At 70.2% G+C, this 225350-nt stretch carries 208 protein-coding genes and 11 pseudogenes (1 of these 219 running past the window's edge); 101 read left to right on the top strand and 118 right to left on the bottom strand.

Features of this window, described 5'->3' with window-relative positions; all coding sequences use genetic code 11:
- The 3 genes from ACFY1E_RS36235 to ACFY1E_RS36225 all read left to right on the top strand — a co-directional run.
- Window positions 1-26: the 3' portion of a DUF1028 domain-containing protein gene (locus ACFY1E_RS36235; protein WP_389083828.1), read on the top strand. Its footprint begins 649 nt before the window's first position; 26 of the gene's 675 nt are visible here — the last part of the coding sequence; its start codon lies beyond the left edge, outside the window; its stop codon occupies window positions 24-26.
- Window positions 26-1165, top strand: coding sequence for a M20 family metallopeptidase (locus ACFY1E_RS36230; protein ID WP_389083826.1), 1140 nt, complete (start codon window positions 26-28; stop codon window positions 1163-1165). The genes ACFY1E_RS36235 and ACFY1E_RS36230 overlap by 1 nt, the downstream gene beginning before the upstream one ends.
- A 630-nt stretch (window positions 1166-1795) precedes the next feature.
- Complete coding sequence (locus tag ACFY1E_RS36225; protein ID WP_389083824.1) at window positions 1796-1948, top strand: hypothetical protein; 153 nt, start codon at window positions 1796-1798, stop codon at window positions 1946-1948.
- A gap of 294 nt (window positions 1949-2242) precedes the next feature.
- On the opposite strand, the gene ACFY1E_RS36220 is transcribed toward ACFY1E_RS36225, so the two are convergent.
- Window positions 2243-3100, bottom strand: coding sequence for a LysR family transcriptional regulator (locus tag ACFY1E_RS36220; protein ID WP_389083822.1), 858 nt, complete (start codon window positions 3098-3100; stop codon window positions 2243-2245).
- Window positions 3101-3170: 70 nt separating this feature from the next.
- Between ACFY1E_RS36220 and ACFY1E_RS36215 the strand changes: the two genes are divergently transcribed.
- Complete coding sequence (locus ACFY1E_RS36215; protein ID WP_389083820.1) at window positions 3171-3902, top strand: SDR family oxidoreductase; 732 nt, start codon at window positions 3171-3173, stop codon at window positions 3900-3902.
- 601 nt (window positions 3903-4503) lie between these two features.
- Here the strand turns inward: ACFY1E_RS36215 and ACFY1E_RS36210 are convergent.
- From ACFY1E_RS36210 to ACFY1E_RS36200, 3 genes are all read right to left on the bottom strand, one after another.
- Window positions 4504-4926, bottom strand: coding sequence for an Hsp20/alpha crystallin family protein (locus ACFY1E_RS36210; protein ID WP_389083817.1), 423 nt, complete (start codon window positions 4924-4926; stop codon window positions 4504-4506).
- A 78-nt stretch (window positions 4927-5004) separates the two neighbouring features.
- Window positions 5005-5391 carry a hypothetical protein gene (locus ACFY1E_RS36205; protein ID WP_389083887.1) on the bottom strand — a complete coding sequence of 129 codons (387 nt, stop codon included), beginning with the start codon at window positions 5389-5391 and terminating at the stop codon, window positions 5005-5007.
- Window positions 5392-5486: 95 nt separating this feature from the next.
- Complete coding sequence (locus tag ACFY1E_RS36200; RefSeq protein WP_389083815.1) at window positions 5487-6074, bottom strand: HdeD family acid-resistance protein; 588 nt, start codon at window positions 6072-6074, stop codon at window positions 5487-5489.
- 234 nt (window positions 6075-6308) lie between these two features.
- Between ACFY1E_RS36200 and ACFY1E_RS36195 the strand changes: the two genes are divergently transcribed.
- Together ACFY1E_RS36195 and ACFY1E_RS36190 are read left to right on the top strand one after the other, a co-directional pair.
- Window positions 6309-6731, top strand: coding sequence for an Hsp20/alpha crystallin family protein (locus ACFY1E_RS36195; RefSeq protein ID WP_389083812.1), 423 nt, complete (start codon window positions 6309-6311; stop codon window positions 6729-6731).
- 46 nt (window positions 6732-6777) lie between these two features.
- Window positions 6778-6957 carry a hypothetical protein gene (locus ACFY1E_RS36190; protein ID WP_389083810.1) on the top strand — a complete coding sequence of 60 codons (180 nt, stop codon included), beginning with the start codon at window positions 6778-6780 and terminating at the stop codon, window positions 6955-6957.
- Window positions 6958-7346: 389 nt separating this feature from the next.
- Here ACFY1E_RS36190 and ACFY1E_RS36185 read toward each other — a convergent pair whose 3' ends face one another.
- Both ACFY1E_RS36185 and ACFY1E_RS36180 read right to left on the bottom strand, forming a co-directional pair.
- Window positions 7347-7724 (bottom strand): toxin Doc, encoded by a 378-nt coding sequence (locus tag ACFY1E_RS36185; RefSeq protein ID WP_389083885.1) that lies wholly within the window; start codon window positions 7722-7724, stop codon window positions 7347-7349.
- Window positions 7721-7972 (bottom strand): YlcI/YnfO family protein, encoded by a 252-nt coding sequence (locus ACFY1E_RS36180; protein ID WP_389083808.1) that lies wholly within the window; start codon window positions 7970-7972, stop codon window positions 7721-7723. The genes ACFY1E_RS36185 and ACFY1E_RS36180 overlap by 4 nt, the downstream gene beginning before the upstream one ends.
- Window positions 7973-8006: 34 nt before the next feature.
- Here ACFY1E_RS36180 and ACFY1E_RS36175 point away from each other — a divergent pair, with 34 nt between their 5' ends.
- The 6 genes from ACFY1E_RS36175 to ccrA all read left to right on the top strand — a co-directional run bounded on the left by ACFY1E_RS36175 (window position 8007) and on the right by ccrA (window position 14386).
- Window positions 8007-8309 carry a hypothetical protein gene (locus ACFY1E_RS36175; protein ID WP_389083805.1) on the top strand — a complete coding sequence of 101 codons (303 nt, stop codon included), beginning with the start codon at window positions 8007-8009 and terminating at the stop codon, window positions 8307-8309.
- A 40-nt stretch (window positions 8310-8349) separates the two neighbouring features.
- Entirely contained in the window at window positions 8350-9723 is a 1374-nt protein-coding gene (locus tag ACFY1E_RS36170; RefSeq protein ID WP_389083803.1) for an aspartate aminotransferase family protein, read from the top strand.
- Between the two features lie 120 nt (window positions 9724-9843).
- Window positions 9844-10929: a CoA-binding protein gene (locus ACFY1E_RS36165; protein ID WP_389083801.1), complete on the top strand. Its 1086-nt coding sequence runs from the start codon at window positions 9844-9846 to the stop codon at window positions 10927-10929.
- Window positions 10877-11677, top strand: a complete 801-nt coding sequence (locus ACFY1E_RS36160; protein WP_389083799.1) for an acetate--CoA ligase family protein — start codon at window positions 10877-10879, stop codon at window positions 11675-11677. Before ACFY1E_RS36165 ends, ACFY1E_RS36160 begins: the two co-directional genes overlap by 53 nt.
- 5 nt (window positions 11678-11682) lie before the next feature.
- Window positions 11683-13071: an aldehyde dehydrogenase family protein gene (locus tag ACFY1E_RS36155; protein WP_389083882.1), complete on the top strand. Its 1389-nt coding sequence runs from the start codon at window positions 11683-11685 to the stop codon at window positions 13069-13071.
- Between the two features lie 34 nt (window positions 13072-13105).
- A complete protein-coding gene (gene ccrA / locus ACFY1E_RS36150; protein ID WP_389083797.1) occupies window positions 13106-14386 on the top strand; it encodes a crotonyl-CoA carboxylase/reductase in 1281 nt (426 codons plus the stop codon).
- Between the two features lie 25 nt (window positions 14387-14411).
- Here ccrA and ACFY1E_RS36145 read toward each other — a convergent pair whose 3' ends face one another.
- From ACFY1E_RS36145 to ACFY1E_RS36135, 3 genes are all read right to left on the bottom strand, one after another.
- Complete coding sequence (locus tag ACFY1E_RS36145; protein ID WP_389083794.1) at window positions 14412-15041, bottom strand: TetR/AcrR family transcriptional regulator; 630 nt, start codon at window positions 15039-15041, stop codon at window positions 14412-14414.
- A gap of 124 nt (window positions 15042-15165) precedes the next feature.
- Complete coding sequence (locus ACFY1E_RS36140) at window positions 15166-16797, bottom strand: amidohydrolase (RefSeq protein WP_389083792.1); 1632 nt, start codon at window positions 16795-16797, stop codon at window positions 15166-15168.
- Between the two features lie 47 nt (window positions 16798-16844).
- The gene (locus tag ACFY1E_RS36135) at window positions 16845-18371 is read right to left on the bottom strand and encodes an APC family permease (RefSeq protein ID WP_389083789.1); all 1527 of its coding nucleotides are present in this window, start codon (window positions 18369-18371) and stop codon (window positions 16845-16847) included.
- A gap of 132 nt (window positions 18372-18503) precedes the next feature.
- Between ACFY1E_RS36135 and ACFY1E_RS36130 the strand changes: the two genes are divergently transcribed.
- Complete coding sequence (locus ACFY1E_RS36130) at window positions 18504-19229, top strand: TetR/AcrR family transcriptional regulator (RefSeq protein ID WP_389083787.1); 726 nt, start codon at window positions 18504-18506, stop codon at window positions 19227-19229.
- 920 nt (window positions 19230-20149) lie between these two features.
- Window positions 20150-21283: an ABC transporter substrate-binding protein gene (locus tag ACFY1E_RS36125; protein ID WP_389083784.1), complete on the top strand. Its 1134-nt coding sequence runs from the start codon at window positions 20150-20152 to the stop codon at window positions 21281-21283.
- 152 nt (window positions 21284-21435) lie between these two features.
- Here ACFY1E_RS36125 and ACFY1E_RS36120 read toward each other — a convergent pair.
- Window positions 21436-21656: pseudogene (locus ACFY1E_RS36120) on the bottom strand (ISKra4 family transposase); the annotation flags it as partial.
- 85 nt (window positions 21657-21741) lie between these two features.
- Between ACFY1E_RS36120 and ACFY1E_RS36115 the strand changes: the two are divergent.
- Window positions 21742-22290 (top strand): GNAT family N-acetyltransferase, encoded by a 549-nt coding sequence (locus tag ACFY1E_RS36115; RefSeq protein ID WP_389083782.1) that lies wholly within the window; start codon window positions 21742-21744, stop codon window positions 22288-22290.
- Between the two features lie 110 nt (window positions 22291-22400).
- Here ACFY1E_RS36115 and ACFY1E_RS36110 read toward each other — a convergent pair whose 3' ends face one another.
- Window positions 22401-23018 carry a TetR/AcrR family transcriptional regulator gene (locus ACFY1E_RS36110; protein ID WP_389083779.1) on the bottom strand — a complete coding sequence of 206 codons (618 nt, stop codon included), beginning with the start codon at window positions 23016-23018 and terminating at the stop codon, window positions 22401-22403.
- A 118-nt stretch (window positions 23019-23136) separates the two neighbouring features.
- On the opposite strand from ACFY1E_RS36110, the gene ACFY1E_RS36105 reads away from it, so the two are divergent.
- From ACFY1E_RS36105 to ACFY1E_RS36095, 3 genes are read left to right on the top strand one after another with little or no spacing between them, the layout of a single operon-like run.
- Window positions 23137-24258, top strand: coding sequence for an aminomethyltransferase family protein (locus ACFY1E_RS36105; RefSeq protein WP_389083776.1), 1122 nt, complete (start codon window positions 23137-23139; stop codon window positions 24256-24258).
- Between the two features lie 19 nt (window positions 24259-24277).
- Window positions 24278-25123: a formyltetrahydrofolate deformylase gene (gene purU, locus ACFY1E_RS36100; protein ID WP_389083774.1), complete on the top strand. Its 846-nt coding sequence runs from the start codon at window positions 24278-24280 to the stop codon at window positions 25121-25123.
- Between the two features lie 20 nt (window positions 25124-25143).
- A complete protein-coding gene (locus tag ACFY1E_RS36095; protein ID WP_389083771.1) occupies window positions 25144-25998 on the top strand; it encodes a bifunctional methylenetetrahydrofolate dehydrogenase/methenyltetrahydrofolate cyclohydrolase in 855 nt (284 codons plus the stop codon).
- A gap of 154 nt (window positions 25999-26152) precedes the next feature.
- On the opposite strand, the gene ACFY1E_RS36090 is transcribed toward ACFY1E_RS36095, so the two are convergent.
- From ACFY1E_RS36090 to ACFY1E_RS36045, 10 genes and pseudogenes are all read right to left on the bottom strand, one after another.
- Window positions 26153-26398, bottom strand: coding sequence for a hypothetical protein (locus tag ACFY1E_RS36090; protein ID WP_389083769.1), 246 nt, complete (start codon window positions 26396-26398; stop codon window positions 26153-26155).
- Window positions 26399-26529: 131 nt separating this feature from the next.
- Window positions 26530-27165, bottom strand: a complete 636-nt coding sequence (locus ACFY1E_RS36085; RefSeq protein ID WP_389083880.1) for a CoA transferase subunit B — start codon at window positions 27163-27165, stop codon at window positions 26530-26532.
- A 20-nt stretch (window positions 27166-27185) separates the two neighbouring features.
- Complete coding sequence (locus ACFY1E_RS36080) at window positions 27186-27968, bottom strand: CoA transferase subunit A (RefSeq protein ID WP_389083767.1); 783 nt, start codon at window positions 27966-27968, stop codon at window positions 27186-27188.
- A 46-nt stretch (window positions 27969-28014) separates the two neighbouring features.
- Complete coding sequence (locus ACFY1E_RS36075; protein WP_389083764.1) at window positions 28015-28764, bottom strand: SDR family NAD(P)-dependent oxidoreductase; 750 nt, start codon at window positions 28762-28764, stop codon at window positions 28015-28017.
- A complete protein-coding gene (locus ACFY1E_RS36070) occupies window positions 28761-29732 on the bottom strand; it encodes a fumarylacetoacetate hydrolase family protein (RefSeq protein WP_389083762.1) in 972 nt (323 codons plus the stop codon). Before ACFY1E_RS36070 ends, ACFY1E_RS36075 begins: the two co-directional genes overlap by 4 nt.
- Window positions 29733-29847: 115 nt before the next feature.
- Window positions 29848-30786 carry a VOC family protein gene (locus ACFY1E_RS36065; RefSeq protein ID WP_389083760.1) on the bottom strand — a complete coding sequence of 313 codons (939 nt, stop codon included), beginning with the start codon at window positions 30784-30786 and terminating at the stop codon, window positions 29848-29850.
- A gap of 13 nt (window positions 30787-30799) precedes the next feature.
- Window positions 30800-31810 carry an amidohydrolase family protein gene (locus ACFY1E_RS36060; protein WP_389083757.1) on the bottom strand — a complete coding sequence of 337 codons (1011 nt, stop codon included), beginning with the start codon at window positions 31808-31810 and terminating at the stop codon, window positions 30800-30802.
- Complete coding sequence (locus ACFY1E_RS36055; RefSeq protein WP_389083755.1) at window positions 31807-32982, bottom strand: FAD-dependent oxidoreductase; 1176 nt, start codon at window positions 32980-32982, stop codon at window positions 31807-31809. Before ACFY1E_RS36055 ends, ACFY1E_RS36060 begins: the two co-directional genes overlap by 4 nt.
- A 153-nt stretch (window positions 32983-33135) precedes the next feature.
- Complete coding sequence (locus tag ACFY1E_RS36050; RefSeq protein ID WP_389083753.1) at window positions 33136-34134, bottom strand: cyclase family protein; 999 nt, start codon at window positions 34132-34134, stop codon at window positions 33136-33138.
- Window positions 34131-35113 (bottom strand): annotated as a pseudogene (locus tag ACFY1E_RS36045) (fumarylacetoacetate hydrolase family protein). The gene ACFY1E_RS36050 and the pseudogene ACFY1E_RS36045 overlap by 4 nt, the downstream one beginning before the upstream one ends.
- Before the next feature lie 119 nt (window positions 35114-35232).
- On the opposite strand from ACFY1E_RS36045, the gene ACFY1E_RS36040 reads away from it, so the two are divergent.
- Window positions 35233-36216 carry a LysR family transcriptional regulator gene (locus tag ACFY1E_RS36040; RefSeq protein ID WP_389083750.1) on the top strand — a complete coding sequence of 328 codons (984 nt, stop codon included), beginning with the start codon at window positions 35233-35235 and terminating at the stop codon, window positions 36214-36216.
- A gap of 56 nt (window positions 36217-36272) precedes the next feature.
- Here ACFY1E_RS36040 and ACFY1E_RS36035 read toward each other — a convergent pair whose 3' ends face one another.
- Together ACFY1E_RS36035 and ACFY1E_RS36030 are read right to left on the bottom strand one after the other, a co-directional pair.
- Window positions 36273-37541, bottom strand: a complete 1269-nt coding sequence (locus ACFY1E_RS36035; protein ID WP_389083748.1) for an MFS transporter — start codon at window positions 37539-37541, stop codon at window positions 36273-36275.
- Window positions 37542-37832: 291 nt separating this feature from the next.
- A complete protein-coding gene (locus ACFY1E_RS36030; RefSeq protein ID WP_389083746.1) occupies window positions 37833-38282 on the bottom strand; it encodes a DUF6069 family protein in 450 nt (149 codons plus the stop codon).
- 130 nt (window positions 38283-38412) lie between these two features.
- Here ACFY1E_RS36030 and ACFY1E_RS36025 point away from each other — a divergent pair, with 130 nt between their 5' ends.
- A complete protein-coding gene (locus ACFY1E_RS36025; protein WP_389083744.1) occupies window positions 38413-38916 on the top strand; it encodes a MarR family winged helix-turn-helix transcriptional regulator in 504 nt (167 codons plus the stop codon).
- Between the two features lie 22 nt (window positions 38917-38938).
- Window positions 38939-39043 (top strand): annotated as a pseudogene (locus ACFY1E_RS36020) (transposase family protein); the annotation flags it as partial.
- A 445-nt stretch (window positions 39044-39488) separates the two neighbouring features.
- Here the strand turns inward: ACFY1E_RS36020 and ACFY1E_RS36015 are convergent.
- The 12 genes from ACFY1E_RS36015 to ACFY1E_RS35960 all read right to left on the bottom strand — a co-directional run bounded on the left by ACFY1E_RS36015 (window position 39489) and on the right by ACFY1E_RS35960 (window position 51370).
- A complete protein-coding gene (locus tag ACFY1E_RS36015; protein WP_389083742.1) occupies window positions 39489-40190 on the bottom strand; it encodes a gamma-glutamyl-gamma-aminobutyrate hydrolase family protein in 702 nt (233 codons plus the stop codon).
- Window positions 40187-41677 carry an aldehyde dehydrogenase gene (locus ACFY1E_RS36010; RefSeq protein ID WP_389083739.1) on the bottom strand — a complete coding sequence of 497 codons (1491 nt, stop codon included), beginning with the start codon at window positions 41675-41677 and terminating at the stop codon, window positions 40187-40189. Before ACFY1E_RS36010 ends, ACFY1E_RS36015 begins: the two co-directional genes overlap by 4 nt.
- 194 nt (window positions 41678-41871) lie before the next feature.
- Window positions 41872-43329 (bottom strand): APC family permease, encoded by a 1458-nt coding sequence (locus tag ACFY1E_RS36005; protein WP_389083737.1) that lies wholly within the window; start codon window positions 43327-43329, stop codon window positions 41872-41874.
- 148 nt (window positions 43330-43477) lie between these two features.
- Window positions 43478-43690, bottom strand: coding sequence for a ferredoxin (locus ACFY1E_RS36000; protein WP_389083734.1), 213 nt, complete (start codon window positions 43688-43690; stop codon window positions 43478-43480).
- Window positions 43691-43748: 58 nt separating this feature from the next.
- Window positions 43749-44930, bottom strand: coding sequence for a cytochrome P450 (locus tag ACFY1E_RS35995; RefSeq protein WP_389083732.1), 1182 nt, complete (start codon window positions 44928-44930; stop codon window positions 43749-43751).
- A 206-nt stretch (window positions 44931-45136) separates the two neighbouring features.
- Window positions 45137-45772: a TetR/AcrR family transcriptional regulator gene (locus ACFY1E_RS35990; RefSeq protein ID WP_389083730.1), complete on the bottom strand. Its 636-nt coding sequence runs from the start codon at window positions 45770-45772 to the stop codon at window positions 45137-45139.
- An 81-nt stretch (window positions 45773-45853) separates the two neighbouring features.
- Entirely contained in the window at window positions 45854-46699 is an 846-nt protein-coding gene (locus ACFY1E_RS35985; protein WP_389083726.1) for a fumarylacetoacetate hydrolase family protein, read from the bottom strand.
- An 11-nt stretch (window positions 46700-46710) separates the two neighbouring features.
- Window positions 46711-47637, bottom strand: coding sequence for a 3,4-dihydroxyphenylacetate 2,3-dioxygenase (locus tag ACFY1E_RS35980; protein WP_389083724.1), 927 nt, complete (start codon window positions 47635-47637; stop codon window positions 46711-46713).
- Entirely contained in the window at window positions 47630-49093 is a 1464-nt protein-coding gene (locus ACFY1E_RS35975; protein WP_389083721.1) for an aldehyde dehydrogenase, read from the bottom strand. The genes ACFY1E_RS35980 and ACFY1E_RS35975 overlap by 8 nt, the downstream gene beginning before the upstream one ends.
- 34 nt (window positions 49094-49127) lie before the next feature.
- Window positions 49128-49934, bottom strand: a complete 807-nt coding sequence (locus tag ACFY1E_RS35970) for an acetoacetate decarboxylase family protein (protein WP_389083719.1) — start codon at window positions 49932-49934, stop codon at window positions 49128-49130.
- A 21-nt stretch (window positions 49935-49955) separates the two neighbouring features.
- Window positions 49956-51176: an NAD(P)/FAD-dependent oxidoreductase gene (locus ACFY1E_RS35965; protein WP_389083716.1), complete on the bottom strand. Its 1221-nt coding sequence runs from the start codon at window positions 51174-51176 to the stop codon at window positions 49956-49958.
- 5 nt (window positions 51177-51181) lie between these two features.
- Entirely contained in the window at window positions 51182-51370 is a 189-nt protein-coding gene (locus ACFY1E_RS35960) for a ferredoxin (protein WP_067252810.1), read from the bottom strand.
- A 353-nt stretch (window positions 51371-51723) separates the two neighbouring features.
- On the opposite strand from ACFY1E_RS35960, the gene ACFY1E_RS35955 reads away from it, so the two are divergent.
- The 3 genes from ACFY1E_RS35955 to ACFY1E_RS35945 all read left to right on the top strand — a co-directional run bounded on the left by ACFY1E_RS35955 (window position 51724) and on the right by ACFY1E_RS35945 (window position 55468).
- Entirely contained in the window at window positions 51724-53079 is a 1356-nt protein-coding gene (locus tag ACFY1E_RS35955; RefSeq protein WP_389083713.1) for a glutamine synthetase family protein, read from the top strand.
- 53 nt (window positions 53080-53132) lie between these two features.
- Window positions 53133-54449: a cytochrome P450 gene (locus tag ACFY1E_RS35950; RefSeq protein WP_389083710.1), complete on the top strand. Its 1317-nt coding sequence runs from the start codon at window positions 53133-53135 to the stop codon at window positions 54447-54449.
- An 80-nt stretch (window positions 54450-54529) separates the two neighbouring features.
- Window positions 54530-55468: a TIGR03619 family F420-dependent LLM class oxidoreductase gene (locus tag ACFY1E_RS35945; protein WP_389083708.1), complete on the top strand. Its 939-nt coding sequence runs from the start codon at window positions 54530-54532 to the stop codon at window positions 55466-55468.
- A gap of 88 nt (window positions 55469-55556) precedes the next feature.
- Here ACFY1E_RS35945 and ACFY1E_RS35940 read toward each other — a convergent pair whose 3' ends face one another.
- Genes ACFY1E_RS35940 through ACFY1E_RS35925 form a run of 4 tightly spaced genes read right to left on the bottom strand, consistent with a single transcriptional unit; the run spans window position 55557 to window position 58543 of the window.
- A complete protein-coding gene (locus ACFY1E_RS35940; RefSeq protein ID WP_389083705.1) occupies window positions 55557-55883 on the bottom strand; it encodes an LLM class flavin-dependent oxidoreductase in 327 nt (108 codons plus the stop codon).
- A complete protein-coding gene (locus tag ACFY1E_RS35935) occupies window positions 55880-56401 on the bottom strand; it encodes a hypothetical protein (RefSeq protein WP_389083703.1) in 522 nt (173 codons plus the stop codon). Before ACFY1E_RS35935 ends, ACFY1E_RS35940 begins: the two co-directional genes overlap by 4 nt.
- Window positions 56398-57294, bottom strand: a complete 897-nt coding sequence (locus tag ACFY1E_RS35930) for an alpha/beta hydrolase (protein ID WP_389083700.1) — start codon at window positions 57292-57294, stop codon at window positions 56398-56400. The genes ACFY1E_RS35935 and ACFY1E_RS35930 overlap by 4 nt, the downstream gene beginning before the upstream one ends.
- Window positions 57284-58543, bottom strand: a complete 1260-nt coding sequence (locus ACFY1E_RS35925; protein ID WP_389083698.1) for an MFS transporter — start codon at window positions 58541-58543, stop codon at window positions 57284-57286. The genes ACFY1E_RS35930 and ACFY1E_RS35925 overlap by 11 nt, the downstream gene beginning before the upstream one ends.
- 84 nt (window positions 58544-58627) lie before the next feature.
- Here ACFY1E_RS35925 and ACFY1E_RS35920 point away from each other — a divergent pair, with 84 nt between their 5' ends.
- Window positions 58628-59509 (top strand): helix-turn-helix transcriptional regulator, encoded by an 882-nt coding sequence (locus ACFY1E_RS35920; RefSeq protein WP_389083696.1) that lies wholly within the window; start codon window positions 58628-58630, stop codon window positions 59507-59509.
- Window positions 59510-59997: 488 nt separating this feature from the next.
- Here ACFY1E_RS35920 and ACFY1E_RS35915 read toward each other — a convergent pair whose 3' ends face one another.
- Entirely contained in the window at window positions 59998-60300 is a 303-nt protein-coding gene (locus tag ACFY1E_RS35915) for a hypothetical protein (protein ID WP_389083693.1), read from the bottom strand.
- An 81-nt stretch (window positions 60301-60381) separates the two neighbouring features.
- Entirely contained in the window at window positions 60382-60762 is a 381-nt protein-coding gene (locus ACFY1E_RS35910; RefSeq protein WP_389083691.1) for a hypothetical protein, read from the bottom strand.
- A 415-nt stretch (window positions 60763-61177) separates the two neighbouring features.
- On the opposite strand from ACFY1E_RS35910, the gene ACFY1E_RS35905 reads away from it, so the two are divergent.
- The 3 genes from ACFY1E_RS35905 (at window position 61178) to ACFY1E_RS35895 (ending at window position 66948) form a co-directional block, all read left to right on the top strand.
- The gene (locus ACFY1E_RS35905) at window positions 61178-61906 is read left to right on the top strand and encodes a hypothetical protein (protein ID WP_389083689.1); all 729 of its coding nucleotides are present in this window, start codon (window positions 61178-61180) and stop codon (window positions 61904-61906) included.
- Window positions 61907-62206: 300 nt separating this feature from the next.
- Window positions 62207-62845 (top strand): hypothetical protein, encoded by a 639-nt coding sequence (locus ACFY1E_RS35900; RefSeq protein ID WP_389083686.1) that lies wholly within the window; start codon window positions 62207-62209, stop codon window positions 62843-62845.
- Window positions 62842-66948 carry a hypothetical protein gene (locus tag ACFY1E_RS35895; protein WP_389083684.1) on the top strand — a complete coding sequence of 1369 codons (4107 nt, stop codon included), beginning with the start codon at window positions 62842-62844 and terminating at the stop codon, window positions 66946-66948. Before ACFY1E_RS35900 ends, ACFY1E_RS35895 begins: the two co-directional genes overlap by 4 nt.
- A 14-nt stretch (window positions 66949-66962) precedes the next feature.
- On the opposite strand, the gene ACFY1E_RS35890 is transcribed toward ACFY1E_RS35895, so the two are convergent.
- Both ACFY1E_RS35890 and ACFY1E_RS35885 read right to left on the bottom strand, forming a co-directional pair.
- Window positions 66963-67157, bottom strand: a complete 195-nt coding sequence (locus tag ACFY1E_RS35890; protein ID WP_389083681.1) for a hypothetical protein — start codon at window positions 67155-67157, stop codon at window positions 66963-66965.
- Between the two features lie 607 nt (window positions 67158-67764).
- Window positions 67765-70569, bottom strand: a complete 2805-nt coding sequence (locus ACFY1E_RS35885) for a DNRLRE domain-containing protein (RefSeq protein ID WP_389083679.1) — start codon at window positions 70567-70569, stop codon at window positions 67765-67767.
- A 348-nt stretch (window positions 70570-70917) separates the two neighbouring features.
- Between ACFY1E_RS35885 and ACFY1E_RS35880 the strand changes: the two genes are divergently transcribed.
- From ACFY1E_RS35880 to ACFY1E_RS35850, 7 genes are all read left to right on the top strand, one after another.
- The gene (locus ACFY1E_RS35880; RefSeq protein WP_389083878.1) at window positions 70918-71910 is read left to right on the top strand and encodes a LacI family DNA-binding transcriptional regulator; all 993 of its coding nucleotides are present in this window, start codon (window positions 70918-70920) and stop codon (window positions 71908-71910) included.
- 111 nt (window positions 71911-72021) lie between these two features.
- Window positions 72022-74988, top strand: a complete 2967-nt coding sequence (locus ACFY1E_RS35875) for a glycoside hydrolase family 2 TIM barrel-domain containing protein (protein ID WP_389083676.1) — start codon at window positions 72022-72024, stop codon at window positions 74986-74988.
- A gap of 67 nt (window positions 74989-75055) precedes the next feature.
- On the top strand, window positions 75056-76363 hold the full coding sequence (locus ACFY1E_RS35870) for an ABC transporter substrate-binding protein (protein ID WP_389083674.1): 1308 nt from the start codon (window positions 75056-75058) through the stop codon (window positions 76361-76363).
- A gap of 101 nt (window positions 76364-76464) precedes the next feature.
- A complete protein-coding gene (locus ACFY1E_RS35865; protein WP_389083672.1) occupies window positions 76465-77445 on the top strand; it encodes a carbohydrate ABC transporter permease in 981 nt (326 codons plus the stop codon).
- Window positions 77442-78320 carry a carbohydrate ABC transporter permease gene (locus tag ACFY1E_RS35860; RefSeq protein ID WP_389083669.1) on the top strand — a complete coding sequence of 293 codons (879 nt, stop codon included), beginning with the start codon at window positions 77442-77444 and terminating at the stop codon, window positions 78318-78320. Before ACFY1E_RS35865 ends, ACFY1E_RS35860 begins: the two co-directional genes overlap by 4 nt.
- A 47-nt stretch (window positions 78321-78367) precedes the next feature.
- Window positions 78368-79867 carry an alpha-N-arabinofuranosidase gene (locus ACFY1E_RS35855; RefSeq protein ID WP_389083666.1) on the top strand — a complete coding sequence of 500 codons (1500 nt, stop codon included), beginning with the start codon at window positions 78368-78370 and terminating at the stop codon, window positions 79865-79867.
- A gap of 555 nt (window positions 79868-80422) precedes the next feature.
- Window positions 80423-81409: an aldo/keto reductase gene (locus ACFY1E_RS35850; RefSeq protein ID WP_389083664.1), complete on the top strand. Its 987-nt coding sequence runs from the start codon at window positions 80423-80425 to the stop codon at window positions 81407-81409.
- A gap of 304 nt (window positions 81410-81713) precedes the next feature.
- Here ACFY1E_RS35850 and ACFY1E_RS35845 read toward each other — a convergent pair whose 3' ends face one another.
- The 3 genes and pseudogenes from ACFY1E_RS35845 to ACFY1E_RS35835 form a co-directional block, all read right to left on the bottom strand.
- Window positions 81714-83246 carry a hypothetical protein gene (locus tag ACFY1E_RS35845; RefSeq protein ID WP_389083661.1) on the bottom strand — a complete coding sequence of 511 codons (1533 nt, stop codon included), beginning with the start codon at window positions 83244-83246 and terminating at the stop codon, window positions 81714-81716.
- A gap of 109 nt (window positions 83247-83355) precedes the next feature.
- A pseudogene (locus ACFY1E_RS35840) lies at window positions 83356-83641 on the bottom strand (transcriptional regulator); the annotation flags it as partial.
- 293 nt (window positions 83642-83934) lie between these two features.
- Window positions 83935-84774 carry a LysR family transcriptional regulator gene (locus ACFY1E_RS35835; protein ID WP_389083659.1) on the bottom strand — a complete coding sequence of 280 codons (840 nt, stop codon included), beginning with the start codon at window positions 84772-84774 and terminating at the stop codon, window positions 83935-83937.
- Window positions 84775-84868: 94 nt separating this feature from the next.
- Between ACFY1E_RS35835 and ACFY1E_RS35830 the strand changes: the two genes are divergently transcribed.
- Complete coding sequence (locus ACFY1E_RS35830) at window positions 84869-85606, top strand: SDR family oxidoreductase (protein ID WP_389083657.1); 738 nt, start codon at window positions 84869-84871, stop codon at window positions 85604-85606.
- Window positions 85607-85944: 338 nt separating this feature from the next.
- Here ACFY1E_RS35830 and ACFY1E_RS35825 read toward each other — a convergent pair whose 3' ends face one another.
- On the bottom strand, window positions 85945-86079 hold the full coding sequence (locus ACFY1E_RS35825) for a hypothetical protein (RefSeq protein ID WP_389083655.1): 135 nt from the start codon (window positions 86077-86079) through the stop codon (window positions 85945-85947).
- A gap of 823 nt (window positions 86080-86902) precedes the next feature.
- Between ACFY1E_RS35825 and ACFY1E_RS35820 the strand changes: the two genes are divergently transcribed.
- On the top strand, window positions 86903-87808 hold the full coding sequence (locus ACFY1E_RS35820) for a hypothetical protein (protein WP_389083653.1): 906 nt from the start codon (window positions 86903-86905) through the stop codon (window positions 87806-87808).
- A gap of 86 nt (window positions 87809-87894) precedes the next feature.
- Here ACFY1E_RS35820 and ACFY1E_RS35815 read toward each other — a convergent pair whose 3' ends face one another.
- The 3 genes from ACFY1E_RS35815 to ACFY1E_RS35805 all read right to left on the bottom strand — a co-directional run bounded on the left by ACFY1E_RS35815 (window position 87895) and on the right by ACFY1E_RS35805 (window position 90761).
- Window positions 87895-88779 carry a hypothetical protein gene (locus ACFY1E_RS35815; RefSeq protein ID WP_389083651.1) on the bottom strand — a complete coding sequence of 295 codons (885 nt, stop codon included), beginning with the start codon at window positions 88777-88779 and terminating at the stop codon, window positions 87895-87897.
- Window positions 88776-89312 carry a SigE family RNA polymerase sigma factor gene (locus tag ACFY1E_RS35810; protein WP_389083649.1) on the bottom strand — a complete coding sequence of 179 codons (537 nt, stop codon included), beginning with the start codon at window positions 89310-89312 and terminating at the stop codon, window positions 88776-88778. Before ACFY1E_RS35810 ends, ACFY1E_RS35815 begins: the two co-directional genes overlap by 4 nt.
- A gap of 360 nt (window positions 89313-89672) precedes the next feature.
- The gene (locus ACFY1E_RS35805) at window positions 89673-90761 is read right to left on the bottom strand and encodes an alcohol dehydrogenase catalytic domain-containing protein (RefSeq protein WP_389083646.1); all 1089 of its coding nucleotides are present in this window, start codon (window positions 90759-90761) and stop codon (window positions 89673-89675) included.
- Between the two features lie 103 nt (window positions 90762-90864).
- Here ACFY1E_RS35805 and ACFY1E_RS35800 point away from each other — a divergent pair, with 103 nt between their 5' ends.
- Window positions 90865-91758: a LysR family transcriptional regulator gene (locus tag ACFY1E_RS35800; RefSeq protein ID WP_389083644.1), complete on the top strand. Its 894-nt coding sequence runs from the start codon at window positions 90865-90867 to the stop codon at window positions 91756-91758.
- A gap of 150 nt (window positions 91759-91908) precedes the next feature.
- Here the strand turns inward: ACFY1E_RS35800 and ACFY1E_RS35795 are convergent, their stop codons facing one another.
- On the bottom strand, window positions 91909-92781 hold the full coding sequence (locus tag ACFY1E_RS35795) for an aldo/keto reductase family oxidoreductase (protein ID WP_389083641.1): 873 nt from the start codon (window positions 92779-92781) through the stop codon (window positions 91909-91911).
- 44 nt (window positions 92782-92825) lie between these two features.
- On the opposite strand from ACFY1E_RS35795, the pseudogene ACFY1E_RS35790 reads away from it, so the two are divergent.
- Window positions 92826-93071 (top strand): annotated as a pseudogene (locus ACFY1E_RS35790) (winged helix-turn-helix transcriptional regulator); the annotation flags it as partial.
- Window positions 93072-93247: 176 nt separating this feature from the next.
- Here ACFY1E_RS35790 and ACFY1E_RS35785 read toward each other — a convergent pair.
- Entirely contained in the window at window positions 93248-93811 is a 564-nt protein-coding gene (locus tag ACFY1E_RS35785; protein WP_389083639.1) for a TetR/AcrR family transcriptional regulator, read from the bottom strand.
- Window positions 93812-93848: 37 nt separating this feature from the next.
- On the opposite strand from ACFY1E_RS35785, the gene ACFY1E_RS35780 reads away from it, so the two are divergent.
- Together ACFY1E_RS35780 and ACFY1E_RS35775 are read left to right on the top strand one after the other, a co-directional pair.
- Window positions 93849-94889, top strand: a complete 1041-nt coding sequence (locus ACFY1E_RS35780) for an epoxide hydrolase family protein (RefSeq protein ID WP_389083637.1) — start codon at window positions 93849-93851, stop codon at window positions 94887-94889.
- 668 nt (window positions 94890-95557) lie between these two features.
- A complete protein-coding gene (locus ACFY1E_RS35775) occupies window positions 95558-95794 on the top strand; it encodes a hypothetical protein (RefSeq protein ID WP_389083635.1) in 237 nt (78 codons plus the stop codon).
- A gap of 745 nt (window positions 95795-96539) precedes the next feature.
- Here ACFY1E_RS35775 and ACFY1E_RS35770 read toward each other — a convergent pair.
- Window positions 96540-96989, bottom strand: a complete 450-nt coding sequence (locus ACFY1E_RS35770) for a MarR family winged helix-turn-helix transcriptional regulator (protein ID WP_389083633.1) — start codon at window positions 96987-96989, stop codon at window positions 96540-96542.
- A gap of 109 nt (window positions 96990-97098) precedes the next feature.
- Between ACFY1E_RS35770 and ACFY1E_RS35765 the strand changes: the two genes are divergently transcribed.
- The gene (locus ACFY1E_RS35765) at window positions 97099-98031 is read left to right on the top strand and encodes an LLM class flavin-dependent oxidoreductase (protein ID WP_389083630.1); all 933 of its coding nucleotides are present in this window, start codon (window positions 97099-97101) and stop codon (window positions 98029-98031) included.
- Window positions 98032-99825: 1794 nt separating this feature from the next.
- Here ACFY1E_RS35765 and ACFY1E_RS35760 read toward each other — a convergent pair.
- From ACFY1E_RS35760 to ACFY1E_RS35745, 4 genes and pseudogenes are all read right to left on the bottom strand, one after another.
- Window positions 99826-100152, bottom strand: a complete 327-nt coding sequence (locus tag ACFY1E_RS35760) for a hypothetical protein (RefSeq protein WP_389083628.1) — start codon at window positions 100150-100152, stop codon at window positions 99826-99828.
- A 105-nt stretch (window positions 100153-100257) separates the two neighbouring features.
- A complete protein-coding gene (locus ACFY1E_RS35755) occupies window positions 100258-100647 on the bottom strand; it encodes a hypothetical protein (RefSeq protein WP_389083625.1) in 390 nt (129 codons plus the stop codon).
- A gap of 177 nt (window positions 100648-100824) precedes the next feature.
- Complete coding sequence (locus tag ACFY1E_RS35750; RefSeq protein ID WP_389083623.1) at window positions 100825-101487, bottom strand: class I SAM-dependent methyltransferase; 663 nt, start codon at window positions 101485-101487, stop codon at window positions 100825-100827.
- Window positions 101488-101615: 128 nt separating this feature from the next.
- Window positions 101616-101758 (bottom strand): annotated as a pseudogene (locus ACFY1E_RS35745) (undecaprenyl-diphosphatase); the annotation flags it as partial.
- A gap of 325 nt (window positions 101759-102083) precedes the next feature.
- Between ACFY1E_RS35745 and ACFY1E_RS35740 the strand changes: the two are divergent.
- Window positions 102084-102317: pseudogene (locus ACFY1E_RS35740) on the top strand (transposase); the annotation flags it as partial.
- Between the two features lie 30 nt (window positions 102318-102347).
- On the opposite strand, the gene ACFY1E_RS35735 reads toward ACFY1E_RS35740, so the two are convergent.
- Window positions 102348-102935: an Imm21 family immunity protein gene (locus tag ACFY1E_RS35735; RefSeq protein ID WP_389083620.1), complete on the bottom strand. Its 588-nt coding sequence runs from the start codon at window positions 102933-102935 to the stop codon at window positions 102348-102350.
- A gap of 284 nt (window positions 102936-103219) precedes the next feature.
- Entirely contained in the window at window positions 103220-103546 is a 327-nt protein-coding gene (locus ACFY1E_RS35730; RefSeq protein ID WP_389083617.1) for a hypothetical protein, read from the bottom strand.
- Between the two features lie 9 nt (window positions 103547-103555).
- Here ACFY1E_RS35730 and ACFY1E_RS35725 point away from each other — a divergent pair, with 9 nt between their 5' ends.
- The 3 genes and pseudogenes from ACFY1E_RS35725 to ACFY1E_RS35715 form a co-directional block, all read left to right on the top strand.
- Entirely contained in the window at window positions 103556-103792 is a 237-nt protein-coding gene (locus ACFY1E_RS35725) for a hypothetical protein (protein WP_389083615.1), read from the top strand.
- Between the two features lie 571 nt (window positions 103793-104363).
- Window positions 104364-105128 (top strand): MBL fold metallo-hydrolase, encoded by a 765-nt coding sequence (locus ACFY1E_RS35720; protein WP_389083612.1) that lies wholly within the window; start codon window positions 104364-104366, stop codon window positions 105126-105128.
- 287 nt (window positions 105129-105415) lie between these two features.
- Window positions 105416-105551, top strand: a pseudogene (locus ACFY1E_RS35715) (IS5/IS1182 family transposase); the annotation flags it as partial.
- Window positions 105552-105605: 54 nt separating this feature from the next.
- Here the strand turns inward: ACFY1E_RS35715 and ACFY1E_RS35710 are convergent.
- The 3 genes and pseudogenes from ACFY1E_RS35710 to ACFY1E_RS35700 form a co-directional block, all read right to left on the bottom strand.
- A pseudogene (locus ACFY1E_RS35710) lies at window positions 105606-105656 on the bottom strand (hypothetical protein); the annotation flags it as partial.
- Window positions 105657-105756: 100 nt separating this feature from the next.
- Window positions 105757-106173, bottom strand: a complete 417-nt coding sequence (locus tag ACFY1E_RS35705) for a nuclear transport factor 2 family protein (RefSeq protein ID WP_389083875.1) — start codon at window positions 106171-106173, stop codon at window positions 105757-105759.
- A 185-nt stretch (window positions 106174-106358) separates the two neighbouring features.
- Window positions 106359-106736: a VOC family protein gene (locus ACFY1E_RS35700; RefSeq protein WP_389083610.1), complete on the bottom strand. Its 378-nt coding sequence runs from the start codon at window positions 106734-106736 to the stop codon at window positions 106359-106361.
- 223 nt (window positions 106737-106959) lie between these two features.
- Here ACFY1E_RS35700 and ACFY1E_RS35695 point away from each other — a divergent pair, with 223 nt between their 5' ends.
- The 4 genes from ACFY1E_RS35695 to ACFY1E_RS35680 all read left to right on the top strand — a co-directional run bounded on the left by ACFY1E_RS35695 (window position 106960) and on the right by ACFY1E_RS35680 (window position 109579).
- Complete coding sequence (locus ACFY1E_RS35695) at window positions 106960-107262, top strand: transposase (RefSeq protein ID WP_389083608.1); 303 nt, start codon at window positions 106960-106962, stop codon at window positions 107260-107262.
- A gap of 79 nt (window positions 107263-107341) precedes the next feature.
- Window positions 107342-107941, top strand: a complete 600-nt coding sequence (locus ACFY1E_RS35690) for a hypothetical protein (protein ID WP_389083605.1) — start codon at window positions 107342-107344, stop codon at window positions 107939-107941.
- A gap of 236 nt (window positions 107942-108177) precedes the next feature.
- Window positions 108178-109026: a hypothetical protein gene (locus ACFY1E_RS35685; RefSeq protein WP_389083603.1), complete on the top strand. Its 849-nt coding sequence runs from the start codon at window positions 108178-108180 to the stop codon at window positions 109024-109026.
- A 115-nt stretch (window positions 109027-109141) separates the two neighbouring features.
- Window positions 109142-109579, top strand: coding sequence for a hypothetical protein (locus ACFY1E_RS35680; protein ID WP_389083601.1), 438 nt, complete (start codon window positions 109142-109144; stop codon window positions 109577-109579).
- On the opposite strand, the pseudogene ACFY1E_RS35675 reads toward ACFY1E_RS35680, so the two are convergent.
- The 5 genes and pseudogenes from ACFY1E_RS35675 to ACFY1E_RS35655 all read right to left on the bottom strand — a co-directional run.
- Window positions 109558-109710: pseudogene (locus ACFY1E_RS35675) on the bottom strand (ATP-binding protein); the annotation flags it as partial. The gene ACFY1E_RS35680 and the pseudogene ACFY1E_RS35675 overlap by 22 nt on opposite strands.
- Window positions 109711-109884: 174 nt before the next feature.
- Complete coding sequence (locus ACFY1E_RS35670) at window positions 109885-110307, bottom strand: GNAT family N-acetyltransferase (protein WP_389083598.1); 423 nt, start codon at window positions 110305-110307, stop codon at window positions 109885-109887.
- Window positions 110246-111118, bottom strand: coding sequence for a hypothetical protein (locus tag ACFY1E_RS35665; protein WP_389083593.1), 873 nt, complete (start codon window positions 111116-111118; stop codon window positions 110246-110248). The genes ACFY1E_RS35670 and ACFY1E_RS35665 overlap by 62 nt, the downstream gene beginning before the upstream one ends.
- 286 nt (window positions 111119-111404) lie before the next feature.
- Window positions 111405-112238, bottom strand: a complete 834-nt coding sequence (locus ACFY1E_RS35660) for a PIG-L family deacetylase (protein WP_389083591.1) — start codon at window positions 112236-112238, stop codon at window positions 111405-111407.
- Window positions 112239-112754: 516 nt separating this feature from the next.
- Window positions 112755-113600, bottom strand: coding sequence for an SDR family oxidoreductase (locus tag ACFY1E_RS35655; RefSeq protein WP_389083588.1), 846 nt, complete (start codon window positions 113598-113600; stop codon window positions 112755-112757).
- A gap of 131 nt (window positions 113601-113731) precedes the next feature.
- Between ACFY1E_RS35655 and ACFY1E_RS35650 the strand changes: the two genes are divergently transcribed.
- From ACFY1E_RS35650 to ACFY1E_RS35640, 3 genes are all read left to right on the top strand, one after another.
- On the top strand, window positions 113732-114322 hold the full coding sequence (locus tag ACFY1E_RS35650) for a TetR/AcrR family transcriptional regulator (protein WP_389083586.1): 591 nt from the start codon (window positions 113732-113734) through the stop codon (window positions 114320-114322).
- A 220-nt stretch (window positions 114323-114542) separates the two neighbouring features.
- Entirely contained in the window at window positions 114543-115280 is a 738-nt protein-coding gene (locus ACFY1E_RS35645; RefSeq protein WP_389083584.1) for an alpha/beta hydrolase, read from the top strand.
- 619 nt (window positions 115281-115899) lie between these two features.
- On the top strand, window positions 115900-116550 hold the full coding sequence (locus tag ACFY1E_RS35640) for a hypothetical protein (protein WP_389083582.1): 651 nt from the start codon (window positions 115900-115902) through the stop codon (window positions 116548-116550).
- Between the two features lie 65 nt (window positions 116551-116615).
- Here the strand turns inward: ACFY1E_RS35640 and ACFY1E_RS35635 are convergent, their stop codons facing one another.
- Complete coding sequence (locus ACFY1E_RS35635) at window positions 116616-117284, bottom strand: hypothetical protein (protein ID WP_389083579.1); 669 nt, start codon at window positions 117282-117284, stop codon at window positions 116616-116618.
- Between the two features lie 160 nt (window positions 117285-117444).
- On the opposite strand from ACFY1E_RS35635, the gene ACFY1E_RS35630 reads away from it, so the two are divergent.
- From ACFY1E_RS35630 to ACFY1E_RS35610, 5 genes are all read left to right on the top strand, one after another.
- Window positions 117445-117954, top strand: a complete 510-nt coding sequence (locus tag ACFY1E_RS35630) for a hypothetical protein (protein WP_389083577.1) — start codon at window positions 117445-117447, stop codon at window positions 117952-117954.
- A 170-nt stretch (window positions 117955-118124) separates the two neighbouring features.
- Complete coding sequence (locus ACFY1E_RS35625) at window positions 118125-118568, top strand: helix-turn-helix domain-containing protein (protein ID WP_389083573.1); 444 nt, start codon at window positions 118125-118127, stop codon at window positions 118566-118568.
- 33 nt (window positions 118569-118601) lie between these two features.
- Entirely contained in the window at window positions 118602-119039 is a 438-nt protein-coding gene (locus tag ACFY1E_RS35620) for a VOC family protein (RefSeq protein ID WP_389083570.1), read from the top strand.
- A 68-nt stretch (window positions 119040-119107) separates the two neighbouring features.
- The gene (locus ACFY1E_RS35615) at window positions 119108-119464 is read left to right on the top strand and encodes a PRC-barrel domain-containing protein (RefSeq protein WP_389083872.1); all 357 of its coding nucleotides are present in this window, start codon (window positions 119108-119110) and stop codon (window positions 119462-119464) included.
- Between the two features lie 38 nt (window positions 119465-119502).
- Window positions 119503-119676, top strand: a complete 174-nt coding sequence (locus ACFY1E_RS35610; protein WP_181922664.1) for a hypothetical protein — start codon at window positions 119503-119505, stop codon at window positions 119674-119676.
- A gap of 27 nt (window positions 119677-119703) precedes the next feature.
- On the opposite strand, the gene ACFY1E_RS35605 is transcribed toward ACFY1E_RS35610, so the two are convergent.
- From ACFY1E_RS35605 to ACFY1E_RS35590, 4 genes are all read right to left on the bottom strand, one after another.
- Window positions 119704-120771, bottom strand: coding sequence for a YihY/virulence factor BrkB family protein (locus ACFY1E_RS35605; protein ID WP_389083566.1), 1068 nt, complete (start codon window positions 120769-120771; stop codon window positions 119704-119706).
- 90 nt (window positions 120772-120861) lie between these two features.
- A complete protein-coding gene (locus ACFY1E_RS35600; RefSeq protein WP_389083564.1) occupies window positions 120862-121518 on the bottom strand; it encodes a hypothetical protein in 657 nt (218 codons plus the stop codon).
- Window positions 121519-121682: 164 nt separating this feature from the next.
- The gene (locus ACFY1E_RS35595; RefSeq protein WP_389083562.1) at window positions 121683-122906 is read right to left on the bottom strand and encodes an MFS transporter; all 1224 of its coding nucleotides are present in this window, start codon (window positions 122904-122906) and stop codon (window positions 121683-121685) included.
- A gap of 260 nt (window positions 122907-123166) precedes the next feature.
- Entirely contained in the window at window positions 123167-124732 is a 1566-nt protein-coding gene (locus ACFY1E_RS35590) for a cellulose binding domain-containing protein (RefSeq protein WP_389083559.1), read from the bottom strand.
- 181 nt (window positions 124733-124913) lie between these two features.
- Here ACFY1E_RS35590 and ACFY1E_RS35585 point away from each other — a divergent pair, with 181 nt between their 5' ends.
- The 3 genes from ACFY1E_RS35585 to ACFY1E_RS35575 all read left to right on the top strand — a co-directional run bounded on the left by ACFY1E_RS35585 (window position 124914) and on the right by ACFY1E_RS35575 (window position 127589).
- Window positions 124914-125573 (top strand): ArsR/SmtB family transcription factor, encoded by a 660-nt coding sequence (locus ACFY1E_RS35585; protein WP_389083556.1) that lies wholly within the window; start codon window positions 124914-124916, stop codon window positions 125571-125573.
- The gene (locus ACFY1E_RS35580) at window positions 125570-126907 is read left to right on the top strand and encodes an MFS transporter (RefSeq protein WP_389083553.1); all 1338 of its coding nucleotides are present in this window, start codon (window positions 125570-125572) and stop codon (window positions 126905-126907) included. The genes ACFY1E_RS35585 and ACFY1E_RS35580 overlap by 4 nt, the downstream gene beginning before the upstream one ends.
- 172 nt (window positions 126908-127079) lie before the next feature.
- Window positions 127080-127589, top strand: coding sequence for a hypothetical protein (locus ACFY1E_RS35575; protein WP_389083550.1), 510 nt, complete (start codon window positions 127080-127082; stop codon window positions 127587-127589).
- Window positions 127590-127627: 38 nt separating this feature from the next.
- Here the strand turns inward: ACFY1E_RS35575 and ACFY1E_RS35570 are convergent, their stop codons facing one another.
- Both ACFY1E_RS35570 and ACFY1E_RS35565 read right to left on the bottom strand, forming a co-directional pair.
- Window positions 127628-129775, bottom strand: coding sequence for an MMPL family transporter (locus ACFY1E_RS35570; protein ID WP_389083547.1), 2148 nt, complete (start codon window positions 129773-129775; stop codon window positions 127628-127630).
- Window positions 129776-129902: 127 nt separating this feature from the next.
- Window positions 129903-130646 carry a GNAT family N-acetyltransferase gene (locus ACFY1E_RS35565; protein WP_389083545.1) on the bottom strand — a complete coding sequence of 248 codons (744 nt, stop codon included), beginning with the start codon at window positions 130644-130646 and terminating at the stop codon, window positions 129903-129905.
- A 279-nt stretch (window positions 130647-130925) separates the two neighbouring features.
- Here ACFY1E_RS35565 and ACFY1E_RS35560 point away from each other — a divergent pair, with 279 nt between their 5' ends.
- Entirely contained in the window at window positions 130926-131141 is a 216-nt protein-coding gene (locus tag ACFY1E_RS35560) for a DUF4177 domain-containing protein (protein ID WP_389083542.1), read from the top strand.
- Between the two features lie 59 nt (window positions 131142-131200).
- On the opposite strand, the gene ACFY1E_RS35555 is transcribed toward ACFY1E_RS35560, so the two are convergent.
- Window positions 131201-132127, bottom strand: coding sequence for a LysR family transcriptional regulator (locus tag ACFY1E_RS35555; RefSeq protein ID WP_389083540.1), 927 nt, complete (start codon window positions 132125-132127; stop codon window positions 131201-131203).
- Between the two features lie 71 nt (window positions 132128-132198).
- Between ACFY1E_RS35555 and ACFY1E_RS35550 the strand changes: the two genes are divergently transcribed.
- Window positions 132199-133086 (top strand): SDR family NAD(P)-dependent oxidoreductase, encoded by an 888-nt coding sequence (locus ACFY1E_RS35550; protein WP_389083537.1) that lies wholly within the window; start codon window positions 132199-132201, stop codon window positions 133084-133086.
- A 229-nt stretch (window positions 133087-133315) separates the two neighbouring features.
- On the opposite strand, the gene ACFY1E_RS35545 is transcribed toward ACFY1E_RS35550, so the two are convergent.
- Window positions 133316-134515, bottom strand: a complete 1200-nt coding sequence (locus ACFY1E_RS35545) for an amidohydrolase (protein ID WP_389083535.1) — start codon at window positions 134513-134515, stop codon at window positions 133316-133318.
- A 153-nt stretch (window positions 134516-134668) separates the two neighbouring features.
- On the opposite strand from ACFY1E_RS35545, the gene ACFY1E_RS35540 reads away from it, so the two are divergent.
- Window positions 134669-135232: a hemerythrin domain-containing protein gene (locus tag ACFY1E_RS35540; RefSeq protein ID WP_389083532.1), complete on the top strand. Its 564-nt coding sequence runs from the start codon at window positions 134669-134671 to the stop codon at window positions 135230-135232.
- 31 nt (window positions 135233-135263) lie between these two features.
- On the opposite strand, the gene ACFY1E_RS35535 is transcribed toward ACFY1E_RS35540, so the two are convergent.
- The gene (locus ACFY1E_RS35535) at window positions 135264-135785 is read right to left on the bottom strand and encodes a hypothetical protein (RefSeq protein ID WP_389083530.1); all 522 of its coding nucleotides are present in this window, start codon (window positions 135783-135785) and stop codon (window positions 135264-135266) included.
- Window positions 135786-135952: 167 nt separating this feature from the next.
- On the opposite strand from ACFY1E_RS35535, the gene ACFY1E_RS35530 reads away from it, so the two are divergent.
- Entirely contained in the window at window positions 135953-136486 is a 534-nt protein-coding gene (locus ACFY1E_RS35530) for a DoxX family protein (RefSeq protein ID WP_389083527.1), read from the top strand.
- Window positions 136487-136491: 5 nt separating this feature from the next.
- Here ACFY1E_RS35530 and ACFY1E_RS35525 read toward each other — a convergent pair whose 3' ends face one another.
- The 11 genes from ACFY1E_RS35525 to ACFY1E_RS35475 form a co-directional block, all read right to left on the bottom strand.
- Entirely contained in the window at window positions 136492-137268 is a 777-nt protein-coding gene (locus tag ACFY1E_RS35525) for an alpha/beta fold hydrolase (protein WP_389083525.1), read from the bottom strand.
- Between the two features lie 61 nt (window positions 137269-137329).
- Window positions 137330-138469, bottom strand: a complete 1140-nt coding sequence (locus ACFY1E_RS35520) for an alpha/beta hydrolase (protein ID WP_389083523.1) — start codon at window positions 138467-138469, stop codon at window positions 137330-137332.
- The gene (locus tag ACFY1E_RS35515) at window positions 138466-140844 is read right to left on the bottom strand and encodes a thioester reductase domain-containing protein (protein WP_389083520.1); all 2379 of its coding nucleotides are present in this window, start codon (window positions 140842-140844) and stop codon (window positions 138466-138468) included. The genes ACFY1E_RS35520 and ACFY1E_RS35515 overlap by 4 nt, the downstream gene beginning before the upstream one ends.
- Before the next feature lie 67 nt (window positions 140845-140911).
- Window positions 140912-155080: an SDR family NAD(P)-dependent oxidoreductase gene (locus ACFY1E_RS35510; RefSeq protein ID WP_389083518.1), complete on the bottom strand. Its 14169-nt coding sequence runs from the start codon at window positions 155078-155080 to the stop codon at window positions 140912-140914.
- Between the two features lie 148 nt (window positions 155081-155228).
- On the bottom strand, window positions 155229-156959 hold the full coding sequence (locus ACFY1E_RS35505; protein WP_389083516.1) for a fatty acyl-AMP ligase: 1731 nt from the start codon (window positions 156957-156959) through the stop codon (window positions 155229-155231).
- A gap of 315 nt (window positions 156960-157274) precedes the next feature.
- On the bottom strand, window positions 157275-157511 hold the full coding sequence (locus tag ACFY1E_RS35500; RefSeq protein WP_099926203.1) for a hypothetical protein: 237 nt from the start codon (window positions 157509-157511) through the stop codon (window positions 157275-157277).
- Window positions 157512-157573: 62 nt separating this feature from the next.
- Window positions 157574-158014 (bottom strand): Lrp/AsnC family transcriptional regulator, encoded by a 441-nt coding sequence (locus ACFY1E_RS35495; protein ID WP_389083512.1) that lies wholly within the window; start codon window positions 158012-158014, stop codon window positions 157574-157576.
- Window positions 158015-158065: 51 nt separating this feature from the next.
- Window positions 158066-159415 (bottom strand): transaminase, encoded by a 1350-nt coding sequence (locus ACFY1E_RS35490; RefSeq protein ID WP_389083508.1) that lies wholly within the window; start codon window positions 159413-159415, stop codon window positions 158066-158068.
- A gap of 362 nt (window positions 159416-159777) precedes the next feature.
- A complete protein-coding gene (locus ACFY1E_RS35485; protein WP_389083870.1) occupies window positions 159778-161313 on the bottom strand; it encodes a helix-turn-helix domain-containing protein in 1536 nt (511 codons plus the stop codon).
- 111 nt (window positions 161314-161424) lie between these two features.
- Complete coding sequence (locus ACFY1E_RS35480; RefSeq protein WP_389083506.1) at window positions 161425-162609, bottom strand: GDSL-type esterase/lipase family protein; 1185 nt, start codon at window positions 162607-162609, stop codon at window positions 161425-161427.
- A gap of 16 nt (window positions 162610-162625) precedes the next feature.
- Entirely contained in the window at window positions 162626-163204 is a 579-nt protein-coding gene (locus ACFY1E_RS35475) for a WHG domain-containing protein (RefSeq protein WP_344399849.1), read from the bottom strand.
- A gap of 99 nt (window positions 163205-163303) precedes the next feature.
- Here ACFY1E_RS35475 and ACFY1E_RS35470 point away from each other — a divergent pair, with 99 nt between their 5' ends.
- The 4 genes and pseudogenes from ACFY1E_RS35470 (at window position 163304) to ACFY1E_RS35455 (ending at window position 166703) form a co-directional block, all read left to right on the top strand.
- Window positions 163304-163801: an FBP domain-containing protein gene (locus tag ACFY1E_RS35470; protein ID WP_389083504.1), complete on the top strand. Its 498-nt coding sequence runs from the start codon at window positions 163304-163306 to the stop codon at window positions 163799-163801.
- A gap of 9 nt (window positions 163802-163810) precedes the next feature.
- Entirely contained in the window at window positions 163811-164431 is a 621-nt protein-coding gene (locus ACFY1E_RS35465; protein ID WP_389083501.1) for an L-threonylcarbamoyladenylate synthase, read from the top strand.
- A gap of 126 nt (window positions 164432-164557) precedes the next feature.
- Window positions 164558-165314, top strand: a pseudogene (locus ACFY1E_RS35460) (dienelactone hydrolase family protein).
- Window positions 165315-165503: 189 nt separating this feature from the next.
- Window positions 165504-166703 carry a glycoside hydrolase family 64 protein gene (locus tag ACFY1E_RS35455; RefSeq protein ID WP_389083499.1) on the top strand — a complete coding sequence of 400 codons (1200 nt, stop codon included), beginning with the start codon at window positions 165504-165506 and terminating at the stop codon, window positions 166701-166703.
- A gap of 55 nt (window positions 166704-166758) precedes the next feature.
- Here ACFY1E_RS35455 and ACFY1E_RS35450 read toward each other — a convergent pair whose 3' ends face one another.
- Window positions 166759-169152, bottom strand: coding sequence for a M4 family metallopeptidase (locus tag ACFY1E_RS35450; RefSeq protein WP_389083497.1), 2394 nt, complete (start codon window positions 169150-169152; stop codon window positions 166759-166761).
- A 294-nt stretch (window positions 169153-169446) separates the two neighbouring features.
- Complete coding sequence (locus tag ACFY1E_RS35445; protein WP_389083495.1) at window positions 169447-169971, bottom strand: hypothetical protein; 525 nt, start codon at window positions 169969-169971, stop codon at window positions 169447-169449.
- Window positions 169972-170284: 313 nt separating this feature from the next.
- On the opposite strand from ACFY1E_RS35445, the gene ACFY1E_RS35440 reads away from it, so the two are divergent.
- The 4 genes from ACFY1E_RS35440 (at window position 170285) to ACFY1E_RS35425 (ending at window position 174967) form a co-directional block, all read left to right on the top strand.
- Window positions 170285-170656: a YrhB domain-containing protein gene (locus tag ACFY1E_RS35440; protein ID WP_389083493.1), complete on the top strand. Its 372-nt coding sequence runs from the start codon at window positions 170285-170287 to the stop codon at window positions 170654-170656.
- Between the two features lie 453 nt (window positions 170657-171109).
- On the top strand, window positions 171110-172033 hold the full coding sequence (locus tag ACFY1E_RS35435; RefSeq protein WP_389083490.1) for an MHYT domain-containing protein: 924 nt from the start codon (window positions 171110-171112) through the stop codon (window positions 172031-172033).
- 294 nt (window positions 172034-172327) lie between these two features.
- Window positions 172328-173833: a metallophosphoesterase family protein gene (locus ACFY1E_RS35430; protein WP_389083487.1), complete on the top strand. Its 1506-nt coding sequence runs from the start codon at window positions 172328-172330 to the stop codon at window positions 173831-173833.
- A gap of 99 nt (window positions 173834-173932) precedes the next feature.
- The gene (locus ACFY1E_RS35425; protein WP_389083867.1) at window positions 173933-174967 is read left to right on the top strand and encodes an LLM class flavin-dependent oxidoreductase; all 1035 of its coding nucleotides are present in this window, start codon (window positions 173933-173935) and stop codon (window positions 174965-174967) included.
- A gap of 9 nt (window positions 174968-174976) precedes the next feature.
- Here ACFY1E_RS35425 and ACFY1E_RS35420 read toward each other — a convergent pair whose 3' ends face one another.
- Window positions 174977-175951 (bottom strand): TauD/TfdA dioxygenase family protein, encoded by a 975-nt coding sequence (locus ACFY1E_RS35420; protein ID WP_389083485.1) that lies wholly within the window; start codon window positions 175949-175951, stop codon window positions 174977-174979.
- A gap of 306 nt (window positions 175952-176257) precedes the next feature.
- On the bottom strand, window positions 176258-177805 hold the full coding sequence (locus ACFY1E_RS35415) for a glycoside hydrolase family 32 protein (protein WP_389083482.1): 1548 nt from the start codon (window positions 177803-177805) through the stop codon (window positions 176258-176260).
- A 169-nt stretch (window positions 177806-177974) separates the two neighbouring features.
- On the opposite strand from ACFY1E_RS35415, the gene ACFY1E_RS35410 reads away from it, so the two are divergent.
- From ACFY1E_RS35410 to ACFY1E_RS35395, 4 genes are read left to right on the top strand one after another with little or no spacing between them, the layout of a single operon-like run.
- Complete coding sequence (locus ACFY1E_RS35410) at window positions 177975-179384, top strand: extracellular solute-binding protein (RefSeq protein WP_389083480.1); 1410 nt, start codon at window positions 177975-177977, stop codon at window positions 179382-179384.
- The gene (locus ACFY1E_RS35405; RefSeq protein WP_389083477.1) at window positions 179381-180334 is read left to right on the top strand and encodes a carbohydrate ABC transporter permease; all 954 of its coding nucleotides are present in this window, start codon (window positions 179381-179383) and stop codon (window positions 180332-180334) included. Before ACFY1E_RS35410 ends, ACFY1E_RS35405 begins: the two co-directional genes overlap by 4 nt.
- Before the next feature lie 14 nt (window positions 180335-180348).
- The gene (locus ACFY1E_RS35400) at window positions 180349-181203 is read left to right on the top strand and encodes a carbohydrate ABC transporter permease (protein WP_389083475.1); all 855 of its coding nucleotides are present in this window, start codon (window positions 180349-180351) and stop codon (window positions 181201-181203) included.
- Window positions 181200-182576 (top strand): glycoside hydrolase family 32 protein, encoded by a 1377-nt coding sequence (locus ACFY1E_RS35395; RefSeq protein ID WP_389083472.1) that lies wholly within the window; start codon window positions 181200-181202, stop codon window positions 182574-182576. Before ACFY1E_RS35400 ends, ACFY1E_RS35395 begins: the two co-directional genes overlap by 4 nt.
- A gap of 435 nt (window positions 182577-183011) precedes the next feature.
- On the opposite strand, the gene ACFY1E_RS35390 is transcribed toward ACFY1E_RS35395, so the two are convergent.
- Entirely contained in the window at window positions 183012-184076 is a 1065-nt protein-coding gene (locus tag ACFY1E_RS35390) for a LacI family DNA-binding transcriptional regulator (protein ID WP_389083469.1), read from the bottom strand.
- A gap of 96 nt (window positions 184077-184172) precedes the next feature.
- Between ACFY1E_RS35390 and ACFY1E_RS35385 the strand changes: the two genes are divergently transcribed.
- From ACFY1E_RS35385 to ACFY1E_RS35370, 4 genes are all read left to right on the top strand, one after another.
- Window positions 184173-185003 (top strand): aldo/keto reductase, encoded by an 831-nt coding sequence (locus tag ACFY1E_RS35385; protein WP_389083467.1) that lies wholly within the window; start codon window positions 184173-184175, stop codon window positions 185001-185003.
- Window positions 185004-185058: 55 nt separating this feature from the next.
- The gene (locus ACFY1E_RS35380; RefSeq protein ID WP_389083465.1) at window positions 185059-185670 is read left to right on the top strand and encodes a DNA polymerase ligase N-terminal domain-containing protein; all 612 of its coding nucleotides are present in this window, start codon (window positions 185059-185061) and stop codon (window positions 185668-185670) included.
- A gap of 6 nt (window positions 185671-185676) precedes the next feature.
- Window positions 185677-186687 (top strand): non-homologous end-joining DNA ligase, encoded by a 1011-nt coding sequence (gene ligD / locus ACFY1E_RS35375; protein ID WP_389083463.1) that lies wholly within the window; start codon window positions 185677-185679, stop codon window positions 186685-186687.
- Window positions 186688-186781: 94 nt separating this feature from the next.
- Window positions 186782-187216: a cupin domain-containing protein gene (locus ACFY1E_RS35370; protein WP_389083461.1), complete on the top strand. Its 435-nt coding sequence runs from the start codon at window positions 186782-186784 to the stop codon at window positions 187214-187216.
- On the opposite strand, the gene ACFY1E_RS35365 is transcribed toward ACFY1E_RS35370, so the two are convergent.
- The 4 genes from ACFY1E_RS35365 to ACFY1E_RS35350 form a co-directional block, all read right to left on the bottom strand.
- Window positions 187217-189556, bottom strand: a complete 2340-nt coding sequence (locus tag ACFY1E_RS35365) for a SpoIIE family protein phosphatase (protein WP_389083459.1) — start codon at window positions 189554-189556, stop codon at window positions 187217-187219.
- A gap of 76 nt (window positions 189557-189632) precedes the next feature.
- Window positions 189633-190100: a peroxiredoxin gene (locus ACFY1E_RS35360; RefSeq protein ID WP_389083457.1), complete on the bottom strand. Its 468-nt coding sequence runs from the start codon at window positions 190098-190100 to the stop codon at window positions 189633-189635.
- Window positions 190101-190478: a DoxX family protein gene (locus ACFY1E_RS35355; protein WP_389083454.1), complete on the bottom strand. Its 378-nt coding sequence runs from the start codon at window positions 190476-190478 to the stop codon at window positions 190101-190103.
- 31 nt (window positions 190479-190509) lie between these two features.
- The gene (locus ACFY1E_RS35350) at window positions 190510-191313 is read right to left on the bottom strand and encodes an AraC family transcriptional regulator (RefSeq protein ID WP_389083451.1); all 804 of its coding nucleotides are present in this window, start codon (window positions 191311-191313) and stop codon (window positions 190510-190512) included.
- Window positions 191314-191373: 60 nt separating this feature from the next.
- On the opposite strand from ACFY1E_RS35350, the gene ACFY1E_RS35345 reads away from it, so the two are divergent.
- Window positions 191374-192555: an MFS transporter gene (locus ACFY1E_RS35345; protein WP_389083865.1), complete on the top strand. Its 1182-nt coding sequence runs from the start codon at window positions 191374-191376 to the stop codon at window positions 192553-192555.
- Window positions 192556-192568: 13 nt separating this feature from the next.
- Here the strand turns inward: ACFY1E_RS35345 and ACFY1E_RS35340 are convergent, their stop codons facing one another.
- The 4 genes from ACFY1E_RS35340 to ACFY1E_RS35325 form a co-directional block, all read right to left on the bottom strand.
- Window positions 192569-193099, bottom strand: coding sequence for a MarR family winged helix-turn-helix transcriptional regulator (locus ACFY1E_RS35340; protein ID WP_389083449.1), 531 nt, complete (start codon window positions 193097-193099; stop codon window positions 192569-192571).
- A gap of 85 nt (window positions 193100-193184) precedes the next feature.
- Window positions 193185-193736 (bottom strand): GerMN domain-containing protein, encoded by a 552-nt coding sequence (locus ACFY1E_RS35335; protein ID WP_389083446.1) that lies wholly within the window; start codon window positions 193734-193736, stop codon window positions 193185-193187.
- Window positions 193733-195223: an ATP-binding protein gene (locus ACFY1E_RS35330; protein ID WP_389083444.1), complete on the bottom strand. Its 1491-nt coding sequence runs from the start codon at window positions 195221-195223 to the stop codon at window positions 193733-193735. Before ACFY1E_RS35330 ends, ACFY1E_RS35335 begins: the two co-directional genes overlap by 4 nt.
- Before the next feature lie 44 nt (window positions 195224-195267).
- Window positions 195268-195948, bottom strand: a complete 681-nt coding sequence (locus ACFY1E_RS35325) for a response regulator transcription factor (RefSeq protein ID WP_389083441.1) — start codon at window positions 195946-195948, stop codon at window positions 195268-195270.
- A gap of 140 nt (window positions 195949-196088) precedes the next feature.
- On the opposite strand from ACFY1E_RS35325, the gene ACFY1E_RS35320 reads away from it, so the two are divergent.
- Entirely contained in the window at window positions 196089-196946 is an 858-nt protein-coding gene (locus ACFY1E_RS35320; RefSeq protein WP_389083439.1) for a DUF3152 domain-containing protein, read from the top strand.
- 3 nt (window positions 196947-196949) lie between these two features.
- On the opposite strand, the gene ACFY1E_RS35315 is transcribed toward ACFY1E_RS35320, so the two are convergent.
- Window positions 196950-197258, bottom strand: coding sequence for an oxidoreductase C-terminal domain-containing protein (locus ACFY1E_RS35315; protein WP_389083436.1), 309 nt, complete (start codon window positions 197256-197258; stop codon window positions 196950-196952).
- A gap of 388 nt (window positions 197259-197646) precedes the next feature.
- Here ACFY1E_RS35315 and ACFY1E_RS35310 point away from each other — a divergent pair, with 388 nt between their 5' ends.
- Both ACFY1E_RS35310 and ACFY1E_RS35305 read left to right on the top strand, forming a co-directional pair.
- A complete protein-coding gene (locus ACFY1E_RS35310; protein ID WP_389083434.1) occupies window positions 197647-197925 on the top strand; it encodes a hypothetical protein in 279 nt (92 codons plus the stop codon).
- Window positions 197926-197981: 56 nt separating this feature from the next.
- A complete protein-coding gene (locus ACFY1E_RS35305; RefSeq protein WP_389083431.1) occupies window positions 197982-198665 on the top strand; it encodes a response regulator in 684 nt (227 codons plus the stop codon).
- 18 nt (window positions 198666-198683) lie between these two features.
- Here ACFY1E_RS35305 and ACFY1E_RS35300 read toward each other — a convergent pair whose 3' ends face one another.
- Entirely contained in the window at window positions 198684-199376 is a 693-nt protein-coding gene (locus tag ACFY1E_RS35300; RefSeq protein WP_389083428.1) for a TetR/AcrR family transcriptional regulator, read from the bottom strand.
- Window positions 199377-199492: 116 nt separating this feature from the next.
- On the opposite strand from ACFY1E_RS35300, the gene ACFY1E_RS35295 reads away from it, so the two are divergent.
- The 3 genes from ACFY1E_RS35295 (at window position 199493) to ligD (ACFY1E_RS35285) (ending at window position 202278) form a co-directional block, all read left to right on the top strand.
- A complete protein-coding gene (locus tag ACFY1E_RS35295; RefSeq protein WP_389083426.1) occupies window positions 199493-200242 on the top strand; it encodes an SDR family oxidoreductase in 750 nt (249 codons plus the stop codon).
- A 55-nt stretch (window positions 200243-200297) separates the two neighbouring features.
- On the top strand, window positions 200298-201200 hold the full coding sequence (locus ACFY1E_RS35290) for an SDR family NAD(P)-dependent oxidoreductase (RefSeq protein ID WP_389083424.1): 903 nt from the start codon (window positions 200298-200300) through the stop codon (window positions 201198-201200).
- Between the two features lie 97 nt (window positions 201201-201297).
- Window positions 201298-202278, top strand: coding sequence for a non-homologous end-joining DNA ligase (gene ligD, locus ACFY1E_RS35285; RefSeq protein WP_389083422.1), 981 nt, complete (start codon window positions 201298-201300; stop codon window positions 202276-202278).
- 54 nt (window positions 202279-202332) lie between these two features.
- Here the strand turns inward: ligD (ACFY1E_RS35285) and ACFY1E_RS35280 are convergent, their stop codons facing one another.
- Together ACFY1E_RS35280 and ACFY1E_RS35275 are read right to left on the bottom strand one after the other, a co-directional pair.
- The gene (locus ACFY1E_RS35280; protein ID WP_389083420.1) at window positions 202333-202812 is read right to left on the bottom strand and encodes a flavin reductase family protein; all 480 of its coding nucleotides are present in this window, start codon (window positions 202810-202812) and stop codon (window positions 202333-202335) included.
- Between the two features lie 63 nt (window positions 202813-202875).
- Window positions 202876-203352 (bottom strand): SRPBCC family protein, encoded by a 477-nt coding sequence (locus ACFY1E_RS35275; RefSeq protein WP_389083417.1) that lies wholly within the window; start codon window positions 203350-203352, stop codon window positions 202876-202878.
- A 120-nt stretch (window positions 203353-203472) separates the two neighbouring features.
- Here ACFY1E_RS35275 and ACFY1E_RS35270 point away from each other — a divergent pair, with 120 nt between their 5' ends.
- Window positions 203473-203793 (top strand): DUF3040 domain-containing protein, encoded by a 321-nt coding sequence (locus ACFY1E_RS35270; RefSeq protein WP_389083415.1) that lies wholly within the window; start codon window positions 203473-203475, stop codon window positions 203791-203793.
- Window positions 203794-203886: 93 nt separating this feature from the next.
- A complete protein-coding gene (locus ACFY1E_RS35265) occupies window positions 203887-205413 on the top strand; it encodes an FAD-dependent oxidoreductase (RefSeq protein WP_389083412.1) in 1527 nt (508 codons plus the stop codon).
- A 28-nt stretch (window positions 205414-205441) separates the two neighbouring features.
- On the opposite strand, the gene ACFY1E_RS35260 is transcribed toward ACFY1E_RS35265, so the two are convergent.
- The 4 genes from ACFY1E_RS35260 to ACFY1E_RS35245 all read right to left on the bottom strand — a co-directional run bounded on the left by ACFY1E_RS35260 (window position 205442) and on the right by ACFY1E_RS35245 (window position 209448).
- Window positions 205442-206197, bottom strand: a complete 756-nt coding sequence (locus ACFY1E_RS35260) for a metallophosphoesterase (protein ID WP_389083410.1) — start codon at window positions 206195-206197, stop codon at window positions 205442-205444.
- Window positions 206194-206475 carry a hypothetical protein gene (locus tag ACFY1E_RS35255; protein ID WP_389083408.1) on the bottom strand — a complete coding sequence of 94 codons (282 nt, stop codon included), beginning with the start codon at window positions 206473-206475 and terminating at the stop codon, window positions 206194-206196. Before ACFY1E_RS35255 ends, ACFY1E_RS35260 begins: the two co-directional genes overlap by 4 nt.
- Complete coding sequence (locus ACFY1E_RS35250; RefSeq protein ID WP_389083406.1) at window positions 206472-207173, bottom strand: nucleotidyltransferase family protein; 702 nt, start codon at window positions 207171-207173, stop codon at window positions 206472-206474. The genes ACFY1E_RS35255 and ACFY1E_RS35250 overlap by 4 nt, the downstream gene beginning before the upstream one ends.
- Before the next feature lie 103 nt (window positions 207174-207276).
- Window positions 207277-209448 (bottom strand): SpoIIE family protein phosphatase, encoded by a 2172-nt coding sequence (locus tag ACFY1E_RS35245; protein WP_389083403.1) that lies wholly within the window; start codon window positions 209446-209448, stop codon window positions 207277-207279.
- A 141-nt stretch (window positions 209449-209589) separates the two neighbouring features.
- Between ACFY1E_RS35245 and ACFY1E_RS35240 the strand changes: the two genes are divergently transcribed.
- From ACFY1E_RS35240 to ACFY1E_RS35225, 4 genes are all read left to right on the top strand, one after another.
- Window positions 209590-209823 carry a DUF6480 family protein gene (locus ACFY1E_RS35240; RefSeq protein ID WP_389083401.1) on the top strand — a complete coding sequence of 78 codons (234 nt, stop codon included), beginning with the start codon at window positions 209590-209592 and terminating at the stop codon, window positions 209821-209823.
- 11 nt (window positions 209824-209834) lie between these two features.
- Window positions 209835-210974, top strand: coding sequence for an aromatic acid exporter family protein (locus ACFY1E_RS35235; RefSeq protein WP_389083399.1), 1140 nt, complete (start codon window positions 209835-209837; stop codon window positions 210972-210974).
- Between the two features lie 151 nt (window positions 210975-211125).
- Window positions 211126-211959: a GAF and ANTAR domain-containing protein gene (locus ACFY1E_RS35230; RefSeq protein ID WP_389083397.1), complete on the top strand. Its 834-nt coding sequence runs from the start codon at window positions 211126-211128 to the stop codon at window positions 211957-211959.
- Complete coding sequence (locus ACFY1E_RS35225) at window positions 211959-212690, top strand: GAF domain-containing protein (RefSeq protein WP_389083394.1); 732 nt, start codon at window positions 211959-211961, stop codon at window positions 212688-212690. Before ACFY1E_RS35230 ends, ACFY1E_RS35225 begins: the two co-directional genes overlap by 1 nt.
- A 9-nt stretch (window positions 212691-212699) precedes the next feature.
- On the opposite strand, the gene ACFY1E_RS35220 is transcribed toward ACFY1E_RS35225, so the two are convergent.
- Both ACFY1E_RS35220 and ACFY1E_RS35215 read right to left on the bottom strand, forming a co-directional pair.
- Window positions 212700-212876 carry a hypothetical protein gene (locus ACFY1E_RS35220; RefSeq protein WP_389083392.1) on the bottom strand — a complete coding sequence of 59 codons (177 nt, stop codon included), beginning with the start codon at window positions 212874-212876 and terminating at the stop codon, window positions 212700-212702.
- Between the two features lie 76 nt (window positions 212877-212952).
- Window positions 212953-213843, bottom strand: a complete 891-nt coding sequence (locus tag ACFY1E_RS35215; protein WP_389083390.1) for an SDR family oxidoreductase — start codon at window positions 213841-213843, stop codon at window positions 212953-212955.
- Between ACFY1E_RS35215 and ACFY1E_RS35210 the strand changes: the two genes are divergently transcribed.
- The 3 genes from ACFY1E_RS35210 (at window position 213724) to hemC (ending at window position 215951) form a co-directional block, all read left to right on the top strand.
- Window positions 213724-214488: an MFS transporter gene (locus ACFY1E_RS35210; RefSeq protein WP_389083387.1), complete on the top strand. Its 765-nt coding sequence runs from the start codon at window positions 213724-213726 to the stop codon at window positions 214486-214488. The two genes, ACFY1E_RS35215 and ACFY1E_RS35210, sit on opposite strands and share 120 nt — an antisense overlap.
- Window positions 214489-214500: 12 nt before the next feature.
- Complete coding sequence (locus tag ACFY1E_RS35205) at window positions 214501-214953, top strand: MFS transporter (protein WP_389083862.1); 453 nt, start codon at window positions 214501-214503, stop codon at window positions 214951-214953.
- A gap of 62 nt (window positions 214954-215015) precedes the next feature.
- Window positions 215016-215951: a hydroxymethylbilane synthase gene (gene hemC, locus ACFY1E_RS35200; RefSeq protein WP_389083385.1), complete on the top strand. Its 936-nt coding sequence runs from the start codon at window positions 215016-215018 to the stop codon at window positions 215949-215951.
- Window positions 215952-215975: 24 nt separating this feature from the next.
- On the opposite strand, the gene ACFY1E_RS35195 is transcribed toward hemC, so the two are convergent.
- From ACFY1E_RS35195 to ACFY1E_RS35180, 4 genes are all read right to left on the bottom strand, one after another.
- Entirely contained in the window at window positions 215976-216500 is a 525-nt protein-coding gene (locus ACFY1E_RS35195; protein ID WP_389083860.1) for a hypothetical protein, read from the bottom strand.
- Between the two features lie 193 nt (window positions 216501-216693).
- A complete protein-coding gene (locus tag ACFY1E_RS35190; RefSeq protein WP_389083383.1) occupies window positions 216694-217554 on the bottom strand; it encodes an ABC transporter permease in 861 nt (286 codons plus the stop codon).
- The gene (locus ACFY1E_RS35185) at window positions 217514-218374 is read right to left on the bottom strand and encodes an ABC transporter ATP-binding protein (protein ID WP_389083380.1); all 861 of its coding nucleotides are present in this window, start codon (window positions 218372-218374) and stop codon (window positions 217514-217516) included. Before ACFY1E_RS35185 ends, ACFY1E_RS35190 begins: the two co-directional genes overlap by 41 nt.
- On the bottom strand, window positions 218371-218823 hold the full coding sequence (locus ACFY1E_RS35180) for a MarR family winged helix-turn-helix transcriptional regulator (protein ID WP_389083377.1): 453 nt from the start codon (window positions 218821-218823) through the stop codon (window positions 218371-218373). The genes ACFY1E_RS35185 and ACFY1E_RS35180 overlap by 4 nt, the downstream gene beginning before the upstream one ends.
- 247 nt (window positions 218824-219070) lie before the next feature.
- Here ACFY1E_RS35180 and ACFY1E_RS35175 point away from each other — a divergent pair, with 247 nt between their 5' ends.
- Window positions 219071-219865, top strand: a complete 795-nt coding sequence (locus tag ACFY1E_RS35175) for a SigB/SigF/SigG family RNA polymerase sigma factor (protein ID WP_389083375.1) — start codon at window positions 219071-219073, stop codon at window positions 219863-219865.
- Window positions 219866-219901: 36 nt separating this feature from the next.
- On the opposite strand, the gene ACFY1E_RS35170 is transcribed toward ACFY1E_RS35175, so the two are convergent.
- Window positions 219902-220237, bottom strand: a complete 336-nt coding sequence (locus ACFY1E_RS35170; protein WP_389083372.1) for an ANTAR domain-containing protein — start codon at window positions 220235-220237, stop codon at window positions 219902-219904.
- Between the two features lie 167 nt (window positions 220238-220404).
- Between ACFY1E_RS35170 and ACFY1E_RS35165 the strand changes: the two genes are divergently transcribed.
- Window positions 220405-221208, top strand: a complete 804-nt coding sequence (locus ACFY1E_RS35165; RefSeq protein WP_389083370.1) for a VOC family protein — start codon at window positions 220405-220407, stop codon at window positions 221206-221208.
- Window positions 221209-221275: 67 nt separating this feature from the next.
- Here ACFY1E_RS35165 and glgX read toward each other — a convergent pair whose 3' ends face one another.
- Both glgX and ACFY1E_RS35155 read right to left on the bottom strand, forming a co-directional pair.
- Complete coding sequence (gene glgX, locus ACFY1E_RS35160) at window positions 221276-223480, bottom strand: glycogen debranching protein GlgX (protein ID WP_389083368.1); 2205 nt, start codon at window positions 223478-223480, stop codon at window positions 221276-221278.
- Window positions 223477-223989, bottom strand: a complete 513-nt coding sequence (locus ACFY1E_RS35155) for a pep a2 (RefSeq protein WP_389083366.1) — start codon at window positions 223987-223989, stop codon at window positions 223477-223479. The genes glgX and ACFY1E_RS35155 overlap by 4 nt, the downstream gene beginning before the upstream one ends.
- A 317-nt stretch (window positions 223990-224306) precedes the next feature.
- Between ACFY1E_RS35155 and ACFY1E_RS35150 the strand changes: the two genes are divergently transcribed.
- Together ACFY1E_RS35150 and ACFY1E_RS35145 are read left to right on the top strand one after the other, a co-directional pair.
- On the top strand, window positions 224307-224606 hold the full coding sequence (locus ACFY1E_RS35150; protein ID WP_389083363.1) for a DUF5133 domain-containing protein: 300 nt from the start codon (window positions 224307-224309) through the stop codon (window positions 224604-224606).
- Window positions 224607-224695: 89 nt separating this feature from the next.
- Window positions 224696-225350, top strand: a 655-nt coding sequence (locus ACFY1E_RS35145; RefSeq protein ID WP_389083361.1) for a maltotransferase domain-containing protein, incomplete at its 3' end; no start/stop codon positions are given.

Here is a 225350-nt window from a genome sequence, read left to right as displayed (position 1 = left end):
CGTACGGCGTCCCGGGAGACCTGTGATGAGCGCGGTGAAAGAGGCCGCCCGCAAGACGGTCGACCGTCATGCCGAGGAACTGATCGGGCTCTCCGAGCGGCTGCACGCCGACCCGGAGACCGCCTGGGAGGAGCACCGGGCTGCCGCCGCCGTACCGGAGTTGCTGGACCGCGCCGGATTCGACGTCATCTCGTCCTACCTGGGCCTGGACACGGCCTTCCTCGCCCGGTTCGGCAGCGGGCCCTTCCGGATCGCGTTGTGCGCCGAGTACGACGCGCTGCCCGGCCTCGGTCACGCGTGCGGGCACAACCTCATCGCGGCGAGCTCCGTCGGCGCCGCGCTGGGTCTGGCCGCCGTCGCCGACGACGCCGGCCTCACTGTGGAGGTCTACGGCACCCCGGCCGAGGAGGGCGGCGGCGGCAAGATCGAGATGCTGGACCGAGGTGCCTTCACTGGGGTCGACCTCGCGATGATGGTGCACCCGGCGCCGGTCGACGTCGCCGAAGCCCGCCCGTTCGCGGTCAGCCACTCGAGGATCTCCTACACCGGGAAGTCCGCGCACGCGGCCGCCTATCCGGAGACAGGGATCAACGCGGCCGACGCCTTCACCGTGGCCCAGGTCGCCATCGGACTGCTGCGGCAGCACTTGCCCGCCTCGGCGCGCGTGCACGGCGTGGTGACGCACGCCGGTGACGCCCCGAACGCCATCCCGGAACGGTCGACCGGACGCTGGTACGTCAGGGCCGAGACGCTCGCCGAACTGGCCGAGCTGGAGCCGCGCGTCATGCGGGCTTTCGAGGCGGGGGCCCTCGCCACCGGCTGCGACCTGGAGATCGAGCCGGAGAGCAAGCCGTACGCGGAGTTCCGCACGGACGAGACCGCCCTCGGCCACTACCGTCTCAACGCCCTCGCGCTGGGGCGGGAGTTCGCACCACCCGGCCAGGCCGCACGGATGAACCGTGCCTCCACCGACATGGGCAACGTCTCGCAGATGGTGCCCGCCATCCACCCCTACATCGGCATCGGCTCCCTGCCCGCCACCAACCACCAGCACGAGTTCGCCGCACACTGCGTGGGCGGGACGGCACAGCGGGCCGTGCTCGACGGAGCGCTCGCACTGGCCTGGACCGGCGTGGACCGCAGCGCTCCGGCCCTCCCGCGATGACGGCCGGCGCCCTCGATCGGACGTGAAGGCAGACGAGTCCGCGTTCGCCGCAACCGATGGTCGCCTCCCTGTCCAGTGAGGAGACCACCGGTTGCGCGCTGCCGCGCCCCGAAGACGTACCTCTCGCGGGTACTGCACACCTTCCACCCCTGCATCAGGATCTGTTCGCTGCAGGCCGTCAACTACCTGCATGGGTTCGCGGAGCACTGCGTGGGCGGCGAGGCCGACAGCTCGGTGCCGGCCGGGCTGGTGCTGACCGCCGCTTCTCCGGTCGCCGGCCCCTGTGCGCGGGAACCGTTCACAGACCGAGGCAACCGGTAAGCGTCCGGGCGAGGTCGGCCATCGCGTTGCGGGCCGTGTCGCGGTCCACGGCCGGGTTACGGCTGACGATGTGCAGGCCCTAGCCGTCCTCCAGCATCACCAGGTCGCGGGCGGACAGTGCGCACCTGCCCAGTGACGGCCGGCGCGCACTGTTGTTGGCAGGGACCGTCGTACGCCGATCCCCTGGGCCCTGGGGCGGCCCCGAAGGGCGGCACGATCGGCGCTCACCTGTGAGCTGCGGCATTGCCGGTCCACCCGCTCGGCCTCCACGATGACCGGAACAGACGAGGTCAAGGAGGGCGGCTCCTCATGGGACATCATGTGCACGTGCGGCTCAGCCAGGGGCTGAGCGTGTCGGCCGACGGGGAACTGATCGAGCACTCCCGCTGCCGGTGCGGGGCCACCTTCACCAAGGTGTTCGACGTGGACGGCGGGAATCCGGAGGGCCCGGCCCCCTCCTGATGCGCTCCCAGCGCCGCACGCGAGGAACCAGCAAGGGCTCCCCCGGCCTGAGCCTTCGCGACTTACCGGGGTGATCCGACACCGAAACGCCGTACAGCGCCACGAGGATGGCCGCCGTTGAGTTGCCGCTAGTGGCTTGACTCGGATTGTCGACCGCGTATTCGGGTCGCCCTCCGGGTGCCCGTCATTGTGCCTCCAGGTGTGATCGCGACGGTGGCCGTGAGAGCGTCCTGGAGTGTTCGCACGCCTGCGAGCATGGGCGAGGGCGCCTCCCACCCCGCGTGTCTCTCCGCTCTACCCGCCGTGGACCGTCGCCCTGCCCGCCACTGCGGCGGCCGTGCGGACGAAGGCGGCCAGGGCTGGGGAGGTGGCGTGCTCGGGCCAGGCGAGGACGAGCGTGGTGGGCTCGGCATCATCGACTGGGACAGCGACCAGGTCGTCGCGGAGCTGGTCGCGGATGGAGGAGGGGAGGACGGCGACCATGCGGCGCAAGGCGATGAGGTGGAGAAGCTGCCCAAGGTCGTGGACCTCGGGTCCGTGTGAGCCACCCTCGGATGCGCCCGGCCAGCGCGGCAGGGGCTCCCCGGCGAGGTCGTTCAGGCAGACCCGGGTACGGCCCGCGAGGCGATGCGACCTCGGTATCACGAGAAGTTGAGTCTCGGTCAGGAGGTCCTGGGTGTCCAGGCCGGTGAGGTCGTGGTGGGGGCGGTGAAGCAGGGCGGCGTCGGCACGCCCCTCCCGCAGGAGGATCTCACGCTCGCCGAAGCTGCACTCCAGCTCGACCGGCAGCGCATCCGGCTCAGTCTGATAGGCGTCGAGGATCGCGGGCAGCAGGCCGCCGTCGCCGCCCGGCTTGATGACCAGGACCAGACGCGGGTCGGCGCGGCCGGCCCGCCGGGTGCGGCGCGCCGCGGCCGACGCGGCGTCGAGCACCGTACGGCTCTCGCGGAGCAGGACGGCCCCCGCCTCGGTCAGTGCGATCCGGCGACTGCCACGTTCCAACAGGGCTACGCCCAGCCGTCGTTCGAGCTGCTGAATGGCTCGGGAGAGCGGCGGTTGGGTCATCCCCAGCCGGGCGGCCGCCCGACCGAAGTGCAGTTCTTCGGCGACAGCGGTGAAGTAGACGAGCTCGCGGACCTCCAGTCTTTCCATACCCGCACGGTATCGCTGCGTACCTGATCGGTGTTGGAACTCCCGGCCGCCCCCGTGGTGGGCTGAACGCATGACAGAAACCACGACTGCCCTGGTCACCGGTGCCAACAAGGGCATCGGGCGCGAGGTCGCAGCCCGGCTCGCGCCGCTCGGCATGAACGTCCTGCTGGCCTCGCGCGACCCGCACCGCGGTGCGGCAGCCGCAGCCGACCTGGGCCCGCGGGTGTACCCGGTCACCCTGGACGTCACCGACCGCGCCAGCGTCCTGTCCGCTGCCCGCTGGATCGAGGAGCGCTTTGGCCGGCTGGACATCCTGGTCAACAACGCCGGCATCTCTGGCGACCTCGCCGCCCAGAGCCCTGGCAGTGTCGAACTGTCCACTGTACGCGAGGTGTTCGAGACCAACGTGTTCGGCGTGATCAGCGTGACCACCACGATGCTGCCGCTGCTCGCCCGCTCCCCTGCCGCCCGGATCGTCAATGTCAGCAGTGGACTGGGCTCCATCGCCCGGATGACCGATCCCGAGGACTACTTCACAACCCGGCCCCCTTTGGCCGCATACGTCCCGTCCAAGACCGCACTCAACTCGCTGACCGTGCAGTACGCCAAGGAACTGCGCAGCCACAACATCCTGGTCAACGCCGCCGATCCGGGGCCGTGTGCTACCGACCTCACCACCGCGTTCCCCGGCCTCACCCGCACCGCGGCCGACGGCGCGGCCGTGGTCGTCCGGCTCGCCACGCTGCCCGATGACGGGCCCACCGGCGGCTTCTTCGACGAGCACGGCCCGGTTCCCTGGTGAGCTGCCTGTCAGGGAACCGAGGGACGGGGTGGTGGGGGTCAGCCCGGACGGGATGGGCGAGCCGGAGACCGCGCCGGCGCCCGACGGGCCGCAGCGCCCGGGTTACCCGCCGGACCGCCCCGGCAACAGCCGACGGAAGGGTAGCGGACTGTCAGGCAGCCTTGGCCGGGTACTCGGTCCAGGTGCGGACCGGTGAGTCGGGGGTGAAGCTGGTCTTCGGTTCGGCGCGGGCATTTCGCCGGCGCACGTAGGCGCCGATGGCGGCGTTCTGTTCGCCATGGCTGCGGTAATGCAGAGGCGGAAGAAGCAGTGGCGGGCGTCGTCGCCCGGAAGCGAGTGCTGTCCGCGTCACCCGGTCGAGGACCCGGGCTTGGGCTGCCGACCGCCGGCGTGGTGCACGTGGTCCCGCATCACGCGTACTGCCCCGGCGCCGTCGTGTCGGTGGGGCAGACCGCTCGGGTGCCCCCGATGGCGACGCCCGCCAGGTTCCCACGGAGCACCTGGCGACGCCCCGCGGCCGCGGATGCGCGAAGGAGCGAGAGACGGCGTCAGGGCCCCGGGCTGGTGCCCGAGGCCCTTGAAGAGAGGAGTTGTTGTGGCGTCAGCTGTGCAGTTCCTTGCGGTCGCTGCCGCCGCTGATGGCGATCTTGCGGGGCTTGGCCTGCTCGGCGACCGGGATCCGCAGGCTCAGCACACCGGCCTCGTAGGTGGCTTCGATCTTGTCGGTGTCGAGGGTCTCGCCGAGGAACAGCTGCCGGCTGAACGTCCCTGCGGGCCGCTCGGTGACCACCGTATCGGTGTTCTCGCCGTACGCCGGCTTGCGTTCGGCCTTCACCGTCAGGACGTTGCGCTCGACATCGAGATCGATCGACTCCGCGTCCACGCCCGGCAGGTCCAGCTCCACGACGAACGTGTCACCCTCACGCCAGGCGTCCAGCGGCATGCCCGCCGGGTGCGCGGCCGTGCCCCAGACCCGCTCGACGAGCCGGTCAAGCTCGCGGAAGGGATCCGTACGCATCAGCATCTGTCATCCCTCCTTCACGTCGTTCCTGCGTCCAATCCGCTCTACTTCTGATATAGCACCACGCCGGAAAGTTGACAACTATCCGCTCAACTTTTCTCGGCTGTACTGGGCGGCGACCTGCCGCAGCCAGTCCGCGTCACCCTCCGGGTCGGCGGTGGACACGGCGAGGCGGGTACACGGGGCGTCGCGGGCGGAGGTCGTCACCACGAGCACCGGGCCCCGGGCATAAAGGGCGGCGAAGTCCCGGCCCCGGGGGTGCTCCAGTTCGCCCACGCACCAGCGCCCGGGGCGGCAGCGGTAGCGCGGCCCGGGATGCGGGCGCACCGCGCGCCACCAGTGCGGCTCCACGCGGACCTCGTCCACGAACCCGAGTCGCAGGCGCACGCTGCGGCGCCGCGCCGCCAGCGCCCACCGCCACGGCAGACGCACCACCAGGTCGCCGCCGTCGATGCGCAGCCGCGTCATGATGCTCACCTGCCTTTGGGTTTCCAGGGCGCACGGCAGGCGTGCGGCGCCCCGCGGGCCTGCCGTGCGCCGCGCCTGAGCTATTCGGGTGCAGGTCAGTGGGCAACGCGGACACCGGAGGCCGGCTCGGCCCAGGACCGCGCATCGCGCCCGGGACGGGTGCGGTACTCGCCCCAGGCGGCAGCCAGCCACAGGCCGCCCGCGATCAGTGCGTAGATGCCCAGCACCAGCGCGATGGCCACCGCGCCGGCCTCCGGCCGCAGCCACAGCAGCGCACCCGCCGCGACCGACGCGGCGGCCGAGGCCCGCCACCACCACGCATGCCGCAGTTCGTGCCGCATCCGCGTGGCGACCCACAGCTCCAGGCAGCCCGTCACGATGGCCCAGGCGCCCGCCACGACCAACAGCGCCAGGGCCGTCAGCCCCGGCCATACGGCCGTGATCAGTCCGGCCGCCACTCCCAGGGTGCCGGCCGCCGCACAAGTCGCGGCAGACCGGCGCTCATGCCGGTGCCGCCACGCCGTGCCCAGCAGCATCACACCGTCCACCAGGGCGTACGCACCGAACACCCAGGCCAGAGCCAGCACCGTCAGCTGCGGCCAGAGCAGCGTCAGCACGCCGAAAACCACTGCTGCCGCGCCGCGGGCGGCCAGCAGCCAGACCGTCTTCATCCTTTCCGTCACCAGCGACCTCCCTTGCGGCCATCTGTGCGCCGACAGCCGGACCACTCCGGCGGCGGCCGACAACATCGACGCAACCGAACACGTTGGCACATATATGAGATTGAGTCGCTTGGTGTCAACTTCATACAGTGGGAGCTTGTCAGATAATCTCCTGCCGGGTTATACGAATAGGCGGGTACTCGATCGTCAGGCCGCGGTCCCTGCGGCCCGCCTTCACAAAAAGAGAGGTTGGACATGCTTGCGCGTACGGGTGTTCTGGGCGATCTCGACCGGCTCACGCAGCAGCTCGCGAACGGATCTGCCTCGGCCGGCACCGTCATTGCGGCGGACGCCTGGAGCGACGACGAAGCGCTCTATCTGCAGTTCGATCTGCCCGGCATGGACCGCTCCACCATCGAGCTGACCACAGAGCATCAGACGCTGACCCTGACCGCCGAGCGGCCCTCCCCGATCCCGGCCGAGGCCCGTCCCGTGCTCACCGAACGGCCCGCCGGCCGCTTCACCCGCCGCCTGACCCTGTCCGACGCCCTGGACACCGCAGCCGCCGAGGCCGCCTACGACAACGGGGTCCTCACCCTGCGCATCCCGCTGGCCGCCCACGCCAAGCCCCGCAAGATCGCCATCTCCGGCGGCGCGCCCAAGCAGCTGAGCGCCTGAGCTCCACCAGCCCTTCCGTCCCCATGCATCGAAGGAGGTTCACACCATGGGCGCCCTGCTGTGGCTGCTCATCCCGCTCTTGGCCGGTCTCGCCGCCAGCGTCTGGGCCTGGGGCACCGGACACCGCAACCCCAGCCTCACCGACCACGACACCTGGGAAGACCTCGACCGCTACCAGCGACTGCGGAGCGTCCTGAGCACCGACGAACACGCCACCACGGCGTGAGTTGAGCGAGCACGCAGCCGCGAGACACATCCTTCAGCGCGGGCGAGGTTGCCGGGGGTCCCTTCACCCATCTCTGAGTTCCGCGTTCGTGGCGTCCGCGGGTGCCACGCAGGGTGCTGGGCGCGCACCCAGGAGCTGACCGCCGCCCGCGGTGCCGCGAAGGTCGCCCACCACGCTTTCGTCGGCACCGCCGCCGGCCACCTCGCCCGGACCGCCTGACCCCACCACCCGTGTGCCGCCGGAGCGCCACCTCGGAGTGTCAACGCTCTCCGGCGTCCCGAGCACACCCAGACACAACCGAGCAGCAGCACGCAACGCCCCCTGTTTGCAACCGGCGCAAGCAGCAGCGCCCCGGACAACGGACGTCCGGGGCGCTGCATAAGGCAAGTTCAGATGCGCCAGGAACGGATGCGGTCCGCGGTGTCGTACCCGTCGACGCGGCCGGCGTCGATGTCGCGGGCGAGGTCGATCAGCGCGCCGTACGGCGGGTCGACAGCCTCGCCCGCTGCGTTCATGTATGCCGTGACGATCGCCGCGCCGTACAGAGCATTGCGGGCTGGGAGGGGGCGCAGCCGGATGATGGCGTGCATCAGGGCCGCCGCACGCCAGGCGTTGTCGACCGTGACGCCGACCTGCGGGGTGTTGACGCGGTGACGGGCGACGGCCGCCACGAGGTTGGAGAAGTCGTGAACCGAGGGCTGCTTGGGCAGTACCTCCGACTGGCGCTCCAGCAACCAGCGGATGTCGATGTGGAGCTCCATGCTCAGGCAGCAGCCCGACCGGAGGAGTCCCGCCGTGCGGGAGCATCGTCAGGGAACGCCTCGTCGAACGCGGCCGCGTTGTCGGCGACGAACGTTCGGAAGATCTCTGCGGCGCTGTCCAGGCGGGGGTCGCGGACCGCGTTGCGCGCGGCCTCGGTGATGAGCGCGGTCACCGTGGTGCCCTCGGTCTCGGCACGTTCCTGCAGCTGGGCGTGAAGTTCTTCGGGAACCCGGATCGTCACTGACTTCGACATGTTTCGACCGTACAGCAGGGCGTACAGCGCGGGGATGGATACGACGGAGCCGGTCTCGGACGACCGCCGGCCGCCGCGCGGTTCCGGGCGTGCTCGCGAGGCGCTGCAGGTAGCGGCAGGGGCCGTCGCCATCGACGACGCGGACGTGTTCGCGGGCCCGGGCGTCCACCCGGCCGGGCAGGTGCTCGGCGAGCACGGAGGCGAGGAGTACCGCAGGCAGCACGATGTCGACGGGGATGCCGTGTCGGGCGGCGACCAGCCCGGTGAGCAGGCTGATGGGGGGGTGCCGGTCCGTAGAGCCCTTGACATGCGCATCCACTCACTTCCACACTTTTAAATGAACGTTTATTAGATGCACAGGAAGGTCGGGTTCACCCATGTCCCAAGCCCAGGACTCACCCTGCGTCGACACCGTCGACGAGGTGATCGCCGAGCAGCAGGAAATCTTTCTGAAGCGCCAGCCGCGCAGCGCGGAGTTGGTCGAGGAAGCGAGCCGCTACCTCGCCGGAGGCGCGACGTCGAGCTGGCAGATCGCCAAGCCGCAGGCGGTCTGGATGAGCCACGGCGCCGGGTCGAAGGTGTACGACGTGGACGGCAACGAGTACGTGGACATGCACGGCGGCTACGGCGCGTCGATCGCCGGCCACGCGCATCCGGCCATCGTCGCGGCGGTCTCCGACAGGGTCCGACGAGGCACGCACTTCGCCCAGCCGACCGAGGACGCCATCTGGGTGGGCCGGGAACTGTCGCGCCGCTTCGGCCTCCCGCTGTGGCGCTTCGGCAACTCCGGCACCGAGTCCACCATGGACGCGATCCATCTGATGCGCGCCGTGACCGGCCGGGACATGTACCTGAAGCTCGAGGGCGGCTACCACGGCCACCACGACTCGGTGCAGGTCTCGGTGATGCCCGCCGCTGAAGAGATCGGCAGCCGTGAGCACCCGAACCGCGTGACCGCCAACGGCGGCATCCCGCGGGCGATCACCGATCTGGCCGTGATCGTCCCCTTCAACGACCTGTCCGCGGTCGAGCGGGCACTCGTCGAGCACCGCGGCCGGATCGCCGGCATGATCCTCGAGCCGGTCATGATGAACGCGGGCATCATCCCTCCCGACCCCGGCTACCTGGACGGCCTGCGCACCCTGCTCCACCGGCACGGCGCACTGCTGACCTTCGACGAGGTCAAGACCGGATTCACCACCGGACCCGGTGGCGCGACGGCCCGCTACGGCGTCGTACCCGACATCGTGTGCCTGGCCAAGGCGCTGGGCGGCGGCATCTCGGTCGCCGCGATCGGCGGTACCGCCGAGGTCATGGGCGCGATCGTCGACGGCCGGTACGAGCAGGTCGGCACCTTCAACGGCAACCCCCTGGCCATGGCCGCCGCCCGCGCCACCCTCGCCGAGGTGCTGACCGACGAGACGTACGGCCGCCTCGACCGTCTCGCCTCCTCTCTGCAACAGCAGATGGAGCAGACCGTCGCGGACGCGGGCGTGCGGTGGAACGTCGTCAGTGTCGGCGCGAAGGGGTGCGTCACCTTCAAGCCGGAGCGGGTCCGCGACTTCCGCGACTTCCTCGGCGTCGACGACCGCTACAGCCACGCGCACTGGCTCGTGCAGCACAACGGAGGAGCGTTCCTACCGCCGTGGGGCAAGGTCGAGCAGTGGCTGCTGTCGGCGCAGCACGACCAGGCAGACATCGATCTGTTCGCGCAGAACTTCCGCACCTTCGTGGCGGCGGTCTCGCGCTGAGCGCTCCGCTGCGCGATTCGGTGCGCCCCTTTCAGGGCGCTGTCGCATCCCAGCCGATCCCGCCCGACCCGCTGACTCCTTCGGTCACCCACTTCCCGACGAGGAACGGACGGGAGAACAATGAGCAGTGCGCAGTCCGCCGCCCGACCCGCCACGCCGCCCGGCCCCCAGCCACCGACCGACGCCCCACTCGACGCGCTGCGTACCACCGGCCTGCGCGCCATCCTCCGGCCGCGGTCGGTCGCGCTGGTCGGCGCGTCACGGCGCAACCTCCAACTTGTCGCCAACGTCCAACGGGGCGCGGCCGAGGCCGTAGGGATCCATCCGAGCAACTCCGAAGTGGCCGGACTGCCGTGTGTCCCATCGCTGTCCGCGTTGCCGGCACCACCCGAACTCGCGGTGCTCGCCGTGGGCCCGGCGACCATCGCGGCGAGCATGCGGGACGCTCTCACGCTCGGCGTGCGGTCGTTCGTGGTCCCCGGCCTCGGTGTCGAATCCGGAGCCGAGGGCCCGGCCGCCGTAAGGGAGTTGCACCGGATCGCCGAGGACCACGGAGCCGCGGTCCTCGGCCCCAACTGCATGGGCTCCGCCAGCCCGGATTCGCCCTCGGCCTGGCTCGGGACCATCCCCGCGTCCTTCCTGCCGGGCCCGGTCGCGATCGTGAGCCAGTCGGGCTCCATAGCCGACGCGTTCCTCGCGCTCGGCCCGCGCTACGGCTTCAGCGGCGTCGTCTCCTGCGGCGGCGAACTCAACCGTGACGCCGCGGACTGGGTCGCCCACTTCGCGGCCGATCCGGAGACCAGGGTGATCGGGCTGTTCCTGGAGACGGTGCGGCGGCCCCACGCCTTCCGCCAAGCGCTGCGCGTCGCGGCCGAGGCGTGCAAGCCCGTGGTGTGCCTGAAGATCGGGCGCAGCGAACAGGCTCGTCGCGCCGCCCTCGCGCACACCGGGGCGATCGTCGGGTCGCACGCGGCGTTCTCGGCCGTGCTGCGCTCCCACGGTGTCCTCCAGGTGGACGACCTTCCGGAGATGATCGAACTCCTCGGCGTGTTCTCGACCGCACGCCGGCCCACCGGAAGCAGGATCGGCGCGGTCACCGAGTCCGGAGCCGAAGCGGCCCTGCTGGGTGACCACGCCGAGCACAACGGGCTGAGTGCATCACACCGACCCTCCCGAAGCCCTCGCCCGCTATGCCGCCGAGCATGATGTCTGCCTGCTCAAGGGCATCGGATCAGGCCTGACGGCCGTCGCCCGAGCCGCCACCTGGTCCGCGGAAGCGGGCCTGCCGAAGGCCGCGGTGCCACCTCCGCGCACGGCCGACATCGCCGGCGGACTGGACGGGCTGCCCGCGGGTCCGCTCTCCGAGTTCGACTCCTCGGCGCTGCTGGAACGGACCGGCGTCGCCTTCGCCCGGCGCCTCCTCGCCGAGTCGCCCGACGACGCCGTCGAGGCGGCGAGGACGCTCGGGTTCCCGGTGGTCGTCAAGACGGACGGCCCGGCCCACAAGGCACGCACCGGTGGCGTCATGCTCAACCTGACCGGCCCCGAAGCGGTAGTCGACGCCGCGACGCGACTGGCCGGCCGCGTGCTCGTGGCCGAACAGGTGGGCCCAGGCCTCGAGGTGTTCTGCGGCATGGTCCGCGATCCGGTCTGGGGACCGGTCTACGCCCTGGGCCGCGGCGGCACCCACGTCGAGAGCACCACACCGGTCACCTTCGTCGGCCCTCTCACCCCCGAGCTGGTGCGGCTCATGATCAGCCGGGCCGGGCTCGAGACGTGGCAGTCACCGTTGGCCGTAGCGCTGCTGGCCATGGACGCCCTGGCGCGCGGCGCGCCACGCATCGGCGAGATCGACATCAACCCCATCATCTGCGCTCCGGACGGCGCGGCCCGAGCGGTCGACGCACTGATCGTGCTCACGGCCGACACTTCCCCCGACGAGGACTCACCTTGACCGACATCAAGTGCCACTACATCAACGGCCGTTGGTGCCCGCCGACGACCGCGGACCGGATACCCGTCATCGACCCGGCCAGCCACCTCGTCGTGGGATCGGCGCCCGCCGGCGGCGCCGCCGATGTCGACGCGGCCGTCGCCGCCGCCCGTTCGGCCTTCCCCGGCTGGGCGGCCACACCACGGGCCGAACGGGCCCGGCTGCTCGGCGCGCTGGGCCGGCTCCTCCGCTCGCATGCCGAGGAGCTGGCCTGGCTCATCGAGACGGAGATGGGCGCACCCGAAGCGTTCGCGCTGAGCGCGCATGTCGGCACACCCATCGCCATCATCGACGACTACGTGGCCTTGCTCGCCCACGAACCCGACGAGGAGCACATCGGGAACTCGCTCGTCACCCGGGAGCCGATCGGCGTGATCGCCGCGATCCTGCCCTGGAACTACCCGCTCTACCAGCTCGTCGCCAAGATCGTCCCGGCCCTGGCCGCAGGATGCACGGTCGTGGCCAAGCCGTCCGAGCTGACGCCCCTGGCGACCTGCCGGTTCACCGAACTCCTCGACGAAGTGGGCTTTCCCGCGGGCGCGTTCAACCTGGTCTTCGGCACCGGCCCCGTCGTGGGGGACGCGATGAGCCGTCATCCCGACGTGGACATGGTCTCCTTCACCGGATCGACCCGTGCGGGCGCCCTGGTCGGCCAGGCCGCCGCCGCGACCGTCAAACGGGTCGCGCTCGAACTCGGAGGCAAGTCGGCCAGCCTGGTCACGCCCGACGCGGACCTGGAGCAGGCGGTCACCGCGACCGTGCGCTCCTGCATGACCAACTCCGGGCAGTGCTGCAACGCCTGGACCCGCTTCATCGTCCCGCGGTCCGCGAGGGACGCCGTCGCCCGGATCGCCGCCCGCGTCGCCGCCGAGATCCAGCCCGAGCTGGGCCCGCTGGTCTCCCGCGACCAGTACGACCGTGTGCAGTCCCACATCGCGGCCGGGCTCGACGCCGGAGCGACACTGATCACCGGTGGACTCGGACATCCGGACGACCGGCCCGACGGCAACTACGCGAAGGTGACCGTCTTCGGCGACGTGACCCCGGACATGACCATCGCCCAGGAAGAGATCTTCGGTCCGGTGCTGGTGATCCTCTCCTACGACACCCTCGACGAGGCGATCGCGCTCGCCAACGACAGCCGCTACGGGCTGCACGGCGGCGTCTGGGCCGCGACCGCGGAAAGCGGCCTGGCGATCGCCCGGCGACTTCGCACCGGACAAGTGGACGTCAACGGCGCCGAGTTCAACATCGCGGCGCCCTTCGGTGGCTACAAGCAGTCCGGGAACGGCCGTGAACTCGGTCGCTACGGCCTTGAGGAGTTCCTGGAGACCAAGGCCATCCAACTCGCCTGAAACCGCCCCGGCATTTCCCTCGGAGAGGCAGCACATGAGCACCACAGACGCCGACCGGCGTTGCGTATCCACTCCCACCCTGTCGTCCGTCGACATCGGCAGCCTTCCCCCCTTGGGCCAGGTGCCCATGCACATGCACGCGCAGGTCGTACGACCCGACCGCTACGGCGACCCGGCCCAGGCGTTCCGGCCCGAACTCGTGCCCACCCCGGCCATCGGACCGGACGAGGTCCTCGTCGCCGTCATGGCCGCCGGCGTCAACTACAACAACGTCTGGGCTGCCCGCGGTTACCCCGTCGACCAGATCGCCATCCGCCAAAAGCGCGGCGAGAGGGAGGACTTCCACGTCGGAGGTTCCGACGCCTCCGGCATCGTCTACGCCGTGGGCGACCATGTCAGCGGCATCACCGTCGGCGACCACGTGGTCATCCATCCGGGATGGTGGGACGCGGACGACCCCTGGATCATCGAGGGCCGCGACCAGATGATCGCGCCCAGTGCCCGGATCTGGGGCTACGACACGAACTACGGGTCGTTCGGTCAGTTCGCCCGCGTCCAGGCCCACCAGGTGCTCCCGAAGGCCGACCATCTGACCTGGGAACAGGCCGCCGCACCCACGCTCGTCGGCACCACCGCCTACCGCATGCTGCACGGCTGGGCCGGCAACACCGTCCAGGAGGGCGACGTCGTCCTCGTCTGGGGCGGCTCGGGCGGACTGGGAACCCAGGCATCGCAGCTTGCCCGGCTCGCCGGAGCCACGCCGGTGGCCGTCGTCTCGGACGGGGAACGCGGCAAGTACAGCGAACGCCACGGCGCCGTCGGCTGGATCGACCGCACCGAATTCACCCACTGGGGCATCCCGCCCCTCGTCGACGACTCGGCCGGTCAGAAGCAGTGGACCGCCGAGGCACGACGTTTCGGCAAACGGCTGTGGGACATCGTCGGTGAGCGCAAGGATCCCGCGATCGTCTTCGAACACCCGGGCGCGGCCACCATCCCCACCAGCGTCCTCGTCTGCCGGCCGGGCGGCATGGTCGTCATCTGCGCGGGAACCACCGGATACGACGCCGTCGTCGACCTGCGCTACCAGTGGACGAGGCAGAAGCGTCTGCAGGGCTCACACGGCACCAACGACGCCCAGGCCGTCGCCTACAACGACCTCGTCCGCGACGGGAAGATCGATCCCTGCCTCGGACGTACCATCGCCTTCACCGAACTCCCTGCGGCGCATGCGGCGATGGGGCGTGGGGAGGACGTCTTCGGCAACGTCGTCGCCCTCATCGGTGCCCCCGGGCCCGGTACGGGCGCGTCCTGACGGGAGCGGGAGCACCGCACGTGACTCACCGTCCGAGTGCGGCCTTCGCATAGGACAGGGCCAGCTCGCACGCGAAGGCGGGTGTCATGCTCGGGTCCTCGAGGGCGACTTGGATGGTGAGCCCGTCGATGAAGGCGCCGAACCCCACAGAGAAGCGCTCGACCTCTACCGGTTCGAGCGGAAGTTCACGGACGATGTCGGCGATCATGGCCCGCCACCGTTCGTCCTGTGCCACACGGGTTGCCGCGACCTCTTCATGGCGCGTCGCCTGCGACCAGGTGTCGAGCCACAGAGCCCAGAGCCGGCGGTTGTCGTGCTCCGCGGAGAAGACCCACTCGACCAGGCGCCGCAGGCGTTCCTCGGGGGTGGCACCGTCGGCGACAACCTGCTCGGCGGAGGCGTAGAACTGTTCCTCCGCGTGCTTGAGAGCCTCCACCAGCAGGCGGTCGAGCGTGCGGAAGTGGTAGATGATGGTGGCACCGCTGACACCGGCCCGGTCGGCGATCTGCGCGATGCGGGTGTCGGCGAAGCCCCGTTCGCAGATGACGTCGGCGGCGGCGCGCAGGATCTGGTCCCGTCGGTCCTCGGTTTTGGACGCGGCACGCCTGACACGTCTGCCGTCGGCCTCTTGCGCCGCGAATCTGCCTCGTGGCACTCTCGCCCTCCCGCTGGACGGGCCCGTCGGACCCCCTCACCTGCCAGCCTACCGTCCCCAAAGATTCGTATGAACGTTTATTAGGGTTCGCAGGAGGGCAGATTCTGTGCCCCCACCTCGGACGTCAGGGTGCCATGTAGACCGCCGAGCCCTCCACGTACGTGGCGGTGACCCTCGTCGAGGCGATCTCCTCAGGGGGCCCGGCGCAGGGGTCGCGGTCCAGGACGACCAGGTCGGCGAGGTTTCCGACGACGATGGAACCGGTCTCGTCGAGGTGGTTCACCCAGGCGGATCCCGCCGTGTAGGCGGCCAGGGCGGTGTCGAGGGCGATCCGCTGTTCCGGCAGGAACGGCTCGGCCGTCGAGTGGGGCAGGATCCGGTTGACCGCCACATGGATGCCGCTGATCGGATCGGGGCTGGTCACCGGCCAGTCGCTGCCGGCGGCCAGCCTCGCGCCCGCCTCGCGGAGCGCGGCGAAGGGATACTGCCGGCGGGCACGCTCGGGGCCGATGACCGGAATGGTGAACTCGTCCATCTGGGGTTCGTGCGCGGCCCACAGGGGCTGGATGTTCGCGACGGCGTCCAGCGCGCTGAACCGTGGAATGTCGTCGGGGTGGACGATCTGCAGATGGGCCAGGTGGTGCCGGTTGCCGGAAGGGCCGTTGGCGGCCCGCGCGGCCTCGACGGCGTCCAGCGCCTCGCGTACGGCGCGGTCGCCCAGCGCGTGGAAGTGCACCTGGAAGCCGAGCCGGTCCAGGGCGGTGACATGGGAGCGCAGGGCGACGGGGTCGACGAAGCTCAGTCCGGCCGTCTCTTCCCCGCACTGGTGCGCGTAGGGGGCAAGGAGTCCGGCTGTCCGGTTCTCCACGACCCCGTCCTGCATGATCTTGACGGTGCCCGCCGTGAAACGGCCCGCGCTGCCGTGCTCACGGCGAGCGACCAACTCGTCGATCTGCTCGGCACCACGGCCGCGGTCCCACCACAGCGCACCCCGCACCCGTGCGGTGAGCGCGCCGGCCGCCCCGGCCTCGCGGTAGGTGCCGAGGACGTCGAAGCCGCCGAGGCCGGAGCCGACCAGAGCGTCCTGCCACGCCGTGATCCCCATGGAATGCAGCATGCGCTGCGAGCGAAGGAGGGCGTCGACGAGTTCGCCGTCGGTGGGCGGCGGCACCAGCCGGCCGACGAGGTCGGCGGCGCCCTCCTGGAGCATCCCGGTCGGTGAGCCGTCTGCCGCGCGCTCGATCCGCCCGTCGTGCGGGTCGGGGGTGGCCGCGGTGATCCCGGCCAGGGCCAGTGCGCGGGAGTTGACCCAGGCGCCGTGGTGGTCCCGGTTGGGGAGGAAGACCGGCCGATCGGGCACGACCTTGTCCAGCAGCGCCGCAGTGGGCAGCCCGCCGGGGAACGCCTCAAGGGACCAGCCGCCGCCGGTGATCCACTCCGCGGAGGGGTGTGCCTCGGCGTAGGCACCGATGCGCCGCAGATACTCCGCCACGTCGGTCGACCCGGTCAGGTCGCACTTGGCCAGTTCGAGACCACCGTGCACTGCGTGGATGTGGGCGTCCTGGAACCCCGGGATCAGGGTGCCGCCGTTCAGGTCGACCATCTCGGTGCGGGCCCCTGTGAGTTCGTCGGTTTCGGCGTGCCCGAGGCCGACGATCCGGCCGTGGCGTACGGCGACCGTGTCCGTGCAAGGCAGGGTCGGGTCCATGGTGCGGACGGTCCCGTTGACGAAGACGAGGTCGGCGGAAATGGTCATCGTGCTCCTGACGTGGAGGGGGTACGGGTGCGGGTGCGGAGGGGGGATCAGCCGGCCTGGGCCGGCGCGGGCGCCGGCCCCTCGGCCGGGTCGAGGCCGGCAGGGGTTTCGCCGATGGCACCACGGAAGAAGGCGGCGCGGCGGCCCCATTTCGCCCAAGCCGAGAAGCACAGGCCCGCCACGAGGATCGCGACCGGCACCGAGGCCAGGAACCGGCCGTTGGTGGCGTCGAGGGCGAACGATGGGCTGGTGGTCCAGTTGTGGTAGGTCAGGTAGCCGCCGAGGGTGAGCAGTACGACTGCGGACAGCGCCGGGATCACGACGTCCCGGAGTGCCGGGAGCACCCCCGCCCGCAGCCGGTCGGCGAAGCGGACCGCGCAGGCGAGCCCGCACAGGGCGTAGTAGAGCGAGACCAGGGTGCCGATCGAGGTGGCCGCGGCGGCCACCACCTGGTTCAGGGTGCCGATGCCGATGGCCAGGCTCGCAAGGGTGGCCGCGATGCCGGTCACCAGGAGTGTGCCGATGGCCGGAGTGGCGTACCTCGGGTGCAGCCGCGTCCAGATCCGGCCCAGCGTCTGGTCACGGCCCATGGCGAGGGTGTTGCGGGCGACCGGCAGGACGCCCGCCTGGAGTGAGGCCACCGACGAGCACAGCAGCGCGAGCAGCGGCAGCGCGGCCAGCGGTTCGGAGGCGAGCCGCTGGCCGAGGTACGGCAGCAGTTGCGGGGCGTGTGCGGCCATCTCCGGAACGCTGAACATCCGTCCGAAGCTGACCGCGGCGAGCAGGAACATGCCGAGCATCAGGAACAGCGAGGAGTATCCGGCCCGCGCGGCGTCCCGCGGGTCGCGGGTCTCCTCCGTGACCGCGAACACGCTGTCCCAGCCCCAGAAGATGTAGACCGACACGACCAGGCCGGCGGCGAGCACACTCACCGAGTCGAACCCGAAGGGGTTGAACCAGCCGAGGCTGAAGGCGTGGTGACCGGCGAACAGGGCGTAGCCGCAGAAGCCGAGCAGCACGGCGTACTCGAAGACGATCAGGTAGGTCTGGAACCTCGCGGCGACGTCCGCGCCCCGGATCGCCGCGTAACTGACCAGGAGCAGGACGAGTACGCCGAGCACGGTCGACAGCGAGATGGACAGCGGGTCGAGGGCCAGCCCGAACACCGAGCGCAGATGGGCCTCGTTAGCGAACCGCAACAGCATCGATCCGCACACCTGGCTGCCGTACGCCAAGTACAGGGTGGAGCCGACGATCTGGATCCAGCCGACCTGGAAACCGAGGAAGGGGCTCAGCGCCCGGCCCACCCACACATACCCGTTGCCGAGATTGCGCTCGACCCGGTTGAGGCGGGCGTAGGCGGAGGCGATTCCCAGGATCGGAAGGAAGGCCAGCAGGACGATCGCCGGCGTACGGCCGTCGACGATGCCTGCGATGACGCCCATGCCGATGCCGATGCTCATGGTGGGGGCGGTGTTGGACATGGCGATGACCGCCCCGTCCACCGGGCCGAGAACCTGTGGGAGTTTCGTGGTGGAGGCCGACGGCGCTGCGTCGGCGGACATCTCTGGCATGGATGCCTCCAGCTGTGATCCGCGGAGAGAGCCGCCAAGGCGGCGAGGGTGCCCTCATGAAAGCCCCGCCGGATTATTGCGTCAACACCGTTGACGCAACATTCTTGTGAACCGGCGTGATGGAATGGCCCGATGGCGAGCGAAAAGGCGGCAACATCTCCGGACCGGATCATCGGACGGCGAAAGCGCAGCACCACGACCCGTGCCGGCGTCGCGCTCTCCGCGGACGTGATCGTCGACGCCGCGCTGCACCTCATCGACGCCCGGGGGCCGCAAGCGCTGAGCGTGCGCAACCTCGGAGCCGAACTGAAGGCCGACCCCACGGCGATCTACCGGTACTTCCGCAACGTCGACGACCTGCTCCTCGCCGTCGCCGAGCGACTTATCGGCGACGCCCTCACCGAGATCGACCCGGCCGCGGACTGGCTGACCACACTCCGCGACCTGGCGATCCGCGGCCACCGCGCCTATCTCGCCCATCCCAAGGTCGCCCTGCTCGTGGCCACCCGCACCACCGGCCGCGCCCGCGAGCTGAAGGTGGTCGACACGATCCTGGCCGCGCTGGAGTCGGCCGGGTTCTCCGTCGCCGACGCCGTTCGCCACTACCGGGTCTACGCCGACTTCGTGCTCGCCTTCTCCGCGTTCGACGCGGCGTCGGCGGCCCTGAGCCCGCAGACGCAGGAGCTCGACCGGTCGGCGTGGGCGAAGACGTACGCCCGGGTCGACGCCGGCGACTATCCCGCCATCGCCAAGGCCGGTCCCGACCTGGTGGCCCAGGCCGACCTGAACACCTTCGAAAGCGCGCTCGACCTACTGCTCTCCTCGATCGCCGCGCAGGCGCCGTCCGCGAGGGACTGACCGAGGCGGCGGGTTCGCAAGCACCCTCCCGCGGTCGACGGTTCGCCTGCCCAACGGCACATCTCAGAAGGAAGATCCTCGTCGATGAAGCGCGCGGCCGGCTTCCCGACGACCTCGTCCGGCGGATGGCCCGGCAACTGGCGGGCACCCTCGCCCCACCCCGTCACGACGCCCTGCTGAACGCCGACGGTCCAGGCCGCCGACATCGACCCCGCACCCGACAGGACTGCCACGACCTGGTCTGCACTCCCTGGCCGAGGCACTCCTGGCCTGCGACTTCAACGAGACCGTCACCCTGGCAGGCCGAAGCCAGTACATCCTCACGGTCATCGAGCATGCCACCCGCCGCATCCGGATCCTCGGCCGACTTCATGTTCAACCCCGGGGCCGGGTCGGACTCTTGGACCGCGGTCAAGGCTGCCTCCCGCACCCTCACGCACACCCTCGGCAGCTCCAAACGGCTTGCGCATCTCCCTGACCGTGCTGCCGGACCAGGCCCACTGAGCCAGTCCGCCCACGCGCGGATTCCCCTCTCCTCTCCACTCTCCACGCCAGAGCGAGCCCGGGCCACGAGTGCACCCAGCTCGGACCAGGTGTGCTCGCTCGGCACCCTCGACCATCCTGCTCACGAGATCGGCACCACGACTGGAGGCGACGGTGCGGCGCCGGGCGACAAGGTCGGCATCATGCTGGGCAACCAGCTCGAGTTCTCCCTCAGTCGGCTTGGCGTCCGATGAGTGGAGAAGTCGACGTAGGCGAGCCAGGCGCGCTACTCCTCGTGTTCAGCCGGCGTGGCGTAGTGGGCATGGTCACACGCTATCGTTGTTGTTTGAACTTTCAATCTAATCCGCGTAGCGTGCTCCGCATCGAAACGTTTGAAGACTCAAACGGTTTCTTGCTCAGGAAGGCACAACAACGCCATGCAGCACAAGAACAAGCTGATCGGCGCGGCCATCGCCACCACCCTGGCCTTCACCGCCGTCACCACGACCGCCATGGCCGACACCACCACGCACCGGTACTCCACCGTGAGCGAGCAGAACCAGCTCCAGGCCCTCCACAAGGCGGCCGTGGCCGAGGGGGGCAAGGTCACCCTCTACATGGGCGGCGACGCCCCCGGCCAGTGGGACAACCTGGCCGCCGCGTTCCACCAGCAGTTCCCGGACGTCCAACTGCACCTGGTCACCGACCTGAGCAAGTACCACGACGCCCGCATCGACAACCAGCTCGCCACCGGCCGGCTCGTCGCCGACGCCGCGATCCTCCAGACCACCCAGGACTTCGACCGCTGGAAGAAGCAGGGGGATCTGCTCAAGTACAAGCCGGTCGGCTGGGACAAGGTCTTCGCCAACGCCAAGGACAAGGACGGCTACTACACCGGCGTCTTCTACGGCGCCTTCTCCTACATCGTCAACGCCAAGCAACTCCCCGCGAAGGCCGCTGACTTCAAGGCCACGGACCTGCTCAAGCCCGCCTTCCAGAACAAGTTGATCCTGACCTATCCCAACGACGACGACGCCGTGCTCTTCGGCTACCGGCAGATCGTCGACAAGTACGGGTGGAACTACCTGGCTCAACTGATCAAGCAGCACCCCAAGTTGATCCGTGGCGTCCCGGGCTCGGCCGCCGGGGTGGGGAGCGGCGACTACCTCGCCACCATCGCCGTCGGCGGCGACGCCCGGCCCAATGGCACCCAGGTCTTCTCGAACTCCGAGCACTTCAACTCATGGGCCCAGCGCGGCGCCATCTTCAAGCACGCACCGCACAAGGCCGGCGCCAAGCTCTTCCTGAGCTGGCTCGACTCCCAGGCGGTGCAGAAGAACGCCATCGCCACCTGGACCTGGTCCGTCCGCAAGGACGTCGCCCCGCCGACGGGCCTCAAGGCCCTCGCCTCGTACAAGAACACCAACCCCGACGCCTTCGCGAAGTTCATGAGCGACCGCTCCGCCGTCGAGCGCTTCCGCTCCCAGGTCGAGCTCTACTTCGGCCAGGTCAAGGGCGCCGACCCCGGCGACCCCGACGGAACCCTCGGCCGTACACCCGGAGCGTTCTGACCTCTGCTCACGCCTCGCCCGGAGCGGTTCCACGACGGCCACGACGGTAGAACCGCTCTTCAGGGGTCCCGGCCGGCGCCAGCACCTGGCCGAACCCTGAGCCGTCGAAGTAGTCACCAGGTGATGGTGGCGGCCGTTTCACGTTGTGCTGTCCAGTCCCGCAGATGCTGCGGGTCACGGGCCTCGGCCTGCTCGAAGACGTCGGAGACGACGCCTTCTGGGGGGACGGGTCACCGAGACGGTGCACCGTTCGCGCTCCGCTTTCGGGCCGGCCTCGGCGTCCGGCTCTCGCTGCGGCCGCCGGGCGGATGCACGATGTCGTGCGGCCGGCGCGGGGCCGGGCGGCGTCGAAGACGCAGGCCACCGTAGCCATGTCTGCGGTTGTGCCCACGCGCCGCCCATCCTCAGGGCTGCAAAACCGTGTGCGAGCGCGTGGGACTGGTCCTTACCCTCCGGTCATGGATCTTCGCGAAGAACTTCCGAGCGACAGAGAGTCTGTGCGGGACATCCACCTGCGGGCGTTCGGCGACCACGGCCTTGTCGTGGCCGACCTGGTCGATACCCTGCGGGGCACGATCACGCCCGGGGACGGTCTCTCACTGGTCGTTGAGCTCGACGGGCAGATCGTCGGGCACGTCATGTTCACCCGCAGTCTGCTCGATGCTCCTCGGCGACTGGTTGAGGTGCATGTGCTCAGCCCGTTGGCCGTCATGCCCGAGCATCACAAGCGCGGTCTCGGCTCGGCCCTGGTCCGACACGGCCTCAAGACCCTCGCCGAGCGGGCCGTCCCTCTGGTCTTCCTGGAGGGCGATCCGGGGTACTACTCGCGTTTCGGCTTCGAGCCCGGTGACGACCAAGGCTTCCGAAAGCCATCTCTGCGCATTCCGGATGGCGCCTTCCAGGCCCTCAGGCTCCCGGAGTACGAACCATGGATGACAGGGACGCTGGTCTACGCAGAGCCGTTCTGGCGGCACGATGCAGTCGGCCTCCGCGACCCCGGCGCATAGTGCCGCCAGAACCTCACCCCCTGTCGTGACGTGGCGCGCCGCGCGGATGCCGGTCCGGACATCGCGATGTCGCCAGGCTGCCGCGCTGATCCGCGAGAGCTTCGGCTCATTCAATGCACGCCGGGCGCCCTCGGTAACGCCTGCGCGCGATGGGCCGCGAGGAGCCGGCGCAAGGCCTCGACACTTTCCTCGGTGCGCTCCGGTGCGCCGGAGGTGACCTGGTGGAAGACGAGGCCGTCCAGGGCCGCGAAGACGATCTCCGTCATCTCCTGCGACACGCCGAAGCAGGCCAGTGCCTCGCGGACGGCATCGCGGTAGGCGTCGTAGAGCAGGTCGACGTGGTGGCGCAGCTCCGGCCGCCGCCTGGATTCGAGCTTCAGCTCGTACTGGAACGCCTGCAGATCCGGATCGGCGGCGATGAACGCGGCCAGCGTCGCGGCGAAGTCCTCCAGGCGGCCGCTGGTGGGCACCAGCGACGACGTCTCGATACTGCGCCGCACCGCCCAGCCCAAGGCCTCTTCGAGCAGCGTGTCACGTGATCCGAAGTGGTGGACCACGAGGCCGTGGGTCACACCGGCCTCGGCGGCCACGGACCGGTACGTCAGCTTCCGCAGGCCCCCTCGCGCGACGACCTTGACAGCCGCCGCCATCAGAGCTTCTCGTCCCTGACCGTATCCCGGCCGATTGTCCTGGCCGCCGGTCCCCTCATCGACCACCGTCTCGGTCATGCACCCCCCTTTCCTCTCCCCCCGCGCACCCTGACAAGCAAAACTATCCTATTGACAAGTTATCCGAATGGATAGATTCTCGGCGGTGCGTCACTTCCTCCGCCTCACTGGAGTTCCTATGGCCCTGCCCGAAGAACTGCGCAGCACCCCGTTCTCTCCGCGGTACGACGACCGCGTCGAGGAGTGGATGGACGTCTACGGCCATGCCGTGCCCCTGTTCATCACGGACCCGGCCGAGGAGTACGAGGCACTCCGCACCGCCGCCGGTGCGCTGGACTACTCGATGCTCTACAAGTGGCACGTCGAGGGCGAGGACGCGCTCGCCACCGTCGACGCCGTCTTCTCACGGAGCGTCCGCGGGCTCGCCGAGGGCCGCATCGCCTACGGCGTGGTCGTCGACGCGGACGGCTTCATGATCGACGACGTGACCGTGGCCGTCCTCGCGCCCGGCCACGTGGTCGTCACCGGCGGCAACCCCGCCACCCAACAGTCGCTGACCGCGCACGCCCCCGACGGCACCACAGTCACCGAGCGGCGCGACGAATTCGCCGTACTGACCCTGCAGGGACCGCGCAGCCGCGAGGTTCTCCAGCGGCTCACGCACGTCGACGTCTCCAACACCGCCTTCCCCTATTACACCTTCCTCCGGGACGTCCTGGTCACCGGCATCAGTGCGCAGGTCAGCCGGATCGGGTTCACCGCCGAACTCGGCTACGAGATCCAGGTGCCGCACGAACGTGCGCTGGACCTGTGGGACGCGGTCCTCGACGCGGGGGCCGGCCTCGGGGTGAAGGCCGTCGGCGCGCTCGCCCTCCTGACCTGCCGCACCGAGGCCGGGATGATCATGGGTGAGCTGGAGTACGACCACACCGTCACCCCGTTCGAATGCCGGATGGGCTGGGCGATCGACTTCGACAAGGGCCCCTTCCAGGGCCGCGAAGCGCTGCTCGCCAAGAAGGGCACCGCGCAGGGGCGTGTGGTCAGCGTCGTCGTGGACGCCTCGCCCGAGGCGGCTGAGGGCGCGCGGCTGGAGCTGGACGGACGCGCCGTTGGCTACGTGACGATGGCCGTGCCTTCGCCCGTGCTCGACGGCGCCACCCTGGGGCTCGCCCGCGTGCACCGCGACGCGGTGAAGCCGGGGACCGCGCTGACCGCGGTCGCCGCCGACGGTTCCAAGGCCGACGCCACGGTGAAGCCCACCCCCGTGTACGACCCCGAGCGCACCCGCGTACGGGCCTGAGCCGGAAGGCACCGCAGCCATGCAGCGCTACATCCTGACCGTCAGCTGCCCCGACCAGCCGGGCATCGTGCACGCCCTGTCCGGTGGCATCACCGAGGCCAAGGGCAACATTCTCGAGAGCGCCCAGTTCTCCGATCCCGGCACCGGCACGTTCACCATCCGGGTGCTCCTGGAGACCCCGCAGGCCGACGTCGAGAGCCTGCGTGACGAGCTCTCCCTGCGCCTGGCGCGCTTCGACCCCGTGCTGTCCCTGCGGCCGGAGCAGCAGCGGCGCCGGGTCCTGCTGATGGTGTCGAAGTTCGACCACTGTCTGGTCGACCTCCTCTACCGCTGGCACCTGGGCGAACTGCCCGTCGACATCCCGCTCATCGTTTCCAACCACCCTGACCTGGCGCCCGTCGCGCAGCGCTACGGCATCCCGTTCGTCCACCTCCCCGTCACCCGCGACACCAAGCCGGAGGCGGAGGCCGAGCTGGTGCGGCTGGTCACCGGGCACCAGGTCGACTTCGTGGTCCTCGCCCGCTATATGCAGGTCCTCTCCGACGACCTGTGCCGCAAGCTGTCGGGACGGGTCATCAACATCCACCACTCGTTCCTGCCGGGCTTCAAGGGCGCCAAGCCGTACCACCAGGCCCACGACCGGGGCGTCAAACTCATCGGCGCCACAGCCCACTTCGTCACCGCCGACCTGGACGAGGGCCCGATCATCGAGCAGGACGTCGTGCGCGTCGGACACCGGCACACCGCGCCGGAGCTGGTCGCCATCGGCCGGGACGTCGAACGGGTCGTCCTGGCGCGGGCGGTACGCCTGCACGCCGAGGACCGGGTCGTGCTGACCGGCTCCCGCACCGTCGTGTTCTCCTGACCCGAGAGGCTCTTGCGACCATGACCACCGCGACGCTGCTCGACGGCAAGGCCGCGGCAGCCGAGATCAAGGCCGAACTCGCCGTCCGGGTCCAGGCGTTGAAGGCAGGGGGCGTCACCCCGGGCCTGGGGACCATCCTGGTCGGCGACGACCCGGCCAGCCACTCCTACGTCGGTGGCAAGCACCGCGACTGCGCCCAGGTCGGTATCGCGTCGATCCGGGTGGAGCTGCCCGCCACCGCCTCCCAGGCCGACGTCGAGGCCGCCGTGCTCCGGCTCAACGCGGACCCGGCCTGCACCGGCTTCATCGTCCAACTGCCGCTGCCGGCCCACATCGACACCCACGCCGTACTGGAGCTCGTCGATCCGACCAAGGACGCCGACGGGCTGCACCCGACGAACCTCGGGCGCCTCGTGCTCGGCATTCCCGGGCCGCTGCCCTGCACGCCCCGCGGCATCATCGACCTGCTCCGCCGCAACCAGGTGGCCATCACCGGCAGACAGTTCTGCGTGATCGGCTGCGGCATCACGGTGGGCCGTCCGCTGGGCCTGATGCTGACCCGAAGCACCGAACACGCCACGATCACCCTGCGCCACGAGGCCACCCAGGACACCGCGGCCCACGCCCGGGTCGCCGACGTTGTCGTGGCCGCGGCAGGCGTGGCCCACCTCGTCGGGCCCGACTGGATCAAGCCGGGCGCCACGGTCCTGTCCGTGGGCATCACCAGGACCGTGGAGGGCATCCTCGGGGACGTCCACCCGGACGTCGACCAGGTCGCCGGCTCCCTGGCCCCGCCGGTGGGCGGGGTGGGGCCGATGACCCGGGCCATGCTGCTGACCAACATCGTCGAAGCCGCGGAGCTCGGCCGGCCCTGACGGGAAGACTGCGGGGCCGAGCCTGTCCGGGGTGCCCCCACAGCCGCGTGCATGCTGGCGGCGAAGGCACCGGCGGCGCCGGGGCGGGCAGGCAGTACACGCGCGTGCTCGCCGTCTGCCCCAGCTCACAGGGCCCGGCGAGCCGCACGCCCGATCACAGGCGGACGGCGTGGAAGGTTATCGGGCAGGCGGGCCGGTTTTCCCGGCCACCGCCTTCGATTGTCTGCTGCTCCCCGCCCCCGTCGTCGGGGTGCCGCCATGCCCGCCAGGCCGCCTTCATGCCGAGCGCGAGGGGCAGCAGGCCCAGGTACGGGATGGCCGCCTCGGGCGGGAACGTCACCCCGAACGCCGCGGTTACCGCGACGGCGAGGATGGCGGCGAACCGAGGTACTTGACCCACCACGATCCGGCGGGCAGTGCCCTGGTGGCCCGTGCCCTGAGCGAAGAACAGCGACCGGGGTGGTGAGAACAGGACGCAGAACGTCGGGCGGGCAGTAATCGTGGCCCCTGCCCTCCCGACGCGTGCATGGTTCACGGCTTCCGGATCAGAGGTGCATCGGTGCGGGCGGCGATGTCCTCGGCGGTGATATTCGGTGCGCATTCCACGAGTGCGAGGCCCTCGGGTGTGACGTCGAGGACGCCGAGGTCGGTGATGACGCGGTGGACGCACTGTTCGCCGGTGAGCGGCAGGGTGCATTCGGTGAGGATCTTCGGGCTGCCGTCCTTGGCGGTGTGTTCCATCAGGACGATGACGCGGCGGGCGCCGTGGACGAGGTCCATCGCGCCGCCCATGCCCTTGACCATCTTGCCCGGGATCATCCAGTTGGCCAGGTCGCCTGCGGCGGAGACCTGCATCGCGCCGAGCACGGCAGTGTCGATGTGGCCGCCCCGGATCATGCCGAAGGACAGGGCCGAGTCGAAGAAGGAGGCCCCGGGCAGCACCGTGACGGTCTCCTTGCCCGCGTTGATCAGGTCTGGGTCGACCTCGGCCTCGGTCGGGTACGGGCCTGTGCCCAGGATGCCGTTCTCGGAGTGCAGGACCACATGGACGTCCGGGGGCAGGTGGCCGGGAATGAGAGTGGGCAGGCCGATGCCGAGGTTGACGTAGGAGCCGTCGGTGAGTTCGGCGGCGGCGCGGGCGGCCATCTGGTCCCGTGTCCAGCCCAGCCGCGTTCCGAGCGTGGTGCTCATGCGCGTACGGCTCCTCGTGTCGAAGACGCGGAAAGGGAAAGGCGCTCGATCTGCTTGTCGGCGGCCTCGGTCGGCGTGAGGACCACGATCCGCTGGACGAAGATGCCCGGCAGGTGGATTTCGTCCGGGCTCAGCGCGCCCGGCTCGACGAGTTCCTCCACCTCGGCGACGGTGATGCTGCCCGCCATCGCGGCCAGCGGGTTGAAGTTGGCGGCGGACTTACGGAAGACCAGGTTCCCGTGGCGGTCGCCGCGCCAGGCCCGTACGAGGGCGAAGTCGGTGGTGATGCCGTGCTCCAGGACGTAGGTACGGTCGTTGAAGTCGCGGGTCTCCTTGGGCGGGGAGGCCACCGCGACCGTGCCGTCGGGCCGGTAACGCCAGGGCAGCCCTCCCCTGGCCACCTGGGTGCCCACCCCTGCCGGGGTGTAGAAGGCGGGGATGCCCGCTCCCCCGGCGCGCAACCGTTCGGCCAGCGTGCCCTGCGGCACCAGCTCCACCTCCAGCTCGCCCGACAGGTACTGACGGGCGAACTCCTTGTTCTCGCCCACGTAACTGCCCGTGACACGGGCGATCCGGCCGTCGGCCAGCAGGACGCCCAGTCCGCGCCCGTCCACACCGCAGTTGTTCGACACGACCTCCAGGCCGGTGGTGCCCTGGGCGTGGAGTGCCTGGATGAGCACGGCGGGGATGCCGCTGAGGCCGAAGCCGCCGACGGCCAGCGACGCGCCGTCGGGGATGTCGGCGACCGCCTCGGCGGCGCTCGCGCGGACCTTGTCCATGAGAGAGAGGGCCTTTCTGTCGTGGCTGTCCCGCGTGGTCGCCGGTTCAGGCGTCCGCGCGCAGGGCGTCGGAGATCGACTTGGCGCCGCCGTGCGCGGTGAGTCCGCCGTCGACCGGTATCTCGGCCCCCGTGATGAAGGACGCCTCGTCGGAGAGAAGGAAGACGACGAGCGGGGTGATCTCGTCGACGGTTCCGGTGCGGCCGAGCGGTGTCTCGCGGACGTTCGCCTCTCGGAAGCCGGGCGCCGCGGAGGCGGTCATGTCCGTTTCGATGAAGCCGGGGTGGACGACGTTCACGCGGATACCGACGGGCCCCAGTTCCATGGCGGCGGTCCGCGACAGGCCGCGCACCGCCCACTTACTGGCCGTGTAGGCGACCGGGTAGTGGCCGGTGAGCGCCGCGGACGAGCCGACGTTCACGATCGAGGAGCCGGGTGGCATCAGCGGGGCAAGGTGCTGGATGCCCAGCAGCGGGCCGGTGACGTTGACCGCGTGGACCCGGGCCATGTCCTCGGGGCGTACGTCGTCGATCCGGGCCCGCCAGGTGACGCCCGCGTTGTTGACCAGGCCGTGCACCTGCCCGTACGCCTCACGCAGGTCGGCGGCGAGTTCCGCCCAGTCCTTCTCGTTCGTGACGTCGAGACGGCGGCAGCCGGGTGACTCCGAGACGTCGGTGGCGATCACCCGAGCGCCCTCGCGGGTCAGCGCCTCGGCCTCCGCGGCGCCCTGGCCACCGGCCGCGCCCGTGACCACGACGACCCTGCCGAGGAGCCTCTTGGGGTGCAGGTCGGTCACGGCCGCTCCCGGGGGCTGCGCCGGGCGACCGGAACCGGTATGGGATCAGGGCCGGCCACCACGGTGTTGGAGACGGAGCCGATGCCCTCGACGGTGAGGGTGACCGTGTCGCCGGGCTTCAGGGGAGGCGGGGACTGCTCACCCCGTACACCCCACAACTCGGCGAGGCAGCCGCCGTTTCCGCAGGTCCCGGAACCGAGGACGTCACCGGGGCGGACGACCGTGCCGCGTGAGGCGTAGGCGACCATCTCCTCGAAGGTCCAGCTCATGTTGGACAGCAGATCCTTGCCCACGACCACGCCGTTGATCTCGGCGGTGAGCGCCAGGCGCAGGAAGCCGTCCGCGTCGCGGTACTTCCCCAGCTCGTCGGCGGTGACCAGGTAAGGACCCAGCGTGGTGGCGGTGTCCTTGCCCTTGCAGGGGCCGAGGCCCACCTTCATCTCGGCGGCCTGCAGGTCCCGTGCCGACCAGTCGTTGAAGACGGTGTAGCCGACGATGTGGTCGCGGGCCTTCTCGGGCGTGAGGTCGCGGCCCTCTTTTCCGATCACGGCGGCGACCTCCAGCTCGAAGTCGAGCACGCTCGACCCCGGCGGCATGGGGATGTCGTCGTGCGGCCCGTACATCGCGTAGGGGTTGCCGAAGTAGAACGTCGGGGCCGCGTACCACCGCTCCGGTACCCCGGCAGCCCCGTCCACGGACCGCCGTACGCCCTCGACGTGTTCCTCGAAGGTGACGAAGTCCCGCACGGTGGGCGGCTGGAGCGGCGCCAGCAGTCGTACGTCGGAGATGTGGGGGCCGGCCGGGACGTCGAGGGTCGCGGAGCCCGCGTCGAGCAGTTCGGGCAGGCCGCCACCCTCGGCGAGCAGGCCGGTCAGTGAGCTGACGCCGGGCAGGGGGTGGAGCCTGCCGTCCTCTGAGACGACGGCCACGTGGCGTCGGTTGCGGTACTCGTACGCGGCGAAACGCATGGCGGGTTCCTGTCGGCTGTCGGCGTGAGGGGTGGCACGAAGGCCGGGGGTGCGGCATGGGAGTCAGGGCAGTTGACAGGGCAACCGCACCCCCGGGGACTTAAGGCTCCGCCGATCAGACCGGCGGGGCGACGAAGACGCCGCGGTCGACGTCGTTGAAGGACTCCTTGGTGACCAGTTCGTTCATGGGGTTGGCGGTGCCCCACTGGTCGGTGACCTCGGGCTGGGAGAAGTCGTAGACGTGCGGGTGCCAGGTGTCCTCGTCCAGCAGCTCCAACTCCGTCGTGTACTCGACAGTGTTGCCGTGCGGGTCGAGGAAGTAGGTGAACGTGTTGTCGCCCGCCATGTGCCGGCCAGGCCCCCAGATCTTCCGGAAGCCGGCGCGCATCACACGGCCGGAGCCGCGCATGTACTCGTCGATTCCGCGCATCTCGAAGGAGACGTGGTGCAGGGAGGTGTGCGGGCCCTTGGCGATGGCCATGGAGTGGTGCTGGTTGCTGATGCGCATGAAGTGCATGACGTCGCCGATGTGCGGATGGCCGAGCGTGTCGGACAGCCGGAAGCCGAGGTGCTCCTCGTACCAGGCCTTGGTCTTGTCCAGGTCCGGCGAGTTGAGGACGACGTGCGACAGCTTGACCGGGATCGACTCCTTCTCCTCGATCTTGCGGTGCTGCCGTACCTCGACGGCGGCGGAGACCTCGATGGTGCGGCCGTCGACGTCGAAGAAGCGGAAGCCGTAACCGCCGCCGGGGGTGTCCACCTTGCCCGGCTGTGAGATCAACTGCACGCCGCCCGCGAGGAGTTGCTCGGCGAGGGTGTCCACGTCGGCCGTGCTTGCGGCACCGTAGGACACCAGGTCGAGGCGCTTCTCATCGGCCTTGCGCAGCCGGATCACGTACTGCTCAGGACTGCCCTCGGCGGCCAGGAAGGAGATGCCGGAGTCCTCGGCGACCTTGGTCAGACCCCAGACGCCGGAGTAGAAGTCGAGCTGCTTGTCATAGTCCGGCACGGCCAGGTCGACATGCCGCAGGTGGGTGAGCAAGCGGTTGCTCATGGGGGGTTCCTCCTCAGTCGAGGTCGAGCAGGGCGGCGGCGTTGCCGCCCCGCACCGCGTGGAAGTCGTGGTCGGGCAGGTCCGCGGCGCGCAGCGCGCGCAGCGGGTCGTCGGTGCCCATGTCGAAGGGGAAGTCGGAGCCGAGCAGGACCCGTTCCGGGCCGACCGCTCGCAGCAACTCCCGCAGCACCTGGGGGTCGTGGACGAGGGAGTCGAAGTACAGCTGCCGCAGATAGCTGCTCGGCTCCCGCTCACAGCCCCGGGCGTCGGGACGGGCCCGCCAGGCGTGGTCGGAGCGGCCGATGTGGGTGGGCAGGTACCCGCCGCCGTGTGCCGCGATCAGCTTCAGGCCCGGATGGCGGTCCAGGACGCCGGAGAAGATCAGGTGGGAGAGAGCGACCGCGTTCTCGGTGGGCTGGCCGACGGTGTTCGACAGGTACCACTGGTCCAGGCGCTCGTCGAACGTGCAGCCGAACGGGTGCAGGAAGACCAGCGCACCTGTCTCCTCCGCACGGGACCAGAAGGCTTCGTACGCCGGGTCCGACAACTCGCGGCCGGGCGCGTGCGAGGAGATCTCCACCCCGCTCAGCCCCTGGTCCAGGGCGTGGTCGAGCAGGCCGACCGCGAGGCTGGGATGCTGGAGCGGGACCAGGCCCAGGCCGTGCAGGCGGTCGGGAGCCTTCGCACAGTGTGCGGCGGTGCCCTCGTTGGCCAACCGGCAGACCTTCTCGGCCAGTCGGGGCTCGGCCCAGTAGTGGTAGTGGGACGGCGAGGGGCTGACCAGCTGGATGTCCACGCCCTGCGCGTCCATGGCCGCCAGGCGCACCGCGGCGTCCGTCAGCTTCGGCACGCGCGCCCCGACCATCGGACCGTTCACGGCCAGGGCCGCCGGGCCGTTGCGGCGCGCGTCGAGGGCGCGGGCCTCGGCGAGCCCGGGGTGTCCGGCGACGGCCTCCTCGACCTCCGGGAGCAGGAGGTGGGCGTGGACGTCGATCGTCGGCGCGGAGGATGCGGTGGTGGTCACGGGCGCTCCTTGAGGAGGTTCATGGTGCGGCCGACCAGCCCGGCCATGTCGGCGTCGCGCACACCGTCCAGCTGCCACTGGCCGATCTGCATGGACGCCTCGACGACGGTGCGCACCCGGGAAATGCGGCGGTCGTGGTACGCCTGGAGCAGCTCGTCGTCCCAGTCCCGGCCGTCGGCCACGGCCCCGCTGAGCAGTTCGGCGAGGACGAGGGCGTCCTCCAGGGACATGGCCGCGCCCTGGGCCAGGGTGGGCGGACAGCAGTGGGCGGCGTCGCCGATGAGCACGACCCGGCCGCGGTGCCAGGAGTCCTCCACCAGCAGGCGGTCGAACCAGGTGTAGTTGACCTTCTTCGGGTCGGTGATGTGCTTGGTGATCTCCGGCCAGACCCCGCCGTAGCTCTGCGCCAGGCGGCGCATCTCGTCGGCGTAGCCGGCCGGGTCGATGGAGGCGCGGTCGCGGCATGCTTCGACGACGTACGCGTAGATGGTGTTCTCGCTGGTGGGGCAGTAGCCGGCGATATAGGCGGGGCCACCGTAGGCGAGGTCGGTGCGCGTCACGCTCTCGGGACGCGGGGCGGCGATGCGCCAGATGGCCATGCCGGTCGGCTCGGGTTTGTCGATGATGCCGATCGCGGCGCGGGTGGCGGAGTTGAGGCCGTCGGCGCCGATCACCAGGTCGTAGCGGCCCTCGCTGCCGTCGCTGAAGCGCACCGCCACACCGTCGGCGTCCTGCTCCAGCGCTTCGGCGGTGATGCCAAGGCGAACGTCGGCGCCGGAGGCGCGGACCGTGTCGATGAGGATCTGCTGCAGTTGGGGGCGCTGCATACCGAGGGTGGCGGGCAGATCCTCCCCGCCGGTCTGGATGTCCTCGGCGACGAACAGGACGGTGCCGTCGGGCGCGGTCACGCCCAGCGAGCCGAAGGCGTATCCGGAGGCTTTCACCTGTTCCCACACGCCCAGTTCGCGCAGGACCCGCAGGGCGTTGCCCTGGAGGGTGATGCCGGAGCCGGTGGTGGCGTTCCAGTCCGGTTTGGCCTCGATCAGGTCGACGGCGATGCCGGCGCGGCGCAGCAGGATGGTGACGGCGTTGCCTGAGGCGCCCCCACCGATGACCAGGACGGTGCGTGTGCCCCCGGCCGGAGGCTGGGGAAGAGTGCGGCTGTCAGCCATGTCGGGGATTCCTCCCGGAGTTGGGCCGCGCGACTTCGGGCGGCGGGGGCTGCGGCTCGCCCGCTGCGAGTGCGGGCCAGAGATGGGGACGGGGGTGCGGGGCCGGATGCGCCGCTGCTGTCCGGGGAGCGGCGCATCCGGCAGTTGTGCGGGTTACTTGACGGCGATCGGGTTGACCGGGGAGCCCACGGCGCCGGTGATGGGGAGGGGAGCGGCGGTGAGCCAGAACTCGTACACGCCGTCGTCGGCGCAGTCGGCGGCGAGTGCGTCGAGGTCCCACATCTCGCCGATCAGCAGGCCCATGTTGGGGATGACGACCTGGTGCAGCGGCTGGAAGGCGTTGTCGAACTCGTTGGGGCGGACCTCGAAGCCCCAGGTGTCGGTGGCGATGGCGGCGATCTCGCTGCCGTGCAGCCAGCCGGCGGTGGTGAACGACAGGCCGGGCGCGGGGCCGCCCGCGTAGTCGCCCCAGCCGTCGCGCCTTGCGCGGGCGAGGTGTCCGGTGCGGACGAGCACGATGTCGCCGCGGCCGACGGTCACCCCGTGGGCCTCGGCGGCCCGGGTGAGGTGCTCCTCGGTGATGGCGAACCCGTCGGGCAGCTCTCCCCCACTCTCGGCTCCGCTCGAGCGGGAGGTGCCCCCACCCGTGCCGACGATCTGGCCGACGTCGAGGAGCACGCCACGTCCGGCGACGTGCGGCGCCATGTGCTCGATGCCGGTGACGAGGTCGCCTTCGGAGGTGACCACCTTGTTGGCGCGCCGCCCGTTCCAGGCGAATCCGTGGTCGAAGATGTGGCCGAGTCCGTCCCACTGGGTGGAGCACTGCAGCGGCATCGCGATCACGTCGTCGGCGCCGCCGATGCCGTGCGGGAAACCCTGGTTGCCCAGGACGGCGTCGGTTCCGGTGTCGAGCATGGTGTGCACCGGGTTGGTGCGCCGGCGCCAGCCCTTCTGCGGGCCGTTCATGTCGAACCGCTGCGACAACGAGAAGCTGACGCCGCGGCGCACGAGCGCAGCGCCCTCGCGCCGCTTGGCCTCGTCGAGGAAGTTCAGCGTGCCGAGCACGTCGTCCTCACCCCAACGCCCCCAGTTGGAGTACGCCTTGGCGGCCTCAGCTATCGCGCCCTCCGGGTCGCGGCGGTCCAGGCTCATGCCGTTCCCTCCGCGACGCAGCGGGTGCGCTGCGCGCCCAGACCGGTGATGGAACCCTCCATGACGTCGCCGTCGCGCAGCAGGCGTCCCCAGTGGATGCCGTTGCCGGCCGGGCTGCCGGTCAACACCAGGTCACCGGGGAGGAGTTGAGCCGTCTGCGAGGCGTACGACACCAACCGGGCGACTCCGAAGAGCATGTCCTTGGTGGACTCGTCCTGCATGGTCTCGCCGTTCAGCTTGAGCGTGACCCGCAGGTCACCGGTGTCCGCGATCGACTCCGCAGGTACGAGCCACGGGCCGAGCGGCGTGAAACCGGGAGGTTCTTGCAGCGCAGCCAGTCGGTGCCGATGGCCTTCATGTCCCGGCGGAACACGGTGGCGCGGTCGGTGAGGTCGTTGGCGATGGTGTACCCGGCGACGTACTCCAGGGCCTCCTCGACCGTCACCCGATAGGCGGGCTTGGCCACGACGGCCGCCAACTCCAGCTCCCAGTCTGGCTTTTCGGCCCAGGCGGGCAGGACCACGTCGTCGTAGGGGCCCGTGATCGCGCTGGGCAGGCCGATGAACACGTAGGGCAGGTCCTCGGCGGCCCGGCGGTCCATGACCGCGGCGATCTCCGCTCGTGCCTCCTCGACGGTGCGGGGGTCGTCGGGGGAACGGTGGGCGACCTCCAGATCGATCACGTGCTGCCGGTAGTTGGCGCCGGACTGGAAGATCTGCCGCGGCTCGATGGGGGCGTGCACGCGCAGGCCCTCCAGTGGCAGCCGGCCGAGGGAGTCGTCGTCCGCCAGGGTGCGCAGGACAGGGAGGGTCTCCTCCCAGCGCTCCAGGACTGCGCGCAGATCCGACGGCGCCCAGTCCAGGGCGCTGCGCAGATCGAGTACCCGATCGTGGGCCAGGAGGCCGGGAAACGGCTCCCCGTCCTGAGCGGAGAACGTGCCGAGTGCGAACGGGCCGGCTGGTTGCGCGAGCATTGCCATCAGATTTCCTCCTGCGGGGTTGGGGTCTACTGTGACCCTGATCAGCCGATCACGGAAATTAATCCTGTGGATGTGTCGAATCCACGCCATGGATGACTCTCGTTGCTAGGTGGTTGCCGGTGAACCTGTCCCGACTCGACCTCAATCTGGTCCTCGCCCTGCGCGCGCTGCTGGAGGAGCGCAATGTCACCCGGGCCGGCGAGCGCATCGGCCTCAGCCAGCCGGCCATGAGCGCCGCGCTGTCCCGGCTGCGCCGCCATTTCGACGACGAATTGCTCGCCCGCACCGGCAACACCTACGAACTGACTCCGCTCGGCGCCGCCCTGCGCGACCGCAGCGCCACCGCGTGCGACCTGCTGGAGCGGGTCTTCTCCAGCCAGGCCGACTTCGACCCGGCGGCGGAGTCACGTGAGTTCACGCTGCTCGCCTCCGACTACGGGGCGGCCGTGTTCGGTGCCGCACTCGCCCGCAGCCTGCACGAGGAGGCGCCCGGCATCCGGCTCACCTTCCAGCACCCGGCACCGTCCGTCGTGGAGAACACCGCCGCGGTGCTGAGCACCGTCGACGGACTGCTGATGCCGCACGGCGTCATCGACGGCCTGCCCGCGGTCGAGCTCTTCAGCGACCGCTGGCTGTTCCTGGTCGCCGACGATCACCCCGAGGTCGGTGACGAACTCTCCCTGGACCAGCTGGGGCGTCTGCCCTGGGCCGTCTACCAGCGTCCCTACGACGCCCCGGCCGCCCGCCAGCTCAGCATGATCGGCATCAGCCCCAGGGTGGAGGTCTCGGTGCAAACCTTCCAGTTGCTGCCCCACATGGTCGAGGGCACCCGCCGGATCGCGATGATCCAGGAACGCCTGGCGCGCAAGGCGGTCCGATCGGCCGCGGTGCGCGTCCTGCCCTGCCCCTTCGAGGCGGTACCGGTGCGGGAGGCGATGTGGTGGCACCCGGTGCACGCTCAGGACGCGGGCCACATCTGGCTGCGGCAGAAGGCCGCGGAAGTGGGCGCGACGCTGACGGGCAACGGTTATGGCTATGACAAGGGGCCGGGGAAGGCCGTGCCCGTCGACCAGAGCGCGGGGTTGCCGCCGGGCCGGCTCTGACCGGGCCCGGCGGCAGTCCGTGAGCGGCGCGCTCTCGGTGGTGTTCCCGCACACCCTCAGGCCAACTGCTCCGGCAACGGCCGGGGATCGACGGCGCCCACCCGGCGGCGGGCCGCCCACAGCCCCGCCGCGACGAGGGCGGCGGCCAGCCCCAGCACGCCCACCGCACCGGCGAGACTGCCGACCGCGGACTCCCCGGCGAGCAGCACCAGCGGGCAGATGAACTCACCGCCGAAGAAGGCCGTCATCCACAACCCCGTCCCACGGCCGCGGTCCTCGAACGCCAGGCGGGACATGGCACTGGTGAGAAGGGCGGGCAGCAGCATGCCGGTGCCCACACAGTTGACGACCGCCCCGATGACCAGCAGCGGGGCATTGCCCGCGAGGTACATCACCCCGAAGCCGACCGCGCAGACCGCGAAGACGGCGGGCAGCATCGGGTCGGGAGAACGCTTGAGCCGGGCGAAGGTGACCGCTCCGCCCACGGTCGCGGCACTGGCGATCGCGGTGGCCAGCCCGATCACGCCGGTGTTCTCCACCCCGAGGTCGTCGAGCAGGTACGACATCTCCACCGGGACGGTGTAGAAGACCATCGCCCCGAAGAAGGTGAGGGCACAGATGCCGCCCAACTGGCGCCAGGGGAACGAGCGGCGGGCCTCCGTCTCGGCAGGAGTCTCCTCGCCGTCCGCACGGGCCGCCGGGTTGGGCAGGGCGGTTGCCATCAGCGGGGCGAGCGCCAGGCTCACGGCGTAGACCCAGAAGGGCACGCGCCAGCCCGCCGATCCGGCGGCGCCGCCGAGCACGAAGAAGACGGTGGCCGACGCGGAGGCGCACATGGTCTGCAGCGCGAGGTACTTCACCCGCCGGTGACCGCTGTAGTAGTCGCCGATCAGAGTCGTGCAGCAGGTCATGATCGCGGCCTCGGCGACTCCGACCAGGGCACGGCTGGCGATGATGCCGCCCAGCGAGTCCAGCCACAGCGGCGCCGTGCCGAACAGCGCGTACAGGACGGTCGCCACGATCAGCAGACGCTTGCGGCCCAGCCGGTCCACGATCACCCCGGCGAACGGGGCCAGCAGCGCCAGCGCCAGCGCCGGGACGGTCAGCGCGAGGGGCACCAGCGCCTTGGCCCCCGGGACCGACGCGAAGTGGTCCTGCATCTTCGGCAGTACCGGGGCGATCAGCACCGCCCCCAGGATCGGCAGACAGCTGCCCGCCATCAGAAGGGTCACCCGCAGCAGATGGGCCGGGCCCGAGACGGCGACGGCTGACGGAGTGGTCGCATCGACCGTCGCGTGAGGCGGCGGGGGCACGGAACCGGGCATGGCGACTCCAGAGGGCGGTGTAAGGGAGGGGGCATGCCTCACGGGCGCCGACGGCGCACGGCATGCTGGGGAAGCTCGCACGCCGACGGCGTCCGGACAGCGGTGTGCGGTAGCGACGACTATGGGGGCGCCGAAGCGCCGGTGCCATCCCCTGCGCGATCCGAATCCCGTATCCGGGTTATCCACGCTGTGGATGGGATGGGCAACCGTCACGCAGACGGAAGACGTGCACAGTGTCGGCTGCCAGCAGCTAGTAGCCGGCAGCCGGCACTTCGCGCACGCCGGGCAGCGTCAGCGGACAGGCAGCGGCAGGACGCGCCGATAGGCGGCGACGGCGACGACCGCGACCACCACATGCATCACCATCAGCGCGATGACGGCCAGCGGCCCACTGCCGGGCGTACCGCCACCGAGCAGGGACAGATCGGGCCCGAACGACACGACCACGAGCACGGGCACCAGCCACCGCAGCAGCCCCGCCGGATTCTTGGCGACACGACGGACGACCGCCCAGCCCATGGCGCCGAGGACGACGCCGAACACCGTCAGCGGCCCGTACGCGGAGGGGTGCAGCGGAGCGAAATCGCCCGACGCCCCCGCCGCGTGGGCGAGCAACGCGACCACCACGTTTCCGAGGACGGCCACGACAGCCGCCGCGAGAAGCCCCACGACCACGGTCAGGCCGCGGGAGCGCGGCGCGGGCGGGGCGGACGATACGGCTTCGGGGACGGAACCGGGCATGGGGACCTCCTGCGGAGAACTCAAGAACGACGGGTGCAGCGATGGAAAGGCCGACGTTTGATTCCTCAAACATCTGGGACGCTACCCCGAAGTGTTTGATCAGGCAAACATCTCGATTAGAGTGGCCACCATGACGTCCCCCCGGTGGCTCGCTCCCGAAGAGCTACGAGCTTGGATCAACTACCTCGACTGCTCCACGCTGCTGAACGACTACCTCGATCAGCAGCTGCGGCACGACGCGGCCATGACGCACGCGGACTACAGCCTCCTGGCCCGCCTGTCCGTGGCACCCGACCGCGCCCTGGGGATGTCCCTGCTCGCCGAGCAGTTGAAGTTCACCCGAAGCCGCCTCACGCGCGCGGTGATCCGCCTGGAGGAGTCGGGCTACGTGCGGCGCCGGGAGGACCCGGCCGACGGACGCGGGCAGCTGGCCGAACTCACCGACGCCGGCATGGAGTTGATGACCAAGGCCGCCCCCGGCCATGTTGCTGCCGTACGCCGCGTGGTGTTCGACGCCCTCAGCCCCGAACAGGTGGAGCAACTCGCCACCATCACCGCCACCGTGGTCGCCTCCCTCAAGCAGGTCGGCGAGGAGGACGCCTACCCGGCGGCCCTGCCGTGGCATCGCCGCTGACTCCGAGAACCTGCCCCGGCCGCTCGAGGGCCGCGTGCTGCTGGTCGCCGCGTACTGGCGGACTGACCTGACCCGGCGCCGGCCGGCGCTGCAGTTCGGGGTGTCCAAGTCCGCAGCCGACCGCATATCTTCTCCCAGGCCGGTGCGAGCTCGGCACGGGGCCGCCCCAGCGGCCGCCGTGCGGCCGGCGCGCCCACCCGGGGCGTCGGATCGCCGGATGCACCTCGGCGGCGAGGAAGCAGAGCGCCAGGGCACCGCAGAGATCCGTGGCCCGTTCGGCCCGCTCGGCGAGAACCAGCACCGAAGGGGGGTCGCGCGGCCGACGCTTGTGCCACCCACGGGCCGGCGCGGGAGCAGCCTGCGCGAGCACGGAGATCCGGTGGCAGCCGCGGTCCCGGTCGGGCCCGCTGCGCCTCAGGAGTTGCTCGATCCGGTCGATGGCGAGGCCCTGTGGGCCCGGGTCCCGCAAAGAGGCGATACCTCTGGGCACCCGGCCAAGGGCGGCATCGTCGAGTTCCGGGCCCGCCGGGGCTTCGGCCGCCTGGTGCTGCCGAAGCATGTCATCTGCGGTGTCAGCGTCTGTCGTGGGCCGCTCGGACCAGGGCGTCGAACAGTCCCTGCTGGGTGGGATCCTCGTGGGCGGTGTCCTCCGGGTGCCACTGGACGGCGGTGAACCATCCGTGGACACCGGGGAGTTCGAGCCCCTCCACGGTGCCGTCGGCCGCGCGCGCGGAGACCGCGAGTCCCACGCCGGCACGGTGGACGCGCTGGTGGTGGTAGCAGGACGCCTCGACCTTCTGCGCGCCGGTGGCCTGCTCCAGCAAGGTGCCGCGCTGGATCGCCACGGGGTGGACGACATGCCGGTGCTCGCGTTCCGGGCCCCCCATGTCCTGCTCCAGGGTGCCGCCGAGGGCGACGTTGACGACCTGGAGTCCTCGGCAGACCGCCAGCAGCGGCAGGCCCGAGTCGATGGCCTGGCGGGCGACCTCGATGTCGAAGTCGTCCTGGAGGTCGTCGACGTCGTAGACGCTCTCGTGCGTGTCTGCTGCGCCGTAGCGGTGCGGGGCGAGGTCTCCGCCGCCGGGGAGCAGGACGCCGTCGAAGCGGGCGAGACGCTCGGCCACGTCTTCGGAGGCGGGGTGGATGCTCGCCGGTTCGCCGCCCGCCCGCCACACCGCCTCGATCAGCGCGCGGGCGTTGACCTCGGCGGCGTAGCGCAGCGCGGAGGTCGTCGCGGCGAAGCGGGCGGGGATCGCGATCAGGGGCCGGGTCACAGCTGGATCCAGGTGGTCTTCAGTTCGGTGTACTTCTCAAGGGCGTGGGCGGACTTGTCGCGGCCGTTGCCGGACAGCTTCATGCCGCCGAAGGGGACGGTCAGGTCGCCCTCCTCGTAGCAGTTGACCCAGACGGTGCCGGCCCTGAGCGCGCGGGAGACCTGGTGGGCGGTGGACAGGTCGGCGGTCCACAGGCCTGCGGCGAGGCCGTACTCGGTGTCGTTGGCGAGTTGAACAGCCTCGTCGAGGTCGTCGAAGGTGAGGACGGACAGGACGGGGCCGAAGATCTCCTGGCGGGCCAGCCGCATGCCGGGGCGCACGTGGTCGAAGACGGTGGGGCGCAGGAAACTCCCGCCGGTCTCGGCCAGGGTGCGGCCGCCGCCGACGCGCAGACGGGCGCCTTCCTCGAGGCCGGTCTCGATGTGGCCGACGACCCGTTCGAGGTGGCTCTCACCGGCCATTGCACCCATCTCGGTCGCCGGGTCGAGCGGGTCCCCGACGACCAGTTCCCGGGCCCGCGCCACGATCGCGTCGGTGACCTGTCCGGCGATGGAGGAGTGCACCAGCAGCCGGGAGGGGGCGGTGCACATCTCGCCCTGGTTGAAGAAGATGCCCCAGGCGGCGGTGGCGGCGGCCTTCTCCAGGTCGGGCGCATCCGGGAAGATGATGTTGGGCGACTTGCCGCCGAGTTCGAGCCAGACCCGCTTGAGGTTGGAGTCCGCCGCGTAGTGCAGGAAGTGACGGCCCACGGCGGTCGAGCCGGTGAAGGCCAGGACGTCGACGTCGGGGTGGAGACCGAGGGCTCGCCCGGCGACGGGGCCCTTGCCGCCCACCACGTTGAGCACACCCGGCGGCAGGCCGGCCTCGGTGGCGAGGCCGCCGAGCAGCAGGGCGGAGAGCGGGGAGTTCTCCGACGGCTTCAGTACGACGGTGCAGCCCGCCGCGAGTGCCGGAGCCACCTTCCAACCTGCCAGCGTCAGGGGGAAGTTCCACGGCACCACCGCGCCCACGACACCGGCCGGTTCCCGGGTGACCAGCGCCAGGGCATCGGGGGCGGTGTGGGGCGACTCGTCGGTGAGTTTGTCGGCCAGCTGCCCGTACCAGCGGAACGTGTTGATGACGGCGCGCAGCTCGATCCCGTACGCGTCCGTGATGGGCTTGCCCATCTCCAGGCTGACGGTCAACGCCAGTTCCTCGCGGTGCTCTTCGAGCAGGTCGGCGATGCGCAGCAGGATCCGGCCGCGGTCCGCCGGTGCGAGGCGGGGCCAGGGGCCGCAGTCGAAGGCCCGGCGGGCTGCGGCCACGGCCGCGTCCACCTCTTTGGTGCCCCCGTCGGCGACCTGGGTCAGCACCTGGCCGTCGCGGGGGGAGACGGCGGCGAAGGTCGCCCCTCCCCCGCCCTCGTCGACACCGTCGATGTGATGCGCGCCGGCCAGGTCCAGTGCCTTGGCCCGGCGCAGCCATTCCTCGTGGGTGATGTCCAGCATGCAGAACCTCCGGATACCTTATTTGATCTCAAACGACATGGGGAGGGCTCGGCCGTCACAAGGGTTCACGGATCGATCCCACGATCCGTGAACACACGGAACAAACCCTCCGTGGGCGGGTGGGGGTCTGACTTGGCCGGACCGGTCCCGGGAGAGCGGGAACCGGACCGGTCACACCGCGGGAAGCAGCCTCCTCAGACCTGGTCCGTCGCCCGGTCACGTGTCACGCGGGCGGTGACGACGCCGAGGACCAGCACCGCCGGGACGGCGAGTTCGAGCCAGGTCGCCGTGGTCGGGTCGCCGCCGATGAGGGTCGTGAAGTTGGCCAGGATCAGCCAGATCGCACCGGCGATGCCGAGCGCGCCGAGGATGGGGGCGATCAGAGTGTGCCAGGTGCGGGTGTCCAGCCGCTCGCGCCGGAAGAACACCACCACCGACACGGAGGTCAGCAAGTACAGGAGCATGATCCCCAGTACGGCCACCCCGCTGAACCAGGAGAAGAGGGTCAGCACCGGGTCCTTGCCCAGCAGCGCGAAGGGCATGACGAGCAGCAGGGAGAGCACGGTCTGCACGCTGCCCGCCACCCACGGGGAGTGACGCCGGTTGATCGCGGTCAGCCCGTGGGGCAGCAGGCCGTCGCGGCCAAGGGAGAAGAGGTAGCGATTGGCGGAGTTGTGGAAAGCCAGGATGCCGGCGAAGAGAGAGGTCGCCAGGAGGATCGGCAGCACGTCGCCCACCCATGCACCGAACTGCGCGGTGATCGGTGCGAAGACCCATGCCGTGGCGTCACCGTTCGCCAGCGCCTTGCCGGCCTCAGCGGTGGCGCGGGAGGCGCCGTGGGCGGAGACCAGCATCCACGAGGTGAAGGCGAAGAACCCGGTGATCACGGCGACGGAGAGGTACGTGGCCCGGGGCACCGTCCTGCGAGGCTCGCGCGCCTCCTCGCCGTAGATGGCAGTGGCCTCGAAGCCGAACATCGACGCGACGGCGAACATCAGGGCCACGCCGGGAGCACCCTGGAGCGCGGCGTGCGGCGAGAAGCTGTCGGCGAAACCCAGCCCCTCAGGGCCGCCGCCCTTGAAAAGGGTGACCAGGGCGAAGACGAGCAGGATGCTGAACTCGGCCAGGACGAACACGGCCAGCACCTTGGCCCCCATCTCGATGCCGGCCGCGCCCAGGACCTGGACGATCGCCATGGTGACCAGGGTCCAGACCCACCACGGGGCGTTCAGACCGGTGTACTGCTCCACCAGGGCGCTGACGATCGATCCGTACAGCCCGTACATGGCCGCCTGGACCGCGCAGTAGGCGAAGAGCGCGACACCGGCGCTGCCGGAGCCGGTCGGACGGCCGAGCCCCTTGCCGATGTACGTGTAGAAGGCGCCGGCGTCCACGACATGGCGTCCCATGGCGACGAAGCCCACGGAGAACAGCAGGATGACGATGCCGGCCCCGGCGTAGGCGGCGGGCGTACCCGCGCCGTTGCCGATGGCGACGGCGATGGGAACGGCCCCGGCGATGCCGGTCAGGGGGGCCTGTGCGGAGAGGACGAAGAAGAGGATGCCGAGGACACCGAGGGAGTTGGGCTTGAGTCGGCCAGCGGTGGGTTCGTCCTGCACGGTCTGGTTTCTCTGGACCGTTTGACTGTCCACGGGGATCACCTGCCAGGGAGCGGAGCGGAGGAGGTTTACTTTGGAGCCAAACGAGTTGCCTCATAGTGGAGGTCGAACTATCCACATGACAAGGGGTTGAGCGATGATTTTCCGCCACCGCCCCGCTTCTTACACAGCCGTAACCGGCTCACTCGTGGACCGTGATGGCCTGCAGCGGGCAGACGTCCGCGGCTTCCTGCACCTCGTCGACGTTCGCCGCGTCCAGCTCAGCCGTGTACAGCTCGGTGGCCTCGTTCCGCAGGGACAGGCGTCCCCGCTCGTCCAGGGCGAAGAGTTCGGGGGCGGCGTAGACGCACTGGCCGTGGTCCTGGCACTTCTTGAGGTCGACTTCGACACGCATGATGACTCCTGGGTGTGGTGCTGCGCTGTGTGCTGAAGGGGGAACGGCCGGCGCCCGGTCAGCGCAGCCGGATCGGCAGGTGGGCAATGCTGCGCAGGAACTCGGTATGGGTGAAGGTGGGCTCACCGGCGAGTTCGATCGCGCTGAAGCGGTTGACCAGCGTGGTGAAGACGACGTCGGCCTGTGCGCGGGCGAGCACCTGTCCCGCGCAGCCGTGCTGGCCGGAGCCGAAGGCCAGGTGCTGGCTCGCGGCGGCCGGACGGTTGTGGTCGAAGCGGTCCGGGTCGGCGAAGGCTTCCGGGTCGCGGTTGGCGGAGCCGATGAGCAGGACGAGGACCTCACCGGCGGGCACGGTCGTGTCGCCGATGACCGTCTCCTGGGTGGTGAGGCGGGAGACCATCTGCTCGGGGGTCTCGATGCGCAGCACCTCGTTGATGAAGCCGGGCCGGATGTCCGGCTGATCCCGGTAGATCCCGATGCACTCGGGGTGTTCGGCCAGGTGCCGGATGCCCTGCACGATGAGGTGCTTGATGTCCAGGTGACCGACCGCGAAGAAGAGCAGGATCGAGAAGACGACCTCGTTCTCGGTCATGTTCCCCGCGTCCTGCTCGGCGAGGAAGTGGTCGATCAGTCCGCTGCCGGGCTGGGCGCGCTTGTGGGCGATGAGGGCGCGGATGTGCTGCTCGTACCACTCGAAGGCTTCGCCGGTGACCCGCCAGTCGTCCTCGTCGGCCCCGGGCCCGAGGCTGACGCCGATGTCGTAGGTGGCCTTCTGGATCTCCAGCATCTTCGTGGGCTCGACACCGAAGATGTGACAGATGGTCTCGAAGGTGGAGCGCAGGGCGAGGTCGTCCACCGCGTCGAGCGTGCCGCCCGCCTCGACCGCCTTGTCGAGCACGGCGTCCACGGACGCCTGCATCACCTTGGACCACACCTCGACCGCCTTGGGCGTGAACCAGCGGTTGGTGATGCGGCGCAGCCGGGTGTGGTCGGGGGCGTCCTGGCCGAGCACCGTGTCGTGCAGCGGATCGGCCACGCCGAAATCGAGCTTGCGGACACTGAGGGTGGGGTTGCGGATCAGCTTCGCGACGTCCTCGTAGCGGGACACCACGTACACGCCGATCGGATGCCGGTAGACGGGCGCCTCCGCACGGAGCCGGGCGTAGTACGGAGCGGGGTTCGCCCGGTAGCCGGGGTCGCGGAACGGAAGCAGCTCGGCTGCGGGAGCCTCGATGGTCATGGGGATCTCCTAGGGATGCATGGCGGCCGCGGACGGTCCCTGCCATGCAGGCGAGAATTATCCATCTGGAAAGCTGCGTCAACGGTTCCGGCGGCCGTAACGAACTCTTTACTCGTACGGAATCAAACGAGATCAGGGCGCCGAACAGCGAAAGGCTCCGGACACGGAACGTCCGGAGCCTTGGAACAAGCGGGTCAGAAAGGTTGTCAGCCGTCCTCGGCGGTACGGTCGCCGGCACCGTCACCGTTGGCGTCGAGGAGCCGCAGCAAGGAGCGCAGTTCTTCCAGTGCGGCATCCGTGACCTCGGGCTCACCGAGGACGAGCTGGTGCAGTACGAGGCCGTCGAGCGCGGCGAAGACCAGCCGGGTCAGTGCCTTGTCCGCGCCGGCGGGCAGCATGCGGGTCAGTTCGCGCTGGGTGGCGTCGAAGTACTCGTCGTACAGTGCGCGGATCTGGGGCAGCAGCTCCGGGCGGCGGCGCGATTCCAGCAGCAGCTCGTACTGGAACGCCTGGATGTCCGGATCCGCCGTGACCATCTCCGACAGCCCCGCCGAGAAGTCCGCGACCTTGCCGGTGCCCGGTTCGAGCGCACTGGTGCTCAGCGAGGTGCGGATGGTGTGGGCGAGGGTCTCCTCGATCAGGGCATCGCGCGAACCGAAGTGGTGCACCACGAGGCCGTGCGTGACCCCGGCCTCCTCCGCGACGGCCCGGTAGGTGAGCCTGCGCAGGCCGCCCCGCGCCACCACACGGACGGCGGCCTTCAGCAGGGCTTCCCGGCCCTCGCCGTAGTGCAGGCGCTTGCGTGAGGGCCGGCTCTTGGGGGCGTCGGTGGACTCGGTCATGGAGGCGACCCTACCTGGGCGGGCGGCCGCACCGGGCGCCTCGGTCGGCAGGCCCGGTGCGGCGCCGTTCACGGGCGTTTGTCAGCGCCTGGGCGGGCGGATCCCCCGGAACTCCCAGTCGCCGCCGAGCGCCGTGGACAGGACCTCCTCGGACTCGGTGGGCTGGGCGCCCACGTCGGTACGGATGGGGGTCGGGCCGGTCACGATGCGGTTCGCCAGCCGGCCGAGCCCCTCCACCTCCACCTCGACCACATCCCCCGGCTGGACGGGCCGGGAGTTGGCGGGGGTGCCGGAGAGCAGCACGTCACCCGGGTAGAGGGTGATGGTGCGGGCGATGTCGGCGACGAGGTAGTGCATGTCCCACTTCATCTCGTCGGTCGAACCGTCCTGCACCACCTCGCCGTTGACGTAGGTGCGCAGGCTCTTGCCGTGGAAGTCCCAGTCGGTGACGAGACCGGGGCCGAGCGGGCAGAGGGTGTCGGAGCCCTTCACGCGGAGCATGGACCCGGCGTCGGTGTCGCGGAAGTCGTGCAGGCCGTAGTCGTTGGCGACGGTGTAGCCGGCGATGTACTCCCCCGCCTCGGCAGGGGAGATGTTCCGGGCGGTCTTCCCGATGACGATGGCGACCTCGCCCTCGTAGTTGAGCCACTTGCAGCCCTCGGGGCGGACGATGGCGCCCTGGTGGGAGTTGAGGGAGGAGGTCGGCTTGTGGAAGTAGGTGGGGGTGTCAGGGAGGTCGATCTGGAACTCGTCGACGCGGCTGCGGTGGTTGAGGTGGACGGCGATCACTTTGGACGGCACGACCGGCGGCAGGTGCTGCGCGTCCTCGGTCTTGACGTGGCGGCCGTCCCCGGCGACGAGTTCGTCGCCTTCGACGGTGACCTGGACGGCGGCGCCGTCGAGGAGGATGCGGCGGTATTCGGGCATGGCGGGCCTTTCTAGATACGGCTGTGAGGGTTGTGCGGGGTGGGCAGGCCGGCGCCGGTCCAGCCGTCGGCCGGGCGGTCGAACCAGAGGTGGACCTGACCGGTGCCGATGGAGTTCTCGTACTCGCCGTACTGGCGGGCCTTGGCGACGCACGCCTGCTCGCCGAGGGCGCCGGCCATCATCAGGTAGTGGAAGAACTTCGCCTCCGGCTTGAACTTCCAGAAGGCGTCCATGGTGTCGAGGACCTTGTCGTGGCGGCCCTCCTTGAACCAGGCGATGCGCTCGTAGTCGGCCTCCCGTGCTTCCGGCGTGAAGATGTGCACGGGGTCGCTCGACTCGTGGTCGCGCAGTTCGCGCAGCGACCAGAAGGTGTGTGACAGCGCACCGGAGGCGATGAGCAGGACCCGGCGGCCCGGGGTGGCGGCGATGCCGTCGGCCAGGGCGCGGCCGAGGCGCAGGTGGTCCTCCATGTCGCCGGTCTGGCAGACCCCGATGGTCACCCAGCGCTTGTCGGGCAGACCCTCGCCGAGGAACTTCCAGAGGTTGATGGTGGCGTAGTAGATCGGCAGGTAGTCGTCCTCGATCGCGGTGATCCAGGTGCCGTGCTTGTCGGCGAACTTCTCGATGTTGCAGGCGAGTTCGGGGTCGCCCGGGAAGTCGTACGGCATCCGGCACATGCCGCGCGGCAGCTCCTCGGAGGTGAAGAGGCCGGCCCTGCGCGCTTGCGCGGTGACGACGAACTCGACCGTCGTGGCCCAGTGGGAGTCCAGGACGACGACGGTGTCGTAGTCGTCGCGCTCGAAGACGTCCTTGCGGAGCTGGTGCAGGCCGGTGACGAGGGTGATCTCCTTGCCCTCGTTGAGCTCCAGCCGGGTCTCCTGCGGAAGCACGATGGTGGGGACGTGGGCGAGCAGGCCCGCCCCGACGATCTCACCCATGGTTCCTCCAACCGTTCGGCGCGGTCACGGTGTTCTTCACGTCGCAGTAGAAGTCGAAGCTCCAGGTGCCGCCCTCGCGGCCGACGCCGGAGTGGCGGGAGCCGCCGAAGGGCGCCTGGAGGTCGCGGACGAAGAAGCAGTTGGTCCAGACCGTGCCTGCGACCAGCTGTGCGGTGACGCGTTCGGCGCGCTCCGGGTCGCCGGTGGCGAGCGTGGCGGCCAGACCGAAGCGGGTGTCGTTGGCGAGGCGGACGGCCTCGTCCTCGTCTGTGAAGGTCTGCAGGGTCAGGACCGGTCCGAAGACCTCCTCCTGCACGATCTCCGAGTCCTGGGCGACGTCGGTGAGGAGGGTCGGCGCGTAGTAATGAGCGTCCTTGCGGTGGCCGCCGATGACCGCGCGGGCCCCGGCCGCGATCGCCCGCTGCACGAACCCGTCGATCTTCTCCAGCTGGCGCGGGTGGATGTTCGGGCCGATGTCGGTGGCCTCGTCACGCGGGTCGCCCTGGGTGAGCTGTCCGGCCTTCTCGACGAAGCGGCGGGTGAACTCCTCTGCGACCGACTCCTCGACCAGGAAGCGCGTCGCGGCCAGGCACACCTGCCCGGCATTGTCGTACTGCTCCACCGCCAGGTCGACCGCGAGGTCCAGGTCGGCGTCGGCGAACACCAACAGGGGTGACTTCCCGCCGAGTTCGAGGCTGAGCGGGGTCAGGTTCGCGGCAGCCGAGGCCGCGATCCGCTTCGCCGTCGGCACGGAGCCGGTGAAGCTGATCCGCCGCACGTCAGGGTGCGAGGTCAGGGCGTCACCGATCTCCGAGCCGTAGCCCTGCACGATGTTCAGCACCCCGGCCGGCAGCCCGGCCTCGGCGGCGATGTCGGCCAGCAGGGAGGCGGTCAGCGGGGTCCACTCGGCGGGCTTGAGGATGACCGTGTTGCCCGCCGCGAGAGCCGGGGCGATCTTCCACGTGGCCAGCATCAGAGGGGCGTTCCACGGGGTGATCAACACGGAGGGGCCCGCCGGGTCCCAGCTGACGTGGTTGGTGTGCCCGCGCGTCTCGAAGTCCTCGTGCTCCAGCTTCAGCAGCCAGTCCGCGAAGAAGCGGAAGTTGTGGGCGACGCGGGGCATGACGCCCCGGCGGTGGGAACGGAGCAGGGCGCCGTTGTCGTGGGTCTCCACGATGGCGAGCTCTTCCAGCCGCTTCTCGACGCCGTCGGCGACGGCGTGCAGGATGCGGGCGCGTTCCGCGCGGGGGGTGGCGGCCCAGGCGGGGAAGGCGGCCTTCGCCGCGGCCACCGCGGCCGCGGCCTCCATGGCGGTGCCCCGGGAGATCTTCCCCAGAACGCTGCCGTCGATCGGCGAGACATCGGTGAACGTTTCGGTGGAGGCGACGCGCTCGCCGCCGATCCAGTGCCGGGTGTCGACGGCGACCCCGGCCACCGTGAGGGTGTGCTCGATCATGTCCGGTCTCCAAGTCCTGTGGTCTGTAAGGGGGTTACTCGGCGCCGGACGTGCCGGACTCCAGAAGTCGGCCGCCATCCCAGACGACGCCGACCTGCCGGTAGTAGGCGGCGATCGGCTCGCGGATCTCCAGGCGTGCCAGTTCCTCGGTGGGCGCCTCGAACAGCTCCAGCTCGGCGTCGCCGCGCCACGGCTGCCCGCCCTCGAAGGAGGCGGCGCCGGACTCGATCAGCTCGTCGAGCGCCAGGCCCTTGCCCTTCTCGATGGAGGGCAGCCAGCGGTGGTGGGCCATGGGGTGGGCGTTGACGAAGCCGTTGGTCTCGGACGGCTCGCGCAGGGTGACCACGGCCTGGGCCAGGCGCCGGTCGGCGGCGGCGAGGGTGGCGCCGAAGCGGGCGCCGGCCTCGATGCGCGGGGCGGGCCCGTAGGGGTGCGGGCGGGTCTGGTGGATGGAGCCAAGCTTTTTCGGGTATCCCTGGTGCAGTCCGCGGGCGATGGCGAAGTCCTTGTCGACCCAGATGTAGACGCAGCGGGTGTAGGTCTGCCCCCGGTACTGGCAGCGCACGACCGCGAACGCCTCCTTGTACTGGGCCAGCACCGGATCCAGCAGCTCCCGGCCCGACTCCGAGCAGGACTGCCAGTCGGCCCAGATCAGCGCCACGGCGCCCGGGTCCTCGTCCGCCAACTCCAGTGGTTCGGGCAGCAGTTCACGCACCCGGGAGGGGTCGGTGCGGTACTCGACGGTCAGCAGGTCGCCGGAGTAGCGCCACGGCGGGGACGGGATCAGGGAGGAGGCACCGCTCGCCGTCTTGGGATGGAAGTAACCACGGACAGGGGACATGACAGGGGTTCCTAACGCTCGTTACGCGGTGAGGGCGGGCTGCTTGAGCAACTGGGTGCGATAGCGGGCGGCGCCCATCGCGGCGGCCTGGCCGCCGAGCGCGACGACGCCGACGAGCCGGCCACCGGTGTGGTATCCGACCAGGACGTCACCGTCGGGGTCGCCGTCCAGGATCCGTACGTCGTCCTTGCCCAGGACGGGCGCGCCGAAGGACTGCAGCCGGAAGTCGTGCTGGTCGCTCCAGAACGTCGGGAGCGGGGCGAAGGGCGCCAACTCGGCGACCGTACCGGTGAGATGGGCGACAAGGGCCTTCGCGGCGTGCTTGGCCGTGTCGGTGGGGATCGACCAGTGCTCGACACGCCGGGGTACGCCGTCGTAGCGGGCGTTGGGGAATCGCGCGACGTCACCGACCGCGACGACCTCCGGCCGTCCCCCGACCCGCAGCTGCTCGCAGGTGAGGACGCCGTCACTGAGGTCGAGGCCGTTGCCTTCCAGCCACTCGGTGTTGGCCACGGAGCCGACCGACTCCACGACCACATCGGCAGGCAGCACAGTGCCGTCGCTCAGCACGACCCCGGTGACCCGGTCCTCGCCTTCGAAACCGGACACTCCGGTGCCGAGCGCGAAGCGCACCCCACGTTCCTCGTGCCGCTTCAGCAGCGCGCGCCCCAGCAGTACGCCGAGCGGGCCGACCATGGGCAGGGGGAACGGATCGACGACGGTCACCTCGCGGACGCCGAGGCCCACGGCAGTGGCGGCGACCTCGCAGCCGATGAACCCGGCGCCGACCACGACCACGCGCATACCGGGGCGGGTCAGCTCGTCGCGCAGGCCCTGGGCGTCGGCCAGGGTGCGAACGGTGTGGCGGCCGGTGAGCGGGCCGGGGCAGCGCAGGCGCCGGGGCCGCATGCCGGTGGCGACGACCAGTCCGTCGTACGAGATCGCCGAGTCGTCGTCGAGTTCGACGACGCGCCGGTCGAGGTCGGCCGCGACGACCCTCGTGCCCAGCCGCCACTCCACGTCGGCGGCGGCTGCCTTCGGCGTGAAGGCGAGCGACTCGAAGGGGGCCTTGCCGGCCAGCACCTCCTTGGACAGCGGGGGCCGGTTGTAGGGCATGTGAGGCTCGTCGCCGATGACGGTGATCGTCCCGGTCCAGCCCGCGGCGCGCAGTTGTTCGGCGGCGCGCAGGCCGCCCATGGAGCCGCCGGCGACGACGACGCGTCCGCTCGTGGGTGCGGTCATGGCGGTCATCCCTCGATCCGGATGGCCTGCAGCGGACACACGTCGGCGGCCTCTTCGACCTCGTCGCGCAGCGCGTCGTCGGGGTCGGACACGTACACCAGGTGTCCGTCGTCGTCCATCGAGAAGACGTCGGGGGCGGCGAAGACGCACTGGCCGTGGTCCTGGCACTTGTTCATGTCGACGACGACCTTCATGGCGGTCCTCCTGAGGGGTGAGGCGTCCGAGCAAGGAAGAGGGGGAAAAGACGGGCCCGGCCCGGGTTGAGCCGGGCCCGTCGGCCAAAGGGGGCGAAATCCAGCGGATGCCGCACCCCTTACTCGTTTGGCTTCAAACAAGATAGGAAGCCGCCCGACTCTGGTCAATACCTGTCCAGATGGATAACTTTTTTGTACCAGCCCCTTGCGGGGTGGCAACCCCCTCCATATCGTTCGGGATCAAATGATTAGTCCAGGGCGTGCTTCTGCGTCGCCCCGGCTTCCCTCCTCCGCACCCCCTCCCCCAGTGCCCCCGGCACCGGGAGTCCCGTCCTTCCGCCAAGGAGACACTGGTGAGCGCATCCGACACCTCAGACATCCGCCGGCACATGGAGCGGCTCGCCGCCGCGGGCGTCGACGTGGTCCGCGTGGTCTACCCCGACCTGATGGGCACCGACCGCGCCCGCGAGGTGCTGCTGGACCATCTGCCGTCGGCCTGCGAGCACGGCCTCGCCTTCTGTCGCGCCGTCTACCACACCACCCCGCAGGGCGACGTGGTCCCGGTCGCGGGCGGTCTGGACGCCGGTCTGCCGGACGTGACCGTACGCCCCGACCTGTCCACCCTGGCCGTCCTGCCCTGGGAGCCGGGCGTCGCCGCCTGTCTCGGCGAGGTCACCGACCCGGCGACCAGTGCCCCGGCGCCCGAGTCCTCCCGCGACCTGCTGCGCACCGTCCTGGCCCGCTGCGCCGAGCAGGGCCTGCGCCCCGTCGTCGGCCCCGAGCTGGAGTACTTCCTGCTGGAGGCCGCCCCCGGCACCCCAACCGGCTGGCGGCGCTCACCGGAGACCACCGGCGCCGTCTACACCGCGGGCCTGCGCGCCGACCCCGACAACCACCTGCTGCGCACTCTGCGCGCGCTGCGCGACCTGGGTCTCGGTGTCGTCACCGGCAACCACGAGTTCGACGGCGGCCAGTACGAGATCAACCTCACCCACTCCGCCGCCCTCGACGCCGCCGACCGCGCCTTCCGCTTCAAGGCCGCCGTCAAGGAACTGGCCCGCAAGGAGGGCAACCTCGCCACCTTCATGGCCAAGCCCTTCGGCGACGCGGGCGGCTCCGGCTTCCACCTCCACCTGTCCTGCAACGACGCCGACGGCCACAACGCCTTCGACGACCCGGCAGGCTCCTACGGCCTGTCCGCCACGGCCCGGCACGCCATCGCGGGCATTCTCGCCCACGCACCCGCGCTCGCGGCCCTGGCCAACCCGACCGTGAACTCCTACAAGCGCTTCGGCCCGGACACCCTCGCCCCCTGGCTGATCGACTGGGGGCTCGACAACCGCAGCGCCATGGTCCGCATCCCGCCGGAGCGCGGCTCCGGGGCCCGGTTGGAGCTGCGCCTCGGCGACGCAAGCGCCAACCCGTACCTGCTGATCGCCGGCACGATCGCCGCCGCGCTGCTCGGCGTCCAGGCCGGCGAGGAACCGCCCGCCCCGCTGGAGGGCTACGGCTACGACACCTCCCGTGCCGCCCTGCTGCCCCAGAGCCTGTCGGGCGCGCTCGACGCGCTGGAGGCGGACACCGCCCTGACCGACCTGCTCGGCAAGGACTTCACCACGTCCTTCCTCACCTACAAGCGGGACGAGCTCGAACGCTTCGGGCGGCACGTCACCGACTGGGAGTTCACCGAGTACGCCTACCACCTGTAAGCCCGCCCCACCTGTAAGGCCGCCCTGAAACCCTCGCCCGAAGGAACCGCCCCATGACCAGCCCCACCGTTCCCGCCGTCCCCACCACCCGGGCCGAGCTGCGCGCAGCCCTCGACGAGCCCCTGCCTCTCGACCGGGTGGACCTCGCCGACCTCGACAACTTCGCCGACGGCATCACCCCGTGGCGCATGTTCCACACCCTGCGCCACCAGGACCCGGTCCACTGGCAGCCCGAAGAGGCCCCCAACTCCGGCTTCTGGTCGGTGACCCGCCACGCCGACATCGCCACCGTCGACCGCGACCCGGAGACCTTCACCTCCACGCGCTTCGTCAACCTCGAAGAACTCGACGACGACCAGATCAAGAAGCGCGCCTCCATCCTGGAGATGGACGGCGTCCGCCACCGCGCCCTGCGCAGCGTCATCCAGCGGCAGTTCGGCGCGAGCGTCATCAACAGCTACAGCGACTTCCTGCGCGGCCTGACCGCCAAGACGCTGGACGCGGCCCTCGCCAAGGGCACCTTCGACTTCGTCGCCGACGTCTCCGCCGACTTCCCCATCAACGTCCTGGCCCGGCTCCTCGACGTCCCGCCGGAGGACAACCAGCAGCTCATCGACTGGGGCAACCGCATCATCGGCAACACCGACCCCGACTACGCGGACGTCCTGCTGCACAGCGCGGAGAGCGAGAAGTACCGCGACCTGCCGTTCCGCTCCCCCGCGTCGATCGAAGTCTTCGAGTACGGCAGGGAGCTGGCGCGACAGCGGCGCGGCGGCGACGGTACGGACCTGGTCTCGAAGCTGGTCAACACCACGCCGCGCGACGGCATCCCGCTCTCGGCCCAGGACTTCGACAACTACTTCCTGCTCCTGGTGGTGGCGGGCAACGAGACCACCCGCCACACGATCTCCCACTCCATGCTGGCCCTCCTCCAGCACCCCGAGCAGCTGGCGAAGCTGAAGGACGACCCGTCGCTGGTCCCCACCGCGGTCGAGGAGTTCCTGCGCTGGGCCTCCCCCGTCTACCACTTCCGCCGCACCGCCACCCGCGACGTCGAACTGGGCGGCAAGCACATCAAGGAAGGCGACAAGGTCGTCATGTGGTACGCCTCCGGCAACCGCGACGAGCAGGTCTTCGGCAACCCCTACGACTTCGACGTCACCCGGCAGAACAACGACCACGTCACCTTCGGCAAGGGCAGCCCCCACCTGTGCCTGGGCAATCTGCTCGCCCGCACCGAGATCCGCATCATGTTCGAGGAGCTCATCCCGCGCATCGCCGACATCAAGCTCGCAGGCGACGTCCCCCGCGTCCGCTCCAACTTCGTCAACGGCATCAAGAAGCTGCCGGTCGAGGTCACCCTCGCCTGACCGCCGGCCGCAGCCGTCCGGACGACTGCGGCCGCCCCTCACATCTGCCCTCGAACACGCCCGCCTTGAGGATCGCCACGATGACCACTCCCCGCATGCAGCTCGTCCTGAGCGAGAACTGGACCATGACCGCAGGCCGCGCGGACCTGCCGACCGTGATCCGCTGGGCCCGCGAGGCCGAGGACGCCGGATTCGACTCCGTCATGATCAGCGAACACATCGTGCTAGGCCCGGATGCCGGCGCGGGCGGCGTGATGGGCAACCCCCGCGACTACGCCCTGCCGGGCAATCAGGACCCCCACACCCCATGGCCCAACTCCCTCATGCTGCTCAGCGCGATCGCCGCCGTCACCGAGCGCCTGCGCCTCGCCGCCTCGGCTGTCATCGCTCCCCTGCGGCACCCCCTGCTCCTGGCCCGTGAGCTCGGCACCCTCGATCTTCTCTCCGAGGGCCGTCTGATGGTGCTCCCCAACGTCAGCTGGAGCCGGGACGAGTATGCGGCACTCGGTGTTCCGTTCTCCCGGCGTGGCAGGCTCCTCGACGAGCACCTGGAGATCTGGGCGAAGCTGTGGGGCCCCTCCCCCGTGTCCCACGAGAGCGAGTACTACTCCTTCCAGGACGTCTACTTCGAGCCCAAGGCCTACCGCCCGGACGGCCCACGACTGTGCTTCGGCGGCGCGGGCATGCACGACGCGATGGTCCGCCGGATCGTCCGGTACGGCCATGCCTTCAACCCGCTGGGAAAGGTGACGCCCGAGCAGATGCAGACGCTGAAGGCCGCGATGGCCGCGGCGGGCCGCGACATCGCTGACCTGGAGATGATCGGCGGCACCCGCGCCGTGTTCCCCGACGACTATTCCTGCGCCGACCTGGCACAGGCTCTCGAGCCCATCCCCGAGCAGATGGCCCAGGGATTCACCACCTTCTGCATCAAGCCCTCGCAGTTCACCGACGACCCGAACGCAGTGGGCGCCTTCTGCCGCGAGGTGATGCGCCGCGTTCAGTCCCTGACCGCCTGACGGCGCCGGCCGATGTCCCGCATCGCGGCCCCAGCAGCCCACTGACGACGAACGGCACCGGGCCGCGGAAGAACCAAGACGGCGCCCGCTACCTCGAGATCTCCTCCATCACCCACACGCCGTACAACCCATGGGGCGAACCCGCCAAGCCTCCAGACTGGTTGGCGGATTTCAAGGGGCACGCAAACGGCCTCGGACCAGGAAGGGGGATGGCGGCGAGGATCTCCGGGGCGCAGCCCGCGAACCCCGGGGAGCCGTGGTGTTCGGCGGTCCAGTAGCGGACGTATCCCAACTCCTCGGCAGCCTGCGCCAGTTCGACCGACTCTCGCAGCGAGTTGGCTGGTGGGAAGCCCGCGCCGACGGGCGACTGGTCCAGCACCGAAAGACGCGGGGCGGGCGCCGCCGTCCCGCTCATCGCGTGCCTCGCGTGATCGCGGGCACGATCCTGTAGTCCCGCTGGAAAACCAGGTTGTGCAGATCACCGGTGGCAATAGCGCGCAGCGTGGGCACCTCGGCCGCCGCCTGCTCGGGCGAAAACACGTTCAGCGGCCAGTCGTGCACGGTCGCGCCCCGCAGATGCGGGTGGTGGAAGCCGCCGCCGTAGTACGCGAGCAGGGTGATCGGTGCGATCCCGGACTCCCGCTGCTCTGGCCACGACAGCGTCCAGCTCGCCCCGAGCCCCCTGTCCTGAGTGCGCCGGGTCCCGCTCGCCGCCACCTCGCCGGTACCGAGAAGCAGAGCGGTGTCGAACTCCTCCAGCACCTGGACGGCGTACGGGTGGAGCAGTTCGACTGCCCGTTCGAAATGCCGTTCCTTGCCCTGGCGCGACACTGTGTCGCCGCCCTCGCCGTGAGTGCCGTCGCGCAGGTCCCCGAAGTGGCGCAGCAGGGCCGCGATGTGCGGCAGCACCGTATCGGGCCGTGTGGTGGTCATGGTGTCTCCTTCCGTCGTTGCAGTTGCTCGCGCAGCGCCGTGCCGAGCCAGCGCCGCAGCCCCGGGTTCCCCGCACCGGGACCGTCGGCGGTGAGGAAGGCCGCGTGCGGGATGCCGGGGAAGGTCTTCAGCCGTACGGCGTTGCCCGCCTCGCGCAGCAGCCGGGCGTACGCCGTGTCGTCATCGCGGACGGGGTCGAGCTCGCCGACCGCGATGACGGCCGAAGCCAGCCCGCCCAGCCGCTGTGCCGCCAGGGGGGTGCTGTACAGCGGGACCCCGCCGCGTACGGCGGTTTCCACCCCGCCGCGGTACGTCTCCCAGGCCAGCCGGAGATCCTCCGCCATGGGGAAGGCGCCCCGCTCGCTGGTGTAGGAGGCGGCGGCGCAGTCGGGGTCCAGTGGTGGGTAGGCCAGCACCTGGGCGGCGAGCGGCTGGTCGCGGTCGCGGCGGGCGAGGGCCGCGCAGGCGGCGATGGTGCCGCCTGCGCTGTCGCCTCCGACCGCCAGCGGCTCGCCGTCCACCGTCTGTTCCCCGGCCCAAGAGAGCGTGGTCAGCACGTCCTCCAGCTGGGCGGGGTGCCGATAGCCGGGGGCCAGCCGGTAGCCGGTGCTGACCACCGTGCACCCCGAGGTCCTCGCGAGGTCCATGACGGGTGCGTGCCAGTGCTCGACCGACCCGGCCTGCCAGCTGCCGCCGTGCGCCCAGACCAGCCAGCCGTACGACCGCAGTCCGGGCCGGTAGATCCGTACCGGTATGCGATGGGTCCCCGCGTTCAGCCAGGCGGGCCGCCACTGCACCTCACCGGACCGCCGGCCGTCCGGACGTACGCCCCTGTCCTCGTCCGGAGCGGCCAGGTCGGCGCGGGGTTCGTACCGTCGTGAGTTACTGCGCACTCGACCGGGCACCACGCAGGAACGCGGCGCTGGTGAGAGCGCCGAGGACAACGAGGGCGGCGTTGACCGCGATGGCCGACCTCAGTCCGCCGAGGATGGCCGAGGCTCCCGGGCCGGTCATCGCGGCGGTGGCGATGGCGCTCATGATCGGCGTGCCCATGGTGATGCCGATCTGCTGGGTCATGGTCGCGAGCCCGGTGGCCAGTCCCTGCTCGTGGTCGGCGAGACCGGAGGTAGCGGTGACCATGAAGCCGACGATGACGAGCATGTTGCCCACCCCGCCGGCGAAGGTGGCGACGAGCAGCAGCCACAGCGAGGAGTGAGTGGTGCCCAGGCCGAGCAGGGCGGCCGTGAACACGGTCTGCAGGATGCCGCCGGTGATCAGCGTCTGCTTGCTGCCGATCTTCCCGATGACCTTCGGGGCTACCGAGCCGCCGATGACCGTTCCGATGCCCAGCACACCGAAGGACAGCCCGGCGGCCAGCGGGGAGAAGCCGAGCACCTCCTGAAGGTAGAGGGTCAGCAGGAAGACCAGGGAGGTCTCGGTGAGGAAGGCGATCAGACCGGCGACGTTGCCCCAGGCCACCGAACGCTTGCCAAGGACACTGAGCGGTACCAGCGGGGCGCTCACCTTGCGCTCGACTGCCCAGAACACGATCAGCAACAGAACACCGGCCGCCAGCGACAGCAGGGCGTTCGCGGACCCCCAGCCGTGCTCACCGGCCCGGGTGAGGCCGAAGACGATGGCCAGCAGACCCAGGGTGACGCTGATGGCGCCGGGCACGTCCAGCTTCGGGCGTTCGTCGGGCCGGGACTCCTTGATGACCGTCGGGGCGACTATCAGGACCGCGAGGGCGACGGGCACATTGATGAAGAACGCCCAGCGCCAGGACAGCAGGTCGGTCAGCAGACCGCCGAGGATCGCTCCGGTGGTGAACCCGGCGGACATCAGAGCCCCGTTGAGGCCGAGCGCCTTCTCACGCAGCGGGCCCTCCGGGAACGAGGTCGTCATGAGCGAGAGGCCGGCCGGGGTCACCGCCGCGGTCGCGAGCCCCTGGAAGACACGGGCCGCGATCAGCACCTCCGGGTTCTGCGCCAGACCACCCACCAGCGAGGCCGCACCCAGCACGACCAGACCGCCGAGGAAGAGCCTGCGGCGTCCGAACAGGTCCGCGACCCGGCCGAACAGCAGGGTGAAGCCTGCCGCACAGAGGGCGAACGCGGTGCCGATCCACTGCAGGTGCGCCATGGGTGGTCATCACATGACCACCCTTATGGCTCATGCCTGGCCCGGCGGGCGGGCATCATGAAGGGGAGCGAACGGGAGGCATCGATGGAGGCTCCGTCCGAACTGGGAGACTTCCTCAGGTCCCGCCGGGCCGCACTGCGCCCGGAGGACGTCGGCATCACCCCGCATCCGACCCGCCGCCGGGTCAGCGGGCTGCGCCGCGAGGAGCTGGCCATGCTCGCCGGGGTCAGCATCACCCACTACACCCGTCTCGAGCAGGGCCGTGCCCTCAGCGCCTCGGACTCCGTGCTGGACGCGATCGCGCGCACCCTGCGGCTGACCGACGACGAGACCGCGCATCTGAAGGACCTGGCCCGCCCCACCGCCACCGCCGCCCGCCCCACCACACCCCGCGCGGAGCAGGCCAGCCCCTCGGCACGGCAACTGCTGGCGGCCATGTCGGAGGTGCCGGCACTGGTCCTGGACCGCCGCAACGACGTACTGGCCTGGAACCGGCTGGGGCACGCGCTGCTCGCCGCGCATCTGCCCGCGGACAGCCCCGAGACGCCGGCCACCCGGCCCAATGTGACGCGGATGCTGTTCCTGGACGACCGCTACCGCGCCCTGTACACGGACTGGCACGACGAGGCACAGCTCGCGGTCGCCTCGCTGCGGCTGATCGCCGGCCGGCACCCCGACGACCGCCGACTGACCGAACTGGTCGGCCAACTCACCGTTCAGTGCGACGAGTTCGCTTCCCGTTGGGCACGTCATCCGGTGCGCACCTGCACCTCAGGGGTCAAGCAGCTGCGTCACCCGTTGGTCGGCACGATGGACCTGAGCTTCGAGAACCTCGTCATCCCCGGCTCGTCCGGCCAGCGCCTGATCGCCTACACGGCCGAACCGGGCTCGCCCTCCGAGGCGGCTCTGCGCCTGCTGGGCAGCGCGGCCGCACCGGAGACCGAGAGCACCTCTGCGGCGGTGTGATGCCAGGTCTTGCTGACCGGCCGGGAGGGAATCGCCTCCCGGCCGGTGCCCTTTCAGGCGCCGCGCTGCCCAGCCAGATACGGTAGGGACGGATACACGGGTCAGATCCAGAAGCTCGACGCCCTGCGCGGCCACCGCCTCGGAAACGTCAGCGCAGGTCAGAGCGATTCGAACAAACACCACCAGCCACAGAGTTGAACTCACTCGTGTCCTCGTTGTCAGGTTCGGCGTGGTCGGCCGCGGCCTATGTCTCTCGGCGCAGGACGAGCCCGGTGATGAGCGCCGTGACCGCCGTAAGAGCTGCGCCGATGACGGCGACGGTGTTGAGTCCGTGGACGAACGCGTGCACAAGGGGCGTTCAAGGGCCGGCCGGGCGGCGACCGGAGCCTGAGTGGTGATCGCTTGGGCTCCGCCTCCGGTGAGTTCCTGGGCGGTCGCGTGGGCGCCGGTGACGTGCCTGGTCAGTGCGGAGTTCGCGACCGCAGCCATCACGCTGGCGAAGATGGCGACACCGACGGCGTAGCCGAGCTGTTGGAAGGAGTGAACGCACCTGCGGCCATGCCGGCGCGGCGGTGCGGGACGGATTCGATCGCGGGGGTGGTGGCGACCGGGAAGACCATGCCCATGCCCAGACCGCCGACGAACAGTCCGGCGATGACGCAGCCGCCGGTGAGCCGGGGGCAGACCCGCTTGTGCCAGGGCGCCGACGGAGACCAGCGGAAGGGCGACGGGCAGCGAGTGGCGCGGGAACAAGCGGCGCAGCCGGCGCCCGCCGTCATCGGGACGATCATCGACCCAGCGGAGCTGGGCAGCATCATCAGGCCTGCGCCCAGCTGGGACAGGCCGGTCAGGGACTGCAGCCAGATAGAGGTTTACGCCAAGAAGCCATAGGCGGTGAACTCGCCGACGAACATGGCGACCAGGGCGGCGGTGAAGGCGGGCCGGTGCAGCAGCGCCAGATCGAATATCGGATGGTCGGTCGCACGCTGTCGCAGCACGAACGCGGGCAGGGCGACGGCACAGACACCGAAGGCGACGAGAGTCCCCGATCCGGTCCAGCCCGAGGCGTGGGAGCGGATGGTGCCGTAGAGCAGGGAGCTTGCGAACAGCGCGAACAGCAGCATGCCCGCCACTTCCAGGCCCGGCAGTGCGCTGCCGGGCCGGTTCAGCGGCTTCGGCACGACACGCACGGTCAGCACCAGGGCCGCGATGGCGATGGGGATGTTGACGAAGAAGATCCTGCCCCAGCCCAAACCCTGGGTCAGGATGCCACCGGCTCTCCGAAAGCCGACAGAGGGGCAGTTCTACAACTACTCGATGACGAACTGCCCGACGCCCCTCACCTTATCGAACTCGTGCGCGCAGCAAGGTGCTTACGGAATTCTGGAATCGGGTCGAGTCTGCGCGGGTCACACAGACGACCACACGTGGGACGGAAGAGAATCTTGGTGTTTGAGATGCGACCGAGAAACCCATTCGAAGAATAGTAGGGAATCCTGAACCGGAACTCTTTACGGCAAAGGTCCACAGCGGTAGACAAAGAGCCCTGAAATGGAATTCCGCCGGGCGATCGGCCACGACACCGGCACGGGGGGAGAGAGAAGACCTTGGACGGATTCACCATCGCAGGGCCCGTCATAGGGCGGACAGCTCCAGAGGGGGTTGGCCATGTCTGCCCCGGCGGCTGTGCAGGCGTTTCTTAGTGGTGTCCAGCTCTACGACCAGACCAACGACATCGCGACACTCGACCATGCCATCACGGCAGGACGGATGGTCGTCTCCACGGAACAGGACATCGAGACCTGGCGCGTGATGATCACAGTGCTGGGCCAGGCTCTGCTGCGCCGGTACGAGGCAACCCGTGACCGAGACGCCCTGGCCGAGTCGGTCCAGGCGTTACGCACTGTCAGCCACAACTTGCCGGTTGGGCACAAGACGCGTCCCAAGGCTCTGCTGACCCTCGGCCAGGCGCTGCGGGAGGCTGCCAACAACGAGGGGCGGATGGACATCGCGGACGAGGCCATCCACTGGTTTGAGCAGTGCGCGACGATACCGTCCGGGGTCCGGTCCGACGCCTACTTCGGGCTGTCCACCTGTCTCAAATTCAAGGCTGACCGCACTGGCGACCCTGTATTGCTGCAGCACGCTGCAGGAGCGGCTCGGTACGCGGTCGGCTTCGCCCCGGACTCAATGCTGCGAGGGAGGAACCTGCTGTACCTGGCCACTCTGCTTGCGCTCTTACACCGGAAAACGGGGCAGCCCGATGCCATCCGGGAAGCGGTTGAAGCGTGTAAAGAGGCAGTACGACTGAGTCCGGAGGGGCCGGAGCGGCGGAACCGCGAGAAGACGGCGGCGGTACTCCAAATCCAGGCCGATTCCGGGTGGTGGCTGGAATGACCGAGGACCATGAGCCCGTGGAGTACGCGATCACCGCTCTGTCGCCCCAACTCGCGACACGCACCAACCGCGGCGGTGAGACCATCGCCCGCTTCCGCTGTCCACGCTGTCAGGGAGGAACCGCCCAGGTCGTCACAGATGCTCTCCCAGCCAAGGGCATCCTTCCGTGGACCCGGGCAGGCGCCCCGTCCGTGCCGGAGCCCAATGTCATCGAATGCCAGTGCGGGCAAGCGCATCCCGGGCGCCCGGAGAACGCTCCGGCGTGGGGATGTGGCGGGTACTGGAACGAACTCGCCGCTGATGACTGACGCCGACGCCGACAATCCGGAACTCGCCTACCCGACCGTCGACGACCTTCGCTGGGCCCGTCTGGCCCGTGAACTGCCTTTCAAGGAACTGGACGCCGTACGCCGTCAAGCCGAACAGTGGCGCAATGCCATCGGCGGCGCAACAGCCCTTTTCGGCATCGCCGCCCTGGTGCGCGGGCGCAACGACCTCACAGCGGTCCCGGCCGGGTGGCGCACGGCGACCGCGCTCGTGCTGGGGGCTGCGTTCCTGGCCTTGCTCATTGCGCTGGCCGTCGCCGCCTACGCGTCGTTCGGCCGGCCTGGCATCCGCGTCCAGGCGCAAGGTGCCGCCTACCGCAGGTGGAGCGCGGCACGCGCCCGACAGATCGGCAGACTCGTCCCGATCGCCGCCGCATCCGCCGGGCTGGGAGTCATCCTCACCGCGGCGGCAGTCGGCCTGACGTGGCTCGCCCCTGCTGCCGAAACGCCCCAGCAGTACGCCGTGCGCAGTGTCAACGGCTACGCATGCGGGGAGCTCGTCGGCATGGAGGAGGGCCGGTTGATTCTCCTCATCAGGACCGGGAGCAGTGCGGAGTCGTGGACCGTACCGCTGGCCCAGGTGAGCCACATCGGCAAGGTGGTGACCTGTTGACCGATAGGGACCGACGACCCGACCTTGCCTTCGCGATCGGCATTACCGAGTACGACCGTTTGGAGGTCGCCGACCTGCCATCTGGAGCGAAGGAGATCCGCCGCGTGTTCGATGCACTGGCAAGTGGCGGATTTGTAGTCGCCCCAGAGCCGCTGATCGGCCGCGCGGACCGCGAAGCGATTCTTGCCCACCTGTCCAAGCTCGACCAGCCCGCGCGTCGGCTGCTTGTCTACTGGAGCGGTCACGGTGTCTCCGACGACACAGGCTCGTGGTTGTGCACCAGCGAGACGGACCTCGACGACCCGGGCGGTACCGGCGCCCTCGACCCCCGGACGGTAGCGAACGTCCTCGGCGCCCTTCATCAGGCGTCGCAGGTAGTCATGCTGCTTGACTGCTGCGGTTCCGGAGACGCGGCCCTGGACATCGCCACGGCGATCACCCTGTCTCCGCCACCGAACGTCCCGACTCACCACGCGCCGCCAACGGTTTCGCTGATCAGCGCCACGTACGGCGGTGGCAAGGCGACGCCGATGCTTTTCGCCAACGCGATTGCGAACGCGCTGACCAGCGGACCGCCGTCCCGGCTGTGGCCTGCGCAAATGAGCGAGATCTCACCGCAGGAACTCGCCGAGGCTGCGTCCGGCTGGCTGAGGACCAATCTGGCCTCCCGCACCCAGCGGGCGCGCGCCGTAGGAGTCCAGTCCGGGACAGGATTCTTTACCAACCTCGCATACGACCCCAACACACGAGACGTGCTGATCGCATCGGATCTGTCGATCCGGCGGAGCACAGTCCTCGACGAGGTGCGTAACTGGCACCGTTCAGCCAGTTGCGGGCTGTTCCTGCTGACCGGATCCATGGGCACAGGGAAATCCACAGTCGTCGACCAGTTGGTCGCCGAGCACACCGACGATGTTACCTGGATCAAGATCGCCTTGAGCAAGCTGGATCTCCGGTCGGTCACCGCCGACCTCGCGCTGCGCCTCCAACTGGACGGCGCGGGCGAGCTGTTGCCGGAGGCACTCATCGAGACGTACAACAGCGCAGGGCGACGCGGAAATCTCGCATTCGACTCGTTGGACGAGGCGGAGCCGGCGAGCCGACTCGAGATCGTCCGGCGACTGCTGCTGCCCCTGGCCGTCCTGCCGGGCGTGCACGTGCTGGTGGCTCATCGAGCCACCACCGGGCACACCGACCGTACGGACGAGATAGCGGAACTACAAGCGGCAGCGACCGGACACAACGATCTCGATACCGACCCCGCTGCCGAACGGGAAATCCAGCGACTCGCCATCCGGATCCTCGAGTCGACCCCCAATTCGCCGTACCGCCAGGACGTCGATCTTGCCCGCCGGATCGCCGGCGTAATCGCCGCCCGCAGCGGTGGCATCTTCCTCTTGGCCGCCAACGTGGCCAACCGCCTTGCCCGGGAGTCGTCGATCTACGAGCCCGACGACGACGCGCTGGCCGAGATGCTGACCGCCGGCATCGGCGGCGCCATCGCCTGGGACTTTCGGAATCGAGGGATGGACGCGGACCGCCTCCTGGACGTGCTGACGCCGCTGACCTGGGCCGCCGGTCCCGGGGCGCCCATCAATGACATCTGGCCGGCGATGGTGAACGCGTTGCGCCCCAACGGCAGCCCGGCCCTCACCGAGGACGACATCCGTAACATGCTCGGCCAGATCGGCGAGTTCGTCACCGCCGTGCCGACTGGCCCCGGCTCGGCACCAGGCAACTGCCTCTACCGGCTCAGGCACCGCGCCATTGCCGAATACCTACGCGCACGGGCGGGCCGGACCGACGAAGAGGCACATCAGCTCATCGCCACAGCGCTGAAACCGGCGATCGGCGGTTGGCCAACGGCGCCCCCGTACGTGCTCGACCACCTGGTCGAGCACGCCGACCACGGGGGCACCCTGCTCGATCTGTTCGCCGACCCTGACTTCATGGTCTTCTCCGAGCCGCGTCGTACGCTCATAGCCGTTACCCGGGCGGAACGGAACAATCGGCGCTCACCGACCCTGGATCTGTATCTGCGGGCCGGCGCCCGACTCGCCGACAACCCCATCGAGATGCGGGTGTTCCTTCTTCAAACACTGCGCCGAGAAGGACGACGGATCGGCGCACCGGAAGGCCGACCCTACTCGGTGAGCGCACCGTGCCGCACCCGATGGACCACCGCGTCGAGCCCGTCGAGCCACCGGCTCATCCGGATCGGTCCCGAGAGACTGGACGGATTCACAGCGATCCGGACCACGACTGGCTCGCGTCTGGTCGCCGCCAGTAAGAGGCCGAGGACCAGCGGGACCACGGCCGAGTCCGGTATCGAGGTGTGGGATCCCTCGTTCACCGTGCCGTTGCAGGTCCTGCGCGGACGCGCGGGCAAAGAGATCACGGCGATGGCCTCAGCCCCGTACCAGGACGGGGACGAGATGCTGCTCGTGGCGTACGGCCAGCGCAACAGCCTTCTGGAGGCACGGCTGATCAATGGCGACCGTGTGCTGTGGGTTCGGAACGAGGTCGAGGCGTACGAGTTGTCATGCGTGTGGGCCGGCGACTCCTGGGCGGTTGCCGCCACGGACCTCTCCCAGGTGGTACGGCTGTTCCGGGCGAGCAACGGTCATCCGCTCGGCGCGATCGGCGGCTCCGGCGGCAACGTCAAGTCGGTGATCGGATTCCATGCCCGGGGCATCAACGTCATCTGCGTGGTCACCGACTGGGAGCTGACGTTCTGGGACGCCGCCGGATTGCGCCCCCTCGGCGTGATCCGGCTCGACCAGGCCTGGAGCGCCGCCACCGTGGTTCATCACGGCCAGGCTCCGTTGATCGTCGGTGGGCGTCATGACGGCCGCCTTGAACTGCGCGACGCTGCTGATGGCCGGTCGGTCGCCGTGGCGGCCGACGATCTGGGCCGTATCGCCGACCACATGATCGGCATGAATTCATCGGTGGCCGTGGCTGCGGGAGCCGAGGTGTCTTGTTGGCGGACCCAACCGATCGAGCGCGTGTTCCGCTACGACGGACATGCCGCCGATGTTGCCGGCGTCGGTGTCATTCGGGACGAGATCGGTCACGAGTACATCGCCAGCGCCGCGGGAGATGGCTCTATCCGGGTGTGGACCGATACGAGGACCTTACGTTGGGACAAATGGCACTCCGATCCGACTACGGGCAACTTCGAGCGTGTCCATGCCGCGCGCGTCGATGGCCGGGCGGTCATCCTCGTCGAGGATGTGCTCTCCTTCGTGCTCTTGGACCAGGCCGACGGAAGTCTTCTGACCCGGACCGACAAGAAGCACTTCCGCAGCCGGGCGGAGAGCCAGGCCTCGGATCTGGACCGGTATGACGTCTGGGCGGTCGCTCTGCTCGGAAACGACTCCGTCGCGGTCGCCGGTCAGCACGAGGGCGCCCAGGTGATGTGGGGTGTCGACACCCTGACCGACTACGCGTTGCCGACGCCCGGCGCCCCATACGACCGCCATGCCCGCGCCCTGGTGCATACACCCGGCGGGCCGCTGCTCGTCAGCGGTGGCGGCCGGCACCCGGTCGGCGTCTTCAAGATCACCGGGGGCCTGCAATGCTGGCTCGACTGCCCCGCAGGCAGTTCGCCGCAGTCGGCTGTCGCCGCCGCAGACAGCGAACTCGTCCTTGTGCAGCTGCCGAACGGTGATCTTGTGGTGCACGACCCGGTCGACGGCAAATCCCGCGCCCGGATACGGCTCGGTTCGGTTTCGGCCGGAACTCAGACGCCGCCGGTTCCGCTCACCGCGGTCTGCGACTCCCAGCGGGCCACCGCAGCTGCCCTCGTTTCCATGCCGCACCTTGGTGTGCACTGGGTCGATTCGTCAGGGGCGCGCCGGTGGATAGCAGTCGGCGCGCACGGGCAGCGTGCCACCGTCGTGCGCGTCGCCGACCGGCGTTTCCTGGTGCTCCCGGACCGTGATCGGGTGCTGCTCGTGCGCCCCGAAGACGGATCGATCGCGGCAGCGATCCCGTTCCTCGGGCAGGTGAACGATGTCGTGTCGCCCGCACCGGGCCTGTTGTGCCTGATCGTTGCGGCACGCGTCGTTCTGATCGAACTCGCTGAGGACCTGTCCTGACCGACCACCGCAGCTCACTTGGAGATGTCCAGATCATGACATTCGAGAACCTCCCGCTCACGGAACAGATCCGTTACTGCCGAGAGAAACTCGCGCGCCTCCACGAACTCGAGACTCAGGTACGCAACATGCCGAGCACCCAGCAGAACCGCGAAACCCTGCGTGACCTGGCAACCGCCCGCGGCGAGTACACCAAGGCGCTGAAGCACCTCGAGAATCCTTCGCTGTGGCAACGGACGAACCGGTGGGTCAACAGGTGGGCGGCCGAGGACCGGGCGAAGGAAGCTGCGCGGAAACGCCGGCAGGGATGCACGAGCTGCAATGGCACAGGCCGAGTCACAGGCACCGGGAACTGGTTCGAGAGCTGCCGCTCGTGCTACGGCACCGGGGAGTACCGGGAGTACCTCTGAGCAATTCCAGGTTTTCCGATGACGGCGGTGGCCCTGAGCGACACGCACCGACGTCCAGACGCTCGCACAGCCCACCCACGACTCCGTCCACCAGCCGTAGGCCGATACGTCCGCGCAGGTCAGAGGGATCCCAATCCTCGCTACTGGCCCGGTGTCGAACGCACGAGCAGCGGATCCAGCCCCGGGGCCCAACGCCCTGAATCCGCACCTCAGATGAGACGTTTCCGCAGGTCATAAGCTGCACAGCGGGGCGGGTGGGACTCGAACCCACGGCCGACGGATTATGAGTCCGTCGGGGCAGCCTGGCTATCAAGCGGTAGACGTGCGGTGGCTGGATCAGCCGTCGACGGCAGCACCGGGCAGTTGAGGCCGGCCCGTCCCGCGGGGACGGACCGGCCTCCACTGGCTACGGCGTCACGGTCACCCCGGGCGCCATCTCGGCGGTCCCGTTGGTGAGCTTTCCGGAGCCGGTGGCGCCTTCGGAGCTGACGAAGCGCAGCTCGTGGTTGGTGCCTCCCGCGTTGCAGACGGCGAGCAGGAGCGTGGACTGGTTGGCCGCGTAGGCGTTCTGGACGAAGGAGGTGATGTCGACGGTGATGTCGCGGCCGTCGATGGCGTTGCCCTGGTGGGTCCCGCCGCCCTCGGGGACGATGGTCGAACCGAGGGTGAAGGTGGCCGACTTCGCGACGGAGGAGGTCGTGGCGGTGAAGCTCGGCCGGTTCTGCCAGGTCATGGTGTTGATCGGGCAGGACGTGCCGCCGCCGGTGCAGGTGGTGTCGCTGACGGGCTGTACGAGGAGTTGGTCGGTGTCGGTCGACGGGACCGTCGAGTAGCGGTGGCCGACGTAGGTGAGATGGAGTGTCGCCTGGGTCGGTGCCTTGGTGAGGCTGCTGATGGGGAACTGGATGTAGGAGAGCTTTCCGTCCCCGGATCCTGTGGTGTACTGCTCGCCCATCAGTCCGGTCCCGGTGTTGCGGGTGATGAGGGTCAGGTCCGAGGAGTTGTTCTTGGTCTGGTCGCCTGTCCACGCGCCCACCCAGGTGTCACCGTTGGTGGGGGCGCCGGCCTTGACGTTCTGGGTCTGGCCGTTGGCGTCGGTGTAGGTGGTGGTCAGCGTGCCGATCCCGCTCGTCGTCAGCGGGAGCTGGCTTGTGTATTCGACGAGCTGGCCGGCGACGCGGATGTTGTTCAGCGTCACGTTCGTGGCGCCGTTCAGCGAGCTGCTCGTGTTCTGCTGCGAGAACCACACGTTGTCGAGTTTGAAGGTGCCGATCGGGGCCCTGGTGTACGTGTACGCGGCCCCCGAGCCGTCGGGGTTGGGGGCGTACCCGTAGGTCGCTTGCTGGTCGGCGGTGATGGTCTGGGTGGATCCGTTGCCGCCGTTGAGCCCGATCGGTCCCTTGGTGAACCGGGAGGTGTCGATCGAGCTGTTCTTCACCACGATGCTCTGGATGCGCGGGTACGGGTTGGGGCTGTTGTGCGTGAAGATGCCGCCGGCCGCCGGCGACACGGAGTTGAAGTTGTCGAACGTGTAGTTGGTGAGCCGGTACCCGTACGGGCTCCATCCGATCCGGATCGCGTTGCCGGCGGCGACGGACCAGTTCAGCGTGTTGCTGACCGAGATGTTCTTCGAGTCCTCGTTGTCCCAGTGGTAGTTGTTGAACCCGAGATCGTCGGCGACGGTGTCGTGGGCGGCTACCGCGTTGACATAGCCCTGGACGTCGGCGCTGGAGGTGCCGAGCTGGAAGTTGTTCCACACGCCGGAGGCCAGCGGGGTGAATCCGTCGCTGGGGTTGTAGTGGCCGGAGGCGAACGCGTCGTCGTTGCCGAGGGTGAAGACACCGTTGGCGGTGATGTCCTGGCCGCTCGCGAAGTCCGTCCCGTCGATCCACGGCTGGCGGTACGGGGTGAGGGCCTTGATGTTGTTGAACGTCACGCGGTTGGCGCTGTGGGTCTCGTAGTTCCACTGCTTCGCGTTGCGCTCGTAGGTGTCGTTGAACGTGATGTCCGACGAGTGCATGACCATGACGCCGCCCTGGTGCTGGCTGCGGTAGGCGTCGTGCAGATCACCGCTGCTGGAGGCGTTGTAGTTCGCCACGCCGTTGCCGTCGAAGACACCACGGCCGTCGATTTCGATGTTGCTCGAGTTGATGATCCCGATCGCCGGCTCGAACGCCTCCATGTACGCCTGGATGCGGTTCTTCAGCAGGGCCCCTTCGTCGGTGTAGATCTTCAGCTTGCCGCCCTTGAGCTTGCTGCCGTCCAGAGCGTTGACCAGGAGACCGGACCACACGTACGTGCCGTTCGGGAAGTAGAGCGTGTTGAGCGCCGTGGGGTTGGCCTTGATGGTGTCAAGGGCGGCCTGCAGGGCGTACGTGACGTCGCCCGCGGCCATCGCCCGCACCTTCGGGTACCGCACATTGACGCTGCTCGCGCTCACCAGGCTCCCGGCCGAGGTTTGCTGACCGGCGGGTATGGCCGTGCCGTCGACGGTCTTGCCGGCCATGGAACTCGTTGTCGCGGCGGGAGCCTTCTGGGTCGCGCTGTTGGGGTGCGCCGCGAGGTACTTCGCGGCGAACTCCTGGAAGTTGACGACACCGGTCTGCAGGTTGACGCCGGAACCGTCCGGTGCGCTCGTGGTGTTCGGACGCTGCGCCGGGTCCTCCAGAGGGTCGTTGACGATCGCCAGGTAGGGCTGTCCCGTGGCGTTGGTCGAGTCGCCGTTGACCATCACGATCGCCTGGTTCAACCCGGCGGCGGCTGACATCTGGAAGGTCAGGGTGTGCTTGTCCGCGCTCACCGAGACGCTGCCGGCGGGGTAGTAGCGCGCCGGGTAGACGTTCACCGTGTCGATCGTGGTGCTGGGCAGCGTGACCGTGATCGTCGGTGTCCGGGAGTCCGACGCGAAGCGCGCTATGTCGAAGTTGTGGCCGTTCTCGGTGTACTGGACAGCCTGGACGGGCGTGCCGGCGACCTGCACCTGGTACTTGGTGGACGCCACGTCCGGGGAGGTCGTCGTACCGCCCCCCACTCCCGTCGGGGCGTAGGTGTGGACGGTGGTGGCGGCGTGCGCGGGGACGACGCCGGTGAGCATGAGGCTCGCCGCCGTGATGGTGGCGCCGGCAGCGGCCGCGATGAAGCGCTTCACACGCGAACCGCGTCGCGCCGGGACGGGGTTCGGGTCGGCGTCGCCGCCGGCCGGTCTGATCATGCCTGTCTCTCCTCCGGACGAGACCTTTCCAGGTCTGTTGAGGCGCTCACCGCCTGCTGGAGACGGGGGCGGAGCATTCGCAAGGGGTCAGGGTGACAACAGCACCACGTTGACCGATCCATGGGATCCAGCGTGGCGGGGACGTTACTGCCGCATTTCCGGAACCGTCAATGCTCCGCGCACGTCGAGTAGCGAAAAGAATCATGACCTGCGCCTGGCGCCCTCGCCATGCTCCGTAACGGCTGGAGCACTGCCATGACGCAAAGTCTTGCCCTGCCGCGACAGCCGTCCTACAGTGACGCCACTTTCGTGGATCGATAAATGTTTCGGGGAGACTACGTGGTGACGATGGCGGATGTGGCCGCGAGGGCGGGAGTCACCAAGCAGACCGTCTCCAACGTGGTCTCGGGCAAGAAGGTGCGGCCGGAGACCCTGGCGAAGGTGAACAAGGCGATCGCCGAACTCGGCTACAAGCCGAACCTGGTGGCGCGCTCACTGCGCACCGGCAGCACGTCGACGGTGGGGCTGTTCGTGCCGTCGGTGGCCAACGCGTTCTATTCGGAGGTGGTCGAGGAGGTGGAGAACCTCCTGGTCGGCCACGGATACAACCTGCTGCTCGCCACGACGCGCGACGATCCCGACTACACCCGGGCCCACCTGGAGAACCTCACCGCGCGCTCGGTGGACGCACTGCTGGTCGCCGGGGACAACGGCGTCGAACAGCAGCTGCCGATGCTCGCCGCGGCCAACTTCCCGGTCGCCCTGTTCGCCTGGGAGGGCGACCCGCCGACCACACTCCCGGTGGTGTCCATCGACTACCAGCACGCCGGGTTCCTGGCCGGGTCCCACCTGCGGGATCTCGGCCACCGGAACGTCGCTGTGGTCGCTGACCTCCCCGCGCACACACCGCGCGTCGAGGGCCTGCGCCGGGCGTTCGGCGCCGACGGGCTGGACGACCGCAAGGTGTTCGCCTGCACCAGCGACGACGCCGCCGGCGGTTTCGCCGCGGCCTGCGCGGCGCTGGAGGCGGATCCGGAGCTGACGGCGATCTTCGCCACCCACGACATCCTGGCCGTCGGTGCCATAGAAGCGGTGGTCCGGTCCGGGCGGCGCATCCCGGACGACGTCAGCGTCGTCGGCTTCGACGACATCGCCCAAGTCGGGCGGATCCGACCGGCATTGACCACGGTCACCTTCCCCAAACGCGAGATGGCCCAGCAGGCCGTCGAACTGCTGCTGCGAGCCGTCGACTCGGGCCGGCCGCCGACCAATGTCGTATCGCTACTGCGCCCGACCCTGACCGTCCGGGACAGCAGCGGCCCCGCCCGACGCGACCGCTGAGCACTTGGCGCCGCCTGACCTGCCACGGCACACCCCCATGAGCCGCCGGCGCAGTCCTTCCACGCCGTTTCCCGCCATGACGGGGCATTTGGAGAGGAAACACCTTTGCTGATGAACGGCCTCGACCCCAATGCCTACGTCGAAGACCGGTCGCCGGGCACCGGACGGCTGCGGCCGCGCGCCGCGTTCGCTTCCGACCTGCCCACGATCGCGCTCGACGGCGACTGGAGATTCCGCCTGGCGTCCGGGCTGGACGACCTCACCGAGGACTTCGCCGCGCCGGACTTCGACGACACCGCCTGGGACCTGCTCGCCGTGCCGTCCTGCTGGCAGATGACCGGCCTGCCCGGCGAGCCGCGCTACGGTGCCCCGGCCTACACCAACATCCTGTACCCGTTCCCGGTCGACCCGCCGCGGGTGCCCCGGCAGAACCCGACCGGCGAGTACCGCCGCGAGTTCGAGATTCCGGACGGGTTCCCGGCATCGGCTGCGGTGCTCCGGTTCGAGGGCGTCGACTCCGCGTTCGCGGTGTGGCTCAACGGGATCCGGCTCGGCGACGGCAAGGGCAGCCGCCTGACCACCGAGTTCGACGTCTCATCCGGTCTGCGGCCCGGCCGGAACGTCCTGGCGGTGCGCGTGCACCAGTGGTCGTCCGGCAGCTACCTGGAAGACCAGGACATGTGGTGGCTGTCCGGGATCTTCCGGTCGGTGACCGTGGCCGCCCGCGGTGTCGAGGACTTCTTCGTCCACACCGCCTACGACCACACCACGGGGCAGGGCACCCTGGCCATCGACGTCACCGCCCCCACCCGGGTGTCCCTGTCCGTGCCCGAACTCGGCATATCCGCCGCCGATCCGGCCGGCCCGCACGTGATCGACGGCATCGAGCCCTGGTCGGACGAGCAACCGCGCCTGTACACGGGGGAACTCGTCTCCGACGCCGGGGACCGCATACCGCTGCGCATCGGCTTCCGCACGGTGGCCGTCGTGGACGGCGTCCTGACCGTCAACGGCAGGCCGATCTCCCTGCGGGGCGTCAACCGCCACGAATGGCATCCGCTGACGGGGCGAACCCTCACCGAGGACACCATGGTGACCGACGTGCTGCTCATGAAGCAGCACAACATCAACGCAGTGCGCACCGCCCACTACCCACCCGACCACCGTTTCCTGGACCTGTGCGACGAGCACGGCCTGTGGGTGTTCTGCGAGGGCGACCTCGAGACGCACGGCTTCGAACCCGGCGGCTGGCGGCGCAACCCCAGCGACGACCCCGCATGGCGCGAGGCCTACCTCGACCGGACCGCGCGGCTGGTGGAGCGCGACAAGAACCACCCCTCGGTCATCGTCTGGTCACTGGGCAACGAGTCCGGCACCGGAGCCAACCTGGCCGCCGCGGCCGCATGGATCCGCCAACGCGACGACAGCCGCCTCATCCACTACGAGGGCGACTTCGCGAGCTGCGCGTACGTCGACCTGTACTCCCGCATGTACATCAATGTGGACGAGCTGTCCGCCGTGGGACGCGGCCAGGAGGCACCGACGGCTGATCCGGCCGACGACGCGCACCGCCGCGCCCTGCCGTTCGTGCTGTGCGAGTACGGACACGCCATGGGCACCGGCCCCGGCGGGCTGTCCGAGTACCAGCAGGTCATCGAGGCACATCCGCGCCTGGCCGGCGGATTCATCTGGGAGTGGATCGACCACGGCATCGCCCGGCTCACCGGGCAGGAGGACCCTCACACGTTCTACGCCTACGGCGGCGACTTCGGCGAGGAGGTCCACGACGGCAACTTCGTCGCCGACGGACTTCTCTTCCCCGACCGCACACCGTCGCCGGGCCTGGTCGAGTACAAGAAGGTCATCGAACCGGTCCGGATTCACATCGACCCGGCGACCCGGCAGATCAGCGTGCACAACCTGCACCACGTCCGCGACACCCGCTACCTGGGCTTCCAGTGGACCGTCGAGGACGGCGGCGAGCCGGTGGGCTCCGGCGGCCTGACCGTGCCCGCGACCGCGCCGGGCGCGACGACGACCGTCGACTGGCCCGCCGACGTCACCGCCGCGCTCGATGCAGCGCGTAAGAACGGCTCCGGCGACGAGGTGTGGCTGACCGTCACCGCGGCGCTCGCGGCCGACGAGACCTGGGCCGCGGCCGGTCACGAGATCGCCTGGGCGCAGGGTCTGGTCGTCGCTCCCGCCGTTCCGCCCGTCCCCCTCACGCCGACGCCGGCGATCGCCCACGACGGGGACATGACCCTGGGCCCCGCGCGGTTCGACGCCCGCACGGGGGTGCTGACGCAGCTCGGCGGCCTGGAGCTCGACGGTCCGAGGCTGGACGTCTGGCGGGCCCCGATCGACAACGACCTGCTCAGCGCCTTCGGCGAGCCGCAGATCGACGCCTGGCTCGCCGCCGGACTGCACCGGATGCGCCACGATGTCCTGCGCGTCGAGCCCGACGCGTCCGGACTCACGGTCACCGCGCGGCTGGCCGCCGCCGGGTCCTCCGCCGCGCTCGGCGTGGTCTACCGGTGGACGGCCGGCGACGGACCGGACGCGGGCCAGGCCCGGCTCCGGCTGGAATGCGCCGTCACCCCCGACGGCGCCTGGTCGGTGCCGCTGCCCCGGCTGGGGATCGCGATGTCGCTGCCCGGCACCGACGCCGAAGTCGAGTGGTTCGGCCTCGGTCCCGGCGAGGCGTACCGCGACTCCCGTACCGCCGCTCGCACAGGCCGCCACCGGTCGACCGTCTCGGCGATGCAGACCCCCTATGTCCGCCCGCAGGAGAACGGCAACCGCCACCAAGTCCGCCGCAGCCGGATCACCACCGCGGACGGCACCCTGCTCATCACGGGCGACCCGGTCATCGACCTGACCGTACGTCCTTGGAGCACCGCGGCCCTGGCTGCCGCGGCCCACCAGCACGACCTGGTCGGCGACGGCCGACTCCATCTCCACCTCGACCACGCGCACCACGGCCTCGGCAGCGCGGCCTGCGGTCCGGGCCCGTCGGCAGCGGACGTCCTGGCCGCGGTCCCGACTGTGTTCAGCGTGGAGTTCAGCACCAGTCGGTAGGCGGGCCTGGCCGCCCGCCCACCGACAGTCCAGCAAGTCAGTCCCCATCACGAAGGGTTTCTCTCACATGGACAGCACCACCATACGCAGCCGCAGACTCCTGGCGCTCGCCACCGCGACCGCCATCGCGTTCGGCGTCGGCGCATGCAGCAGCGACAAGAAGGATTCCGCCGAGGGGTCGGGCCAGGCCGGGCCGGTGAACATGGAGTTCTGGGGCTGGGCCGGCTACGAGAAGATCGTCGACCAGTGGAACGCCTCCCACCCGAACACCAAGATCACCTTCAAGAAGATCCCGTCGGGCCCCAAGGGCGGCTACACCCAGATCAGCAACGCGCTCACCGCCGGCAAGGGCCCGTGTCTGGCCCAGATCGAGTACCAGAACATCCCGTCGATGCTCGTGAAGAACTCGGTCATGGACATCACGCAGTACGCGAAAGACGGTATGGACAAGTACATCCCGTCGGCCGTCTCAGCCTCCAGCGTCGGCGGCAAGATCTACGGGGTTCCGGTGGACGTCGGCCCGATGGTCCTCTTCTACCGCAAGGACCTGTTCGCCAAGTACGGCATCAGCAAGCCACCGGCCACCTGGGCCGAGTACAAGGCCGACGCCGAGAAGGTCACCGCCGCCGACCCCAGGGTGAAGTTCGGCACCATGCTCGGCGACGCCGGCAGTTTGGCGTCCTTCACCTTGCAGACCGGTCGGTCCTGGTACTCGACCAAGGGAGACAGCTGGACCGTCAGCATCGACAACCCCGGCACCCGCAAGGTCGCCTCCTACTGGCAGGACCTGAAGGACAAGGGTCTGGTGGCGAAGACCGGCAGCGCCTGGGACCCGCAGTTCGACAAGGCCTCCGAAGCCGGCAAGGTGCTGACGTTCGTCGGCGCGGCCTGGGCCGCCGGCGGTCTGAAGTCGGACCTGCAGAACCTGTCCGGCAAGTGGAGGGTCGCCCCGATGCCGACCTGGGAGGCCGGTGACGGCAAGAGCGCCAGCAGCGGCGGCTCGGCCACCTCGGTGATGACCGGGTGCAAGACGCCCAAGGAAGCAGTGCAGTTCGCCGATTTCCTGTCCAGTGACCCGCAGGCTGTGAAGTCGGGCATCGAAGGCGGGCTGTACCCGGCGTCGAAGGCCGGACAGGAAGACCCGTCGCTCACGGGGGGTGACCCGTACTTCGGCGGCCAGAAGGTCGGTGACGTGTACAAGGCCTCCGCCGCGCAGGTGCCCAGCACCTGGACCAACGGCCCGACCTTCCAGCAGGTCGAGACGGACTTCACCGCTGCCATCGGTAAGGGCACCCTGCCGGACGCGGTCACCGAGGTCCAGGCCTCGACGGTCGCCGCGATCAAGAAGCTCGGACTGTCGGTGACCAACGGCTGAGGCAGCGGAACTCCAGCCGCCCCGAGGGATTCCCGCGGCCGCCCGTGGCCGGCGCCGCGGGAACCCGCTCCCTGACGACGAACCGCCCAGCGAGGTTTTCCATGAGCAGTCCCAGCAGCACCCGGACCGCGTCACCGCCGCGACCGGCGCCCGCGGCCACCCGCCGCGTCTCCCACGCCGGTCGGCCGCGGCGCACCGGCCGCCGCAGCGCGCTCACCGCGTCGGGTTTCCTGGCGCCGTTCGCGGTGCTCTTCCTGTCCATGATGGTCGCGCCGATCTGTTACGCGATCTACCAGAGCTTCTTCACCGTCCACCGCGCGGGGCTGTTCGGCGGTGCGCAGACCACGGAGTTCGCGGGACTGTCCAACTACGCCGACGCCTTCAAAGACCACGACTTCATCGCGTCGATCGTCCGGGTCGTGCTGCTGGGCTGCGTCCAGGTCCCGGTCATGCTCGGCCTGGCCCTCCTGCTCGCGCTCCTGCTGGACTCCCGCTCGGCCCGGCTGCGGAAGACCTACCGGCTCACGTTCTTCCTGCCCTACGCGCTGCCAGGTGCGATCGCCGCGGTGATGTGGTCCTTCCTGCTGGTGAAAGACCTCTCGCCGTTCACCGGACCGCTGTCCCACCTCGGGATCCACACCGACTTCCTGTCGCCGTCGTGGGTTCCGGTCTCGATCGGGAACATGATCACATGGGGCTGGACCGGCTACAACATGCTGATCATCTACTCCGCGCTGCAGACGATCCCGGCCGAGGTGATGGAGGCCGCCGCGCTCGACGGCTGCACCGGTTGGCGCCTGGCGTGGGCGGTGAAGATCCCGCTGGTGCGTCCCGCGCTCGTGCTGACCACGGTCTTCTCCATCATCGGAACGGCGCAGATGTACACCGAGCCGGCGGTGCTGGTCGGCGCGCGCATCCCGGGCGTCGACCCGAAGTTCACCCCGATCATGAACACGACCCTGGGCATGGACGTGGGCGGCCAGAACCTGGCCGCCGCCGAGTCCGTCGTGCTCGCGCTGATCACCCTCGTGCTCTCGTTCGGATTCCTCAAGTACAACCAGCGCAAGGGAGCGATGGCATGAGCGTGATCCGGGCCGACCGACCGACCCGACCGGCGCGCCGCGGCACCGACATCGCGAGCAAGGCCGTCGTCAACGGCGTGCTCGGCCTGATGGCCCTGTACACGCTGATCCCGCTGTGGTGGCTGTTCGTCTCCTCGACCAAGGCCTCGGGCTACCTCTACACCGGTACGCCGCTGTGGTTCTCCCACTTCGACCCGGTCACCAACATCAAGAACGTGTTCAGCTTCCAGGACGGCATCTTCTCCACCTGGCTCGCCAACAGCGCGCTGTACAGCCTCGTCGGCGCCACCGTCGGCACCCTGCTGTCCGCGATGGCCGGCTACGCGCTGTCCAAGTTCACCTTCCGCGGCCGTGAAGGCGTGTTCAACGTCATCCTCGCCTCGGTGCTCATCCCGGCGCCGATGTTCGCCCTGCCGTTGTTCCTGCTCATGGCCAAGCTGGATATCACCGACTCCTACTGGTCGGTGCTGCTGCCCAGCTGTGTCAGCCCGTTCGGCGTCTACCTGTGCCGGATCTTCGCCGCGTCGTCCGTCCCGGACGAACTCCTGGAGGCCGCACGGATCGACGGAGCAGGCGAACAGCGCACCTTCTTCCGGATCGCCCTGCCGCTGATGTCCCCGGCGCTGGTGACCGTCTTCCTGTTCCAGTTCGTCGCCATCTGGAACAACTACCTGCTGCCCTCGCTCATGCTCAACACCCCCTCCCTGCAGCCCGTCACGGTAGGCCTGGTGCAGTGGCGCGCGGAGTTCGCCAACGGAGTGCCGCCACTGGTGCCGATCACCGGTGCGTTCCTGTCACTGATCCCGCTGCTCGTCGCCTTCGTCAGTCTCCAGCGGTTCTGGCGCAGGGGCCTGACCGCAGGTGCCGTCAAGTAGCGCGTTTGCCGCCCCACGCTCATCCTGACCCGCAAAGGACCACTGCATTGCCCCGCGCCCACGTCACTCTCGACAAGCAGGCCGTCATCGCTCCTGTCCGGCGCCGCACCTTCGGCTCGTTCGTCGAACACCTCGGCCGCTGCGTGTACACCGGTCTCTACGAGCCGGAACACCCGAGCGCGAACGACGACGGATTCCGTATGGACGTCGTCGAACTGGTCAGGGAGCTGGGCACCAGGACCGTCCGCTACCCAGGCGGCAACTTCGTGTCCGGCTTCCGCTGGGAGGACTCGGTCGGCCCACGCGACAAGCGGCCGGTCCGCCGCGACCTTGCCTGGCATTCGCTGGAGTCGAACCAGGTCGGCCTGGACGAGTTCGCCCGCTGGCTCAAGCTCACCGACTCCGAGATGATGCTCGCGGTGAACCTCGGCACGCGGGGCATCCTGCCCGCCCTGGACCTGCTCGAGTACGCCAACCACCCCTCCGGTACGGCACTGTCGGACCTGCGTGTCGCCAACGGCACGCCGGAGCCGCACAACGTGCGCATGTGGTGCCTCGGCAACGAGATGGACGGCCCCTGGCAGACCGGCTTCATGACGGCCGACGACTACGGCAAGCTCGCCGCCCGTACCGCCGGCGCGATGAAGATGGCCGACAAGGACCTCGAACTGGTGGTCTGCGGCTCCTCCAACTCCGGGATGCCGACCTTCGGCGACTGGGAGCGCACGGTGCTCGAGCACGCCTACGACCACGTCGACTACGTCTCCTGCCACGCCTACTACCAGGAGCACGACGGCGACCTCGGCTCCTTCCTCGCCTCGGCGACCGACATGGACTACTTCATCGACACCGTCGTCGCGACCGCCGACCACGTGGGCTACAAGAAACGCTCCAACAAGAAGATCAACATCTCGTTCGACGAGTGGAACGTCTGGTACCAGAAGGAGCACGAGGAGTCCGACGAGGTCAACGACGAGTGGCGGCACGCCCCCCGGCAGCTGGAGGACGTCTACTCGGTGGCGGACGCTGTCGTCGTCGGCAATCTGCTGATGACGCTGCTCAAGCACAGCGACCGCGTCACCTCGGCCTCGCTCGCGCAACTGGTCAACGTGATCGCGCCGATCATGACCGAGCCCGGCGGCCCTGCCTGGCGGCAGACGACCTTCTACCCGTTCTCGATCACCAGCCGGCTCGCCGCCGGTGAGGTGATCCGGCCCGTGATCGAGGCGCCGACCTACACGACGGCACGCAACGGCGAGGCGTCTGTCGTCGACGCCGTCGCGACCGTCCACGAGGACCGGGCCGCCCTCTTCCTCGTCAACCGCGGGCTTACGCAGGCCACTCAGGTCACGGTCGACGTGCGCAGCCTTGACTCCTCGCGGATTCTGGAGGCGGTCACACTCGCCGACAAGGATGCCTACGCAAAGAACACACTCACCGAGCAGAACCGCGTGACCCCGCACGCGAACCCGAGCGCGATCCTGTCCGACGGGCTGCTCAGCATCGAGCTGCCGCCGGTGTCGTGGACCGCAATTGCGCTGGGCTGAGAACCGCGACCACATGACGGCGGCCCCGGTATCTGCGTACGAGTGAACGTGGCCCGGCAAGATTTCCGTGAAGCAGGGCGCATGCCACCGTGCGCCGGTGACGCTCCGTCACGTACAGCGGCCACGTCGGCGATTGTGACGACCTCGTACGGATCTTGTCTCCGCACCTGGATGCTGTGCGAGTGGAGCGAGTGTGGGTGGCGGTCGGCGTGGCCCGCATCGCAGCCTGCACCCGCGAGTTGACGGTGGCGTGCACGGATTGCGGTCGCGGTTCTGCGCTGCTGCACAATGCCGGGCCGGCTCTGCGGCCGGGCCCCCCGGATCGAGTTGTTGGAGGGACACGCCCGGTCCGGCGACGTACAGGCCGCCAAGGCCGCGGGAGACGAACTGCCCTGGGCCGTGCGGGCATGACCACCCTGCCCCTGCGGGACCGTACGGCACTGGTCACCGGCGGAGGGGGCTGCCCGCTCGAGCGGGCCTTCTCCTTGACATGGAGCGCGCTCCAATACCTAGCGTTCCGGGCGGATGAGTCCGGCCAACGCAGGAGGCAGCAGCATGAACGACGTCCCCACCCGGTATCTGGGCGAACTGGAGGTTTCCGCGCAGGGCCTGGGCTGCATGGGCATGAGTCATGCCTACGGCGCCACGGACGACGCACAGTCGATCGCGACGCTGCACCGCGCCCTCGACCTCGGGGTGACGCTTCTGGACACCGCCGACTTCTACGGCTCCGGGCACAACGAGGAGCTGATCGGGCGGGCCATCGCCGGGCGCCGTGACGAGGTGGTGCTGGCCACGAAGTTCGGTTTCGCCAACCGCCTGGGCGAACCCACCCGGGTGCGCGGCGACGCCGCCTACGTGCGGGAGGCATGCGAGGCCTCGCTGCGGCGGCTCGGGGTCGACCACATCGACCTGTACTACCAGCACCGGGTCGATCCGCAGGTGCCGATCGAGGAGACCATCGGCGCCATGGCCGAGCTGGTGCAGGCCGGTAAGGTCCGCTACCTCGGTCTGTCCGAGGCCGGGGCGCAGACCATTCGGCGCGCGCACGCGGTGCACCCGATCACGGCGCTGGAGAGCGAGTGGTCGCTGTGGACCCGTGACCTGGAGGCGGAGATCGCCCCGGTCTGCCGCGAACTCGGCATCGGCCTGGTCCCGTTCTCCCCGCTCGGGCGCGGCCTTTTGACCGGCCAGTACCGCTCGACCACGGAGATGGCAGACAACGACATGCGGCGCAGCCAACCGCGTTTCGCCGACGGCAACCTCGAACAGAACCTTGCGACCGTGGCCAAGCTGGACGAACTGGCTGCCGCGAAGGGGATCACCGCCGGCCAGCTCGCCCTGGCCTGGGTGCAGCACCAGGGCGACGACGTGGTGCCGATCCCCGGCACCCGGCGGCAGCGGTACCTCGAGGAGAACCTCGCAGCCCTCGCCGTCGAGCTGTCCCCCGAGGACCTCGCCGCCATCGAGGCCATCGCCTCGCCGGAGCAGATCGCGGGCGCCCGCTACGACGCGACCAGCCTCACCTTCGTCAACCGCTGAGCCTTCCCCACCTCCACCTCGTGTACGACCGGTGCGGGCGCCCACCCCGAGGGCGTTTCCCCGCCTTCCCGGAAACCGGTCGCACACGGGGAATCGGCACGCTCCTGCAGTCACATCGCCTTGCTGTCCTGGCAGTCGCATAAAGGCCCTCGCCCCACCCCAAAAGAGCGATCGAGGTGACGGCGGCCGGGGAAGTGACCTCCAGTTGACTGCGCGTCAACGGCTGGGCGGCCAGCCCCTGTCCGACGCCGTTTTCCCCCCGTGCGTTCCCACTTCGGCGGCGAGCGCGAAAGCCGCGCGGGCCTTATCGGCTCTGCGGCCGCCACTTCCGCGCCGCCAGGAACGCCAGCGCGCCGCCCGCCACCAGCAGGAGGGCAGTGCCCGCCCGCAGCAGGACTCCGTCCGCGCCCGTGGCGGCGAGCCCGCCGCCGGTCGTCGTCCCGTTCCCGGTTCCCGCCCCGGAGCCGGACGGGCTCGCGGTGGCCGTGGCCGACGCGGACACGGAGGCGCTGGGCGACGGGCTGGACGTCGCCGAGCCGGTGGCCTTCACCGTGATGGCCGCGGTGTCGTTCGCTGCGTCGTCGTCACGGTTGGGGTAGTCGGGGTTCTCCACTCCCTTCACGCTGCCCCGCGCACCCGGGACGATCCGGTCGATCCGCACCGTGAATTCCTGGGTCACGGAGTCGCCCGGCCGGAAGTCCGTACTGCCGATGGCGCAGGTGTAGCTCTTCGCGCCGGCCTTGCGCGGTGTGCAGTTCCACAGCGGCCCGGGGTCGCCCTGCTCGCCGGGGCCGGGGGCGCCGGTGATGGTGGTGCCGGCGGGTGGGGTCACCACGAAGGTGCCGGAGTTGTCGGCGTCCATCCACCGGAAGTCCATCCGGCCCGGCCCGTTGTTCCGCACGCCCACGGTGATGCTCACGGTCTCGCCTACCTTGCCCTCGACCGTGTCACCGAGCGCCTGGTAGTCGGCGTGCTGGGTGGTGGCGAAGGTGCCGTACCCGGGGCCGGTGAAGCCGGAGCCGGGGGCGACGGACTTCAGGCCGAGCGGCGTGCCGGTGCCGGTGTGGGGGAAGTCGGACGGGTCGAAGGAGTCGGGCGCGGTGCCGCCGACCGGCCACACGACGTAGGTGTTGTAGCCGTACATGGTGTCCGTGGCGGCGGTGTAGCGCAGCGGCGCGTTGGTCTCATAGGCCGAGCCGGGCGCGACCGGGGTGTCGAACCGGCACCAGGCGCCGCCCTCGGGGTGGTCCGCGTAGTGGCAGTTGGAGTGGTCACGGGCCAGCGAGACGCCGTCAGAGTCCTGCACCAGCAGCATGACGCCCTTGTCGGCGGAAGCTTTGCCGGAGTTGGCGAAGGCCGGGGTGCGCTCGAAGACGGCGCCGGGTGCGATGCCCTTCAGCGCCGGATAGGGCCGGAGGACGAGCTTCGGCCCGCCGACCAGGACGTCCGTCTTCCCTGTCACGGTAGGCGCGTCGGAGGCGGTGGCGGTGTAGGTGATGGCACCGGTGTCGCCCGCCTTGGCGGCCGCGGTGGGCTTCAGGAAGAACGGGTCGATCGACTCCTTGCCCGACAGCGGGCCCACCGCGCACTTGACCTTGAGGGCTCCGGTGCTCACGCAGTCCCCCGTGACCACCATCGTCGCCTTCCCGGCGAGGGACGACGCGTCGACCACGACGGAGACGTCATGGGCGTCCCCGCCCGAGGCGGTGATGCCGAGGTCCAGGTTCGGGCCCTCGCCCTCGGTGGGGAGGTAGTAGTTCTCCTGGGCGTTCAGGACGAGCGTCGTTCCGGCGGCGTGCGCGGCCGGGGTCGAGACTGTCAGGGCGGCAGTCGTCAAAGCGGCGGCCGCCGCTGTCCGCAATATTCTAGGTATCGTCAGCACACTTCATGGACACACCAGACCAACGGATGGTTGCGCCCAGGCAGCTGTCGGCTGACGGACAAGGGTGCGTCCAGTCGGTGCGGTACAGCTCCCGGTTGTAGTTCGACTCCCCGAGTGTCGAGGCGAACTTCGAGTACATCGCCTTGACGCACTCCAGCGTCACCTCGTCGTCTTCGGCGACCGCCCGGTCCCGGGCGTCCTTCAGTGCGACACGGAACTTCTCCAGCAGTCCCTCCGACTCGTGGATCTCCGGTGGGTAGCACAAGGCCGTACTTGGGTCCCGAGAGCCGCGGCAGCAGGCGCAATGTCGGTTCGGTCACCCATAGCAGGCCGACTCGTGTCTCGTCTCGCAGCGTTGGCCGGGTAATCGATGTGCCGCCCGGCGGTCAGCGTCTCCAGGACCTGCCTGGCGTTGGTCGTGGGACGTCGCCCGGGTTTGTTCGTCGGCCGGTCAGCAGGGAGGAAGGCTGCCGCTTGCAGCGGATTGGCCGGATGGCGAAGGACAGCTGCGGCGGGCGATCGTGGTGTTGATGTCCGCTCAGGGCAGCAGACCGTCAAGGCCACTACCCTGCTGAGGCAAGGGCGTTGAGCTGCCAGTTGCTCGAGCGAGGCTGTCGTGGGGTGGCCGCCTCCTGATCCGGGTTCAAAGGAGTGTGGCAACGCGGACCAGGTCAGCAACTGCACGAAGGCGGCTCTGCGGCGGCCAGGCGATCACCGTTGTCACAGGCGGAGCGTCCAGGACCCGCACGGCGGCGAGATCCCGGCGCAGGTCGGTGCCGGCTGACTCGGGAATGACCACGGTGGTACGGCCGAGCGCGATCAGCTGGAAGACCTGTGTCAGGTTCCGTATCTCCGCGCCCGGTCCTTCCGGGTAGCTGCCGCCGGGACCGGGCCAGCGGGCCATCGGGAGTTCGGGCAGTGTGGTGACGTCGGCCATCCGGACCTGAGAGCGGATGGCGAGCGGGTGTGAGGCCGGCAGGATCGCGACCTGTCCCTCGGTGCACAGGGTTTCGGTGTCGAGCCCTGCTGCTGAGTCGAAGGGCAGGTGCAGCAGAGCCACGTCGGCTTGCCCCTCCTGCAGCAACTGCCGGTGCTGGTGCGCCTCGCAGATCAGCAGATCGACGGTGGCTGCGCCGGGCTCGGCGGCGTAGGCGTCGAGCAGTTTCGTCAGCAGCTCACCACCGGTGCCGGATTTGACGGCGAGGACGAGGCTGGGGTGTGCCGTGGCGGCACGTTGGGTACGCCGCTCGGCCGCGGTCACTGCGCTGAGGATCTCGCGTCCTTCGGCCAGCAGCACGGCTCCGGCCTCGGTGAGCGTGACCTTGCGGCTGTTGCGTTCCAGCAGTGCGATTCCCAGCCGCCGCTCGAGCTGGGTGATCGTGCGGGACAGTGGCGGCTGGGCTATCCCAAGGCGCTGGGCAGCCTTGCCGAAGTGCAACTCCTCGGCGACGGCGACGAAGTACCGCAGCTCGCGTATTTCCATGAGCCCAGGCTAAGACGGCAGACGGCTGAGATCGATACCGCTCGGGTATCGCTGCACTACCGAGAGGGTGTTGGTGCCCGGCTGCAGCGCAGGCATGCTCGCTTTCATGAGCGAGAAGACGATCGCGCTGGTCACTGGCGCGAACAAGGGAATCGGGTATGAGATCGCGGCCGGGCTGGGTGCGCGGGGCTGGAGCGTCGGTGTCGGCGCCCGGGACGAGCAGCGCCGCAATGACGCTGTGGCGAAGTTGCGTGCGGCTGGTGCTGACGCGTTCGGCGTGCCCTTGGACGTGACCGACGCCAGGAGCGTGGCCGCCGCGGTCCAACTGATCGAGGAGCGGGCAGGACGGCTGGACGTACTGGTCAACAATGCCGGCGTTGCCGGCGGCTGGCCGGAGGAACCGACGACCATCGACCTGGAGATTGTGCGGCGACTGCTGGAGACCAACGTCCTCGGCGTCATCAGGGTCACCAACGCGATGCTGCCCCTGCTGCTCCGTTCGGCGCACCCACGGATCGTCAACCAGTCCAGCCACGTCGGCTCCCTGACACTGCAGACCACGCCCGGCGTGGATCTCGGGGGGATCAGCGGGGCCTACGCGCCGACGAAGACCTACCTCAACGCCGTCGCCATCCAGTACGCCAAGGAGCTGAGCGGCACCAACGTCCTGATCAACAACGCCTGCCCCGGTTACGTGGCCACCGACCTCAACGGATTCAGCGGCACACAGACCCCCGAGCAGGGCGCGGTGATCGCCATCCGGCTGGCGACCCTGCCGGACGACGGCCCGACGGGCCAGCTGTTCGACGACAGCGGTGTCGTGCCCTGGTGACCTGACCTTGGATGCGTTCCTCGTCGATATGGCCGTGGCCGCCCGGTCGCCCACGTGCATGCAGCAAAGTTCGCTGTCTCTGGGCATTGTCACGCAGCTTTGGCCGGGTAATCGGTCCACTGGCGGATCGGTGACTCGGGCGCGAAACGGGTCTTCGGTTCGGCGTGGGCGTTGCGCCGGCGGATGTAGGCGGCGATGGCGGCGTTCTGTTCGGCGTGGGTGCGGTGGTCGGTGCCGTTGAGGGCGAAGTAGCGCAGGGCGGCGAACTCTGACTCGATCCAGTTCAGCCAGGAGTCGTAGGTCGGCAGGAAGACCAGTTCGACGTCGTGTCGGGCGGCTCAGGTGCGGACTTCGGCGTGCTTGTGCGGGGAGAAGTTGTCCAGCACCGCGTACGGCTTCTGCTGGGGCCAGCGTTCCCGCAGGGTCTTGAGCAGGCTGAGGAACTCGCCTCCTACAGGCGATGACCAACCCATGGCGCCGGGCAGGGCAGTTGGGGGGCCGCCCTGCCCGGCGCTCTTCGCTGAGCGTGCAGAGTGGGGGTTCAGCTCAGGGGCAACGAACCGCCGGGCCTGTGCGGGAGGCGCGTCGAACTGCCCGGTCGGCGCAGGCCACTGACATCGCGTCAAAGCGGAGCTCTCGTGGCGCAGCGCCTGCGTGCCGTTAAGCCCGGGATCCTCGTTGCGGCCCTGGACGCCTGGGACACAGGCCCTCACGGGAACATGTTTACGAATTTTTCATTTACAGCCATACGCTTTACCACTCCTTGCCCTTCCGGCTCATACGATGCCTCCATCGCACTGCCCCAAGGGGCCACATGAGTGCGGTAAGTGTCATCCACACGACGGGGGTTGAGTGGCGTGAACAGTCTGTTCATCGTCGGTATGGGCTTCGGAATCACTGGGATTCAAGCCGCGAGGTCGTAACCGCCATCGGCGGTTCGGTCAACAGCACTGTGACAGCACGTACGGCTGGAGCCGAGGACGTGTGTGTCACGCCGGGCTGATCCCTGTCGACATCAGCAAGCAGCAGCGGCGCGGACGCGCCTCGGTTGCTGCTGCTGTCCTCTTCCCATACCGAAGGAGAAACATGGGGCCCTTTCGGGCAATTGCAGCTTCTCGTGTCCGGAAAGTCTTAATCACCGCAAGTTCGATGGCGCTCGCGGCAGCCGCCTTTGTCACGACCCCAGCAACGCCCGCGAATGCCACACCGGCCGCCGATGCGCCGGCCAAGGGGTGCAAAACCGTTACCGCCACACGGACGCGTCTGGTCGGGGCGGACGGAAAGACCGTGTCGCCGATGGCTGCGCAGTCCGTTCGGGCCTCCGCAGGCAAAGAGCTGACATACCGTCTGCCGGGCGGCGCGACCATGACGACGATCATCCCGCCCAAGGGCTTCCGGCCGCAGACAGCGGCGCCCGCCACGGCGCGTGCCTTCGGCTTCGACGCCCCGGACAACCCCAGGGCGCTGGCGGCATGGCGGACGAAGTACAAGGGGTATCGCGAGACCACACCGTCGGTGCCCTGCCTGGCGCCGTCCCGCAAATCGTCGCTGCGGGTCTCCTACAGCAGCAACTGGGGCGGCTATGTCGCCACCGGACACTCCAACTACAACGAGGTCTACGACGACCAGAACATCCCGACGTACTCCACGAGTTGCGGTTCCAACAGCAACACGATGGCGTCGCCCTGGATCGGTCTCGGTGGCTTCCGGTCCACCAAGCTGATCCAGCAGGGCTTCGACGCCGGCGCGTCGGCCACGGCCACCCAGGGCGCCCGGCTGTGGTACGAGTACCTCAACTCCGCGCACCAGAACCCGCTCGTCTATGTCGGGCACACGACGAAGACCGGACACGTCATCTCCCAGGCGATGACGTACCGCTCCGGAAAGGTCGTGTTCCACTGGTACGACCGCACCGCTGGATCCGGCTGGTCGGACGTCACCGTCTCCGGCCTGTCCAGCTACTACGACGGGACGACCGCGGACTACATCACGGAGCGGCCGTACGGGAAACTGCGTAAGTTCAGCCGCCAGACGTTCAGCGCCGCCGGTGCCAGCTACGGCAGCACCTTCAAGGACCTCTTCAAGCTGGCGACCACCGAGGTGCGGCTGACGACCAACGGCTCCTCGTCCGGAGCTGCCATGTTCAGCGACACCCACTCCACCTCGAGCTCCTTCTACCAGACCTGGAAGCGCTGCTCCTGACATCGTGCCTGCTGTGCCGGCTGTCGCCGGGAGCCGCTATGGCTCCCGGCGACAGCCGCGAGTCGGCAATGTCCGTGTGCGGCCGGTTACTTGGCCGACCGGAGTTTCACCTTCTGACCGTCGGCCGTGACCACGTACCTGGCAGTTGAGCCTGTCCCGGTGGCCGAGCAGTAGACGGCCACGGTGCCGCCGGGAACGTCGGGCAGAACGTCCTCAGGCCTGTCGTTCGTCGCAGCCAGATGCTTCGAGCGAACCCGCTCGACAGTGGTGAAGGTCCCGTCAGCGGTGGACGTGCCGCCGAGCGCCTTCTTGCACACGGCGGCGGGGGACTTGGTCGTGGTGTCCTCGCGCCACAGTGCAATGAGCCGCTTCTTGCTGTCCAGGAACCGCAGACTCCGGGCGGCCGAGCCAGCCGGCTCGTCCACGGCGACGTAGGCGGTGCGCGAGACCGCGTCCACGAGGTCGGGGGTGGGCGTGGTGAGCCTCGGACAGGACTGGCCCCGCGGCGATGGCAACTCGGCGGTGAACCCACCGTTGGCCTGCAGCGTGAAAGTGCCACCGACCAGTGGACCGCAGGCCCTGTTCACCTGCCATCCGTTCGATGTCCCGTCGGCACCGATGATGATGTTCGCCAGCAGACCGCCGACGTCGCGCCACGACGAGACGTCGTGACCGTCGATTTGGACCGCGATCCACCGCCCGCCGAGGCCATCGGCGGTCAGGGCGGGACCGCGGACGCTGGGGGCAGCCATGGTGTTGCTCCTCTCGTGGCCCACCTGCGTGGCGACGGCCACCGATCCGGCGACGGCCACGACGCAGGCGCAGACACCGGCGACGGCGAGTCGGCGGCGCCAGCGCCGCTTCGTCCCCGCCCGGACCGCCTCGTCGATGTCGACGCGGTCGGCGGGAGCGCTGATGCTGATGGACGCGATACGCGCAGCCAGGTCTTCCTGCGACTTGTCAGCGTTCACGATGCCCTACCTTCGGTCTTGGCCGGCCGTGTGGTCTCGCTCGGTTGCGTCAGGAGCGCAGAGCGCAGAGCTTCCAGGCCCCGGCTGGTCTGGCTCTTGACGTTGCCCGCACTCGTCTTGAGCAGGGCCGCGGTCTGCTCGACGGACAAATCCTCGAAGAAGCGCAGGACGAGCACGGTGCGCTGGCCGACCGGAACCGTCAGCAGGGCGGCAATCAGATCGTCGTCGCGCTCTTGCATGCTGGTGTGCGGGTGTGAGGACAACGTGGTCACATCCGCCTCACTGATCTCACGCCTGGCCGGCCGGCGTCGGTAGTCGGCGTGGAGATTGCACAGGATCCGACGGACATAGGCACGTGGATCACCTGCCGCCACCACTCTGCCCCATCGCGAGTAGAGCCGTCCGAGCGCATCCTGAACGAGGTCATCGGCCAGGTACCAGTCACCACAGAGCAGAAACGCTGTCGTACGCAGGCGCGTTCGATGTTCAAGCACCCAGGTACGGAAGTCGGTCTCGCGGGGGTGATCGGTCACACTCTTCCTCGTCTCGTGCATCCAGGCGTCGCCTGCGCCGAATTCAACCCGACCCAGGACGCTCCTCCCTACGACCTACACGGAACTGGGATCGCCCAGGGTTGCACGGGCGCATCAGCTTCACGAACAACCCGTGCAACACCGTCGTGACGCCGCACGGAGTCGATGGTGTCCAGCATGTGCCGCGCGCGTCCGGCGGCGCTGTGCGGACAGAGCCACTGCTCACTCGCGTGGTGCTCATCCCCTACGGCTTTCTCGTCGGGGAGTCTGTACTTCGCGGGGCCTGTCGGCGAAATCGGCTGCGCGGGCGGGCTGGTGAGGGTGGCGGGTCGTGCGGGTGGTGGGGATCAGTGGGCCGTGTCAGTCAGCTGATGGGGTGAGGCTGGTGCGGTCGAACGGGCCACCGTGCGCGGCGGCGTACGCGATGGCCTCGTTGACGGCATCGAGGCCGAACGACCGGACCCGTTCGGGTGCGAGATCCAGAGTGCCCGAGGCGAGGAGCCGGATGATGCCGACATTGGCGGTGCGCGGGTACATCCACTGCCCGCGCACGGTGATCGAGTTGCGCATGATCCATGGATACGGGAGTGCGAGGTCGTCGCCACCGAGCATGCCGACGCCGCCCATGAGAACGACGCGGCCGTACTCCCGCACTGTCATGGCTGCCGCGCGCGAGGCGGAGCTGGGTGCGCTCGGCGGGAGCAGGTCGATCACCATGTCGATCGGGCCGTCGGCCGCCGCGGACATCGCCGCGCGGTCGGTGGCCTCGTCCCCGGTCAGCCGGATCGGGCGCAGACGCGAACCGAAACGGTCGGCGAGGAGGTCGAGCGCGGCCTGGTTGCGGCCTGGGGCGACCACGCGGCCCGCGCCCATCGCGAGCGCGACCGCGACCGCGCTGCTGCCGAGGTTGCCGGTGGCCCCGCTGACGAGCAGCGTCTCTCCGGCCGCGAGCCCGCCTGCCAGCAACCCGCCATAGGAGATGGTGTGCACCGTGAGCGCGGCCCAGCGGGCCGGATCGTCCCCCGCCGCGGTGGGCAGCGGGAAGACGTTCTCCGTCGGGACCCGCATGAGCTCGGCGAACGAACCGTCGTGCAGGTACCGGGCGAGCCGCGCGCCGCCCTCTCCACGCGAGCTCCAGCCCTGGAGCGTGATGTCGGGCGTCAGGGCGTCGTCCCGCGAGCGCACCGTCGCGTCGCACCACACCAGGTCGCCGACCCGCAGCCGGGTGGCGTCAGGGCCGACGTGGACGATCCGCCCCACTCCACCGACACCGGGTACGACAGGAAGCACAAGGGGGTATTTCCTTTTGCCGCCGAAGACTTCGGCCGCGTAGGGCGCCACGCCGGCGGCGAGGACCTGGACCACGACCTCACCGCCCCCCGCCTCGGGGTCGGGCACCTCCCGCACCGTGAGCGGGGCGCCGAACTGCGTCAGAACTGCTGCTCGCACGTGATGACCTCCGTGTCCGTCCATGCTCGTAGGAGATCGACACTAGGAGCGGGACAGGCATGCGGGAAGCGAAGATCTGGCATCTGTGGTATGCGTATCCCGCATGGACATCTCCAGTGCGGGCCTGCGGGTCCTGCGGCAGATCGCCGAGTCCGGCAGCTTCACCGCGGCAGCTGCCCGACTCGGCTACACACAGTCGGCCGTCTCCCGCCAGGCCGCCGCCCTCGAACGCAGCGTCGGCACCAACCTGTTCGAGCGCCGCCCGGACGGGGTGCGCCTCACTCCGTCCGGCCTGACCCTGCTGCGGCACGCCCACACGGTCCTCGCCGCGCTCGCAGCGGCCGAGCGTCAGCTCGCCGACAGCGTCCCGCGGACCGAACTGGTGCGGCTCGGGGCAGTCCTGAGCGCGGGCTCGGCGATCCTGCCCGCCGCACTCGCACACCTCGCCGCGGCCGACCCGCAGATCACGGTCACCACCCGCGAGGGCACCACTCCCCTCTTGATCCGGGCGCTGCGCGCGGGCTCGCTCGACCTCGCCGTACTGGTGTCCCGCCCACCCCACCGGCCGTTCGACGGCGACTCGCCGCGCCTGCACGTCGAGACCGTCGCGGACACCGAACTGGTCGTGGCCGTGTCGTCGACCGGAGACTTCGCCGGACGCACCACGGTGCACGTCGACGAGCTGATCGACGCCGCATGGATCGCCACCCCGTCATCAAGCTCTGAGCCACTGCTCGGCGTCTGGTCCGGCCTGCCCGGTCGGCCGCGCATCATCCACTCCGCGCGCGACTGGCTGACGAAACTCCAGCTGGTCGCCGGCGGCTTCGGCGTGACCACGGTGCCGTCCCGGCTCTCACCGGTGCTGCCGCCCGGGGTGAGCCTGCTGCACGTCGACGGCGCACCCCCCGAGATCCGCCGGGTGCTCGTGGCACGCCTCTGCGGCCACCCCGCCCCGGCGATCACGGCCGTCACCCAAGCGATCACTTCGACCGCCTGAACCGCCGCCAACGCTGCGCACCATCGCGTGGGCCCCTTCCCTTATGGGCTTGGGCTCGGAACCCACTTCTTCAGGAGACCTCGACACCTACCGGCCACCGAGGCGGGTGAGCTGCCACCGCCGGTTGCGGGCCGTTTGCCTCTGGGGCATTCAGCGGCTGATGTCGTCCAGCTCGGTCAGGTCCTCCTGGGAGAGGGGCAGTCCCGCGCCGGCGATGTTCTCGCGCAGGTGTGCCGTCGATGACGTGCCGGGGATGAGCAGGATGTTCGGTGATCGCTGCAGCAACCAGGCCAGTGCAACGGACATCGGTGTTGCCTCCAGCCGAGCGGCGACCGCCGAGAGCGCCGAGGACTGAAGCGGGGTAAAGCCCCCGAGGGGGAAGAAGGGCACGTACGCGACGCCCTCGGTGGCGAGCCGGTCGATGAGCTTGTCGTCGTGGCGGTGGGCGAGGTTGTACATGTTCTGCACGCACACGATCGGCGCGATGCTCTGCGCCTCAATGACCTGCTCCTCGGTTGCGTTGCTGACCCCGAGGTGGCGGATCAGGCCCTGCTCCTGGAGCTCGACGAGCGTCTCGAACGCCTCGGCGAGCGAGCCGGGTTGGGGACCTTCGGCGTTGCCGAGTCGGAGGTTGACCAGGTCGAGTACCTCGAGCCGGAGGGACTTGAGGTTGCCGTGGACCTGGTGGCGCAGATCTTCGGGTCGACGGGCCGTGGGCCAGCCACCCTGCTCGTCTCGTGTCGCGCCCACCTTGGTCACGATGTGCAGCGACTCGGGATAGGGGTGCAGCGCCTCACGGATGAACTCGTTGGTGACGCGCGGCCCGTAGGCGTCGCTGGTGTCGATGTGGGTGATACCGAGGTCGACTGCTTCACGCAGAACGGCCAGGGCACCCTCGCGATCGGCGGGCGGCCCCATGACCCACGGACCTGCCAGTTGCATGGCGCCGTAGCCGAACCGGGTGACGGTCAGGTCGCCCAGAGTCCAGGTGCCGCCAGGAAGAAAGAGGGAGCGTGTGCTCATCTTGTTGCCCTTCGTCGTGGCCTTCGGGGGTGGTGTCTGCTGCCTCCGAGATCGCTCGTCTTCTGGCCGGGGTCAGCCAGAAGATGCTGACCCAGACGCTACGGTCGCTGGAACGCGATGGTGTGCTCACCCGTACCGTGACGCCAACCGTCCCTGTCACCGTCTCCTACGAGCTGACCGACCTCGGTCTGTCGCTCCACCACATGACGCGGGGGCTCAGAAGCTGGGCGCAGACGCACATGGCCGAGGTCCTCGCAAACCGCGAGAACTACGACTCTCGCACCTCCTGACGACTCACCTCCAACGGTCGAACAGCTCGATCAGCTCTACATCCTCAACCGCGGAGAGCTGCTCTGAGCTGGTGACACGGTCATGATCGTTGAACGAGCACGCGGGGCCCCTTGCACCGTGACCACACGCTTCGAACGTTCTCGGTCAGGGTCCGGGTGCCTCTGCGGGTGCCTGCTCATCCATCGGCAAGGCGTTGGATCGTGGTACTCAGCCAGGCTTGGAGGTCAGCGGGGTCGCCGAGTTCGGAACGCAGCACCCGGCGGCGGGTCGAAACGCCGAGCACGAAGGCGTCGATCGCTGCAGCCCGGCTGCGGGCCTCCGCATCGTCCAGGCCGCTGCCGCGCAGGAAGCGGTGCAGCGGCTCCAGCGAGTTCGTGTCGAGGAAGGCGGCCAGCGCCTCCGCCGCCTCAGGGCGTTCGCCGGACGCGCGTTGCAGCACCAGCAGGGGGTCGTCCTCCCCGGGCGCACCGAACCAGCGCTGGACGATGCTCGCCGCGAGGCGCGCACCCAGCGCGGAACGATCGCCGTCCAAGGCGGTGGAGACCGGGATCTCCACTCTGGTTGCCGCCACGAACAGGCCGTCCTTGCCGCCGAAATAACGCGTGATGAGGTTGGGCGACACGCCGGCCGCGTCGGCCACGTCCTTGACCGTGACCGCCCCGAACCCCTGCCGGGCGAAGAGGCGACGCGCATGCTCAAGGATCCGCTGCCTGGTCGCCTTCGCGTCATGAAAAGTCATGTGTATGAGCATACACATCATGTGTATGCTCATACACATGACTGATGAATTGCGAGAACGACTCCAGATGACGCGGCGCGTAGTCACCCCCTGGAGCGACGACGCGACCCGTGGCGTCGGCGGCACTCGCCTCACCGCACTGCTCGACCACTGGGCGAACGAGTACGACTGGGGCGCGCACGAGCGTCGTATCGCCGACTTACCTTGGGTGACGGTGCGAGCAGGCGACACCGACCTACGGCTGATCCACCAGCGGTCCGCCGACCCCGGCGCCCCGGTTGTCGTGCTGCTGCACGGCTGGCCGGACTCGGTGTTGCGGTTCGAGCGCGTCCTGCCTCTGCTCACGGACATGCACGTGGTGGTTCCCGCACTGCCGGGCTTCCCGTTCGCAGCCCCGCTCACCATGCCCGGTATGTCAGTCAACCGGATCGCCGGGATCATCGCGACCGCCCTTGATGAGCTCGGGTACGCCAGGTACACGGTGTCCGGTGGCGACGTGGGTGGCACCGTCGCCGAGATCCTCGCGGCCGAACGACCGGACCGGGTAGCTGCTCTCCACCTCACGAACATCGCTCCTCAGCGCGCGCTCACGGCGGACCCGGCAAAGCTCGCGCCTGACGCGGCGGCCTATCTTGACCAGGCGGCGCAGTGGTTCCGGACCGAAGGCGGATACATCGCGGAACAGTCGACTCGGCCGAACACGCTCGCCGCCGCCCTCGGCGACTCCCCCGCTGGACTTGCGGCGTGGATCGTCGAAAAGCTGGAGTCCTGGTCCGACGCGGCGGCCTTCACCCCGGACGAGCTTCTCACCTGGGTCACCGCCTACTGGGTCACCGGCACGATCGGCACCTCTTTCGCCACCTACGTCGAACCGGTCGCCCTCCCTGACCGGATCGACACGCCGACGGTGCTTTCCGTGTTTCCGCGCAACATCAAACCGGAGCCGCGAAGCTACGCCGAGGTGTTCCTGAACGTCTGCGCATATGTGGAACACCGCGCCGGGGGCCACTTCGCAGCCTGGGAACAACCCCAGGCTTTCGCGGGCGACCTGCACACCGCGGTCGAACTGGGCGTCTGAAACGGAGTCTGCCGACGGCGGCGCCATCGAACATGGGAAGGCGACGGCGCGGAGATGGCCGACCTGTCGAGTCCGATGCGTTTCTCGACCAGGGTCCGGACCCGAAGCTGCTCGAGAAACTCCTCGTACGGTGCCCTGAGGAAGCGGACTTCGATGACTTCGAGGACGCCAGGAAGGGGGGACGAGCGGAGGCGAGCAACCATGTTCGCCCCGGAGCGCACAGCCGCCGGCGCGCACCTGCACGTCTGGGACGCCGGGTATCGACAGCCTGATGTGTTGTCATCCACAGGGGCTCTGGGAAGAGCGAGGGCCTGAGTCACATCCCGGGCCGGGCAGCCCGTCGCCCGTCGCAGCTGCGCCCCCATCGGCTGGACACCTCCGGCCTGTTGGCCCCGGCCACGGACTGCCGCGCTCTGTCCGGTACCAGCAGATCAGCGCGGACAGCGGCCCGAGGTGCCCCGTACCGCTGCGCGGCCGCGCAGCCACGGTCACCCGGCTACGCCCTCGTACGCCGGCCGCCGGTGGGTGATCGGAGGCTTCACCGCGAGTTGCCGAATCCACTGTTTGGCGGTGTTCCTCGCGCGCGCACACCGCAGAACAGCCATCGTGGAGCAGACCGGGCCCGGGATGTGCACCTGTCTCTGCTCGCAATTCAGGAAGGAAACAAGTTGTCCAGGAAGTTCGCAGTTATCACGGCAATCGCCCTCAGCGCTTTCTGCATTAGTGCAGGAGTCGCCTCCGCCGACACGAACACGGTCGTCACCGGTGGGGACGGCTTCTCGTCATCCACGGTCACCGTCAACGCCCCTCAGCAGGCCCTGTTCCTCTCGAACGGCACACCCCTCCTCGACCTCCACTGCCTCGGCGCGGGCGCACCGAGCGACCACTACGCGGCCTGCGAGTAGGCGCCGATCTGACGAATTCGTTGCCGATCACGGGACGGCCGAGTCATTGACCTGCCTTCACTCTCTACCGGCGGGTGGTCAGGACCCATCGGAGGCGGATACCACGGGGGCCCTCGGACCAGCCCTTGATGTCCGTTGTGGGCGCAAAGCCCCAGATGATCGGGCTCGGCGTGCCCGTGATCGGCCGTCGGCTGGGGTTGCGTCAGTCGGGCCCAGGACCGAGACAGAGCGCAGCCAGCCGCGGCAGACGTCGGCGCATCTGCTGGGCATCTCCGAAGCCGAACGACTCGCTCATGCCCTCGCCCTCCTCCTCGGTCGTTGCGTGAGCCTCGGTATAGACATCCCAGGCTTCCCAAAAAGGCGTCCGAGTCACCGGTCAGTCGCTCATACGCCCTGGACGATACGAAGTTGAAGTCTTCGTCGAAGATGACGTCCTGGTCCGGGTCGGCCGCCGCGATACGCACGGCAGGAGCCCGGTCGACGAACTCCGGCTTCGGCTTGCGCCCGGCTCCTGCCGCGCGCCTGCGTTCCCCACCTCGCTGCTTGTGAAGTTCCGACTCACGCCGCGCCTGCCACTCGGGATGGATCTCTTCGATCAACCCGCCCAGATGTGCACGCGAGATGCCGGACAGGACGGGATGGGAACAGGGCCGCACGCGCCCAGGTGCGCTTCACAACTCACCGAATATGGAGGGACCTTCACGGGTCCCTGCCCGCCGGGGACAGGGCTTCTCATTCCCGGTCGTCAGTCGACGGTCTTCGGGGCGGTGACGAGGATCAGCAGGGCGCGGACCAATTGGTCTGCATCCGAGGGGGAGAGCGGGGCGAGGAACTGACGCTCCATCTCCTTGCGGGCATGCTCGGCCTTGCGCAAGGTGTCCTGACCCGTCGGGGTCAGCTGCACGGTGTTCTTGCGCCGGTCCTGGGAACTGCGGTGGCGCTCGACGAGCCCCTTCTCCTCCAGGGCGTCGACGAGCGCCACCATCGTCGTGCGGTCAACACTGAGCCTGCCCGCCGCCTCCAGCTGGGACAGCGGGTATTCCGCCGCGAGCACGACCATGACCGCCAGCTCGCGGCCGTTGATGCCGAACGGCGCCAACGCCAGTGCGGACGCCTCAGCCAGCCGCAGCTGCACGTGCTTGAGCAGGTAGCCGAGTCGGGAGGCGAGGGCCCCGGAGGCTGCATCATCCGTCATGCCCACATCATATCGTGGAACTGATCGTCAGCATCACTGACCATCATCTATGGTGACAGCGTTGCCGTCATGAGCGGCGACACGTCGAGCCGAAGGGCGCGTGCGCACCATGACCGACCAGATTCACCACCGGGTGACGTTCGGCATCAAGACCACCCCGATGCGCGCCTCCTACGAGGAAATCCTCCGAGTGTGGCAAGAGGCTGACGCCCTGCCGGAGATCGCGGACGCATGGCTGTGGGACCACCTGATGCCGATAGCAGGCCCCAAGGACGGGCAGATTCTCGAAGGGTGGACGCTCCTGAGCGCCTTGGCCGCACAGACCCAACGGCTACGGCTGGGACTGCTCGTGACCAGTAATCGCATCCGCCAGCCCGCCGTCCTAGGCAAGATCGCCACGACGGTGGACGTGATCTCCCGTGGCCGCCTGGTCATGGGCCTCGGTGTGGGCGGCACCCACCAGCCACCCGACGCCGGTGGCATCACCGGTGAAAACCCCGCCGCCGCGGAGTACGACGCCTACGGCCTGACCCTGGTCCCGCCGGCCGAAGGCATCGCCCGCCTGGCCGAGACCATCGCCATCCTCAAGCAGATGTGGACGGAGGATGTCTTCGACTTCTACGGCCGCTACTACACGCTGAAGGGCAATCGCAACGAGCCCAAGCCGGTTCAGCAACCAGGCCCGCCACTGCTGATCGGCGGCTGGGGGACCAGAACCCTTCGCCTGGTCGCCGAACACTCGGACATCTGGAACATCCCCGGCCCGCCGCACAACACCCTCGACTACATCACCCAACGCAGCCGCGTCCTGGACGCACACTGCGTGGCTCTCGGCCGGGACCCGCAGACGATCACCCGCTCCGTGCAGTACATCGTCTCCTACGACGACCCGGCCGGTGACCGCAAGGCCATCCGGGATCTCATCGGCGCCGGCCTGACGCACATCGTGCTGAGCCTGCGAAGCCCCTACCCCCCACAAGTTGCACAGTGGCTCGTCGAAGAGATCATCACGCCCCTGGGCGCGGAGTACGACGGGCACTGAAAGCCGCCGCCGTATCAGGCGACCGATGGGCCATCACCTGAACTGATCGACCGATGACACCATGCCGACGCCCTTGCACGCGTTTTCTCCCGAGGTCGTACGGGCGGTACGCGCGACCGGCCCAGGTGGCCAACCGCAGCATCGACCCGACCGCTGGCCGTCCAACGTATGGCCAGAGCGTGCCAGCGACGCCTCTGGCAAGCCCGGCACACAGCAGGCTCCTGGGCTCCATGCCCCTCGCCCACCGGTAGCGGCGCACGGGCGTCAGCCATGTCACTTCCATCAGCTCCACTGCACGGTCGCCTCCCTCGCCTGGATCGTCCGGGGCCGGGGACTGCCGGACTTGCTCGATCTGCCGTTCGAGGCCTCGCAGGTTCTCCTCAAGGTCCATGGTCACCACGTTGTCGACGGTGACCTTCAGTGGATCGGCGAGGATCTTGGCGTGCCACTCGCCCAAAACCTCGAGCGCGAGCGCGCATACGGGCTGCCGCGCACTGTCAGCTTCTCGCTCCATGGGGCGGCATCACGCCGGGCACCATCGCGCAGGTCCCGTAGACGGGGACGCTCCGCCCGCGCTCCAGACCGGGCGGAGCGTCGTGGGCGGCTAAATTAGAGCATCAGCTCTTGGGTACCGCCGGCCTACGAGCCGAATGGAAAAAGCATTCTAGGGCACACCGGGCAATCTCTGACTAAATTCAACACCTTCTGACAGGACATCAAAAAGAAGGGCCTCAAGTTCACCTCAAAACCATTGATCGATTATCCATGAGGAAGCTACGTTCCTGGTCGACCAAGATCTCCATGCACATACCTGACCAGGGGGATTCATGCTCCGGGCCCCAATAGCCGCGCTCGCGACAATCGCATCAGCAAGTCTGGTTACCGCGCCGGCCGCCCACGCAGTTGATGCATCGCCTGATCACCCGCAAAGCTGCCCCGAAGTGGGCGAGATCTCCACCAGCTTCGGAGCCAAGAAAGGCTACTTCATCGGCGCACCTGTCCCTGTTTTTCGCTCCGGCCCGTATGGCCCCAAGGGCGGTTCGATGAGCGTCGCGTTCCAAGCAGGTGCCACCGTCGGCGCGTCCGTGACCGGCACAGCGAAAAGCGTACGCTAACCGCGCCTTCCCGTTCCATCCGTATCAAGTTCTGGGAGACCAGTTCATGAAGCGTGCGTCTGCCGCTTGGGCGGCTCTGGCCGCCGGTGTGGCATTGGCGGGATGCGCCGGTCACCCGGCAGACCGAACTACCGCCGGCACTCACCCTCCCACGACGGCCAGCCCGGCCCATACGGCATCGGCTCTGCATGTAACCGCCTCCGGGACGGGGCTGCGCCTTGTCGCCGGGAGGCCCGTCCACTTCGGTGCCGAGAGCACACCAGGAGTGGCCGGAAAGCTCACATTGTCGTGCCAAGGCGAGGGCCCGGTTCATATCCAGCCCGCCAAGGGGCAGGCCACAGACGTCCAGTGCGGCGGCTCTGTTGAATTGCAGGCCGGATCCGGCGGCACCATGTTCACTGCCTCCACTACGAGCAAGTCAGCCATGACGCTCGACTGGACCCTGGAGAAACTGGCGCGCTGATCGCTTGACGATGGGCGATTGCGAATCAAGTCGGCCGTCAGACACACCCGGGCCCCGTCGTCCGGAACTCCCTGACCAACCGGCCGAGACACGGACGAACGACAAGCACCCAATCCGCACCTGACGGAACGCCAGCAGCATGGTCTACCGATAGCGGCGCGCCGGGCCAGCCACGTGACCTCCATGGCCACGCCCGCTTCGTCGTCATCCGATGGCTCATCTGGGCGGGACCCTGACGCACCTGCTCGATCTCCCGCTCGATCCCCCGCAGGTTCTCCCGAACTCGTGCAGGACCTGGCGGCTGCACGTGGCCTCCGGATCGCAGGGGCCGCACAGCTTCGACTCGGCGACCTTGCCGACCGGCACACAGGAGAAGACCCGGCCGTACGGCTCGCAGCCGTCCCCGCACCGGTGGTGCACGCCCTCGGTGAACAGGTTCATGCCGAGGGTGATGGTGTCGGTGGAATCGGTGCCGTGCAGGGAAGCCAGCCACTCACGGTTGGCGGTCGTGTACGGGGACTTCGAGACAGGCTGAATGGTCATGCGGTTGTCTCCATGGGCGATGCGGTCAGCTACCCGCACACCGCCCATCGGGGCAATGCTTCCACGAAGTCGAGGGGGCGTGGTCCCCACTGCTTGGCAGTGATCTCAGGTCAGCGAGTGTCGGTGGACTCGGGCACCAGGCCGCGGCAGCGGGCAATCTCCAGCCCGGCCGCGCCCGGCTTCGGCGGCGGCGTCCGCGACGAGATGCGCCCGGCCGGGTCCCCTGCCGGGGCGCCGGCACCGGCGGCGTACGGACCTCACCGAACAGCTCCGGACGCCGGGAACGAGCGCCTCCGCGGGCGCCTGGATCTGCGCGGTGTCCGCGTCCTTGTCGTCCGTTGCCAGCAGACGCTCTGCGTCCACCAGGTCCTCGCCCTCCGCGCCGAGCGCCACCAGAGCAGCGCGGCCAAGCGCCGCCCGCTTCCGATCAGCGGCCGGCTCCTCCCGGCGCGCGGCCTGCAACTCCCACTCCTGAGCTGCTTGTAGTTCAGCCACGACCAGGCATCGTTCACGAACTGACGCAGGCTCATCGGGAAGACCTCCCTTACGGCCCCGCGCCGGACGATCAGCCTAGCGGCACTCGGCGCACCGACTGCCGGAGGACGGCATTCCCCGTAGGCCAGGTGGGTTCGGTGAAGGCGCTGTGCTGCTCGGTGTTTGGCGCGGTGCTGTTCAGGGACGGGTCTGGGTGACGCGCCACAGGCGGCGGGGCAGCTCGCCCTCCTCGAAGGCATGGACCTCACTGAGGGTCCAGCCGTCAGCGAGAGAGTCGACGAGGGCACGGGTGAAGAAGTGCACAGCGAAGCCGGCGTGCTCGTAGATGTCGTCGCCGTGCGGGGTTCCGGCGCCGTAATGGGCATCGCCGGTGTGGCGGACGGTGTAGATGAATGCGCCACCCGGACGGAGCACGCGCCGGACGTCGTGGACCAGGTTGTGGATCTCCTGGGTGGACAGGGCCATGCACAGCAGCATGTGGGCAAACACGGCGTCCGTGGCGGCGTCGGGCAGCGGCAGCGGCTCACGCACGTCGTGAACAGCAGTGGTCACACGATCGGCGAGGTCCTGGGACTGTGCGGCGTCCTTCAGCTGCTCGAGGGCGATGGTGCTGAAGTCGGTCGCCTGGACCGTGAACCCCTCGCGGGCGAAGTACAGGGTGTCTCGTCCATGGCCGGCACCGAGTTCCAGCAGGTCCTTGGCCCCTTTGGTGCGGAAGACCGTCGCGGCGTGAACCGCGGGGGCGGACGGCTGTTGGCCGTACATGCCGGGATGGGCGACGTAGGTACGCTGCCAGTGTTCCTGCTGGGCGTCGGCGAGATCGCCGTTGTCGTGCTGCATGGCTTCTCCCGCCGGGCCTCCTGGTCGAGATTCGTACAGTGTCGTCGATCTTTCCACGCGCATCGGGCCGACACAGCGGCAGGATCAGGTCGCGGCAGGCGCTGCATCCCGGGGTGTGCGGAGGCGGGTCAGGCGTTGGGCGCGCCGGTGTACAGGAGCCCGAGCAGCGTCACACCGATGACGATGCGGTAGAGCAGAAAGCGTTGAAGGAGTGCTTGGCGACGAACTTCAGCAGCCAGGCGATGGAGGCGTGGGCGACGACGAAGGAGAGGCTCGACTGGTCCCACTGGCGACGACGTCACAGGCTCGGTCCCCGGCCAGCCGGGACGACATCCGGCCGCGCGATCCCACCTGAGCGCCGGATCGTTCGACGGAGTTCCGTTCTCGTACGGCTCCGTCGCATCCGTGCGGCCGCCCGCAGCGTGAGCCTTCGCGCTGCGGGCGGCCTGGCTGCCGGTCTTCGCCGGGATCATGTGCTGGATGCTGGGCGCCGCAGGCACGACCAACAGGGCCGTTGTTCTGTCAGTCGCGCCCTATCCCCGGGGAGTGAGCCATCGACGCGCGGGGATGATGTGGGAGGGCCGCGGCTTGCGTGCGGCTATCGCGGCACCGGACTGCTCATCCCCCACCGGCGTGCTCCAGGCCAGGAGGTTGCGGCATGGATGCAGCAGCACAACGCCTCGCACCGCCGTGGCCGTGCCCGCGTCGAGCACGCCTACGCGCGGATGAAGACCTGGAGCATTCTCCGCGACTGCCGGCTGAAAGGCGAAGACGTCCAACACGCGATGCTCGGCATTGCCCATCTGCACAATCTTGCGCGCCGCGCGTGACCGCCCGCATCGATGCAACTGCCCGTTCGTTCAAGACCCGGTGGGCAGGAGCTGGACCAGGCCGACCCAGTTTTCCTGGTCTGCCTTGGTGTGGGTGGCCCGGACCCTCCAGCAGCCGGCGGGCAGCGGGACCGGTGCCTGGTCAGGCATCCCGCCGCCGGGATACTCGATGTCTAGTTCGGGGCCCGCTTCGGCGGAGTCCATGAGAACGGCCGGACCGTCCGATACCCACGTGCCACACTCCTCCCACTCGGTGGCCGGGTCCGCCAGGACAGCCTCTGCTGCAGCCTTCAGCCCGGCCTCGGAATCGGCGGCAAGCCACCGCAGGAAGGTTCGGCGCTCGGGCAGATAGCAGCTGGTGGCCGGCTCGTCCGCCAGCACCAGTGCCTGCGCACCGTCCTCGCCAACGGTGATCACGCCGGCCAGATCGTCCACCGCACAGGCCCGGTCGTAGTCGTCTGGAGCGGTGGCGTCTCCCGCCATGACGCCGGTCTCCGTGAACCCGCGCCATGCAGCCAACGCGGAGACGGGGATGACAATCAAGGGTCCGCCCATCGACTCCACCCAGACAGGCGAGGTGTGGGACGCATCGGCTGCGGTAGACGAAGAGGCGCTCATGCCGTCAGTGTGCCCGCCCCCGCTGACAACGCCCACGCGGCTGATCCGGCGCCACAGCGCCCTCCAGCGCCTCCTCGACCTACCCCTGCCACGCCATGACGCCCACGGCCTTTTGCCCCTACGGCGTCCAACTGCAGCCGTGCAACGGGATGACGTGAGGCGTTTATGTGCGAGCGCGGCCAGGAAGGAGCTGGGTGCAGATCCCCTCAGGGATCTGCACCTTTCCGGATCACTGGAACACCGGAGACTTCGCTCCCCTGGGCGCAGCAGCCAGACGTCGCACGTTACTCCTCGTTGCTGGTCTGCAGTTCGACGGGCCGGTCGGCCACGTCCGTCGTCTGCGTCGTGGCCAGCAGCTTGTTCAGCCCCAGGGTCAACTGCACGACGAACACACTCAAAAGGACGGCCAGGGCTATGCGGACCAGGCTGTAGCCGGCCTCGACGTCCGCCGCGGTCTCGTAATCGCCGGGCGTTTGGGGGTCGGAGTTGACCACGAACGAGACGAAGAACGCGGCGAAGACCGACAGGGACCACGCGCCGTAGGTCCAGACGACTCCACGCCCGCCGGGCAGGGCCCTGAGCCATCCCAGCCCGATGTCGCTGCGTGTCATGGCGTTCGCGTGGCCGGCACGCACCCACCGCTGGTAGGCATACAGAACTACCAGGAAAGCGACGAAGCGAAACATGTTCGTGGTCTTGATCGTCTGGAGTGCGGTGTGCACAGCCGGCTGGTCAAAGCCACGGTGAGCGGCGGCCAAGGCCCATTGATGGGCTCGCGTGCGCTCGGCGAAAAACCGGGCCATTTCGATGAAGATGGCAACGACGGCTGCAGCCAGCATCACAAGGACTGGGCCTGACAGCGAGACCGGCCCGGGACTCACCTTGGACTGGACCAGCAACGCCGCTTTGTCGTTGCGCCCGCGACGCTGAGGCGGCTTCGCCTCGTCGCTCTTCTGCGGACAGACCGGACACAGCCCTTTGATCCCGTCAAAGGCAACTTCACGCTGCCGACAATTCCGGCACGTCAATAGCATCCCGCGCCCCCTCCATGCTTGATCACGGTTGAATTGAGCGCCGCATCCTATCGAGGTCCTCCACGAACACGTCGAGACCTCTCACACAGTGAAGATCCAACATGGGCGCAGCCCCCCGTGCCTGGATGGGAGACCTACACCTACTTCCGGATGGGACAAGCAGCCCGGCCGTGGCTGGAGGACTCGGCCGTGCTCCCCACACACCCGCATGACGACACATGTGGCACTACGTCGCATACCGTCCTCGGAGAGGGAAGTCGGCCTGGCCGCGGCGGCGCCGTGCGAGGCAACGTCTTCCACTTCATGTGCGGCATCCTGCCCGGCGGCCGGGGAATGCGATGAGTTTGGCCGCGGGGCGCAGTCTCAGCACCGTAGCCGGTCGATAGGAGCAGAAATGGGCACACTGCAGCAGGTGGCCGACGGCGTCTGGGTCCGGCAGAGCGAGTGGGTCTGGGCCAATTCCGTCGTCGTGCGCGCACAGGATGGACTGGTCCTGATCGATCCCGGCATCCACGGCTCGGAGCTGAGCCACCTCGCCGACGACGTGGAGCGGCTCGGTGTCCCGGTGATCGCCGGGTTTTGCACCCATCCCCACTGGGACCACCTGCTGTGGCATCCCCGCTTCGGCGACGTGCCCCGCTACGCCACCTCCGCCGCCGCCCGCGTTGCCGGCCAAGCACGTGAACGGGCCCAGGCCATGGCGGCGCAGAGCGCCTCCGGCATCCCCCTCGAACTGGTCGCGCTCGTGGACCCGCTGCCCGCCGACGGCAACCCCGTCCCGGGTGAGATCATCGAGCATCAGGCGCACGCGATCGGCCACGCCGCCATCCTCCTCGCCGACCGGGGCGTCCTGCTCGCCGGCGACATGCTCTCCGACGTCCTCATCCCACTCCTCGACGTCCGCCAAGACGGTCAGGTGGCGGCCTACGAGAGGGCGCTCGACCGGCTGGATGAGGCCGCCGCCCACGCCGATGTCTTGATCCCCGGCCACGGCACGATTGCCGAAGGAGCCGAGGTGGCGGCCCGCCTCGCCGCCGACCACGCCTACATCGACGCGCTCCGGCAAGGAAAAGAGCCCCTCGACCCGCGCCTTGGACCACACGCGGACTGGTTGTCCGGCCCTCACCGGGCGAACCTCGAACAGGCCCGAAAACGATAAGGGCCTTGTGACGGCCTGGGGCCCTCGCCAGGAGGCCAGACCGGACCCAACGCCCAGGGCGGTCAAAGACATCAGGCCGCATCTCGACACTCGCCCGAGAACCCCGACAGGGGATCCTCCCTGAGGATGCACACCACCCCAGACGACGTGGCTGCCGCCCGCGACCACACCGCGATACTCAGACCGAGGCACCATGCCGTCCCGCGCGATACACACTTCAGTCGAAAGACCACCAGGGCCGCGTCCTCCGCAGACGCGCGCAAGCAGCGTAGCCACCCGTCTCCACGTCGGTCCGCGCCTACTCATCCCGCGCGATCCGCGACCACCTGCGCAAGCGCGGAATCAGGCGATGATCCCAGTCCGGCCGACCAGCGCGGCCACCGGCCACGACGGGCAGCCGGGGCGGCCGGCAACGGTGCGCCCGTACCGCTCGGGCACCTCCCGCCACGGCGAGCCCGTCCGCGTCCGCCGCCAGATGCCGTCGAAGACCTGCCGTCGATCCCGCGGCGGCCGGCCCCTCTTCGGTATCGGTCGGCAACACGGCCTCCAGCGGGCCCCACTGCGTTTCCGTCAGATCGCCCTGAGACATCTGAAGATCTTTTTCACGGCTGGGGTGGACAGCAGCCCGTCAGCTCTGATCTGTGGTGGGCCGCCACGAACTGCCGGTCTCGCGTTCGAACGCCGGACGCACGTCAACGGTGTCGTACACGATGCGCAGCGTGGCAATTCGGCCGTCCTCGGCGAGCTCAGCCAGGTCCACCACGTCAAACGGCGCGGCAGTTCCGGACGGCAGGCGCCAGTCAAAGTGGAACCAGAACGAGATCAGTGCGGCCCCCTGCTGGGTCCGGCCCTCCGCCACCCCCAGCAGAGTCAGGCTCGCCCGGCTGGTATCGGCGAAGAGTTCGGGATAGAACTCCGTGGCCGGTCGAGGGCCGTACAGCGGAGAGTGCACCGTCGCTCCAGGCGCGAACAACTTCAGCACCGCCTCGGCATCGGCCCGCTCCAGCGCCGACAGGTAAGCCGACACAAGCTCAGCTGCAGTCATGATCACTCGCTCAAGATCAGGCCAAATCGACAGCCCATGCTCTCATCCCACCACTTACGCTCCGCGCAACAACCGGTACGACACCTGTTCGTCATGACAAGCGCAGTTGCGTCCACCTCGGCACGTGACCGCCGCTGCCTGATCATCTGGCTACGACCTGACGGCCGTAACCAGGCAACAGGAGATCAACCGTTCGCCAGCTCCGCGGCGCTGCGTTCCACACAGAATTCGTTGCCCTCGGGGTCATGCAACGTCACCCAGCCGGTGCCGTCGGGCCGTCGGTGGTCCCCCTGAAGCGTGGCACCGAGCAAGAGCAAGCGCTCGACCTCCTCGTCCCGGGTGCGGTCCTGGGGTTGGAGATCCAGATGTACGCGGTTCTTCACCGCCTTGCGGTCACCGACCCTGACGAACAGCAAGGTGGCAGCAGCAGTGGTGACCACGGCTTCCGGATCACCGGGAAAGTCGTCATCACCCAGCGAGCCGTCCAGAACTTGGGCCCAAAAGCCCGCAAGAACGAACGGGTCGGCGGCATCGACAGTGACATGGCGTATCAAAGAACTCATGCTCCCAAGCCGATCATGAATGCCTCCCACCGTCCAGAGCGGCCAGCCTCGACACCGACCACCTCACCAGGCTCTCGGCACGATCGAAGAGACGACCCTAGTTGTTGCGTGTCAGGACGTGGGTGACGGCGCATAGTGGTGGGCAAGATTGGTGGCGAGGTCGCGGAGGTAGCCCTGGCTTCGGTGGGACCGTGCACAGTGATGGCGCTCCCGAACGGCAGTAGTGCCCGCACGAGGGCCATCCCCGCCGACGCCCCGACCCCTGCTGGGCGACAAGGCGTACGACTCCCGGGCCGTCCGTCGGGAACTGCGCAAACGCCGGATCGTGCCGGTCATCTCCCGCAACGGCGCCCCGAACATCCAGGGCCTGGGCAAGCTCCGCTACGTCGTCGAGCAGGCCTTCGCCCCGCTCCACCAGTTCAGACGCCTCGCCGTCCGATGGGAACGACGCCTCGAACTCCACGACGCTTTCCTCTCGTTGGCCAGCCTGATCTGCTGGCGGCGCCTCAAGAGGACCCACTCATGAACGTGTTGCGAGCTCCAAACCGACAAGCGCCCAAGGGGCGGGTCGTGAGAGGGTGCGGTTCGATTGGACAGGGGGAAATGTGGGACTGGTCTACGGCTACGACATCTATCTGCGCCCTCGGAATGTCGCCAGGGCGTTGACCAATCTGGCCGAGCTGGCGCCACCGGCACGTGCCGTGCCGCCGCTTGAGATCACCCTGCCCGGCCGTGACCGGCTCGTCCTCCCGTTCACGTCCCACTTCAAGAGCGAGCCGGTCGACTGCTCCACGAGCAGCACGCTCGAGCTCGACACGTCCCTCATGTTCGACGTCGATGATGCACTGCGCGAGTACGCGCAGACGAACGACCTCGAACCCGAGGCGGACGGGCGCATCCAGATCGGGTACATCTACGCGACGATCCGGTTCGAGTCCCTCCTGCACCCCGGCTACACGTCGGTGGAGTGCTGGGCAGCGACGTCGGGGATGAGCCGCTTGTTCGCGCGGTCGGCCAACATCAGGAAGGTGTTCACCGACCTCACAGTCAACAGCGGCGGAGTGTGCTGCCTGTTCGACACTGGCGACGGCGCCCCCGAGCAAGTGTGCTGGCTCAACGGTGAACCCACCCAGGAGATAGTCTCCGGTCCCCGCTTTCCAGATCGGCGAGCACTCGTGGCGACTTGGTCCGACCCCGAGAAGTGAGCATCGATGCTCCCTCTCTGAGGCCACAGGATCGTGTTACGAGCTCGTAGGGATCCACGACGCTTCCACCCGATCGCGTCAGCCGTGTGGGACCGCCACCCCCACGCGCCGGGAAAGACGCACTATTTACCCAAAGGATCTTCACTGACTGTGAAGCATGTCCATATGATGCGGAGATCAACAGGCCTGACCATGGGGGGACTTGGGCGGGCCTCTCAATTTCCCGTGGGGGATTCATGCGTATACGCGTTGCGACCGCCGTCGTTTCCGGTGCCGCCGTTCTGTCCGCGCTCGCTCTTCCGGTAGCCGCCCAGGCAGCGGTACGGACGGGTGCGGAGGCGAAGCTCAGCTCCTTCACCTCGCAGTCCGGCCAGCCGAGAGACTCGTTGGGGAACATGAAGTTCTCACACGCGGTCATCAACGGGGGCAAGGACATCGTCCTCGGCACCACCGGTACGAAGACCGTCACCGTCACCTACACCGCCACGGACGAGAGTGGCGTCGCCGTCACCGAGGCCTTCCTGTGGCAGGGCACCGACAGTTCGACGACAGACGGCATCACCGGCGGCCTGGGGACGGACGACGACCCCAACTGCACGGAGACGGCGACCCAGGGCACGTACACCTGCAAGGCCGTCTTCAACATCCACCCCGCCACCGACATGAAGGACAACGGCGTTGCGGGGACCTGGAAGCTGTTCCTGGGTGGCTGGGACCTGTACGCGAACGCCAGCTACAACGACGACGTCGCCACCGTCTCGATCAAGAAGGCCTCCACGCTGACCGCCGACGCCACGCCCGAGCCGGTCAAGAAGGGCAAGACCATCACGGTCACCGGCAAACTCGCCCGCGCGAACTGGTCGACGGGCACGTTCGCGGGCTATGTGTCCCAGCCCGCGAAGCTGCAGTTCCGCAAGAAGGGCAGCAACACCTACACCACGCTCAAGACGGTCACGACGAACAGCACCGGCGTCCTGAAGACCACCACCACCGCCACGGTCGACGGTTACTACCGCTACGTCTTCGCCGGCACCGCCACCACCGCCGCATCAACGGCGCCCGGCGACTTCGTCGACGTCAGGTAACCAGTCCGACAGCACCGCCGGTGCCGGGTCGCCACGTATCACGGCGCCCCGCACCGCACCGTTGGGTCGCTGACGGGCGGGTTGATAGTCAGTGGCGGATGCCAGAATCCTTGGCATGCCAGACGCTGACTACTTCTCTGCCGTCGATGATGAGTCCGCCGTTGCCGTGATCGAGGCTGGCGGACCCGAGCGTGCAGGGCTGGATGTGATCTTCCTCAAGGACATCGATCCGGTCGTTGCCATCGCCCAGGTCGAGGCTGTGATGTCCGGCTGCAGTTACGAAGAGGCAAGCCGGCGCCCGAGGGTGGGACAGCTGTTGTCCTCTGAGGACGTCGACAGTCCGTTCGTCTTGACCGTGTCGGACACGCTGTGCGATGTCCTGGTCTCCACCTCCGGGACAGACCTTGCGGCCGCGGCCGAGGCTTGGTCTGCGGGCGGTACGGTCGTCGGGCTCGATGCGGCGACGGCAGCGGTGGTCCTGGAGGCCCTGGTTGGCCTGGCCAGACGGGCTCGCGTCGCGGACCTGCGCCTTTATTGCTGGTGGACGCTGTGACGGCTCACTCCCGTACGGCACGGTTCTTGGCTGGCAACTCGCGTCGGGCCCGTCCGGTAGGAGTCGCCGGTGAGCGTGAGGACCTCGGCGTGGTGGACCAGGTAGTCGATCATTGCGGCTGCGACGACGTCGTACGAGTACACCGCTCACGGACCAATGACCTCACGCGGTGACCCACGGGACACTGCCTGGGCCGCATGGCCCCACCGCTCGGCCACATTCGAGGAATACGTACGGTCACCGTCGCCGCACGGCCAGCAGAAACCTCCTGGCCGGCCGCGGCGGGCCTTTCACACCATCAAAGGTCAGGCGTCCGCAGGAATACCCGCTCTCACTCCCGGCGGGCGCATCATGAAGACGTCGACTGGATCCTCGGCCTCCACGACGAAACCGTGACGCTCATACAGCCGCCGGGCAGCACTGCCCTGCAAGACGTTCAAGCCCACTGTCACACCCTGTGCATCCGCTCGCTGCAACACCGTGCGCAAAACAGCAGACCCCAGCCCCCGGCCCTGACAATGCGGAACAAGGTAGAAATGCTCCAGCCATAGCCTGTCCTCGGCGGGCCGGACCGTGACACATCCCGCAAATTCACCGCGGACCATGATGACCGACGTGTGCTGCGGGGAAAAAGAGTCCCGCAACCGCTGCCGCACCCGGTACTCGTCATAGCGCCCCAGGCGCTCCAGATCCGCGCGCATCACCGCGGCCCGCAACTCCGCGATCACCTCGAGGTCCGCCGCCACCGCACCACGCAGCAGCCATTGCCCCGCCGACGCAGCCCCCGCAGACACCGCCATGCCCGAACCCCCGTCCCTCCCCACACACACCACCATCCACGACCGGATTATCCACACACGCTCGGCCGCCGGCGCGACGCCACAGGTCAACAACCCACATCGCAAGCGGCGCAGGCCTGTGCGCCCTCAACGGCCCACGGCAAGCATGTCGAGTCGACTCCGAGAGGACAGCGGCAGCAGACGTCGAGCAAACGCCCGCGTCCGGCGCGCGGATCACCCCATTCTGATCGCTTGACCACGCCCCTGCTTCCCCTTGCTGCCCCCGCGAGGTCTTGGGATGCCGTATCCACGCGGTCCGAAGTGCCTCTCCGGAGCTGGAACCTGCCTCGGCGGAATAGACACTCGGCCGCTGGCCCGGGTCGGCGGGCATGGTGCGGGACCCGCACTTGAGGGTGAGCGGGCCGACGATCGGGGGGTGGAAGTGTTCGCTGCCATGTGTGTGCCGATATACGTTCTGGTCGGCCCACCAGTGGCGGAAGGCCTCGTTCGCGATGGAGAGTTCGCCGACGCGTCCGGCCAGCAGCGGATCGTGGTGATGGCGTCCGGCGGCTCGCCGGAGCGAGGCGACGATGTCCTGCGTGGGTGTCCCACTCGGTGTACTGCGAGCGGGCGGTCTCGTCGCAGAACATGAACCGCACCAGGTTCTGCTCGCGGTGCGGCAACGCGTCGAGGATCCGGAGCAAGTCCCGGCGTCGCGGGCGGACCGGCTGCCGACGTCACCCGTTGCGCCTGACGTCACTCGCCGTCGGGCCCCCGGCGCGGGGCCCGACGGCCGCCATCATCGCCAAGTCGGCCGGAGGTCAAAACCCAGGCTGAGAGCCTGCTTCCGGGCCCGCCATCGCATGTACCAGAACGGTGTCGGGCCGGAAGTGCGGGCGTGCGTCGACGCCGTCGGCGAGGGCCTGGACGCGGGCTGCGGGAGCGGAACTCGTGCGGACAAGCCGCCGGGGGTGGGACATGCTCGATCGCGCCAGGCCGATCGATGCACTGTCCCGGCCGGTCGGTCGGACAGGCGGGTGGGCGGATCAGCGCAGTCCGGCGAAGAGATCGTTCTCGGGTACGGTCGCGCCGGTGGTGTCCTGGACACGTACGAAGGTCTCCATGCCCATCAACGCGCCGAACCTCTCCTTGCCCATCTTGAGGAAGAAGATGTTCTCGCCCTGACTGGCGTGCGCGGCCAACGCGTCGAACTTCTGGCCGCTGAACCCGGTCGTGTCCACCCAAGTGGTGATCTCATCGTCGGGGAGGCCGATCTCGGCCAGCGCGGCGGCCTCGGCAGGATCCGGCTCCGGCATGCCCTCGCCGAACTCGCGCATGATCTCGCCGAACTGCTGCATCATCGAGCGGGGCGCCGTGGTCCAGTACACCTTCGGTGTCAGCTCGGTCATCTCCAGCGCCGCCATGGTGATGCGGTGCGCCTGGATGTGGTCGGGGTGGCCGTAGAAGCCGTTCTCGTCATAGGTGACCACCACATCAGGCCGGTAGTGCCGCATGAGTTCCGCAAGGCGGGCCGCGCCTTCCTGCACGGGGGTCCGCCAGAAGGAGCCGGGCGCGTCGTTGCTAGGCCAGCCCATCATCCCGGAGTCGGCATAGCCCAGCATCTCCAGATCGCTGACCTTCAGCACATCACAGCTCGCCTCGAGCTCTTGACGACGCATCAAAGCGACCGCCGCCGGATCGTGCCCGGGCTCGCCCGGCTTGACGCCTCCCGGTCCGTCACCGCGCCCGCCGTCGGTACACGTCACCAGAACCGTGCGGATGCCTTCCGCCGCATAGCGCGCAAGGACCCCTCCGGTTCCGGTGGCCTCGTCGTCGGGGTGGGCGTGTACTGCCATGAGCGTCAAGCGCCGGTCAGTCATGAAACACTCCTTCAGCAGAAATACGTCTCGGTCCAAGCAGCGCGGCAGGCCTGCCCCGATCTTGCGGTCCGGGTGGGGCGGACGACCATGCGGCCTCCATGTTCCCCACCCCCGCAGCTCCGGTCCCTCGGCGATACAACCGTGCCGACCGGACCGGCTGTTCCCGCCGTGGCCCCTCGGCAGTCCGGACGTCGGCGTTCAACGTGAACGAGTCACCGGCGCGACCCGCACGTCCCCGCACCACGCCAGACCCGGTCCCCCCACCGACACCCGCTTGGGGCTGCGGCCTCTGCCACTGCCGGTCCCGCCCGCCAATGGGGCGACGCCCCACATTCGATCCCGGCCGTGGACCGCGTACCGCGCTGCGGACCAAGGCCACCCAGGGTGTCGGTAGCGCGCTGCCGCTCCAGCCGTGGCCTTGAAGGCCGTCGAGTCCGCCCGGCAGCGGTGCGCTCCGGTCTTCGGCCCGGGCCGGGTACGGCCGGGCACCCCCGACCCGGACGCGGTGCGGGGCGGTCAGCGCACCCAGGTGCCGGTGAGGGCCTGGACGGCGGAGCCGTCGAGGTCGGCGAGGGTGGTGGCAACGAAGTCGCGGGCCCACTGCGAGGTCTGGACACGGAAGGGCGGCTGGGCGGCGGTCAGCGCGTCGACGATCGGCGCGGCTGCCTCGGCCGGGGTCTGGGCGTTGCCGAACGACTGCCGGGTGCGGGTGAGGTAGGCCTCGAGCGCCGGGCTGTAGGGACCGGCGGCGGCCAGCAGCGTCGGGACGTCCACGCCGAGATTGGCGACGAACTCGCTCGCCACCGCGCCCGGCTCGACCACGGTGACATCGACGCCGACGGTGGCGGCGACCGGCGCGAGGGACTGCATGAAGCCCTCGACGGCGAACTTGGCCGCGCAGTACGCCTCGTTGAAGGGCTGGCCGACGACGCCGCCGACGCTGGTGACGGTGATCAGCCGGCCCTTCGACGCACGCAGGTGCGGCAGGGCGGCCCGGGTCACCGCCACCACGCCGAAGAAGTTGACCTCCATGGCCGCGCGGACGTCGTCGACACTGCTCTGCTCAATGGTGCCGACCTGGGCGGCGCCGGCGTTGTTGACCAGCGCGTCCAGGCGGCCGTGCTCCGCGACAACCTCGTCCAGGCAGGCGGTGATGCCGGCGGAGTCGGTCACGTCCAGGCGCTTGATCTGGATCCGGTCCGCGACACCCGCCTCGGCGGCGGCCTTGAGGAGGGCATCGGCCTTGCCGGTGTCGCGCATGGTGGCAATGGTCGTCCAGCCCGCCCGGGCGGTGCCGACGGCGACGGCCAGGCCGATGCCGGAGGACGTACCGGTGATCAGAACTGTCTTCGGGGAGGTCATGAGGGTCTTCCTTGACTGGGAGCACGACGGGCCGACACCCGCAACCGGGGAGTTCCCCAGTTATCTGCCACGGTAAGCGGGGAACTCCCCGGTTGTCCAGCTAGACTGGCCTTCCGAGGAAGGGAGCAGCCTTGACCAGCAAGCCGAGCGTGTTGCGCGCCGATGCCCGCCGCAACCGGGAGCGCATCCTCGAAGCGGCCCTGCGCGCCTTCTCCGAGAAGGGCCCGGACGTCGCGATCGACACCATCGCCAAAACCGCAGGCGTCGGCTCGGCCACCCTCTACCGCCACTTCCCCACACGCGAGGCGCTCATCGAGGCGACCTACCGCAACGAACTGGCCCGCGTCTGCGACAGCGCCGCGAAGCTGCTCGCCGACAACCCGCCCGACCGGGCGATGCGGCTGTGGATGGACGACTTCATCGACTACCTGACTGCCAAGCAGGGCATGGCGGACGCCCTGCGGGCCGCGGTCGCATCCGGTGCGGACCCCTTCGCCGAGACCCTCGACAAGCTCGGCACCGCACTCGGCACCCTGCTGCGCGCCGGCGCCGACAGCGGCCTGCTGCGCTCGGACATCGACCCCTTCGACGTCGGCTTCAGCCTGGCCGGCGTCGCGCTGATCACCAGCGCTCCCGACCAACGCGAACGGGCCGGCCGCCTTCTCGACCTCCTCCTCGACGGCCTGCGCTACGGAGCGGACGGGCCGACGCCCAGCTCATGACCCGGCTCCGGCAACTCCAGGCAGTAGCCCTCCGCAACACGGATCGACAAGAAACCGTTTGGCGGACCACGGCGCCCCTGCTACTTTCACGGAGGCCGTGCGAGAGAACGAGGAGGTGGTACCCGTGAACGAATCGACATGGGTGCTCTCCTTGGGGGTCACGGTCGGGCGATAAGTCGTCCGGGAGCGCCGCTCAAGCGCACTCCCGAAAGGCACGACCATGGCCCTTCACTTCACTTCCGCACAGCACCTCGACGACGGTGTCCTGGAACGCGAATTCACCCTCGGCGAGATCCCCGGCATCCTGTGGACGCCCACCTCCGCCTCCGCGCCGACGCCGCTGATCCTGCTCGGCCACCCCGGCGGGCAGCGCAGGATGTACCCCCGGCTGGTGGCGCGGGCCCGGCGCTGCGCGGCGGACGGCTTCGCCGCCGCCACCATCGAGCTCCCCGGGAGCGGTGACCGGCCCCGTTGGGCCGCCGCCGAGCAGGCCCGCGCCGACCTGCGCCGGGCCATGGAAGCCGGCGAGCCGGTCAGCGAGGAGATCATCGACGCCCTCATCCTCCCGCTCGTCGACAGGGCGGTCCCCGAATGGCAGGCCACCCTGGACGTCCTCCTGTCACTGCCCGAGATCGGCGGTCCGGTCGGATACTCGGGGGGAGTGATCTCCATCGGGGTGCGCCTGGCGGCATGCGAGCCGCGGATCGTGGCCGCCGGTTTCTTCGCCGGGAGTTTCGTGCCTCGCGCCATGTTCGAGGAGGCCCGCCGGGTCACCATTCCGCTGCACGTACTTCTGCAGTGGGACGACGAAGGGAACGACCGGCAGGCAGCCCTGGACCTGTTCGACGCCTTCGGCTCCGAAGAGAAGTCCCTGCACGCCAATATGGGCGGTCACACCGGCGTCCCGCCGTTCGCGGGCGAAGCCGCAGCCCAGTTCTTCACCCGGCACCTGAAGTAAGGCCGGGCCATCAGGCCGTCATCAGACGGTAGGCCATGTGAGGCCGCGGGCCCCTGCCAACTCGGAGGAGGCCCGCGCTGCCCAATCCCATGAACTGCTCAGCATCTGCAGTGCTCGTATGCTGCCCGAACTCGTGTCCAGGTGCCGGCCTGACGGTCGTGCGGGAGCTGAGCCGCGAGCCAGTTCGTAGGCGAAGTCGACCGTTTCGGCGAGGCGGTCGTTGATCGTATCGCCTGCAAGAACCCCGACTGCGGCTGGACGGCGAACGCCGACTGGAACGCGGCCCGGAACATCTTGCCCCTGTACCGGACCGGCCACTTCATCGTGGAGGTCCCAGCGGCCGGAAGGCGCGGTCGCAGGGCGGGTAAAACCGTCAAACCTGCCGCAGCAAGGTAGGCGGGAATCCCCTTCCTGAGCTTGCGAAGGAAGGGGAGAACTTCAAGGAAGTGCGGCTGCTGTACGGAACAATCTGCTCCCCGTATCCGTACTATCTCTACACGCCACGCCCTGTGCTGCGGTGCCACCCATATCGTCGTGCAGCACACGGGGGCCACTCCCCCGGGCTCGCTGCGGCCGCCGCAGGACTGTTTCGGCCGCGACCTCAAGAAAGGTCGGCATCATGCCCGAGAACACAACCACTTCGACGGAACTTACCTCGCAATACGCCGCCCAGGTCACCAGCGACCTCGAGCGCAACCTCAAAGAGCAGGAACGCATCAGCGGAGAACTCGCCGCGCTGCAGGAGCAGTTGGCCACCTTGCAGCACGATCACACCGTGCTGACGAACATGCAGCAGGCACTCGGCATCACTCTCCGCCCCGACAAGCCCGCCACCGCGCCCGAACAAGCCGCCGTGCCCGCTCCGCGCAAAAAAGCTGCCACCCGGTCGAGTGGCACCGCCCGCGCCAAGAAATCCAGCGCTGCGCCCAGCCGCGCACGAACGCGAAAGCCGGCCGGCAAGGCCTCGGTGGCAGCTACGTCAACGACACAGCCCTCGCTGGTCGAGCTGATCCGCCAACACCTCGCTGGACAGAGCGAACCGCGCTCCACGGCCGAGGTCGCCGCTGCCCTCGACCAGGCCCATCCCGACCGCGGGATCAAGAACACCGTGGTGCGCACCACCCTGGAAAACCTCGTCGCCAGGGGCCAGGCCCAGCGCACCAAGCAGGGCAGCTCCGTCTACTACGTCGCCCCCGACGCCGGCCGGCCCACGCCGTCCGCCGCGGCCTCATCACAGCAGCAGGAGGCTCAATCTGAGGAAGCGCAGTAACCGGGCCGAGGTTGCCGGCGCCCGGCCCTCTGAGGGCCGGTACGTCAAGGGGGCGTTCCGTTCCGTCAGTACCAGCGGACAAGGCCGGCCGCGCCCTGCCCGGTGCGGGCAGCGTGGCGGAGAACGCGCAGGGGGCCCTCCAGGAGCTCCTCGGCGTCGTGGTCGGGATCATCTCCCAGACCGGTCATCCACCGGTGGATCCGTTCGACTGCAGCACGCCGCTGGGCTCCGGTCAGGGCAAGGGCCTTCTCGGCCGCGGGGAGCTGGGTGCGAACCTCCTCGGCGTGCAGCAGGAAGCCCCCGAACCAGCCCGGCAGCCGCAGCACCGCATCGGGACCGAGCGCGTAGGCCAAGGCCGAGAAGGGGCTGGCTTTGCGTGCCACGGCGGCGAACAGACCCTCGTCTCCCTTGGGCGGGAACCGGTCCATGACAGCGTCGCCCAGCGCCTCCGCCGCATCGGAGTCGTCATAGCAGTTGTCGAAAAGTGCGCTCAGCCGGAAGGCGTCGTCGTGAGCGACCCAACTGCCGTGAGAAGTCCTGGACGCGCTGAACAGTGACTCCGGTGCCTTGCTCCGCCACCAAGTCAGTTCGTCGGCCACATTCGGGACCTGAACCGCCGCTCGCGGCAGCTCTTTTGTCTTTTGATCAGGCAGCGTCCCGATGACCCACACACCCATGACACTCAACTCCGCCTCCTTTTCAGGCATGAGCGGCGACGACTGCAGCTCGATCACCCAGACGGTACCGGCACTTCCGGCTCCATCACCGCTGAACGATTCCGGCGTCTGCGCCGTAGCAGGGGGTGGCGCGGGCATCGGACGACCGACTGCGGCGCGCCGCTGACCAGCAGGCTGACGCCCCAGCTCGGCACCCTACGCGTAAGAGGTGACGTCCATGTCCCGGCCTCCGCACCGTCGACACCGTCCCCGGCTGCCCCGGGCCGGCGGCGCATGGCTCGTCATGGTTCCGGCTCTCCTTGCCATCCTCGTAGTGGGACTGACCGGCTGCTCGCAGCCGGACGTCCGCAGCGGCGCGCCCCCACTGAAGCTGTGCGGGGTCACCTTCTGGAGTGGCGCCGAGGGCATTGGCACGACCCAGCTCAACACCTCCACCCGTGGAATGCCGTCCGCTCCGGCCGGCGACCGGCTCCCCGCCACGAGCTCCCGGGACACGAGCGGTCCGCCGCCCCGCGTCGTCTCCGTCTCCTCCGACTGCTCCCACGGCCGTACGGTCGTTGTCTCTCCTGCTTCCGCGGTGCGCGTCCGCAAGGTGGCGAAGGACGGCGCCGGCCGCATCGTCGCCCTCTCCCTCGTCCCGACGCAGCCCGGCACCTCTGCCAAGGTGCACATCTACGCCTACGACGGCACCCGCCCCACCGGCCAAGTCCTCACAACGGTGGTCTGATGCGGGCAGCGGCCAGTGGTCATCAGCTCAACAGCGGTCTCAGCATCGAGGGCGAGCATGCCGAGCAGTCGTTTCCGGCGATTGGGCAAGAGCCCCGCCGGCCAGGCCGTAGAAGAAGTCATCGGCGCCTCGGTGACCTTCTCCCGCAGTGACCTGCTGCCGGCCGCACAATGGGTCGTGTGGTTCACGTCCCGATCGGTCGTCATCTGCTTCGTGCCAAGGATCTCGCGGACGCCCGCTACAGCGAGCCGCTGAGCGTCGCCGACATGGCGGCGGCCGCCGCGCTGTCGCCGGCACACTTCAGCCGCTGTTTCAAGGCCGCGTTCGGCGAGTCGCCGCACCAGTATCTGCTGACCCGCCGCCTCGAACGGGCCGCCGCGCTGCTGCTTGCGACCGACTGGACGGTGGCCGCGGTCGGGGTCGCCGTCGGCGCGCAGAGCATCGGCTCGTTCACGACGAGTTTCCGACGGATGTACGGGACGACCCCGCAGGCCTACCGGGCGGCTCATCCGCCCGCCGCACGGCATGTGCGCATCCCCCGCTGTGTGGCGATGGCCTATGCACGGCCGCAGCACCGCACGTTTCGAGAAGACACGCCATCGGCGACTGCCTAGCGTCGTTCCCAGGCGACCGACCGAGGAGGGGCCATGGCCATGATCAAGATAGCCAATGCTCAGTTCTGGGTGCACGACCAGGACGAGGCGCTCGACTTCTACACCACCAAGCTCGGCTGGGAGGTCAGGGCGGACGTGACCATGGAGGCGTGGAGCTTCCGCTGGTTGTGTGTCGCTCCGCCCGGCGGTGACGGCCCGGGGCTGGTGCTGATGCCCGTACCGGGGCAGCCGATGCTGGATGAGGGGAGCAGTGCCCAGCTGTCCGATCTGGTGGCCAAGGGTGCGGGCGGCACGCTGTTCCTGGAGACCGACGACTGCAAGGCCGCCTATGACGAGCTGTCCGCCCGAGGGGTCGAGTTCAACGATCCTCCGACCGTGCAGCCGTACGGGATCGACACGTCCTTCCGCGACCCCTCGGGCAACAACATCCGGCTCACACAAGTACTGGACTTCGATCCGGAACGGCACTGACCTCGGCCCGGCTGTCGGCGGGGACATCAGGGACTGGATCAGGGGTACTCCTCAGGTGGAGGTCCATGATGTTCGAGGCAGGCGACATTCGTGAATGGCGTGGTCACGGCGTGGTCGACCCCAGCGGTCACAAGATCGGCACCCTGGAGGCCGTCTACGTCGACACCGCGACCGACCAGCCCTTCTTCGCGACGGTGGCCGTGGGTCTTCCCACCCGTCGGCGCCTGGTCTTCGTGCCGCTCTCCGGTGCGACCGTCGGGCCGGGCTATCTCAAGATCGCTCATCCCAAGGACCTGGTGAAGAAGGCTCCCGCGATCGACACCGACGGCGAGTTGCCTGCCTCGGACGAGCCGGAGATCTTCGCACACTACGAACTCGACTACGCCCCGGGAGCAGGCGGCGAACGCCGTCTGGCCCGTCGCTGAGCCGCCGCCGAGAAGGCGATGACGCCACTGGAGCACCGATGAGTCTGTTTCTGTTCCTCGTCCTCGTGGCCCTCGTTCTGGGCATCATCGGATTCGCCGCGCACGGTCTGTTCTATCTGCTGATCATCGGCGCCGTCGTGCTGCTCGCCGACCTCACGTACGGCGCCGTGCGCTTTCGCCGGGGCGGCAGGAAGCACCGCCTTGCGCGCTGACCGCGGCTCCAGGCGACGGCCGCCTGGTCAGATGTCGTCCAGGCGGCGCATGTCCTCCTCGTCCCAGGTCCGGGTGTCGCGCGGCTGCGTGTAGGGCTCGGCCTCGGGCGGAAGGCCGCCGGCGATGGCCCGCTGCCGCACGCTCTCGGCGTCGAACTCCAGGCCCAGGAGGATCGCGAGGTTGCTGATCCACAGCCAGACGAGGAAGACGATGACCCCGGCCATGGTGCCGTAGGTCTTGTTGTACGAGGCGAAGTTGGCGACGTAGAACGCAAATCCCGCGGAGGCGGCCAGCCAGATCGCCAGGGCCAGCAGGCTGCCCGGCGTGATCCACCGGAAACCCTTGACCTTGGCGTTCGGGGTGGCCCAGTACAGGATCGCGATCATGATGGTGACCAGCAGCACCAGAACGGGCCACTTGGCGATCGACCACACCGTCAGCGCGGTGTCCCCGATCCCGAGCGCCTGCCCGGTCTGGCGGGCCAGCCCACCGGTGAAGACCACGATCAGCGCACTCATCACCGCCAGCACCATGAGCACCACGGTCACACCGACACGCACCGGCAGGACCTTCCACACCGGTCGGCCCTCCGGCATGTCGTAGACGGCGTTCGCAGCACGAATGAAGGCGGCCACGTACCCGGATGCCGACCACACCGCCAGCACGATGCCGACCAGGGCCATCACCGAGCCGGTCCCGGAGTTGTTCTGCAGCTGTTCGACGGCGCGCGTGATGATGTCGCGTGCCGAGCCGGGGGTCAGCTGCCTGATGTTGGTCAGCACCTTGTCGGTGGCCGACCTGCCGGTGATTCCCAGCAGGGAGACCAGTACCAGGAGGGCCGGGAACAGGGACAGCACGCCGTAGTAGGTCAGCGCCGCGGCCCGGTCCGCCAGTTCGTCGTCCTTGAACTCCTTCAGGCTGCCTTTGAGTACGGCGGCCCAGGCCCCCTTCGGCAGCTTCGTCGGTGAGTCCGGAGCAGACCGTTCGACGTGCCGGTCCGGTCCTGCCTCCTCCGGCGACGGCACCGGTGTGCGGGATGCCGGGGCCTCGTCGTCGTGCTGGTGTTTCCGGCCTGGAAGATGCAGCTTGGTCATGCTCGCCGGGTATCCCCACGGCGCCCGCTCAAGCCGACGCACGAACGGGGATCACGGAGGACGGCATCCCGCCGTGGCCGGTCGGTGAGCTCATGGCCCGTTCTTCTCGGCTCGAGGCTTGGATCTGTCGGGTGGGTCCAGGGTGAATACGGTGATCCACTCGGCGTCGGCGGCGTGGTATCCGAGGCCGGTCAGGGTCTCGGAGGCGGCGCGCATGTGCCCGGCGCCGTAGACCACGGCGATGGTGAACGGGCCGGTCCGTCCCGCGTAACCCCGGTCGAAGTCGGTCAGGGCCTTGGCCAGCAAGCGGTCGCGGCGCCGGAGGACCAGGTCGTCCAGGCCCGGCCAGAAGTCCGCCACCGCCTCCTCGCCCTCGCTCATCAGGTCCTCCACCGCGAGGTGCCGGGCGAGCCAGCGACGCGTCCCCAGCAGCCGCATGCCAGCTGTCACGGCCGGCACGACGGTGGCCACCATCGCGCGTTCCTTCAGGGGCAGCCGCCGGAACCCTTCCTGGAATTGGGCACCGCTCATGTCGGGGCACACCACCGGCCGTCCGAGCGCCTCGAAGTCGATGTCCTGCACGACCAGTCCCAGGCGTTCGTTACCGTCCAGCCGCTGGTACGACGCGACCAGGGCGTCGGCGCCGGGCGAGCCTTCCCCGACCCCCTCGGCGACCACCAGGTCACACCCGCGGCGCAACCGTTCCGCCACTTCCCGGTAGAAGGCGGCCTCGCCGAGGTGAACCATGGGAAAGAGAACAAAGGCGAGCCCTGTCCCCGGCCGAGTGAATCTGATGACGGCCGATCGCACCCCGGCCAGGCCGGTCACCTCGATGAACTGCACATCCGCCCCCTTCGCGCCCGCCCTCCCCCACAATCACGCCAGGACGGCCTCTGGGGGTTGCTCACGGCTCACTGTTTGCGGGCCGCCGTGGCGTGTTCCGTTTCCGCCGAGCGTTCCGCGGCGGAGGAAGTGATCACCTCGGAGTGTCGGCCGCCCCGGTCCATGAGACCGCCCATCAAAGCGAGGCCGAGGCCGGCCAGCGCGAGGGCGGCGCCGACGAGGTCGGGGGAAGCCCAGCCCCAGCCTGCCGAGATGGCCAGTCCGCCGAGCCAGGCGCCGCCCGCGTTGGCCAGGTTGAAGGCGGAGTGGTTGGAGGCCGCGGCCATCGTCGGCGCGTTCTTCGCCTTGGTCATGAGGAGCATCTGGACGGGCGTGGTGACGAAGGCGCCCATTGCACCGATGAAGGTGATCGTCGCCAGGGCCGGCACGGTGCTGTGGACGGTGAAGTAGAAGGTCATCAGCGCTGCGGCGAGCAGGGCGAGGCCTCCGTAGAGCGTCGGGCGCAGCGCGCGGTCCGTGAGGGGGCCTGCGATCAGGGTGCCGAGCGTCATGCCGACGCCGTACAGCGCGAGGACCAGGGTGGTCGAGGAGTCGGAGATGCCCGTGAGGTGCGTCAGCATCGGCACCAGGTAGCTGTAGACGGCGAAGAATCCGCCGAATCCCACCACGGCGGTGGCCAGGCCGATCGCGACCTGCCTGTTGCCCATGGCCCGCAGCTCGTGCCGGATGCCGGACTGGCTGCCTCGCGGCTGGTGGGGGACGAAGAGGGCCAGTGCGGCGAGGGCGACGAGGCCGATGACGGCGACGGCAGCGTAGGCGGACCGCCAGCCGAAGTGCTGACCGAGAGCGGTGCCGGCCGGCACCCCGACGATGTTGGCGACGGTCAGTCCGAGAAACATCCTGGAGACGGCGCGGGCGGCTCGCTCGGGGGCGACCAGCCGGGAGGCGACGACCGCGCCGACGCCGAACAGGGCGCCGTGCGGCAGCCCGGCCAGGAAGCGCGCGGCGAACAGCAGCCCGAAGTCGGGTGCGAGTGCGGAGGCGATGTTGCCGACCACGAACAGGCCCGACAGGAGCAGCAGGAGCCGTTTGTGCGGTATGCGTGCACCGATGCCGGTCAGCACGGGGGCACCGACGACGACACCGAGCGCGTACGCCGACACGAGGTTGCCGGCGTGGGGCACCGACACACCGACGCCGTCGGCGATCTGGGGCAGCAGCCCCATGGTGGCGAATTCGGTGGTGCCGATGCCGAAGGCGACGACAGCCAGGGCCAGCAGAGCCAGAGGCATGGTGCGGGTGAACCTTTCAACGCAAGCAGTGCAGGGACGAGGGAGCGGAAAACCGCCGAGGTCGTCCAGATCCCACGGCCGGCCGCGTCGAGCACCATTGCCCTGCGCACCCCCAAGCAGGGCGAACCCATGAACAGTGCAGCAGCGGCAGGAGACGGCGCATTCCAAGATCGAGCCGCAGGCTGACGTGATCTACGTCATGGCACGGTTGCGTCGATCGAACTGCCCGCGCCCGCCCGGGGGTGGGCGCGGGCGTTGCTTCAGCCGGTGTAGGCGGCGAAGATCTTCGCGAACTCGTAGGGGGACTGGGGGATGTTGGTGCACTGGTAGAGCGCGCCCGTGCAGGCGTTGCGGTCCCGGGTGGCCTCCCAGAAGGCGAGTTCGCCCAGGTGCTTGCCCTGGGCGAAGGAGACCAGCTGGCGGGCGTCGGCCTGGTCGTAGAGGTGGCCGTCGTCGTTCTGTCCGAGCATCGGTGTCACTCCGACCATCGCCCAGAGCCGGGCGTCGGTCCTGCTCGGGTAGAGCGACTTCAGTTGGGTGAAGGTGCTCTGTGCGGCCTGGACTGCGGCGTCGCCGTAGTCGACGCTGCGGTAGTAGTCCATGGCCATGACGTTCACCACGTCCAGGTCGACTCCGGCGTCGCGCGCCGACTGCACCACGTTCAGGCCGTCCGAGGTCAGTCCCTCCGGGAGGACGGGCAGTGTCAGCGAGATCCGCAGGCCGGGGTGGGCCTGCTGCAGGCGGGCCAGGGCCTGGGAGCGGCGGGCGACGGAGGCCGGGTCCGCGGTGGCCGCGCCTTCGATGTCGAAGTCGACGTACTTCAGGCTGTAGGCGTTCACCACCGAGTTGTATTCGGCGTAGAGGGCGTCCACCGAGCCGCAGGCCTGGGCGAGCTCGATTCCGCTGGCGCCGCCGAAGGAGACCTTGACGTCGCCCCCGCCGGCCCGGATGGCGTCGATCTGGTCCTTTGCCCAGCCGTCGCGCGGGTCGTAGGCGTTGAACCACATCGCCTTGCAGCCGGAGGCGGTGATGAAGGCCATCGTGTAGTTCTTCACGCCGCTTGCGGAGGCCATGTCGGGCATGCTCGGCGTGGGCCAGGCCCCCATGTCGATGTAGGGGGCGGTGAACAGACCGCCGCTCGGCTGCTGGCCGCCGGCGGAGGTCGTGCCGCTGACGGCTGCGGAGTAGGCGGACACGTTGCCCGCCGCGTCGCGGGCCCGCACGCGGAAGGCGTAGTTCGTGGCCGGCTGCAGGCCGGTGGCCGTGTAGGAGGTGCCGGTCACGGTGACGGGTGTGGCGCCGTCGCGCGAGATCTCGTAACCGGCGACGGATCCTGAGTCGTCGGTGGCGGCGCTCCATCGCACGGTGAGGGAGGTGGCGGTTGCGGAGCCGACGGTCACCGCGGCCGGGACACTGGGCGGCGTGGTGTCGGTGCTCGAGGCGCCCGTGCAGGAGGCGCCGTTGAGCTTGCAGCCGGTGGGTGTCCCGGTGCCGTTGGACACCCATCCGAAGGAAGCGGACGCGCCCGGTGCCAAGGTGCCGTTGTACTCACGGTTCTTGAAGGTGTAGTGGCTGCCGTTCTGGGTGAGCAGTGCGTCCCAGTACGAGCCGACGGTGGTGCCGGAGGGCAGGTCGAACTCGACGCTCCAGCCGGACAGGGTGGTGCTGCCGGCGTTGGTGATCGTGTATGCGCCCTGGTAACCGCCGTCCCAGGTCGACGTCTTGGAGAAGGCGGCGTTGGGTGTGCCCGCGGCGGAGGCGGGTGGCGCCAGGACCAGGAGGAGCAGCCCGCTGAACAGGGTGAGAAGTACCGGTGGTCTTCGCATGTGCTGCCTCCACTGGGGGGGTGGGTGCCGGGTTGACGTGTAGAGCCGCAGAGTTGGTCCATACCAATCCTCTGGCATGTACATACCGAGCGAGGGTCGGGCCGTCAAGCAGCCGAGAATGCATAGAGTTCTTCGCGAAGGACTCTTTGCGAAGAACTCTTTGCGGTCTAGAGTGCGCGACATGGCAGACACAGGCGCAGGGCGCCCACAAGTCGCGGCAGACGCAGTGGTTCTGGATGCCAAGGGCCTGCGTGCCCTGGCGCACCCGGTGCGTGTGCACCTGGTCGGGCTGCTGCGGAAGTACGGGCCGTCGACGGCCACCCGTCTCGCGGAGCGACTGGGCGTCAACTCCGGGACCGCCAGCTACCACCTGCGTCAGCTCGGCGCGGCCGGTTTCGTCGAGGAGGACACGGAACGCGGCAACGCACGAGAGCGCTGGTGGCGCTCGGTGCATCAGATGACGGAGTTCAGCGACCGGGAGCTGGCCGACCGGGAGCCCGAGGCCACCCTGGCCTACCTGCAGTCCGTCGCCGCCATCTACACCCTGCGTGCCCAGCGGACCTTGAACGAGCTGCAGACGATGCCCCGTGCCTGGCGGGACTCCTTCGACATGAGCGACTGGGCCCTGCGGCTCACGCCCGAGGAGGCCGTCGCCCTGCGTCAGGAGCTGAGGGATGTCATCGCCCGCTACCGGCGGGACACGCCGGAGGCGGCGGCGGAGGCCCCCGAGGGTGCCGAGCGGGTGGCCGTGGTCACGCACCTTCTGCCGGAGCTGGATGCGCCCGCCGCCTCGACCGTCCGTTCCGGTCGTGGGGAGACGACGGGAACACAGGCGTCATGACGGGTGACGTCCTGGACGCCGAGGGCATATCCGCCAAGCGGTCCTTACGGCCGCTGGGCGGGGTGCTGGCGGCCATGGCCGTGTCGCTGACCGGGACCCGGATCTCGGCCGTGGCACTGCCCTGGTTCGTTCTCGTCACGACCGGCAGCGCCACCCGGACCGGCCTGGTGGCCTTCTGCGAGATGGCGCCCTATGTGCTGGTCAAGGCGTTGACCGGGCCGCTGGTGGACCGGATCGGGCCGCGGGCCGTGTCCTGGACCACGGATCTGGCCAGTGCAACGGCCGCCGCCGTGGTTCCCCTGCTGCACGCCCTGCACCTGCTGTCCTTTCCGCTGCTGCTGGCTCTGGTGGCGGTGATCGGCGCCGCCCGCGGCCCGGGCGACCTGGCCAAGCAGGTCATGGTCCCGGAAGCTGCGGAGCGCGGCAGGGTGCCGCTGGAGCGGGCAACGGGCTTGTCCGGCGTGACCGAGCGGCTCGCCTCCACCATCGGCCCGGCGGCCGGGGGCTCCCTCGTGGCGCTGCTCGGCCCGTTGACCGGGCTCGTCGCCAACGCGGGCTGCTTCGCCCTCGGATCAGTGATCATTGCATCGGTCCTGCCCCGCGGCATGGGACATGCCGTGGCAGAGGGTTCCTCGCAGGCCGGGGAGGTGGGATCGGGCTACTGGCAGCGGTTCGGCGCGGGCTTCACCTTCCTGCGCGGCGAGCCGTTGCTGCTCACTGTGATCGTCATGGTGGGGATCACCAACCTGCTCGACGCCGCCTTCGCCACGGTGCTCATGCCCGTCTGGGCCAAAGCGTCCGGCAACGGGCCGACTGCCATCGGCCTGACGGGCAGTGTGACAGGAGCGGCGGCAGTCGCGGGGAGCCTGATCGCTGCGGTGGCCGCCCATCGGCTGCCCCGCAGGGCGGTGTTCTTCACGGGATTCCTGCTGGCCGGGGCACCGAGATTCCTGATCCTCGCCGTCGACGCCCCCTTGTGGGCCGTGCTGGCCGTCTTCGCGGTCAGCGGATTCGGGTCGGGCTTCCTCAACCCGGTGCTGGGGGCCGTCCTCTTCGAGCGGGTGCCGCGCCGGATGCTGGGCCGGGTCAACGCGCTCGGTGACTCGCTGGCCTGGGCCGGAATCCCTCTCGGCGGACTGCTCGCCGGGGCGGCCGTGGCCTGCTTCGGACTCGTGCCGGTGCTGCTCGCCTGCGGGACCGTGTACTTCCTCACGACGAACCTCACGGGCCTGCGACCCGAATGGCGCGAGATGGACCGTGCCGGTGGACGAGGTGTCGTCATGCCGCACGCCGACGAAGACGCTTCACGCGGCAGCACGAACATCACGACATGACATGGACAGGAGGGGCACCCCCTTCCGCTTTCTGCTTCCCACGTGCCATGACCAGCCCCTGTCGTGCTCGCGGCGGGCATTAATCCGGCAGTACTGCTGTTGCACCACAGGACGCCTGCCACAACAGCCCCGACCGGCGTCACCCAGGAACCGGCGAGAACGGAACGGGCGGATGAGCGACACACAGACCGGCAACCGCATACAGGTCGCCCCACCGGCTCCGGACAGCGATCTGCTCGAGCGGATACGCCGGCACCGGCGGCACACCCTGGAACTGCTGACCGTCTGCGCCGTCGCTCTCGTCCCCTGGACCGTACTGCTGGCAGTGACGCTGCCCTCCGGGTACCGGGTCCATCACTGGCGCGTGACCTGGGTGGGATTCGACGTCCTGCTCGTGGTCGGGATGGCGTCCACCGCGCTTCTGGGGTGGCTGCGGCACCGCGCCGTCATCGTGGCGGCTGTCGCCACGGCCCTGCTGTTGATCTGCGACGCGTGGTTCGACGTGTCGCTCGCCTTCGGCACCCCGGAGATCTGGCTGTCGGCGGCACTGGCCGTGTTCGCCGAACTGCCTCTGGCCTTCTATCTGATCCGCCGGGTGATGGGGATGATCTCGTTGGCGCATTGGCCCTCCGCCAAGGCCGCGGCCTGCAGCGACGAGCAGGCCCCTGACCTGGACTCCTGAAGGATCTGCGGCACGGCGGACGCCTGCTCCGCCGGGGTTCAGCCCGTGCGCTTCTGCGCCGCGGGCGTCACCGTCTCCGGGTGCGGATACGACGGCGCCACCCGCAGCAGGCGGGCCGCCCAGCCGGGCAGATACCAGTTCCACGGGCCGAACAGCGAGACCAGCGACGGAACCAGCAACATCCGCACGATGGTCGCATCCAGCAGGATGCCGATGCCGAGGCCCGTCGCCAGCGTCTTCAGATCGGTGCCGGGGCCGGAGGCGAGCGCAGCGAAGGCCAGGAAGAGGATCAGGGCGGCGCTGGTGACCAGCCGGCCGGTGCGGCCGAGGCCCTCGATCACGGCGGCGTCGGTGGAGCGGCCGGTGTCGTACTCCTCTCGGATGCGGGAGAGGATGAACACCTCGTAGTCCATGGACAGCCCGAACAGGAACGCGAAGACCATCAGCGGGATCCAGAAGGTGATCGCGCCGGTGGCCGCGATGCCGAAGACCGCGTCGGAGCCGTGACCGTCCTGCCAGAAGATCACCATCACGCCGAGGGTCGCCGCGAGGGAGATCAGGTTCAGCAGGACCGCTTTGAGCGGCAGCAGCAGGGAGCGGAAGGCGCGCACCAGCAGGACGTACGTCAGCAGCGCGATGATGGTGAGCATCAGCGGGAAGTTGCCGTAGACGGCGTGCATGAAGTCGATCTGTGCCGCGCCGATGCCGGCGACGCCGAGGACGCCGGGCAGGCCGTCCGCGGCGGCCTTGACCCGTTTGACCACGCCCACGCTCTTGGAGTTCACGGTCTCGTGGTCGGGGACGACCACGACGATGCTCTGCCCGGCGCGGTTGCCGGCCGGTCCGGACGGCACGAACACGCTGCTCACACCGTCGATGCCGGCGAGCCTGGCGGCGGCCGTGCGGGCCTGGTCGGTGCGGACCAGGACCTCCATGGGGGTCAGGGCACCGGTCGGCACACCGCCGCGCTCCAGGGTCTGCAGGCTCTCGTAGGCCGGGCCGCTCTTGGCCAGTGACTCGGAGGAGGCGAGACCGATCTTGATGCCGAGGAAGACTCCGGTGAGGGCGAAGAGTGCGGCCAGCGCGGTGGCGGCGGCGATCCAGCGGTGTCGTACGACACCAGTGGTCCATCGGCTCCAGAAGCGGCTGGCCCGGTTCTCGTGCCGGATCTTCGGCCAGTCGACCTTCGGCCCGATGCCGCCCAGGATCGCCGGGGTGAGCGTGAGCGTCGTCAGCACGCTCGCCAGGGGGATGAGTGCTCCGCCGTAGCCCATGCTCCGCATGAACGGGACCGGCAGGACCACCAGGGCCAGCAGTCCGATCGCGACGGTGACGCCGCTGAACAGCACGGCGTGTCCGGCGCGTTCCATCGCGACGACGACCGCGTCGTGGTTGTCCCGGCCGTGGTCGCGCTCCTCGCGCCAGCGGGTGACGAACAGCAGTGAGTAGTCGATCGCCACGCCCAGGCCGATGAGGGCGACCAGGAACTGCACGATGAACGACACATCGGTCGCATAGGTGAGCGGCAGCAGCATCACGAAGGTCGCGAGGATCGACACCGCGGCCACCACCAGCGGCAGCAGGGCCAGGAAGGACGCGAACACGAAGGCGAGTACGGCCAGAGCGCCGACGGCGCCGAGAAGTGTCTCCCCGAGGACGCCCGGCCCGCCGCCGTTGCTGCCTCCGGAGGCCAGCACGTCCTCCCCCGTCACGCCCACCACCGACCCCGCCGGCACGGCGTGCTGCGCCGCCGACCGGATGGGATCGGTCAGCAGCCTCTGGCTGGGTGACGGGTTGAACCGGTAGAACACCAGGGCGTAGGCCGTACGGCCGTCCTTCGTCCGGAACGCCTTGTCCCCGGTGTTCGCCTCGTCGATCACCCGTAGGCCGGGGACGGCTGTGCCGGCGGCCGTGAACGTCCGCCCGACGTCCCTCTCGTGACCGGTGACCGTCTGCCCTGCGGGGAGTGTGACCGAGACCAGATAGGGGTTCGTGTCACCACCGCTGCCGAAGGCGCGCTCGATGCGGTGGGCCGTCACCGTGCCGGGCTGGCCGGGCAGGGAGAAGTCGATCGTCAGCCGGTTCGTCGTCCGGCCGGCCAGGAGGATGCCGGCGACGAGCACCAGTCCCCAGAACCCCACAACCGCCTTGCGATGCCGCAGAACGAACTCGGCCCACCGCCGCATGCCCGGGCCCTCCCCACGTCGTAGGTTGCGGGAGTCTAGCGCTATGCACCCTTCCTTCACTATCAGGTGAATCGATGACTTTTGATGCGATCCGGTGCCGTGTCGCCCAGCGCATGAGAGCGGAGGTTCACGGTCGAGGGCGGGAGTGCCCGGTCATCTCGATGCTGAGTTGTGCGCCCAGTTCTGCAAAGCCCAGTGCGGCCGCCACGCGTCGGGAGGCCGTACGCCGGGCGCGCCATTGCGGCAGCAGCCCGGCAGCGAGGGCGTGTGCGACCGTTGCGGAGCCCGCCGCCCGGGCAAGCCCGCGCCCTCGCGCCCGTGGTGCGGTCAGCACGCTGATGTGGGCGGTACCCCCCAGCCAGGTTCGGTATCCGGCGGCGGCGACCACCTGACCGCCTTCACGGACCACGAACGCGGGCGACGTGATCTCGTCCAGGCCGGCCTCACCGGCGTCCTCGGGTCCTGCCACCTCCTCCAGCAGCCTCAACTCCCGGTTGCCTGCGGGCAGTTGTTCCACTTCCGATGCCACGGGGGGCACCGGCCGGAAGCGCTCCGGGGACAGGTACGCCAACACCGCCGGACCGAGCACTCTGCTCACGGGCAGCACCGCACGCACCGAATCCGCGTCCACGACGGCCTGCACCGGAAGTTCCCGCAGCGCGTCGCGAACGATCGCAGCGGCGCTGTCGCTGGGCGCGGTCACGATCGCCGATCCGCCCAGGGCCACTACGCCGACCCAGCCCGCCGGGCACATCCCGGATTCCGGGGAGACGGCCACGTTGACACCGCCGCACGGCGGGAACGGGACCGGCACTCCGGCCAGCTCCTCCCAGGATCGGCGGGCTCCGGCCAGGAGCGGATCGATCGGCATGGCTCCGATCCTGTCAGCTGGAAGGTCACACGGGTGATGCCTTTTCTGCGGATCCGTCGTCGGTGAAGATCAGCGGATGGAGCGGCCGCCGTGGCGGTCCTCTCCGATCAGAGCACCGATCCCCCAGCCGCCGCGATCCAGATGCCCGCCTCGGCTGTCGCAGCAGGGTCAGGACCGACGGTACGTCTTCCGCCCTCCGCCCTCCCGGCGGCGCGGTCGGCGTCGCACCATGATTGGCTGACCCTGGGCAGTGCGACAACACACCGGAGGGTACGCATCATGAGCAGTGGCTACAGCTACGAGTACAAGGTCGTCAGTTTCCGGGAGTCGCTGATCGGTGACGCGCTGGACAGCGACAAGCTGGAGAAGGTTCTCAACAAGCATGCCGAGGACGGCTGGGGCCTGAAGGCGATCACCGCCGCCGACGTCAAGGGGCGTATCGGCCCCGGCGCGGTCGAGGGCCTGCTCCTCACCTTCGAGCGGCCCCGCGCATAGCGCCGCTGCATCACGGTTTCCCGCGTCGGGTCCGCGCACTGCGCGGGCCCGCTGTTGTGTCAGCTGTTCGCGCCGGGGGCGTCGAGGGCTGCGGCGCGGAGGGCGGCCGCCACGCGTGCGACCGGTTCGGTGGGTGGGTGCGGGAGGCGGGCGAGGAGCAGGCGCCGTTGTTCTTGGGGGCCGCCGCGGACCGGGAGGATACGTACGCCTGGCGGCGCGGCGGGGGCGAGTGACGCGGGCACTGTGGTGAGGCCGCAGCCGGCCGCGACGAGGTGGAGTTTGGCCAGCCAGTCGCGGGCGGTGTGGGCGATCTCGGGCCGCTCGTCGAGGCCGGGCCACACCCCCATCAGCCGGTCCTCACCCGAGCCGGTGCTCCCGATCCAGCGCTGGCCGCGCAGGTCGGCGACGTCGACGAAGTCGCCGCGGGCCAGGGGGTGGCCGGCGGGCACGGCGAGATGGAGGGCACGTTCGCTGAGCGTCTGCAGGGCGAGCGGGGGCGACTCGGTGTCCGGCGGCCGGAACGGTGGCACCGAGGCCAGGAGGGCGAGGTCCAGGGTGCCGGCTCGCAGGGCGCGCACCAGCGCCGGAGTGGTGCCTTCCCGGCTGACTACGTCGAGCCCCGGATCCGTGCGCCGCAGCGTGGCGAGTGCCGTGGGGAGCAGGACGGCTCCCGCGCTGGGGAACCAGCCCAGGCGGACCGTGCCGGACTGCTCGGGCAGGCCGGACAGTTCGCGCGCGGTCGCATCGATCTCGTCGAGCACGGTCGTGGCGCGGCGCATCACGATGCGCCCGGCGGCGGTCAGGCGTACTCCGTCGCGCCGCCGTTCCAGCAGCTCCGCACCTGCCGCCCGTTCGATCGCGGCGATCTGCCGGGACACCGCCGACTGGGTGTAGCCCAGCGAGGCAGCGGCCGCGGTGAAGGTTCCCTGTTCGGCCACCGCACGCAAGACGCGCAGCGCGGTCAGCGACACATCCGTGAAGTCCATGACGATTGCGCATACTAGCTGTGCCCAACTTTCGTTGGACTCATGGAACCTCGCGTTTTTAGCGTGGGGGCATGAATGCTTCGCGAATCGCTCTCGTCACCGGCGCCAACCAAGGCCTGGGCCGCGCACTGACCGAAGGGCTGGCGGCCCGGATGAGCCCGGACGACCTGGTGCTGCTCACCGGCCGCGACCAGCGGCGCGTGGCGGACGCCGCCGACGCGGTGGCGCAGCTGCCCGGCACCCGCAGCCGGGTTCAGGGCCGGGTTCTGGACGTCAGCGACACCGGCGCCGTCACCACACTCGCCGAGGAGCTGCGCGCCCGGTACGGCGGTGTCGACGTCGTGATCTCCAATGCGGTCGCGCGGGTGCTGCCGGAGGAGTCGCAGGCCGCGCGGGCCGACGAGTTCATCGACGTCTCCAACACCGCCACCCATGCGATCCTGCGCTCCTTCGGACCGATTTTGCGGCCGGGCGGCCGCCTGCTGGTGGTGGCCAGCAGCCTGGGCACTCTCGGCCACCTCGACCCGCGGCTGCACCCTCTGTTCGACGGCGCGAGCCTCGATCAGGTCGAGTCCGCCGTCGAGTCCTGGCGCAGCCGGATCCACGACAAGACCGCCGAGGAGGCGGGCTGGCCCCGCTGGCTGAACGTGCCCTCGAAGGTCGCCCAGGTCGCCGCCGTCCGCGCGGTGGCCGCCGAGCGGCGCGAGCGCGACCTCGCCACCGGCACCCTGATCGCCTCTGTGTGCCCCGGCATGGTCGACACCGCCACCTCCCGCCCCTGGTTCAGCGACTACAGCCACGCCCAGTCGCCCGCCCAGGCCGCCCGCGCCGTGCTCGACCTGGTCTTCGCCGAGCACGTCGATCCGGCGCTCTACGGAGAGTTGGTGCGCTTCGGCAAGGCCCTGCCCTGGCACGACGGCACGCCCCTGGTGGAACAGGACCGGCTGCTCACACCCTGAGCGCGTGGGGTGCGCCGCCGTACGGGGAAGGTGTGCGAACCGCTGGACCGTTCTCCCCGGGCTCAGGAAGCGCCGCACGCTCCAGACATCGCCCACGCCGCATCCGGTCCGGCCCCGGAGGTCGGGCAGCACATGGCCGACGGCCCGGCACGGGAAGACCTCCTCAAGAACCTCGCGGGATGACTGGCGGCGCCCAGCACGTGGCGACAACGGGGCGCGCGCGGGCGCGTCAGTGTCGGGCCACGGCTGCGACACTGCCCCCGTGCTCGCGCCAGGCCTGCTCGCGTAGGTCGGCCGACAGCAGCAGTTCCACAGCTGTGCAGGCCAGGGCCTCCGTCGCGGCGAGCAGCACGCGGCGGGCGCGGTCGGAGGCTGCCGCGGTGGCGAACTCCGGGGTGTGGTCGGAGCCGTCCGGGTCCATGATCGCGACGAAGGGGTGGATCGCGGGGACGCGTCCGCTGACGTTGCCGATGTCCGAGGAGCCCAGGAAGACGCCGGGTGCCGGCGGTGTGAGGTCGATGCCTGCGCGGGCCAGGTGGTGGGCGAACCGTTGAGACAGGGGCGCGCTGTCGCGGAAGTGCTCGTAACGCGGTGTGGCCCGTCCGAAGGTGACTGTCGTGCCCATGGCGCGGGCCACGCCCTGGGCGCAGGTCAGCACCTCGCCCGCGAGGTCCTCCAGGGCGGCGGTCGTCGCGGCGCGCAGCCCGAACAGGCCTTCCGCGTACTCGGGCACGATGTTCGTCGCCAGGCCGCCGTCGGTGATGATGCCCTGGACGTGCGACCCCTGCGGCAGGCGCGGGCCGATGGCGGCGAGGGCGTTGAACAGCTGGATGAGGGCCGCGAGGGCGTCGATGCCCTCGGTGGGGTTCCCGGTGGGGTGGGCGGCGCGGCCGTGGAAGCCGATGCGGTACTGCGTCTGTGCGGTCAGGGGCGCCCACTGCCAGTTGTGGACGCCGGGATGGAACATCAGGGCGGCGTCGACGTCGTCGAAGACGCCCGCCTCGGTCTCGGTGACCTTGCCGCCGCCGCCCTCTTCCGCGGGCGTACCCACGGCCCATACGGCTCCCGCGCTGTCCCCCAGCACGGCCCGTGCCGCGAGTGCGGCGCCGAGGCCGGCCGCGGCGATCAGGTTGTGGCCGCAGGCGTGTCCCAGGCCGGGCAGGGCGTCGTACTCCAGGAGGAGGGCCACCGCCGGCCGGCGCACGGTGCCGGCCCGCGCGGCGAAGGCGGTGGGCAGTCCGGCGAGCTCCCGCTGCACGGTGAACCCCTCACGTTCGAGCTCGCCGCTCAACAGCCGCACCGCCCGGTGTTCCTCGAATCCGTACTCGGGGTCGCGGTGCAGGGCCAAGGCGACCTCCCACAGCCGTTCCGCGCGGGCGTCCACCTCCCTGATCACCCTTCCGAGCGCCTCGTCCACCGCGTCCGCCACACCGGCCTCCCGAGGTTTCCAGGTACGTGTGTGTCTCTGTGCGGGTTCCAACAAGTCGGCCTCCCACACCGTTAACCCGCTGCGGCACGGGGCACTCGGGGCTGCGGCGGATCCGGACGGGGAGCCGCCGCTTCTTGGCTGGAGGTGGACAGGATGGGACACGGAGGAAACGTCATCGACGAACTGATGACCGATCACCGGGAGGTCGAGGAGCTCTTCGGCCGGATCGAGGCACTGCCGTCCGGTGACAAGACTCGCAAGGTGTACGCCGACCAGGCCACGATGGAACTGGTACGGCACTCGGTGGCCGAGGAGGAGTACCTCTACCCGGCGGTGCGGGAACACCTCGTCAACGGCAACACCATGGCGGACCGGGAGATCGAGGACCACGCCGGCGCCGAGCAGATCATGAAGGATCTGGAGAGCTGCGCCGCGGACGACCCCGAGTTCGACCGTCTCATCGGGAGGCTGATGAGCGAGGTACGCGCGCACATCGCCGACGAGGAGGAGAACCTCTTCCCCCAGCTGCGCACGGCATGCTCGGCGGAGGCCCTCGACGAGCTGGGAGACAAGATCCGCCAGGCCAAGAAGCTGGCACCGACCCGGCCGCACCCCTCCGCACCCGACAAGCCTCCGGCCAACAAGCTGCTGGCGCCGGGGGCCGGGCTGGTAGACCGGATGCGTGACGCGCTGAGCGGGCGCGGCAAGCACGAGTGACGGGACGGACCGCCGACCGGACGGCCTGCTCTCAGGCGGGCTGTTCGGCCTTGAGCAGGGCCATCAGCTGCTCCTGATGGAGGGCGGTCACCGGGGCGAGCAGGTCGGGGTGGCGCAGCAGGGCCGCTGCCCTACGGTCGCTCTCGTCGGGGGCGACCAGGCGCCGGAACGCGACGGGCGCCTTCGCCGTGTGGCTGCCCTCGGCGAGAGCGGCCACGGCGCGGCCGGCCAGTTCCGGGTCGCTCAGCAGACAGGCCGCCCAGCTGGCCACGACCTCGTCGACCCAGGTGCGCCAGGCGTGGGCGTCCGTGTCGTGGTCGCCCTGGTCGTCCGCGCCGGCGATCCAGTCGAGCCGGGCGGATCCGCCAGGGCCTGCCATGCCGACCAGGGCCGCGTCCACCGGGGTGGGGTAGCGCAGCCAGGCCGCGACCGTCACGGCCTGGCGGGCCTGCACCTCGCACAGGGCCGAGGCCAGTGCGCCGCCACCCGAGGGGTAGGCGCAGGTCAGCCACTGGGCGGTCGCCGCGATGAGCGGTGAGAGGTCTGCGAGCACTGCGGGGCCGTCCGTACTGCGTGGGGAGAGAGCAAGGGGCTGGGAAAAACGGTAGCTCGCCGGCTCGGGCAGCGACATGCCCGCATCCGGTCCGGTGACGTGGCATCGACCACAGCGGGGCGGGAACTCGGTGGGTCTCTGCACGCGCCCATCCTTTGGAGAGGGTCATGAGTCTTCTGCGTCTGGTCGGCCGCCCCATGCTCGCCTCCATGTTCGTCTCCGGCGGTCTGAACACGCTGCGCGCTCCCGAGGAGGTCGCGCCGGTGGCGGAGCCCGTCGTCCAGCCGGTCACCGAGCGGGTCGACGCCCTGCCGGACCGCACCGAGCAGGTCGTACGGCTCAACGGGGCCGTACAGGTGGTGGCGGGTCTGCTGCTGGCGAGTGGCCGACTGCCACGGCCGGCCGCGCTCGCCATTGCGGCCACGCTGGTGCCGACGACACTTGCGGGTCACCGCTTCTGGGAGGCGGACGACCCCGAGGAGCGCACCCAGCAGCGCATCCACTTCTTCAAGAACCTGTCGATGCTCGGCGGTCTGCTGATCGCGGCCGACGACACGGCAGGTGCCCCCTCGCTGGCGTGGCGTGGCCGGCACGCCGCCCACGATCTGCGGCGCGACGCCCATCTGGTACGCCGGTCCGTGCGGGCCACGGCCCGGCCCGCCGCCGCCGTCGGCGGTGTCCGGGCCCGGCTGGCCCGCTGATCACCTCACCCGCGGGCGAGGAACCGCTCAAGGGCGGCGGTGAGTTCCGCCGGCTTCTCCAGCGGCAGTTCGTGGCCGGCGTCGATGATGCGGACCTCGGCGTCCGGGTAGGCCTTGGCCATGCGCAGCATCTGCCGCACCGGCAGCTGGATGTCGTGGTAGCCGTGGATCAGCAGGGTGGGTACGCGGATCTCCCCGACCCGGTCCAGGACGTCGAAGGCGCGCATGGCGCCGTAGAGCGTCATGACGACCTCGCGCGGGGTGGCCGCGGACGCCTTGATGTGGGCGCGGACCTCCTCCCGGGGATAGCCCGGAGCGAAGGCGCGCTGGATGTTGGTGGCGACGAACAGCTTGTAGGGGACGAGCGTCGAGGCCGCCATCAGCAGGCCCCGGCCACGGCTGTAGGTCATGCGGGCGATGGAGCCGACCAGTACGAGGCGCTCGACGCGCTCGGGGTGGTCGAGGGCGATGGTCTGCGCGATCATGCCGCCCATCGAGTGGCCCACCAGGACCGCCCGTTCCACCCCGAGATGGTCGAGCAGGGCGAGGACGTCGGTGGCCAGTTCCGCGACGGTGGGCACCCCCGCGCCGCTGCTGTCGCCGTGGCCGCGCAGATCGAGCCGGACCACCCGGCGCTTCTCGGCGAAGTGCGCCATCTGGTGGTCCCAGCGGTGGCGGTCGGCTGTCCAGCCGTGGATGAACACCAGGGGCACGCCGTCACCGTCGCGGGGGCCCTCGTCGTCGTACGTCAGCGCTGCGCCGTCGACTTCGAGCTGCGGCATCGTGCCTCCAGGAGAACAGTGCGGTTACTGGCGAGTACGTTAGCGGTCGGCGGGGCCCTCGTCACCGGCGTTCGCCGAGGAAGTCGAGGATGTGCCCGAAGACGTCGAGTGCGGCGCCCCGGCCGAGGAAGGTGTCCAGGTGGCCGTAGCCGGGGATCTCGGTGTAGGTCACGTCCAGGTGCGGGTGGCGGCGGGCGAGGACGTCACGGCACAGCTGCTGGGAGTCCAGCCAGAGGCCGTTGTCGCTGCCCGCGAGGAGCAGCAGCGGGGTGTCGATGCGGCCGGCCGCGTCCAGCGCGTTGGGGGGCAGGGCCGCATAGCGGTGGTCGGTGTCGTGCCAGCGGACCACGGTGCGGGCCAGTTCGATGCGGCGCAGATGCGGCAGGATCCACAGGGGTGCGGGGCCGAGGAGTTCGGCGAGCCGGTTGTGGGTGGTCTCGGTCAGGTGCTCGTGGACGAAGAGCGAGGCGCCGGTGCCCCATGCCGAGTGGTGCAGGATCTGGCAGGTGGGGTCGGGGCAGTCGGCCTTGCGGGAGGCCAGTGCGAACAGAGGCGTGTACTTGGACCGCAGTCCCACGGTGCGGAAGTCGACGGGGATGTGGTCGAGGCGGGACTTGAGGAGCTCTGCGGCCAGGGACATGCGCAGCGAGGTGCGGCCGGCGAGTTTCGGGGTGAGGAACACGCCCTGCGCGACCACGCCCGCCAGGCCCGGTATCAGGCCAGCCGTCATGCTCAGGGACAGGGTGAGCGCGCCGATGCAGTGGGCCACGGCGAACAGCGGGCGGTCCTCGCCGATGCGGGCGCGGATGTGGGAGACGGCGGCGGGGATGTCGTACAGGGCGACGTCGTCGTAGGTGTATTTGCGGCCGGTGGCGTTGTAGGGCAGGCGGCAGCTGCCGCGCCAGTCCAGCAGCCAGGGCTCGTAGCCGTCGTCGATCAGGACGTCGACGAGGTTGCGGATCTCGGGCAGCAGGAACATGTCCGCGGAGGCCGTGTGTCCGTGCAGCAGGAGCACCGCGGGCCGGTCCGGCTCGCCGGTGTCGATGCGGGTCAGGCCGAGGCGTACGCCGTCCCCGGCGTGGAAGGGGATCTCCTCGACGCTCTGCGGGTCGAGACGGTGCTGCAGGCGGCGCAGGGCGGGGGTGGTTCTGACCTTGCGGAGGGCCGGCCTGGTGGTGGGTTTGGTCGCCTTGAAGATCATCGGTTGTGCTCCGTGGGGTGCGGGGTGCGGCGCAGGTCGAGGAGGTCGGCGGCGGCCCGAGTGAAGGGGCCGAGCAGGCCGCGGCCCATCTGGAGGCCGAACCAGGCGAGCCAGGTCAGCTTGGCGGCGCGCTGCTCCCGGCCGGTGAGACGGGGGTCGACCTGGATGCCGTCGATCTGGTCGCGTACGTAGCTGTCCGCGGGCACGACCAACTCGCCCGCCAGGAGGGCGGATTCGCCCTCGCGTCCGATCTCGACGGTCAGCGCACGGGTCTGGCGCCAGAGGTCGCGGCGGGCGCGGGCGTGCTTGCGGCCCTCCAGCCACCAGCTGCCGCCATCCGTGTCGCGCAGCAGCAGCCGATAGCGCAGGAGTTGGTGGGTCAGGCCGTGGTGTTCGGGGATGCCCTCCTCGGGGCGGATCCACACGTCGCCGCGCTCCACGGTGAGCGGGCCGGGGTGGACGGCCGGGCAGGTGAGGTCTCCGCGTACGTCGATACGGCGCTCGGTGACCAGCTGGTGCATGCTCGCGATGGAGAGGGTGAGGGCCATCGAGCAGGGCGTGTCGGCGGCGGCCGCGACCGGGCCCACCTGGCCCTCCGTGGTCTCGGTGAACCAGAGGTGGGGCTGGTCGTCCTTGTGCGGCAGCCGGGCCAGACCGTCGCCCGCCAGCCGCTCGAAGGTCTTGAGCTGTGCGCGGGCGCCGTAGCGGGTGGCCGGGGGCAGGCCGAGAGCCTCGACGAGGTGGGCGGTGCGTTCTCCGGTGGCCGCCGGCCCCTTGAGGGTCGCCTCGCACAGCTTGAGTGCGGTGGGACTCTGCAACACCCGGGTCAGGAAGGTCAGTTCGGGTATCGGTTCGGCCTGCAGGCGGGCCAGGGCGTCGGTGCGCCAGTCGTCCCAGTCCTTGACGCGCACGTGCATGCCGCCCAGCGCCATGTCCTGTACCACGTCGTCGAGGGTGTTGGGCACGCCGGTCAGGTTGTAGTCGAAGCCCCAGGCGTCGGGTTCGCAGATGACACCGACGGCGACCCGGCTGACCCAGTCCACCGGGGCGACGTTGAGGTATCGGAAGGCGGGCACGGTGCGGAAGCGGCCGAAAGCCGAGACGAGGCCGCTGGAGAGGTCCTGGGGGTTGTAGGCGCCGGTTCTGGTGTGGCCTCCGATGCCGCCCGGGCGCAGCGCGGTGACGATCAGGCCGTGGTCGCGGGCGCGGCGCAGGGCGACCTCAGCGGCCCACTTGGTCTGGTCGTAGCCCGCGATGAGGCGGTCGGCGTGGGCCAGCGGGTCGTCCTCGCCCATGGAGGTGATGCCGACCTCGTTGAAGACCGCGATGGAGGAGATGTGGTGCAGGGGCTTGGGGCGGCCTGCGGCCGCCAGTTCGGCCAGGGCGAGGGTACCGAGGACGTTGCTCGCACGCAGTGACTGGTAGCCGCGCAGGAAGTCCACGGCCGCGGCGACGCCCACGATGCCGTCCAGTTCGTGCGCGAGCTCGTTCCACCGTTCCTCGCTCAGGCCCAGCTGCGGGCGGCGGATGTCGCCTGGCAGCACCGTGATGCGGCGGCGGACCTCCGTCGACCAGGGCAGCCGGTAGCTGCGCAGGGCCTCGCCGAGCCGGGTCCGGGCGGCTGCCTCGTCGGCGGCGCGGACCAGGCAGTACACATGGGCGTCGCTGTGGCGCAGCAGGTCCAGGAGCATATGGCTGCCGAGGAAGCCGGTCGCGCCGGTGAGCAGGAGCCGGCGGGGCGGCAGCGGCTCGGGCGCGGAGACGAACGGGAGGCGGTCGGCCAGGGCGAGGTCGGCCAGGATCTGGTCGAGGTCTTCGCGGCGGGCGGTGCTGTGCGGCGCATGGGCGGGCTCGGCCGACCGTGCGGCCGGGGGCGATGGTGTGCGCGGAGAGGGCACGGGCGGCGCAGTCGTCGACCCGGCGGTCGAGTGTCCCGCGGTGGTGACAGTGGGGGCGACGGCCCTGATGCCGGGGATCCGTGCCCAGCGGCGGGCGAGGCTGCTGGGGCGGGCGTCGGCGAACACCTCGTCGAGATCGACCTCGATGCCCAGTTCCTCCTCCAGCTCCGCCACGAGTTCCACCGCATTCACGGAACTGCCCCCGGCGTCGAAGAAGTCGGCGTCGGGCGCGAGATGCCCCTCGGGCAGATGGCGGCCGGCCGCCGCGGCGATGACGGCGGCCAGCACGTCGACATCCGGGGGCGGGTCCGTGTCGGGTGAGGCGCCCGCGGCGGTGGCGGAGTGCGCGGGCACGGCAGCCGGCACGACCCTCGCCAGCAGGTCGCTGACGCTGAGTCCGCCTCCGCCGCGTTCGATCGACTCGGCCGTCGCCCGCTGACCTGCGTACGCCGACGTGTCCTCGTTCGTCTCACGCATGAGTGCCCTTCACCATGTCAGCAACCATTTCCGCGGTTCCTTTCTTCTTGCTGTGCCTGATCACCGGTCACTGCTGCCAGGAGCGGAACGCCCGCAGATGTTCGGGCGTGACCACGCACTCCAGGCGCTCGTCGTCCTGCGCTCCCCCGCCCAGGGCGGCCAGCAGCCGACGGGCCGGTGCGTTGCGTCCGGTGCGCTGCGCGGTCAGCCGGACCTTGGTGCAGCCGAGCTCCTCGGCGCGGTCGGCGAGCCACTGCAGCAGGCGTTCCTCGACGCCCCGGCCGAGGGCGCGGCAGCTCATCAGCCAGGCCGGCACGTCGAGCAGGTCGCCGTCCGCACGCAGGGCGAGCAGGGCGATCTGGCCGTAGTCGCCGAAGCGGTCCCGGGCTGCTGCCGTCCACACCTCGCCGTGCTCGCGCCAGCGGGCGACGTCGAGGCCGTCGTCGGAGCGCGGGTGGAGGGTGAACTGGTTGGTGCGGCGCACCAGTTGCTCGGCCCGCGGCACGTCGGCGGCGGTCAGGGGCCGGATGGCGACCTCCAGTTGCAGCCCGGCCAGGAACTCCTCGAAGCCTGCCTGCTCGCGGGCGGTGTCCCGCTCCCGTTCCTGTTCGTAGAAGCGGGCGCGCAGCGCGTCCTCGGACGTCGCCGCGGAAGGCACCAGCGGCCACAGACGGCCGAGGAACGCTCCGAGTTCGGGGGCCGGTGGGCAGGTGACCGAGAGCACCTGCGGCAGCGCCGAGCGCACCTTGGCGATCTCGGCGGGGTTGTCGTCGAGGAACAGGAAGCTGTCCAGGCCGAGGCCGAGCGTGTGCGCCGCCTCGGCGAGGCGGTCCGGCTTGGGGCCCCAGGCTGCGGAGAGCACGCTGAAGTGTTCCGGCTTCAGCAGGCTGTCCGGGCGGTCCAGGACGGCTCGCACCGTGTCCTCGTCGTTGTTGCTCATCAGCACCAGCAGCGCGCCGGCCGCACGCCATTCGAGCAGCCTGCGTGCCAGCCGGGCCCGGGCACCGGTCAGGTTCACCGCCGCCGGGCCGATCTCTCCGGCCACCCCGCCCCACAGGGTCTCGTCGCCGTCCACCGCGATGACCTTCGGCGCGGGACGGCGCACGGCCCGCACGACCTCGGCGAGACGCAGGGCGACGGCCGCCTGGAAGTGGGGGGTGAAGGGGAGGTGGGCCAGGCGCTCGGTGCGTTCGTCGAAGCGTTCCTCGACGGAGTGCAGGCCGGTCCACTCGTCGGGGCCGAGTACGGCTGTTGTGGGCAACTCGCCGAGCTTGGCTGCGAGTTCACGCTCCCAGCGCTGCAGGCGCTCCGGGGTGTGTGCGGCGGGCAGGAAGCCGACGATGATCGGCTTACGGGTGCGCTCGGCCAGGGCGCGCAGGGCGGCCGGGTAGGCGGTGCGCAGCTCGGCGAGCAGCGCGTCGTCCACCGGCCCGAACCGCTCCAGGTCCGCCGCCCGCAGCAGCACCACGCCCACTGCCGTCGCCGGGTCGGCGAAGACACCGGAAGGATCCCTCAGACCGGCCAGCACGTGGTGGTACGGGGCTTCCGCGACGCGCGTCGCCGCGCCCTCCGGCGCCCCGTCGTTGAGGGCCGCCTCGCACATCAGGGGCAGGTGGCCGAGGGCGAAGGTGGCGGCGAGGGCGAGTGCGGGGCGCGGAGCGGATGCCGCGGGAGCCTCGTCGCCGACGGCAGGAGACGTGCCCACCGAGCGCGAGGCGTCCTCGGCCGTCTGCGCGAGCAGCCGCACCAGTTCCTCCCCCAGCCCGGCGACCGTGGCCGTGTCGAGGATGTCGAGGTTGTGGTCGAGCCGGATGCGGCCGGCCTCCGGGGTCACGGTGATCATGAGGTCGAGGTCGGAGTAGCCGGTTCCCACCGGCAGCACGTCCAGGCCGGTGAGCCTGCCCGCGGCACGGACGTAGTTGAAGTACACCTCCACCAGCGGCGCGTCGGGCCGGTACAGGCCCTGCTTGGCCAGCACCGGCAGGACGTCCGAGAACATCGCGCCCTTCGTGAGGATCTTCTCCAGGCGGCTGTCGGTGCGGCGCAGCACGTCCTCGATCCGCTCCTGCGCCCTCGCCTCGGCGGGGAAGGGCACCGGTACCCCGAAGAAGCCCACCGCGTCGAACGCATCGGCATGGATACGGGTGTCGACCGGCACGGCGAGGACGAAGCGTTCCCGTTCCCGCAGCCTGGCCAGCAGCACGGTCAGGGTGCCCAGGCAGAAGGCGGCGGGTGTGACGGCGAGGCTGCTCGCGGCCCCCGTCACGCGTTGCATGAGGCCGTCGGGGATCGTCACGCTCACGCTGCCGGCCCGGTAGGAGCGTGCGGCGGGGCGCGGATGAGTGAGCGTCAGGTCGAGGCGCTCACTGCCGTGGAAGGCCTCGCGCCACTCGGCCGCACCGGTTCCCGGACCCTCCGCCGGCTGCTGCGCCTCGATCAGCAGGTCCAGGTCACGGTTGCTGACCGTGCCCGGGAGGGTGGTGCCGGACAGTTCGGCGTCGATCTCGGCGGCCACCAGCAGCAGGGACTGCAGGTCGCTGACCGCGTGATGGGCGCCGTACAGCAGGATCTGGCCGCGCTCACCGCCGTCGAGGAGTTCGAACCGCCACAGCGGGGGCTGTGTGAGGTCGAACGGCGGCTCGAGCAGCCCGCGCAGCCGGGCGGCGGCGTCGAGTTCGTCGGCTGCGGGTACGGCCGTCCAACGCAGCAGCGGCTGCGCGGGCTCCCGCTCCACCCGCAGTTGCCTGCCTCCCTCGCTGCCGGTGACGATCGCGGTGCGCAGGGCCGCGTGCCGGGCGGCCAGGCGGGCGAGGATGCCGGTCAGCGTGGCACGGGTGGTCGCGTCGGTGAGCCGTACGGCGAGGCCGACGGCATGGGCCGCGGCCGGCATGTCCGGGCGGGCGCTGCGCAGCAGACGCACGACGTCACGGGTGGCCGGGCGTAGTTCGCTGTCCGGCACTTCGGTGGCCGCTTCGGTCCGGGGCGCCACCGTGCTGCGTTCGGGCAGGGCTGTGGCCAGGGCCTGGGCGAGGCCTCGGATGTCGGTCGCCGAGAAGACCGCGGTGGACGGGAGTTCGGCGCCCAGCTCGCGGGCGAAGGAGTTGCGCAGTCGCACCAGCATGAGGGAGTCCAGGCCCAGTTCCTTCAGGGCCGTGGTGGCCAAGGCGTCCACGGCGCCGCCGGAGACCTGGCCGACCCTGGCGCGCACATATGCCTCGAGCCGTTCCGTGCGCTGCTCGTACGTGGTCGCCGCGAACACCTGCTGGACCAGGTCGTCGGAGCCTTGCGGGCCCGTGGGGACGGTGGCCAGGTCGGCGAGGAGGGGACGGGTGCGTGCGGCGTCGGCGTCCAGGGCGAGCAGTTCCCAGTCCAGGGCCATCGGGGCGAGTTGGCGGCGTTCGGTGGCCAGGATGCGGTCGAACATTTCGCCGCCCTCTGCGGGGGTGAAGGCGACGAGGCCCGAGCGGCTGGTTTCGGCGGCCCGGGTGGCGTCGGCGGCGACCATGCCGACGCCGGTCCACGCACCCCAGTCCAGGCTGAGCGCACGCCTCCCGGCGAGGCAGAGGTGGTGGGCCCAGGCGTCGAGGAAGGCGTTGGCCGCCGAGTAGGGGCTCTGGCCGGCCGAGCCGAGCAGTCCTGCCGCCGAGGCGAACAGAACGAGGTTCTCGGCCTCGGGGACCAGTTCGGTGAGCAGGGTGGTGCCCAGTACCTTCGGGGCCAGGACGTTCAGGACGCGCTCGTCGCTCAGGTTCGCGACCGTGGCGTCGTCCAGGACGCCCGCGGTGTGGACGACCGTGGTGATCGGTCCGGCTTCCCGTCGTACGGCGTCCAGGGCGGCCGTCAGGCCGGCGCGGTCGGCCACGTCGGCATGGACGACGTGCACGGTGACGCCGCGCTCTTCCAGGTCTTGGACCCACACGGATGCCTGCGGGGTCGGCGCGCTGCGGCCCAGCAGGGCCAACTGCCGCGCGCCGCGCCGTACCAGTCGCTCGGCGGCGACGCGGCCGAGGCCGCCCAGACCGCCGGTGATCAGGTGCACGCCGTCCGAGGTGGCATTGTCGCGGGCGCCGTCGTCGGGACGGGTGCGGGCCAGGCGCGGCACCAGGCGGTCCGCGCGGCGCAGCGCGACGAGGCGTTCGTCGTCGGCGTGCCGCAGTTGTGTCCACAGGGCGTCCAGGCCGTCCGTGGGCGGCAGGTCGATCAGGGTGGTCCTCAGCTCCGGGTGCTCCTGGGCGAGGGCGAGGCCGAAGCCCCAGGCCAGGGCCTGTTCGGGGCGGGTCACCTGGGTGCTGTCACCCGCGGCCTGGCTGCCGCGGACGACCGTGAACAGGCGGGGCGCCGCGCCCTGTCCCCGGTCGGTGAGCGTCCGCACCAGGTGCAGGGTGCTCAGGCAGCACAGCCGCGCCGCATCCTGCGCGGTGCGCGCATCGTCGATCGCCGGGGCGTCGAGCGCGGACAGCTGCACGATGCGCTCGGGTGCCGTGTGCGCAAATGCGTCGTCGAACAGACGGGTCAGGTGCTGCGGGTCGGCCGGGTCGAGCACGTACCGGCCGGGGCCCTGGACGTCGTATGCCCCGCCCCTGTGGGCGATCACATGGGGCACCGAAGCAGCGTCGAGCCGGTCGGCGAGTTCGGCGGCGACGCCCGTCTCGTCGGCCAGGATCAGCCAACTGCCCTGGGTGGGCGCCTGTTTGGCGGGCGGGCGCGGCTGCCAGCAGGTCTCGAACAGTGCGCCGTCCAGTGGGGAGAGCGCGGCGAGTTCGAACTCCTCGACGGCGAGGAGGAGTTGCTCGTCCCCGTCGTACAGTCGCAGGTCGAGGGTTGCTCTGTCGCCGTCCATGGAGCGCAGTCGGCACGTCGTCGACACGGGAGTCGTCCTGCGTCCGGTGAAGTGCAGCCGTCCGGCTCCGGCGGGGACGAAGGCGCGGCCTGCGGGTGTGTCGTGCGGCAGGGCCGCCGTGTGGAAGGCGGCGTCGAGGACGGCCGGGTGCAGCAGATGACCGGCGGCCGGCCGCGGGGCAAGCCTTCCCCACGCGGCCGAGTCCCCGGAACGGCCCTGCTCCAGGCCTCGGAAGGCCGGGCCGTAGTCGATGCCGAGGGCGGCGAGTTGGGCGTAGACGGCGGACAGGTCGGCCTCCTGGCCGCACTGGTCGCGCAGGGCAGCCGGTGCTTCGCGCTCGTCCGGGGCTCGTTCGCCGCTCACCGCGATGACGCGTCCGCTGACATGCCGCTCCCAGCGCGCGGAGGCCGCGGCCGAGGCGATGGTGAAGTGACGCGCGCCGTCCTCGGTGGGCCGCAGGACCAGTTGCAGCCGCACCGGTCGCTGTGCGTCCAGACGCAGCGGCTGGTCGAACCGGACATCGGCCAGCGCCACTTCGCCGCCGTTCTGCACGGCCGATGCGGCCTCGAGCGCCATGTCCAGGAAGGCCGCGGCGGGCAGCCAGATCTCGCCGGTGACGCGGTGGTCGCTGAGATAGGCGAAACGGCCGTCACGCAGGTCGATCTCGGTCTGGAAGAGGTGGCGGTCCGCCTCGTCACTGGCCTCGATGTGCGTGCCCAGCAAGGGTGAGAGGCCGCCCGCCGCGAAAGCCGGCGTGCGCCAGTGGCGTTCGCGGGCGAAGGCGTAGGTGGGCAGGTCGACGCGGCGCCCGGCCGGGAAGAGAGCCTGCCAGTCGGGGATGTGCCCGGCCGTGTACAACTCCCCCAGCCTGCGCAGCAGGTCATCGAGACCACCCTCCTCCCGGTGGAGGGAGGCGATGCTCACGGCGTCGATTCCGGCTTCGGCGGCGACCGCTTCGATGGCGGAGCCGAGCGAGGGGTGCGGGCTGAGCTCCACGAAGTACCGGTATCCGTCGTCCAGCATCCGCCGGATCGTGTCCCCGAAGCGGACCGGCTCGCTGAGGTTGCGATACCAGTACCCGGCGTCCAGCCGGTCCCCCGGCACGGGCTGTGCCGTCACCGTCGAGTACAGCGGCGTCGTGGTCGGCGTGCCCCGGACGGTGCCGATGCGGTCGAGCAGTTCGTCGTGGAGCGCTGCCATCAGGGGGGTGTGCGACGCGAAGGGGGTGGACAGCCGCCGCGCCGGGATCTGCAGCTCCTGACACTGGCCGAGCAGGTCGCTCAGCGCGTCCGCGTCGCCGGACACGGCCGTGGACTGCCCGCTGTTGACCGCGGCGACGAACAGCCGCCCCGCATACGGCTCCAGCAGCTCCTCCGCCCGGGTGCGCGGGAGCTCCAGGGCGAGCATGCCGCCCTTGCCGACGAGCGGTACGGCCGCCCGCGCGCGCCCGCACACCACCGCCACGGCATCTTCGAGCGTGAGGGCGCCGGCGCTGTATGCGGCGGCGATCTCGCCCAGGCTGTGTCCGACCACGGCGTCCGGGGCGACACCGAGTGCGCGCCAGGCGGCGGCCAGCGCCGCGTTCACCGCGAACAGGGTCGGCTGCAGGTACTCGGTGCGGCCCAGCGGGGCCAGCGCTTCCGGCGCGCGCAGGACGTCCAGGACCGACCAGCCCGCCTCCCGACGGACCGCCTCGTCCACACGGGCCAGCTCCTCACGGAAGGCATCCGAGTCCGCCGTCAACTGCACGCCCATACCGGGCCATTGGCCCCCGTGCCCGGCGAAGACGAAGGCCACCTTCCCGGACGGCTCCTCACGACGCGCCCCCACGGGCCGCCGTCCACCGGCCAACTCCTCCAGCTCTGCCAGCAGTTCGTCCCGGTCACCTGCCACCAGCGCGGCGCGCCGCTCGAAGTGGCTGCGGTGCCTGGCCAGGGCGTGGGCCACGTCCGGCAGTGCCACGTCGCCGGTCAGGTGCCCGGCGAGCCGTGCGGCCTGGCCGCGCACCGCGTCCTCGGTGCGCGCCGACAGCACGAACAGGCGCCTGGACGGCACGGGCCGCCCCTCGGTGGCGGGCGGTTCGACCGGCGGCGCCTCCTCCACGATCACGTGTGCATTGGTGCCGCTGATGCCGAAGGCGCTCACTCCGGCACGTCGCAGCCGCTCGCCGGCCGGCCAGGCCACCGCCTCCCGCAGCACGTGCAGCCCGCTGTCGGCCCAGTCCACATGGCGGCTGGGGGTCTCCGCATGCAGGGTGCGGGGCAGCAGGCCGTGCCGCAGCGACTCGACCACCTTGATCAGCCCGGCCACGCCCGAAGCCGCCTGGGAATGGCCGATGTTGGACTTGAGCGAGCCCAGGTACAGCGGCCGGCCGGCGGGGCGCGAGGCGCGGAAGACCTCCGCGAGGGCGTTCGCCTCGATCGGGTCGCCGAGTGTGGTGCCGGTCCCGTGGGCCTCCACGTAGTCGATGTCGGCCGGGGCGAGTCCGGACAGCTCCAGGGCCCGCCGGATCACCTGTTCCTGCGCCGGACCGTTCGGTGCGGACAGCCCCTGGCTGCGGCCGTCCTGGTTCACCGCGGTGCCGCGCAGCACGGCCAGTACCTCGTCCCCGTCGCGGCGGGCGTCGCTCAGCCGCTTCAGTACGACCATGCCGGCGCCCTCGGCCCAGACCGCGCCGTCGGCGGCGTCCGAGAAGGACCGGCAGCGGCCGGTCGGGGACAGACCGCGCAGGCGGCTGAACTCCACGAAGGTCTGCGGGGTGACCATGAGCGTCACCCCGCCCGCCAGGGCCAGGTCGCACTCGCCGGAACGCAGTGCCTGCGCCGCCAGGTGCACCGCCACCAGCGAGGACGAGCAGGCCGTGTCCACGGTCAGGGCCGGGCCGTTCAGCCCGAGCGTGTAGGCGAGCCGGCCGGAGGCCACGCTCAGGGCCGAGCCGGTGCCGACGTAGCCGTCCAGCTGGTCGAGCCGCGCCCCGGCCAGATAGTCGCCGGCGAACATGCCGACGTAGACGCCGGTGGTGCTGCCCGCCAGTTCGGCGGGCACGATCCCGGCGCGTTCCACGGACTCCCAGGCCGTCTCCAGCAGCAGCCGCTGCTGCGGGTCCATGGCCTCGGCCTCCTTCGGTGTGATGCCGAAGAACGCCGCGTCGAAGGAGTCGATGTCGTCGAGGAATCCGCCTTCGCGGGCGTACGACTTGCCCGGCGCCTCCGGGTCGGGGTCGTAGAGGGACTCCACGTCCCAGCGCCCGGCCGGGAACGGGCCCACCGCGTCGCGGCCCTCCGCGACCAGCCGCCACAGTTCCTGCGGGGATCCGACCCCGCCCGGCAGGCGGCAGGCCGTCGCGATGACGGCCACGGGCTCGTCGGACGCAGGCGGCGTCGCCCGGGCCTGCTGCCCGTCCGGCGCGGTGGGGCGGAGCCTGCCGCCGTCCGGTGCGAGCGCGGTGGCGAGCAGGTGATCGGCGAGGCGGGCGGGAGTGGGGTGGTCGAAGAGCAGGGTGGCGGGCAGCCGCACGCCCAAGCGGGTGCCGAGGCGGTTGCGCAGGTCGACGGCCGTCACGGAGTCCATGCCCAGGTCCCGCAGCGGCTGGTCGGGGCGGACGGACCGGGGCGAGGGCAGGCCCAGGGCGTGGGCGGCCTCCTCGCACACCAGCTCCAGGACCCGGGCGGCGCGCTCGGTGTCCGTCAGCCGGGCCAGACGGTCGGCCAACCCGCGGCCCGTCTGCCGGTCGGGGCGCGGCGAGGCCAGCAGGGAGGTCCACAGAGCGCCGGTGGCCGCCGCGTTGTCGCGCAGGCGGGGCAGGTCCAGGTGCCAGGCGAGCAGGTGCGGTGTGCCGCGGCGCAGCGAGAGCTCCACGAGAGCGCGGCCCTGCTCGGCGGTGAGGGCGCGGTGGCCCAGGCGGGCCATCCGCTCCAGGTCGGCGTGTACGGCGGCAAGGCCCTCGCCGGCCCACGCGCCGAAGGAGATCGAGGCGGCGGGCAGGCCGAGCGCCCTGCGGTGGTGGGCCAGTTGGTCGAGGAAGACGTTGGCGGCCGCGTAGTTGGCCTGCCCGGCGTTGCCGACGACGCCTGCGGCCGACGAGATCAGCAGGAACAGCTCCAGCGGCAGGTCGGCGGTCAGCCGGTGCAGATGGGCTGCGCCATCGGCCTTGGGGCGCAGCACCTGCGCGAGTCGATCGGGAGTCAGCTCGGCGATCACGCCGTCGGCGAGGACTCCGGCGCAGTGCACCACACCCCGCAACGGCAACGTGTCGCCGACATCGGCGAGCACACCGGCCAGGGCGGTGGCGTCCGCGACGTCGCAGGCGGCCACCTCGACTTCGGCGCCGAGTGCGGTCAGGTCCGCGACGACCTCGGCGGCCCGAGGGTCGGCGCCGCCCTGACGAGAGGTCAGCAGAAGCCGGGGAACGCCCCGTTCGGCCAACAGGCGGGCGATCTGCCGGCCGACCGCGCCCAGGCCGCCGGTGATGAGGACCGTGCCGTCGGTGGGCACGAGAGAGGGACGGCCGACGAGGTCGAGGACGACGGGGCGGCCGGACGCCTCCCGGCGGCGTAGCGCCTCCCGCGCGGCGGTGACCGGGAAGACCTGCGGACGTACGGGGGCGTGGACGGCCGCGCGCAGGGCCTCGGCCCACCGCTCGCCCTCGGCTGCGAGGGACACGGCGGCCGCGGCCGTGAACGGCACATCGTCCGGGACCACGGCGACCAGCCGCGCGTCCGCGACCAGCTCGGACCCGGGCGTGGCCTCGGTGAGGACGACGACCCGCGTACCGCAGGCCAGGCCCTCGACCTCGGGACCGACCTCGACGAGCAGACCGGCGCAGGAGATGTGCGTGGGATGCAGGCCGACGGCGTGCACCTCGATCCGCACCTGGGCGGGCCCGAGCATCTGACGTGCGGCCGGGCGCAGGGCGACCTCGGCCGGAATGCCGGTCAGCCGGTAGCAGTCCCCGGCCGGGATCCGCAGCGCGTCGGCCGGGCGGGCGCGCACCAGACGCGGCGCCAGCAACTCACCGTTCCGCAGGGCGAGTTCGGGTTCATCGGCATACGTGACGGCAGCAAGCATCGCGGTCGCGGCATGAGCGCTGTCGATGTCGCCGTCGACGTCGAGCAGGGCCAGTCCGAGGTCGGGGTGCTCGCTGCGGATGCTGCGGGCCAGGCCCCACAGCACCGACTGCGCCAGGCCCGGCACGGTGTCGCAGTCGCCGGTCGCGACCGCACCGCGGGTCACCCAGAGGGTCCGCGCGGGCGCCCCGCCGGGCGGGAGGGCGATGAGTTCCTGCACCTCTGTGAGGGCTTGGGCCGCCAACTCGCCTGCCGCAGCTGCCTGTTCGGCCTCGGCCGCCGGGCGCGGCCACAGCCGTACGACGGTGTCGCCACCTGACTCGCGCAGCTCGGCTCCCGCCGACGTGAGGCCCCGTACGATCGCCGCGACGTCCGGGTCCGAGCGGTCACCGATCACCGTCCAGGTCGCATGCTCGCCCGTCACCGCCGCTTCGGGCAGTGCCGTCCACGCCACTTCGTACAGGTGCCGGGCGTGTTCCGAGCCCGCACGCAGGTCCGAGGGGTCGGCGGCCCGTAGCCGTACGCCTTCCAGGCGGCCTGCCGGGATGCCGTCCGCGTCCCACAGCGTCACGTCCAGGACGAGGTCCGTCCCGGTGCCACCTTTGCGCCGCACCATCGCGGTCAGTTCGCCGGCCCCGCCCGGCGGGAGGACGCAGCGGCCCACCGCCACGGGCAGCAGCGCCCGGCCGGCAGACGTGTCGAAGGCGGCGGCCGCCTGCAACGCGGCATCCAGCAGTGCCGGATGGACCGGGTACGCCTCGGCCGCGTCCCCGGTCACGGGTGGCAGCGCGAGCCGCGCCAGCAGTTCGTCCTCGCCGGTCGCGACCACCGACCGGACGCCCCGGAAGGCGGGGCCGTAGTCGAGCCCGAGGGCGGCGAGCCGCTGATAGGTGTCCTCCCGCCAGACCTCCTCGGCCGTCTGCGGCCATACGGGCGGCGACGCGACGGCGTCAGGGCCGGGGCCGGCCGCCGACGCGGTGGCGTGCAGGGTCCAGCCCGTCGTCTCCTGGCCGCGCGGGCGGCTGTGCACGGTGATCTCCGGCACGGGGGCGGAGGTGTCCACCTCGACCGACACCTCGACCGTGCCGGCATCGGGCAGGGTCAGGGGCGCGAGCAGCAGCAGGTCGGCCAGGTCGTCGCGGGACTCGGGGCGGGCTACGGCGAGCGCTGCGCGGCACAGCTCCATCAGGGTGGTGCCCGACACCACCGTCTGTCCGAACACGGTGTGGTCCGGCAGCCAGGCGGCGGTGGCCGGGGACCACTCGTTGCGGAAGGTCCAGCGGGTTGCGTCGGCCGACTGCAGCTGGATGCCGAGGACCGGGTGGGCGGCGCGGTCGAAGAGGGCGGGCCCGTTCGCGGTGGTGTCGGGTTCGGTCCAGTGGCGCTGTGTGTCCCAGGCGTACGTCGGCAGGTCGGCGGCGGCGGTGTCGGGAACGAGGCGCCGCCAGTCGACGGGGCGGCCCTGGACGTGGAGTTCGGCGGTCGCGCGGTCCAGGCAGGCGGGTCCGGGTTCGTCGCGGCGCAGCGATCCTACGGCGACCAGGTCGTGGCCGCGTTCCTCGCCGACGGTGGTGATGGCGGTGAGCAGCGAGGGGTGGGGACTCAGTTCGACGAAGCAGCGGTAGCCGTCGTCCGCCATCCGCTGCACGGTCGGCCCGAAGCGGACCGGCTCGCGCAGATTGGTGTACCAGTAGCCGGCCTCCAGCTCTTCGGTGACCGGTTCGCCGGTGACCGTCGAGTACCAGGCGACGGACGTCGGACACGTGGTGACGCCGTCGAGCTCGTCGACGACCGACGCGCGGACCGGGTCCACGTGGGCCGTGTGGGAGGCGTAGTCGACGTCGAGACGGCGGGCGAACACCTGCCGCCGGTCGAGGTCGGCGAGGAAGGCTTCGAGTGGTTCGACGTCGCCGGCGATCACCGTGGAGCGGCCGCTGTTCACGGCGGCGACCGACACCCGCCCGTCCAGTGCGGCAAGGAGGGGCTCGACCTCGGTGTGCGGGAGGGCGACGACCGCCATCGTTCCGGTGCCGGACAGCTCGGTCAGGGCCTGGCTGCGCAGCGCGACCACGGCGGCGGCGTCATTGAGGCTGAGCGCCCCGGCGACGCAGGCCGCGGCGACCTCTCCCTGGCTGTGCCCGATCACCGCGTCCGGCCGTATGCCGCGCGCCCGCCACACGGCGGCCAGGGAGACCATCACGGCGAACAGGACCGGCTGGACGACATCCACGCGCGCCGGCGAGGGGGCGGCGGCATCGCCCCGCAGGACCGCCGTGACCGACCACGTGGTGAACGGGCGCAGGGCCGCGTCGCAGCGGTCGAGCTCGTCGGTGAACACCGGGTCGCTGTCGAGCAGATCGCGGGCCATGCCCGCCCACTGGGCGCCCTGGCCGGGGAAGACGAAGGCCAACTTCCCTTCCGGGAGGGCTTCTTGGGGGCCCACGGTCAGCCCGGGGTCCGGTTCTGCTGCCGCAAGTCCGCGCAGGGCGTCGAGCAGTTCGTCGCGGCCGGCGGCCTGGAGGACCGCCCGGTGCTCGAAGTGGGTGCGGTGGTGGGTGAGTGTCGACGCGACGGCGGACAGCGGCAGCTGCGGTTGCCGGGCGAGCGCCTGCCGAAGGCGTTCCGCCTGTCCGCGAAGGGCCTCGGGGCTGCGGGCGGAGAGCGGGAAGAGGGTCTGCCCAGTCGGCTCGTCGGCGCCGGGCCGGGCCGAGTCCTGCGGCGCCTCCTCCAGGACCACATGTGCGTTCGTCCCGCTGATCCCGAACGCGCTCACGCCGGCCCGCCGCACCCGCTCCTCGTCGCGGGGCCACGGCCGGGGGCTGGTGACGAGGCTCAGGCCGCTGTCCGGCCAGTCGACGTGCCCGGTCGGAGTGGCGGCGTGCAGTGTCGCGGGCAGCACGCCGTGCTGGAGCGCCAGCACGGTCTTGATGACACCGCCGATGCCCGCCGCGGCCTGCGCGTGACCGATGTGGGACTTGAGCGAGCCGATACCGAGGGGCCGGTCCGCGGGGCGGTCGGGCCCGAAGACGGCGGCCAGCGCCCGGACTTCGATGGGGTCACCCAGGGGTGTGCCGGTGCCGTGGGTCTCGACGTGGTCCAGATCGCCGGGGTGCAGTCCGGCCGCGTCCAGGGCCGCGCGCAGCACGCGCTCCTGCGCCGGACCGTTCGGGGCGCTCAGGCCCTGGCTGCGCCCGTCCTGGTTGATCGCGGAACCCTTGACCACGGCGAGGATGCGGTCGCCGTCCCGGCGTGCGTCCGTAAGCCGCTTGAGCAGCACCAGACCGCAGCCCTCGGCCCACACCACCCCGTCCGCATCCGCGGAGAACGCACTGCACCGCCCGGACGGCGACAGCCCGCGCAGCCTGCTGAACTCGACATGCGCGCGGGGCGTCACCAGCAGCGAGGCACCACCCGCCAGCGCCAGGTCGCACTCGCCTCCCGCCAGCGCCCGCGCCGCCAGATGCAGGGCGACGAGCGAGGACGAGCAGGCGGTGTCGACTGTGACCGCCGGTCCCTGCAGGCCGAGGGAGTAGGCGATACGTCCGGAGGCCACACTGGACGCCGAGCCCGTGCCGACATGGCCGTCGAGCTGCCCCAGCGAGGCGGAGGCGAGGTAGCCGCTGTCGTACAGGCCGACGTAGACCCCGGTCGAGGTGCCGTTCAGCGTGCCCGGCACGATCCCGGCGCGCTCGATGGTCTCCCAGGCGGTCTGCAGCAGCAGCCGCTGCTGCGGGTCCATGGCCGCGGCCTCGCGCGGGGAGATGCCGAAGAACGCCGCGTCGAAACAGTCGATGCCGGCCAGATAGCCGCCGCGCAGCGAATACGCCGTGCCGGTGGACTCCGGGTCCGGGTCGTACAGCCCCTGCGTGTTCCAACGGCCGGGCGGTACTTCGGTGATGACGTCCTCACCCGAGGCCAGCAGCCGCCACAGCGCCTCCGGGTCGTCCGCGCCGCCCGGGAAGCGACACGCCATGGAGATGATCGCGATGTCGTCGTCCGTCCGCCCGGCCGGGCCGGATCGCACAGGGCGGGCCGTCCCCGTCGCGTCGGGCGGGTCACCGAGCACCGCCTCGGCCAGCGCTGCGACGGTGGGATGGTCGAAGATCAGCGACGGACTCAGGGGTTGGCCGATCCGTTCGGACAGCTGTCCCGCCAGTGTCACCAACTGGCGTGATCCCAGGCCGAATTCCGCGATCGGCCGGTGCGGGTCGACGGTCTGCGGGTCGAGCCCGGCCGCCTCGGCGACCGAGGAGATCAGCCAGGCCCGCACGCTGCGCGGTGTGGTGAGGGACGGCTCGGCGGTCTGCTTCGCGGACTCGTTCGCAGGCATCGGGGCAGGTGTCCTCGTGAACTCGGGCTCGGTGTGTTTTTCCGTACGAGCGATACGGCCGTCGGGGCGTGACGGAGCCGCGGGCGGCCGAACGGGCAGGCGGTGTACGGGAGTTGTGCCGCAAGGCGGCGCGGGCAGGCGGGTGGTGTCAGCGCGGGGCGGGTGCGGTGACCGGCGAGAGGGAGCCGGACAGGTGGGCCGTCCGGGTCGCGTGGCGCTGGATCTTCCCGCTGGAGGTCTTGGGGATCGTGCCGGGATGCACCAGGACGACCTCGCGTACGGACAGGCCGTGGGCCTCGCCGAGCGCGCTGCGGATCAGGTCGGTGATCTTCTCCGAGTCGCCCGCGGCGTCCGGGGCCACCTCGGCGACGAGGACCACCTGCTCCCCTTCGACTCCGTCGCCGGCGGGGACGGAGAAGGCGGCGGTGCAGCCGGGGCGCAGGGCCGGGTGGCACATCTCGGCGGACAGCTCCAGGTCCTGCGGGTAGTGGTTGCGTCCGTCGATGACGATCAGGTCCTTGAGGCGGCCGGTGACGAAGAGTTCGCCCTCGCGCAGGAATCCCAGGTCGCCGGTGCGCAGGAAGCGGCCTTCGCGGCCGGGCAGGGTGGCGCGGAAGGTCTCGCGGGTGGCCAGGGCGTTGCGCCAGTAGCCCTTGGCGACGCTGGCTCCGCCCACCCAGATCTCGCCGACGTGCCCCTCGGGGAGTTCCGTGCCCCGTTCCGGGTCCGCGATCGTCACCGTGAGGCCGGGGCCTGGACGGCCACAGCCGACCGCGGCCGCGTCCGCCTCGCCGGCGTGCGGCCCGAGGTCCTGGGCGGCGAGGAGGGTGGGCGGGGCATCCACGGCGGCGCCGGTGACCATCACGGTCGCCTCGGCGAGGCCGTAGCAGGGGTAGAAGGCCTCGCGCCGGAAGCCTGCGGGGGCGAAGGTCTCGGCGAAGCGGCGCAGCGTGGCCGGGCGTATCGGTTCGGCGCCGTTGAAGGCGACCTTCCACGAACTCAGGTCGAGGCCGTCGACGAGTTCGTCGGTGGCGTGCTTCAGGCTCAGTTCGTAGGCGAAGTTGGGGCCGCCGCTGGTGTGCGGGCGGTAGCGGCTGATGGCCTTCAGCCAGCGGTCGGGCTGCTGCAGGAAGTGCAGCGGGGAGAAGAGGGTGGTGGTGAGTCCGAGGTAGACGGTGTTCAGGACCGGCCCGATGAGACCCATGTCGTGGTAGACGGGCAGCCAGCTGACGACCAGTTCGCGGCCGTACTCCTCGATGACCTCCGGGGTGTGCCCCATCCGTTCGGTGATGATCCGCTCGTTGTCGAGCAGGTTGCCGTGGGTGACGGCCACGCCCTTGGGGGCGGAGGTGGAGCCGGAGGTGTACTGGAGGAAGGCGACCGAGTCGGGGCTGAGGTCGGGGGCGTGCCAGGCGTCGGCGGCCTCGTCGGGGATGTCCTCCGTGGTGAGGCAGGTGATGTCGGCCAGCTCGGGCAGGTGCTCCGCCATACCGGCCAGGGCGCTGACCACGTCCCGGCCGCCGAGGATCACCTTGGCGTCCGCGTCGGCGATCAGACGCCTCATACGGGTCAGGGCGCGGTGGTTGTGCGCCCGGCCCTGCGGCGGCACGCCGGGTACGGCGACGACACCGGCCGCGAGGCAGCCCAGGTAGTCGCTGATGAACCCCAGGCCGGGCGGGTGCAGCAGCATGGCGCGGGAACCGGTCAGGCCGCGCTCCTGCAGCCAGGCCGCGACGGCCCGGGAACGGCGGGCGAGCCGCGCGTAGGTGATCTCCTGGATCTCTCCGTCGCAGTCCCCGGAGACGAGGTAGCGGTATGCGGTCCGGTCGGGGTGCTGCGCGGCGTGCTCGGTCAGTAAGTCGACCAGGGAACGGGCCATGGGAAGGGTCTCACCTGTCTGAATCGGTGGGTGGGGAACTGGAGTTCGACGGCCGTGCGACACCTGTGCACAGCAGCCGCGAGCGGCCCGGCCCCCTTGCCGGACTGTGCGACTCGACCCCGTCCGGGGAGTGGCGACACGCCGGCTCCCCGTGCCCCGTACGACTTGCTACCGGCGAGTAGCACTGTAGCAACTCTGTTCGGCCCGTCGACCCGAACTCTGTAAACGCTGGGTGTCGAACGCGAGTTGGGCATGCCGAAGGCCCGGCCGCCCGTGCCGTGCACGGAGGCCGGGCCTGAGGGCGGGAAGCCGGTGTCAGCCGCCGTTCAGGCGTCCGCGCAGCAGTCCCTTGCCGATTTCCGCGCCCTTGCGGCTGTCCGCCTGGGCCTTGCGGAACAGGTCGGCCACCTCGGTGTCCTTCTCGCGCTCCGCGTCCTGGATGTAGGTCTCCAGGCGCAGGGCGTTGCTCAGGCACGCCTCCACGTACCAGATGAGGTTGTAGTCCTTGTCCGGCGTACCGGTCACGCCGCCGGTCTCCGTGCTGCTGGTCATGCGGGCCTCCTCCAGCGGTTGTCCTTCCGGGGCTGTCCGAGTACCCGCCCCGCACCAGGCAATCAGCCGACGTCCCACAGGAAACGGTGCGTATGGATGCCGAAGTACGGGAACGCCTGGATCTGCCGGATCCCCTCGATCGGCCGTACGACGTCGTTGACGAAGTCCAGCAGTTCGCGTGGGCCCGCCGCGACCACCTCGGCGAACAGGTCGAAGCCGCCGGAGGTCAGCACCGCGTAGACGACCTCGGAGCGAGCGGCCAGTGCGTCGGCGACCGCGCGCGGGTCGCCGTCCACGCCGATGCCGAGCAGGGCCATGGCCTGCCCGCCCATGGACATCGGGTCGGTGACGCCGACGACCTGCACGGCCTTGGTGTCCAGCAGCCGCTGCAGGCGCTGGCGGGCCGCGGAGGCCGAGAGGCCGACCTTGGGGCCGAGGTCGGCGTAGGCGATGCGCCCGTCGGTCTGCAGTTCGCGCAGGATGGCCCGGTCGATGTCGTCCACGTGCGTCGCTCTCCTTGTTCCGGCCTGCTTGCCCGGTCCCGTCGGAGCCGCTCAGCCGGCCAGGTCGGCCAGGGCGGCGGCGAAGACCTCGGTGTGGAGGTCGACGTCCTGGTCGGTGGTGTCCGGGCACATGAGCGCCATGTTGTGGAAGGGGGTCAGCAGGATGCCCCGGTTGGCCAGGTAGAGGTGGAGGAAGTCCTCCAGTTCGGGGTCGCCTGCGGCCGCGGACTCGGTACCGGTACGAGGCGCAGGCGAGGCGAAGCGGTATTCGGTACGGGCGCCGAGACGGCTGACCGACCAGGGCAGGGCGTGGGCGTCGATGCCCGCGCGCACGCCCGCTTCGAAGCGCTCGGACAGTTTGGTCATGCGGGCGAACGCATCCTCGGTCAGGACGTGTTCCAGCGTGGCGCGCATGGCGGCGACCGACAGGGCGTTGCCGGCCAGGGTGCCTCCGACCCCGCCCATGTCGACCAGGTCGAGGTCGGCGCGGTCGAGGAGGCGGTCCGCGAGCTCGGCGGACAGACCGTATGCGCCGGCCGGGATGCCGCCGCCGATCGCCTTGCCGATGGTGAGCAGGTCGGGCTCCAGGCCCCAGGCGGCGGTGCAGCCGCCCGGACCGGCGGAGAAGGTGTGGGTCTCGTCGTTGATGAGCAGGGTGCCGTGGCGGCGGGTCAGCGCCCGGACGCCCTCGAGGTAGCCGGGTTCGGGCAGCACGATGCCGATGTTGGTGAGGGCGGGTTCCATCAGGACGGCGGCGACATCGCCGTGGGCGAGTTCGCGCTCCAGTTGTTCCAGGTCGTTGAATTCCGCGACGCGGCTGGTCAGCGTGACGTCGCAGGGGGCACCGACGTTTCCCGGGCGGGCCGCTCCCCTGCCGTCGGGGCCGACGACGATGAGGGACTCGTCGACGCTGCCGTGGTAGCTGTAACTGTTCACCAGGATCTTGGGGCGGCCGGTGACGGCCCGGACGAGCCGGATCGCCCAGCGGTTGGCGTCGGTCGCCGTCAGCGAGAAGCTCCAGCGGGCGAGGCCGAAGCGGCGGGCCAGCTCGGCACCGACCCATTCGGCGTCCTCGGTGGGCAGCATCGCGGTGGCTCCGCCCAGATCGGCGAACCGGCGCTGGACCGCATCGGCCACGACCGCCGGGGAGTGACCGGCCATCGCTCCGGTGTCACCGAGGCAGAAGTCGACGTACTCGTGCCCGTCGATGTCCGTGACCCGGGCGCCGCGGGCGGTGGCCAGGTAGCGGGGGAAGGCGCCCGCCGCCTTGTTCATCCACGTCATCGGCACGCGCCCGAAGAGATGGTCGGCCCGCGCATAGGCGTCCCTCGAACGCGGGCAGCGATGGGCGGCCTGCTCCTGCTCGCGGGCGAGCAGGTCCTGCAAACGGGCGCGGTCCATGAAACCCCCGAACTCTGAGCACGACGGAACCCGCGGAGCGTACGACGGAAATCCTTGATCCATCAAGGTCATCACGCGGAATCTGTTGACTGAGCAATCGAATCACGCGTCCAGGGAGGCGGCCCTCGGCCCGGCTGTACCCGTCGAGCTGCGGGACAGCGGATCGGAACGGTGTGCCGGCCCTGATCGCCCGGAACTCCGGGGCATCGATGCAGGAAGTGCCGGTGGTGGCTGCGCGCGTAGAAACGCAAAGGGGCGCGACCGGTCCCCCGTTCCGGTCGTGCCCCTGCGGTTCGTCGAACTTACGTGCCGGGTGGATCCGTTGTGAACCGCGTCGGTGCCCACTGTGGTGTCCGCACGGCTCACCCGTGCACAGGTGAGTCCGGATGGTCCCGGTTCGCCCGTCGCAGGTCGGGATGGTCGAGGTCGCCGAGGGCCAGATGGGCGAGGACGACCTCGTAGAGGTCGCTGCCGGCGGCGAGCAGTTGGCGTTCGAGGACGGGCTCCGCGCTGCGCACGTGCTCCCGTACCGTCTGCGCGTGCACGCCCAGGATCTGCGCGGCGCGTTCGGCGTTGCCCCCGGCGGCGATCCAGGTGCGCAGGGTGCGGCGCAGATCGCGGGCGTCGGCATCGAGACGGGCGAGCAGGTCGCTCGCCCACGTGCGCAGGGCGGGGCCGGCCAGCAGGTCGCCGAGCCGGGGGTGGCCCGCCTCGGCGGGGCCGGTCTCGTGTTGTTCCGTCGCGAGGCCGATCCAGGTGTTGAGCGCCAGGTGCACGACCGCGCGGGCGGCGAGATCGGAGAAGTCCGCCTGCAGCAGTGCCTCGACGCGCTCCATGCGGGCGCGGACGGTGTTGCGGCTGACGCCGAGCACCTTGGCGGCGTTGACCGCGGTGAACTCCAGGCCCAGCCGGGTGGTGGCGAGGAGCTCGGCGCGGGTGTGGTGCGCCAGGGTGTCCAGCGGGCGCAGCACATGGGTCGTCCAGCCGTGCAGCTGGGCAGGGTCCATCAGGCGCTCGGGGTGGGTGCGTTCGGCGTAGACGGCCTGCTTGTCGGGCCGGAAGCGGGCGACGGCGAGCGCGCTGACGGCCTGTCCGTAGGCGGTGGCAGTGCGGGCGAGGCTCTGTGGGGCGCTGCCGCCGAGGAAGGTGCCCGGCCATCGGCCGATCAGGGAGCGCAGTTCCCCGCTGGCCGTGTCGTCGGGAGCGACGACGATGACGTGCGCATCGACGGCCGGACAGCGCACGACCAGTACCTGCTCCTCCGTCGCGGTCAGGCACTCCTCGGCGAGCCGGTCGCGCTCCTCGGCGCAGCCTTCGAGGACGTAGACGCAGGCGGTGTCGGTGTCGAGCAGGCCGTGCCACAGACCTGCGGCGACTCGGCGGGCGGCGACGGTGTCCTCGACCATCAGCAGTTGCAGGATCGCCAGGCGCAGATCGGAGGTGGCGCGTTGGAGGCGGCGTCCGGCGCTGGTCGACTCACGTGCCCTGAGCAGGAGTTCGATCACCTGGGCGGTGTGGGTGACGATCTCGGAGGACCGGCGGTCGAAGGGGACGGGGCGGGACACGGCCAGTACGCCGACGGGGGCGGGCGGCGGCTGCTCCACCCTGACGAGCCGCAGATGACGTCCCGTGTCGTCCCAGGCCGCGGAGGCGATCCGTCCGGAGACGAGGTCCACGAGGAGGTTCTCGTCCAGTGGTGTCGGCGTTCCGGCGAGGAGCCGGCCGGTGCCGTCCTGCAGCCAGGCCGTCCCGTGCACGGCTTCTGCGAGCCAGGCGACGACCCTGCGGATGTCCCGGCCCGTGGGGCGCAGGTGATCGAGCAGTTCCTGCGCCCATGTCGGGCCGGCGTCGGCACCCGTCGTCTCGTCAGGGCGGGCCCCGTCCTTTCGGCCTGCCATCTCGGCCTTCTCCTCGTCCATCGCATCGACCTCGGCGTTTCGGTCGGGGACGTTACCTCACGGGTGCCCGGTGGTTGTGTCCCTACGGGTGCGTGCGACGGGAGAGGGCTTTCAGTCGGTGTGGTCTGCGAAGGCGCCGCCCGGGGCGAAGGCCAGTGAGGCGAAGCGTTCGCCGATGCGGAGGTGGGTGTCGGCGTCCGGGTGGAGCTGGTCGGGCAGGGGCAGTTCTTCGTGGTCGGACTCGCCGTAGAGTTCGCGGCCGTCGAGGTAGGTCAGGTTGGGGTCCTCGGCGGCCCGCTGGGCCACGATGCGGGCCAGCTCGTCCCGGATGACGCCGAGGGCCAGTTTCCCGCTCGCTCGTTCCGCGGGATCGCCCATGGCCTGGAAGTGCAGTTGACCGTCGCTCAGGGAGGTGAAGTCCAGGACGCTGGGGCCCGGCGTGTCCTCGTGTATCGGGCACAGGATGGGCGAGACGACCAGCAGCGGTGTCGTGGGGTGTCCTTCGCGGACGGTGTCGAGGAAGCCGTGGACGGCGGGGGTGAAGGCGCGCAGGCGCATCAGGTCGGTGTTGACCAGGTTGATGCCGATCTTGACGCTGATCAGGTCGGCCGGGGTGTCGCGCAGGGTGCGCGCGGTGAACGGGTCGAGCAGGGCGCTGCCACCCAGGCCCAGGTTGATCAGGTCGACGCCGCCCAGGGAGGCGGCGAATGCGGGCCATGTGGTGGTGGGGCTCGCCGCGTCGGAGCCGTGGCTGATCGAACTGCCGTGGTGCAGCCACACCTTGCGGCCGCTGGGCGGGCTGGGCTCCACGGGGGCGTCGGTGCGCAGGGCGACGAGTTCGGTGGTCTCGTTGTGCGGGAGCCAGATCTCGACGTCCTTCTCCCCGTCGGGCAGGTCGGGGAAGCGGAGCGTGCCCACGGAGCCGGGCCGCAGTTCGGCCGTGCCGGCGACCATGTCGATGGTCACGGTGTTGCCGTCCGCGATACTGCCCCGGCCTGCCGGGCGGCCGTCGACGAGGAGGTCGTAGACGCCGTCGGGACGGGGCGGGGCGCCGACGTAGTCGCGTTTGGTGGGCAGGGCGTCGAGTTCGACGGTCGTCGCGCGGGTGCGGAACGTCAGCCGTACGCCCGAGGGCTGGGACTCGGCGCTGGCCAGCTGCGGATCGGTGCACTGGGCGCGGGCCCGGGCGGGCAGCCGGTGCGGCAGCACGCCGTGCTCGGTGTGCTCGATGTCGAGGGCGCCGCGCAGCAGTTCGGCGGTGACGGGCGTGGTGATCCAGTCGTGCTCGGTGGGCATGTCCTCAGCCTGTCGGTCAAAGGGTCGGGGCGGTGGGCCAGTTGCGCAGGAGGGCGTCGAGGGCGTCGAGGATCCGCGTCCAGCTCTCCTGCGAGTCGGGGGCGCTGTGGCTGAAGCCGCCCGCCGTCTCCAGACTCGAGTAGCCGTGGAAGACGCTGCCAAGCAGCCGTACGGCGTGCGTCTGGTCCGGTTCCGTCAGGTCGTAGCCGCGCAGGATCGCGCGTGTCATCCGGGCGTGCCGGACGCCTGCACTGGCGGCCGCGGTCTCGGGGTCCAGCCGCAGCCGGGCCGCGGCCGCGCGGCCGGGGTGTTCCCGGCCGTAGTCGCGGTAGGCGTTGGCGAAGGCGATCAGGGCGTCCTTGCCGGCGCGGCCCGCGAGGGCGTCGGCGGCCCGGTCGGCGAGCTCCTCCAGGGCGAACAGGGCGATCCGCGTCTTGAGGTCCTGGGAGCTGGTCACATGCGAGTACAGGCTCGCCACCTTGACGTCGAAGCGGCGGGCCAGCTCGGAGACGGTCACCTGGTCGAAGCCGACCTCGTCCGCCAGTTCCGCCCCTGCCCGCACCACACGCTCCGTGGTCAGCCCGACGCGCACCATGGCCGCTCTCCTTTCTCGCCGGAGCCGGATCTCCACAGCGGTTTCGCCAAAGCCGATTATGCATTTGCCTAAAGCTTTTAGGCAAATTAGCGTGGCGTTATGGAACCGCTGACCGAGCAAGAGATCCGCGCCGCCTTCGTGAACTGCACCAAGGGCGAGGCCAAGCGCCTGTCCGTCCCCCGCGACCTGGCCGAGCGGCCCTGGGACGACCTGGACTTCCTCGGCTGGCGCGACCCCCAGGCCCCCGACCGCGCCTACCTCGTCACCGAGTGGAGCGACGGCAGGCCCAGAGCAGTCGCACTGCGCAGCTCCGGCACCACCGTGGGGCAGGCGCGGCGCAGCATGTGCTCCATGTGCCTGACCACCCACTCCGGCGGGGTCTCGCTGATGGTCGCGCCCAAGTCGGGCAAGGCCGGACAGCAGGGCAATTCCGTGGGCGCCTACATCTGCAGCGACCTCGCGTGCTCGCTCTATGTGCGGGGCAAGCGGGACGCGGGCATCGGGGCACGGCTGCACGAGACGATCACCCTGGAGGAGAAGATCCGGCGCACCGTGGCGAACGTCGCCGCGTTCGTCGCCAAGGTCAGCACGGCATAAGCTCGGCGGATGGCGAAGTACTTCGACGTGCACCCCGAAAACCCCCAGCCGCGCACCATCGCCCAGGTCGCCGACAGCATCCGCGCGGATGCGCTCATCGCGTATCCGACGGACTCCTGCTACGCCCTGGGCTGCCGGCTGGGCAGCCGTGACGGCATCGAGCGGATCCGGACCATCCGCCACCTGGACGACCGGCACCACTTCACCCTCGTGTGCCAGGACTTCTCACAGCTCGGCCAGTTCGTACGGATCGACAACGACGTGTTCCGCGCCATCAAGGCGTCCACACCCGGCAGTTACACCTTCATCCTGCCCGCGACGAAGGAGGTGCCGCGGATGCTGCAGCACCCGAAGAAGAAGACGGTCGGCGTGCGCATCCCCGACCACGTCGTCACCCAGGCCCTGCTCACCGAACTCGGCGAGCCGCTGCTGTCCAGCACGCTGCTCCTGCCCGACGAGGAGGAGCCGATGACCCAGGGCTGGGAGATCAAGGACCGCCTCGACCACGTCCTTGACGGGGTGGTCGACTCCGGCGACTGCGGCACGGAGCCGACGACGGTCATCGACTTCTCGGGCGGCGAGGCGGAGATCGTTCGGCGGGGAGCCGGGGACACCTCGCGGTTCGAGTGAACTCCACCATCTCCCGAGACCGGGGCCCCTTTCACCGGGTTGGGTGGCACGTGCAACGATGACCGCGACCGGCCCGTCGGGCCGCATGAGTTGGTCGGCGCCGAGCGCGCAGAGAGGCAGTCCCCCATGACCTCCGTACAAGGAACCACCGTTGACATCCCGACCCCGGACGGCGTCGCCGATGCCTATGTGGCGCACGCCGCCGACGGCGGTGCCCGGCCCGGCGTTCTGCTCTACATGGACGCCTTCGGGATCCGCCCCCACCTGAAGTCGATGGCCGACCGGATCGCCGAGGCCGGCTACACGGTGCTGGTGCCCAACGTGTTCTACCGTCATGGGCGCTCACCGGTCGTCGAGTTGCCCGAGTTCATCGACCCGGAGGCCCGTCCGGAGATCTGGGGCAAGGTCGGCCCGCTGCTCCAGTCCGTCACGCCCGACCTGGCGATGCGGGACGCAGACGCGTATCTGCAGTGGCTGGCCGACTCCCCCCTCGTCGCGGACGGCCCGGTCGCACTGACCGGCTACTGCATGGGCGCGCGGCTGTCCCTGCTGACCGCCGGCACCTACCCGGACCGGGTCCTCCGCCGCGGCCGGGTTCCACGGCGCCCGACTCGCGACGGAGGACCCGGACAGTCCGCACCTGGTGGCCGAACATATCACCGCCGAGGTGTACTTCGGGCACGCCGACAACGATCCGTCGCTGCCCCCGGAGCAGATCCAGCGCCTGGAGGACGCGCTCACCGCGGCAGGTGTCCGGCACCGCTGCGAGGTCTACCCGGGGGCGCACCACGGGTTCACGCAGGCCGACACGTCCGCCTACGGCAAGGAGGCCGACGAGCGCCACTGGGAGGCGCTCCTCGACCTTCTTCAGCGGACCTTCTGACAAGCAGCGGACCTTCTGACAAGTCGCCGCAGGCGCCCGCGGTTTCGTCCCGCGGGCGCCTTTCCTTTCCCCCACGTCACCCTTATTGACATGCACGCAACTTAGGTGCCAGGTTGAGAGCGCTCTCAAGAACAGGTACGGACCAATTCGGCCCATCCCCTCGAGTGACCCCACACACGGAGGTGGAGCGTGCACCACAAGCTCACTCGTCGTCTGACGGCCCCCACAGCCGCAGCCGCGCTCATCGCCGCGGTGATCGCGATCCAGGCACCCTCGTCCGCCAAGGCGGCGGTGCCCGACACGATCCCGCTGCAGGTGACCAACAACTCCGGCCGCGGCGACGCCGTCTACGTCTACACGATCGGCACCCTGCTCTCGACGGGACAGCAGGGCTGGGCGGACGCGAACGGCACGTTCCACGCCTGGCCGGCCGGCGGCAACCCGCCGACCCCCGCCCCGGACGCGTCGATCGCGGGACCAGCCACGGGCCGGTCGAAGACGATCCGGATCCCCAAGTTCTCCGGACGCATCTACTTCTCCTACGGGCAGAAGCTCGTGTTCAAGCTGACCACCGGCGGTCTCGTGCAGCCCGCCGTGCAGAACCCCAGCGACCCGAACCACGACATCCTGTTCAACTGGTCCGAGTACACACTCAACGACTCCGGCCTGTGGCTCAACAGCACCCAGGTCGACATGTTCTCCGCGCCCTACGCGGTGGGCATCCAGGGAGCGGGCGGGAGCACGACCACCACCGGCCACCTCAAGCCGGGCGGCTACAACGGCGTGTTGAACGATCTGCGCGGGAAGTCCGGCGGCTGGCCCGGGCTGATCCAGACCCGCTCCGACGGGACGGTGCTGCGGGCGCTGGCACCAGGACACGGACTGGAGTCCGGAGCGCTGCCGGCGTCCGTGATGGACGACTACATCAACCGCGTCTGGCAGAAATACACGTCGGCGACCCTCACCGTGACCCCGTTCGGCGACCAGCCGAACACCAAGTACTACGGCAGGGTCTCGGGCGGCGTCATGAACTTCACCGACGGCTCCGGCAAGGTGGTCACGACCTTCCAGAAACCGGACGCGGACAGCGTATTCGGCTGCCACAAACTGCTCGACGCGCCCAACGACCAGGTACGCGGCCCCATTTCACGCACCCTGTGCGCCGGCTTCAACCGCTCCACCCTGCTGGTCAACACCAACCAGCCGGACACGTCCTCGGCGAACTTCTACCAGGACGCGGTGACCAACCAGTACGCCCGCGCGATCCACGCGCAGATGGCCGACGGCAAGGCCTACGCGTTCGCCTTCGACGACGTGGGCAACCACGAGTCGCTCGTCCATGACGGCGGCCCGCAGCAGGCGAACCTGACCCTCGACCCGTTCAACTGACGACGAAGGGCCTCACCCCGCGGCGGACGAGGGTGAGGCCCGGCTTCGAGCGGGATCAGCCGGTCGTCAGCGCGGTGTCGTCGACGACGAAGCTGGTCTGGAGCGAGGAGTCCTCGACACCGCTGAACTTCAGGGTGACGGTCGACCCTGCCAGCGACGACAGGTCGAAGGACTTCTGCGCGTACCCGGAGGCGGCGTTGAGGTTCGAGTACGTCGCCAGGGTCTTCGAACCGGCGGTGACCGTCAGCTTGTCGTAGGCGACGCTGCTGGTGGTCTCCGAGGTGTCGATGTGCAGATAGAAGGTGAGCGTGGCCTTGCAGCCGCTCGGTATGGCCACCGACTGGGACAGCGTGTCGGTGTGGGTGGAGCCGTAGCCGTCCAGCCAGGCGTAGTAGGAGCCTCCGTGCGCCGACTCACCGCTTTCGTTGGTGATGACGCCGCTGGTCGCGGTCCAGGCGGTGTTGCCCGACTCGAAGCCCTGGTTGCCGAGGAGTTGGGCCGCGGTGCAGCCGCCGCCTCCGCTCGAGCTGACGGTCCAGGTGAAGGAGGCGGTGCCGGTGGCGCCGGTCGAGTCGGTCACCGTGACGGTGGTGCTGTAGGTGCCGGCCGTCGTCGGGGTTCCGGAGATCACGCCGGTCGAGCTGTTGATCGACAGACCGGTGGGCAGCCCCGTCGCGGCGTAGGTCAGCGAGCCGCTGTTGGTGCTGCTCGCCGAGATCTGCAGGCTCACCGCCGTGCCGACGGTGGAGGACTGGCTGCCCGGGTTGGTGACCGTGACGCCCGAGGAGGGCGGGGTGATGTGGCTGCCGACGTTGATGCCGGCGAAGGCGTTGCCGACACCGGCGTACTGGGTGGAGCCGGTGCCGTACAGCGCGGCGGCCGCATTGAGGGCGGCGGTGCGGGCTCCGGCGTAGTTGGTGCTGGACGTCATGTATGTCGTCAGCGCCTTGTACCAGATCTGCAGGGCCGCGGCCCGTCCGATGCCGGTGACGGCGACGCCGTCGGAGGTCGGGCTGTCGTACGTCACACCATTGATGGTCTTCGTGCCGCTGCCCTCGGACAGCAGGTAGAACATGTGGTTCGCGGGGCCGGAGGAGTAGTGCACGTCGAGGTTGCCGACGCCGGAGTACCAACTGTCCGCTGAGCCGCCGTCCTTGCTCGGCTTGTCCATGTACCGCAGTGGCGTGCCGTCGCCGTTGATGTCGATCTTCTCGCCGATGAGGTAGTCGCCGACGTCGCTGCTGTTGTTGGCGTAGAACTCCACTCCGGTGCCGAAGATGTCGGAGGTGGCCTCGTTGAGGCCGCCGGACTCGCCGCTGTACTCCAGCCCTGCCGTGTTGGACGTGACGCCGTGGCTCATCTCGTGTCCGGCCACGTCCAGCGAGGTCAGCGCGTGGGTGCCGCCGGAGCCGTCGCCATAGGTCATGCAGAAGCAGCTGTCGTCCCAGAAGGCGTTCACGTACGCCGTGCTGTAGTGGACCCGGGAGTAGGCGGCGACGCCGTCGTTCTTGATGCCGCTGCGGCCGAAGGTGTTCTTGTAGAAGTCCCAGGTCTCCTGGGCACCGTAGGCCGCGTCCGCGCCCGCGGTCTGCGTGTTGGACCCCGACCCGGTCCCCCAGACGTCATCGGAGTCGGTCATCAGGGTGCCGGTGCCCGAGGTGCCGTTGTTGAGGCTGTACGTCTTGTGGCCACCGCGGGTGGTGTCGTACAGCTGGTACGTCGAACCCGACAGCGTGGTGTTCAGCGTGACCGTGCCGCTGTACTGGGTGTTGCCGGTGCCCGTCTTGATGCCCTGGTAGCGGTAGAGCTCCTTGCCGCTGGTGGCGTCGGTGATGACGTGCAGCTGGCTGGGCGTGCCGTCGTCCTGGAAGCCGCCGACCACCGTCTCCCAGGCGAGCTTCGGGGTGCCGGTGCCCGCCCAGATGACCTTGCGGGCGCTGTCGGTGGTCGGCCGCTCGGCGTCGAGGGACCTGGCCGCCTTGAGTGCCTTGGTCTGCGCGGCCGCCTTCGTGAAGGTCGCGGTGGTGGAGGCGACCTTGATGGTGTGCTTGTTGTTGAAGGTCGTGCTCACCGTCCCGGCGGCCAGGGAGGCCGGCGGGGTGTGCACGACGAGGTCGCCGCCGAGAACGGGGAGGCCGGCGTAGGTCCGCTCGTAGCGGGTGTGCAGGGTGCCGTCGTTGTCCTTGACGACGTCCCTGACGACCAGTTTCTCCTTGGCGCCGAGGCCGATGGTGCGGGCGGTCGCGGTCGCCTTCTGCTTGGCGCTCTTGATGAGCGCGCTGTGCTGCGCCGGGGTCAGCTTTGCCTCCAGTCCCCCGGCGCGGAGGGGGCTGGGATGTGGGGCGGCGGGCTTCGCGTTCGCCGGCACCGACTGGACGCCGACGGCGAGGAAGGCCGCGGTGGAGACCAGGGCTCCGACCGCTGTCCGCTTGCGGGGGATGCGTCTCACTCGTTCTCCTACTGCTGCGGCCGCGTGGGGCGGCCGGTGACAGACCGGGCAGACGGGTGTACTGACCGGGACGAGCCGAGCTGTGCGGGATCGTCACTGCTTGGTGAGAACGTGGGGGGTGGGCGCGGCAGTTGGGGAGGAGGATGACAGCCTTGACCGGTCCATGTCAGCAGGGTTCCGGTCATTCGAGGGTTATCCCTCTGTCCGACCTGCACGACTCTGTTCGGCCCCGTACGACGAGGCGGCCTGCCCGCTGGGGATGCGGGCAGACCGCCGGATGGTACCGCCGAAGGGTCAGCTGAGGCCGAGGGAGGACAGAGCGGTGGTCCAGTCACTGGCGATGGCGCTGCGGGCGTCGTCGAGGGTGACCGTGCCGGCACAGACGGCCTTCTTGAGCTTGTTCTCGACCGAGTCCTTGCTGTACGCGGTCTCGTCGCCGTAGCGCGGCTCCGGCCACAGGTTCTCCGCATCCTTGGGAGCGCCGCCGAGCTCGAGCGGGACGAGGTGGTCCTCCTCGTAGTCCGAGGTGCTGGTGTCCGAGTAGCCGTACTCCGCTATCTGCTTGACCTTCAGGGCGTTGGTGTACGAGGTGGAGGGGCGCACGGTGGCGGTCCAGCCCGACACACAGATCGTGCTGTCGATCGTGTCCTGGGTGACGTCGGGGTTGTAGGCGCCGGGCTGGCAGGTCGGGTCCGGCAGCGGCAGATAGGACTGGGAGCAACTGGCCGCGTGCGCGGCCGAGCCCGTGCCGATGATGAGGCCGGCAACGGAGAGGGTGAGGGATGCCGTGGTGGCGGTGAGGCGGCGCAGGGCACGCATGGGGGTTCTCCCGCGGTGGGCCCGGGGTTCCGGGCGGGTGTGTGCATGACAGCACCACCGGGTCTATGCGGGTAGAAATACGAAGTGAAGAATCAGTGACCTCACTGAATCCTTGCCACCCCTTGGCTTTCGGCCGCCCAACGCCTGGGGTGCGCTTGGGCGTTCGATAACTTGGGGGTAACCGGTGGCGGCACGAGGCGTCCCCTGGGGATGCTGCAGGCGTGATCGCGCGAGAAGCCGCGGCTCGAGCTGTCGAAGAGCACTGGAGCGCGCCTACCAAGAGTGGCGGGCTACGGGTGTGGACGCGACGCGCATGGCTGTGGTCGACGTCAAGGAACACGAGCTGGCGTGGATCATCTCCTGGCAGTCCGAGGAGTTCGTGCGTACTCGGAACTCGGAGTTCATGCTGTTGGGCAACGGGCCGTACCTGGTCGACCCTGTCGACGGCGGGCTGCACCCGGCACGCGCACCGGTCCCGCTCCTCGGACATGGAGAGGAAGACGTCGGCGCCACCGTCGCAGGGATGGGGAATGCGCTGCATGCCGGTCCGTCGGGGCCGTTGCACCCTATGCTTCTCGGCCCCTGTCTCCGGCCGCGGACGGGGGCCGCCGCATGCCACCAACGGCCGGACGGAGGCCGAGCGCGATGGGGAGAGTGGCGGAGCTCGAGGAATGGATCGCCGTGATCGATGCCTGCGTCGAGCCCATCGCGAGCAGGCCGGTGGATCTCACCGACCCCGACTGGATGCGGAAGATGCAGGAAGGCCCGCGCCCACTGGACGAACGATCTGTGCGAGCAGGCGCACAACGCCCACATCGACATCCGGCCACTTCTGGCTGGACGTGGCCGCGCTCTCCAGTGACGTCGACAAGTACGGCATGGGTTCCACCCGGGCCATCCTGCTCCGGGCGGCGGAAAGGGAGCCGACCGGGCTCCGGGGAGCACGCAGGGTGATGGCCGCAAGCCGCCCACGCCCTGAACACGCCGCCGTTTGGCTGGAACTCGCCCCCTGGTGACCCGAGTTAACCCCTGGTAGTTGAGAATTATTCAGTTACCAATGGTAAACCCTTGCGTTTACGCGACTCTTACCCGTAGACCTGGCTCCACAAATTGCCGGGGCTCTGGGGGGAGTTGGCACATGCAGGGCACGATTGACGGGTTCCGCTATGGTGCGGTGACCCCGGTGGCGGCCTATCTGATGGCCTGCCTGGGAGGGGCGCTGGGACTGCGCTGCATCGTCCGGTCCCTGCTGAACGCGGAGTCCTGGAAGCCCGGTTGGCTGGCGCTCGGCGCCGCTTCGATCGGCTGCGGGATCTGGACGATGCACTTCATCGCCATGCTCGGATTCCAGGTCAAGGAGACCGGGATCCGTTACGACACCGGGCTCACTCTGCTCAGCCTGGCCGTGTCGATCGTCGTGGTCGGCATCGGCGTGTTCATCGTCGGCTACCGGGGCGCCGGCAAGGTCACGCTGGGTGCCGCGGGCGCTGTCACCGGTCTCGGCGTGGCCGCGATGCACTACCTCGGCATGGCGGCTGTGGAGGTGAACGGGGACTTCCGGTACGACCCGCTCACCGTCGCCCTGTCCGTCGCCGTCGCGATCGTCGCCGCGACCGCCGCACTGTGGGCGGCTGTCACCGTGCGGGGTTTCATGACGAGTCTGGGGGCCAGCCTGGTCATGGGGGTTGCCGTCTCCGGCATGCACTACACGGCCATGGCCGCCGTCAGCGTCCATGTGCACGGCACCAGAAGCGGGGCCTGGACGGGTGATTCGCCCTCCTCCTTACTGCTGCCCATGCTCCTGGGCCCGACCGTCTTCCTGTTGCTGGCCGGTGTGGTGGTCATGTTCGACCCGCTTCTGGTGCTGGGCGACGGCGACTGGAACAGATCGGCCCCGGCGCGGCGAACCTCCGCCTCCGACGAGGCGGCAGAGCCCGCACCTCAGCACAGCCTCGCCCCGTTCGGCGGAAGGGTCGCTCCCGCACGGCCCCGGCAGGATCACTACGGGACCGCCACCCCACCCGCCCCGCAGTGGGCACCGCCGCCCAGCCACGAGTGGTGAACCGCCGTCGGGTGTCGCGGACGGAGGGAGCCGCCGACCCAAGCCGGGTGCGCCGGGCGGCACTCGCGACGGCGGTTCGAGGCGCACTGAACACCGGGATCGCAAGACAAGTCGCCCAGCAGGCTGGCTCCTTGGCAGCTGGGTGATCCGACTGCCCTGGTTCTCCCGCGACTTGCCGCGGCACACCGTCGCCTGCCACGCACGGCCCCGATGTGCGCCGGCCCGCCCGGTCCGGCGCGCCGAAGGCCGACACCCTCTTCCCGTCCCCCGCTTGATCGTTGTTACGGTTCACCGGTGTCTGACTCTTCACGCGATACCGCCCAGGGCGCCGGCTGGGGCACCACAGAACGCGGTGACTACAAGCGGCTGATGCCGCAGCACGTCGAGAAGCTCTCCTGGCTCGATCCCAGGACGCTGTGGGCCGCCCGCAACGGCGTACTGGCCTCCTGGTTCGGGGACCCCACGGGCCGTACGCGCAGCAGATGGGTGGCACAGCGCGAGGCGGCCGGTGCGCCCGCCGACAAGGTGATCCGGCGTACGGAGGCGGACCGGTTCTCTTTCATGGTCATCGGCGACACCGGTGAGGGGGACGATCCCCAGTACGCCGTCGTACCGGGGTTTCTGAAGGTGGGTCAGGGCACGGACTTCGCCGTCATCGCCAGCGATGTCATCTATCCGGTGGGCAGCGCGGACGACTACGCCACGAAGTTCTTCCGCCCCTACCAGGACTACCAGGCGCCGATCTACGCGGTACCCGGCAACCACGACTGGTACGAGGACCTCGGCGCCTTCATGCGCGTCTTCTGCGCGGACGCCCCGCCCCTCGCCCCCGAGCCGGCACCGCGTCCCCTGAGCCGGGCCTGGATGCGCTCGCTGCTGTGGCACCGGCCGCGTCCCGCCGACGGTCAACACCTGGACGAGGCACGCCAGTTGCGCTCCGCGCAGGCTCAGCAGGCCGTCCAGCCGGGCCCGTACTGGGCCATCGATGCCGGACCCCTGCGGATCATAGGCATCGACACCGGCCTGCTCGGCACGATCGACGCCGAACAGGGCGCTTGGCTGCGCGAGGTCTCCCAGGGCCCCCGCCCCAAGATCCTCATCACCGGCTCGCCGCTGTACGTCGACGGTGAGCACCACCCCTGCACCATCGAGGGCGGCAACGGCACCGTCGACGACATCGTCCGCGATCCCGAGCACCACTATGTGGCGGCGATCGGCGGCGACATCCACAACTACCAGCGCTACCCGGTCCAGGTGGACGGCCGCACCATCCAGTACGTCGTCTCGGGCGGCGGCGGGGCGTTCATGCACGCCACGCACACCATCCCCCGCATCGGTATCGCGGACGTCACCGAGAAGGACTTCCGCTGCTATCCGCTGCGCGGCGATTCCCTCGCGTTCTACAGCAGGCTCTACGGGCGGCGGCTGCACCTGCGCCGCTTCTTCACCCTCACCGAGGCCGAGGCGATGGCCGTGATCGCCGAGCGGCTCGGCATCCCACCGACCCGTACCCCGGGCGGACCGGTGCGCGTCACCCGCCGTATCCGCATCGTGGCCAGTCTGCTGGGCGCCGGCGGCCGCCCCGACCGCACGTCACGCTTCCGCCTCCCGGTGCGCAAGATCTACACGCAGCTCTTCTCACCGAGTTCGGCGACGTACAGCCCTCCGTTCTTCAAGCAGTTCCTGCGTCTGGACGTCACCCCGGAGGTGATCCGCCTGCGCTGCTACGCGGCCACCGGCAACCGCGCGCAGGAGATCGAACCGCCCGTCGAGGACGAGGTCACCATTCCGCTCACCTGAGATGACCTGATCTTGACCCGCGCACGGGGAACAGTTCCTGCGACCGCCTGGTTGGCACCGCCGTAATACTTGATACATCAAACAACCATGGAGGAGCCCGTGCCGCCCACCTCACGCCCCCTGCGCAAGCTCGGCTTCCTGACCATCGGCCTGTTCGACGAGGCGGATCCACGCCGCGGGCACGAGTCCACGCTGGAGATCATCGAGCTGGGCGAGCGGCTCGGCTTCGACAGCGCGTGGCTGCGCCACCGGCACCTCCAGTACGGCATCTCGTCCCCGGTCGCCGTCATGGCGGCCGCATCGCAGCGCACCAGCCGTATCGAGCTCGGCACCGCGGTCATCCCGCTGGGCTGGGAGAACCCGTTGCGGCTGGCCGAGGACCTGGCGACGGTCGACATCCTGTCCGGGGGCCGCGTCAACCCCGGTGTCAGCGTCGGTCCGCCGATGCACTACGACCAGGTCAAGGAGGCGCTGTATCCGGACACGGCGGAGGCCGAGGACTTCTCCTACGAGCGGGTGCGGCGGCTGCTGGACTTCGTGCGCGGCAAGAGTGCCACGGACTTCAGCGGGGTCGAGGGGTTCGAGGTGTTCAGCGACCGGGTCCAGCCGCACTCCCCCGGCCTGGGCAAGCGGCTGTGGTACGGCGGCGGCAGCCTGAGCTCGGCGCGCTGGGCCGGTGAGCACGGCATGAACTTCCTGACCAGCAGTGTCGTAAAGGCCGAGGGAGCGGATGGGGGGTCGGACCTCGACTTCGCGGAGATCCAGCTGTCCCACATCCGCGCCTTCCGCGCCCATCACCCCGACGGCGACGAGGCCCGCGTCTCGCAGGGCCTGGTCGTCATCCCCACCGACTCCGCCTCGCCCGAACAGCGCGCGAAATACGAGGCGTTCGCGGCCAAGCGCACCCCTCGCACGGCCTCGCCGCAGGGCCCGGCCCGACTGCTGTTCGCGCCGGACATCGTCGGCAGCTCCGAGGAGATCGCCGAACGCCTCCATGCGCATGTCGCGTTCCGCGAGGTGGACGAGGTGGCGTTCGCGCTGCCGTTCACCTTCGAGCACGAGGACTATGTGCAGATCCTCACCGACATGGCCACCAGGCTCGGGCCGGCGCTCGGCTGGCAGCCCGCCGTCTGAGGCCCTGCGTCACCAGCGGCCGGCTTCGGTCCCGACGAGCGGCTGCGACGGCTTGCCGTCCACGCCGACCGGGACGTCGCCCGTGAGCATGACCCGGTGCATGATCCGGGGGAAGCCGAGGTGCGCGTTGTCGCTGGGAGCGAGGTGGATGGTGGCCCGGTTGTCCCAGAAGGCCACGCTGCCCGCCTCCCAGCGGAACCGCACCGTGTACTCGGGCCGCACCGCCTGCTCCAGCAGCATGTCCAGCAGCGCCCGGCTCTCCGGACGGGAGACGTCGGTGATCTGCTCGAGGTAGTAGCCGTTGACGAACAGCACGCGCTCCCCCGTCTCCGGATGCACCCGCACGAGCGGGTGCACGGAGGCGACCTGATGGTCCAGCAGGTGCCGCAGGTAGGCGTCCTCGCCGGGCCTCGGCTGGTAGCCGACGCCGAGCCGGTGCTCGGCTCGCAGCCCGTCCACGAACTCCCGTACCGGGCCGGACAGTCCGGCGTACGCGGCCGCCAGGTTCGACCACGTCGTGTCGCCTCCGTACGGCGGGACGGTCTCGGCGCGCAGGATCGTCGCGGCCGGCGGGTCGATGCGGGCGCCGTGGTCGCAGTGCCAGCCGCGCAGCAGGGTGTGCCGGCGGCGCTGCAGCCACTCCTCGTGGTCCATGCCGAACTTCCCGCCCAGCTCCAGCCGGTCGGCGGTGGTCTCCACCTCGGGGAAGTCCGGCGGGGAGGCGCTGCCCCGCTTGCGCAGCACGACGGGCTCGCCGAACCTACGCGCGAACCCCACGTGCCCGGCGTGGTCCAGCCGCTGCCCGCGGAAGAACACCACCTTCCAGCGCAGCACCGCCGCCCGGATCGCGGCGACCACGGCGTCGTCCAGGTCACCGGCCAGATCGACGCCCGTGATCTCGGCCCCGATGTACCCGGCCACCGGTTTCACCTCGATACCCGCAGCCCGTTCGACGCCCGTCACCGCATCCCGCTCAGTCGTCATGCGCACTCCGCCGATCGCCCGGACCGACTCCGCTCGGCCGGTCGCCGTACCCGATCTTCGCAGGGAACACGACGGACGTCCTGTGACCTGGGTGCCTCAGACCTCGGCGGATGTCGGGCACGGCTTCCGCCCCGCGCCGCAGGAGTTCACGAAAGGCGCCCGGCCGCTGTGGCTCACTGCCCAGTGCCTCGTCGAGGGCGACGGTTTCGGCCGTCGGCCATGTCGTCCTCCTTCCTCCCTCGTCGAGTCTGAGCGTCCGGGCCGCGATGGCACCAAAGGGTTTACCGCGGCGCGAGGCGGTCGTCCTCACACGCTGAACTCCCGTATGACCGTGTTGCGGAACACCGCCGTCCCGTCGATCGTGAACAGCGCCAGACCGGTGTCGACCAGGTACGGGAACACCTCGCTGGAGTGCACGTACCGGCCGTCGTCGACGTACATCTCCACGGACGTCCGGTCCACGAGGACGCGCAGCTTCACCGTGCCCGCCGAACGGCTGAACGGGGTGTGGCTCTCCTGCCACTTGCCGGAGGCGTCCGGGTTGACGGTGTTGCGGCGGTTGAGGAAGGCGTAGTCGTTGTAGATACCGGCGTCGATGTGGCGTCCGCCGTCGGGTGAGCGGCGCAACTGGAGTCCGGCACCGGTGAGTTGACCCCAGGTGATCTCCGTGGTGAGCTCGTAGGAGATGCCTGTGTAGTCGAGCACCTTGGTGCCGTCGACGGTCACGTCGCCCAGGTCCACCGTGCGGGAGACGTAGGCGTCGAGGGCGGCGACCGGCCGGGACGCCAGGTAGTACGTGCCGGCGGAGTCCCGCTTCAGGGTGAGCTCGCGGACGATCGAGTCGGTGCCGTTGAAACCGTCGCAGTCGATGGTGGGTGTGGTGTTCGCGTAGTCCCAGTTGTTCAGCCAGCCGATCGCGTAGCGTCCGCCGGGGTCTTGCGTGCCGCTTGTGTTCCGCTTCTCGAAGGTGACGGCGCCGTACCAGTCCCAGCCGTGGTCGAGCCATTGCGGATCGGCGGCGTCGGCGGTGAAGGCACTGCCGTCGAAGGCGCCCGTCCAGTACGCATACGTGTTGGGCAGCCCCGAGCCCTTGCCGTTGGCGCTGACGCCCAGCACCCACTTCACCGTGCCGTCCTCGGCGGTGATGCGGAACAGGTCGGGACATTCCAGCGTGCCGATCCCGTCCTTGACGAATCCTCCGGCGTACGTCCAGGACTTGAGGTCGGCGGAGTGGTAGAAGCCCACCTTGGTGCCCTCGGCGAGGGCCATCACCCAGCGGCCGCGGTCCTCGTCGCGGATCACCTTGGGATCGCGGAAGTCGGAGACCCCGGGGTTGGGCAGGACCGGGTCGGTGCCGTGGTTGGTGAAGGTGCGTCCGCCGTCGGTGGAGTAGTACAGGAACTGCTCCTGGTGGTCGGTTCCGCCGCCGGGCGACAGGGTGGCGATGACGATCACCGCGCCGGCGCCGAAGCCTGCCGTGTTGTCCGTGTCCACGACCGCCGAGCCCGACCAGACGTCGCCGTTCGGGGTGGTGTCCTTCGGCACGGCGACACCGCGGTCGGTGAAGGAGACCAGGTCGGTGCTGGTGGCCAGGCGCCAGGCCGTGCCGACGGGACCGGTCGGGTAGTCGGCGTTGTAGAGGTAGTAGTAGTGGTACTCGCCGTCGATCCAGACCGGGCGCTGGGGGTCGTTCTTCCAGGCGTCGGGGACCGTGAAGTGGTAGGCGGCGCGGTAGCTCGCGCAACCCGCCTTGGTCGCCTTGGGTTTGGCGGTGGCCCGCGCTGCAGGAAGCAGCACGGCGGCTCCCCCGGCAGTGGTGCCGGCCAGCAGGGCTCTCCGGGACATCCCACGCATCACTCTTCGTTCCTCTCGTCGTCGAGTGGAGAACGGCGGCTCATGTGGTGCAGGACTGTGCGGCCTAACTCGTTAAAGGTCAAGGGGTGCACGACTCTTGACAGGCCGGTTGCGGGCTTTCCATCATCTGGGACATCGACCCTGATCTAACACGAGTTAGGCATGTTGGATGACCGACTCGCACGTCACCCGCCGCACCCTGCTGCGGTACGGGGCCTACGGCGCGGGGGCCGCCGCGCTGGCAGGCACCGCCGCGAGCTGGGACCGGCTCACCGGAGCCGACATCCCCGGCCGCGACGACGGCTCCCTCGTCGTCGCCACCCTCGGCCCCGCCTACGGCCCGGAGGCCATCCGCACCCTCACCGAGGGCTTCCGGAAAGTGCACCCCGACATCAAGCTGCGGATCAACGCCGTACAGGCCGTCGACTGGTCGGACTTCTTCGCGAAGATCCTCACCCAGATCGCGGCGGGCACCGCGCCCGACCTCGTCTACGTCGCCACCGAGGGCGTGCAGCTGTTCGCGCAGCGCCTCGGGGTCCCGCTGGACCGCTGGGTGCAGCGGGACGCGGACGAACTCAGGGAGTACTTCGCTGACGTCCACCCCTCGCTGGTGGAGTCGATGATGTACGAGGGGCACCTCTACCAGCTGCCCGTGGAGTTCAACGCGGCCGACATGTATCTGAACCGGCAGGTGCTCCAGCGGGCGGGCGCGGACTTCCCGGCGCCCGACTGGACGCGCGACGACTTCACCGCGCTGCTGCGGGCCATGAAGAAGTCGAGCGGCTCTCAGTTCACGCCGTACTTCTGGACCAACCGGCTGTGGGGCGGCGTGGTGCCCTGGCTCTTCGCGGGCGGCACCAATCTGCTCACGGAGTCCAAGGCTCCGGGCGGTGCCTGGCTGTGGGACTCCTTCTATCCTGCCGCCCAGCGGCAGGGCCGCGGCGGTGGCTTCCGCTGGACGCGCCCGCAGGCGACCGCCGGACGCGTGGAGGAGGCGTACGACTATCTCGCCTCCCTCATCCAGGAGGGCCTGTGCACCCGCCCCGAGGGCGGCAACGGCCAGAACCTCGTCGGCGTGTTCTCCACCGGCCGGGTCGGCGTCACCCCGGCGGGCGGCTTCTGGGCCGGCGGACTGCACCTCGCCGGGATGAAGGCGGACGCCTTCGACGTGCAGTACTTCCCGCGCTGGCGCACCCAGCGCCACCAGTTCGGCGCTGCGGGCTATGCGCTGCTGCGCACCTCCAAGAAGCAGGACGAGGCCTGGGAGTTCATCAAGTACGCCGCCCGCCGGGACACCTTGATGCGGCTCTTCGACACCAACCAGACCACCCCGGCGCGCCGCTCGATGCTGACGGCCGCCCGCTACCGGGAGACCGGCCCGAAGCACTGGCAGGTCTTCTACGACACCCTCGACAAGTTCCCCGACACCGGGCCGATCCCCGCCCCGCCGCAGGTCGCCGAGGTGACCGAGGTGCTGCTCAAGCACACCGGCACCGCCCTTGCCTCACCCCGCTCGGTGCGTCCGGCACTGCGCCGGATGCAGGGGGACCTGGAGAAGGCCATGGAGCGTGACGCATGACGAACACCCAGGTCCCCGCCGTACGGCCGCGGGCCGCCACGCCGGCCGTCGACGTTTCGCGGCCCTCGCCGCTGCGCACCCGCGGCACCCGGCTGCTCGCCGCCCTCTTCCTCGCGCCCACGATCGTCGGCATCGTCGTGTTCACCGTCGTGCCGATCGTCGGCTCGGTGGTGCTGAGCCTGTTCCGCTGGAACGTGATCGACTCGCCGAGCTTCGCGGGGACGGCCAACTACCGTGAGGTCATCACCGACTCGACCGTGCGGGTCTCCTTCCTCAACACGCTCGTGTTCATGGTCTTCGCGGTCGCCGCGCAGCTGCTGATCGCCCTCGCGCTGGCGCTGACCCTGAACGGGCGTATGCCGGGGTGGCTGCGCTCGGTGTTCCGCTCGGCGTTCTTCTTCCCGCTGGTGCTGTCCGCCGCGTCGATCTCCGTGGTGATGAAGTACCTGTTCAACCAGGACTTCGGGGTGGTGAACTGGCTGATCGGGCTGGTCAGGATCTCGCCGGTGCCGTGGCTGACCTCCGAGCACGCGGCGCTCGCGACCGTGATCATCGTCTATGTCTGGCAGCAGTTCGGCTTCTCGTTCCTGCTGTTCATCGGCGGTCTGAACAACATCCCCAAGGAGGTCCACGAGGCCGCCTCCCTGGACGGTGCGACCGGTCTGCGCAAGCACCTGCATGTGACGCTGCCGCTGCTGTCGCCGACGCTGCTGGTGGCGACCGTGGTCGGTGTCATCAACGCGCTGCAGGTCTTCGAGCAGCCGTATGTGCTGACCAACGGCGGGCCCGGCGACTCCACCCGCACCGTCGTGATGGTCATCTACGAGACCGCGTTCGAGCAGCTGCGCTTCGGTGAGGCGTCCGCGGTGGGCGTGCTGCTGTTCGTGCTGATCATGGCGGTGACCGCTCTGCAGTTCCGGCTCAGCCGGCGTTTCGTCCACTACCAGTGAGCCGGGTGACCTCCATGAGCCAAGCAACCCTGTCCCTGAGCCGCGCCCGGTACTCCCTCGGGCCATGGGCACGGATCACCGCTCTTGCGGTGTGCGCGCTGCTGACCCTCGGCCCGGTCATCTGGACCGTCTCCACCTCGTTGCGCACGCCGGCCCAGTCCTTCGACCTGCCCCCGAAGATCATTCCGACGCATCCGACGGCCGAGGCCTACCGCGGGGTGTTCGGCCAGATCGACGTGTGGCTGCTCGCCCTGAACTCGACGCTGGTGACCGCGCTGATCGCGGTCGGCCAGATGATCACGGCGGGGCTTGCCGGGTACGCGTTCGCACGCCTCGAATTCCGTTTCAAGAAGCCCCTGTTCGGGCTGGTGCTGGCAACGATGATGGTGCCGCTGCAGGTCACCGTCGTGCCGGTGTTCCTGGTGCTGAAGTCGATGGGTCTGACCGACACCCTGCTCGGTCTGATCATTCCGGCCTTCCCGACGGCGTTCGGCACCTTCCTGATGCGCCAGTACTTCCTGGGCATGCCCAAGGACCTGGGCGAGGCGGCCATGCTGGACGGGGCCGGGCCCTGGCGGATCTTCCGGTCGGTGTATGCGCCGCTGGCCGCTCCCGGCCTCGCCATCGTCGGCGTGCTGGCCTTCAACTACCACTGGAACGAGTTCTTCCGGCCGCTGATCCTGGAGACCTCCGGCCAGAACTACACGCTGCCGCTGGGCCTGGTCTCCCTCCAGGGCAACCTGGGCACCGGCTCCATCTCGGTGGTCCTCGCCGGTGTCGTCCTCTCCATGATCCCCGCCGTCGCCGTGTTCGTCGTCGGCCAGCGCCCTCTGCGCGAGGGCATCACGTCCGCAGGAGTCAATCGTTGAGCAACGACGCCCCGCGCTTCAGGGTCCGTCCACCCGCCGGCTGGATCAACGACCCGAACGGGCCGTTCCGTTGGCGGGACCGCTACCACCTCTTCTACCAGCACAACCCCGATGCACCCGTGCACACGAACGTCCACTGGGGCCACGCCTCCAGCGCCGATCTCGCGCACTGGGAGCACCATCCGGTCGCGCTCGCCCCGACACCCGGCGGCCCGGACGAGGCGGGCTGCTGGTCCGGCTGCGTGGTCGACGACGCCGGGGTGCCGACCGCCGTGTACACCGGTGTCGACCAGCACCACACCGGCCTGGGCGCCCTCTGTCTGGCGCGGGCGGTGGTGCCGGACGACGAGACGCTGACCGACTGGAAGCCGCTGCCGACCCCCGTGGTGACGGGCCCGCCGGCCGGTCTGGACGTGGTGATGTTCCGCGACCCGTTCGTGTTCCGCCACGGCGGGCGCCGGTGGGCACTGGTCGGGGCGGGTCATGCTGACGGGACTCCGTCGGTTCTGCTGTACGACTGCGAGGACCTGCTCGACTGGCGCTTCGCCGGGGTGCTCCTCGACGGCAACGACCCCGTCGCCGCGGACGTCTTCGGAGACAAGGCGGTCGGCTGGGAGTGCCCGCAGCTGTACACGACGGCGAGCGGCGAGTGCGTGCTCGTGCTGTCGCTGTGGGACGGCGACCCGTGCACCACCGGCTACCTGACAGGCCGTCTGCAACCTTTCAGCGACGGTGAGTTGCGCTTCGAGCCGCGGGCCGGCGGACGGCTCGACCACGGGCGTGACTTCTACGCGCCTGCCGTACTCCAGGAGGCGGGCCGGGCGCTGATGTGGGGCTGGTCCTGGGAGTCTCGCTCGCAGGGCGAGGTCGAGCACGCGGGCTGGGCCGGGGTACTCACCGCACCACGCGTCGTGGACGTCCATCCGGACGGCGCGCTGCGGGTCGCACCGGCATCGGAGCTCCAACTCCTGCGCGCGGCCGCGCCGTTCGTCACCGCCCCCGCCCAGGTGGCGCTGCCTCCGTCGTACGACCTGACCGTCACCGCACGCGGGCGCACCACCGTGGGCCTGCTGCGGTCGGCCTCCGGCGCGCGGCTCACGGTGCGGCTCGACCCGGACGAGGGAACCGTGACGCTGGATCGCGGCGACTGGCCGCGGGCCCGGCCCGACGGGTCGGCGCCGATCGTGGTGAGAGCACCCGCACGGCAGGTGCGGGTGCTCGTCGACGGTTCCCTGTTCGAACTGTTCGTCGACGACCGGGTCGCCGTCACCGAGCGGGTCTATCTGCGTCCCGACGACGCACGCGAACTGGTCGTGGCGGGCAACGCGGAAGCCGTCACGGGTTGGGAGCTGGTTCCACCGAGGCCCGAGTGATCACCGGGCGGGTCCACCTGCGCCTGCCACGGGCGGACCTGGCCGTGGCGGGCAACGCGGAAACCCTCACCGGACAGGAGCCGGTCCGACACCCGCGTGTCACCCGGCGGGCCCATCTGCGCCCCCGCGACGGGCGGACCTGGTCGTGGCGGGAACGCGGAAGCCGTCACCACGTGGAAGCCGGGCGCACCCACACCCGAGCAATCGCCCAACGGCTCCACCCGCGCCTCCCCCACCGGCGCGACCTGGCCACAGCAGGGAACGCCGTCACCGGGTGGAAACCGGGCTCACCCGCGCCAGAGCCGTCACCGAACGGACCCACCTCGCCACAGCAGCGACCGCTGAAGCCGTCTCGGGCAGGAGCGGGACCGAGGCCCGAAGGACGCGAACGGGTCCACCCGCGCCCCCGCGACCGGGCCCCAGCGGGGAACCCCGTCACCGCGTGGGAACCGGTCCCACCGACGCCCGAGTGATCACCGGGCAGGCCAGGCGTCGCACGGTGGCGGCTGGCGTTCGGCCGGTGTCGATGGCGTCCAGCAGCAGCCGGGCGGCCGCCTCGCCCATCGCCCGGTGTGGCAGGGCGACCGTGGTCAGGGGCGGGGAGAGGAACGCGGCCATGTGCTCCTGGTCGTCGTAGCCGACTACCGAGAGGTCGCCGGGGACGGCGATGCCGAGACGGGTCGCGGCGTGCAGGACGCCCGCCGCGACCCGGTCGTTGTAGCAGAAGACGCCGGTCGGGCGCCGGTCGGCCGGGGCGCCGTCGAGGATGCGCAGCGCGCCCTCGTACCCGCCGGAGATCTCGCCGCCGCTGCGCACGATCCACTCCTTGGGCACGGTGATCCCCTCCGCACGCAGGGCGTCCCGGAAGCCGCGCAGCCGCTCCGCCGAGGCGATGTCGTCACAGCCGCCGATCATGGCGACCTTGCGGTGGCCTTCCTCCAGCAGCAGCCGGGCCGCCGTACGGCCCCCGGCGCGTTCTGCGGGGATGACGGCGGGCAGGGAGTCGTCCTCGGGCAGGCAGTTGGCGAGGACGGAGTGGGTGCGGTGCAGGCCTTCGGGGACGCGGACCCGGCGCAGCGACATGGCGGCGTAGATGATGCCGTCGACGCGGCGGTCGAGAAGTTCGGCGACGGCCGCGTCCTCCTTGGCGCGATCGCCGCCGGAGTCGACGGTCAGCACGAGGTGCTCGCTGCCCCAGGCGGTCTCCATGGCGCCGCGCAGCAGCCGGCCCGCGAAGGGCGAGGATGCGATCTCGTCGGTGATCAGGCCGATCACGGCGGTACGGCGGCGGCGCAGGCCGCGGGCGACGGGGTCGGGGCGGTAGCCGAGCTGGGCGGCGGCCTGCCGGATGCGTTCCTGGGTGGCGGGCGAGAGGTTGCCTTTGGCACGGCCGTTGAAGACGAAGGAGACGGCGGTGTGCGACACACCGGCGAGCCGGGCGACGTCGCGTGACGTGGGCCGTCCGGATCCCCCCGGCCCCTTGTCCTCGGTGCTGCCCATCCCGTGCGTTGCCTTCATCCCCCACCCGTCCGGTTGATCACAGCTCAGCCTATCCGTGACGCTGTAGGTACGGCACAGTCGAGGAAAGGTCCCACCGTGATCAGCGTCCCCACACACACGCTCAACGACGGCACGGCTCTCCCCGCTCTCGGCCTGGGCACCTGGCCGATGTCCGACGCCGAGGCGGAACGGGCCGTGTCCGAGGCCCTCGCACTGGGCTACCGCCTGGTCGACTCCGCCACCAACTACGGCAACGAGTCCGGAGTCGGACGGGGTGTCGCGCGCAGCGGCGTCGCCCGGGAGGACGTGGTGGTGACGACGAAGCTCCCCGGCCGGCACCACGGCTACGAGGAGACCCTGGCCTCCTTCGAGGAGTCCCGCAGCCGACTGGGCGTGGAGTACATCGACCTGTATCTGATCCACTGGCCGCTCCCCCGGGTCGGCAAGTACGTCGACTCGTGGCGAGCCATGATCAAGCTGCGGGAGGAGGGCCTGGTCCGCTCCATCGGCGTCTCCAACTTCACCGTCGAGCACATCGAGCGGCTGGAGAAGGAGACCGGGGTACTTCCGTCCGTCAACCAGATCGAACTCCACCCGTTCTTCCCGCAGGACGAGTTGCGCGCCTTCCACACCGCCAAGGGCATCCGCACCGAGAGCTGGACGCCTCTCGGCCGCGGCAAGGGGCTGCTCGACGACCCCGTCGTCATCGGCATCGCCGAAGCCCTCGACGTGATGCCCGGCCAGGTGGTCCTGCGCTGGCACACCCAGCTGGGCGCGGTGCCCATCCCGAAGTCCTCGAACCCCGAGCGGCAGCGGGCGAACCTCGACGTGTTCGGCTTCGAACTGGACCCCGCCCAGCTGGACGCGATCGCCGACCGGGCCCACCGGCGTCTCGGCGGGGACCCCGAGGTGCACGAGGAGTTCTGAGGCGCCCGCGGGGTACCCGGGGCCCACGAGGCAGGGCGCACGAAAGGAGCCGCAGGTGGGTGAGCAGGACCGGCTGCGGGAGTATCGCGGCAAGCGCGACTTCGGGCGGACCAAGGAACCGCAAGGGCGCTCGGCCGTCCCAGGTGCCGAGCCGCGGTTCGTGGTGCAGATCCATGACGCCAGCACCATGCACTTCGACTTCCGGCTGCAGGTCGGCGACGTACTGAAGTCGTGGTCGATCCCGAAGGGCCCCTCCGGGGATCCACAGGACAAGCGCCTCGCCGTGCCCACGGAGGACCATCCGCTGGAGTACGAGGAGTTCGAGGGCGTGATTCCGCAGGGCGAGTACGGCGGCGGCACCGTGATCGTGTGGGACCACGGCAGCTACGAGCCCCTCAGCCACGACCGCAAGGGGCGGCCCGTCGACTTCGAGGAGTCGCTCGAGCGCGGACATGCCCGCTTCCGCCTCAAGGGGTCGAAGCTGCACGGCGAGTACGCCCTCACCCGCTTCCGCGGCGGGAAGGACGGGGACACCGAGGAGGCCTGGCTGCTGGTGAAGGCGGGCGGCGGCTCCCGCGGGCACGGGACCCCGGATCCGCGGCGGGCCCGCTCGGTCAGCAGTGGCCGTACGCTCGCCCAGGTCGCGGCGGCTGCCGGGGAGCAGTGAGCGGCGGTGTCCGGCCTGCTGGACTCGCTCCCCGACAAGGAGCAGGAACTGCTGCGCACGGGGCGCCCGGGCGCGGAGCTGGCCGCCCGGCCGATGCTCGCGACGCTCAGTGACCGGCGGGACTTCGACAACGGGTGGATCTTCGAGCGGAAGCTGGACGGCGTACGGCTGCTGGCGGTGCGGGACGGCGGGCGGGTCACGCTGCTGTCGCGGACGGGGCGTCGGCTGAACGACACGTATCCCGAGATCGTGGCGGCGCTGGCCGCCCAGTCCTGCACGGACTTCACCGTGGACGGGGAGGTCGTCGCCTTCACCCGGGGCCGCACCGACTTCGCCCGGCTCCAGCAGCGCATGGGCCTGACGCGCCGGGCGGACATCGAGGCGAGCGGGGTCGCGGTGACGTACTACGTGTTCGATCTGCTCGGGCTGGAGGGAGCGGACCTCACCCGGCTGCCGCTCAGGACCCGGAAGTCCCTGCTGCGCCGCGCTCTGACCTACCGCGCTCCACTGCGGCTGACCTCCCACCGCAACGAGGGCGGCGCCGACCTGCTGGCCGTCTCCTGCGCCCACGGCTGGGAAGGCCTGATCGCCAAGCGGGCGGACGGTGACTACCAGCCGCGCCGGTCCACCGACTGGCTGAAGCTCAAGTGCTCCCAGGGGCAGGAGTTCGTCGTCGGCGGGTTCACCGAACCGGCCGGCAGCCGGGTCGGCCTGGGGGCGTTGCTCCTCGGCTACCAGGAGCACGGGAAGCTGCGGTACGCGGGCAAGGTGGGCACCGGCTTCGACCGTGCCACCCTGCTGTCGCTGCGGGAGCGGCTCGACGAACTGCGCACCGCCGACCCGCCGTTCGAGGGCCGGGTGCGGGAGGCGGGCGCCCGGTGGGTGCGGCCGGCGCTGGTCGCGCAGATCGACTTCACCGAGTGGACACGGGACGGGATGCTGCGGCATCCGCGCTTTCTGGGCCTGCGGGACGACAAGAAACCGGAGGACGTCGTGCGGGAGCGGCCGAGCGCCTGAGAGCGCCGGGTGGGATCCGGGGATTGCTCCAACTGGCTTTGTGCGTCTCGTATGATCGCCGCGGCAATCCTTCTCTGCACCGGGAGATCCCCCCATGAACACTGCCCTGCGTACGGCGGTCACCGGAGCGGTGACCGCCGCTACCGTCCTCATCTGCGCGCCCGCGCACGCCACACCGCCGGGACCTGGTGTCACCGCCCGGCTCATCGGTCAAAGGACGGTCGGGGGCACCGACTACACCGTGCGGGAGATAACGATCCCGCCCGGCCAGGCCACCGGCTGGCATTACCACGACGGCCCCCTGTACGCCGTGGTGAAGGAGGGCACGCTCAGCCACTTCGACTCCGACTGCGCCTCCGACGGCGTGTACCCCAAGGGCAGCTTCGTGCAGGAGCCTGCGGGTTCGGACCATGTGCACATCGGGCGCAACCTCGGCGACACCGATCTCGTCCTCGACGTGCTCTATGTGCTGCCGCACGGCGCGCCGTTCTCCGAGGACGCTCCCAACCCCGGCTGCTCCTTCCAGTGATCAGACCGGGGGCAGAGTCTGTTCGGCCCAGATGGTCTTGCCCCGGCCCGTCTGGCGGCTGCCCCAGCGCTGGGTGAGCTGGGCGACCAGCAGCAGGCCGCGGCCGCCTTCGTCGAAGGCGTGCGCCCGGCGCAGATGCGGTGAGGTGGAACTGCCGTCGGAGACCTCGCAGATGAGGCTGCGGTCGCGGATCAGCCGCAGCTGGACGGGGGGCAGGCCGTACCGGATCGCATTGGTGACCAGTTCGCTGACGACCAGTTCGGTGACGAAGGCGGCCTCGTCCAGGCCCCAGGCGGTCAGCTGCTCGGTGGCCGCCTGCCGGGCCGCGGCCACCCGCTCCGGATCGGGGGTGATGTCCCAGGTGGCGACCCGGTCCTCGCCCAGCGCCCGGGTGCGGGCCAGCAGCAGCGCCACATCGTCACTGGGCTCCTCCGGCAGCACGGCCTTGAGGACCGTGTCGCACAGTGTGTCGAGGGTGTCGGCGCGGGCGGTCAGTGCGCGGCACAGTTCGGCCTGGGCGTGGTCGACGTCGCGGTCGCGGTCCTCGATCAGGCCGTCCGTGTACAGGGCGACGACGGAGCCCTCGGGCAGTTCCAGTTCCGTGGACTCGAAGGGCAGTCCGCCGACGCCGAGCGGGGGTCCGGCCGTCATGGGGACGAGGCTCGCGGTGCCGTCGGGCAGCAGCAGCGCGGGCGGTGGGTGGCCGGCTGCGGCGAGGTGGAGGCGGCGCGAGACGGGGTCGTAGACGGCGTAGAGGCAGGTGGCGCCGAGTTCCGCGACGTCGTCCCCGGTGTCGTCCGACGCCAGGTGCGTGACCAGGTCGTCCAGATGGGTGAGGAGTTCGTCGGGCGGCAGGTCCACGTCCGCGAGGGTGCGTACGGCGGTGCAGAGGCGGCCCATGGTGGCCGAGGATGCGATGCCGTGTCCCACCACGTCGCCGACGACCAGGGCGACACGGCTGCCGGAGAGCGGGATCACGTCGAACCAGTCACCGCCGATGCCGACCAGGGAGTCGGAGGGCAGATAGCGGTGGGCCACCTCGACCGCCGCCTGTCCGGGCAGTCCTTTCGGCAGCAGGCTGTGCTGCAGGGCCAGTGCGGTGGTGCGTTCGCGGCAGAAGCGGCGGGCGTTGTCGATGCAGACGGCGGCGCGGCTGGCGAGTTCCTCGGCGAGGACGGCGTCGTCGCCGCCGTAGTTGTCCGGATTGGCGATGCGGACGGCGACCGCGACGCCCAGGGTGGTGCCGCGGGCTCGCAGCGGTACCGCGAGCATCGAGTGCACACCTCTGCGGTGGGGGCTGCCCGCGGGGGCTCGCGCGTTGCGCTCGGCGACCCAGCGCATGAAATCCGGCTCGCCCGCGTGGCTGAGGACGGCCCGCCCCGCTCTCAGTGCCTTCGCAGGCGGTGAGAACGACGGGTAGAAGTCGGTGTCGCCGATACGCACGGCCGCCTCGGGTGTGCCCTCGGTGACCGAGCCGTGGGCGACGCGGCGCAGCGCGACGTCCAACTCGCGCGGTGCGGGATGCTCCTCCGCGCCGAGGACCCAGTCGAGCAGGTCGACGCTGGCGAAGTCGGCGTAGCGGGGCACCAGCAGTTCGATGAGCTCCTCGGCGGTGCGCACCACGTCCAGGGTCGTGCCGATGGAGGCCGCTGCCTCGTTCAGCAGGGCCAGCCGCTCCCGGGCCCAGTACTGCTCGGTGCTGTCGAAGGCCGCGATGGCGGTTCCGATGACATTGCCGTCGGCGTCCCGGACCGGCCACATCTCGGTGGTCCAGGCGTGCTCCCGGTTCGAGGACGGCGCGTGCGCGTAGCTCTCGTATCGGACCGGCCTGCCCGTCTCGATGACCTGCTCCAGATGCCGCAGAAATCCCCGGTTGTACCCGACGTCCTGAACGGTGTCCATGAAGTACCGGCCGAGCAGGGTCTCGGCGGGCACCCCCATCACCTGGCACGAAGCGTCGTTGAGCCGCAGATAGCGCTGATCGGTGTCGAACACGGACAACGACATGGAGGCCTGCTGGAATGCCTGCCCCGCAAGCGTCGGCTCCGGCCTGCCGGGCTGCTCGGCGGTCACCACGTATCGGTCGGATGAGTCGTCCCCGCCGGACAGGGCGCATGCGCGGAGGGCGAGAGGCACCGAGGAGCCGTCACGGTGCCGGAGGACGACGGTGCCGGCCATGGCAGCCACGGCGCCGGGCGACGGGTCCTCGGCGAGCAGATCCCGCACCGGCCGGCCCACGGCTTCCTCGGCCGGGTATCCGGTCAGCCTCCGGGCACCTTCGCTCCACCCGGTCACGATGCCCCGGGCATCGACGGTCGCCGCAGCGGGGGCGTGCTCCATAAGGTTCAGGATGGTTCTTTTGTCGCACCGCTTCAACCGAAACGGAGGGCCCGGCGGGCCCTCCGTTCCGCGGCGGTCACTTCTTCCGGTCGCGCAGGGCGGCCAGGGCCCGGTCGGCGTGGGTGTTCATCCGCAGCTCGCTGCGGACGATCTCCAGGACGGTGCGGTCCTCCGCTATGACGAAGGTGACCCGCTTGGTGGGGGCCAGGCTGAAACCGCGCTTGACGCCGAACCGCTCGCGGATAGTGCCGTCCGCGTCGGACAGCAGCGGCATGCCGAGGCTGTGGCGGCCGGTGAACTCCTGCTGCTTCTCGACGGAGTCACCGCTGATGCCCACGGGCCGCGCGCCGACGGCCGCGAACTCTGCGGCCAGGTCACGGAAGTGGCAGGCCTCCGCGGTGCAGCCCGGGGTGAGCGCGGCGGGATAGAAGAACAGCACGATCGGTCCGTCGGCGAGCAGCTCGGACAGGGTGCGGGCGGTGCCGGTCTCGTCCGGCAGCTCGAAGTCGTCGATCTTGTCGCCGACGTTCACAGACTCGCTCACCTAGCGGCCCTCCCCGTTCTTCGCGACGCTGCGCGCCCACAGCACCAGGGGCACCTGCAGCGGCAGCCGTCCGATGGCCGCGGCCTTCTGCGGGGTGGGGCGGTGCCGCCAGTCGACGGCCATCTTCACGTTGGCGGGGAACACGCCGACGAAGAACGCGGCGGCGGCGAGGGCCGCGGGCTTGCGGGTGCGGGGCAGGGCGATGCCCGCCGCGAGGGCCAGCTCGGCGGCGCCGCTGGCGTACGTCCACGTCCTGGGCGTGCCCGGCAGGGCCGCGGGGATGGTCTCGTCGAACTTGCGCGGCGAGGCGAAGTGGGCGACACCCGCGGCGGCCAGCAGGCCGGCGAGCAGCAGGGGCGAGCGTTCGGACCGTGGCACGGTTCCTCCTCTGATGACCTGCTGCCGGATGTTACCCGAGGGTAGAGGGCGTGGTTCCGGCGCCCGGGTCGGTTCCGGAAGCCGGGCCCTGCGCGCGGCGGTTGTGGGTTCCCGGGGTGTAGCCGAACGAGCGGCGGAAGACGTCGATGAAGGCGCTGGCGGAGGACCAGCCGCAGTGGTGGGCGACGGTCGTGACGGGGGTGCCGTCGGCCAGCATGCGCAGGGCGTGGTAGAGGCGGGACTGGGTGCGCCACTGCGGGAAGGTCATGCCGAACTCGTGGCGGAAGAGCCGGCTGAGGGTGCGTTCGCCGGCCCCGGTGGCGGCACCGAGGGCGGCCAGGGTGCGCGGGTCGGCGGGGTTCGCGTGGACGATCGCGCAGACGGCGGCCAGCCGGGGGTCGGTGGGCGTGGGCAGGCGCATCGGCTGCTGGGGCGAGGCACGCAGCTGGTCGCGCAGGACGGCCAGCAGACGGCGGCGTTCGGCGGTGTCGTCGTCGGGGTCGCGGGTGTAGGCGAGGATCAGTTCGCGCAACAGCGGACTGACGGCGAGGACGGTCGGGACGTCCAGACCGAGGGGGTTGTCCTCGGCGGGCAGGCCCACCAGATGCAGGTCCAGGTGGCCGTGGGCGCGGTGGGCGTGGACGGTGCCGGCCGGGACCCAGATCGCCCGGGTGCCGGGGGCGAACCAGGTGCCGGCGTCGGTGGTGACGGCGAGGACGCCGGAGCCGGCGTAGACGATCTGGTGCTCGTCGTGCCGGTGCGCGTCGATGCGCTCGCCGGCGGCCAGACTGCGGGCGCGGGTGCGCGCCTTCGGCGAGTGGCGGATGTTCGACACAAGGAGGCAGATTATCGAAAGCGGGCCGGATGCGTCCGCCGGGACGATCGCAGGGTGACCATGCCTCGCAACCGTCCCATCGCCCTTCTCTCCCTGGGGCACGCCTGCGTCGACGTGTACCAAGGAGCGGTGGCGGCGCTCGTGCCGTTCTTCGTCTCGGAGCGCGCCTACAGCTACGCCGCCGCCTCGGGCGTCGTCCTGGCCGCCACGCTGCTGTCGTCCGTGGTGCAGCCGCTCTTCGGGGTGCTCACCGACCGGTGGCCGCTGCCGTGGCTGCTACCTGTCAGCGCGCTGACCGGCGGCGCCGGTGTGGCCCTGTGCGGGGTCGGCGACTCGTACGCGCTCACGCTCGTGGCGGTCGCGGTGTCCGGGATCGGCGTCGCCGCCTACCATCCGGAGGCCGCCCGGGCGGCCCGCGCCGCCGCGGGTGGCAGCAACACGGCGATGGGCTGGTTCTCGCTCGGCGGCAACCTGGGCTTCGCGGCCGCGCCGCTGCTGGTCGCGGCCGTGATCGCCACCTCGGGCCTGAGCGCCTCTCCCCTGTTGGTCGTACCGGCGGTGGCGGGGGCGGCGCTGTGCGCGGCCGCGGTGCGCTCGTCGGGAGGCCGCGGCGCCGTCCTCCGTACGAGCGCGGCCACCGGCAGCGACGACTGGGCTTCGTTCCTGCGGCTGTCCGGTGCGATCGTGTGCCGCTCGATCGTCTTCGTCGGACTGAGTGCCTTCGTCTCGCTCTACGTCCGCGAGCGGACGGGCGGCGGGGAGGCGGCTGGTACGGCGGCGCTGTTCGTGCTGTACGGGGGCGGTGCGCTGGGCACGGTGGCCGGGGGCCGGCTCGCCGACCGGTTCGGGCGGGTCGCGGTGGTGCGCCGGTCGTACGCACTGACCGTCCTGGCCGTTGCGGGCGTGATTCTGGTACCCGGCCCGGTGGTCTACCTGTTCGTGGTGCTCGCCTCGGCCGGCCTGTACGTCCCCTTCGCGCTGCACATCACGCTCGGTCAGGACTTCCTGCCGCGGCGGCCGGGGACGGCGAGCGGGGTCACGCTGGGGCTGACGGTGAGCGTCGGCGGGCTTGCCACCCCTGTGCTGGGGGCGCTGGCCGACGCCACCTCTCTGCGGACCGCCCTGGTCCCGCTGATCGTGCTGCCCGCCCTGGGCCGGCTTCTGCTGTGCGGTCTGCGGGAGCCCGCTGCGGCGGTGGGGTCGGCGCCCGTGCGGCGGCGCCCCCGCGCGGCCTCGACGTGAGCGCGTCGTCGGATCAGGCGGTACCGGCCGGCGCGGGCGACTGCTCCTGCGCCTCCACCTCTACGGCGGCGGCGAGGAAGTCGTCGACCATGCGGTGGAAGAGGGTGGCCAGCTGCCGCAGCTCCTCCGGCTCCCAGTGGGACAGTGCCGCCTGCATGCCCCGCGAACCCGCCTCACGGATGCGGTCGATGGCCTGCTGCCCGGCCTCGGTAAGCTCGATGCGCTGGGCGCGTCGGTCGTCGGGGTCCGGTACGCGGGTGACATAGCCGGACTTCTGCAACTGCTGCACCGTGCGGGTGACGTGGGACGCCTCCACTCCCAGCCGGGCGGCCAGTTCCCCCGGGCGCAGCGGCTCGGAATCGGCGACCTGCCGCAGCAGCGCAACGGCCGCCCGGTCCAGCGGCACACCGGCCAGGGCCATCAGGCGGTCGTGCTGCCTGGCGCGCGTGCTCAGGTAGGTGATGCGGGTGAGCGCCCGCTCGATCTCGATCACTTCGTCCGAGGCGGGGGTGTCGGGGATCTCGGGGAGCGGTGGAGTGGACATGCGGTCCACTTTACCATCTTGTTGCGTAACTCAAGTAATCTGCTGGGGGACTTCCCCGCGTCGTGCGCCGCTGTTGCCGGCTGCGCTACGCCCCCGGACCACCGGACGTAGCCGGAGCATCGGACGTCCCCGAATCACTTGGGCATCGCGTTCCGTTTCCTCGGGCGTACAGTCCGCCCGGCCCGGTGACGGTCACCGGCTGTGGGTCGGCGCCCGGGGCGATGACGCGTTGCGCAGCGACGGTCGTGCAGATGAGCTGCGCCGCGGCGAGGTCGCCCGAGTTCCCCGGAACGGCGGACAGCCGGATGGTCACGCGGCCGTCGCGGGACGTCACCGTCACCCGGGACATCAGGGAAGCCTCGGGTGGCAACACCGTGTACAGGCCTTCGGCCCGTTCCGCCCGGGTCGGCCCCTTCAACAGGACCCGTACGGCCGACTCGACATCCACCGGCCCGGCAAGCATGCGGTCCACGCCGCGCAGGGTGCGGCCGGCCACGAAGTAGACCTGCAGCGTCGGCGCGACCCCGCTCGCGGGTCCGCCCGCCTCCACGACACCGGTCGTGGGAATGCCGCAGGAGGCGAGCGCGCCCAGCATCGGAAGCCACACCAGGAACGCGGATCTGCGTGCGGTACTCATGATCTGCTCCCTCCTGCCCACGCTTCACCGTCCGCCTGCCCCTGCGCCGACTGCTCGTTGCGCAGAGGGAGTTCGACGGTGAAGACGGCGCCGCCCTGCGGCCGGTTCGCGGCGCTCACGCTGCCGCCGTGCACGCGGACGTTCTCGGCGGTGATCGCCAGGCCCAGGCCGCTGCCCTCGGTGCGGGTGCGGGCGGCGTCGGACTTGTAGAAGCGCTCGAAGACATGGGGCAGCACGGCGTCGGGGATGCCGGGCCCGCTGTCCAGTACCTCGATGACCGCCCGTCGCTCCGCCGCGGGTCGTCCCGCCTCGGTCAGACGCAACAGGACGGGGCGGGCGCCGTGCCGCAGGGCGTTGCCGACCAGGTTCGCCACGACGACGTCGAGGCGGCGGGGGTCGACGCGCCCGCGCAGTGCGTCGGGCGGCGGCAACTCGGCGTCCACCAGGTCGGTCCAGCCGCGGGCGGCGAGGGTGCGCCGCAGCGACTCGGCGAGGTCGATCTCGTCCAGGTGCAGCACGGCCGCGCCCGCGTCGAAGCGGGAGATCTCCATCAGATCGTCCACCAGACGGGCCAACTTCACGGTCTCCTCACTGATCAGCCGGACCGCGGTGGCGGTGTCCGGGTCGAGGCGGGCGGCGTCCTCGTCGAGGACGTCGGTGACCGCGGACATGGCGGCCAGCGGGGTGCGCAGTTCGTGCGAGACGTCCGCGGCGAACCGGCGGGCGCGGGCCTCCATGCCGCGCAGTTCGGCCACCGACGCCTCCAGGGCGGCGGCAGTCTCGTTGAACGTGTGGGACAGATCAGCGAGTTCGTCGGAGCCGTCGACGGCGAGCCGGGTGTCCAGCCGTCCCTCGGCGATGCTGCGGGTGGCACCGCGCAGTGCCCGCACCGGCCTGAGCACCCCGCGCGCGGCGAGCAGGGCCAGCAGCACGGCCAGCACCAGGGCGGGCACGGTGGCCCGTTCGATGGCGGTGACCAGGGCGTCGACGTACGCCTGTTCCTTGGTCTGCGCAACGATCAGGAAGACCTGCAGGCCCGAGTCGCCCACGCCTCCGGTGAAGGTGACCGACATGCCGACGACGAGTGCGGTGTGGCCGCCGCTGTTCACTCTCTGGAAGACGGTGGCCAGTCGGGTGTCCACCGCTTTGCGCAGAGCCGGTGTGAGTTCCGCGAAACGGTCTCCTCCGAAGGATGTCGCGCTCAGATTGCGGTAGGTGGCCATGACGCGCCAGGTCCCGGAGGGATCGGTTGCGGCCATGGCGGCCGCGAACCGCCGCAGTTCGGCCTCGTCCGGCGGCACGGCGACCTCGGGGGCGAGCCGGTTCGCCTGGGCGCGCAGCTGCGCGATCACCGTGTCCTGGCTCTGCTGGAGCAGACCGGTGCGCGCTTCGCGGAAGCTCAGGGCGCCGGTGGTCGCCGCGGTGAGCGCGGCCACGAGCGCGAACGCGACGACCAACCGGGTGCGCAGGCCACGCAGTTGGGGCACCCTGAAGCGCCTTGCGAAGCCGCGTCGGGCCTTCGGCGTGCGCGTCACAGGGAGGCGAACCGGTAGCCGAAGCCGCGCACCGTCTCGATGTAGCGGGGTTCGCCCATCTTGGCGCGCAGCCGTTTGACGCAGGCGTCCACCAGGCGCGCGTCGGCGTGGTAGCTGTGTTCCCAGACCGCTTCGAGGAGTTGCTGCCGGCTGAACACCTGGCCGGGTGAGGCGGACAGGGTCATCAGGAGCCGCAGTTCGGAGGCGGCGAGCGCCACCGGCGCACCCTTCAGGGTGACCGAGAACCCGGCCCGGTCGACGGTCAGGTCCCCGTAGCTGTCGAGCTTGGGTATGCCGCCGTCGCCGGGTGCGCCGGCCACCCGGCGCAGCACGGCTCGGATGCGCGCCTCCAGCACCCGGGCCTGCACGGGCTTGACCACGTAGTCGTCGGCTCCGGCCTCCAGCCCTACGACGATGTCCTCGTCGTCACCCCGCGCGGTGGCCATGATGATCGGCAGCGTCTGGTCGAGAGCGCGCAGCGCACGGCACACGTCCAGGCCCGGCACACCTGGGAGCATCAGGTCGAGCACCACGACATCGGGCCGGAAGGAACGCACCAGCTCCAAGCCGTCCTCCCCCGTCACGGCGGTGGCGACCTCGTGCCCCTGACGGCGCAGGGCAAGGGCGACGCCCTCCCGCACGGCACGGTCGTCTTCGATCAGCAGAACTCGCGGCATGGGCTCAGTATCGGCATCTCCCCCGGTCCGCCGGGCCTCTGTTACGGGATGATCATATGCACCCGCAGCCGACAGGGCGTTACCTTTTCGTTATCGTTCGGGCCAGATCCGATCACATATCGATCACAACCTGAACGACCATGACCGCGCACAAAGCAACTCGCTCGCCCAGCCGCCGTCGTCGGGGCGCTGCCTCGCACGCCGCCGCTCGTCGGCCGAGGACGAAGGTGTGGGGAGGTCTGGCCGCGCTCATCGTCCTGAGCGTCACCGGTTTCGCGGCCGTGGGCTGGACGTCCGCCGACGCGCACCACGACCGGCCCCGACCCACCGCACCCGCGAAGTCGGGCGCCGGGCCCTCGCGTTCACCCCGCCCGGGCACGACGTCGCCCAGCCCGTCCCTCAGCGCTTCCACCCCGGCCACCCCGAAGATCCCGGCCACGGGGCCGGACACGTTCATCACCGCAGCCGGTGGGAGCGCCAAGGTCGGGACCGGCACGGCGCTGCGCTACCGGGTCGAGGTCGAGAAGAACATCGACGTGTCGGCTGCCGCCGTCGCCAAGGAGGTGGAGCGCATACTCGCCGACCGGCGTGGCTGGACCGCGGACAGCCACTCGGCGTTCCAGCGGGTCTCAGGCGGCACCACCGACTTCGTCGTACGGGTCGCGACTCCGGGGACGGTGGACAAGACGTGCGTCGCCGAGGGGGGTCTGGACACCGAAGGCAAGTACAACTGCAGCGTCAACCACAAGGTGATGGTCAACCTCGAACGCTGGCTGCTCGCCACCCCCGTCTACGCCGAGGACGTCAGCGCCTATCACGCGCTGATCATCAACCACGAGGTCGGCCACTTCCTCGGGCACGGCCACGTCACCTGTCCCGGGCCGGGGCAGCCGGCCCCGGCGATGATGCAGCAGATCAAAGGCATGCACGGCTGTGTGCCGAACGTCTGGCCCTACGACGAGCGGGGACGGTACCTCACCGGCCCCGCCGCGCCCTGAAGGTCAGGCCCCCGGCACGGTCGCGCCGGCGCACCCGGCCTCTGCCCGGACGGCTCCGGCAGCGACCGCCTGCCGCCACGGCAGGCGGGCCCTGGGCGGCATGCCCACCGCAAGCGCACCGCTCACCCGCTCGCCGGTGCTGCAGGCGGCCACGAACCGGCCCTTGGCCAAGTCCCCGTCGGGGACGGCGACTTCGTCTGCCCCCCGCAGACAGCCGTAGCCCTGGATCTTCTTGTCGTACCGGTCGGAGCAGAAGTACGGCACCGCGGCGAGCGGATTGCGGGCGGCAGGCGGCGCTCTCGGCCGAGGCACGCCGGATCGGGCTGTGCGGCGTCGAGGACCACGAGGTCGAAGCGCTGCTCCATGGGCCGCCCCGGCGCCTCCGCCCCGGCGCCGAGGAGACTGATCCGGGTAGGCCGCCAAGCCGGGGTCGTCGACAGCAGCTTGCCTGACGCAAGCAACTCATCGCGTGCTCGTCCCGGTCGGCGGGGCGGCACCGCCCCGGAAACCAGGCGCTCACCCGCAAGGGCCTGCACGATCCGCCCGCGGCCAAGGCCGTCGTACAGGAGTCCGTCTGCGTCTGACCTCGCGCCCTTCCTCCGAGAGGGTCGTCCGCGGCGCAGGACACGGGCGGTCCTCGCCCGTCGTTCTCGGCGGGCATCGCACACCATGGTTTCCAGGACCCGACCGGAGAGACGCGATGAGCATCCCTTGGCAGCGATACACGGGCGGACATGCGCGCACCGTCGACACCATGACGGCTGCGTTCCTGGTCACCGCCTTCCGACCGGGAAGCGACAGCCGCTTGCCCGGCCCGCTCCGGCCGGACGCGAAAGCCCTCGACCCGGAACGCAGCCTCGGGCCCATCGGCCTGCGCGAGGGTGCCCAGTCCGGCGGCGGCGCCCTCCGGGCCGGTCGCCCCCTGGAGGGCGGATGCGAGGTCATCACCCGCCCGCCCTTGTACCCCACCGCTCCCTGACGCCCAGAACCCCGTGCCCCACGGACGGGGACCATGAGACGACAAGAACGGACATCATGACCATCCGCGTGCTGCTCGCCGACGACCAGGCCCTCCTGCGGGCCACCTTCCGGATCCTGATCGACTCCTGTGACGACATGGAGGTGGTCGCCGAGGCCGCCGACGGCGTCGAGGCCCTCGCCCTCGCGCGCGCGCACCGCCCCGACCTCGTCCTGATGGACATCCGCATGCCCGGAACCGACGGCCTGGCCGCCATCTCCGCGATCTGCGCCGACCCCCAACTGTCGGGCACGCGCGTCCTGATCCTCACCACCTTCGAGATCGACGAGTACGTCGCCCAGGCGCTGCAGGCAGGCGCGAGCGGGTTCCTCGGCAAGGACGTGACCGCGGACGCGCTGCTCGACGGCATCCGGACCGTGGCCGCGGGCGATTCGCTGCTCTCCCCGCTCGCCACGCGCGTGCTGATCACGCGCTTTCTGTCCGCCCCCGCCCAGGGTGCCCCGCCGGCGGCGTCCGGCGGCCTCAGTGCGCTCACCGCCCCCGAGCGCGAGGTGACGGCGTGGGTGGCGGAGGGCCACTCCAACGAGGAGATCGGCGAGAAGCTCTGCGTCAGCCCGCTGACGGTACGCACCCATGTGCACCGCGCGATGGCGAAGCTCGGCGCCCGCGACCGCGCCCAACTCGTCGTCCTCGCCCACCAGTCGGGGCTCGTGGAGGCATCGCGGCCGGCGGAGCGCTGAGCACCGCGGGCTGCGGGATCAGCCTGCGGAGAGTTTGTCCAGCCACTGTTCCAGCAGAGCCGACTCCGCCGGTGTGAAGACCTGGGACTGTGCGGCCCGCAAGCGGGCCGCGAGCGTGGCGGCGGCGACCGGGACGGCGCTGTCCCCTCCTTCCGGCTCGCGTGTGCCGACCGGGCGGGTCAGCGAGTCGAGCACACTGTCGCGCAGCCGCTCGGAGAACTGCGGGTCCGGGTACTGCTCGGGCCTGGTCAGCATCGACAGGGCCGCACCCACATTGGCGGACATGATCATCTGGGTGGCGAGGGCGGGCGGGACGGTGAGCCGGCCTGCGGCGGCGCAGCGTTCGAGGATGCCGTGCAGCAGGGCGTGCGCCTCCTGGACCGCGGCGGGCGGGGCGGTCAGCTCGGGCGAGTACATCAGGCGGTAGTGGTTGGGGTGCTCCAGTGCGAAACGCATGTGGTTGTCCCAGCCGCTCCTGAGGTCGGCGACCGGGTCGTCGCTGGGCCGCGCCGCCCGCTTGGAGGCGAGGTATTCCTCGAAGCCCCGGTCGACCACGGCGGCCAGCAGCCCGGCCTTGTCGCCGAACAGCCGGTAGAGCATCGGCGCCCCCACTCCGGCCGCCTCGCACACCGCACGCGTCGAGACATCGGCGACCGGCGCCTTGGCCAGCAGTTCCGTGGCCGCTTCCAGGATCTTTTCCCGCGCATCCATGGGTCCACGGTACGCCATCCGTATCGCCGATACGAAATTCCGGCAGCGACGCTACGAAGCTGTGTTATCGTCGATACGAGCAATGCGTAGCAGCGCTATGAGCGAAGGGTGCAACCATGACCACTCAGTCCCCCATGGACCGGCGCGTCGCGATCGTGACCGGCGGATCCCGCGGCATCGGCCGACAGGTCGCCGAGCGTCTCGCCGCCGACGGGTTCGCGGTCGTCGTCGGGTACGCGGGCAACAAGGACGCGGCCAACGAGGTCGTTCAGACCATCGAGGCCGCAGGCGGCTCGGCGTACGCCGCCCGCGCGGACGTCGGCGACGAGACGGCGGTCGCCGACCTGTTCGACCTGGCGGAGGCCACCTACGGCGGCGTCGACGCGGTCGTGCACGCGGCCGGAAGGATGCTTCTCTCCCCTGTTGCCGAACTCGACCTCGGTGAACTCGACGCCCTCTACCACACCAACGTCCGCGGCACGTTCGTCGTCGACCAGCAGGCCGCCCGCCGCCTGCGCCCGGGCGGGGCGCTCGTCAACTTCTCCACATCGGTGGTGGGTCTCGCCTTCCCGGGCTACGGCGCCTATGCCGCGAGCAAGGGGGCGGTCGAGGCGCTGACGCTGATACTCGCCCGGGAGCTGCGCGGCCGTGACGTGACCGTGAACGCGGTGGCGCCCGGGCCCACCGCCACCGAGCTCTTCCTCGACGGCAAGGACGAGGAGACGATCGCCCGTCTGGCCGCACAGCCGCCGCTGGAACGCCTGGGGACGCCGAAGGACATCGCGGGCCTCGTGTCCTTCCTGGCCGGCCCCGAGGGCCACTGGGTCAACGGACAGGTCGTTCGGGCCAACGGCGGCATCATCTGACGGCCCGCACCGTCCTTCGCCAGCCCCAGAGTTCGAGACTTCAAAAGGAACAGTCGTGACTGACAGCAAGGTCATTCTCGTCACCGGCGCCTCCAGCGGTTTCGGCGCCCTCACCGTCCGTGCGCTCGCCCAGCGTGGGCACACCGTGTACGCGGGCATGCGCGCCCTCGGCAGCCGCAACGCTCAAGCCGCCGCCGACCTGGCCGCCCACGCGGCCGGGCACGGAGTCGACCTGCACGCCGTGGAACTGGACGTCACCCGGCAGGACAGCGCGGACGCGGCCGTCGCCCGGGTCGTCGACGAGCAGGGCCGCCTCGACGTCCTGGTCCACAACGCCGGGCACATGGTGCTCGGCCCGGCCGAGGCCTTCAGCCCCGAGCAGCTGGCGGATGTCTACGACACCAATGTGCTCGGCACCCAGCGCGTCAACCGAGCGGCCCTGCCACGGCTGCGCGCGCAGGGACAGGGGCACCTCGTGTGGATCGGCTCCTCCAGCACGCGCGGCGGCTGCCCGCCCTTCCTCGCCCCGTACTTCGCGGCAAAGGCCGCCATGGACGCCCTCGCGGTGAGCTATGCCGCCGAGCTCATACGGTTCGGGATCGACACCTCGATCGTCGTGCCGGGCGCCTTCACCTCGGGCACGAACCACTTCGCCCACGCCGGCGCACCGGCCGACGCCGACCGGGCCGCCGCCTACGACGCCCGCTACAAGACGCTCATGGACGACGTGAACGTGCGGCTGGCCGGGCTGATACCGCCGGACGCCGATGTCACCGAGGTGGCCGAGGCCGTCGTGCGAACCGTCGAACTGCCGCCCGGCAGGCGGCCGTTGCGGGTTCACGTGGATCCGAGCCGCGACGGCAGCGAGGTCGTCTCCGCCGTGGCCGACCGCGTCCGCGCGGAGTTCTTCCGCAGGGTGGGCCTCGACGACCTGCTGACGCCGACGAGCAGCCTGTAGGCAGCGCCGTCGGCAGCCGGCCCACGGGCAGCGCCGTTCAGGGGAACCCGGCCGTCGGGGCGAATGGCGGCGGACCACACCGTCGACAACTCACCCCGTGACACTCCCCCTGATCCCGCCCATGCTCGCCACGCCCGGCTCCCTGCCGCCCGCCGCGCAGGACTCCCGCTGGGCCTACGAGACCAAGCAGGACGGCCAGCGCGTGGTGGCCTACCTCGAAGGGGACGGCAGCATCCTGCTGCGGGCACGGTCCGGGGAGGACATCACCGCCGCATATCCCGAGCTGCGGCCGCTGGGCGAGGCGCTCGGCGCGACTCCTGCCGTGCTCGACGGGGAGGTGCTGGCGCTGGACGAACAGGGCCGGGCCGACTTCCAGTTGCTGCAACCCCGCATGGGGCTGGCGCACGCACCCGCCAGGGCGGCGCGGCAGGCAGCGAAGGCGCCCGTCCACCTCATCCTGTTCGACGTGATGCACCTGGGCGGCCGAGATCTCACAGCGCTCCCCTATGCCCGGCGGCGCGAGCAGTTGGAGCGGTTGGGGCTCCACGGCCCGTACTGGTCCACCCCGGCCGCCCTGGTCGGACACGGTGAACAGGCCTTGCAGGCCACCCGTGAGCACGGTCTGGAGGGCCTGGTCTGCAAGCGGCTGGACTCGACGTACGAGCCCGGGGTGCGCTCCCGGTCCTGGATCAAGATCCGAAACATGCGCAGCGAGGACGTCGTGGTGGGCGGCTGGCTGCCCGGCAAGGGACGACTGTCGGGGCTGCCGGGCGCCGTCCTGGTGGGGCAGCGGGCCGCGGGACGGCTCCGGTACGTCGGGAGTGTGGGCACCGGCTGGAGCGAGGCCGAGCGGTCGCAGCTCGCCTCGTTGCTGCGGGCCGCCGCGACCGACGTGTGCCCTTTCGATCCCGTGCCGTCGGTCGCAGGGGCCCGGTGGGTGGTGCCCCGGCTGGTGGGCGAGGTCCGCTACAGCACCCGCACCCGGGCGGGACTGCTGCGCCAGCCGTCCTGGCTGCGGCTGAGGCCCGACCTCGCGCCCGAGGATGCATCGGCCGACATCCCGGACGACCGGGTCTGAACCCTGCCACCTGACACACCGTCACGTGATGGTGAACCTACCGTGGACATGCCGTCATACGGGGTGGCCGGGGCTGATGTCCCGGGCGTCGTCGAGCCGGAGCAGGGGGCCGTCCGCGCAAGTGCCCCAGTCCTCGGGTGCGAGGACGAAGCCGACGTGGTCGCCGCCGTCGACGCGCTGTTCGACGCTGCCCACGAACCAGGCGGCGGCCTCCTCCAGGACGACCGAGCCGCCGGGTCCGCGCGTCCAGGGCACATGCGCGAACTTGTCGGTCCGATCACCCGTCTCCCCGCCGAACAGAGCTGCCAGCTCGTGCTGTTCACGGGTCAGCAGATGAACGGTCAGGCGGTCCGCGGCGCGGGCCACCGCGTAGGTGTGGTTGGCCCTGGAGATCCACACCACGAACCGCACCGGCCGCATGGAGCACTGGGAGGAGAAGGAGACCAGACAGCCCGACCGCTGCGTGCCCGCCGCGGCCGTGACGACACACATGTCGGGACTCAGCCGACTCATGAACGCGTCCAGGTCTGTCATGTCCCCTCGCTCCTCACCCTCGTCGTCGAACCGCGAGCCCGCGCGGGACCCCGCAGCCGACCGTCACAGCGGTGTGCCGGGGTCCTCGGGTCGGATGCGGCCACGCCAGCCGCCGGTGGCGCCGCCCTCGCTCTCCACGTAGTCCTTGAAGCGGCGCAGGTCCCCCTTCACCCGCCGGTCGATCAGGCCCAGTGCGTCCGCGCTCTGCTCGGCGACCCCGCTCGGTTCGACCTCCATCACCAGTTCCACGCGGGTGTGCGTGTCGTCCAGTCGCTCGAACCGGACCGATCCCCTCTGTTGCGTGTCGCCGCCCACGGACCGCCAGGTGATCCGGTCGTCCGGCAACTGGTCGACGATCTCGGTGTCGAACTCGCGCCGTACCCCGCCGATGCTGGTGGTCCAGTGGTTGTGGCGGTCGTCGAGCTGCCTGACCTCGTCGACGCCCTCCATGAAGTTCGGGAACTCCTCGAACTGAGTCCACTGGTTGTACGCCATGTGCAGCGGAACCTCCACGTCCACTGCTTCCTTGACCGTGCCCATCGGTGCCTCCTTGCCTGCTCCGGGGCCGGCCGCGCCGGGCGACCGGCCTCCTGCGCGTGTGCGTGGCACCGGGTACCCAGCAAAGGCGTCAGTCAGCCCGTACGGGGAACTCGAGGGGTCATGGCTGAGCACCCGGACCCCGATGATGTCGTGCTGTCGTCGCATGAACGGCTCGCCCTGCGGAGCATCGAAGCGGAGCTGAGCTGCGACCGGCGCCTCGCCCGAAGCATGCGCGGCGAGCCGGGCTCCCGGCTCTGGCTCCCGCTGTCGGTGGCCCTCCTGGCGTGCGCATCGCTGTTCCTCGTCGTCATGGGGATCCTCACCTCGGATCCGGTCGTCATCTGGTGCTTCGCCGGCCTGTGGCCCTTCACGCTGTTGCAGGCCTTCCGGCTGCTGTGCCGTGCGCGCAGGGGCACACATCGCCTCACTTCGTGGCTGTGAACCAGCCCCGCACGGCACCTGCCGGCTCCCCGGGCGACCGCGTTCGGCGGCGGTTGCGTGTGTCCGGGGCACCGGGGCGGGAACTCGGCGGTCATGACCGCTCAGACGGAAATCCACGGATCGTACTGGCTCGAGACGGCGCCGCCGGGTGAACCCACTCCCCCGCCGTCCGGCGACATCGCCGTCGACGTCGCCGTGGTCGGCGGTGGCATCGCAGGTCTGTGCACGGCGTGGGAACTGGTCCAGCAGGGACGCAAGGTGGCCGTACTGGAGGCGGGCCGCCTCGCCGCCGGGGTCACGGGCCACACGACCGCCAAGCTGACCGCGCTGCACACGCTGACCTACGACCATCTGCGCCGCACCCGCGGCCCGACCGGGGCACGCCTGTATGCCGAGTCGCAGAGTGCTGCCATCCGGCACGCCGCCGACATCGTCGACGAACTGGGCATCGACTGCGACTGGGAAGAGGCTGCGGCCTACACCTACGGCGAGCAGCCCCGGCTGCTGGGAAAGCTGCAGGCGGAGGCGGAGGCGGCGCGGGAGGCGGGCCTGGCGGCCGAGTTCGTGACCGAGACCGAGCTGCCGTTCAGCGTCGCCGGTGCGGTCCGGGTCACGGAACAGGTCCAGTTCCACCCGCGCAAATACCTGCTGGCCCTCGCCGAGGACCTGCGTCGCCGGGGCGGTGCCGTCCACGAGCACACACGCGTCGTGGGCCTCACGGAGGGCGAGCCCTGCGTCCTGGCGACGGACGCGGGAGTGTCGGTGCGGGCGGACGAGGTCGTGATCGCCACCCATTACCCCGTCTTCGACCGTGCCCTGCTCTTCACCCGGCTCTCCCCGCGCCGCGAACTGGTCGTCGCCGGGACCATCGACGAGGAGCGGGCGCCGCGCGGCATGTACATCACGCCGGAGCAGAACACCCGGTCCGTGCGCAGCGCGCCCTACCGTGACGGGAAACGCCTGCTGATCGTCACCGGTGAGCACTTCACACCCGGCACCGCCGATGTCGAGGAGCGGTTCGCCCGGCTCTCCGCCTGGGCCGCGAGCCATTTCCCGGGGGTCGCGATCAGCCACCGCTGGGCCACGCAGGACAACGACGCCACCGACTCCGTGCCGCTCGTCGGACCGTTCTGGCTGGGCAGCCGTCACACCTACGTGGCCACCGGGTTCGGTGGCTGGGGGCTGAGCGGCGGCATCATGGCGGGCCGTCTGATCAGCGACCTCCTCAATGGCCGCGAGGTCGCCTGGGCCGGCCTCTACGATCCACGCCGTCTGCTCTCCGTGGTCCGCGAGGGAGCCTCGTTCCTGAAGCATCAAGCGCAGGTCGCCCGTCACTTCGTCGGCGACCGGCTGCCCGCCGTCACGGGGCCTTCGACGGCGGACATTCCGCGGGGCGGCGGCGCCGTGGTGCGGGTGGGAGGGCGGCAGTGCGCCGTGCACCGTGACGAGAAGGGTGAACTGCAGGCGGTGTCGGCCCGCTGCACCCACATGGGCTGCCTCGTGGCGTTCAACCGCGCGGAACAGGCCTGGGAGTGCCCCTGCCACGGCTCCCGCTTCGCCCCGGACGGGCAGATCCTGCAGGGCCCGGCCGTACGGCCGTTGGAGCAGCGCGACATCTGAGACGACCGCCTGCGGAATGCCCAGCGGCTCACGCCTGGTCCGGCGACAGGTTCGCTTCCCGCGCCGGAAGGTTGTAGACGTGGAACGCCCGCCCGATGACCGGCTGTGCCACGTTCCGCACCTGCACTCCGCCGCTGGTCATCCCGTGTTCGGTGCCGGAATGGGCGTGTCCGTGGACGGCGAGGTCGGCGCCCTCCTCGTCGATCGCCTCGGCCAGCAGATAGCTGCCGAGGAACGGATAGATCTCCAGCGGCTCACCTGCCAGGGTGTCCGGCACGGGTGAGAAATGGGTCAGTGCGATCCGCACGTCGCACTCCGCCCGGGCCAGTTCCCGCAGTCCGGTCCGCAGGCCGTCCGCACACCGGCGGGAGTACCTGACGAACTCCTTCATGACGGGCTCGCCGAACTCTCCCGCGCACCTGCCCGCGAACCCGCCCCCGAACCCTTTGGTCCCGGCGATGCCGACACGGGTGTCGCCGCTGGTCACGACGACGGTGGACCGCCCTTCCAGGACCCGTACGCCGGAATCCTCGAGGACGGCCGCCACCTCGTCCGGGCATCCGCCGTGATGGTCGTGGTTGCCGAGGACCGCGACCACCGGCACCGCCAGGTCCTCGACCTCCTTGGCGACGACCAGGGCCTCCTCCGGTGTGCCGTGGCGGGTGAGGTCGCCGGCCAGCAGCAGAAGATCCGCGCAGTCCGGCAGCGTCTCGAACGCGGGGCGGAGCACCCCGTGGCTCTCCACCCCCAGGTGGATGTCTCCGACGGCCGCCACCCTCGTCATGCGAGGTCCTCCGCGTCGTCGGGCGGGGCCGTTCGCGCCGTGACGATGTCGCAGTGCAGCGGCACGTCCGGGAAGGCCTCGCGAGCGATGCGCATGATGTCCTCTCGGCACCCGGCCGAGGGAACCGTGCCGGTGAGCAGGACGGCCTCGCCGCGCAGTTCGGCCCGTACGCCCAGTTCTCCGGGCAGACCGGTCGCGAACCGTTCGGTCAGGTGGGCGACCCGGTAGTCGAGGCCCGCCGGGGCACCGGAGGAGGGCTGGACCGTGTGCTCGCTCATGACTGTTCCTCGGAGGGTTCGGCTCGCTGCCCCGACTCGGCATCGATCACGTCCAGGCGCTCCAGGAGGAACAGGAAGGCTGCGGGCATGGGCCGGTCGCCGCAGGTTCGCCGTACTTCCTGCCAGTCGACCTTCTCCCGCAGCGAGCGGGCGATCGGCAGTACGGCCCCGAAGTCGCAGTGATGTTCCGAGAAGGCCTTGAGGAGACTCACCAGCAGGTCCGTCGGCGACAGCACCGGCATACGGACCGAGTCGACGGGCAACTCCCAGGCGCGTGCGAGCAGTTCCGGGGTGACGGGGCGGTCTGCCAGTTCGAAGATGATGTCGACGCTCTGGCCGAGGCAGCGCGCCTTCAGCAGCCAGTCCTCCGGCGCATGGTGGACGGTGAGACCGCCCTCGCGCAGCGTGGCCGCCACGGCGTCGGCGTCCTCGCGAAGGACGCAGAAGTCGACGTCGTGCTGCAGCCTTCCACTGACGCCATGGCCGTAGGCCGCCACGCTTCCGGCCAGGGCGAATCTGTGCTCCTTCTGCTTGAGCAGGGCGGCAACCTGTTTGGTCGCCTCCAGGATCGCCTGGGTACGGTCACGGGGCAGGTCCTCGTCCGGCCGCGGGGCGGGCTGCGGCTCCCCCGGGGCGAGGCGCAGGCCGGTGGGGCCCGAGTCGTCGGCGCGGGCCGCGCCGTGCGCGTCGTGCACCATGGGCGCTCCCTTCGCGGTTCCCGGCGTCGGGGCACGAGCGGATCTGTCCGCCCCCGCCCGTGTGTACGTCCGGGTACCCCCGGGCCGTCGGAGCGACACGGTTTCAGTCGTCCCCGGCCTGGTCGGGCGTGGCTTCGGCGAGGTGGACGACGAGCAGGGCCACGTCGTCGGCGGGATCGGAGGCGTGACGGACGAGGGTGTCGGCCATGGCGTCGGGGTCTTCGGGATCGGTGCGTCCGATGAGTTCGGCGAGCGTGCTGACGGCGTCGTCCAGGTCGACGCCGGGCCGTTCGACGAGTCCGTCCGTGTACAGGACGAGGGCGCAGCCGGGGTGCAGGGGGAACTCGGCGGCCAGGTAGTCGGCCTGGTCGTCGATGCCGAGGAGCAGTCCGGGAGGCGGACTGAGGACCTCGGTGCGGCCGTCGGCATGGCGCAGCACGGCAGGCGGGTGGCCGGCACTGGCCAGGCACAGGTTGTGGCGGCCCAGATCCAGGTGGGCGTAGAGGCAACTGGCGAACCGGCCGGGGTCCAGGCCGACGAGCAGCCGGTTGGTCCGCCCGAGCACGTCTCCCGGGGAGGCCCCGGCCGCCGCCTGGCTGTGCACGGCGGTGCGGACCTGGCCCATCAGGGCCGCCGCGTCGATGTCGTGCCCCTGGACGTCGCCGATCGCGGCGGCGACGGTGGTGTCGTTCAGACGGATCAGGTCGTAGAAGTCACCGCCCACCTCGACACCGTGGCCGGCCGGCCGGTAGCGGGCGGTGACCTGCAGCCCGGGCAGGGAGGGGAGGTGCCGGGGCAGCAGCGCGGCCTGGAGCTGATGGGCCACGGCGAACTGCGTGTCGTAGAGGCGGCCCCGTTCGAGAGCCTGGCCGACGAGGCCGGCCAGCGCGGTGATCACCGCGCGCTCGGCGGGCGGGAAGTGCCGGGGGCGGTCGTAGGCGAGGACGAGCGAGCCGACGGCCCGGCCGGAGGCGATCAGCGGGAGAAACGCCCAGGACGTCTTGTCGTCGAAGTGGACGGCTTCCGGATACGACCGCCTCAGTTCGTCGAAGTCCCGGAAGAAGTGCGGGCTTCCGGTCTCCATCACGCGCACGGCGGGCGTGTCGGCGTTGAGAGGCAGGTCGTCGAAGCGTTCCATGAGTTCGGCGTCGTAGCCGCGGTGTCCGAGGATTCTCAGTCTGCCGCCCCGTGGCGCCATGACGGCCATGGCCGTGGCGCCGAGCGCGGGCATGAGCTGGTCGGCGGCCTGGTCCACCACGTCCTGGACGCCGAGGGCCTCGGTGAGCGTGGCCGCCATGTGCATCAGGTGGTAAAGGGAGCCGGCCCGGCTCGGTCCATGTGCGACGGGCTCCCTCGTACCGGCGGGGTGGGCAGGAGCACTGTGGGACCTCGCCGGGCTCGACGACAGTTCGTCGCGGGGATCGCTGCGGGTGATCCGCACGCTGATACCGGAGGCGTCCGGGTAGAGCGCGAAGGCCAGCCGGATGTCCGGCGGGCGCACTGCGCTGAAGGTGGTGGGCCGTTCGCTCACCACCGTCGACCGGTAGGAGTCCTCGATCTCGGGGACGTCCATCCAGGGCAGCGCTTCCCAGGGCAGGGCGCCCAGCAAGCTGTCGGCGTCGGCGCCGAGCAGGCGGGCCGCCTCGGGGGTGACGAAGGTGAACCGGCCGGTGTCGTCCAGGCCGCAGGCACCGCCCGGCAGCCGTGCGATGAACGCCGCCTCTTCGCTGACCTCGGCTCGTAGGGCACGGGCGCGGGACGGGTGGGGCAGGATCCGCGGTTCACCCGGCGCGGGCAGGGCGTTGCGGTCCGCCGCGTCGTGCAGCAGGCGGCCCAGTCGCCGGCAGCCGGCGTCGATGGCCGCGCGCTCGGCGCCGCTGAGCCGCGGCGGATGAGCGGCCGGCCACAACAGCACCAGCCCGCCCACGACCGAGCCCCGGGCGGCGAGGGGCGCGGCCGCCAGCGCGAAGGCGTACGGCAGAACGAGTGAGGTGCGCGGGTAGCGGCGGGCCATGTCCTCCACGTCGCTGATCCACACCAGGCGACCGGACCGCACGGCGTCCGCCACCGGGATGGAGTCCGCCACGCCCACCCGCGTCCACGGATCGGCCATTTCACGGGGAGTGCCCGTCAACGCCACCAGCCACAGCGCGTCACCGTTGCGAGGCAGGGCGTACAGCAGGCCCCTGGACGCTCCGCAGTCCCGGACCACGTCCAGCAGCGCCGTGTCGACCGGCTCGGGGGCGACATCCGCCGTAGCGTCGCTCTGGGTCACAGCACCTCCCGTCGAACATCCGACGAGTTCCCAGGTCGACCCGCTCAAAGCAGGGGACGGCTCGCGGACGCGGGGTCAGGATCCGGAGCCCAATCGTCCCGTTCTGGTGATATCCGATCAGCGCAGGGGGACTCGGATGCCATGACGTTCACAAACCCTGATCCCGAGCCCGAACGTACGACGGGGCTGGAACCCGGGGGCGGTGTGCCCCCGGGTGAAACGCCTCCTGCGGAGAGCAGCCTTCCCGAGGCCGGTCCGCGCGAAGTGCACAACCCCACCAAGGGCTGGGCCAAGGGGCCACTGGCGGTGATCCTCGTGGTGACCGTGCTGGTGGCGGCGTTCTTCCTCGCCTTCGCACTGGCCCTCGTCCTTTGATCGTTCGCACGTTGTCCAGGAAGATGCGTGGCGCAGCGCGGGCCGTACAACGCGCATGGAAACAACCGGGCAGGGAACGGGACCTCGCCGCGCAGGCACTGAAGGCCGCCTTCGCCGCCTGGGCGTCCTGGGCGGTGGTGGGCTGGTGGCTGCACGCGCCCATGGCCTTTGTGGCGCCCTGGGTTGCGATCCTGCTCGTCGAGTCGACGGTCTACCAGTCCGTCGCCCATGCCCTGCAGCAGCTGGCGGCGATCGCCTCGGGAACCGTCATGGCCACGCTGCTGGTGCTGCTGATGCACAACAGGATGGGCGCCATGGGTCTCGTCCTCCCCCTGGTGGTGCTCCTCAGTTCGTGGTCGCGGCTCGGACGGCAGGGGATCTACACGGCCACCGGGGCACTCTTCGTCCTCACCGACACGCAGGTCAGTCTGACGGGGTGCGCCGCCCGGATCGGCGAGGCCGTGTTCGGAGCGGCGGTCGGCATCACGGTCAACGCACTGATCCGGCCACCCGTCTACCTGCGCGATGCGCACGCCACGATCCATGAGGCCGCACAGGAGACGGGCAGGCTCCTCGAAACGGCGGGCGGCCGTCTCGTCGACGGGCAGTGGGGCGTCGACGAGACGCAGGCGTGGCATCGGCAGGCCCTGCACCTTCAGCACCTCGTGACGCAGTGCCGGTCGGCCGTCGGCTGGAGCCGGGAGAGCCTGTGGGGCAACGTACGCCGCCGCACCCTCGCCTCGTCACGGCCGAACAAGGGCTACGAGGACGCGACGGCCGTCCTGGACCACGCCGCCGTGCACACGACCGAACTCACCCGCACCCTGCACGAGGCGGCCGCCCGGGACCGGCAGGCGCACTGGACCCGGCTGCCCCTGATCCACGGCTACGCCGACTTCCTGGCCCAGGCGGCCCGGATCGTGCGGCTCTCCGCGGACGGCGGAGCCGGCGAGGGCCGGGAAGACACTCTGCGGCAGGCCGTCCGGGAGATGCGCGCCGCGATGGACGGCCTGCGCCGGCAGCTGCCGGACCTGGTCCGGGGCGAGCCCGAGGAGGCCTCGGCCTACGGCGCCCTCCTCCTGCAGGCGCAGCGGCTGGCCGGAAACCTCGAGGCGTCGGCACGGCAGGAGGCTCCCCCAGGCCACGCCTGAAGCGGCATGCCGTTTTGTGCAAGAGGGCTCGGGAACTCGTTCCGCACGACATCGAGACCCGGGCACTGTACGGCAGGAGTGTGCCTCAGCCCGCGTGCCACCCGGGCAGTGTTGGTTCTCCCGGTGCCATCGGTTGGAGTACTGGTGGATCATGTCTTTTGACGGAACCGGCGGTGACAGGGAGCCGTCCGAGACCGAGGAACGCGCGCGGGTCACCGAGACGCTCACGGCTGCGGCCAAGGGCCTCAGCCCCGACGAAATCCCCCAGGCGCTGTGCCGCGTCTGCGTGGAACTTCTGCCCGTGACCGGCGCATCGGTGTCGATCGCGAGCGGCCGGACGGTGCGTGCCACCTGGTGTGCCAGCGACTCGACGGCGGCCCGGCTGGCGGAGGCGCAGTACACGCTCGGGGACGGCCCCTGCCAGTCCGCGATCGAACGCGCCGCCGCCGTCCTGGCGGCCGACCTCACCAAGGCGCCGGACGCCGGTCGCTGGCCCGTCTTCGCCCACGAGGCCGTCGAGCTGGGAGTGCGGGCGGTGTTCTCGCTGCCGCTGGGACTGGGCGGGGCGACGATCGGCACGCTCGACCTGTATCGCCACACGCCCGGTGCGCTGTCGTCGCGCGACCTGCGGATCGCGCTGTGGGCGCGGGACGCCGTCACGTTCGCCCTCATGAACCTACATGCCGGATACGAAGCGGACGAACGAGCGGCCGAAGAAGGAGTAGCGTCGTGGATGGAGGCTTCCGAGGCCGACCACAGTGAGGTCTACCAAGCGGTCGGCATGGTGATGGTGCAGCTGAATCTGGGCGCCGAACAGGCTCTGGACCGGATGCGCGCACGGGCTTTCGCCCAGGGCCGGACGGTGACCGAGGTGGCGCATGACATCCTCGTACGCACGCTTCGGCTCGGGTCCGAGACCGATTACGGCAGCGAGGACGCCGGCCGGCGGGACGCCGGTGACGACGGACGAGAGGGCGATCGGTGATGAACCGGGAACAGCAACTCGCCGAGGCGTTCGTGGGGCTGGCCGACTCCCTCGCCGACGACGTCGACCCCGTCGTACTTCTCGAGCGGCTGGCTGTGAACTGCCTGGACCTCGTGGGCGCCGACGCGGTCGGGGTCATGATAGCCGGAGTGCGGGGCGAGTTGCGCCTGATGGCCGTCACCGACCAGCGTGCGGCTCTCACGGACTTCTTCCAGCTCCAGATCGACGAAGGTCCCTGCGTGGACTGCTACCGCAAGGGCGAGCGCATCGACGCTCCGGACCTCGGTGAGAGCGCCCACCGCTGGCCGCATGTGGCCCCGTACGCCCGAGAGCACGGGTTCCGGGCCGCGCATGCGCTGCCCATGCGCGTGCATCACCAGACGGTGGGGGCCCTGAACCTCCTCCTGACCGCCCCGGGCGGACTGTCCGCGCTCGATCTGCACCTGGCTCAGGCACTGGCCGACGTGACCACGGTCGCCCTCGTCAACTGGAGCCCGCACCCGCTGCGTTCCACCGACGTCAGCAGCAGCGTCCAAAGAGCTGTGGCCGCCAAGGCGACCGTCGACATCGCCACCGGCATGCTCGCCGAGCACGGCGGGGTCTCGCTGCCCGACGCCCGCTCGGCCCTGGGGGGCTGGGCGACCCGCAACGGCCGCCGGCTCACCGAGGTCGCCCACGGTCTCGTACAGCGCACGGTGCCCTTGACGGACGTGCTCAGCGACCCTCGCTGACAGAGCGTCTCAGCGGGACACGGCCGTCGCCCACAGCGCGGCCACGACCACGACGACGGCTGCCACCGTCATGACGTTGCGCACCACCGGCGACCACCGCTCCACCACCGACGCGTCCCGTCCCCTGCCGTGATGGGCCCGGACGGCGGAGATGCGCTGCGGCGACCGATGCACTTCCTGATGCATGTTTCCCACTCCCTCGTTCCGGACGGCCGGGCGGGTTCCCGCCTCGGCGCCTGCCATGCCCCGCATTCGGGGTCCGCTACGGCAGTGGGGTGCCTCCGGTCGCGTTGAGGATCTCCGCCGTGACGAAGCCGGCCTCCTGGGAGGCCAGGTAGACGTAGGCGGGGGCCAGTTCGGCGGGCTGGGCCGGGCGGCCCAACGGGCTCTGCTTGCCGAACTCCACCGTGTCGGGCAGGGTCGCGGGAATCAGAGGCGTCCACACCGGGCCCGGCGCGACGGCGTTGACGCGGATGCCGCGCTCGGCGAGCATCTGGGCCAGCCCCTGCGTGAAGGTCACGATCGCGCCCTTGGTCGTCGCGTAGTCCAGCAGATGCGGACTGGGCTTGTAGGCCTGCACCGACGTGGAGTTGATGACACTGCCGCCCTTCGGGATGTGCGGCAGGGCGAACTTGGTCAGCCAGAACATGCCGTAGACGTTGGTGCGCATGACGCGGTCGAACTGCTCGGTCGTGATCGCCTCGATGCCGTCGGGCTGCGACATCTGGTAGGCCGCGTTGTTCACCAGGACGTCGATGCGCCCGAACTCCGTGACGGCGCGCTCGATCAGCGCCCGGCAGTTGTCCTCCTCCCGGATGTCGCAGGCGACGGCCACCGCCTTGCGCCCGGAGTCCTCGACGAGCCGGGATGTCTCGCGTGCGTCGTCCGCTTCGTCCTCCAGGTAGGTGAAGAGCACATCGGCGCCCTCGCGCGCGAAGGCCAGCGCTACCGCACGCCCGATGCCGGAGTCGCCGCCGGTGATGACGGTCTTGCGGTCCTTCAGGCGGCCGGCGCCGCGATAGGTCTTCTCCCCGTGGTCGGGCGGCGGGTCCATGGGCCCGGTCCATCCCGGGTGGGGCTGGTCCTGTGCCGGGAACTCGGGGCGCGGGTGCTGGGTCGTCGGATCCTGCTGCGTGTGCTGCGAATCGGGCACGTCGGCCTCCTGACCTTGGGGCGGGTCCGGACGGCCACCGGGTTCCCGTCGCGCTGCGGCCGAAAAGCCCGAGGTGGCCGGGATCGCCCGGGCGCCGTCGCCGGACCCGGCAGGGTCGGCCTGACGGTGGCCGTGGTGTCGCTGCCAGCCGCGCGCATCACCCGCTCCGTGCCGCGCCGGTACCTGCTCACCGGTCTCCTGGGGCTGCCGGCCGCGACCGGCTGGGTGTCGGCACTGGGGAGTGTCTCCTACGGGCTGCCGCTCGCGGCGCGGGTGGTGACCGTGTCGGCGCAGGCATCGTTCTGGGTGGTGATGGGACCGGTCGCGGTCGGTCTGTTCCCGCCCGAACGGCGTGGCCGTGTCATGGGGCTGCTGTCGGTCGGCGGTTCACTGGCCACGGTGCTCGGCGTGCCGGCCGTGACCTGGCGGGGCGGACACGGCGGTCGGCGGGCGCCGTTCGTCGTGCTCGGTGCGCTCGCGCTCGTGTCACTCGTCTCACTCGTCGTCATTGCCGCCCTGCTGCCGGTCTCCCGCCCCCAGGGCAGTCATGCGGCGTACGGTACCGATCCGGACCGGCGCCGGTTTCTCGTCGTCGTCGCGACCACCGCCCTGTCGGTGACCGGGCTGTTCGCGGGCTTCACCTAGGGCGGCGGCGTACTGTGCGCGTTCGGGGCGGCCGCCCTGGCCGGTGTCGCGCTCACCGGGCCGCTCCTGGACCGTTTTCCGCGCGCCACGCACACCGTGCCGGTGGCGACTCAGGCCGCGGCGCTGCTCGGCCTGTGTGCGGCCGGGAGCGGTCAAGTGGCGGCGGTCGCGCTGTTCATGATGCTCGGCGCCTCGGTCCCGCCCGTTTTCATGGCGGCGCAGAGCCAGGTGCTGCGGGTGGCGCCGGGCCGTATCGAGTCGGCGCCGGCGGTCAACTCGGCCGCGTTCAACGTGGGCGTGGCCGCCGGGTCGCTGCTGGGCGGCGTTCTCCTGCCCGTCGTCGGAGTACGCGGGGCCTTTCTGGCCGGCGGGCTGCTCACGGCGGGGGCGCTCGGGTTGCTGATCCGGCCGGATGCCCGGGCGTCGTCGGACGGTGTGCGCGCATCCGTCGTCCCTGCCGGGTGATTCGGATCCCCAATGAGGCGGTAGCGGTCAACGACCCTCCGGCGACGGTCTATCGTGGCCGCATGTCCGTCCCCGAAATGATCCGCATCGTCTCCCGCGACTCGCCCATGGCGCTGGCCCAAGTGGAGCGTGTGCGCGCCGAGTTGGCGGTCCTGCATCCCGGCGTACGCACCGAGGTCGTGCCGGTGAAGACGACCGGTGACAAGTGGATGGGCGTCCTGTCCCAGGTGGAGGGCAAGGGGGCGTTCACCAAGGAGGTGGATGCCGCGCTGCTGGCGGGCGAGGCCGATCTCGCCGTGCACTGCCTCAAGGACGTGCCCGCCGACCGGCCGCTGCCGGCCGGTACGACGTTCGCCGCGTTCCTGAAGCGGGACGACATCCGTGACGCCCTGGTGCACCCGGACGGCCTCACCCTGGACGAGTTGCCGGCCGGCACCCGCGTCGGCACCTCCGCGGTGCGCCGGGTGGCCCAGCTGTCCGCCACCCACCCCCACCTGCAGTGTGTGCCGTTCCGCGGCAACGCCAACCGCCGGCTGGCGAAACTGGCGGCCGGCGAGGCGGACGCGCTGCTGCTGGCGGCGGCCGGTCTCGAACGCATCGGGCGCCAGGACGTGATCAGCGAGGTGCTGTCGCCGGACACGGTGATGCCGTCCATCGGCGCGGGCATCCTCGCCCTGCAGTGCCGTGAGGGCGACCGCGACCTCATCGACGCGGTCAGCGCACTCGGCGACCCGCACACGCACCAGGAGGCCACCGCGGAGCGGATGTTCCTGCACGTCCTGCAGGGCCACTGCAACAGCCCGATCGCGGGGTACGCGCGTGTGGAGGCCAGTGGGGAACTGTCGTTGCGGGCGTGTGTGTTCACCCCGGACGGCAAGACCCGACTGAACGCCCACGAATGGGCCGGACGGCTCGACCCCGCCACCCTGGGGACATCGGTGGCCGTGGCGCTGCTGCGTCAGGGTGCCCGCGAGATCATCGACGGCATCCCCCACTGAGCGGGCTCCGGCGCGCAGCCGGGGTCAGGCGGTGCCCTCTTCGGCCTGGTCGCGGAGGAAGTTGCTGACCTGGTGCGCCAGGCTGCCGTCCCGGCTTCCGCAGGTGTGGGCGCCGACGGGCTCCTCGTGCAGGCCGATGCCGCCCGTCCACAGCCGGCGGTCGGTCCACTCCTCCTCGACGCGCAGCTGGATCTGCACGTCGACCTGGCTCAGGCAGGTGTCCGGGCCGGCCGCGTACAGCACGGCGGTGGCCCGGCGCAGCGGGTAGACGTCGAAGCCCTCGATGAACTGCGAGTTGCGCCAGTCGATGAACGCGGCCTCGCCGTCGGGGCCCAGGCGCACGTCGATCTGGCCGTCCTCGAGGTGGATGCCGAAGGAGCGGCTGCCGCGGTTCTCGACGGTGACCCGGAGGCTGAAGTACGTCAGCCCGGCCGCCGCGTCGTCGCGTCCGCGTGGGGGCTCGGCGGCTTCCAGGCGGTGGACGCGGACACGCAGGCCGGCATGCTCGTCGTACTCCTGCCAGTCCCCGACCACGTTCGGCTCGTACACAGTCCACCTCATCGACCTCAGAGAGCTGCTTCCTATCTGTGCGCTCAGGGCACTGTCAAATGAGCAGAATGCGCTGTGGCCAGCGCATTCACCCCCTTTGATCACTGATCAAGCCGTGCGCAGGAACAACGGGCGGAACACGTCCCACGGACGTGCATATGTGCGTGGGGCACATCACGTTCCACGGGCGGCGTCAGCGGGCCAGCCGGCCGAGGAGCGAGGAGGCCGCGGCGATGCCGAGCGCTCCGGCCACGAGCAGCACCGCGAAGTCGAGAGCCACGTGGGCATGGGTGCCGAGGAGGAGGCCGCGCAGGGCGTCCACCTGGTAGCTCAGCGGGTTGACCTTGCTGACGGCCTGGAGCCAGCCGGGCATGACGGACACCGGGTACAGGGCGTTGGAGCCGAAGAACAGCGGCATCGTGATGGCCTGCCCGAAGCCCATGAGGCGGTCGCGGTTGAGGACGATCCCCGCGATGCTCATCGACAGGCAGGAGAAGAACGCGGATCCGAGGACCACGATCGCGGCGACGCCGAGCAGCTTCAGCGGGTTCCAGGTCAGCGCCACTCCGAGCACCGCGGCGATGAGGATGACGACGACGGCCTGGATCAGGGACTTCACTCCGGCCGCGAACGCCTTGCCGGTGATCAGGGCCGAGCGCGGGGTCGGCGTGACCAGCAGCTTGTTGAGGATGCCGGCGTCGCGCTCCCAGATGATCTGGATGCCGTAGAAGATGGCGATGAACATCGCGGACTGGGCGATGATGCCGGGCGCCAGGTAGTCCACGTAGGGGATGCCGCCGGTGGGGATCGCCTTGATGCGGGTGAAGGTCTGGCCGAAGATCAGCAGCCACAGGGCGGGCTGCACGGCGCGGGTGTACAGCTCGGTGCGGTCGTGGCGCAGCTTCTGCAGTTCGACGGCGCACATCGCGAACACGCGGGCGGGCAGCAGCCGCCAGCCCGCGCGGGGCCGGGGCGGCTTCAGCAACAGGTCGATGCCGGGTGCGGGGCTGGGATCAGCCGACGCGGTACGCGGTGCGGCGGGTGCTTCGGACATCGCGGAAACCTCCTGCCTGGTCGTCCAGTCCGCTGCCCGCGACGTCCCGGAAGACGTCCTCCAGGGTGGGCAGCGGGTCGGTGGCCGCAGCGCCCGCGGCGCGCCGGCGCTCTCCGAGCCCTTCCCTGAGCTCGTCCGGGGTGCCGAGGGCCCGGATGCGGCCGCGGTGCATCAGGGCGACCCGGTCGCAGTACTGGTCGGCCTCGTCCATGTAGTGGGTGGTCACCAGCACGGTCATGCCGGTGGCGGCCCGCACTGCGTTGATGTGGTCCCACACGCCGGTGCGGGCTATCGGGTCGAGGCCGATGGTCGGCTCGTCGAGGATCAGCAGCCGGGGGGCGCTGACCAGTGCCTGGGCGAGTTCGAGGCGGCGCACCATGCCGCCGGAGTAGGTGCCGACCAGCCGGTCGGCGGCGTCGGCGAGACCGACGGCCGCCAGGGCCTGGCCGACGCGCTCGGCGCGTTCGGCGCGGGACACGTCGAAGACGCGGGCGAACAGGGCGACGTTCTCCCGGCCGGTGAGTCCGGCGTCGGCGGACAGCTGCTGCGGCACGTAGCCCAGCAGCCGCCGTACGGCCATGCGGTCCTTGGCCGCGTCGTGGCCGAACACGCGGACCATTCCGGCGGGGACCGGCAGCAGGGTGGTGATGCAGCGGATGGCGGTCGTCTTGCCGGCTCCGTTGGGTCCGAGCAGGCCGAAGACCTCGCCCTCGGCCACCGACAGTTCGAGTCCGTCGACCGCGTTCGTCTCGCCGAAAGCGTAGGCGAGTCCAGTGCAGGTGACGGCCTCGGCATGCCCGGTGTCGGCGTTCCGCGTCATGTCTGTTCGGCCTCCTCGTGCAGGGTGTCGGCCAGCCTGCGCAGGGCGGGGATCGCCGTGTGCAGTGCCTCCCGGTCCGTGTCGTCGAGACGGGCCAGCCCGCCGCGTACGAGTTCGGCGCGCCGTTTGCGCCATTCGGCGAGCCGGGCCTCGGCCGCGGGCGTCGGCATCAGCCGGGCGGCGCGCCGGTCGGCGGGGTCGGTCTCACGGACCAGATAGCCCTGCCGGGACAGCTGGTTGACCAGCGTCGAGACCGAATTGCCCGCCAGGTACAGCTCCTTGGCGGCATCGGATATGCCGATGCCTGGCCGGGTGACGACCAGGCGCAGCAGCTCGACCTCGGCGCCGCGCAGCTGGGGGGCGATCTGCGGGCGCAGGCGGCGCCGGACGAGCCGCTGGACGCCGATGAGAGCGTCGATCAGCTCGTCCGGGAAGCTTTCGGGTTCCACATCAGCAGATTATCTCTGTAGCAGAGGTAATGAACCCAAGGAACGGTCAAGCGCACAGCGAGGCGCCCATAATGTCCGCATTTGTTTTTGATGCACAGATTTCGGGCATCAGTACGTAGTGCTTCGGACAGGAGGCACGTCCGTGGGAGCCGGTCGGGCCCCGGATGTCTGGATGTCTCCGCAGGGTCCGAGTCGCATCTCCCATGGCGCCCGTCCCCCCATGCACCGCCTCAGGGAGGTGCGCACCATGCGTGTCGCCACCGCCAGCACCAAACCCCATCCGCACGACGATGCCCCCGACACCGCCGAGGCCTTCGCCCGGCTCGCGCGGCTGTCCGAAGGGCCGCAACGCAGGCAGCTGCGGGACCAACTGGTCCAGGCCTGGCTGCCGATGGCCGAGCGGATCGCCGTCCGGTTCAAGGGGCGCGGAGAATCCCTGGAGGACCTGTACCAGGTCGCGGCCCTCGGACTGGTCAAGGCCGTCGACCACTACGACCCCGCCCGCGGTCACGCCTTCGAGGCGTACGCGGTGCCGACGATCACCGGTGAGATCAAACGGCACTTCCGCGACCACATGTGGACGCTGCATGTGCCGCGCCGGGTCCAGGACCTGCGCAACAGGGTGCGGCAGGCCGCGAAGGAACTGTCCCAGACGACCCCTGGGTGCAGACCCACCGTCGCCGAGATCGCCCGGCACGCCCACCTGAGCGAGGGCGACGTGCGCACCGGGATGGAGGCCCTGGAGTGCTTCACCGCGCTGTCGCTGGACGCCGAGATGCCCGGCACCGACGGATACGCCCTGACGGACGCGATCGGCGGCCCCGACCCGGCCTACGACGTCGTCGTCGACCGGGTGGCGGTCAGGCCCTGTCTGCAGGCGCTCCCGGAGCGTGAGCGCACCATCCTGTATCTCCGCTTCTTCGGAGGCATGACACAAAGCCGCATCGCCCAGCAGCTCGGCATCTCGCAGATGCATGTCTCGCGGCTGCTCAGCGGCTGCTTCGACCAGCTCCGCGCGGAACTCCTCGCGGAGGCCCGCTGAGCGCCCCGCCGTTCGGCCGTACGCGGCCCCGTCGCCTCACCGCTCCGGTGGGGCCTCGGGGATCTGCGTGGGGCCGTAGCGGTCCAGGGCGTCCTCGAGTTCGGCCTTGATCTCCGGGGGCAGGTCCCCGTTGCGCCCCCATATGAGGATGAGCTCGGCGACATTGCGGAGCTTGATGTTCGTGTGCTGGGAGACGTCCTTCAGCACTGCCCATCCCTGGTCCGGCGCCACCCGGCCCAGCGCGACCATCATCCCGATCGCCTGGTCCACGACGGCGTGCGAGACGATGGCTTCCTTCAGCTGATCGACTTCTTCCTGCAGCGCGAAGATGCGATCCGTCTCGTCGGCCGGTTCATGCGGTACCTGTGCCACTCGTCCATAGTGGCACTCACCCGGCCCGCCGCCACCCGGTGGCAGACCTCCGCGGCACCCGTTTCGGCCCCCCTCACGGGGTACTCGGCAGGCGCATCGTGCGGTTCCGGTTGGACACTGGTACGAGACCGGTGGCTGCCGATCGACGAGACCAGGACGCAACTGCCATGAACCACGACTCCTCACGCCCGCGCGGCGTGACCCGCATCGTCACCTCGGCCTCCGTGTTCGGGGCGCCGTGCTGGGTGAGCCTGACCAGTCGCGACGTCGACGCCACCGAGGACTTCTACGGGGCGGTGCTGGGCTGGGAGTGGCGCTCCGCCAAGCTCGGGGACCGCTTCCGGATGGCCATGGTGGACGGCACGCCCGTGGCCGGGATCGCCGCCGTCGCCGACATGTGGCAGATGGCGGTGGCATGGACGCCGTACTTCGCCGTGCCCAGTGCGGACGAGGCCGCGGCGCGGGCCCAGGAGCGGGGCGGGACGGCCGCGGTCGGCCCGATCTCCTTCCCGCCGGGGCGGGCCGCCCTGCTGGCCGATCGGGACGGGGCGACCTTCGGGATCTGGGAGGGCGCCCTGATCGCCGACTGGGAGAAGTGGCGGCACGCGGCCCCGACCTTCATCAGACTCCACACTCGCGACGCCTTCGACGCCGCGATCTTCTACGGCGAGGTGCTGGACTGGGCCTCGGGGCGGCCCGGCAGCTGCGAGGTCCTGTACGAGGGCGGCGAGGTGGTGCTGCGCAGCCAGGGCGACATCGTGGCGCGCATCGAGTCCGGGGCGCTGGGGGCGGCGCCCGACCCCACCATCCGGCCCCATTGGCAGATCCACTTCGCGGTCGAGGACGTGGCGGCCTGTGTACGGGCCGCCGAGGTGCACGGCGGCAGCGTGCTGTCGAAGGGCAGCGACGAGGCCGTGCTGCGTGACGCCGACGGAGCGCAGTTCACGGTCACCTCGCGCCGCAAACGCTGAGGGGACGCTCCGCCGGGTCACCCGGGCGCCGCCTGCGGAAGTGTCACGTTGTGTCGTCGGTCGGCTTCTAGCGCCGTCGTGACTTGTCGCGCCCCGCGGCGGAGCGGCGGGCCGATGCAGCCCCGCGCCCCTTCGGGGCACAGGCGGGCCTCGACAGGAGCACCAGGCTGCGGCGCTCCACCAGAAGCACGGTGTTCGCCTTGTACTCCGACTCGTCCGGCGGGCCGTGCGGCTCGGCGGTGTCGATCAGGGTCGTCCAGCGTTCGCCGTACGTGACGTCCGGCAGCCGGAACTCCACCGGTTCCCAGTAGCTGTTCAGCAGGAGCAGGAACGAGTCGTCCACGACGGGACGGCCGCACGGGTCCGGTTCGGCGATGGCGTCACCATTGAGGAACACGGCGACGGAGTGCGCGTCGGAGCGCTGCCAGTCCTCCTCCGTCATCTCCTGCGCGTCCGGCGCCAGCCACACCAGGTCCGGCAGCGGCTGGCGCGGACCGGTCGCGGTCTCGCCGCGGAAGAACCGGCGGCGACGCAGCACCGGGCGGGCGGCGCGCAGCGCGATGACGTACCGGGTGAACTCGGCGAGGTCCCGCTGCTCCTCGGTCAGCTCCCAGTCGACCCAGGAGACTTCGTTGTCCTGGCAGTAGGCGTTGTTGTTGCCGCGCTGGGTGCGGCCGAGTTCGTCGCCGTGGCCGATCATCGGGATGCCCTGCGAGAGCAGCAGGGTGGCCAGGAAGTTGCGCTGCTGGCGGGCGCGCAGCTCCAGCACGCCCGGATCGTCGGTGTCGCCCTCGACGCCGCAGTTCCAGGACCGGTTGACGCTCTCCCCGTCCCGGTTGCCCTCCCCGTTGGCCTCGTTGTGCTTGTCGTTGTACGAGACCAGGTCGCGCAGGGTGAATCCGTCATGGGCGGTGACGAAGTTGACGCTGGCCCGGGGGCGGCGCCGGCTGTGCGCGTACAGGTCCGCGGAGCCGGTCAGCCGGGAGGCGAACTCGCCGAGCGTGTGCTCGCCGCCGCGCCAGAAGTCCCGTACGGCGTCGCGGTACTTGCCGTTCCACTCCGACCACAGCGGCGGGAAGTTGCCCACCTGGTAGCCGCCCTCCCCCACGTCCCAGGGTTCGGCGATCAGCTTGACGCGGCTGATCACCGGGTCCTGCTGGATCAGGTCGAAGAACGCCGACAGCCGGTCCACCTCGTGGAACTGCCGGGCCAGCGTGGCCGCGAGGTCGAAGCGGAAGCCGTCGACGTGCATGTCGGTGACCCAGTACCGCAGCGAGTCCATGATCAGCTGCAGTACGTAGGGGTGCCGCATCAGCAGGCTGTTGCCGGTGCCGGTGGTGTCGTAGTAGTGGGCCCAGTCGCCGTCCACCAGACGGTAGTACGAGGCGTTGTCGATCCCGCGGAAGGAGAGCGTGGGGCCCTTCTCGTTGCCCTCGGCGGTGTGGTTGTAGACGACGTCCAGGATGACTTCGAGGCCGGCCGCGTGCAGCGCCTTCACCATCGACTTGAACTCGGTGACCTGTCCGCCGCGGGTGCCGTGGGCGGCGTAGGCGTTGTGCGGGGCGAAGAACCCGATCGTGTTGTAGCCCCAGTAATTGGACAGACCGCGGCCCTGCAGCACTCCGTCCTGGACGTACTGGTGCACCGGCATCAGTTCCACCGCGGTCACGCCCAGCTTCGTCAGGTGCTCGACGATCGCGGGGTGCGCGAGACCGGCGTAGGTGCCGCGGAGTTCGGGCGGGACGTCCGGATGGGTGCGGGTCAGGCCCCGTACATGGGCCTCGTAGATCACACTGTCGGCGTACGGCTGCCGTGGCGGCCGGTCGTCGCCCCAGTCGAAGGCCGGGTCGGTGACCACGCCGAGCATGGTGTGCCCGGCGCTGTCGGACCGGGACCGGCCGTGCGGGGCGCGCTCGAAGAGGGAGGGGTGGTTGTCCACCTGGCCGTCGACCGCCCTGGTGTACGGGTCGAGGAGGAGTTTCGCCGGGTTGCAGCGGTGGCCCAGCTGCGGATGCCACGGGCCGTGCACCCGGTAGCCGTAGCGCTGTCCCGGCCCGATGTCCGGCAGGTAGCAGTGCCAGACGAAGCCGTCGACCTCGGTGACCGGGACGCGGCGCTCGCCGCCGTCGTCGACGAGGACGAGTTCGACGCGTTGGGCCACCTCGCTGAAGAGCGCGAAGTTGGTGCCGTTCCCGTCGTAGGAGGCACCCAATGGGTAGGGGTGCCCGCTCCAGACGGGCACCCCTGGCTTGCGGCGGCGCTTCGCCGTCACCGGGCATCCTCCAGGATGCCGTCCGGCTCGCGCACCTGCCCGGCGAGAGCCAGGGCCGGCATCTCGCGGGGCACCTGGAGCACTTCGCGCAGGCTCGGTGCGGGCGCCAGCGGCACCAGGGGCACCCGTTCGCCGGCCCTGGCGCGCTGCGAGAACCAGATGACCTTGCTGCCGGTGTCGGTGGCGCAGCAGCCCCAGCCGTCGCTCATCGCGGCGATCCGCTGCAGACAGGTCCGCAGGTCCTGGTCGGGACGCAGGTCGCAGTCGTTCTCCCCCACGGCGGTGATCAGATGCTGTCCGTTCCACCACATCTCGACCGATGTGTTCTTGTCCGTGGCGTGCTCGTCGATGGCCTTCAGCAGCAGCTCGGCGCCGCTGCAGACGGGCTCGACCAGTGTCTCGAGGTCCCAGAGCCGGAGATGCGCGGCCAGGATGCGCCGTACCTGTCCGACCCGTTCGGGGCTGACTTCCACATCGAGGTGGTAGTAGCAGGGCACTGCGGTCTTCATCTTCGTTGGCTCCTCACCCGCGAAGCTCCCGCTCCTTCTCGTCCCTGTGGGACGAGCCCCGAACGCGAAGCGTGAGCGTTGATCGCTTCTGAGTCACCTCAAGGGTGGGCGAACTAGACCATTCGTGCAACACGAGCGCACCTGGAGCGAGGACGCCCGCCGAACATGGTTGAAGATCCAACAAGACGCTGAGTCGCCACACGTGCACCATGTGTGAAGACCTCGATACCCATAACGGATCCGTGCGTGCCCACGCGCGGATGCCGCCCCGACGGTCGGGAGATGTGCGATCGAGCCCCGGAGAAAGTGAAGGCGTCATGCTGCTACCGGCCAAAGCCGAAGTGGCCCGGCAACTGCGGCGGTACCGGGCCTGGGAACGCGTCATGCTCGCGTCCCCCGCCGACCGCGCGGTGCGCGCCACCTTCGAGGACTCGGGCTACACCTTGTGCGTACTGATGGGCAAGCGCTGCGCCCGCGAGGCCGCGGACGCCGCCGAGCGCTATCTGGGGTCCACCCTGGGCGCCTATCTCCGGGAGCAGAACGAGCGGCCCCGCACGGGTGCGGCCGAGCGGCGCGGGCCCCCGCAGGCACAACAGCATTTCGCCGCAGGGAGGTAGATCCCCCCTGCGGCTCAACGCATATGTCGCAGTTTGTATCCCTCGACCGGGCCGAAGGCCCGGTCTCCAGCACGGCGGAGGTGAGACCCATGAGTTCGATTCCGGCCATCGGCCGCATCCCGGTGCGGGACGTCCACCCGGCGGTGGAATGCGGAAGGCGCCCGGCCAAGGCGGTCGTCGGGGAGACGTTCGAGGTCACCGCCACCGTGTTCCGAGAAGGCCATGACGCGGTCGCCGCCAACGTCGTCCTGACGGATCCGGAGGGCCAGCACGGCCCCTGGACGCCGATGCGGGAACTGGCCCCCGGCTCCGACCGCTGGGGCGCCGAGGTCACACCCACCTCCGAGGGTCACTGGACGTATCGGGTGGAGGCCTGGAGCGACCCGGTGGCCACCTGGCGGCGCACCGCCCGCATCAAGATTCCGGCGGGCATCGACACCGGACTGGTGCTGGAGGAGGGCGGCGACCTGCACGAGAAGCTGGCCGCCGGTGTGCCCGAGGGGCCGGGGCGTGCCGCCGTGCTGGCCGCGGCGGAGACCCTGCGCGACGACTCGCTGCCGGTCGCCACCCGCCTTGCGGCGGCGTTGACGCCGGAGGTGGACGCGGTGCTGGCCCGCCATCCGCTGCGGGAGTTCGTCACCGCCTCGCAGACCCTGCCGCTGCTGGTGGAACGCGAGCGCGCCCTGTACGGCGCCTGGTACGAGTTCTTCCCCCGCTCCGAGGGCACCGAGGACCAGCCGCACG

It is taken from the genome of Streptomyces sp. NPDC001604 (assembly GCF_042893475.1).
In the GTDB taxonomy this organism is placed as follows: Bacteria; Actinomycetota; Actinomycetes; order Streptomycetales; family Streptomycetaceae; genus Streptomyces.
Note: the sequence above shows the minus strand (reverse complement) of the source record. Positions and strands in the feature narration are given on the sequence as shown.

Bases quoted from the DNA above. Each gene is read 5' to 3' on its own strand.
- ACFY1E_RS35345 (WP_389083865.1), top strand. From the start codon at position 191,374: ATGCCTCGCAACCGTCCCATCGCCCTTCTCTCCCTGGGGCACGCCTGC.
- ACFY1E_RS36130 (WP_389083787.1), top strand. From the start codon at position 18,504: ATGGCGAGCGAAAAGGCGGCAACATCTCCGGACCGGATCATCGGACGG.
- ACFY1E_RS35905 (WP_389083689.1), top strand. From the start codon at position 61,178: ATGTCTGCCCCGGCGGCTGTGCAGGCGTTTCTTAGTGGTGTCCAGCTC.
- ACFY1E_RS35175 (WP_389083375.1), top strand. From the start codon at position 219,071: ATGCGTGTCGCCACCGCCAGCACCAAACCCCATCCGCACGACGATGCC.
- ACFY1E_RS35625 (WP_389083573.1), top strand. From the start codon at position 118,125: ATGGGTCGTGTGGTTCACGTCCCGATCGGTCGTCATCTGCTTCGTGCC.
- ACFY1E_RS35270 (WP_389083415.1), top strand. From the start codon at position 203,473: ATGGCTGAGCACCCGGACCCCGATGATGTCGTGCTGTCGTCGCATGAA.
- ACFY1E_RS35255 (WP_389083408.1), bottom strand. From the start codon at position 206,475: ATGAGCGAGCACACGGTCCAGCCCTCCTCCGGTGCCCCGGCGGGCCTC.
- ACFY1E_RS35860 (WP_389083669.1), top strand. From the start codon at position 77,442: ATGAGCGTGATCCGGGCCGACCGACCGACCCGACCGGCGCGCCGCGGC.
- ACFY1E_RS35445 (WP_389083495.1), bottom strand. From the start codon at position 169,971: ATGCGTGCCCTGCGCCGCCTCACCGCCACCACGGCATCCCTCACCCTC.
- ACFY1E_RS36135 (WP_389083789.1), bottom strand. From the start codon at position 18,371: ATGCCAGAGATGTCCGCCGACGCAGCGCCGTCGGCCTCCACCACGAAA.
- ACFY1E_RS35165 (WP_389083370.1), top strand. From the start codon at position 220,405: ATGAACCACGACTCCTCACGCCCGCGCGGCGTGACCCGCATCGTCACC.
- ACFY1E_RS35730 (WP_389083617.1), bottom strand. From the start codon at position 103,546: ATGACACGCAGCGACATCGGGCTGGGATGGCTCAGGGCCCTGCCCGGC.
- ACFY1E_RS35570 (WP_389083547.1), bottom strand. From the start codon at position 129,775: ATGCGGCGGTGGGCCGAGTTCGTTCTGCGGCATCGCAAGGCGGTTGTG.
- ACFY1E_RS35580 (WP_389083553.1), top strand. From the start codon at position 125,570: ATGACGGGTGACGTCCTGGACGCCGAGGGCATATCCGCCAAGCGGTCC.
- ACFY1E_RS36065 (WP_389083760.1), bottom strand. From the start codon at position 30,786: ATGAGCAACCGCTTGCTCACCCACCTGCGGCATGTCGACCTGGCCGTG.
- ACFY1E_RS35865 (WP_389083672.1), top strand. From the start codon at position 76,465: ATGAGCAGTCCCAGCAGCACCCGGACCGCGTCACCGCCGCGACCGGCG.
- ACFY1E_RS36080 (WP_389083767.1), bottom strand. From the start codon at position 27,968: ATGGACAAGGTCCGCGCGAGCGCCGCCGAGGCGGTCGCCGACATCCCC.
- ACFY1E_RS35420 (WP_389083485.1), bottom strand. From the start codon at position 175,951: ATGACGACTGAGCGGGATGCGGTGACGGGCGTCGAACGGGCTGCGGGT.
- ACFY1E_RS35595 (WP_389083562.1), bottom strand. From the start codon at position 122,906: ATGCCTCTGGCTCTGCTGGCCCTGGCTGTCGTCGCCTTCGGCATCGGC.
- ACFY1E_RS36115 (WP_389083782.1), top strand. From the start codon at position 21,742: ATGGATCTTCGCGAAGAACTTCCGAGCGACAGAGAGTCTGTGCGGGAC.
- ACFY1E_RS35770 (WP_389083633.1), bottom strand. From the start codon at position 96,989: ATGACGGATGATGCAGCCTCCGGGGCCCTCGCCTCCCGACTCGGCTAC.
- ACFY1E_RS35505 (WP_389083516.1), bottom strand. From the start codon at position 156,959: ATGGCCCGTTCCCTGGTCGACTTACTGACCGAGCACGCCGCGCAGCAC.
- ACFY1E_RS36110 (WP_389083779.1), bottom strand. From the start codon at position 23,018: ATGACCGAGACGGTGGTCGATGAGGGGACCGGCGGCCAGGACAATCGG.
- ACFY1E_RS35560 (WP_389083542.1), top strand. From the start codon at position 130,926: ATGAGCAGTGGCTACAGCTACGAGTACAAGGTCGTCAGTTTCCGGGAG.
- ACFY1E_RS35475 (WP_344399849.1), bottom strand. From the start codon at position 163,204: ATGGTGCGCGTCGGGCTGACCACGGAGCGTGTGGTGCGGGCAGGGGCG.
- ACFY1E_RS35920 (WP_389083696.1), top strand. From the start codon at position 58,628: ATGGAGGCTCCGTCCGAACTGGGAGACTTCCTCAGGTCCCGCCGGGCC.
- ACFY1E_RS35390 (WP_389083469.1), bottom strand. From the start codon at position 184,076: ATGGGCAGCACCGAGGACAAGGGGCCGGGGGGATCCGGACGGCCCACG.
- ACFY1E_RS36140 (WP_389083792.1), bottom strand. From the start codon at position 16,797: ATGACCATTTCCGCCGACCTCGTCTTCGTCAACGGGACCGTCCGCACC.
- ACFY1E_RS36030 (WP_389083746.1), bottom strand. From the start codon at position 38,282: ATGCCCGGTTCCGTCCCCGAAGCCGTATCGTCCGCCCCGCCCGCGCCG.
- ACFY1E_RS35785 (WP_389083639.1), bottom strand. From the start codon at position 93,811: ATGACTTTTCATGACGCGAAGGCGACCAGGCAGCGGATCCTTGAGCAT.
- ACFY1E_RS35645 (WP_389083584.1), top strand. From the start codon at position 114,543: ATGGCCCTTCACTTCACTTCCGCACAGCACCTCGACGACGGTGTCCTG.
- ACFY1E_RS35150 (WP_389083363.1), top strand. From the start codon at position 224,307: ATGCTGCTACCGGCCAAAGCCGAAGTGGCCCGGCAACTGCGGCGGTAC.
- ACFY1E_RS35530 (WP_389083527.1), top strand. From the start codon at position 135,953: ATGAGTCTTCTGCGTCTGGTCGGCCGCCCCATGCTCGCCTCCATGTTC.
- ACFY1E_RS35940 (WP_389083705.1), bottom strand. From the start codon at position 55,883: ATGAGCGGGACGGCGGCGCCCGCCCCGCGTCTTTCGGTGCTGGACCAG.
- ACFY1E_RS35935 (WP_389083703.1), bottom strand. From the start codon at position 56,401: ATGACCACCACACGGCCCGATACGGTGCTGCCGCACATCGCGGCCCTG.
- ACFY1E_RS35945 (WP_389083708.1), top strand. From the start codon at position 54,530: ATGACCACTCCCCGCATGCAGCTCGTCCTGAGCGAGAACTGGACCATG.
- ACFY1E_RS35780 (WP_389083637.1), top strand. From the start codon at position 93,849: ATGACTGATGAATTGCGAGAACGACTCCAGATGACGCGGCGCGTAGTC.
- ACFY1E_RS35340 (WP_389083449.1), bottom strand. From the start codon at position 193,099: ATGTCCACTCCACCGCTCCCCGAGATCCCCGACACCCCCGCCTCGGAC.
- ACFY1E_RS35520 (WP_389083523.1), bottom strand. From the start codon at position 138,469: ATGATCTTCAAGGCGACCAAACCCACCACCAGGCCGGCCCTCCGCAAG.
- ACFY1E_RS36180 (WP_389083808.1), bottom strand. From the start codon at position 7,972: ATGTCGAAGTCAGTGACGATCCGGGTTCCCGAAGAACTTCACGCCCAG.
- ACFY1E_RS35250 (WP_389083406.1), bottom strand. From the start codon at position 207,173: ATGGTGCACGACGCGCACGGCGCGGCCCGCGCCGACGACTCGGGCCCC.
- ACFY1E_RS35795 (WP_389083641.1), bottom strand. From the start codon at position 92,781: ATGAGCACACGCTCCCTCTTTCTTCCTGGCGGCACCTGGACTCTGGGC.
- ACFY1E_RS35750 (WP_389083623.1), bottom strand. From the start codon at position 101,487: ATGCAGCACGACAACGGCGATCTCGCCGACGCCCAGCAGGAACACTGG.
- ACFY1E_RS35485 (WP_389083870.1), bottom strand. From the start codon at position 161,313: ATGGCAGGCCGAAAGGACGGGGCCCGCCCTGACGAGACGACGGGTGCC.
- ACFY1E_RS35835 (WP_389083659.1), bottom strand. From the start codon at position 84,774: ATGGAAATACGCGAGCTGCGGTACTTCGTCGCCGTCGCCGAGGAGTTG.
- ACFY1E_RS35720 (WP_389083612.1), top strand. From the start codon at position 104,364: ATGGGCACACTGCAGCAGGTGGCCGACGGCGTCTGGGTCCGGCAGAGC.
- ACFY1E_RS35605 (WP_389083566.1), bottom strand. From the start codon at position 120,771: ATGACCAAGCTGCATCTTCCAGGCCGGAAACACCAGCACGACGACGAG.
- ACFY1E_RS35965 (WP_389083716.1), bottom strand. From the start codon at position 51,176: ATGACCGCACCCACGAGCGGACGCGTCGTCGTCGCCGGCGGCTCCATG.
- ACFY1E_RS35760 (WP_389083628.1), bottom strand. From the start codon at position 100,152: ATGACCATTCAGCCTGTCTCGAAGTCCCCGTACACGACCGCCAACCGT.
- ACFY1E_RS35225 (WP_389083394.1), top strand. From the start codon at position 211,959: ATGAACCGGGAACAGCAACTCGCCGAGGCGTTCGTGGGGCTGGCCGAC.
- ACFY1E_RS35335 (WP_389083446.1), bottom strand. From the start codon at position 193,736: ATGAGTACCGCACGCAGATCCGCGTTCCTGGTGTGGCTTCCGATGCTG.
- ccrA (WP_389083797.1), top strand. From the start codon at position 13,106: ATGAGCACCACAGACGCCGACCGGCGTTGCGTATCCACTCCCACCCTG.
- ACFY1E_RS35640 (WP_389083582.1), top strand. From the start codon at position 115,900: ATGCCCGAGAACACAACCACTTCGACGGAACTTACCTCGCAATACGCC.
- ACFY1E_RS36205 (WP_389083887.1), bottom strand. From the start codon at position 5,391: ATGACGCGGCTGCGCATCGACGGCGGCGACCTGGTGGTGCGTCTGCCG.
- ACFY1E_RS35440 (WP_389083493.1), top strand. From the start codon at position 170,285: ATGGCTGTGGTCGACGTCAAGGAACACGAGCTGGCGTGGATCATCTCC.
- ACFY1E_RS35310 (WP_389083434.1), top strand. From the start codon at position 197,647: ATGAGCATCCCTTGGCAGCGATACACGGGCGGACATGCGCGCACCGTC.
- ACFY1E_RS35500 (WP_099926203.1), bottom strand. From the start codon at position 157,511: ATGACCAGCAGCACGGAGACCGGCGGCGTGACCGGTACGCCGGACAAG.
- ACFY1E_RS35985 (WP_389083726.1), bottom strand. From the start codon at position 46,699: ATGCCCGAATACCGCCGCATCCTCCTCGACGGCGCCGCCGTCCAGGTC.
- ACFY1E_RS35960 (WP_067252810.1), bottom strand. From the start codon at position 51,370: ATGAAGGTCGTCGTCGACATGAACAAGTGCCAGGACCACGGCCAGTGC.
- ACFY1E_RS35480 (WP_389083506.1), bottom strand. From the start codon at position 162,609: ATGCCCACCGAGCACGACTGGATCACCACGCCCGTCACCGCCGAACTG.
- ACFY1E_RS35735 (WP_389083620.1), bottom strand. From the start codon at position 102,935: ATGAGCGCCTCTTCGTCTACCGCAGCCGATGCGTCCCACACCTCGCCT.
- ACFY1E_RS35655 (WP_389083588.1), bottom strand. From the start codon at position 113,600: ATGACCTCCCCGAAGACAGTTCTGATCACCGGTACGTCCTCCGGCATC.
- ACFY1E_RS35765 (WP_389083630.1), top strand. From the start codon at position 97,099: ATGACCGACCAGATTCACCACCGGGTGACGTTCGGCATCAAGACCACC.
- ACFY1E_RS36230 (WP_389083826.1), top strand. From the start codon at position 26: ATGAGCGCGGTGAAAGAGGCCGCCCGCAAGACGGTCGACCGTCATGCC.
- ACFY1E_RS36055 (WP_389083755.1), bottom strand. From the start codon at position 32,982: ATGGCTGACAGCCGCACTCTTCCCCAGCCTCCGGCCGGGGGCACACGC.
- ACFY1E_RS35850 (WP_389083664.1), top strand. From the start codon at position 80,423: ATGAACGACGTCCCCACCCGGTATCTGGGCGAACTGGAGGTTTCCGCG.
- ACFY1E_RS35320 (WP_389083439.1), top strand. From the start codon at position 196,089: ATGACCGCGCACAAAGCAACTCGCTCGCCCAGCCGCCGTCGTCGGGGC.
- ACFY1E_RS36010 (WP_389083739.1), bottom strand. From the start codon at position 41,677: ATGCTGGACATCACCCACGAGGAATGGCTGCGCCGGGCCAAGGCACTG.
- ACFY1E_RS35415 (WP_389083482.1), bottom strand. From the start codon at position 177,805: ATGCGTGGGATGTCCCGGAGAGCCCTGCTGGCCGGCACCACTGCCGGG.
- ACFY1E_RS35995 (WP_389083732.1), bottom strand. From the start codon at position 44,930: ATGACCATCGAGGCTCCCGCAGCCGAGCTGCTTCCGTTCCGCGACCCC.
- ACFY1E_RS35260 (WP_389083410.1), bottom strand. From the start codon at position 206,197: ATGACGAGGGTGGCGGCCGTCGGAGACATCCACCTGGGGGTGGAGAGC.
- ACFY1E_RS35990 (WP_389083730.1), bottom strand. From the start codon at position 45,772: ATGACCGAGTCCACCGACGCCCCCAAGAGCCGGCCCTCACGCAAGCGC.
- ACFY1E_RS35305 (WP_389083431.1), top strand. From the start codon at position 197,982: ATGACCATCCGCGTGCTGCTCGCCGACGACCAGGCCCTCCTGCGGGCC.
- ACFY1E_RS36165 (WP_389083801.1), top strand. From the start codon at position 9,844: ATGAGCAGTGCGCAGTCCGCCGCCCGACCCGCCACGCCGCCCGGCCCC.
- ACFY1E_RS35490 (WP_389083508.1), bottom strand. From the start codon at position 159,415: ATGGACCGCGCCCGTTTGCAGGACCTGCTCGCCCGCGAGCAGGAGCAG.
- ACFY1E_RS36210 (WP_389083817.1), bottom strand. From the start codon at position 4,926: ATGCTGATGCGTACGGATCCCTTCCGCGAGCTTGACCGGCTCGTCGAG.
- ACFY1E_RS35525 (WP_389083525.1), bottom strand. From the start codon at position 137,268: ATGCCGCAGCTCGAAGTCGACGGCGCAGCGCTGACGTACGACGACGAG.
- ACFY1E_RS35510 (WP_389083518.1), bottom strand. From the start codon at position 155,080: ATGCCTGCGAACGAGTCCGCGAAGCAGACCGCCGAGCCGTCCCTCACC.
- ACFY1E_RS35615 (WP_389083872.1), top strand. From the start codon at position 119,108: ATGTTCGAGGCAGGCGACATTCGTGAATGGCGTGGTCACGGCGTGGTC.
- ACFY1E_RS35820 (WP_389083653.1), top strand. From the start codon at position 86,903: ATGGCTGCGCAGTCCGTTCGGGCCTCCGCAGGCAAAGAGCTGACATAC.
- ACFY1E_RS35220 (WP_389083392.1), bottom strand. From the start codon at position 212,876: ATGCATCAGGAAGTGCATCGGTCGCCGCAGCGCATCTCCGCCGTCCGG.
- ACFY1E_RS35705 (WP_389083875.1), bottom strand. From the start codon at position 106,173: ATGACTGCAGCTGAGCTTGTGTCGGCTTACCTGTCGGCGCTGGAGCGG.
- ACFY1E_RS36070 (WP_389083762.1), bottom strand. From the start codon at position 29,732: ATGCGTTTCGCCGCGTACGAGTACCGCAACCGACGCCACGTGGCCGTC.
- ACFY1E_RS35880 (WP_389083878.1), top strand. From the start codon at position 70,918: ATGGCGGATGTGGCCGCGAGGGCGGGAGTCACCAAGCAGACCGTCTCC.
- ACFY1E_RS35265 (WP_389083412.1), top strand. From the start codon at position 203,887: ATGACCGCTCAGACGGAAATCCACGGATCGTACTGGCTCGAGACGGCG.
- ACFY1E_RS35565 (WP_389083545.1), bottom strand. From the start codon at position 130,646: ATGCCGATCGATCCGCTCCTGGCCGGAGCCCGCCGATCCTGGGAGGAG.
- ACFY1E_RS35300 (WP_389083428.1), bottom strand. From the start codon at position 199,376: ATGGATGCGCGGGAAAAGATCCTGGAAGCGGCCACGGAACTGCTGGCC.
- ACFY1E_RS36195 (WP_389083812.1), top strand. From the start codon at position 6,309: ATGCTTGCGCGTACGGGTGTTCTGGGCGATCTCGACCGGCTCACGCAG.
- hemC (WP_389083385.1), top strand. From the start codon at position 215,016: ATGTCCGTCCCCGAAATGATCCGCATCGTCTCCCGCGACTCGCCCATG.
- ACFY1E_RS35660 (WP_389083591.1), bottom strand. From the start codon at position 112,238: ATGACTGACCGGCGCTTGACGCTCATGGCAGTACACGCCCACCCCGAC.
- ACFY1E_RS36000 (WP_389083734.1), bottom strand. From the start codon at position 43,690: ATGCGTGTCGAAGTCGACCTCAAGAAGTGCCAGGACCACGGCCAGTGC.
- ACFY1E_RS36175 (WP_389083805.1), top strand. From the start codon at position 8,007: ATGGATACGACGGAGCCGGTCTCGGACGACCGCCGGCCGCCGCGCGGT.
- ACFY1E_RS35620 (WP_389083570.1), top strand. From the start codon at position 118,602: ATGGCCATGATCAAGATAGCCAATGCTCAGTTCTGGGTGCACGACCAG.
- ACFY1E_RS36225 (WP_389083824.1), top strand. From the start codon at position 1,796: ATGGGACATCATGTGCACGTGCGGCTCAGCCAGGGGCTGAGCGTGTCG.
- ACFY1E_RS36095 (WP_389083771.1), top strand. From the start codon at position 25,144: ATGACCACCGCGACGCTGCTCGACGGCAAGGCCGCGGCAGCCGAGATC.
- ACFY1E_RS35365 (WP_389083459.1), bottom strand. From the start codon at position 189,556: ATGGAGCACGCCCCCGCTGCGGCGACCGTCGATGCCCGGGGCATCGTG.
- ACFY1E_RS36170 (WP_389083803.1), top strand. From the start codon at position 8,350: ATGTCCCAAGCCCAGGACTCACCCTGCGTCGACACCGTCGACGAGGTG.
- ACFY1E_RS35575 (WP_389083550.1), top strand. From the start codon at position 127,080: ATGAGCGACACACAGACCGGCAACCGCATACAGGTCGCCCCACCGGCT.
- ACFY1E_RS35555 (WP_389083540.1), bottom strand. From the start codon at position 132,127: ATGGACTTCACGGATGTGTCGCTGACCGCGCTGCGCGTCTTGCGTGCG.
- ACFY1E_RS35590 (WP_389083559.1), bottom strand. From the start codon at position 124,732: ATGCGAAGACCACCGGTACTTCTCACCCTGTTCAGCGGGCTGCTCCTC.
- ACFY1E_RS35410 (WP_389083480.1), top strand. From the start codon at position 177,975: ATGACCGACTCGCACGTCACCCGCCGCACCCTGCTGCGGTACGGGGCC.
- ACFY1E_RS35900 (WP_389083686.1), top strand. From the start codon at position 62,207: ATGACTGACGCCGACGCCGACAATCCGGAACTCGCCTACCCGACCGTC.
- ACFY1E_RS36050 (WP_389083753.1), bottom strand. From the start codon at position 34,134: ATGAGCCTGGACCGCCGCGACCCGGAGGGCGCGATAGCTGAGGCCGCC.
- ACFY1E_RS35875 (WP_389083676.1), top strand. From the start codon at position 72,022: ATGAACGGCCTCGACCCCAATGCCTACGTCGAAGACCGGTCGCCGGGC.
- ACFY1E_RS35185 (WP_389083380.1), bottom strand. From the start codon at position 218,374: ATGACGCGGAACGCCGACACCGGGCATGCCGAGGCCGTCACCTGCACT.
- ACFY1E_RS36220 (WP_389083822.1), bottom strand. From the start codon at position 3,100: ATGGAAAGACTGGAGGTCCGCGAGCTCGTCTACTTCACCGCTGTCGCC.
- ACFY1E_RS35585 (WP_389083556.1), top strand. From the start codon at position 124,914: ATGGCAGACACAGGCGCAGGGCGCCCACAAGTCGCGGCAGACGCAGTG.
- ACFY1E_RS35980 (WP_389083724.1), bottom strand. From the start codon at position 47,637: ATGGGTGAGATCGTCGGGGCGGGCCTGCTCGCCCACGTCCCCACCATC.
- ACFY1E_RS36125 (WP_389083784.1), top strand. From the start codon at position 20,150: ATGCAGCACAAGAACAAGCTGATCGGCGCGGCCATCGCCACCACCCTG.
- ACFY1E_RS35275 (WP_389083417.1), bottom strand. From the start codon at position 203,352: ATGGGCACGGTCAAGGAAGCAGTGGACGTGGAGGTTCCGCTGCACATG.
- ACFY1E_RS35550 (WP_389083537.1), top strand. From the start codon at position 132,199: ATGAATGCTTCGCGAATCGCTCTCGTCACCGGCGCCAACCAAGGCCTG.
- ACFY1E_RS35630 (WP_389083577.1), top strand. From the start codon at position 117,445: ATGTCCCGGCCTCCGCACCGTCGACACCGTCCCCGGCTGCCCCGGGCC.
- ACFY1E_RS35435 (WP_389083490.1), top strand. From the start codon at position 171,110: ATGCAGGGCACGATTGACGGGTTCCGCTATGGTGCGGTGACCCCGGTG.
- ACFY1E_RS35280 (WP_389083420.1), bottom strand. From the start codon at position 202,812: ATGACAGACCTGGACGCGTTCATGAGTCGGCTGAGTCCCGACATGTGT.
- ACFY1E_RS35685 (WP_389083603.1), top strand. From the start codon at position 108,178: ATGCGTATACGCGTTGCGACCGCCGTCGTTTCCGGTGCCGCCGTTCTG.
- ACFY1E_RS35295 (WP_389083426.1), top strand. From the start codon at position 199,493: ATGACCACTCAGTCCCCCATGGACCGGCGCGTCGCGATCGTGACCGGC.
- ACFY1E_RS35600 (WP_389083564.1), bottom strand. From the start codon at position 121,518: ATGGTTCACCTCGGCGAGGCCGCCTTCTACCGGGAAGTGGCGGAACGG.
- ACFY1E_RS35870 (WP_389083674.1), top strand. From the start codon at position 75,056: ATGGACAGCACCACCATACGCAGCCGCAGACTCCTGGCGCTCGCCACC.
- ACFY1E_RS35830 (WP_389083657.1), top strand. From the start codon at position 84,869: ATGCTCGCTTTCATGAGCGAGAAGACGATCGCGCTGGTCACTGGCGCG.
- ACFY1E_RS36215 (WP_389083820.1), top strand. From the start codon at position 3,171: ATGACAGAAACCACGACTGCCCTGGTCACCGGTGCCAACAAGGGCATC.
- ACFY1E_RS35470 (WP_389083504.1), top strand. From the start codon at position 163,304: ATGGAACCGCTGACCGAGCAAGAGATCCGCGCCGCCTTCGTGAACTGC.
- ACFY1E_RS35230 (WP_389083397.1), top strand. From the start codon at position 211,126: ATGTCTTTTGACGGAACCGGCGGTGACAGGGAGCCGTCCGAGACCGAG.
- ACFY1E_RS35325 (WP_389083441.1), bottom strand. From the start codon at position 195,948: ATGCCGCGAGTTCTGCTGATCGAAGACGACCGTGCCGTGCGGGAGGGC.
- ACFY1E_RS35800 (WP_389083644.1), top strand. From the start codon at position 90,865: ATGGACATCTCCAGTGCGGGCCTGCGGGTCCTGCGGCAGATCGCCGAG.
- ACFY1E_RS35680 (WP_389083601.1), top strand. From the start codon at position 109,142: ATGCCAGACGCTGACTACTTCTCTGCCGTCGATGATGAGTCCGCCGTT.
- ACFY1E_RS35825 (WP_389083655.1), bottom strand. From the start codon at position 86,079: ATGGGTTGGTCATCGCCTGTAGGAGGCGAGTTCCTCAGCCTGCTCAAG.
- ACFY1E_RS35970 (WP_389083719.1), bottom strand. From the start codon at position 49,934: ATGTCCCCTGTCCGTGGTTACTTCCATCCCAAGACGGCGAGCGGTGCC.
- ACFY1E_RS35155 (WP_389083366.1), bottom strand. From the start codon at position 223,989: ATGAAGACCGCAGTGCCCTGCTACTACCACCTCGATGTGGAAGTCAGC.
- ACFY1E_RS35610 (WP_181922664.1), top strand. From the start codon at position 119,503: ATGAGTCTGTTTCTGTTCCTCGTCCTCGTGGCCCTCGTTCTGGGCATC.
- ACFY1E_RS35400 (WP_389083475.1), top strand. From the start codon at position 180,349: ATGAGCCAAGCAACCCTGTCCCTGAGCCGCGCCCGGTACTCCCTCGGG.
- ACFY1E_RS35925 (WP_389083698.1), bottom strand. From the start codon at position 58,543: ATGGCGCACCTGCAGTGGATCGGCACCGCGTTCGCCCTCTGTGCGGCA.
- ACFY1E_RS35405 (WP_389083477.1), top strand. From the start codon at position 179,381: ATGACGAACACCCAGGTCCCCGCCGTACGGCCGCGGGCCGCCACGCCG.
- ACFY1E_RS36035 (WP_389083748.1), bottom strand. From the start codon at position 37,541: ATGCCCGGTTCCGTGCCCCCGCCGCCTCACGCGACGGTCGATGCGACC.
- ACFY1E_RS35370 (WP_389083461.1), top strand. From the start codon at position 186,782: ATGAACACTGCCCTGCGTACGGCGGTCACCGGAGCGGTGACCGCCGCT.
- ACFY1E_RS35240 (WP_389083401.1), top strand. From the start codon at position 209,590: ATGACGTTCACAAACCCTGATCCCGAGCCCGAACGTACGACGGGGCTG.
- ACFY1E_RS35885 (WP_389083679.1), bottom strand. From the start codon at position 70,569: ATGATCAGACCGGCCGGCGGCGACGCCGACCCGAACCCCGTCCCGGCG.
- ACFY1E_RS35465 (WP_389083501.1), top strand. From the start codon at position 163,811: ATGGCGAAGTACTTCGACGTGCACCCCGAAAACCCCCAGCCGCGCACC.
- ACFY1E_RS35950 (WP_389083710.1), top strand. From the start codon at position 53,133: ATGACCAGCCCCACCGTTCCCGCCGTCCCCACCACCCGGGCCGAGCTG.
- ACFY1E_RS36190 (WP_389083810.1), top strand. From the start codon at position 6,778: ATGGGCGCCCTGCTGTGGCTGCTCATCCCGCTCTTGGCCGGTCTCGCC.
- ACFY1E_RS35540 (WP_389083532.1), top strand. From the start codon at position 134,669: ATGGGACACGGAGGAAACGTCATCGACGAACTGATGACCGATCACCGG.
- ACFY1E_RS35975 (WP_389083721.1), bottom strand. From the start codon at position 49,093: ATGATCGAGCACACCCTCACGGTGGCCGGGGTCGCCGTCGACACCCGG.
- ACFY1E_RS35915 (WP_389083693.1), bottom strand. From the start codon at position 60,300: ATGATCGTCCCGATGACGGCGGGCGCCGGCTGCGCCGCTTGTTCCCGC.
- ACFY1E_RS35700 (WP_389083610.1), bottom strand. From the start codon at position 106,736: ATGAGTTCTTTGATACGCCATGTCACTGTCGATGCCGCCGACCCGTTC.
- ACFY1E_RS35190 (WP_389083383.1), bottom strand. From the start codon at position 217,554: ATGTCCGAAGCACCCGCCGCACCGCGTACCGCGTCGGCTGATCCCAGC.
- ACFY1E_RS36025 (WP_389083744.1), top strand. From the start codon at position 38,413: ATGACGTCCCCCCGGTGGCTCGCTCCCGAAGAGCTACGAGCTTGGATC.
- ACFY1E_RS36105 (WP_389083776.1), top strand. From the start codon at position 23,137: ATGGCCCTGCCCGAAGAACTGCGCAGCACCCCGTTCTCTCCGCGGTAC.
- ACFY1E_RS35515 (WP_389083520.1), bottom strand. From the start codon at position 140,844: ATGCGTGAGACGAACGAGGACACGTCGGCGTACGCAGGTCAGCGGGCG.
- purU (WP_389083774.1), top strand. From the start codon at position 24,278: ATGCAGCGCTACATCCTGACCGTCAGCTGCCCCGACCAGCCGGGCATC.